This window comes from Mesorhizobium sp. CO1-1-8, from assembly GCF_020164875.1.
In the GTDB taxonomy this organism is placed as follows: domain Bacteria; phylum Pseudomonadota; class Alphaproteobacteria; order Rhizobiales; family Rhizobiaceae; genus Mesorhizobium.
In genome coordinates this window covers 1-230,686 of sequence record NZ_JAIUGZ010000007.1, presented here as the reverse complement: position 1 = coordinate 230,686, position 230,686 = coordinate 1, and the positions used below count along the sequence as shown (strand labels likewise).

Here is a 230,686-nt window from a genome sequence, read left to right as displayed (position 1 = left end):
CCGTTTCTTTTGGTGAAGTCGTTTGTTGGCGGGACGACGGATCGCTTTCCGTTGAAATGACCAAGGCCGCGCCTATCTGGTTGTGAGGGTCCGAGACAGCCCTTGCGGTTGACTTGGCCAAAACCTTCCGATTTACACCGGACCAGCAAAACTCCCGACAGCGCGGACCATTTTCCCATGCTTGAAAAGACCTACGACGCCAAAACCGTCGAGCCGAAGATCGCCAAAGTCTGGGAAGAGGCCGACGCGTTTCGCGCCGGTGCCGGGGCCGAGGAGGGGGCGGAAGCCTTCACCATCGTCATCCCGCCGCCGAACGTCACCGGCTCGCTGCATATGGGCCATGCGCTCAACAACGCGCTGCAGGATATATTGGTGCGCTTCGAGCGCATGCGCGGCAAGAACGTGCTCTGGCAGCCGGGCATGGACCATGCCGGTATTGCCACGCAGATGGTGGTCGAGCGGCAGCTGATGGAAAAGCAGATCCATCGCCGCGACCTGACCCGCGAACAGTTCATCGAGAAAGTGTGGGAGTGGAAGGCCGAATCCGGCGGCGCGATCTTCAACCAGTTGAAGCGGCTCGGCGCCTCGGCCGACTGGTCACGCGAACGCTTCACCATGGACGAAGGCCTGTCCAAGGCCGTGCTCGAAGTGTTTGTCACGCTCTACAAGGAAGGGCTGATCTACAAGGACAAGCGCCTTGTGAACTGGGACCCCAAGCTGCTCACCGCGATCTCCGATCTCGAGGTCGAGCAGCAGGAGGTCAATGGCAATCTCTGGCACTTCCGCTACCCCATCGAGGGCGAAACCTTCGATTCGGAAAACCCGAAAACCTTCATCACCGTGGCGACAACTCGTCCCGAGACGATGCTGGGCGATACGGCCGTCGCCGTGCACCCCGACGACGAGCGCTTCCGGCATCTGGTCGGCAAGAACATCGTCCTGCCGATCGTCGGCCGCAGGATTCCCGTGGTGGCGGACGAGTATTCCGATCCGGAAAAAGGTTCCGGCGCGGTCAAGATCACGCCGGCGCACGATTTCAACGACTTCGAGGTCGGCAAGCGCCACAAGCTGCCGGCGATCAATATCCTGACCACGGAGGCGGCAGTAAGCCTCAGGGATAATGAGGATTTCCTTGCCGGCATCGAGGTGACGCCGGAGCGCCAGCTTGTCTGGGACGAGCTCGACGGCCTCGATCGCTTCGTCGCGCGCAAGAAGATCGTCGAGCTGATGGAAGAGGGCGGCTTCCTCGAAAAGGTCGAGCCGCATCGCCATGCCGTGCCGCATGGCGATCGCGGGGGCGTGCCGATCGAGCCGTTCCTGACCGAGCAATGGTATGCCAATGCGGCGGAACTGGCCAAGCCGGCAATCGCTTCAGTGCGCGAAGGACGCACGAACTTCGTGCCGAAGAACTGGGAAAAGACCTATTTCGACTGGATGGAGAACATCCAGCCCTGGTGCATCTCGCGCCAGCTCTGGTGGGGTCATCAGATTCCGGCCTGGTACGGACCGGACGGGCGCGTCTTCGTCGAGAAGACCGAGGAAGAGGCACTGAGCGCTGCGATCGAATTCTATCTGGCGCTGGAAGGACCGTGGAAGGCCTGGGTCGAGGACAAGCTGGAGAACTTCAAGCCGGGCGAGATTCTGACCCGTGACGAGGACGTGCTGGATACCTGGTTCTCGTCGGCGCTGTGGCCGTTCTCGACGCTGGGTTGGCCGGATGAGACGCCCGAGCTGAAGACCTATTACCAGACCGACGTGCTGGTGACCGGCTTCGACATCATCTTCTTCTGGGTCGCCCGCATGATGATGATGGGCCTGCACTTCATGGGCGAGGAGCCGTTCCACACCGTCTACGTCCATGCGCTGGTGCGTGACAAGAACGGGCAGAAGATGTCGAAATCGAAAGGCAACGTCATCGATCCGCTCGATCTCATCGACGAATACGGGGCCGATGCACTGCGCTTCACGCTGACGGTGATGGCGGCGCAGGGCCGCGACGTGAAGCTCGACCCGGCGCGCATCGCCGGCTATCGCAATTTCGGCACCAAGCTGTGGAACGCCACGCGCTTCGCCGAGATGAACGAGGTCGCGCGCAATGATGATTTCTGGCTGAACGACGCCAAGCTGGCGGTCAACCGCTGGATACTCACCGAGCTGACACGGGCGGCGCGCGAGATCACCGACGGCATTACCTCATATCGCTTCAACGAGGCAGCGGGCGCTGCCTACCGCTTCGTCTGGAACCTGTTCTGCGACTGGTACCTGGAACTGCTGAAGCCGGTGTTCATGGGCGCCGACGAAGCGGCCAAGGCCGAAAGCCGAGCCTGCGTCGCCTTCGTGCTCGACGAGATCTACAAGCTGCTGCATCCGATGATGCCGTTCATGACCGAGGAACTGTGGGCGCAGACCGCTGGCGAAGGCAAGCAACGCCCCTCGCTGCTGTGCCATGCCGCGTGGCCGTCGCCGGATTTCGAAGACGCCGAGGCCGCAGCAGACATCAATTGGCTGGTCGACCTCGTCTCCGGCATCCGCTCGGTGCGTTCGGAGATGAACGTGCCGCCGGCAGCCATTGCACCGCTCGTCGTGGTGGGCGCCAACGATGTGACACGCGAGCGCCTCGTTCGCGAGGATTCGGCGATCAAGCGGCTGGCGCGGGTCGGCGACATCTCGCTTGCCGATGTCGCGCCCAAAGGTTCGGCGCAGATCGTGCTCAACGAGGCGACGATCTGCCTGCCGCTTGGCAGCCTGATCGACCTCGCCGCCGAGGCTGCACGGCTGCAGAAGGAACTGGCCAAGGTGACCGAAGAGATCGCGCGCCTGCACAAGAAGCTGTCGAACGAAAGGTTCGTCGCCAGCGCGCCCGCCGAGATCGTCGATGCCGAGCGTGAAAAGCTCGCCGAATACCGCGATGCGCAGGACAAGCTGTCGGTCGCGTTGGTCAGGGTTCGCGACGCCGGCTGAGGGTAGATTCGCGAGACTTAGCCCTCTCTAAAATGCTGGTTTTCCACCTCGAAAATCAGCATGCCGTTGCGTTAATTTTGACGTAAACGGAAGTTTTAGCCCCATTGTTGCCATAATGTAACAATGGGGTTCCCGGACCTCGAAAAACGCTGTTTTCGAACCTTTTTGGATGGGTTTCCTCTGTTTTTTGGAAGCATATCCGCCATCACGGACCGTTTTTCGGCCTTGCCGCATCCGGTTGCATTTTGTCGAAAATGCGTCTGGCGAATGTGTACATGTACGCCCTTGAATTCGTTGTTGCACCGTTAACCTGAATTGGTTCTAGCTTGATGCACTCGAATTCGGGGAGGACATTTCATGACTATTCTGCGACTGAAAGCGCTGCTGGGGGCGGGCTGCTTTTCGCTGACTTTGATCGGGACGGCGATGAACTCGGCACATGCCGGCGGCCTGGAGCGCGGCGGCTACGATATCGACCTGTTGTTCGATCCGGCGCCGTTCGCTACGGAAGCTGAAGCGACCTATGTCATGCCGGATCGCAAGTACAAGAATGCAACTGGGCCAGCCGGCTTTAATTTCCTCAATTCCACGGCCGATGGCGCCGAGGGCTATTGGGTTCCGCGCATCGGAGCCAAGGTCCAGGTTGTGCAGGGCGTCGATTGCATGGTTGACTATTCACAGCCATGGGGCGCGCACACAGCCCCCGGGGCGTCGTGGAACGGCGCGTTTTCCAACGTCGAAACGGATATCAAGAGCAACAACTACGCCGGCACCTGCTCCTACAAGTTCGATGTCGGCAAGGGCCAGCTCCGTTTTATCGGCGGCCTGTTCTACCAGGAAATTTCAGGCTTCAAGGAAAGCTTGGTGGGTTTCAATCCATTTGGGCCGTCACCGATCGGCCGCGTCGACCTGGAGGCCAACGGCTGGGGTTGGCGAGCCGGCGTCGCCTACGAAATCCCCGACATCGCGTTGCGCGCGAGCCTCGTCTACAATTCGAAAGTCAAGCTCGACAATATCTCGGGAACGCTCGATCTCACCAGTGTCGGCGGGCAAATTATACCGATCTTCGGTGCGACGGAGTACATGCCGGACTCGGTGGAGTTGAAACTGCAGTCAGGCATCGCGCCCGGCTGGCTCGCTTTCGGCTCGATCAAGTGGGTCAACTGGAGCTTGCTGCAAAGCGTCCCGATCTGCCCAGTGGGCTTTCCGGCATCGTCATGCGTCACGGGTTCACCGGTTGCTGTGACTTCGCTCGACCTGATGTACCGAGATGGCTGGACCGTTTCAGGTGGTGTCGGCCACAAGTTCAACGATCAGTGGAGTGCCGCTGGCCAGCTTTCCTGGGATCGTGGTACGTCACATGGCTATGGTGCACAGACCGATACCTGGACGCTGGGTGGCGGCGTTGCTTATACGCCCACGCCGAATATCGAGGTTCGTCTGGCAGGGGCGGTCGGTGTGCTGACCAGCGGCCATTCGGGGGAGTTGGCGGGTGAGAACGGCTATGTCGCAGGCGTGGATGGCAGCTACGATTTTGGCAACGATCTGGTCACGGCAATTTCCGGCGGCATCAAGATCAAGTTCTAAGCGACTGACAATTCTGGAAAAAGGCCGGGCAATACCCGGCCTTTTTCATTTTGGGCGGGCCTTGGGCATGCCAAACATAAGCTCGATTGCAGAGAGTCCGTACCGCCTTCGCCTCCTGCTATTGTGACGTTTTGGCAACACTTCCTGAACAACCCCTGCGCTGGAAGCCGGGCTGAGGAAATTGCCCATTTCCCGCCATAAACCCGGCGCACCTCGATCTTGTCTCGGGACACGCGCCAAAAGGCTCGGCGAGGGGGCAGGCCGCTCCGCCCCATTTGCAGGGAAGATGGGGCAAGGAAGAGTATGGACGCCAAAGTCATCTCCAAGGCTAAGCTCCCCAGCCGCTATGTGACCGTCGGTCCGGCGCGTGCGCCGCATCGTTCTTATCTCTATGCCATGGGTTTGTCGGCGGCCGAGATTGCGCAGCCGCTGGTCGGTGTCGCCTCCTGCTGGAACGAGGCGGCGCCCTGCAACATCTCGCTGATGCGCCAGGCGCAGGTGGTCAAGAAGGGCGTCGCTGCCGCCAGCGGCACGCCGCGCGAATTCTGCACCATCACCGTCACCGACGGCATCGCCATGGGTCACCAGGGCATGAAGTCGTCGCTGGTGTCGCGCGAGGTCATCGCCGATTCGGTCGAACTCACCATGCGCGGCCATTGCTACGATGCGCTGGTCGGGCTGGCCGGTTGCGACAAGTCGCTGCCCGGCATGATGATGGCCATGGTGCGGCTCAACGTGCCGTCGATCTTCATCTATGGCGGTTCGATCCTGCCTGGCAGCTATCGCGGTCGCCAGATCACCGTGCAGGATGTGTTCGAGGCGGTTGGCCAGCACTCGGTAGGCACCATCGATGATGCCGAACTTCTCGAAATCGAGCAGGCGGCCTGCCCGTCGGCCGGCTCCTGCGGCGCCCAATTCACCGCCAACACCATGGCCACCGTTGCCGAGGCGATTGGCCTGGCGCTGCCCTATTCCTGCGGCGCGCCTGCACCCTATGAAATGCGCGACCGATTCAATTTCGCCTCGGGCGAAAAGATCATGGAACTGATTGCGAAAAATATCCGGCCGCGCGACATCGTCACGCTGAAGGCGCTGGAGAATGCGGCGACCGTGGTCTCGGCCACCGGCGGTTCGACCAACGCGGCACTGCATCTGCCGGCGATCGCCCATGAGGCCGGCATCAAGTTCGACCTGTTCGACGTGGCCAAGATCTTCGAGAAGACGCCTTACATCGCCGACCTCAAGCCGGGCGGTAAATATGTCGCCAAGGACATGTTCGAGGCCGGCGGCATTCCGCTGCTGATGAAGACGCTGCTCGACCACGGCTATCTGCATGGTGACTGCATGACCGTGACTGGCCGCACTTTGGCCGAAAACATGCAGCACGTTGTCTGGAATGAGCATCAGGATGTGGTCCGCCCGGCCAACACACCCATTACCCAAACCGGCGGTGTCGTGGGCTTGAAGGGAAACCTTGCCCCCGAAGGCGCGATCGTGAAGGTCGCGGGCATGGCGGAGTTGAAGTTCTCCGGCCCGGCACGCTGCTTCGATTCGGAAGAGGAATGTTTCGAGGCGGTGACGCAGCGCAATTACAGGGAAGGCGAGGTACTCGTCATTCGCTACGAAGGACCGCGCGGCGGCCCCGGCATGCGCGAGATGCTGTCGACGACGGCAGCTCTTTACGGCCAGGGCATGGGTGGCAAGGTGGCGCTGATCACCGACGGGCGCTTCTCGGGCGCGACGCGCGGTTTCTGCATCGGCCATGTCGGCCCTGAAGCAGCCGTGGGCGGCCCGATCGGACTGCTCAGGGATGGTGACGTGATCTCGATCGACGCGGTGAACGGCATGATCGACGTGGCGTTGTCCGATAGCGAACTGGCGGCGAGGGCAAAGACATGGAAGGCGCGCGCGACCGATTATCAGTCGGGCGCGATATGGAAATATGCACAGACGGTAGGGCCGGCGCGCGATGGCGCGGTGACCCATCCAGGCGGTGCGAAAGAAACACACTGTTATGCGGACATCTGAGTTGTTGAGGTCGTCTGTCTTTTCGGCACTGGTCGTGGCCGCCACGTTTGGCGCGACCTTTGGCGCCGTGGGCCAGGCCATGGCCTTCGACGACAAGGTGTTCGACGACAAGACCGGGGTGAAGCCGCAATCCAGCCCGTGGGCGGTGTTCCAGTTCGGCTTCTCCGCCTACAAGAACGGCCACAAGGAACAGGCCGCCGAGGCCTACAAATACGCCGCCGAAAACGGCCAGATCGGCGCCACCTGGAAGCTTGCCCGCATGTATGCCGAGGGCGACGGCGTGGCGCGCGACGACTATGAGGCGTTCAAGTTCTTCTCCGAGATCGTCGACCAGGATGTCGAGCCCGGCTCGCCTGAGGAAAGCTATGTCTCCGACGCGCTGGTGGCGCTTGGCGACTATTTGCGCACGGGCATTCCCGGCAGCCCGGTCACCGAGAACGAGGTGGCGGCCCAGGAATATTACATGCGCGCCGCCGCCAACTACCGCAATCCGAACGCGCAGTTCGAAATGGGGCAGATGTTCCTGAAGGGCGAGGGCGGCGTGAAGGCCAGCGTCAAGCAGGCCGGGCGCTGGTTCCAGCTCGCCGCCGAGAAAGGCCATGCCGGTGCACAGGCGACACTGGGCCATCTGTTGTTCCAGAGCGGTAAGATCGTTCGCGGCCTGGCGATGATGACGGCAGCGCTCGAACGCGCGTCGCCGGCTGACCAGCCCTGGATCCGCGGCATGCAGGAAGAGGCATTTGCCACCGCCGGCGAGGCCGACCGACGCACCGCCATCTCGCTGGCCGATGATATCCTCACCAAGGGCAACAACGCGGATCAGTAGTCTCGCGGCCGCGTCAGCTTCAGCAGCAGCACTCGATTTTCGGTCGTGATCAGTTTTCGATCGGCTCCGTCGGCACCATGCTGGGCGCCGGCGTTGAGATCGGCGTGACATGGGGGTGTGGCGCCAGCGTGTTTTCCGGGCAGCTATCCCCGATCTTGGTCCACGAGGTGTTGTTGAGCACCATGTCGCAGCGGGCCAGATGGCTCCGGTCGGCAACCGTCAGGCAGGCGACCTGGCCAAGCTGGTAGGATTTTCCGTTGGCCAGGCATTCCTGGTCGGCAAATGCCGCCGCAGGAGCGGCCACGGCAAATGCCAGGCCGATCGGACAAAGAGAAAATCGAATGGTCATGGGAACCCCTGCCGCCATGCTGATCCCCATCAAGCGCCGGAATGTGGCTATATGAGGTCCAGCGCAGACCTGCCTGGCGAGGGCTCTCTCAGGCCGGCTGAAGCGCGAGATCGATCGCCACCGGGACGTGATCGGACGGCTTTTCCCAGGCACGCACATGCTTTTCGATCGAGGCCGATGAGAACCGGTTGGCGGCTTCCGGCGACAAAAGCAGATGGTCGATGCGGATGCCGTTGTTCTTCTGCCAGGCGCCGGCCTGATAGTCCCAGAATGTGTATGTGTCGGGCGCGTCGGTGACCGCGCGCACCGCCTCGGTGAAACCAAGGTTGAGCAGCCGCCGGAAGGATTGTCGCGTCTGCGGCTGGAACAGCGCGTCGCCCAGCCAGTTCTCCGGAAACCGCGCGTCGATCGGCTCGGGAATGACGTTGTAGTCGCCGGCGAGCACCAGAGCCTCCTCCAGTCGCAGCCGTTCTTCGGCCCAACGCTCCAGCCGCGCCATCCAGGACAGCTTGTAAGGAAACTTCTTCTCGTCATCGATCGGATTGCCGTTCGGCAGATAGAGCGAGGCAACGCGCAGCGCGCCCTTGTCGGTCGAGAAAACCCCTTCGATGAAACGTGCCTGTTCGTCGGCATCGTCGCCGGGCAGGCCTCGGATCACCTCGTCGAAGCGCAGCTTCGACAGCAGGGCGACGCCGTTGAAACCCTTTTGGCCGTGGGTTTCGACATTGTAGCCAAGCGCCTCGATCTCGGCGCGCGGGAATTGCTCGTCGACCGACTTGATCTCCTGCAGGCAGACGATATCGGGCGCGCTCTCGGTCAGCCAATGGGTGAGGTTGCCGATGCGGGCGCGGACACCGTTGATGTTCCAGGTGACGATCTTCATGTCGGTCTCGATGCTGTTAGCTGGGTTCTGGCGGCGGATGGCGTTCGACCAGGCCGATCGTATTGCCCGCGGGGTCCTTTAGGAAGGCCATCCATTCGCTTTCCCCAGCTGGGCCGAACTGGCCCTCCGTGTCGCGATGGACAAGCGTTGGCGGCGCGGTGAAGGGCACGCCGGCGGCAGCAGCCGAGGCATGGAACTGATCAAGGCCCGATATGTCGAGATAGACGGTTCCGGCCGGTACGCCGTCGGTGAACAGCAGCCTGATTTCTCCGGCCATGATGAAGGCGATGCCCGGCGGATCGAAGCGTGCATGGACGGCCATTCCGAGTACATCGCGCCAGAAAGCCAGCGTCACGTCGAGGTCACGGCCAGCCGACAGCGCGATCTGACGGACCGCACCGATAGCAGGCATTCTATATGGAGAAACTCGTGCCGCAGCCGCAGGAGGCGACGGCGTTCGGATTGCGGATCTGGAACGACTGACCCATCAGATCGTCGACGAAATCGATTACTGAGCCGCCCATATAGACCAGCGACAGGTCGTCGATCAGCACGGTGGCACCGTCCTTCTCGATGGCGACGTCGTCGTCGTTGCGCGTATCGACCAGATCGAACTTGTAGGAGAAGCCCGAGCAACCACCGCCTTCGACCGAAACGCGCAGCGCCGTCTTGCCGGCCTCGTTCGAAACAATCCTGGCGATCCGCTTGGCGGCGGCCTCGGTCATATCGACTTTCATGGCAGTCTTGGCATCAGCGCCCATGGGCGTCACCTTGCTTTCGGTTTCACATGATAGGTATGAAGCGCGAGGGGCCAAGTCAACCTGGCTAAGTCAAACGCGGCAGCATCAGCCATGACCAATGAGTTGGGCGACATCGGATTCGGCTATCGGCCACGCGCCGTCTATGCCTGCGATCCGGCAAACTCGCGCGGACGGCTGTTCGACGAGGTGGAAAGCCCGACCCGCACGCCATTCCAGCGTGACCGTGACCGCATCATCCATTCGACGGCCTTCCGCCGGCTGAAGCACAAGACGCAGGTCTTCATCGCGCATGAAGGCGACCACTACCGCACCCGGCTGACCCATTCGATCGAAGTGGCGCAGATTGCGCGCGCCCTGGCACGTGCGCTGCGCGGCGACGAGGATTTGGCCGAGGCGGTGGCGCTGGTGCATGATTTCGGCCACACGCCCTTCGGCCACACCGGCGAGGACGCGCTGAACGAGAAGATGGCCGCCTGGGGCGGCTTCGACCATAACGCGCAATCGCTGCGCATCGTGACAAGGCTGGAGGCGCGCTACGCAGAATTCGACGGGCTCAACCTGACCTGGGAAACGCTGGAAGGCCTGGTCAAGCACAATGGGCCGCTGACGGATGCCAACGGCAAGGGTCTGAAAGGACCGGTGCCCCAGGCGATCCGTGATTATTCCGAACTGCACGATCTCGAACTCGACCGGTTCGCCGGCGTAGAGGCGCAATGCGCGGCGATCGCCGACGATATCGCCTACAACACGCATGACATCGACGACGGTTTGAGGGCAGGGCTGCTGACGCTGGACATGCTGGAGACGGTTTCGCTGCCGGGAACCATCCTGAAAGGCGTTCGTGCACGCTATCCCTCCCTCGATGCCGTGCGCACCGGCCACGAGCTGATGCGGCGGCAGATAACCGCCATGGTCGAGGACGTGATCAAGTCGACGACCGCCAATCTCGATCGCATCAGGCCGCGGAGCGCCGATGCGGTGAGGGCGGCTGGTGAGACGATGGTGGTTTTCTCGGCCGAAATGGCTGCCTTGGAGAAAGAACTGAAGGCCTTTCTGTACAAGCACCTCTACCGGCACGCGGAAGTTATGCGGGTGCGCGCTGATGCCGAGCAGATCGTCAAGGATCTGTTCGACGCCTATTTCGCCGATCCGCGCGCCATGCCGGATGGCTGGCGTGAGGGGCTGGATCGGGCCGATGATCGCATCAAGGCGCGCAGCGTCGCCGACTTCCTGGCGGGTATGACCGACACCTACGCGCTCAAGGAGCACCGGCGTTTGTTTGACCATACGCCTGAATTGGGCTAGGGCGGGCTCGATTTTGCCGGCCAACGAGCCGGATTCGCTGCAAAGCCGCCAGAGCCAGACCCCAGAGTCACACAAATGAACATCTTCGCCGATTTCACCGCGCGAATCACAAGAGCCGTCGAAGCGCTTGATCTGAAAGACAAAGATGGTGTTTCGCCTGACCTGTCGCGCATCGCCGTCGAGCCGCCGCGCGACGCCAGCCATGGCGACCTGGCGACCAATGCGGCGATGGTGCTGGCCAAGCCGACCGGCCAGAACCCGCGCGCGCTGGCCGAAAGGCTGGCGCAGGCGCTGCGCGACGACAAGGATGTCGCGGGAACAGAGGTGGCCGGCCCCGGTTTCGTCAATCTCAGGCTGAAGGACGGCTTCTGGCAGGCACATCTGACCGCACTGCTCGGCGAGGGCCGCAGCTATGGCCGCTCTACGGTCGGCGGCGGCAGGAAGACCAATGTCGAATATGTCTCGGCCAATCCGACCGGGCCGATGCATGTCGGCCATTGCCGGGGTGCTGTCGTCGGCGACGCGCTTGCCAATCTGATGGCCTTCGCCGGTTACGACGTGACCAAGGAATACGTCATCAACGACGCCGGCTCGCAGATCGACGTGCTCGGCCGTTCCGCATTCCTGCGTTACCGCGAAGCGCTGGGCGACGATATCGGTGAAATACCTGGCGGTCTCTATCCCGGCGATTACCTGGTGCCTGTCGGCCAGGCGCTGGTCACGGAATTCGGCCGCTCGCTTCTGCAGATGCCCGATGACGAGGCGCTCGCCATCGTCAAGGATCGCACCATCGATGCGATGATGGCGATGATCCGCGAGGACCTGGCGATGCTCAACGTGCATCACGACGTGTTCTTCTCCGAGCGCACGCTGCACGCCGACAATGCCAGGAAGATCCGCTCGGCGATCAACGATCTGACGCTGAAGGGCCATATCTACAAGGGCAAGCTGCCGCCGCCCAAGGGCGAAAAACCCGACGATTGGGAGGACCGCGAGCAGACGCTGTTCCGCTCGACCGCGGTCGGCGACGACATGGACCGGGCGCTGGTCAAGTCCGATGGTTCGTTCACCTATTTCGCCGCCGACGTCGCCTATCTCAAGGACAAGGTCGATCGCGGCTTCGTCGACCTGATCTATGTGCTCGGCGCCGACCATGGCGGCTATGTCAAACGGCTGGAAGCCTTGGCGCGGGCGATTGCCGGCGACGAGGTGAAGCTCACTGTCCTGCTGTGCAATCTGGTCAAGCTGTTTCGCGAGGGCGAACCGGTGCGCATGTCGAAACGGTCGGGCGATTTCGTGACGTTGCGCGAAGTGGTGGAGGAGGTGGGCCGCGACGCGATCCGCTTCATGATGCTCTATCGCAAGAACGATGCGCCGCTTGATTTCGATTTTGCCAAGGTGACCGAGCAGTCCAAGGACAATCCGGTGTTCTATGTCCAGTACGCCTCGGCGCGCTGCCATTCGGTGTTCCGGCAGGCGAGCGAGCAACTGGGCGAAGCCAATTTCGACCGCAACAGCCTGGCCTCAGCCGCGGCATTGCTGACCGACGAGGGCGAGATCGGCCTGATCCGCAAGCTTGCCGAATACCCGCGCCTGATCGAGTCCGCCGCCCTTGCGCTCGAGCCGCATCGACTGGCATTCTACCTCTATGATCTGGCTTCCAGCTTCCACGGACACTGGAACCGTGGCACGGATAATCCGGACTTACGTTTTGTTAAGGTTAACGACCGACAATTGACGCATGCCAGACTAGGGCTGGTGCAGGCTGTTTCGGACGTTTTGACGTCCGGTCTGACGTTGATCGGGGCCGCCGCGCCCACCGAAATGCGTTAGGTTTGACTAAATAACCTGTCACCTTTTGCCCACATTGCGCTGGTAAGGGCCAACCCTACGCGACGTCCATGGCGTCCGAATGAGTGCGAGTTCGGGAACAATAATGGCAGACAGAACCCAGCTGAGAGTAGCCGACAACAACGACATCGCTGACGATGATCCGTTCGCGGAATTGACCAGGATCATGGGATTCGACCCGCGCCAGCCGGTCAGGCCGCAGTCGCCCGCCCAACCGCAGGCCCCAGCCGCCGGTCACGGGCTCGAAGAGGGCGATTTCGATATCGACCTCGAGAAGGAAATGATGGGCGAGTTCGGCGCTGACGACAGCGACGCCGCTCCGGTTGTTCAGGCTCAGCAGACTCATGAGCCGAGCTTCGTGCATGAGCCGGCATTCGAAGCGGCTGACGCCAGCGCGATGGACGACGAGCTTTCGGTGTCGCTCGACGACGATTTCCAACTGGACATGGCTGAGATCGACGACCACGTCGCCAGCGCCACCCATGTGGTCGCAGCTGAAGCCGCGCCGTCCGTCGAGCCGGCTTTCGCGTCTGATTTTGGCGATGCCGTCGCCGGTTCGCTTGAGGACGTGTCTCCCTTCGAGGACGATCAGTCGATGGCGGACGAGCTTGCCGCCTCGCTCGACCAGGACCTTCGGATCGATGAGGGAGCGGAAGAGGCCCAGTACGCCGTTGCCGACACGCCCGCTTCTGTCGAGCCAGTTGCCTCCGATGACGAATTCGACGATGCGGTGGCAGTGTCGCTTGAAGACGAGCTGATGCTCGACGACCATTCGGCAGCGGAACAGTCATTCATGGCCGCCGATCCCGTCGAGCATGCCATGCCGGAACAGGCGGCGGCGCGTGACGGCCAGGCAATCTCCGACGAGAGCTTTGCCGGCCATTTCGACGATGCCATGGCTGATGTCGACATGGATTTCGACGTTCGTGCGGATGAGCCGACCGCCTTCAACGAGCCGGAAGCGCATGAAGTGCTTGCCGATGCGGCGGACTCAACAGGCGAGATTTCCAACCCTAAAGGCCTGTCGGACGATGCTTTCGACCTGAACTTCGACGATACGTTCGCCGAAACGGTCGAAGAGCCGGTCGCCGAGGTTGCTGCCGCTACGGCCCAGCCGGCGGCGCCAGAAGCCAATGTTGCGCCGGCGGTGCACGCCCCGCTCGCGGACGAGCGGAGCCTGGAAGATGAGTTGAATGCGCTGCTGGGTGCCATGACGGCGCGCACGGCGCCGGTGGCCAGCGAGCCTGTCACGGCTCAGCCGGCTGTCGCTGCTCTGCCGCCTGTTGCCGAGCCCGCCGAGGAACCGGCCGACCTTGTCGGCGACCTCGACTGGGATCTTGACGAATCCACACCTGAGCAGAATCGGCATGTTGGCACGGCGCAAGCGGCCGCTGCGGATATTGACGATCTTATGCTTGATGAACCCCAGGATCCGAACTCGGACACCATTGGCGATGTCGATTTCGACGATGAGGCGTTGGACGCCGCTTTGGCCCAGGGCCTTGATCCGCGTGACGAAGCCGCTCCCCGGGACAATTCGGCGGATTCTCTCGATTGGCTTGCCGAGCGTTCCCAGCCGACAGAGCCGACGCGTTCGTGGAGCCGCGTGACGCCGGTTCCGCAGCAGCCGTCATTCAGCGCGCAGCCTGCGTTTAGCGCTCAGCCTGCGTTTAGCGCTCAGCCTGCGTTTAGCGCTCAGCCGGCCGCTTCGATGGCATCCGTGGCCGCAGCGCCGGCAGTCGCCGCCATGACGTCCTATCGTTCGTCCGAGCCGGTCGAGACCGGGGCTCCCGCTGCCCCAGTATCGGCGCCGCAATCGCGCCAGCCGGAGCGTTACGAAGACATGCCCGATGTCGAGACGGTCGATGTGCCCGAGCGTGTCGTGGCGCTGGCGGACGATCTCGATATTCCCGAGCTGCACTTCGAGGAAGACCAGCCGGCATCGCCTGGCTACGACGATCTCGATGCCGAGTTCTCCAGCCTTCTCTCCGAGATGAACGCGGTGGAGGTCGCTGCCGCCCCCACAGGCAACGTGGCCGGCGCATCTTACGATGATGACTCCTATGCCGCGGGCTTCAAGCCGGGCTATGACAGCCTCAAGCCGGGCTATGACAGTGCTAAGTCGGGCTATGAGCCGGAAGCGCGGACCTATGCGGCGCGGCCGATGGACATGTCTGCCCGCGCGGCGGCGCCCACGGGTTATGCCGACGCCTCTGGCTTCGACCTCGACAGTCTGCCAGGGAGCCAGCCGGTTTCCCAGGCCGACGATTTCACCGTCGACGAACTCGACTACGATCCCGAACTCGACGAGGCTATGGCTGTTCCGGGGCTCGGCGAGCGTGAGGCCGCGAGGCCGTCGCGCGGACGCGGCCTGTTCACCGCCGCCATTGTCGGCGCGGTCGCGGTCGCGGGCGGTCTCGGTGCCTTTGCGCTGTCCTTTGGCGGCAAGGGCGGCAGCGAAGCTCCTGTCATCGTCAAGGCCGACAACGCGCCGATTAAGGTCAAGCCGGAGAATCCGGGCGGCGCCGTGGTGCCCAACCAGGACAACAAGGTCTACGACGCGGTCAGGGGCGCAAAGCAGGCCGAGCCGGTCCAGGAAAAGCTGGTTACCAACACCGAAGAGCCGGTGGACGTGCAGGCGAAGGACCCAGCGCGCGCCATCGGTCTTTCGCCGGGCCAGAATGCAGCCGCCGCTGGAACCGATGTCGGCAATGCCGCGCCGATGGCCGACGCCGCTTCGGCTGACAATACGGCGCCAGCGCCCAAGTCCGAGGACCGCATCGCGCAGGTGCTGCAGGATGCCGACAAGGGCACAAATGCCGATGTCGTCGCCGTTGCGCCGCGCAAGGTGAGGACCATGGTGGTCAAGTCGGACGGTTCGCTGGTGCCGCGTGAAGATCCGGCGGCGCCCGCCGCTCCGCAAGTGGCCGCTACCGAGCCGGTCGATCCGGCGCCGCAGCATGTTGCCCCGGCGGCGCAAGCCGATGCGGACCAGACCGGCACCGTGGCGCCTGCCGCCGCCCAGACGGACGACGAGCCGGCCCTCAAGCCGGTGGCCAAGCCGAAGGCCGAGGCCCAATCGGCCAACACGCCGGCAAAGGTTCCGCTCGCGCCGCAGCGTCCGTCCGACCAGCCGGTCGATGTCGTCGGCGAGGTCAAGCCCGATCAGGTTGCGTCCATCGATCCGGCATCGACCGCGGCCGGCGGTGGCTCGTGGTCGATGCAGATCGCCTCGCAGCCGACCGTCGAAAGCGCCCAGTCCAGCTATCAGGATCTGCAGCGCCGCTATGGCAGCGTGCTTGCCGGACGTACCGCCAACATCGTCAAGGCCGAGATCGCCGGCAAAGGCACGTTCTACCGCGTGCGCGTTCCGGCTCAGTCCCGCAATGACGCCATCAATTTGTGCACCAGCTACAAGGCCGCCGGCGGCAACTGCTTCGTCTCGCGCTAAAGCCTGAGCCAACCAATTAAAGCCGGCGCGGTCCACCGCGCCGGCTTTTTCATGGGGAAAGCAGATCCGGCGTTGCCATGGATGAATCCCTGACGATTCCCTTTGATCGCACAAAGCCCTAAACTGCCGACATGACCGAATCAAAATCCATGATCCTCGGCTGTGCCGGGAAATCGCTCACCCGCGAAGAAATCAATTTCTATCGCAATGAATGCCCGTGGGCCTTCATCCTGTTTGCGCGCAACATTGGCGAGACCGAACAGATCCGCGATCTGGTCGCCGAGATGCGGGACTGCATTGGGCGTCCGGACGCGCTGGTGTTCATCGATCAGGAAGGCGGCCGTGTGCAGCGCTTGCGACCGCCGCTGGCGCCGAACTATCCCGCCGGCGGCGCGCTCGGCGCGCTGTGGCGCGACGATCATGATGCCGGCGCCCGCGCGGCCTGGCTGATGGCGCGGCTGCATGCTTTCGACCTGCTGCGCTATGGCATCACAGCCGATTGCCTGCCGGTGCTCGACGTGCCGATCGAAGGCGCCAGCGATGTCATTGGCGCGCGCGCCTATGGCAAGGACCCGCGACCGGTGATTGAACTCGGCCGTGCCGCCGCGGAAGGGCTGATGGCAGGCGGCGTGCTGCCGGTCATGAAGCATATTCCGGGTCATGGACGTGCCTTTGCCGACACGCATTTCGAACTGCCAGTGGTCAATGCATCGCTCAGTGATCTGCAGCGGCATGATTTCGCCCCGTTCAAGGAGCTTAGCCATCTGCCGATGGCGATGACAGCCCATGTCGTCTACAGCGCGATAGACCCCAACAATCCGGCGACCACCTCCGGCAAGGTCATCGACGAGATCATCCGGCGCGAAATCGGCTTCGACGGACTGCTGATGAGCGACGACACCTCGATGAAGGCACTTTCTGGGGATTTCCCGACAAAGGCGGCCTCGATCCTTGCGGCGGGCTGCGATCTGGTCCTTCACTGCAACGGGGTTTTCGAGGAGATGGCCGGCATTGCATCGCGCACCACGGGGCTTGAGGGCACGTCGCTGGAGCGCGCAAAGCGGGCGCTGACCTATATAAAGAACCGTGACACGGTTGAAGAAACCGAAATACGTGCCGAATTCGCCACCTACTTCGATGCGGTGGCATAGCAAAGGGAAGTGACAGGCAGTGGCGGAGACATTGGAAAGCAAGGCCGCAAAGGCCGCACCGATGGACCGTCTATGGGCCGAGAATGACGATTCACGCGTCACCGGCGACCCGTCTCTGGTCGTCGACGTGGCCGGCTTCGAAGGTCCGCTCGATCTTCTGCTGCATCTTGCCCGCACCCAGAAGGTCGATCTGGCGCGCATTTCGATCCTGGCACTGGTCGAGCAATATCTGACCTTTGTCGAGACGGCGAGGGCGCTCAGGCTGGAGCTTGCCGCCGACTATCTCGTGATGGCGGCGTGGCTGGCCTTCCTCAAGTCGAAGCTCCTGATCCCCAAGCAGCCCGGCGACGAGGGCGAAAGCGGCGAGGAACTGGCGGCGGTGCTGCAGTTCCGTCTGAAGCGGCTGGAAGCCATGCGCGACGCCTCGGCGCGCCTGGTCAACCGCAACCGGCTCGGCCGCGACGTGTTCGCGCGCGGGATGCCGGAAATGGTCATCGTCGAAAAGCGTAACGCCTATTCGGCGTCGCTCTACGATCTCTTGACCGCCTATGCCCAGCAGCGGCAGAAGCAGGCGATCAACAATGTGACGATCGCCAGGCGTGGCGTCTGGTCGCTCAAGGACGCGCGCGACATCCTGACTCGCCTGGTCGGGGCTGCAAGTGACTGGACGGCGCTGGAAAGTTTTCTAATCGCATACATGACCAGTCCCGAGGAGCGGCGCACGGCGATCGCCAGCTCGTTTGCGGCCACGCTGGAGCTGGTGCGCGACGGCACGATGGACGTGCGGCAGGATCAGACGTTCGCGCCGATCTACCTGCGCGGCCGCACGCAGGCAATCAAGGCAGTCGAGGTGGCATCATGAGCGAACGCGCCAACGCTTCGGTTGTCCCGTTCAAGGTCGGCGATGAACCCGAAGAGGAGTCGCTTTCCCAGGATTCGGCCGAGCAGCAGCTACAAAACCCGGCCGAGCGGCTGCATCTGGCCGAGGCCGTGCGCATGGCCGAGGCGATCGTGTTCGCCAGCGCCGAACCCATCAGCGAAAAGCAGCTAGCGGCACGCCTCCCTGACGGCATCAACATCGCCCTGGCCATGGCCGAGCTGCAGCAGATCTATGCGCGGCGCGGCGTCAATCTGGTGCGTGTCGGCGACGCTTGGGCGTTCCGCACCGCCGGCGACCTGGCTTTCCTGATGAGCCGCGATACCGTCCAGCAAAGGAAGCTCTCCCGCGCGGCCCTCGAAGTGCTGGCGATCATTGCCTATCACCAGCCGGTGACCCGCGCCGAGATCGAGGACATCCGCGGCGTCGAAACCTCGAAAGGCACGCTCGACACGCTCCTGGAAACGGAATGGGTGCGCATGCGCGGTCGGCGAAAGACGCCCGGACGCCCAGTCACCTACGGCACAACGGAGACCTTCCTCGACCATTTCGCGCTGGAAGAGATCCGCGATCTTCCCGGCATGGAGGAACTGAAGGGGGCTGGACTGCTTTCGGGCCGCATGCCGTCGAATTTCTCCATTCCGCAGCCGCCGGCCGATCCCGACGCATTGACCGACGACGAGGATGCGCTGACCGATATCGATCTCGAGGAACTCGGCCTGCTGACGCCGCGCGTCACGGAAGATTGACTGGCATTGGCGGCCAACTTGATGAGGATGCGCGGATTCGTAGCGGGCCTTCGCGTCGAAAATGCGTGACATCCGCCACCCTTTCATAAACTCTGTCGCAGTTGTGTTTGAATCCCAACGCGAAAACGCATAGATCATCGCCAGGGAAAACATTCGAGAGAGATTTGCTATGGGTTCATTTTCGATTTGGCACTGGATGATCGTGCTGGTGATCGTGCTTTTGGTGTTCGGCCGCGGTAAGATTCCCGAGCTGATGGGCGACATGGCCAAGGGCATCAAGAGCTTCAAGAAGGGCATGGCCGACGACGACGTTGCCGAAGACAAGCGCACCGTCGAACATCGCGCCGACGAGACCGTTGCGGCCGCGAAGGAAAAAGCCAGCAAGAGCTGAGCCCAAGGTTCTAGTCGGAACAGAGTGCCATGTTTGAAGTCGGCTGGACCGAAATGCTGGTCATCGCGATCGTCATGATCGTGGTCGTCGGGCCCAAGGATTTGCCCAATATGCTGCGCACCTTCGGTCGCACGACGGCGAAGCTGCGCGCCATGGCGTCCGACTTCCAGAAACAGTTCAACGAGGCGCTGAAGGAAGCTGAGCTCGACGACGTCAAGAAGTCAGTCGACGAACTCAGGGGCCTCAGCCCGATGGCCGAGATCAGGAAGCAGCTCAATCCGTTCGAGCAGGCCGCGGCCGACGTTCGCTCCGGCGTCGACGCAGCGATGAAGCCGAAGCCTGCGGATGATCCAGCAACACCTGCCGCTTCGACCCCGCAGGCGGCCGAGCCATTGAAGAACGGTGCAACGACCATGCCTGGCGTCAACGGGCCGGAAGCAGCGCCAGCAGCGCCGATTTTCCCGGCAATGATCGACGAATCGGTAGTGACGTCGTCAGTGTCGGCGGTACCTGTTGCGGCGCCGAAGGCGTCTGCGGAGAAGAAAACAGCCAAGCCTGCGCCGGCAAAGGCGATGCCGGTTGCAAAAGCATCGGCCAAGGCTTCGGCAAATGGCGCAAAGGCTCCTGCGCCCGCGAAAACGGCCGTCGTGAAGGCCACGCCTGCGCCCAAGGCGCAAGCGAAGCCAGTGATGGCGGCAAAGCCTGAAACGCCCAAAGCCGCCAAGCCTGCCGCGGCCAAGGCGATCGCGACCAAGACGGGGGCGAAAGCCGAACCGAAGCTTTCAGCGGCGAAGAAGCCGGCGGCCAAGAAGACGGCGGGAGCCGCCAAGTGAGCGTTTCGGACACCGAAAAGGACGAGATCGAGAAATCGTCGGCGCCGCTGATGGAGCACCTGATAGAGCTACGCAGGCGGCTGATCTGGTCGCTGGGCGGCTTCTTCGTTGCCTTCCTGGTCTGTTTCTTCTTCGCCAAGAAGCTGTTCAACCTTCTGGTCGTCCCGTTCAAATGGGCGACGCAGTGGGCAGGGCTCGATCCGCACAAGGTCGAGCTGATCTACACGGCGCCGCAGGAATTCTTCTTCACCCAGGTCAAGCTCGCCATGTTCGGCGGCATGGTGATCGCCTTTCCGCTGATTGCCACGCAAATCTACAAATTCATCGCGCCCGGCCTCTACAAGAACGAGCGCAACGCCTTCCTGCCGTTCCTGATCGCGTCGCCGATCCTGTTCCTGATGGGTGCGTCGCTGGTGTATTTCTTCTTCACGCCGATGGTGATGTGGTTCTTCCTCGCCATGCAGCAGGCTGGCACCGACGATCAGGTGCAGATTTCGCTGCTGCCGAAAGTGTCGGAATATCTCAGCCTGATCATGACGCTGATCTTCTCCTTCGGCCTCGTGTTCCAGCTGCCAGTGGTGACCAGCCTGATGACGCGTGTCGGCATGCTGTCGTCCAAGGGGCTGGCCGAGAAGCGCAAATGGGCGATCGTCATCGCCTTCGTCGTCGCGGCCGTGCTGACGCCGCCCGATCCGATGAGCCAGATCGGCCTGGCGATCCCGACCATCCTTCTCTACGAGGTCTCCATCTGGGCCGCCCGGCTGATCGAGCGCGATCAGGAAAAGCAGCGCGTGGCACGCGAGAAGCAGGACGCGGCGGAAGAGGTCGCCGAGAAGAAGCCGGCGGACGCGTCCTCGACATAGATTGCGCCAGGAACGCCGATGCTAGCCTCTATGTCCAGCAACGGCGGAAAAATACAGTCGCCGCCCGGTCCATCTTGCATCAATCGAGGATGCGGTTTACGCCCTCTGGCCTAGCTCAGGAGCGTTCAAACCATGCTTGACATCAAATGGATTCGCGACAACCCGAAGGCCCTAGTCGAGGCGCTGGTCAAGCGCTCGTGGTCGGCTGACGAGGCGCAGTCCACGGTCGACGGGCTGATCGCCTCGGACGAGGCGCGGCGCGAACATGTCACCGAGCTGCAGACCAAGCAGGAGAGCCGCAATGCCGCGTCGAAGGAGATCGGCAACGCTATGCGTTCGGGCGATTCCGCCTTGGCCGAGACGCTGAAAGCCGAAGTCGGCGAGATCAAGGTCTTCATCCAGAACGGCGAGGCGCGCGAACGCGAGCTCGACAAGGCGCTGAATGATGCGCTGGCTGTGCTGCCCAACGTGCCTTTCGACGACGTGCCTGTCGGCAAGGACGAGCACGACAATGTCGTCAAGCACATCGTCGGCAAGGTACCGACGCGGCCGAACTGGGTGAAGGAGCACTTTGAGATCGGCGAAGCGCTCGGCATGATGGATTTCGAGCGCGCGGCAAAGCTGTCAGGCTCGCGCTTTACGGTGCTGAAAAGCGGACTGGCTCGGATGGAACGCGCGCTCGGCCAGTTCATGCTGGACCTGCATACCACCGAACATGGCTACGAAGAAGTCATCCCGCCGTTGATGGTCAAGGACGATGTTCTGTTCGGCACCAACCAATTGCCGAAGTTCGAGGAAGATCTGTTCTTCACGCCGCACGGGGAGGGCAGGCTTGGCCTGATTCCCACCGCCGAGGTCCCACTCACCAACCTTGTGCGTGAAGAAATCACCGCGCATGAAAAGCTACCGCTGCGCTACACCGCGCTGACGCCGTGTTTCCGTTCGGAAGCGGGCTCGGCCGGGCGCGACACGCGCGGCATGCTGCGCCAGCATCAGTTCTACAAGGTCGAGCTGGTGTCGATCACCGATCAGGAATCGTCACTTGCCGAGCATGAGCGGATGACGCAATGCGCCGAGGAAGTGCTGAAGCGGCTCGGGCTGCCGTTCCGCACCATGACGCTGTGCACCGGCGACATGGGGTTTGGCGCGCGCAAGACTTACGACATCGAGGTCTGGCTGCCCGGCCAGAACGCCTATCGCGAGATCTCGTCCTGCTCGGTGTGCGGCGACTTCCAGGCGCGCCGCATGGACGCCCGCTACAAGGACAGAGACGGCAAGGGCAACCGCTTCGTGCACACGCTCAACGGTTCGGGCACTGCCGTCGGCCGCGCGCTCATCGCCGTCATCGAAAACTACCAGAATGAGGATGGCAGCGTAACCATTCCTGAAGTGCTGCGGCCTTACATGGGGGGTCTGGAAAAGATCGAAGCGAAATAATGCGTATCCTCCTGACCAATGACGACGGCATTCATGCCGAGGGCCTGGCATCGCTCGAACGCGTCGCACGCACACTGTCTGACGATGTCTGGGTGGTGGCGCCCGAGCAGGACCAGTCCGGCTATGCGCATTCGCTGTCGATCTCGGAGCCGCTGCGGCTGCGCAAGATTGGCGAGAAGCATTTTGCCGTGCGCGGCACGCCGACAGATTGCGTCATCATGGGCGTCAAGAAGATCCTGCCTGGCGCACCCGACCTGATCCTGTCCGGCATCAATTCGGGTGCCAACATCGCCGATGACGTCACCTATTCCGGCACCGTCGCCGGCGCCATGGAAGGCGCGCTGCTCGGCATCCGCTCGATCGCTCTCAGCCAGGGCTACAGCTATGTCGGCGAGGACCGCGTCGTCCCCTACGAGACGACGGAGGCGCTGGCGCCGGCGCTGCTGAAGAAACTTGTCGCGACGCCATTGCCGGACGGCGTGCTGCTCAACGTCAATTTTCCCAACTGCACGCCCGAGGAGGTCGCCGGCACGGTGGTCACCTCGCAAGGCAAGTTGGTGCACAGCCTGTGGGTCGACGAGCGCCGCGACGGGCGCGGCCTGCCTTACTACTGGCTGCGTTTCGGCCGCGAGCCGGTCGAAGGCAAGCAAGGCACCGACCTTTACGCCCTGCGCAACAGGCTGGTGTCGGTGACGCCGCTGCAGCTCGATCTGACCGCGCATGAAATCCGTGACCAATTGAGCAAGGCGCTTGCATGAACCAGGGCCTTCCGATCGATGACCGCGAAGGTTTTGCCGCCTTTCTGCTGCGCCTGCGCGGCCGGGGGACTGTGCCGAAGGCGCTGATCGCGGCCTTCGAGGCGACGCCGCGGCGCGGGTTCCTCGCGGCTCAGTTCCATTCCATCGCCTGGTCGGACCGCATGCTGCCGATCGAATGCGGCGAGGCGATCGAAGGCGCCGACATGCAGGCGGCGGTGATCGCGGCGCTCGCCATCGAGCAGGGCAACCGCGTGCTCGAGGTCGGTACCGGCTCGGGCTACACCTCGGCGGTGATGTCGCGGCTGGCCGCGCGGGTCATCACCACCGATCGCTACAAGACGCTCGCCGAGCAGGCGCGGCAGCGCTTCGAGGCGCTCGGCATCGGCAATGTGATCGTGCGCCATGCCGATGGTTCCGGCGGGCTGCCGAATGAAGGGCCATTTGACCGCATCGTCGCCTGGGCTGCCTTCGACAGCCTGCCGCGCTTCCTGCTCGACCAGTTGTCGAGCGGCGGTATCGTCATCGCTCCGATCGGCCCTGAAGAGGGCGAACAGGTGCTGGCCAAGCTGACCAAGGTCGGCAGCCGTTTCGAGCGTGAAGACATCGGCCTCGTTCGCCTGCAGCCGATCCTGCGCGGTGTCGCCGCTATCATCTAGCGCGTATGGCGATGTTCAGGCCGCGCCGCGTCGCGGGCGACCCCGGCCTGACCTGAAAATCTCCCCTCGGCTCGCTCTCTAATATTTTAAGAAAAATGGCGTCGGATTCCATGGGGTTAACCGTCGAGTAACATTAACGCGCTTTAATCATGCCTAGTTTGTACCGGGTATGTGCGGGTTAGTGCGATGCAACTCAGTGTTTTGAAGACAAGCGGTCGCAATCTGGCGCGAGGCTGCGCCATACTGATGGTCGCGGGTGCTGCTGCGGGGTGCAGTTCCCAGGTTTCGCGGTTCAATGGCGTCGACGACGTCTTTACATCCTCGACCAACAATCAGCGCGCCATCATCAACAAGCAGGATGCCGTGCAGCAGCCCTATCCGGGCGATGTCGCGGCCGCTCCGATCGATGGCAGCCATACACAATCGGTCAGCCGCTCCAGCCTCGAGCCGGTCTCGACGCGGCCGCTGCCGCCGCCCGTTGCCCAGGCGCAGCAGGCTCCCGGACTGGCGCCGGCATCGAAGCCTGTGCGTACCGCACTGGCCCCGGCACCGCATGTCGACAGGACTACGACCGGCACCGTCGCGCCGGCGGCGTCGCCTTTCAAGGTTTCGCAACCTGACGAACCCCGCGTGGCTGCTTCCGGCACTCCGCATGCAACCGAGATCGTCGTCAGGGACGGTGAAACGATCGGCGGCCTGGCGCAGCGCTACAAGGTGCCATCAGACGTGATCATGAAGGTCAACGGGCTGAGCGCGACCAAGGGGCTGAAGACCGGCCAGAAGCTGGTCATCCCGGCCTACGCCTATTCGAGCAAGAGTGAGCCGAAGCTCGCGGATGCCAAGCCGGCGAAAGACACCAAGCACAACCTGCCGGCCACTGCGCCGGACAAGGTCGCCGTCCTGCCGCAGCAGCCGAAGCTCAAGGAGGGCAAGTCCGCCGCTCAGGTCGACACGTCGACCGCCGCGAGCCAGCCCAAGGAGCCCAAGCCCCAGGTGGCCGCGGCCAAGGCGACCAATGCAGCTGGCACCTATACGGTCCAGTCGGGCGACACGCTTTCGTCGATTGCCAGAAAGACCGGTGTCGGCGTCGTTGCCATCAAGCAGGCCAACGGCATGCAGGATGGCTTGCTCAAGATCGGCCAGACCCTGAAGGTGCCGGCCGGTGGAACCGCGACAGTCGCTGCTGCCAAGCCGGCCAAGGTCGATCCGGTGACGACGGCCACGACGCAGCCCGCGGCAAAGACCACGCCGTCGGAAACGCTGGCGTCCTACACGCCGCCGAAGAAAGATTCGAAGGTCATCCAGCAGGCCGAAGACGACGACGCCGTCGCGCCCGACGCCACCGGCATCGGCAAGATGCGCTGGCCGGTGCGTGGCCGTGTGATCTCCGGTTTCGGCTCCGGCAAGGATGGCGTCGACATCGCCGTGCCGTCGGGAACGCCGGTCAAGGCAGCCGAGAACGGTGTCGTCATCTATGCCGGCGACGGCCTCAAGGAATTCGGCAATACGGTTCTGGTGCGCCACGAGAATGGGCTGGTCACCGTCTACGGCCACGCCAGCTCGATCGAGGTGCAGCGCGGCCAGAAGGTCAAGCGCGGCCAGGAAATCGCGCTGTCGGGCATGAGCGGCACGACGGACTCGCCGAAGCTGCACTTCGAAGTGCGCAAGAACTCGGCCCCGGTCGATCCCTCCGGCTATCTCGAATAGTCGGGGTTATCTCGAATAGAAGAAAAAAAGCAATTTGCGGGACATCTGACCTCCAGTCCGCCCGCCGGCTCAGCCCGTTCCGCAAGGAACGGGCTTTTTCAGTTTCTCGTCGAATATCTACTTCTCAAGGGTCAAAGATGATCGCGCAGGGTGTCGGCGATCATCACCTCAAGGCTGCTGGCCTTCATCCCGAGAAGCGCCTCTGCGTCGGAGGAATCGACCAGCAAGGGGCTGTCGAAGAGGTAGCTCATCTCGATCAACTCATGCATGCCCAATGCTTCCATCTCGGCGATGGAATAGGAACGCGTTTCTGAAACGTCCCGGCGAAGCATCGCCGCGGTTTTCTGGATGAGTACCCGGGGTGAGGCATGTTGCGAGGGAACATGAAACCCCCGTCCCCATTCGCCTGTGTAGCGGGAAGCCGCAACCAGCGTCTCGGCGACGTCCTTCGTGAAGGTCCAGGCATGAGTTGCGTCGAGGTTTCCGATGAATGCGGTAGGCTTCCCCTCGATGATGGAGGGCAGGGCGACCAGTGAGAAATAGCTGATAGCACCATGCCCCAGATAGTCGCTGGACCGCACTTCGATCGCCGGTACATTGGCACGGACCGCCCGCTGCCACATGATCGTCCTGGCGGTTCCTTTTTTCGAAGTCGGATCAAGAGACAGATTGGAGCGAAGCGGGCTGTCGGCATTTTGCCCGTAGCCATAAAGGTTGCCGAGCACGACCAGCTTCGCGCCGACCGCTTCCGCGGCGCGCACGGTACCGTCGATGATCGGGAAAAAGTCGGTCGGCCACCTATGGTAGGTGGCCATGGCACACATGAAGATGGCATCGGCGTTTCGTGCGATCCGCGATAGTTCCGAGGCATCAGTGGCGTCGGCCTGCACGGCCCGCACGTTCTGCAGCGCGTTAGAGCCGACACTTCGGCTCGTGAGAACGACATCATGTCCGTCTTCACCAAGAAGGCGAGCGGTCTCGCGTCCAACCGGGCCTGCTCCGACAACAACATAGAAACTCATGGCATAACCTCTCGTCCAAGCTTGATGGAGAGGCGTAGGTACATGTCCACGGCATTGAAAATCGCGCGGAAATTGCCAAATCTTGAACAGGTTTTGCCATGAATGGAGAGGGCATGCGTTCGCAATCCGCTTCGGCCCAATCCCCGTCCGACGTAACAATTGCCGCCTTGCATGTCGAAGCGGGCGTCCATCGTCTACCCCGGGCGCCACACCTTCGCATCATGGTGCATGCAAGCGCGTCGACGCGCTCTTACTGCAATCAGGTTGGACGATATTTCGTGAGGCGCGCCGGCGATATCGACCTGGTGCCCGCCGGTCAGGAGGGTGGTTTCGAGGCCGAAACCGCGTTTGACACGATTGAAATTGCGCTGCGGCCGGCCTTGATGGAAAGGGTGGCGGCGGAACTTGGGGGCAAGGCGCGAGCGTTGCGGCTCGACACACGCCATTTGCTTCGTGACCAGCGCATCGAACATCTCGCTCGAGCACTCGAGAGCGACCTCAATGCAAACGCGCCGAGTGGCTCGCTGTTTGCCGACAGCATTGGCGCCGCGCTCGCGGTGAGGCTGCTTGGCCTCGATGATTCCGAAATGGATCGAACGAACCGGTTGTCGGATACCCAGCTCAAGCGCGTCCTGGAGCATATCGAGGCTGCTTTGCACGAACCCCTGTCGATCCATCGACTAAGCCGGGTTGCCGGTGCAAGCAGCTCGCACTTGCGGACATGGTTCAAGGTGGCAACGGGCTTCACCCTGCACCGCTACGTGTTGCGACGTCGCGTCGAACGCGCACGCGTCCTGCTGCAGGAAGGCGATCTTAGCACAAGCGAGGTGGCGGAATTGACTGGCTTCGCACACCAGTCACATCTGGCGCACTGGATGCGCCGCGAGATCGGCCAAACGCCGCGTGACCTGCGACGGGCACAGCCGCCCAAAGCGATCCAACGCATCACTCCTTGAGCGGCTTGCCGAGCCGGCCGGCCAGGTCTTGGGTGAACTGCCAGGCAACGCGGCCCGAGCGGCTGCCGCGGGTGGTCGCCCATTCCAGTGCTTCGGCGCGCAGTTGCTCGGAATCCATGACTAGGCCATGGTGGCTGATATAGCCGTCGATCATGTCGAGATACTCGTCCTGCGAACATTTATGGAAGCCGAGCCACAGGCCGAACCGGTCGGACAGCGACACTTTTTCCTCGACCGCCTCGGACGGGTTGATGGCGGTCGAGCGCTCGTTGTCGATCATGTCGCGGGGCAAAAGATGGCGGCGGTTCGAGGTGGCGTAGAAGATGACATTGGCGGGGCGACCCTCGACGCCGCCTTCGAGCGCTGCCTTCAGCGACTTGTACGAGGTGTCGTCATGGTCGAAGGACAGGTCGTCGCAAAACAGGATGAAGCGGAAGGGGGCCGCCTTCAGCAATCCCATCAGCTTCGGCAGCGTGTCGATGTCCTCGCGGTGGATTTCGATCAGCTTCAACGGCAGGTCGGACTTGGCCTCGGCGTTGATCTGGGCATGCACGGCCTTGACCAGCGACGATTTGCCCATGCCGCGCGCGCCCCACAACAATACGTTGTTGGCCGGATAGCCGGCAGCGAAGCGTTCGGTGTTGTCGACAAGGATGTCGCGGACGCGGTCGACGCCACGGATCAGGCCGATGTCGACGCGATTGACCTTGCGCACCGGCTCCAGATAGCCCGGATCGGCCTGCCAGACGAAACAATCGGCCTCGCCGAGGTCGGTTTGGGGCACCGGCGGCGGGGCAAGGCGACTTACCGCCTCGATCAGCCGGTCGAGTTTCTGGTTCAGGGCTTCAATGCTGCTGTCGGGCATGGCTGTCTTTTGTTTTCGCGTTTTGACGTGTGGGGGCGTGAAGCTGGCCGATTCCGTCTGATACAAAACCGGTTGCAACCTTTTGTTCGAGCGTGATCTCTGGACAAACGGTTTCCGTTTGTCCGCAAAAACCGGCTCGCGCTTTTCGCGATCCTGCTCTAACACGGCTCAACAGGCCGGAAAAGCAGCCGATTTGGCCGGCCGCGCAGTTGCATTGACAACTTTACCGACTATATTCCGGCCAAATTTCAAGGGGCCGCCAAATTGGCGGCTGTTTTCAAAATTCAGGAGTACCTCGATGTTCGTGACACCGGCATACGCCCAAGGCGTCGGCGCTTCTCCCGACATGTTCATCAGCATTTTGCCGTTTGTCCTGATTTTCGTGATCATGTATTTCCTGATCATCCGGCCGCAGCGCACGCAGCTGAAGAAGCGCGGCGAGATGCTGGCCGCCGTCCGTCGCGGCGACACGGTTGTCACCGGCGGCGGCTTCGTCGGCAAGGTGACCAAGGTGATCGACGACAACGAGCTCGAGGTCGACCTCGGCAATGGTTTGAAGGTGACGGCGCTGCGCTCGACGATCGCCGATGTGCGCGTCAAGGGCGAGCCGGTGGCCAACCAGAACGCCAAGAAATAATCCAATTTCAGGCGGAGCGATCCGCGGACACGCTCTGACGGACGACGCCATATGTTGTATTTCTCGCGCTTCAAGATGATCCTGATCTGGGTGGCCGTGGCCATCACGGTGATCCTCGCCGCGCCCAATCTCATCCCCGCAAGCACCTTGGCCCAACTGCCGAGCTGGGTGCCGAAGCGTCAGATGACGCTCGGCCTCGATCTGCAGGGCGGCTCGCACATCCTGCTGGAGATGAACCAGAACGATCTGATCAAGGATCGGCTGGAGACGACGCGCGACGAGATCCGCACGCTGCTGCGCGACGCCAAGATCGGCTACACCGGCCTCGCCGGCACTGGACGTGTCTTGCAGGTCCGCATCACCGATCCCGCCCAGATCGATGCCGCCAAGACGGCGCTGAAGACGCTGACCGATCCTGTGGCTGCCGGCCTGTTCACCGGCGGCTCCGTCCAGGAAATGACGCTCGACGATTCCGAGCCGGGCCTGCTCAAGTTCACCGTGACCGATGCCGGCATCAAATACCGCACGTCGACCGCGCTGACGCAGTCGATCGAGGTGGTCGAGCGCCGCGTCAACGAACTCGGCACGACCGAACCAATCGTGCAGAGGCAGGGCGACGACCGTATCCTTGTCCAGGTGCCGGGTCTTCAGGATCCGCAAAGGCTGAAGGAAATCCTCGGCCAGACCGCCAAGCTGACCTTCCAGATGGTCGACCAGTCGATGCCGGTGCAGGACGCGCTCAACGGCCGTCCGCCCGCTGGCTCGTCGGTGCTGTATTCGCAGGACGATCCGCCGGTTCCGTATCTGATCGAGAACCGCGTCATCGTTTCGGGTGAAAACCTGGTCGATGCGCAGGCGACATACAATTCGCAGAACAACGAGCCGGTGGTTTCGTTCCGTTTCGATTCGAAGGGTGCCGCACGTTTTGGCCAGGCGACTTCACAGAATGTCGGCAAGCTGTTCGCCATCATCCTCGACAACCAGGTGATTTCAGCGCCGCAAATCCGCGAGCCGATCCTGGGCGGCACCGGTCAGATCTCGGGTAACTTCACCGCCCAGAGTGCCAACGACCTGGCGGTGCTGCTGCGCGCCGGTGCCTTGCCCGCGACACTGACGGTGATCGAAGAGCGTACGGTGGGTCCGGGCCTTGGTCAGGATTCGATCCATGCCGGCAAGGTCGCCGGCATCATCGGTTCTATCCTCGTCGTCGTGTTCATGTTCGTCGCCTACGGTTTACTCGGCTTCCTCGCCAACATCGCGCTGGCGGTGCACGTGGCGATGATCGTCGGGGTACTCTCGCTGCTCGGTGCGACGCTGACCTTGCCGGGTATCGCTGGTATCGTGCTGACCATCGGCATGGCGGTCGATTCCAATGTGCTGATCTACGAGCGTATCCGCGAGGAGCGACGCGCCGGCCGCTCGGTGATCCAGGCGATCGATACCGGTTTCACCAAGGCGCTGGCGACCATTGTCGATTCCAACATCACCTCGCTGATCGCGACCGTGGTGCTGTTCTATCTCGGTACCGGACCGGTGAAGGGCTTTGCCATCACGTATGCGATCGGCATCCTGACGACCGTCTTCACCGCGTTCACCTTCACCCGGCTGTTGGTCTCGATCTGGCTGCGCCGTGCGCGCCCGAAGGAATTGCCGCGCGCGCCGGTGACCTTCGTCCCGCCCGGCACGAAAATTCCGTTCATGGGCATCCGTCGCTGGACGTTCACGCTGTCAAGCGCGCTGTCGATCCTGTCGGTGGTGATGTTCATGACCGTCGGCATCAACTACGGTATCGATTTCAAGGGCGGATCGCTGATCGAAGTGCAGGCCAAGAGCGGCAATGCCGACCTCGCCGACCTCCGCGCGCGGCTGACCGAACTCAACATTGGTGAAGTCCAGGTCCAGCAGTTCGGTACGCCGAACGACGTGCTGATCCGTGTCGGGTCGCAGGATGGCGGCGAGAATGCCGAACAGACCGTCATCGACAAGGTGCGTGGCGAGTTGCAGGACGCCTATGACTTCCGCCGCGTCGAAGTGGTGGGACCGACGGTCTCCGGAGAACTCGCCAAGCAAGGCACGATCGCCATGCTGATCGCGCTGCTCGGCATCCTGATCTATGTCTGGTTCCGCTTCGAATGGCAGTTCGCGGTCGGCGCCATCGTGGCGACGGTGCACGACGTGGTCATGACGCTTGGCTTCTTCGTCATCACCGGGCTGGAGTTCAACCAGTCATCGCTGGCGGCGATCCTGACCATCATCGGCTATTCGCTGAACGACACGATCGTGGTCTATGACCGTGTTCGAGAGGATCTGCGAAAATACAAGCGTATGCCGCTGCCGCAGCTGTTGAACAACGCCATCAACGAGACGCTGTCGAGAACGACGCTGACCTCGGTGACGACGATCCTGGCGCTGCTGGCGCTGGTGCTGTTCGGCGGCGAGGTCATCCGCTCGTTCACCATGGCCATGCTGTTTGGCGTCGTCTTCGGCACCTATTCGTCGATCTTCATCGCCGCACCGCTGCTGATCCTGTTCAAGCTGCGGCCGCAGGCTTCGGCAGACGAAGAGAAGCCGGTCAATGGCGGCAAGGCGGTCGCGACCTGACGCGCCGCCCCGAAGGGGTATAACGGTGACCAGCAAAGGCATCGTCATCCGCGAGGCGCATTTTCCGGGCCGCGCACCGATCGAAGCCTATGGCAATGGCGGGTTCCGTTTTGCCGACATGTCGCATCGTGGCTCGCTGCTCTGTCTGCCATCCGGTATCCATGGCTGGGAACCGGCGGATCCTCTGGCGCTGACAGTGGCCGATTTCGACAAGCTGCTGGCAGAAGCCGACAAGGTCGAGATCCTGCTGGTCGGCATGGGCAGGGATCTCAGGCCATTGCCCGCCGCATTGCGGGCCGCGCTGAAGGCGGCCGGCATTGCGTCCGATCCGATGTCGACGGGGGCCGCCGTGCGGACCTACAATATCCTTCTGGCGGAAGAGCGCGCGGTGGCCGCGGCGCTCATTGCCGTCGATTGACATGTCTCGAAGCGCTGAAATCGTCATGGACGCGGTGCGCGTCGCCGATCATGACCGCTATCTGACCGCGCTCTACGCGCCGGAGGGCAAGCGCGACGCGCTGTTTTCGCTCTACGCCTTCAACGCAGAGATATCAGGTATCCGCGATCGCATCCATGAGGCGCTGCCGGGCGAGGTGCGGCTGCAATGGTGGCGCGATGTCATTGCCGCCGGCGGCGAGGCCGGCGCCGGCCATCCCACTGCCGAAGCCTTGAATGCCACCATAGCGACATTCGGCCTGCCGAAGCCGGCCTTCGAGAACATGCTCGACGCGCGTATCTTCGACCTCTACGACGACCCGATGCCGTCGCGCACCGATCTGGAGGGCTATTGCGGCGAGACGGCCGCAGCACTCATCCAGCTTGCGGCGATGGTGCTCGATCCCGGCGAGGCGCCACGCTTTGCCGAACTGGCGGGCAGGGCAGGCTGCGCGCAAGCGATGACCGGCCTGCTGCTGCTGCTGCCGCTGCATCGCCGGCGCGGACAGTGTTTTGTCCCGGCCGATATTCTGGCGGCGGCGGGATCGTCGCCGGAAGAATTCGTTGCTGGCGACGGTGGACCCGGCGCCAAACGCGCGGTGGCGGCGATGATGGCGCTGGCACGGGAACATCTTTCCGCCTTCGAGCAAGGCGCACCGGCTCTGCCGGTTTCGCTGCGTCCTGCATTCCTGCCGCTCGCCCTGTCACGTACCTATCTCGGCAAAATGGAGAATGGTTCGCCGCTCGAAGGCGTGGCGCGGCTGTCGGCCTTGCGCCGGCATTGGCTGCTGCTGCGTCGCGCGAGCAAGGGCTGGTCCGCACTTTGACGTAAACGTCAACCACGTCCCCGGAAGTGAGCGCGAACCTCTTCCCCGAATGGTTCGCCCTCGTGTTCCTCGATCGATGTCTTCACCCGCCCTGATCCACGCCATGCGCTCGGCGTGCTCTTCCTCTTCACGAAGGCGCGAAGGGCGGCGCGGATGACCTCGCTCGCCGATCCGAAGCAGCCGCCTTTGCCCTTCTCGCTGTTTATTCCGCCGCTTCGGCCGTTTCTGTTTGTGCCGGAAGTCCCAGCCACTCCCTACAATCGGCGCGTGCGCGCGATGTGATGGCGTGCCGCTTGGCGACGGTCTTGTCCTTGCCGCGCATGCGTTTGCCTTCGGTCTTCGGGGCTTCCACCGGCGGGAACAGGCCGAAATTGACATTCATCGGCTGGAAAGAGCGCTTTCCCGGCTCGTCATCCGAAACAATGTGGCCGCCGGTGATGTGGTTGAGCAGCGCCCCGAAGGCGGTGGTCAGCGGCGGCGGTGACAGTGTGTGGCCGAGCCGTTCAGCGGCGGCGAAGCGGCCGGCGAGCAGGCCGATCGCAGCGCTCTCGACGTATCCTTCGCAGCCGGTGATCTGGCCGGCGAAACGCAGGCCAGGGCGCGACTTCAACTGCAGCGAGGCGTCGAGCAAGGTCGGCGAGTTGATGTAGGTGTTGCGGTGCAGGCCGCCGAGGCGGGCGAAGTCGGCGTTTTCGAGACCCGGTATGGTGCGGAACACGCGCACCTGCTCGGCATGCTTCAACTTGGTCTGAAAACCGACCATGTTGTAGAGCGTGCCCAGCGCATTGTCCTGCCGCAGCTGGACGACGGCATAGGCTTTTACGGTCGGATTGTGGGCGTTGGTCAGCCCCATCGGTTTCATCGGCCCGTAGCGCAGCGTCTCGACACCGCGCTCGGCCATGATTTCGATCGGCAGGCAGCCGTCGAAATAGGGCGTGCCTTCCCATTCCTTGAATTCGGTTTTCTGGCCGTCGACCAGCGCTTGCACGAAGGCAAGGTACTGGTCCTTGTCCATCGGACAATTGATGTAGTCCTTGCCGGTGCCGCCTGGCCCGACCTTGTCGTAGCGCGACTGGAACCAGCAGGTATTCATGTCGATCGTGTCGAAATGGATGATCGGCGCAATGGCGTCGAAGAAGGCGAGCGCATCGGCGCCGGTCGCTTCCGCGATCGACTGGGCAAGCCCAGGCGCGGTCAACGGACCCGTGGCAACGATCGCCTGGTCCCAATCCGTCGGCGGCAGACCTGGCACTTCCTCGCGCCGGATGGTGATCAGTGGGTGTGCTTGGAGTTTTTTCGTCACGGCATCGGCGAATCCGTCGCGATCGACGGCAAGCGCACCGCCGGCCGGAACCTGGTTGGCGTCGCCTGCGCTCATGATCAACGAGCCGGCCAGCCGCATTTCGGCGTGCAGCAGGCCGACCGCGTTGTTGTCGGCATCGTCGGAGCGGAAGGAATTGGAACAGACAAGCTCGGCCAGGCTGTCGGTCTTGTGCGCATCGGTGCCGCGAACGGGCCGCATCTCATGCAGGATGACGGGCACGCCGGCCTGCGCTGCCTGCCATGCGGCTTCGGAACCAGCGAGGCCGCCGCCGATGATGTGGATTGGGTTTTTGCTCATGAACGCCGGAATAATCGCTTGGTGCGGCGATTGCAATTGCCGTGCGCGGTGCAAACAGCCGCTGATGGGAGCGCCCCCTGAAAACAACAACACCCGCCGGGGGAGGAGGTCCGGCGGGTGTCGTTTTTGGGGTCGACCCTCGGGAGGAGGTGAAGGCCGACCATATTCGTCATCGCCGGGGAGGAGGTCGGCTTTGACGAAATTCCTTTCGCCTTTTTAAAAGGGGCGAAACCTCAGGAGCAAAATTCGTTTTGCTCCAGGGAAACAGCGCCCGCCGCGGGAGGAGGTGCGGCGGGCGCCGTTTTTGTGGCCAACCCTCGGGAGGAGGTGAAGGTCGGGCCTATTCGTCATCGCCGGGGAGGAGGTCGGCTTTGACGAAAACTCTTTCGCTGTTTGAAAAGGAGCGAAACCTTTGGGGCAAAATTCACTTTGCTTCGGGGAAACAGCGCCCGCCGCGGGAGGAGGTGCGGCGGGCGCCGTTTTTGTGGTCAACCCTTGGGAGGAGGTAAGGGGTGACCGTATTCGTCAAGGTCGGGGAGGAGGTCGACCCTGCCGAAATTCTGTCTAGATCGCCATTCTGGTTAGATGGCTTGCCGGGCGATGATCTTGATTTCGTCGCGGACGATACCGAGATCATGCAGCTGGCGGTTGGAAAGGCGACCCAGCTCGGTAACCGTCTCGCGATAAACGCGCCAGTTACGATAGTTGCGGATCAGGTTCATTGTCGTTCTCTTTTTCAAAACTGGTTCGGACCATTCGCGGTCCGAAGAATTAGACCGCCTTGCGAGCGACGTAAGGAATGTCGCTGCGGCTGATGCCGAGGTCGGTCAGTTCACGGTTGCTCAGGCGGCTCAGCTCGGACACGGTGTCCCTGTAGCGGCGCCAGTTGCGGTAGTTGCGGATCAGGTTCATGGTAGTTCTCGTTTCGTCTTTCTTGCGGATCATTCCGTTTGTGTACGAACTATAAATAGGCGGACCCATATCGATTTAAAAGCGCTATGGCTGCATGGCAGCAATGCAAATTGTGCAATGCAGCATTAACGAGCGTTCACGGACCTGACACAAAGAAACCCGAATCGGAAAATGCCGCTGCGTCAGCGGTTTGACCGGATCGGCTGAAAAAAAGACCGAACTGGGGGAGATGCAGCATGGCGAGCTATTCGTCGCGGGTCAGGGCGGATATCGCGCGTTGGCTGCAGGCCGGGCTGATCGACGCCGCCATTGCCGATTCGCTTTCGCGCGATGTCGAGGCCAACGAGCGCAAGTCGCTCAGCTTCGGCTCTATCCTGGCGATGATGGCTGCCTTGCTGTTCGGCGCTGCCATCCTGATTTTCGTCGCCGCCAATTGGGACGCGATCCCGCGGCTGGCGCGCGTGGCGGCACTCTTTGCGGTCATCCTTGGCGGCTATGTCGGCGGCGCGCTGTTGAAGATGCGCGACCATGCGGCGATCGGGGAAGCGCTCTGGATCGTGGCGGCTGCGGCTTTCGGGGGCTCGATCGCGCTGATCGGCCAGATGTATCATCTCTCGGGCGACGAGGCCTCGGCTCTGGTCACCTGGGGCGCCGGCACGGCGCTGGCGGCGGTTGCGCTGCGTTCTAATCCGCTGACGGTCGCTTCGGTCGGCATCGCCGATGCCTGGCTGTTCCTCAAAGGCTTCGATTACTACAGCCGCAGCGAATTTCCGCATGCCTTCGTGATCATGGCGATCGTGCTGTTTGCCGTCTCGTTCTGGACCCGCAGCCAGGCGGCGCGCCACCTGATCATCCTGTCGGTTCTGTTCTATCTTGTGCTGCTCGTCACCAACCACGACACGCTGCAGGTGGCGATCCCGCTGGTCGTCGTCTCGGCGCTGCTGTTCGCGGCCTCGGTCTTCGCCCCGGATCCGGTCGACCGGGTCGTGCAACTCGGCGGCCGCTTGCCCTTGCACGCACTGCTCGGCTTCCTCACCGGCCTCGCAATGATCCAGTTCGAACTCGCCGATGAGAGCACCTACAACAGCGGTTTCGCAATCGCCTCGGTCGTCGCGCTGGCCGGCATTGTCGCCGCAATCGTGCTGGCGGGACGGGAGAGCCGCGGTTTGCGCTGGCTTGCCTATCTCGGCTTCGCCTTCGAACTCGCCATCATCTATGTGGTGACCCTGCAATGGATGCTCGATACGGCCGGTTTCTTCCTGGCCGCCGCGGTGCTGCTCGGCATCCTTGCGATCGTCATCATCCGCGTGGAAAAACGCATGAAGGGCCCAGTTGCCAAAGGAGCCACGGCATGATCAGCGGGAAAAGGCTTGTCATCTCGGCACTGGTGCTGGCGCTCGTCCAGATCGGCTTCCTGAGCTGGATCATCGCGGGCCGGGCGGCGATCCTGCGCAACGGCAAGGAGGTGCTGCTGAAGATCGAACCTGTCGATCCGCGCGACCTCCTGCGCGGCGACTATATTATCCTCGGCTACGAGATTTCGCGCATCCCGGTGAAGATGATCGCCAACATTCCACCCGACAAATTTTCCAGCGACGACACCTCGATTGTCGTGCGCCTGAAGAAGGGCGCCGACGGCTATTGGCAGCCGACGAACGCCTGGTTCGGCAAGGCGCCAACGCCGGCCGCCGCGGACGAAGCCGATATATCAGGCCACGTCGCCGAGGGCTGGGATCTTCGCGGCGAAGAGGCGACCATCGCGCCGGACTACGGTATCGAGCGCTTCTATCTGCCGGAAGGCGAGGGGATGGCGATCCAGAACGACATGCGGGTGCGGCCATTCGGCATCCGTCTTGCGCTCGCCGGCGACGGGACCGCGCAGATCAAGGCGCTGGTCGACGGCGACAAGACGCTGTTCGAGGAACCACTCTACTAAGTCCCTTATTTCCAGTGGTGTGAAGCATGCCAGTTAGCCTGTCGAAGCGTGAGGACATCAACCTCGACACTGTTTTCCGCGTCGCCTGGAAGAAGGACACGGTGGAGATCAACGAGAAGGCCTTGCAGCGTATCGCCGAATGCCGCGCCTCGTTTCTCAGGCTGATTGAATCCGATCCGCCACCCGTCATCTATGGCGTCACAACCGCGATGGGGGAATTGGCAAGCCGAAAGCTCGAAGCTGACGAGCGTGATCGCCATGCGCGCATCAAGGCGTTTGCCGCCGCCACCTCGTTCGGCGATCCCTTGCCCGATCGCGTGGTCAGGGGGATTGTGCTTGCCCGCCTGGCGAACTTCATCGAGGGGAACGCCGCCACAACGCCGCGCATCGCGCTTGCCGTGGCCGCAATGCTCGACGGTGGGCCGATGCCGACGGTGCCGGCCTCCGGCCAGGGCGGTGCCGGTGAGATCCTGGCGCTCTACCCCTTGTTTGCTGAACTTTCGACGCGCTTCGACCTTGAGGTCAAGGAACGCGGCTCGCTCATCAACGGCTCGCCTTGCGCTGCCGCTCTGGTGGCCGACGCAGCGCTTGCGGCACGCCGCCGCATCCGCATGGCGCACCAGGTGTTCGCGCTGTCGATCGAGGCGTTTCGTGCCCCGCTCGAACACTATGACGCCGCCCTCGACACGCTCTGGGGCGACGAGCATGAGGCCGCGGCCCTGCAGGGTTTGCGGGAATTTCTGGTCGACGCCGGCGATGGGCGACGCAATTATCAGGCGCCGGTCAGCTACCGCATCGTGCCGCGCGTCCTCGGCCAGGCGCATCGTGCGCTGTCGTTGGCCGAGCGGGCGGCCGATGTGTCGCTGGCCTCGATATCGGACAATCCGGTCTATATCCCGCCCGACGATGCACATCCGCTCGGCCGTTGCATCAGCACCGGCGGCTATCACAACGCCATGGCGACGCCGGCGCTGGACGATCTGGCGGCGATATGGGCCGATATCTGCCTGCTCTGCGACCGCCACGCCTCGAAGCTTCTGAACGGCAAGGTGTCGCTGCTGCCGGATCTGCTGATGACCGGACGACACTCAGCCGACAGTGACGGCCATGGCAATGTCGGCTATGTGCCGATGGCGATCACCGGCTATCTCGAACAGGCCAAGCTGGCCGCGCAACGTACCTTCATTCCGGGCACGGAATCGGCCGGCGCGGGGCAGGACGACGTCGCCACGACGGCGTTCTTCGCATGGACCAAGGAAGCGACCGCCGGCCGCTGCGTCGATGCGGCCATGGCGATGCTGGCGATGATCGCCTCGCAGGCGCTGCACGTCACCGCACGCACGCCGCCGCCGGCACTGCGCTCCTTCGTCGATCAAATCAGAGCTATCGTGCCGCCTGTCGGCGCCGATCGCGTGCTGGGGCCGGAGCTTGCCAGGTTGGCGGAATGGTTCACTGAGAAAGTATTCGAGGCGTAGAGATGCCGGAACAAGGCGTGGCCGGTGAAATTGGTGCGCCTGAACGGATGAAGTTCGAACCTGCCGAGCTTCAGGTGGCCCGCCACCCGGAGCTCGAAGAGCGAAGGGTGGTGCGGACGACGGGAATCGAACCCGTACGATCAGAGATCGAGGGATTTTAAGTCCCTTGCGTCTACCAATTCCGCCACGTCCGCAGGCCAGCCCTTTTCAGACGCCAGACACAGGCCGTCAAGTCGTGTTGTTGAGCGTTCGCCGAACGTGCAAACAGACAGGGCGACTTGATGATACTGGCGCGATCACGGAATTATCGGCGCGGCGGGTAGTGGTAGGATGCCTGTGTGATGGATTTGATCCGCCAAGGCCGGCGCCTCTCAGGCCCAACCCATTCCCCCCGCCCACTGGGAGCGTCGGCCGCCCTTCCATGAAAGAGCCCCTCGGGTGGTTGCCTGGGCCGGCAGCGTCGCGATTGTGGCCCTGCTCAGAACTTGTAGCTCAAATTGATCCCGACCGCATTCAGCTTCACGTTCTGATCGCGATCGTTAAAAGGTTCTGCCACCTCGTAGTGCTCGGAGCCGAAATCATAGTAGCGATACTGCGCGCCGACGACGAACTTGTCGGTCAGCGCGTAGTCGACACCGGCACCCACGGTCCAGCCGACATTCGTGCGCGTGCTGGCGAACGCCGGGCCTGCGACTTGCGATGTTTCGATGCCGGCAAAGGCGACACCGCCAATGCCGTAAACCAGCAGGCGATCCATGGCATAGCCAGCTTTGGCGTTGACCGACCCGAACCACTTGATGTCGGTGCCAAATGGGCTTCCCAGGCCCGATTCCGCTGTGCCGTCGATGGAGGAATAGTTGAGGTCCGCCTGGGCGCCGAGCACCGCCTGGTCGAACTGCCACAGGCCGGCGACATGGCCGCCGATGAAACCGCCGTCAATGTCGGGCGTGATGGAAAACGGCGCGCCTTCCGTCACTGAAATATCGGATTGGCCCCAGCCATAGCCGGCCTGCAGACCGGCGTAGTAGCCTGTCCAGTCGAAGCCGGGCGCGGTCATCGGCACGTCGACCGTTGGGTCGGCTGCAAAAGCCGGCGCGGCCAGAGCGGCAAGAAAACCGGCACTTGCGATCATCAGGCGACGCATCGAACTCCCCGAAATGATGATTCAGAAAGATCGCTAGAAGGATAACCGCATTCGCCGCAATCGCAATCCCCCTGTCGCCGCACAGAATCCTCTACTTGGCGTCGATGAAGTCCAGCACAGCCTGGCTATATTCATCCGGCGCTTGCAGCATGGCGAAATGACTGGCGTTGGGCAGAAAGATCAGCTTCGCGCCCGGGATGACGGAGGCGATGTATTCGGTGTGTTCGCGCTTGATCGCCTCATCATGGTCGCCGGCAACGATCGCCGTCGGCGTGGTTATCTCAGCGAGCTGTTCCTTGCTCCACGCCGGCTCGCTCTCCCACATATGGCTCATCTGCGCCACGAAGGCGTCATACTGGTCCGGCGTCTTCGACATCCTCTTGTAGTCGCGGCCGGAACGGTCGATGTAGGCGGCAAAGGTCTTGTTGGTCATCACGCCCGGATCGAGGCCATCGGTGGTTACGTTGGCGGCTTGGGCAAAGAGCCTTGTCAGCCGCTCCGGATGATGCAGCGCGATGTCGATGCCGATAATGCCGCCATCGCTCCAGCCGACAAGCGCGGTCTTGTCGATCTTCAGGTAGTCGAGCAGCGCCAGATAGTCCGACGCCATCAAGTCGTAGCCGTAAGGCTGCTCGGTGCGGGTGGAGCGACCGTGGCCGCGGCTGTCGGCGACTATCACCTTGTGCGTTTTGGAAAGCGTGGCCACCTGGCTGGCCCAGATGTCGGCGTGGCCGAGGCCGCCATGGATGAGCAGCACCGGGTCGCCCGCGCCGAAAACGGCGTAGTACATCTGGATGCCGTTCACCGGCGCATATCCGCTCCGATCAGGTTTGGGCATGGCCGTCGGCTCCGGCAAGGTCTGCCAACGTTCCTCGGCGACAGCAAAAGTGGTCGACGCTGCGAACAAGATGACGATGGCGAACGCTTTCCAAAAACGGGTCATGTTTTCCCTCAAATGGCTCGGTCCGCGGTCAGCATCGCGTTTTAGCCGGATTAGTCAACAAGCCCTGCCTGCCGCCGGATGTCGGACCAACGGCTCTGGCGGCGCCCGCCGACATTTGCGACACTGGCCGCAACCGAGGAATCGCCAATGACGAAAGCCAAGCCCGCAAGGCCCGCGAAACCCAGACCATGGACCGAGATGGCGACACATCTGGTCGATGTCGCGATGGGGCGGAAGCCCGCTGACCTGGTCGTGCGCAACGGTCGCTGGGTGAATGTCCATTCGGGCGAGGTCATCGCCGGCACCGACATCGCCATTGCCGGCGGCCGCTTCGCTTATTGCGGGCCGAATGCCAGCCATGCCATCGGCCAGGGCACGAAGGTGGTCGACGCCGGCGGGCGCTATCTGGTGCCCGGTCTCTGCGACGCGCATATGCATGTCGAAAGCGGCATGGTGACGGTGACCGAGTTCTGCCGTGCCGTCATTCCGCACGGCACCACCTCGATGTTCATCGACCCGCACGAGATCGCCAATGTGCTGGGCCTGCCCGGCGTGCGACTGATGCATGACGAGGCCGTTGCCATGCCCATCAACGTGCATGTGCAGATGCCCTCCTGCGTGCCTTCGGCGCCTGGGCTGGAACATGCCGGCGCCGAGTTGACGGTCGCCGATGTCGCTGAAGCGATGACCTGGGAGAACATTATAGGCTTGGGCGAAGTGATGAATTTCCCCGGTGTCGCCGCCAATGATCCTGTCATGTCGGGCGAGATCGCGGCGACGGTCAATGCAGGCAAGACGGTCGGCGGCCACTATGCCTCGCGCGATCTCGGCCTGCCGTTCCATGGCTATGTCGCCGGCGGCCCCGAGGACGATCATGAGGGCACGCGCGCCGAGGACGCCATCGCCCGCGTGCGCCAGGGCATGAAGGCGATGCTGCGGCTGGGCTCAGCCTGGTACGACGTCGCCTCGCAGATCAAGGCGGTGACGGAGAGCGGCATCGATCCGCGCAACTTCATCCTGTGCACCGACGACAGCCATTCCGGCACGCTGGTCCAGGAAGGCCATATGGACCGCGTGGTGCGCCACGCCATTCAACAGGGGTTGAAGCCGGTGACGGCGATCCAGATGGCGACGCTCAACACCGCCCAGCATTTCAAACTGGAGCGCGAGATCGGCTCGATCGCGCCGGGCCGGTTGGCCGACCTGCTGATCGTCTCGGATCTCGCGGCAATGACCATCGACGAGGTCTATGCACGCGGCGTCAGGCTGGCCAAGGGCGGCAAGCTCGAAATCGACATTCCGGCCTATGACTACCCCGGGACGGCGAAGAACACCGTCAAGCTCGGCAAGAAGCTGAAGGGCGATGACTTCGATATCGCCGCCCCCAAAGGCGCCAACGAGGTGCGGGTGCGTGTCATCGGCGTCATCGAGAACCAGGCGCCGACGCGCGCGCTGGAGGCCGATCTGCCGGTCGAGGACGGGCTGGTCGGCATGGACCGCCGCAACGACATTTGCCAGATCGCCCTGGTCGAGCGCCACCGGGGCACGGGCGGCGTCACCAACGCCTTCGTCTCCGGCTTCGGCTATATGGGCGACTGCGCCCTGGCATCCAGCGTGGCGCATGACGCCCACCACATCATCTGCGTCGGCACCAACAAGCAGGACATGGCGCTGGCGGTAAACCGGCTGGGGGAGGTCGGCGGCGGCGTCGTGCTGTTTTCCAAGGGCAAGGAATTGGCGCTGGTCGAGATGCCGATCGCCGGCTTGATGTCGGATGAGCGAGCCGAAATCGTTGCGGCAAAGGCGGAGAAACTAACCGAGGCGATGCGCAAGATGGGCTGTTCGCTGAACAACGCCTACATGCAGCACTCGCTGCTGGCGCTGGTCGTCATTCCCGAACTCAGGATTTCGGACGTCGGCTTGATCGACGTGACGACCTTCCAGAAAGTCGATCTGTTCGTTTGAGATCAGCCATCGGCGCTCTGCTGCTCACCCGCCGGTGACGATGGTCAGCACCTTGAACGGCGTGGTGATGACGATCTCGGCGACGGAGCCGACGGCCTTGCCGAGGCCTTGACCAAGATTGTTGAGCTGTGTCGGATCGGGTTCGTCCGAGGCGAGGCCCGCCGGCGCCCGCAGCCGGTCGCCGAGCAGTTGCACCATGATGGGGTTGTCGGCGAATTTGGCGTGGTTGAGGCGGTCGCCGCCCTTGGCCTGGGTCAGGTCGACCACGGACACGCCATAGCTGGCAAGGTCGGCGGCGTTGCCGTAGTCGCCGACACGCGGCTTGTCACCGGAGATCAGGGACGAAAGTTTGAGCGCACGGTCGTCGCCGGAAAGCAGGATGGCGAACGGCTTGTCCGGTTTGCCGTAGCGGATCATCTGTTTCTTGAAGACGTCGACATCGATGTCGGGCGAGGCCAGGATGACATAGCCGAGCTTGCCGTCGAGATCGCGGTCGCCGGTGATGGCAAGCTGGCGCAGCGCCTCCATCGTCACCCAGGTTCCCATCGAATGGGCGATGATGTCGATGCTCTTGACCTTGGTTTTGGCCAGCATCCTGAGCGTCGCTTCGAGGTCGTCGCGCGCCGCATTGGCGCTTTCCTTATCGTAGATGTAGCCGGTCGTCTTGCCGCTCGACGCCCATGAGAACAGCACCGGGGTGCCGGGATATTTCGTGTCGTGCGCGATCTGCGTCAGTCGGTAGATGCCGTCATCGAAACCGTTGTTGAAGCCGTGCACGAAAACCAGCGCACGGTCGCCGCGCATGGAAATGTCGGCGCCGACCGCCTTGGCGAATTGCGGCGCGCCCTCGTAGAAGGTGACGTCCTTGGCGGTAAAATCCTTGGCAGGATTGCTGTTTGCGGATCCCTTGGCCCGTTCGATGGCGCCGACCTGATGGCTTTTCGGAACGGTGACATCGACACGGGCAAAGCTGGTGGTCAGCGAGCGATCGCCATCGTACACCTGTCGCGGATCCTTGGTTGCCCTCTGGCGGGTGGTGGCGACGAAGATTTCATGCGTGGCCGCGATGTCGGAAGCGGGCACCGAAACCGTCGTCCTGTTGAGCAGGTCGTGCGTTTTCCCGCCGGCGCAGCCGGTGACAGCGAGCGCCAATGCAACGACGAGGTAGCTCTTCGAACGCACGGTCACACGCAGGCTCCCGCAAAAGGGGACGTCAAACGCGTGACGTCGCTGGCTATTCCGATAAGGCCAGAGACCGGCGCGGTCCAGTTCAAAGTGAACCCATACGTTCGCGATGCCGGGCAGGCAGGGCGAAAACCGCGGGACCGCACCTATTGGCCAAGCAGGCTGATGCGGTCGGTCACGTCACGGTCGCTGGCAAAGCCGTCATCCTCGCGCAGCCGCTGGCCGATCATCTTCACCAGCGTCGGATTGTCGGCGAACTTCGTATGGTTGAAGCTGTCCGATCCCTTGACCTTGGACAGGTCGACGACCGTCACGCCATAGGAGGCAAGATCGGCGGCATCCTTGTAGTCGCCGACGCGCGGCCGTGAACCGGCGATCAGGCCGGAGAGCCGCAGCGCGCGGTCGTCGTCCGACAACAGCAGGATGAACGGCTTGTCGGGTTTGCCATAGCGCCGCATCTGGCTCTTGAACACGTCGACATCGATATCGGGCGAGGCCAGCACCACGTCGCCGAGCTTGCCGCCGAGATCGCGGTCGCCGGTGATGGCCATCTGGCGCAGCGTTTCCATGGTGACCCAGGTTCCGAGCGAATGCGCGACGATGTCGATGCGCCGCGCGCCGGACTGCTCCAGCATCCTGAGCGTCACTTCCAGCTGGTCGCGGGCAGCGCTGGCGCTTTCCTTGTCATAGACATAGTCGGTGGTCCTGGCGCCCGATGCCCAGGAAAACAGCACGGGCGTGCCGGGGTAGCCGGAATCATGGACGATCTGGGTCAGGCGATAGACGGCGGCATCGAAGCCGGTGTTATAGCCATGCACGAAGACCATGACGCGGCCGCCGCGCGCCGCGATGTCGGCGTTGAGCGCGCTGGAGAATTTCGGCTGCGTGTCGTAGCCGACGACCTCGGAAGCCATGAAATATTTGGCTGGGTCGTCCGACTTGCCGCGCGAGCGGCGCTCGATCTGGCCGGTCTTGTGAAGCCCCGGAACGGTGACGTTGACGCGGGCATAGTTCAGCGTCGCCGAGCGTTCGCCGTCGAAAACCTTGTTGGGATCGTCGGATTTCTTGCGCGTCGTGGCGATGAAGATCGAGTGGTTGCCGGCGATCTCCGTCACCGGCGCGGACACCATGGCGCTGCCAAGCAATTCCTGTGTTTGCTGGCCGGCGCAGCCGGCGACGAACAAGGCCAGGACGACGGTAAAAATCTTCTTCAAAGGCACGCCTGAATTTCCAACTCCGGCCGAAAGGCCTGTCTATCCTCACGATACCTCCCGGACAGGCAGAGTGCGGCAGAACTAAGTCCTGTCGAGTCGAAATGTGATCGGCGCCCCGCTGCGGTCATCGCAGTGTTGCGCGAAAGCCAAAACGGCGGGAAACGCCTGCGTGATGCGCGCAATGAGCGGCGTCGCCGCCGGCCTTCCAATTCCCGCAGAGACAAGGATTTCAAGCCGCCGATGCGAGGGGCGTGAGAATGCACCCACAAGTGGCTGGAAATGTTTCGCAAAATTTCCGCTCGGAAGGACGCACATGATGGACGATGGCGCCGCGTAGCCGGATATGTAATAGGCGGGCTCGCGCCGCACCTGGTCCCGGCGCTCAACAACCGAACGTCCGCAACCCGATCAATGATAGAGGTCCGCGGACAGCATGCAACGCAAGGTGGCTTTCCCAAGGGTGGTTTCCGATGAACAGTTTCTCTTCCCGCGTTGCTGCTGCTGCCGCCGCGATCCGCCAGATCTTCCCTGAAACGCCTTTGCAGGAAAACGATTATCTGTCGAAAAAGACCGGTGCGCGGGTGCTGTTGAAGCGCGAGGATCTGTCCCCGGTCCGCTCCTACAAGATCCGCGGCGCCTTCAATTTCTTCCGGAAGACACTGGCGGCCGGCAACGAGGCCGAACTGTTCGTCTGCGCGTCCGCCGGCAACCACGCGCAGGGCTTTGCTTTCGTCTGCCGCCATTTCGGCAGGCGAGGCGTTGTGTTCATGCCGGTGACGACGCCGCAGCAGAAGATCGACAAGACCAGGCTGTTCGGCGGCGATTTCATCGAGATCAGACTGGTCGGCGATTTCTTCGACGACTGCTATCGCGCTGCCTTGGAATTCACCGACAGTTCCGGCGCCCATATGGTGCCACCCTTCGATCACAAGGACATCATCGAGGGCCAGGCAACCGTCGCCTACGAGATCGCGGACCAGATGCCGGGCGCCCGCATGCCCGATATCGTCATGCTGCCGGTCGGCGGTGGCGGACTTGCCGCGGGCGTCACCCATTATTTCGCCGATCAGGGCCGGGAAGCACGCTTCGTCTTCTGCGAACCGGCAGGCGCGCCGAGCCTGCGCGAGAGCCTCGCGGCGGGGAAACGGCTCAAGCTCGCCAGGGTCGACAATTTCGTCGATGGCGCCGCGGTAGCCGAGATCGGCCGCGAGCCATTGCGTCATCTCAAGGATTTTCCGGCCGACACGGTGCGGCTGATCCCGGAAAACCGGCTCTGCGCCACCATGATCGAAATGCTCAACGTCGAAGGCGTGGTGCTGGAGCCGGCCGGCGCGCTGGCGATCGATGCGCTCAAGGATTTCTCCAAGAAGGAGATGAGGGGCAAGACCATCGTCGCCGTGGTTTCGGGCGGCAATTTCGATTTCGAGCGGCTGCCGGACGTCAAGGAACGGGCGTTGCGCTTCGAGGGCCTGAAGAAATACTTCATCATCCGTTTTCCGCAGCGGCCGGGCGCGCTGCGCGACTTCCTCGAACTGCTCGGGCCCGACGACGACATCGCCCGTTTCGAGTATCTGAAGAAATCGGCGCGCAATTTCGGTTCGGTGCTGATCGGCATCGAAACCAGGGACCGCCGCAATTTCGATCTGCTCAAGGCGAAGTTCGAGGCCGAGGGCGTCCAGTATCAGGACATCACCGACAACGAGACGCTGGCCGGGTTCATCATATGAGCGGCAAGGAGGCAGGAAAAATCTTCGTCGCGCTGTTTTCCGGCATCAATGTCGGCGGCAACCGCATCGTCAAGATGGCGGAGCTGCGGTCGTTCTTCGAGGGGCTCGGCTTTTCCGACGTCGCCACCTACGTGCAGAGCGGCAACGCCGTGTTCCGGGCGAAGAAGGGCGACGCGGCGGCACTGGCGAAACAGCTCGAAGCAGCCTTCGAGAAGAAATGGGGGTTCCATTCGCGCATCATGGTGCGCGATCTCTCCTGGTTCGAGCGGCTGGTGAACGAAAACCCTTACCCGGAAGTTGCCGCGGACCACACGAAGCTGCACGCCTATGTGCTTGAGCGCGAGCCGACAGCGGACGAGATGGCGCGGCTGACCGAAAAGTGCACCGGCCCCGAACGCTTCGAGATCAAGGGCGATGTGCTGTACCTCAGCGCACCGGACGGGCTGGGCAAATCGGTGTTTGCCGGCCTGATCCCGCGCACGCTGAAAGTGCCGGGCACTGCGCGCAATTGGCGCTCCGTGCAGGCGCTGCTGGAGATGGCCGCTCAGGCCGCTGAGAAGTAAGTCGCCAACTAGGCTGCTGGAGCGGGCTTCCAGTCGAAGGTCAGTTCTTCGCGGAAAGCAAAGCGCTTGATGTGATCGGCGACAACGCTTTCCAGGCGCTCGATCGATCCTGCTTCGTCAGTCGACACCGTGATATGCAGCGTCGCCGCATCGGCATCCATGACGGTACGGCCCATTGAGAGATCGATGGAGCCATGGGTGGGACCGAACTCGACTGGAAATTTGTGCGCCCAGTGCTTGCACAGCTGCTGCAGGTAGCGGCTGGCATGTTCGGTGGCGACGTCGGCATGGCTGGTCGGCATGAATTCTCCTGGGCAAGCGCCTGTTGCATGGCTGAGCGCCGGCCCAAGCCTGGCGCCCAGCCAGAAAGATAGGCGCCGCCCCTGAAAAACCAAACGGTACCGGCCCGTCAGTCTGGCATTGTCCGCTCAAGACAGCGTGATCGGCTACCAGCTTCCGGTGTTCGCCATCGAAGCCCAGGGCTCTGCCTTGGCCTTGGCCGGGCCCTTCTGCAGAAGCTCGATCGAAATGCCGTCCGGCGATTTGACGAAAGCCATGTTGCCGTCGCGCGGCGGCCGGTTGATGATGACGCCATTGTCCATCAGATGCTGGCAGGTGGCGTAGATGTCGTCGACCTCATAGGCGAGGTGGCCGAAATTGCGCCCGCCCTTGTAGTCTTCCGGATCCCAATTGTAGGTCAGTTCGACCAGCGGTGCCTTGTCGGCGATGCCGCTTTGCTCGTCTTCGGAAGCCGCGAGGAAGATCAGCGTGAAGCGGCCCTGCTCGTTTTCGTAGCGGCGCACTTCCTTGAGGCCGAGCTTGTTGCAGTAGAAGTCGAGCGAGGCATCGACGTCGGCGACGCGGATCATGGTGTGCAGATAGCGCATGTGATTTCCTCGATAAATTGCGTTGCGGCGCAACATAGGGTCGGCCTTGTCAAAGGGCAATCGTGCGGCGGTGCGCAATGCCGGCAAAGAACAAATCCGGTATTGCCCAAATGAACCGTGAAAAAAGGCACGGCAGGTCTTGCACACACCGGAAGCCGCAGTGTTAATCTGTTGGCAAGAATCAGTTGCGGTGTTCTTGAAAAAAGGGGGCATTCTTATGGGGGAAAAGGCCTCTTTGACGGGGCGGGACGGACCCCTCGGCGACGCCTTGCAGCATGACGAAGGCGGCGATGCCGCGGACCTGCTCGAAATAGCCGGCGCCATCAAGTGGTTCGATGTGGCCAAGGGCTACGGTTTCATTCTGCCGGATGACGGCATCTCGGGCGACATCCTCCTCCATGTGACATGTCTTCGAAGGGACGGTTTCCAGACGGCTCTGGAGGGCGCACGCGTGGTCTGCCTCGTCAAGCATGGCGACCGCGGATTGCAGGCCTTCCGGGTGCTCTCCATGGATGTCACCACCGCGGTGCACCCGGCCGAGATGCAGGAGCAGCGCACCCATGTCGCGGTGACGCCGGAGAGCGGTCTCGAACGCGCCTTGGTGAAATGGTTCAACCGCACCAAGGGGTTTGGTTTTCTCACCCGCGGCGAGGGCACAGAGGACATCTTCGTCCATATGGAGACCTTGCGCCGTTACGGTATCACCGAGCTTCGGCCGGGGCAGGTCGTGCTGGTTCGTTTCGGGCGCGGCGACAAAGGCCTTATGGCCGCCGAAATTCACCCCGATATGGGGACCTTGCCGGTCTCGCACTAGGACGATTTCCGGCCGAGGATCTCGAATGGCTTACAGGAACTGGCTGACTGCGGGCGCGATGTGCGCGATTGCTGTCGTCGCTGCCGCCGGTGGTTACTTCTATACCGAAAAGCCGTCCTCGGCGGACAGCCAGGCGATGATCCTTCCGGCCGATCCGGCGCCACTGGTCGTGGTGACGAAAGGCGGTGATCGCTCTTTTTCCATCGAAGTCGCCGACACCGCCGCGGAGCGCGAGGCCGGTTTGATGTATCGCCAGGACATGGCGGACGACCACGGCATGCTGTTCGTCTTCGAGGTCCAGCAGCAGGTTGGCTTCTGGATGCACAACACCCCGATGCCGCTTGATCTGATCTTTGTCGGCCAGGATGGCAAGATCCGGGCGGTCAAGCACGGCGAGCCGCAATCAGACGCCGTCATTTCGCCAGGCGTACCGGTGCGCTTCGTGCTCGAACTCAAGGCAGGCACCGCCGCCAGGAACGGCATCGAGTATGGCGACCTGTTACGCCATCCGGCGGTGGGCACGGTGTCCGGCCCGAGCATGCCGCCCGCCGACAATGGCGATGCGCCCAGTGGCGGTGGCGGTTGAGTGCACAAGCGGGGTCGCTGATGCAGTTTTTCACCCATGACGGCTTCGATCTTGCTTTCCTCGACCGCCAGCCGGAATCGGGCGAGGGCGATCCGGTGCTGATGATCCATGGCTTTGCCTCGAGCCATTATGTGAACTGGGTGTCGCCCGGCTGGTTCAAGACGCTGAACGATGCCGGCTACCGCGCCATCGCCTTCGACAACCGCGGCCACGGCTCGTCGTCGAAGAGCTATGAGGAGGCCGACTACACGCCGGTCAAGATGGCCTCCGATGCCGCTGCCTTGCTCGGCCATCTCGGCATCGAGCGCGCCCATGTCATGGGCTATTCGATGGGCGCCCGCATCGCGGCATTCATGGCGCTGTCCGATCCGAACAAGGTGGCGACGCTGGTCTTCGGCGGTCTCGGCATCGGCATGATCGATGGCGTTGGCGATTGGGATCCTATTGCAGCGGCCCTTCTTGCGGATGATCCGGCCGCGACCAGCCATCCGCGCGGCCGGTCGTTTCGCGCCTTCGCCGACCAGACCCGCAGCGATCGCCGTGCGCTGGCCGCTTGTATCGCCAAATCGCGAGAATTGCTGAGCGAGCAGGATATCGCCCGCATCGCCCAGCCGACGCTGGTCGCAGTCGGCACGACGGACGACATTGGCGGTTCGCCCGATGAACTCGCGGCATTGATGCCGAACGCCAGGGCCTTTCACATCGAAGGCCGGGATCATATGCTGGCCGTCGGGGACAAGACCTTCAAGCAGCGCGTGCTGGAGTTCTATGCCGAAAATCCGCTCTGAGCGGACGGCGAGGGGAGCGGGGTAGGCTCCTGAGTCAATGGCATCCGACCATGGGCGCTTATACCTGATTGCCCCCTAGCCGGTAGTAAGGGTCTTAAGCGACCGCGTGATGTTTTCCCTGGCCTGCGGTTCGAAGCGTTGGCGAAACTCTTCAGTGTGGAAGATATGCGGGCGGGCAAGGAAATCCTTCAGGACCGCGCTGCGTCCAGCCCGCCACATCGGCTCCTCCACCCAGTGATACTCGCGCCGCACGGCGCGCTCATAGGCGTCGAAGGCATCCGGCGCGACTCCCAGGATCGACAGGTCCATATCCAGAAAAAGACTTGCGTCCCGTGTGGCCGTCGCGTCGTCGAACGGCGGCACCTCGTGCGTGGCGGTGGCGACGATCATTGCCGAGATGCGGTTGAGGCGTGAGGGATTTGAACGGCCCGCCAGCTTTTTTTCGGCAAGGGCGGCACTTTGCGCCTCATTATCCTTGGCCCTGCTGTCATAGATGGCATCGTGGAACCAGATCGCCGCTTCGATCGCCCCGGGGTCGCAGAGCAATTCTCGATAGTCGCCTGCCAGCGCCAGCATCGCCTCGATATGGGCAAGGTTGTGGTAGTGGCGGCCCTGTGCCCGGTAGAGCCCTGAGAGCTCGCTTTTCAGCGCGTCGTCGATCAAGGGTTCGTTTTCCATGGCTGCTTGAATTCCCGCGAACCAAATCCATTTGACAAAGCACTAAGGAAAATTGAGTTCAATCGTGCTATGATCTGGCTTATATGTGCGGCCAGGCAACTGGCAAGCACGACAGGCAAGCCAGGCAGGACGCAGGACGAGACGGCGATGAACAGCATCAGCATTTCCCGACACAGCGCATTGAAGCCGGTCGATCCGATCTGGCGTTCGATCCGCGACGAGGCCATGGAGGCTGTCAACCGCGACCCGCTGCTCGCTGCATTCCTCTATTCGACCATCCTCAACCAGGACAGCCTGGAAGAGGCGGTCATTCATCGGCTGGCCGAGCGGCTGGCGCACCAGGACATCGGCTCCGATCTCATCCGCCAGACGTTCAAGTCCATGCTGGCCGACGACAAGGAGTGGCCGACGACGGTGCGTGTCGACATCCAGGCCTATTACGATCGCGATCCGGCCTGCGACCGCTTCATCATGCCTGTGCTCTATTTCAAGGGTTTCCACGCCATCCAGACCCATCGGCTGGCGCATTGGCTGTGGAACCAGGGGCGCAAGGATTTTGCGCTCTATCTGCAGAGCCGCTCGTCCTCGGTCTTCCAGACCGACATCAACCCGGCCGCCCGCATCGGCAAGGGCATCTTCATCGACCACGCAACCGGCCTCGTGGTCGGCGAGACCGCGGTCATCGAGGACGATGTGTCGATCCTGCATGGCGTGACGCTGGGCGGTACGGGCAAGGCCGGCGGCGACCGGCATCCCAAGATCCGCTACGGCGTTCTGATCGGTGCCGGCGCCAAGATCCTCGGCAACATCGAAATCGGCCATTGCTCGAAGATCGCGGCAGGCTCGGTGGTGCTGTCGCCGGTGCCGCACAACAAGACGGTTGCCGGCGTGCCGGCCCGCGTCGTCGGCGAGACCGGCTGCGATCAGCCGTCGCGCCAGATGGACCAGCTTCTGCCGTCGCAGACGATGGATCAGGTCGTCAGCTTCGACATCTGATTTTCGCGAGACCGCCGCCTGCTGCCGGATTCCGGCCGCGGGCATGAGTGGTGGTTGTCTCGTCTTATCAGGCCGCTTGCCTTTACATCGCCATTGTCGACGTGCCAGAAGCGCGTTCGAACGAGCAAGCCCGATGATCGGAGAAGACTGTTGAAGCCGGACGAAATCAGAAAGCTGGACGCCTATTTCAAGCGCGTCTTCCAAAACCCCAAGCTCGAGGTCAAGGCGCGGCCGCGCAAGGACGATTCGGCCGAGGTCTATGTCGGCGACGAATTCCTCGGCATCGTCTTCAAGGACGAGGACGACGGCGACTACAATTTTTCGATGGCGATCCTCGACATCGATCTGGCCTGAGCCAGAAAATCTTGCGGTCGGCCGGCTCCATGCGGCCGGCCAGCCGGTTCCCTTGAAGCGTTCTTAACGTCCCGCCTTCAGAACGCGCCCGGCTTCAGTGGCGATTGCCGCATCGAGCGCCTGCCAATCGCCCAGAAACTCCCTTGGGAAGCGATAGGTGAGGCTGAGTTCGTCGCCGACCTGGATGTCGCGCTCGCAAGGCGCCAGCGATTGGTCGGCACTCTGCCCGCTCAGGCAACGGGCCACGAACGGCTCCTTGCCGGGGCGATTGCCGACAACCAGCACCTCGTTCAAATAGCCTGATTTCTCGTTGAAACCATAGATCATCGTGCCGCCAGGCCCGGCAGTGCCGGGTCGGGTGATCAGCGCGCTGTAGATCGGCGTGAAGCGGCCACTCATGTCACGCGACATCATCTGCTGTTCGAAGGACAGGAAGACGATGTTCTTGACAGTGCCCGTGTGGTTGAAATCGTCACGCGCCGGCTCGCTGTAGCCGTCCATCCGGGGATAGCGCAGATAGAGGTCGAGCCGTGAGGCAATGCCGTCGCGCCGGGCCTGGGCGAAACGGATGGTGTTGGCCGGGACAGCGATGACATTGTTGCCGATCACCACCTGGTAGACCGTTGCATCGTCGGTGTATCCGGCCATGGCGATCGAATGACCGAACCATTTGCCGCCAAGGCTGATCGCCACCGACAACAGGGCGAGCGCCGCGAACCCATAGAGCACCCGCTTCATCAGCCTGGAATCGACCACGGTGAGTTCGTTGGCGAGCGCTGCCTGCTTCATCTCAGTCCTCGGATTCCGGGCCGCCTGTCCGTCTCCAGTGTCCCTGGGCGGCACACATCGCACGGCACGGCTCTTGCAGCCTGCATGGAACGACTGTGCAATTTCATGGTAAATGGAAAGTTAAGATGGGACCGCTGGAACTCACACTCTTTGCTTTTGCCGTCGGACTGACAGCCTGCGGGCTGGCCGGATCGGCCATGGAACTGGTGTCGGGCCGCAAGGTCGCCTTCACCGAACCCTATGTGTCGCCGTCACATGTCCTGCGCTCGCTGCTCGCCACCGCTTGTGCCGGACCCTTCATGCTGGTCAACGACGCCATCGATGCCCGGCGTCAGCACCGCATTTCAACGTTGGCGCTGATGTCCTGCGGCTGCACGGCAATTGCGTGGACCTTGGCGCTGGGCGTCGTCGTGCTTGCCATTGCCTCATGGACGGTCCGTCTCCTAGGGTCCGAATTGCCAGCTTGAGACGATTCGGAGACCAGAAATGCCGCTTTATGCGATCGATGGAACAGAGCCCAGCTTCGCCGATGCGGACTCGAACTGGATCGCACCCGATGCGACGCTGATCGGCGATGTCAGGGTCGGACGCAATGCCGGCTTTTGGTTCGGCGCCGTCATCCGCGGCGACAACGAGCCTATCGTCATCGGTGCCGACACCAATGTGCAGGAACATACGGTCATGCACACCGATCCCGGCTTCCCGCTGACGATCGGGGAGGGTTGCACGATCGGCCACCGCGCCCTGCTGCATGGCTGCACGATCGGCGACAACAGCCTGATCGGCATGGGCGCCATCGTGCTGAACGGCGCGAAAATCGGCAGGAATTCCCTGGTCGGCGCCGGTGCGCTGGTCACCGAAGGCAAGGAATTCCCGGACAATTCGCTGATCGTCGGTTCGCCGGCCAAGGCGATCAGGGTGCTGGACGACGCGGCAATTGCCAGACTGCGGGGCTCGGCCGCGCACTATGTCGCCAACGGCAAGCGCTTCAAGGCGGGGCTGAAGAAGGTCTGACGAACGGCCATCGCCAGAAATGGCGGAGCCGGCCCGGGGACGGGGCCGGCTCCTTTCACCCGGTCGTTGGGGACGGGGAGGGTGGGGACTCGACCGGGTTTCTCCTTAAGCGGTCACATTCATGCGACGCGCTTGACCTCTGATTTAGCGGACGCTGGCGACCGCGTCGGAGCGGCCGTCATTGATCGTCACCCAAACGCCGGAATTCTGGTCCGACTGGCGCTTGAGATAGGTGTAGTCGGTGTCCGTCCAGGACAGGACCTTGGTTTCCAGATTGTCGAGGATGAATTCTCCGAGGCTCGTGCGCACGGTCAGCACCGCGTGGCCGTCGCCATTCGGCTGGCGCGCCACCGTCATCAGCAGATTGCCGGCGGGGACGCCCGCATCCATCAACTCGCGGCGCTTTTCCAGCGCGTAATCCTCGCAATCGCCATAGCCATTGGCCGGATAGGCCCAATATTCTTCGACACCGTAGTTTTCCATGTCGGTGCGCGGCTTGATGCGGGTGTTGACCGAATTGTTGATGTTGACGATCGTCGCCCACAGTTTGCGGGTCAGTTCGACCGGCGCACCCTTCGGGGTCCGTTCACTGCATTCCCCAGGACTGCGCTGGCAGAACTCATAATGACCAACAGGCTGGGTGGTGCGTCCGCCGGTGTGCATATAGGCCGGTCCCGCGGCATATGCTGATCCCCAAGCGGAAAGCTGCATCGCCATTGCCGCCAGCAACAGCTTGCCCCTCGTTTTCTTCATTGTTGTAGTCTCCCCGTTCGAAGGAGACATTGCCACATGTGGATTTATTTGACGCAAAAGCGCGAAGTAGATATTGAGTAAAACGCCAGTAGAATAAACATAAAATTTGAAACATTTGAGTATTAAATTGTTTGGATCTTGACGCCCTTACCTCGATCGGGGAAGTCTCCCAGACCCCGCCAAGAGCGGCCGAAGCATGTCATGCGTCGAAAAAAACCGGCCGCAAGGGCCGGTTCCTGGAGTGTTGCTGTCGGGCCTGCTCAGGCGCGTGGTGTGTTGAATTCGGAATCGAGCGTTTCAGGGCGCTGGATGACGGCGAATTCGATGGCGACGCCGTCCTCGAAATGACGCACGACCTGCCCGCGCATGGTGCCAAGCATGACCTGGATGCCGATTGCCGGTTTGACGTCGATTTCGACCGCGGCGCCGGAGAGCGAAAGGTCGATGATACGGCACTGGTACTGGCGGCCGTCGGTGAGCTGCAGCACGCTTGTCGGATTGCGCGGTGCGACGCGCTCGTGGCGGCGATCTTCCGGCAGGTCGAGTTCATGCTTGTTGGCGAGCCAGGTCAATTGCGCGGCCAGCTTGTCCTTCTTGCGATCCGACGCGATGACGGTCATCGCGAAACCGTCCTGCAAGGTGCGTGTGACGACACCTTCGATGCGGCCGATATGATCGATGTAGGCGATGATTTTTTCGCCAGGCATGCCGATGCGGTCGGTGCGAAACGCGACATTGCCCGGTGACATGTCGACGACCTGGCAGGGGTGTTCGGTGCGGTCTTCCAGCATGAAGCGTCCGTAAATTTTAACCCGGACGCGCTGAAAGTTACGCCTTTCAGCTTGGGACGGCGCATAGTCGACCGCCGCTGACCTCATGACTGCGTACACCCCGTTTGGCATCCCGCGCGCCGATGCGAGGAACTTCATCAGAGAAGTACAACAAAGCGGGTTAACAAAGGGGAAAGCGGGCGCTTCAGGGTTTTCCTTTTTGCAGGCCGTTGTGCCAAAAACGGCCGCGCAGTTTTGGGCGACGTGCATCAGGCCGCAAATTGCGGACTATTCCTCGCGCCCGCCATCGAAGACGACGAGATGGCGGATGCGGCGCGCCCGGCCGAGCGCCGAGATCGTCTCGGGTGTCCCAAGTTCATCGGGAACGAGCGAGGGAACATCGATCGCCGGGCGATTGTTCAGAAGCTCCTTCTCCGGATCCATGACGCGTATCGAATCGATCAACGCATCGGTGATCGGATCGGCACCCAGCCAGAAGGGTTTCTCCACGGCGCTGATGACGCCCAGGCAGCGCGGATTTTCGACGCCGCCGTCCAGCGGCAGGGCAAGCAGTTCGAACTTGTTGGAACGCCCGTTGCGGCTGAAGCCCTCATAGCTGATCAGCACGACCGATTTCTGCTCGAAGACGCCATGGATCAGGCGCGAGACGAGCCGCTGGTCCTTCTCGCGCCACAGCGATGGAAAGGAAAACCCCTTGAGCTCGCGGCCGTAGCAGGCGCAAAGCCTGGTGCCGGCCAGCCGGAATACCGCCTGTCCACGCGTGTCACGTTCCAGGATAAAGGTGTCGGCCAGCAGCGACTTGATGTCGGCCGGTTCGACCTCCGAACGCTTCGGGGCAGGGCGTCCATCACGCAGGCGGTTCCAATATTGGAACAGCGTGATCGATCCATTCTGGTTCATACTATGCTGCTCCGCGCAATCTGTCGTCTGATGTCCCATCGGTGAACAGAAGGGCGCCCTCCGATGACCTACATGCGTTGCGGAGCAGGAAGCGTGCCAGCGTCGTTAACACTTGTTCACGGGTCGGGGCCGTTAAGGTTAACAAGTGGTTTACATTGCATTGAAGCGAGCCCAATGGCACATGAAAACCACTCCAGAAGCGGTCGTTTCGCGACGATCGGCAGCACTTCAGTCAAGAGTTTTAGGGGAGTAGGGGGCTCGACCGGCCGTTCAAGGGAAACCTTGAACGGCTTCTTTTTTGATTCGCGCCCAGCGATTCGCGGTTTGCGGTTCGGTCCGCGGTGATCTAGATGCTCGGATCCCAAATCCCGCAGTGAGTGCATTTTCAAATGAATGAACCGGTAACTCCCTCGGAAGTCGATCCGGTCGAGGACGCGCCCGAGCCCCGGCGGCGCGAGCCGGTGTTCAACCTGCCGCCCGTCGTGCTGGCGGTGATCGGCATCTGCGTCGTGGTCTATCTGTTGCAGCAATATGTGTTGAGCGAATCCCAGCAGATGACATTGCTGTATGACGGGGCCTTCATCCCAGTTCTCTACACCGGCCAATACGGCTTCGACTGGTTCCTGTTTTCGCGGCCCTTCACCTATGCCTTCATGCATGGCGGCTTTGCCCATATCGCCATCAACATGGTGTGGCTCGCCGCGTTTGGTTCACCATTGGCAAACCGTCTGGGAACGCTGTGGTTCGCGCTGTTCTTTGCCGTTACCGGGCTGGCTTCGGTCGCGCTTTTCTGGGCGGTGCATCCGTACGGAGAGGCGCCGCTGGTCGGCGCATCGGGCGCGATCTCCGGCATGATGGGGGCTGCGGCGCGTTTTGGCTTCCGCACCGATCGTTCGGCCGGCAAGGCCGCCTTCGCCGGCCCTGTGCTGCCGATCGCATTCGTATTGCGCTTGCGCGGTGTCGTGATCTTCCTCGCCATGTGGATGATCATCAATCTCGCCACCGGCCTTCTCGGCTTTGCCCCGGGAGCAGACGGCCAGATCGCCTGGGAGGCCCATATTGGCGGCTTCGTCGCCGGCTTCTTCGGCCTGCGCTGGTTCGACCGGCGATGGCAGGCGCCCGAGTGGGAGACGACCGACCACCGCACTTGAAATGCAACCGATCACGGCGCACGATGTTCACTCTCACGTGAAGGCCGGTCAGGGCAGGAACCGGCAGGCAAAGCAGAGGAGGACGCCATGACGGTTAAGGCAATTCTCGAGAGAAAAGGCCATGACGTGTTGACGCTCGGGCCGAACGAAAAGCTGAGCGAAGCCATCCGTATCCTGGCAGAACACAAGATCGGTGCGCTGGTCATCACCAATGGCGATCGCAAGATCGTCGGCATCCTGTCAGAGCGCGACATCGTCCGGGTGGTCGCCCGCGAAGGTGGAGCCGCGCTGGATATCGCCGTGCGCTCGGCGATGACGCCGAAGGTGAAGATCTGCAACGAAAACCACACCGTCAACGAGGTGATGGAGATCATGACCCGAGGCCGCTTCCGTCATCTGCCGGTGGAGAAGGACGGCATGCTCGATGGCATCGTGTCCATCGGTGACGTGGTCAAGCGCCGGATCGAGGATGTCGAGCGCGAGGCCGAGGAGATCAGGGCCTACATCGCCACCGCCTGAGCGTGAAGAAACGCCGGCCGGAGAACCGACCGGCGGAGCCGTGGTTTACCTGTTGTCGAGTTCGGAGCGGACGAGTTCCAGCCCGTGCCGCGTGATGCGGTAGGGTCCGCCACCTGACGAAGAAACAGCCTTCTTCCGCTTCAGCTTTCGAAACATGTCGAGATCGACGCCCGGATAATGCCAGCCATCGCGGGTCAGGCATTTGACGGAAGCGATCCGTTTCTTCTCGTTCTTTTCGATTTCAATGCGTCCGCCCTGCGCGAGCAGGTGCAGGATGCGCTGTCCCACAGCGCCGCGCGTCCTCTTGGACGCGCAAAGGACGCTGTGGCACTTATAATTTGGCGCATGATCCCTTTCCGAAATCGACTCCGATTTCGGGGTCATGCGCTGCGCGAAATATCCATGTGAGAGTTTTCCGGGAAAACAAAAATGCCGCCGCCACGAAGCTTCGCGGCACGGGGTTTCAGGTTTTCTGCCCTGCCTCGCCAGGAGGTCAGGGCCTTACCGGGACTGAGCGTAAGTGGACATCCACTCTCCATTGGAATGGACGTCCTATAGGCGAACGCGGCTGAAAAGGCCAGTCCGTGGCTTTGCGCTTGTTTTTTTGGGCGCTTGTCTCTTTTGGCTGTTTGCACTAGCGAAGTTGCACACCAAAATATGCGTGAACGCATAATCCGTAGTTCCAATACGCAGGCCACAATGTCCCTCATCGACACCCGCACGCCCGACGCCAAGCGCCTTGTTTCCGGCGCCACCGGCGACTGGGAGATCATCATCGGCCTCGAGGTCCATGCGCAGGTCACTTCGGAAGCAAAGTTGTTTTCCGGCGCTTCGACGGCTTTCGGCGCGGCACCCAACGCCAATGTCAGCCTGGTCGACGCGGCGATGCCAGGCATGCTGCCCGTCATCAACGAGGAATGCGTCAAGCAGGCGATCCGCACCGGCCTTGGGCTGAAGGCGCAGATCAACCACAAGTCGGTCTTCGATCGGAAAAACTACTTTTATCCCGATCTGCCGCAGGGCTACCAGATCTCGCAGTTCAAGCAGCCGATCGTCGGTGAGGGCACCGTGATCGTTTCGGTCGGCCCGGATCGTCAGGGCGAATTCGAGGACATCGAAGTCGGCATCGAGCGGCTGCATCTGGAACAGGATGCCGGCAAGTCGATGCACGACCAGCATGTGACCATGTCCTATGTCGATCTTAACCGTTCCGGCGTGGCGCTGATGGAGATCGTCTCCAAGCCAGACATGCGCTCGGCCGACGAAGCCAAGGCCTATGTCACCAAGCTGCGCACCATCGTGCGCTATCTCGGCACCTGCGACGGCAACATGGACGAAGGTTCGATGCGCGCCGACGTCAACGTTTCGGTGCGCAAGCCGGGCGGCGAGTTCGGCACGCGCTGCGAGATCAAGAACGTCAACTCGATCCGCTTCATCGGCCAGGCCATCGACTACGAGGCGCGCCGGCAGATCGCCATTCTCGAGGATGGCGGCAAGATCGACCAGGAGACGCGGCTGTTCGACGCCGTCAAGGGCGAGACGCGCTCGATGCGCTCCAAGGAAGAAGCGCATGATTACCGCTACTTCCCCGATCCGGACCTTTTGCCGCTGGAATTCGACCAGGCCTATATCGATGCCCTGGCCAAGGAATTGCCGGAACTGCCAGACGACAAGAAGGCGCGGCTGATCGCGTCGCTCGGCCTGTCCGTCTATGACGCCTCGATCCTGGTTTCGGAAAAACCGATCGCCGACTATTTCGAGAAGGTGGCCGCCGGCCGCGACGGCAAGCTCGCCGCAAACTGGGTCATCAACGATCTGCTCGGGCAATTGAACAAGGCTGGAAAAGATATTGAAAACGCTCCGGTTTCACCCGAGCAGCTTGGTGCGGTCATCGATCTGATCAAGGATGGCACCATTTCCGGCAAGATCGCCAAGGACCTGTTCGAGATCGTCTGGAACGAGGGTGGCGATCCGCGCCAGCTTGTCGAGAGCCGTGGCATGAAGCAGGTCACCGACACCGGCGCCATTGAGAAGGCTGTCGACGAGGTGATCGCAGCCAACCCCGACAAGGTCGAACAGGCACGCGTCAAGCCGAGCATGGCCGGCTGGTTCGTCGGCCAGGTGATGAAGGCGACCGGCGGCAAGGCCAACCCGCAGGCGGTCAACGACCTCGTCAAGGCCAAACTGGGCATTGAGTAGGGCGGTGTTTGTCCGCACCGCAGGTGAACGCGACCTTGCCGCTGTGCGGACGCTGCTGGTGGAAACCTGGCATGCGACCTATGACGCCATTTATGGCGCTGCGAAAGTCACCGAGATCACCGATGAATGGCACTCGATCGCTTCGCTCCGCTCGCGGCTGACACGGCCGAACTCGGAATTCCTGGTGGCCGATGACGGCAAGCGGATCGGCGGCATGGCTTTCGCCGCCGCCACCGCGGATGCGAAGGTCATATTGTTGAACCAAATCTACGTCCATCCGGACTGCCAAAGGCGTGGGATCGGGCAGGCACTGCTCGACGAGGTCGAGGCCAGTTTCCCGGAAGCGCGAACGCTGCGCGTCGAGGTCGAGGAGGCCAATGGCGGCGCCATCGCCTTCTATCGGTCGAAAGGGTTCTTGCCCGCCGGCACCGCCACGGAATCCCGTGAGACCTCGGGGACGAAAACGATGAGCTTCGAGAAGCCGCTGGGATAGATTGCCATCGGGATGAATAGAGCGATCCGGCCATGCGTCATCGCGGCGTTTGCTGTGCCGGGCCACGACGGATATGCAAGGGCATGACCAAACTGTCCCGCATTACAGCGCTGGCGCTGCTCGCCATCATCATTTTCGCGACCTTGTCGCCGATCCAGATGCGGCCGCACCTTGCTGAAGCGAATGTCGAGCGTGCCTTGGCCTATGTCCTGTTGGGCTTCGCCCTGGCGGTCGGCTTCCCCAACCGACTGTATCAGGTCGTGATCTTCGTGGCTGTGACCGCCGGCATGCTGGAACTGCTTCAGCTCATTGATCCGGGTCGCCATGCACGCCTTATCGATGCATTGGTGAAAGCCCTTGCTGGGGTGGTTGGGATCGTCGCGGGACACCTGATCGTCAGGGCCGGCGGACAAAAGAGCCAGAGCTAGGCGCGGCAGCAATCCGCCGCGGAGGATCGAGCCTTCGCTAGGCAGCGGGAACCCCCACATTGTCGATCAGCCTGGTCTTGCCGAGCCATGCTGCCGCGAGAAGACGCCCTTCGCGGTTTCGACGCCATGGCGCAAGCGTCAGGCTTTCGCGTGCCTGGACATAGTCGACTTTTTGAAAGCCGGCGGCGATGAGGGCGCGGCTGGCCTCTTCGGTTGCGTCGCTCTGGTCGGCGCCGCCCGCCAGGGCCGCAGCCGTTTTGCGCAATATCACGTTGAGCTGGCGGGCGATCTTCAATTCGGCCTCATCGAGATAGGCGTTGCGTGACGACATGGCGAGACCATGGGCGTCGCGTATCGTTGGCGCGCCGATGATCTCGACGGGCAGGTCGAGATCGCCGCAGAGCTGCCTCACCACGCAAAGCTGCTGGTAGTCCTTCTCGCCGAAGACCGCACAGTCGGGCGTTGCCTGCAGGAGGAGTTTTGCCACGACGGTGGCGACACCTTCGAAAAAGGTCGGCCGAAAGTCCGACTCGAGCCCGGCGGAGGGACCGCCGACCGAGATTTTCGTGGCGAAGCCGGCGGGATACATCTCGCCAACCGTCGGTGTGAAGGCAAGATTGGCCTTTGCCGCGCCGAGCCGGTCGAGATCGCGGGCGAGTTGGCGCGGGTACTTGTCGAGGTCTTCGCTCGGCGCGAACTGCGTCGGATTGACGAAGATCGACACGACGCAGCGCTCGGCTTTTTCGAGCGCGATCCTGACCAGCGAGATGTGCCCGTCATGCAAAGCGCCCATGGTCGGCACCATGGCGACACGAAGGCCGTCGCGGCGCCAGCCCCGGACTTGCGCGCGAAGTGCGGCAACGCTGTCGACGACGACGGGTTGGCTCATGCGTCATCCCTGCTGTTTGTCGCCGAAAAGACATGGCCGGGGCCCGGGAATGTCCGGTTTCGCACTTCTGACGCATAGCTCTTTGCGGCATGCGAGATCACGCTGCGCAGATCGGCGTATTGCTTGACGAATTTCGGCACGCGATCGACGGTCAGCCCAACCATGTCGTCGATGACCAGGATCTGGCCGTCGCAGTCGCCGCTGGCACCGATGCCGATGGTTGGAATGGCGAGGCGGCGGCTGATATCGGCGGCGACGGTCTCGACCGTGCCTTCGATGACCACCGAGAATGCGCCGGCGCTTTCGACGGCAAGCGCATCGCGAAGCAATGCCGCAACAGCCTCCTCGGTGCGGCCTTTGATCTTGTAGCCGCCATCCTTCTCCACCGATTGCGGCTGCAGGCCGATATGTCCCATGACCGGAATGCCGGCGGCGACGATGGCCGCAATCTGACTGGTCATGTCGACGCCGCCTTCGAGCTTCACCGCCTGGCAGCCGGTTTCGTCGACGACCCGCCGCGCCGAGGCGACGGCTTGCGCCGCCGTGACCTCATAGCTGCCGGCCGGCAGGTCGACGACGACGCAGGCACTGGCCGAGCCGCGGATCACGGCCTGCCCATGTGCGATCATCATCTCCAGCGAGGCACCCAGCGTCGTCTTGTGGCCATGGAGGACCATGGCGACACTGTCGCCGACCAGAAGCAGGTCGACATGGTGATCGAGCAGACGGGCGATAGGATAGGTGTAGGCGGTCAGGCAGACAATCGGCATGCCGCCCTTGCGGTGGCGAATCGCCTCAGCGCTGATGCGGATGTCGGTGGTCGGCAATTTTGTGGCCAATCGTCGCCTCCTTTGGCCTCAAGCGGGACTGGATACAAGCATGGGCGCGCTGAGCTTTAGAAATACCGCAAAGGCTTGGCAAGCGTGCATGCAGCGGCCGGGAGGATCACAGGCTTGTGTCGGGTTTCTGGCGAGCCATTTGCGCGCACGCCGTGGCAAAAGCCTTGCCTTCGGCAAGGCCTGACGCCATAAGCAGGAAACGGGCGCTGCCGGCGCGAGGGTTTTGAAATGAAGACTTTCCTTACGCAGTTTTTCACCTGGTGGAACAGCCAGACGATAGGAACCCGCCTGCACACGTGGCGGTACGGCAAGAAGGTCGGCCAGGACGAGACCGGCAATTTCTACTACGAAGGCGGCGTCGATTCGGAAGGCCGCACACGCCGCTGGGTCATCTACCGCAATTATTCGGAAGCTTCGGCGATACCGCCTGGCTGGCACGGCTGGATGCACCATCGCGTCGACGTCGCGCCGTCCAGCGAGGACTACAAGCCGCGCGACTGGCAGAAGCCGCATCAGCCCAATCTGACCGGCAGCCCGGCGGCTTATCGCCCGAAGGGCTCGGTGCTGACCAATCAGCACCGCCCGCAGGTCACCGGCGACTATGATGCCTGGACACCCGGGTCGTAGCGACAGGGTGCAAGCCGGTCCTTTATCGCCACAATTGGTGTTTAGCTGCTTGCTGATCAGAAAACGGCGACTAGCTTTGGCGATCGACAGAATCACCCGGGCGCGAACCACCGGTACCCCTATATGAGCTTTTTCAGCCTGACATCGATGGGTGGCCTGATGGCAGCCGCCGGCCTGGCCGTCAGCACCGCGGCGTTTGCCGCTTCGCCGACCCCCGCCGCACCCGCGCCGGCGCCAGCCCCGGGATCGGACCGGGTGACCAATGCCGTTGCCGAGTTTGCCGGTATCGACAAGATCACCGGCCGCATCATCACCTTCGATGTCTATATCGACGAGACGGTGCAGTTCGGTGCTTTGCAGGTGACGCCGCGCGTCTGCTATTCGCGGCCACAGACCGAAGAGCCGAAGACAGATTCCTTCGTCGAGGTCGACGAGATCACGCTCGATCGCAAGATCCGCCGCATCTTCACCGGCTGGATGTTTGCCGAAAGCCCCGGTCTCAATGCCGTCGAGCATGCCGTCTACGACGTCTGGCTGAAGGCCTGCAAGCAGAAGTCGGATGTGCCGGCGCCCGACGCAGCCAAGGCTGACGCAACCAAAGCGGACGTTCCCACGCCCGCCGCAGCCAAACCGAAAGCCGCGACCGCTCCGGATGTCACAGCGCCTGATGTGACGGAGCCGGACGCTTCGGAACCCGATACCACAGACACCAACTGATCCCCCGGAACCGTCCTGGCCACAATGCGTTGGGCCACGGACGAGCGCGCATTTATGCGCAAGGAGGATCTTCCGATGTCAGACAGCAAACGGATCACGGCTGGCAAGGCCGAGTTGCTCGAACTGGAAAAGGGGTTCTGGACGGGCGACGCGGCCTATTACGCGGCCAATGCAGACACCGAATGCCTGGTGGCATTTCCGCAGATGGCACAGGCGATGGACAATGCGGATCTCGCCAAGACCGCAACCAAGCCCAACCGCTGGCGGGACCTTAAGATCGACCTCAAGGGTATCATCGAGCCGGGCAGCGACATCATCATGCTGACCTACGAGGCACATGCGACACGCGAGAACGGCGAACCTTACGCCGCGCTGGTCAGCACCGGCTATGTCCATCGCGTCAACGGCTGGAAGATGATGTTCCATTCGCAGACGCCATTGGAAGCCGCCACCGGGAAGTAGGCTCGATCCTCAGGGATAGAATACGGCCTCCCCCTTCAGCGCGTCGGCGAGCATCTTCTCATACTTGCCGCGCGGTACGTCGACCGCGCCGAAGCGCTTGAGGTGCTCGGTGGTGAACTGCGTGTCAAGCAGAGCAAAGCCCCGCGCCTTCAAGCGCTCGACGAGGTAGAAGAGGCAGGTTTTTGACGCGTCCGTCTCCCTGGCGAACATGCTCTCGCCAAAAAACACCCGGCCCAGCGATACGCCATAGAGGCCGCCGACCAGCCGATCCTCGCGCCACGCTTCAACCGAATGACAATGGCCTATCCGATGCAGTTCGACATAGGCTTCGCGGATCGGCGCGTTGATCCAGGTCGAGCGCCTTTCCACCCGCTTCTCGGCGCAGCCGTCGATCGTGGCTTCGAAATCGAAATCGAAACGGATGTCGAAGGGGTTCTTCTTGATCGTTTTCCTGAGGCTTTTCGGTGCGTGAAAACCATCGAGCGGAATGATGCCGCGCGTCTCCGGCCGCACCCAGAACACCTCCGGGTCGCCGGCACTTTCGGCCATCGGGAAGACGCCCGAGGCGTAGGCCTTGAGCAGCAGGTCAGTGGGGATGCGATAGCCGGGCGCGTAGGGGCGGGTCATCGCGTCTCCGCGCTACTCTTCCTTGGCCAGGTATTTTTCCAGCCAGTGGATGTCGTAGTCGCCATTGGCGATGTCGGCATTGCCGACGAGATCGCGAAACAGCGGCAGCGTCGTCTTGATACCGTCGACGACGAACTCGTCCAGAGCGCGGCGCAGGCGCATCATGCACTCGACGCGGTTACGCCCATGCACGATCAGCTTGCCGATCAGGCTGTCGTAATAGGGCGGGATCTTGTAGCCGGAATAGACGCCGGAATCAACGCGGATGCCGAGACCACCCGGTGTGTGGAAATGGGTGATCGTGCCGGGCGAGGGGGTGAAGGTGCGCGGGTCCTCGGCGTTGATGCGGCATTCGATGGCGTGGCCGTTGAACTTGATGTCCTCCTGCTTCACCGAGAGGCCTCCCCCGGAGGCGACGCGGATCTGCTCGTGCACGAGGTCGATACCGGTGATCGCTTCCGTCACCGGATGTTCGACCTGCAGGCGCGTGTTCATCTCGATGAAGTAGAACTCGCCATTCTCGTAGAGGAACTCGATCGTGCCGGCGCCGGAATAGCCGAGGTCGGCGATTGCCTTGGCGCAGATGCCGCCGATACGGGCGCGCTCTTCGGCATTGAGGGCGGGCGAGGGCGCCTCTTCCCAGACCTTCTGGTGGCGGCGCTGCAAGGAACAATCGCGCTCGCCGAAATGCACGCCGCGGCCAAAACCGTCGCCGAACACCTGCACCTCGATATGGCGCGGCTTTTCCAGGTATTTCTCGATGTAGACGGCATCGTCGCCGAACGCGGCACCGGCTTCCGTGCTCGCCGTCTGCAGGGCGATCTCCAGGTCAGCCTCGGTGAGCGCGACCTTCATGCCGCGCCCGCCACCGCCGGCCGATGCCTTGATGATCACGGGATAGCCGATCTCGGCGGCAATGCGCCTGGCTTCCTTCTGATCGGTGACGGCCCCGTCCGAACCGGGCACAACCGGAATGCCGAGGCGCTTGGCGGTTCGCTTGGCCTCGATCTTGTCGCCCATGATGCGGATATGGTCGCCGGACGGACCGATGAAGGTGATGTTGTGCGCGGCCAGTATGTCGGCGAACTTGGCGTTCTCCGACAGGAAGCCGTAGCCCGGATGCACGGCGTCGGCGCCGGTGATTTCGCAGGCCGCAACGATCTGATGGATGTTGAGATAGCTGTCGCGCGATGGCGGCGGACCGATGCAGACGCTCTCGTCGGCGAGCCGCACATGCATGGCGTCGGCATCGGCGGTCGAATGCACCACCACCGTCTGGATGCCGAGTTCCTTGCAGGCGCGCAGCACCCGGAGGGCGATTTCGCCGCGATTGGCGATGAGGATCTTCTGAAACATCAGGCCCGCTCTACTCGATCACGACGAGCGGCATGCCATATTCGACCGGCTGCGAATCCTCGAAAAGGATCGCGGTCACCGTGCCGGCGCGTGGCGAGGGGATCTGGTTCATCGTCTTCATTGCTTCGATGATCAGCAGCGTCTGGCCTTCCTTGACCTTCTGGCCGACTTCGATGAATGCCTTGGCGTCCGGCGACGGCGCCAGGTAGGCCGTGCCGACCATCGGTGAGGTGACCGCATTCTTGGAAAGGTCCGCCACGACTGGCACGGCAACGGCGGCAGCCTGCGCTGCTGCCGGCGCATAGCCCGGTTGCGGCGCCGCGATTGCATGAACGGCCGGCGCCTGCCGCGAGACGCGCACCTTCAGGTCGCCCAGTTCAACCTCAATCTCGGTGAGGTTGGTGTCGTTCAGTATGCCCGCCAGATCACGGATCAGTTGCTGGTCAACACCGGTCTTCTTTATCGACATTTTCGAGCCTTCTGTTTGTTGGCCGGTCATAGGCGTGCGGCCAGCGCCTGTAGCGCCAGCGTATAGCCGAGCGGCCCAAAGCCACAGATCATGCCGACGGCGACCGGCGCGACCATGGAGACGTGGCGGAATGGTTCCCGCGCATGGATGTTGGAAAGATGAACTTCGGCCACCGGCAACGGTGCGACGGCGCGGATGGCGTCGTGGATGGCAATCGAGGTATGGCTGTAGGCGCCCGGATTGATGACGATGCCGACAGCCTTGTCGCCAGCTTCCTGAATCCAGTCGACAAGGTCGCCCTCATGGTTCGACTGGCGGAAATCGATCTCGAACCCCAGCGCCGTGCCTGCCTGCTTGCAGTCGTCGGCGATCGCGGCAAGCGTCTTGCCGCCATAGATGCCCGGCTCGCGCTTGCCGAGCGCGTTGAGATTGGGACCGTTCAGGACGAAAACCGTTTTCAAAAAAGCCGACCTTTCCCGGCGCCGTCATCACGCCGGCGCGCTGGGCCCTCTATAATGGGCATAGCCGCCCGCGGAAAGAGCGCAAGTGCGTTCTTTCACTGTCCACAACAGGCGGAAATGTGCCCGTGAGAAATAGCTGGCGAGCAAGATCAGAGCGCGGCTTTCGCCGCCTCGATCTTTTCAGCCAGCACTTCCTGCCCGAGCGCCCCGAACACCACCTCGTTGCCGACGACATAGGACGGCGTCCCGGTGATCGCCAGCTTGTTGGCAAGATCGTAGGTCTTGGCGAGGGCCTCGTTGATTGTCGGGTCCTTCATCTTCTCGCGCAGCGCCACTTCGTCGGCGCCGAGCGATAGCGCGACCTTCATGGCCGCCGCCTCGGTGGCGCGTCCCTGGCCGCCGAGCAACGCATTGTGGAACTCGCCGTACTTTTCCGGGTGCATCAGGTGGAAGGCCATCGATACCACGCTCGCCTTCTGCGAATCCGGTCCGAGGATGGGGAATTCCTTGAGCACGAAGCGCAGGTCCGGATCGGTCTTGGTCAGCGCCTGCATGTCGTCGATGGCGCGTTTGCAGAAGCCGCAATTGTAGTCGTAGAACTCGACGATGGTAACCTTGCCGTTCGGATTGCCGACGACGCCGTCGAAGGCGGAGTTGAAGATCTGGTCCTTGGCATCCTTGATCACGCCGAGATGAGCGATGCGCTGCTCTTCCTTCTGCTTGGCCTCAAGCGCATCCTGGACCTCCAGAAGGACTTCCGGGTTTTTCAACAGGTAGTCGCGGATGATGCCTTCGACCTCGGTGCGGTCGATCTTGGTATCGGCTGCCACCGTCTCGACCGGCTGCGCGGTTCCGGCCTTGGCGATCTGCGGGTTTCCGGCAACGAATCCGAAAGCCAGCATGGCCAGAGCGACCGCAACCCCCGTGGTGCCCAGCAGCAGTGCCTTTTTCATCGTTCCTGTTCCTTTTACCTGTTTTCCGGTCTGGCTATGTCGTGGCGCGCGGCCGGAAGGTTCACTTGATCTTGGTTGACGGCCTGTAGTTTATGATATCCTGGGCGCGAAGCCAGCGCGGCTCGCCGCGTTTCATCTGCTGCTGCGCCCGCATGGCGAAAATCTTCGCATCCTTGTAGTTGCCGGAATAGAAATGGCTTTCGGCGGTGGCAAGTTCAGCGCCGGGTATGTCGCCCAACTCGCCATAGGCCTGTGCCAGATAGCGATATCCGGCTGAATTTTCCTTGTCGCGACCGAGGCCATTGTTGATCTGCACGACGGCTTTTTTGAGGGAGTCGGGCGTGCCGACGGCCATCAGCGCCTGACCCACGGACACCGGCAGCAGACCGGACCGGGCGGAATCGAGGCTGACCGCCTTGGCATAGGCGTCCGCAGCTTCCTTGGGTTTGTTTGCTTTCATCAGGATGTCGCCGCGCAGCTCCTGGAAGTAGGCATTCTTCGGCTGCGCTTTGATCAGTGCATTGGTCTTGGCGAGGGCGGCGGCGATGTTGCCGAACAGGTAGGTCGACTGGGCGTCGCCGTACTGCGCGGCGAGGGTTCCTTGCATCTTTCGCATCAGCCGCGACGCGGCCGCCTGGCCTTCCATGTAGACGGCAATCTTCACCCGCATCATGTCATGGCGCTGCTGCAGCGCGGGCGGGTCTGGCCTGTCGACATTGGGGTCCTGTTTCACCAGCACTTCGAGATTGGCGATGCGGTCCTGCGGCATCGGATGGCTGATCCGATACGGATCGACCTGGGCGCCCGAAAGCGAAAGTGCGGTCTGGAAACGGCGGAATGTCTTCAGCATGCCCATGCCGGACTGGCCGGTGGCGTTGAGATAGGTGATCGCCGAGCGGTCGGCCGTCATCTCCTCGGTGCGCTGATAGGCGAGGATGCTGCGCTGTGCCATCTCGCCGCCGCCAGCGGCCACGCCCATGCCAGCGCCGGCGAGACCGCGGCTGCTGGTTGTGGCACCGGCGACAATGGCGCCGGCGCCAAGCAATGTCGCGATGACGGCCATCGTCTTGGCTCGTTCGAGCTGGTCGCGCAGCTTCTGCTGGTGGCCGCCGGCGATATGGCCGGCTTCGTGCGCGATGACGCCGATGATCTCGTTGGGCGTTTCAGCCGTCATCAGCGCGCCGGTGTTGATGAACAGCCGGCGCCCGGTGACGAAGGCGTTGAAACTCTGGTCGTTGACCAGAACGATGTCGATGCCGTCATTCGCCAGACCGGCCGCCCTGAAGATCGGCCGTGCGTAATCGCGGACCAGCGCCTCTATCTCGGCGTCGCGCACCACCGGCACGTTCTGGGCGAAGGCGCTGACCGAGCCCGCCATTGCAACGGCAACGCCAAGCGAAAGCGTCGCGAAGACGCGCACTGCCTGGGCAATCGTCGATCTGGGTCGGCTCAACATGATGGCTCCACTGGTAGACGAGCGGGCGAAAGATGAAAAGTCGGCGCCGGAAACTTCCTCAACTTGTGATCCTCACATCAATCGGGCATTTGTGCGGCACATGCGCCAGTGCCTGGCGCCGTCAGTCATCGGGAATACTGGTTAAATGGTCGTTTCGCTCTCACGCCGTGGCAATGTCGAGCCCTTCCATGCGATGGACATTCTGGCAGAGGCAAACCGGCTGAAGTCCCAGGGCGTGCCGGTTGTTTCGATGGCCGTCGGCCAGCCCTCCGATCCCGCACCGGTTCTGGTTCGCGCCGCAGCCGCCAAGGCGCTGCAGGATGGGCGCATCGGCTACACCGACGCGCTGGGACTGGCAGGTTTGCGCAAGGCGATCGCCGGACACTACGCCGATCACTACGGACTTGATATCCAGCCCGGCCGGATCGCGGTGACCACTGGATCGTCGGCCGCCTTCAACCTCGCCTTCCTGGCGATGTTCGATGGGGGTGACCGGGTCGCCATCGCGGCACCCGGCTATCCTGCCTACCGCAACATCATGGCCGCACTCGGCATTGAGGTGGTCGAGATCGAGATCGGCGACGCCGCCTACCTGCATGCCGGCCATCTGGAGGCCGCGCATCGAGAAAAGCCGCTGAAAGGCGTTCTCTTCGCCAGTCCGGCCAATCCGACCGGCGCAGTCATACCGGCCAATGAACTGGCCGCCCTGGTAAGGACGGCACAAGACCTCGGCATCGCCGTCATCTCCGACGAAATCTATCACCGGCTGGCCTATGCCGCCCCCGACACCACGGCGCTTGCCTATGGCGGCGATGTGGCGGTGATCAATTCCTTCTCCAAATATTACTGCATGACCGGCTGGCGCATCGGCTGGATGGTGCTGCCGCAGAACCTGGTGCGGCCGGTCGAGCGCGTCGCACAGAGCCTCTACATCTCGCCGCCGGAGCTATCGCAGGTCGCCGCGATCGAGGCGTTCAGGGCGACCGAGGAATTGGAAGCGGTCAAGGGCCGCTACGCCCGGAATCGTCAGCTCTTGATGAAACGTTTGCCGGAACTCGGCTTTCCGCTGGCGGCGCCCATGGACGGCGCCTTCTATGCCTTTTGCGATGTCACCCGGCATACCAACGACAGCATGGCCTTTGCGCGAAAGATGCTGGCTGAAGCGCATGTCGCGGCAACGCCCGGCCGCGACTTCGACACCCAGGCGGGGCACCGCATGATGCGGTTTTCCTATGCCGGCAGCCACGACGACATGGTCGAGGCGATGACGCGCATTGAACGCTGGTTGAGGTAGCGCCATGCCGGAACCCGAACAGGCCCCCAAACTTGATCAGGCCCCCAAACTTGATCAGGCCCCCAAACTCGATCAGGCATTGGCCGAAGTCGCCGCCGAAATGGCCGATCGCAGCGATCGTGGCGACGTCGCCACCTACATTCCGCAGCTGGGGAAGGTCGATCCGAAGAAATTCGGCATCGCCGCCGTCACCAATGACGGCCGCGTGCTGATGGCGGGTGACGCCGAGCAGGCCTTTTCGATCCAGAGCATCTCGAAAGTGTTCACCCTGACACTGGCGCTCGGCAATGTCGGTGATGCGCTGTGGCAGCGGGTCGGGCGCGAACCGTCAGGCAATCCGTTCAACTCGATCGTGCAGCTCGAGCATGAGAACGGCATTCCGCGCAATCCGTTCATCAATGCCGGCGCCATCGTCATTTCCGACATCCTGCTTGCCGGCCACCAGCCGCGCGAGGCGATCGGCGAGATCCTGCGCTTCATCCAGTTCCTAGCCGATGATGAGACGATCATCATCGACCGGGAGGTCGCGGCGTCCGAACGGGCCACCGGCTACCGCAACTTCGCGCTTGCCAACTACATGAAATCCTTCGGCAATCTCCACCATGCGCCGGAGCTGGCGCTGGGCGTCTACTTCCACCATTGCGCCATCGCCATGAGTTGCCGGCAACTGGCGCTCGCCGGCCGCTTCCTCGCCAATGGCGGCAAGAACCCGGCGACCGGGCATTCCGTGGTGTCGGCCGAACGGGCACGCCGCATCGGCGCGATGATGCTGACCTGCGGTCACTATGACGGCTCCGGCGATTTCGCTTTCCGCGTCGGCATTCCCGGCAAGAGCGGCGTCGGCGGCGGCATATTGGGCATCGTGCCTGGCGTGGCGTCGCTTGCCGTCTGGTCGCCGGGCCTCAATGCCAACGGCAACTCCAAGCTGGGATCGATCGCGCTGGAAAAGCTGGCCAGGATGATGAACTGGTCGATCTTCGCGCCGTGATGCATGTCGCCCAAAAGTGCGCAGCGGTTTTGGGACAACGACATGCTTGGAATCAAAGAAGCATTTTAGCCTTTCGCGATCCGGCATAACGCGAGATAAGAAAATCCCGTGCCGTCTTCGAGACGGCGCGGGATTTTTTGTCAGAGAACTAGCTCAGGTGGCTGAAAGGCTTAGAAAAAGCCCTTCCGCTGCCACCATCCGCCGCGTTTCGGCTTGTCCTCGGTCTTGTCCTCAGCCTTGGCCGCGGGCTCTTCCGCTACGGTCGAAGACACCACCGGCTCGACCGGCGCATTCACCGCCGCCGGCTTGCGCCGCGATGGGCGGGCCTTCGGTGCCTTCTCGACAGCCACTGCCTCGTCGGACGCAGTGGCCGGCGTCTCGACCGGTGCTTCCGCCTCGGCAGCCGGCTCCTCGGCGACGATTTCGGCCGCGGCCTTCTTCGGCTTGGCGGCACGGCGTGGCTTCTTGGGCTTCTCCGTGCTCGGTGCGTCATCATTGGCCGGAGCAAGCGCCACCGGCTCTTCGGCCGCTGCGGTAACCACCGGCCCTCCGGCGATCACCTCGGTTGCCGAGACTTCGACTTCGGACGCGTCGGCTGCTTCGCCAGCAGTCGCCTCAGCCTCGCCTTCACCGTCTTCGCGGCGGTTGCGCTTGCCGCCGCGCTTGCCGCGCCGGCGCTTTTTGCCCTGGCCTTCGTCCGAAGCTTCAGCTGTCCCAGACGTTTCGGCAACACCAACAGGGACGTTGTCGTCCGCATCCGTGTCGCCATCGCCGGCGGCCGAGTCACCGGCCGGAGCCGAGACGGAAGCACCGTCCGCAGGGGCGCCATGTTCGCGATCGCGATCCTTGCCGCCGCGCCGACGCCGACGCTTGCGCCGCTTGCGGTCGCGGCCTTCGCCTTCCTCGCCACCGGCGGCAGCAGGGCGGGGTTGTTGCTGCGGCTGCTGGCGTGGCTGTTCGGCCTGCACCGGCGCCTCGTCATCTTCCTCGACGACGACAATCTCGTCTTCGGGCTCTTCCGACTCGACATAGGCCGGGAAGCTGCGCGCCTCGACAAAGCCTTCCGGCTTTTCAGCCAGCGCGCCGCGGAAGATCGCATAGTGCTGCGAACCGACCGAATCGTCGGCCTCGACGGTGATCGTCAGCCCGAAGCGGCTTTCGAGTTCGACCAGCGTGCCGCGCTTGTGGTTGAGCACGTAGAGTGCGGTTGCCGCCGGCGTCCGTACCGTGATGTGGCTGCGCGAATCCTTGAGCAGGAATTCCTCGATCGCCCGCACCACCATTAGCGCGACCGACGAATCGGAGCGCACATGGCCGGTGCCGCCGCAATGCGGGCAGGGCTTCATGGTCGATTCCAGCACACTGGCGCGGATGCGCTGGCGTGACATCTCCATCAGGCCGAAATGCGAGATACGGCCGACCTGGATGCGCGCACGATCGTTCTTGAGGTGATCCTTCAGCCGCTTCTCGACGGAGCGGTTGTTGCGGTTTTCCTCCATGTCGATGAAGTCGATGACAATCAGGCCGGCAAGATCGCGCAGCCTGAGCTGACGCGCGACTTCCTCGGCCGCTTCCAGATTGGTGTGGAGCGCGGTGTCCTCGATCGAGTGCTCCTTGGTGGAACGGCCCGAATTCACGTCGATGGCAACCAGCGCTTCGGTCTGGTTGATGATGATGTAGCCGCCGCTCTTCAGCGTCACCTGCGGCTGCAGCATGCGGTCGAGCTGTGCCTCGATGCCGTTGCGCACGAAGATCGGCGTCGTGTCGCGGAACGGCTGAACCACCTTCGCGTGGCTCGGCATCAGCATGCGCATGAAGTCCTTGGCCTCGCGGTAGCCTTCCTCGCCGGAGACGAGAATCTCGTCGATATCCTTGTTGTAGAGGTCGCGCACCGAGCGCTTGATCAGGCTGCCTTCCTCGTAGACCAGGGCAGGGGCCGTGGACTGCAAGGTGAGATTGCGGACATTTTCCCAAAGCCGCATCAGATATTCGTAATCGCGCTTGATCTCCGCCTTGGTGCGGCTCTCACCGGCGGTGCGCAGGATGACGCCCATGCCCTGCGGCACTTCGAGATCGGCAACGACCTCCTTCAGGCGCTTGCGGTCGACAGCGCTGGTGATCTTGCGCGAAATACCGCCGCCACGCGCCGTGTTCGGCATCAGCACCGAATAACGGCCGGCCAGCGACAGATAGGTGGTCAGCGCCGCGCCCTTGTTGCCGCGCTCTTCCTTGACGACCTGCACCAAGAGGATCTGCCGGCGCTTGATCACTTCCTGGATCTTGTACTGGCGGCGCACCGGCTTGCGGCGGTTGCGCACTTCTTCCAGCGCATCCTCGGCACCGACCGATTCGACCTCATGATCATCCGGATGCGAGGACTGCACTTCCTCGAGCATGCCGCGATCATTGTCACCTGACGTCGCTTCGTTGCCCTGTTCGGCCTGCGTGACGGGTTCGGAAATCACATCGGCTTCGACCGAGGCTGCGATCGACGTCGGACCGCCTTCGCGGGTTTCGCCTTCGTCCTGCTCGGCGGAATCCTCGCCATGTTCGGACGCATCGGCATGTTCGGACGAATCAGCCGCATGTTCGATGATCTCGGACGTGTGCGAGATGTCCTCGACACCAGCGTCGGCGCCTTCTTCTGCCTCGTCGGCAGCGTCGCTTGCCTCGCCGGAATCGGCTGCATCGCGCTTGTGCTCGCCCCGGTCGCGGGGCTTGCCGCCGCGCCTGCGGCCGCGCCGTCCGCGATCGCGGTTCTGGCGATCATCGCCGTCGCCGTCCTCGTTCTCTTCGTCCTCAGCCTCCTGCGCTTCCGCGCGCAGCAGTGCCTGACGATCGGCGACCGGAATCTGGTAGTAGTCGGGGTGAATTTCACTGAAGGCGAGAAAACCGTGACGGTTGCCGCCATATTCGACAAAGGCTGCCTGAAGGGAGGGCTCTACGCGCGTTACGCGGGCTAGGTAGATGTTTCCTTTGAGCTGCTTCTTGTCCTGGGATTCAAAGTCGAATTCTTCGATACGGTTACCGCGTACGACGACAACGCGTGTTTCCTCCGGGTGGGAGGCGTCTATCAGCATTTTGTTGGGCATTATTTCGTTTCCCCCCGGCAGCCGTCAGCAGCAGCTTGCGAGGCAAAGCCTGCTGCTGCGTGTCTGGAATGTGGGTGCCGGATATTTGAACGTCCGTCGGCCGCCGCCTGAGCGCCATGGCGGTGCCGCCCGCAGCCATAATGGCGCGGTTTGATGCGGACCTTTCCATGATTGCGCTTGAAGCCATCGTCACCAACAGAACTTTTTGAACCAAAGCCCGGACGAACCGGACCAGCTTGTTTGCTCATACAGAGCCGGCGCGGGAACAAACCCGGCCGTTTTCCTCACGCAGGCGATTCCCCCGCCACGGGCGCACACCTGCGAAATTCGTCGCGATCACCTGAACCCTTTTCGCGTGAAGCGAAAGGAGCCGCCTTTTTCATCTGACCCTGTAGCAGGAAGCTGCGGAGGAGGGCGGTTCCAGGATTGCAGTGATCCACCGTCGCTTTTATGATTTGGCGGGGTGGAAGGCAACCCCGATTTCCGATGCCGGCAAAAAGCCGTTCCGTAGCGTAAGCCAAGGCTTGCGGCCCTTGCATGAAAAGGCTTGGTTAACCTTCTCTGGATACCAATCGTTAATCGAGTTCGCGGCCTAACCGGCATTTGGACGAAACGACCGGCGCCGGGCGCCAAACCGGGAGCGACTGGAAGAGAGATGGGATTGGCGGACTTCACAGACAAGGGATGTCGTGTCGGCGGCCGGATCCTGGCCGCTTTCTGCCTCTTGCTGCTGCTGGCGGTCTCATCCGCCTTGTCCTCAAATGCCAATGCCGCCGACGCTCCGCTCGTGGCAAAAGGCTACAAGATGGCCGGCGATGCCACCAAGATGCGCATCGTCATGGATTTCGATCGCGAACCCGATATCAAATGGTTCCTGTTGCGCGGTCCCAACCGTCTTGTCATCGATCTCGCGAATACGAGATTCGCCGTTGATGCCAAGGATTTGAAGGCGCGGGGCCTGGTCAAGGGCGTACGCCTGGGCGCCCTTGGCGAGGGCGTTTCGCGTCTGATCCTCACCGGCAAGGGACCGTTCGCCGTCGACAAGCTCGACGTGCTCAAGAACGAGGACGGAACCGGCTACCGCATTGCCATCGACATGTCGGCGGCATCCGAGCGCGAGTTCGACGTGGCGCTGGCCAATCAGGCGCTGACCACCGGATCGACCGTTTCGACCGACAAGGGAGGGCGGGTCGGCACCGGACCGGTCTCCAATCCGGGCCATCGCTTCACTGTCGTCATCGACCCCGGCCATGGTGGCATCGACGGCGGTGCCGAGGGCCTGAACGGCACCATCGAAAAAAACGTCACGCTGGCCTTCGCCACGGAGCTGCGCGACAAACTCGCGGCCGTCGGCAATTACGATGTGTTCATGACGCGCGACACAGACGAATTCCTGCGTCTGGACGACCGCGTGCGCATCGCCCGTCAGCATGAGGCCGACCTGCTTATTTCGATCCATGCCGACACGATCAGCGTCAAAGGCATTCGCGGCGCCACCGTCTACACCGTCTCCGACAAGGCTTCGGACCCCGAGGCGCAGGCGCTTGCCGACCGTGAGAACCTCTCCGACCAGTTCGCCGGCATGGAGATCAAGAACGACAACAAGGAAGTCACCGACATCCTGATCGACCTGATCCGCCGCGAAACGCACAATTTCTCGATGAGTTTCGCCCACACGCTGGTTGGCCAACTGTCGACCAGCGTCGGCCTCATCAACAATCCGCAGCGTTCCGCGGGCTTCAAGGTGCTCAAGGCACCCGACGTGCCGTCAGTGCTGGTCGAACTCGGTTATCTCTCGAACGCCAAGGACGAGGCGCAGTTGCTCAACGCCGATTGGCGCGGCAAGGCGGCCCAGAGCATAACCAACGCCGTCGCGCTGTTCGCGTCGGCCAAGGCCGGACCGGGAGCCGGAGGTTGACATGCAAGGCGACGCCTGCAACCAGAGGGCGGCGTTGCGCGACGACAACACCCGGTGCTTTTATTTCCGGCTCGCGGCCGCGAAATCAGGCACTGCCGTATTTTGTCCACATGGCGGCGACAAGGGTTTTCGATTACGGATTGGGACCGGCTCGAAAGCTTGCGCGAAAGGCGGCTTCGTTTAGGAAATTCCCGAACCAAGGACTGGAGCGGGTATGATTCGTCTCATTGGCTATTTTTTCGGCATCGGCACGACGCTGGCCCTTCTGGTCGCGGCGGGCGTTGCGATCTACATCGGCCATTTGTCGAAGGATCTGCCCGACTACGAGGTGCTGGCCAAATACGAGCCGCCGGTGACCACCCGCATCCATGCGTCTGACGGCGCGCTGATGGCAGAATATGCGCGCGAACGGCGCCTGTATTTGCCGATCCAGGCCATACCGGACCGCGTCAAAGCGGCTTTCCTGTCGGCGGAAGACAAGAATTTTTACAACCACCCGGGCATCGATGTGACCGGCCTCGGCCGCGCCATCATCGTCAACCTGCAGAATCTCGGCTCGGGCCGGCGTCAGGTCGGCGCCTCGACGATCACCCAGCAGGTGGCGAAGAACTTCCTGTTGTCCTCGGACCAAACCTACGAACGCAAGATCAAGGAGATGATCCTCGCCTTCCGCATCGAGCAGGCCTATCCCAAGGATCGCATTCTCGAGCTCTACCTCAACGAAATCTTCTTCGGCTTCGGCGCCTATGGCGTCGCCGGTGCGGCGCTGACCTATTTCGACAAGTCGGTCAACGAACTGTCCGTGGCCGAGGCCGCCTACCTGGCCTCCCTGCCCAAGGGGCCGAACAACTACCACCCTTTCAAGCATGCCGATCGCGCGATCGAGCGCCGCAACTGGGTCATCGACCAGATGGTCGAGAACGGCTACGTCACGCGTGAGGAAGGCAACAAGGCCAAGGCCGAGCCGCTGGGTGTGACGCCGCGGCGCAGCGGCACCTATCTGTTCGCCGGCGAGTACTTCACCGAAGAGGTGCGCCGCCAGATCATCGCCCGCTACGGCGAGAACGCGCTCTACGAAGGCGGCCTCTCCGTCCGCACCACGCTCGATCCGAAGATCCAGCTCATTGCCCGCAAATCGATGCAGAACGGGTTGATGAAATACGACACGCTGCGCGGCTATCGCGGGCCGGTGACATCGATCGACGTATCGGGCGACTGGGGCGTGCCGCTGGGCAACGTCAAGGGGCTGGAGGATGTTCCCGAATGGTCGCTCGCCGTGGTGCTCGACAGTTCGGCGACCGGCCTGTCGATCGGCCTGCAGCCCGCACGGCAGGCGTCGGGCGAGATCGTCAAGGAACGCGTCGAAGGCACCATCAGCAGGGAGGACATGGGTTTTGCCATGCGCCATGTGGTCGCCGGCAGGACCGTCAAGGCCAAGTCGCCGGCGGAGGTGCTGAAGCCGGGCGACGTCATCTTCGTGCAGAAAAACGATGGTGCCGACGGCACCTACAGCTTGCGCCAGGTGCCCGAAGTGGAGGGCGGCCTGATCGCCATGGATCCGCACACCGGCCGCGTGCTGGCCATGGTCGGCGGCTTCTCCTATGCGCAGTCCGAATTCAACCGCGCCACGCAGGCCATGCGCCAGCCGGGCTCCTCGTTCAAGCCGATCGTCTATTCGGCAGCGCTCGACAATGGCTATACGCCGGCTTCGGTGATTATGGACGGGCCGATCACGATCCAGAGCGGCAACACGAGCTGGACGCCGAAGAATTACGACGGCACCGTCGCCGGTCCGGCAACCCTGCGCTCCGGCATCGAGAAGTCGCGCAACCTGATGACGGTGCGGCTTGCCAATGACATGGGCATGAAGCTGGTCGTCGAATATGCCGAGCGCTTCGGCGTCTACGACCATCTGGCGCCCTATCTGCCGATGGCGCTGGGCTCCGGCGAAACCACCGTGATGCGCATGGTGTCGGCCTATTCGATCATGGCCAATGGCGGCAAGTCGATCAAACCGTCGCTCATCGACCGCATCCAGGACCGCTACGGCAAGACGGTGTTCAAGCAGGATGAGCGTGGCTGCCAGGGCTGCAATGCGCCCGAATGGCAGAACCAGCCGGAGCCGGAGCTGGTCGACAATTCCGAGCAGGTGCTCGATCCGATGACGGCCTACCAGATCACCTCGATGATGGAAGGTGTCGTGCAGCGCGGCACCGGCGCCACCATCGGCGAACTCGGTCGCCACATCGCCGGCAAGACCGGGACGACCAACGACGAAAAGGACGCCTGGTTCATCGGCTACACGCCCAACCTCGTCGTCGGCCTCTACATGGGCTACGACACGCCGCGCGGCCTCGGCCATGGCGCCACCGGCGGTGGTCTCGCGGCCCCGATCTTCAAGGACTTCATGCGGGTGGCGCTGGACGGCACGCCCAATGTCGACTTCAAGGTGCCCGAAGGCATGAATCTGGTCGCCATCAACCGCAAGACCGGCATGCGTGCCGCATCGGGCGATCCGGGCACCATCATCGAAGCCTTCAAGCCGGGCACCGGTCCCGCCGACAGCTATTGGGTGATCGGCATGGGTGCCGACGGCTCCAATGCCACCGGCGGCGCGCTGTCGCCGCAGGCCAACCAAGCCATCCAGTCCGGAGGCGGCGGCCTCTACTGACGATTTTCAGGAGCGGATGGGCTGGCCTTGGCGCCAGCCCATTTTGCTTTACAGCCGGCGGCGGCCTGCCTATGTATCGCGCCGACCGATTTCAGCAAACAGGACAGAACAGCCAGCCATGCGCGCGGAAACGCAGAACATTGTCGACGAGATCAGGCAGGCGATAACCCTGCTGAGGAGGCATCTTTGACTGGGATCAGGCCATAAAGCGGCTTGAATACCTCAATGTGCGCGCCGAGGACGCCAGCCTCTGGAACGAGCCGCTGGAAGCGCAGAAGCTGATGCGCGAGCGCCAGGGCCTCGAAGAGGGCATCGCCTCGGTGAAGGGTCTGACGCAGGCGCTGGAAGACAATATCGGCCTGATCGAGCTCGGCGAGGAAGAGCGCGACGAGGGCGTGATCGCCGAGGCGGAAGCCGCGATCCGCTCGATGCAAGGCGAGGCGAAGGCCCGCCAGGTCGAGACGCTGCTGTCGGGTGAAGCAGACTCCAACGACACCTATCTCGAAATCCATGCCGGCGCCGGCGGCACCGAAAGCCAGGACTGGGCCTCGATGCTGCTGCGCATGTACACGCGCTGGGCCGAGCGCCGTCGCTTCAAGGTCGAAGTGCTGGAAATGCATGACGGCGAAGAGGCCGGCATCAAGTCCGCCACGTTGATGATCAAAGGCCACAATGCCTATGGCTGGATGAAGACGGAATCGGGCGTTCATCGCCTGGTGCGTATTTCGCCCTATGACAGCAATGCGCGCCGGCATACGTCCTTCGCCAGCGTCTGGGTCTATCCGGTCATCGACGACACAATCGAGATCGACGTCTCCGAATCCGATGTCCGCATCGATACTTATCGCTCGTCCGGCTCGGGCGGCCAGCACGTCAACACCACCGATTCGGCGGTGCGCATCACGCATCTGGCCACGGGGATCGCGGTCGCCTGCCAGGCCGAACGTTCGCAGCACAAGAACAAGGCCAAGGCCTGGGAGATGCTGCGCTCGCGCCTGTACGAGGAAGAGCTGAAGAAGCGCGAGGCGGTTGCAAACGCCACCGAAGCGTCGAAGAGCGATATCGGCTGGGGTCACCAGATCCGCTCCTATGTGCTGCAGCCCTACCAGTTGGTGAAGGATCTCCGCACCGGCGTGGAGAGCACCAGCCCGTCGAGCGTGCTCGATGGCGACCTCGACGATTTCATGGAAGCCTCGTTGTCGCAGCGCATCGAGGGCGGTGCGGGCGAAGCCGTGGCGGACCTGGACTAGGAATCTGCACATAGCCTCAAGCGTCGGGCGAAGGAGAGGCCGATGATCAGCAAGCTCGCCGGAAAGTGCTTTTGCGGCGCGGTTCACTACGAGGTCGCCGACGAATTCATCTACGCCGCGAATTGCCATTGTTCGGACTGCCGGCGCACCACCGGTTCGGCCTTCAAGCCTTTCGCCGGTATCGAGCGTGAAAAGCTTGTCCTCACCGAAGGCGAGGACAAGCTCCTGATCTTCGGCGACGAAAGCGGCCATAACGCGCATTGCGGCCGGTGCGGCTCCTTGCTTTATTCGCTCGTGCGCGACGGCGCCTACGTCCATGTCGCCATGGGAACCCTCGTCGATAACCCGTCGATCCGGCCAACCGCACACATCTTCGTCGGTTCGAAGGCGGGTTGGTTCACCATCACCGATGACCTGCCGCGGTATCAAGAGCACGTGATTGCCGGCTCTGACCAGCAATAGGCTGGAACCACAGCGGGCCAATTCCGTTTATCCGACGCCCGTTTGCCGGGAATTGACCTTGGCCTCATCTCGTCGGCGGTAGCGGATACTTGACGTCTATAAAAACGATGTCGGGAGTGCATTTTCTTGCGCCGACCAAGGAATCAGCCCAGCATCCAAGGGCTGGGAGAGAAAAAGCATTTATGGCCGGACGCGGCATATCTGCGACCTGACGATCCGGCCACTGGGAAGACACGTTCCGGGAACGGGCAAGCGAAACGCTTGATGCTCGTTTGAAAGGAACGTTTCCATGTCTGCTGCCACACTCAGATCGGCCAATGCCGTTCAACCGGCTGGCCGACTTTTGTTTTCCCTGTTCGCGATCGGCGCGATGGCAATGCTGACGGCACCTGCCTTCGCGCATGACGCCACGCCCACGGCGGCGAAGCCACAAGGCTGGAGTTATCCGTTCGCATGCTGCGCCAACTATGATTGTCGCACGACCCATACAGGCGAAGTGCTGGAGAAACCCGAGGGCTATGTCATTGCGGGAACGGGTGAGGTCGTCCCAATGACCGACAAGCGTGTCAAGGACAGCCCGGATGGCGAGTTCCACTGGTGTGCACATCAGGCCGGTCTCGACGCCGGCAAGACAATCTGCCTGTTCGTGCCGCCGCGTTCCTATTGACGACAGGACGGCGCTCGGACGTTCGTGTCGCGTGTGACGGGGGCCGACGCCGGGTTCCGCGGTTCGGTGGATGCTTGCTGACGGACAGTTGTCAGGAGCAGCTCTTTATGCTGCCTTTGCCGCACAGGGTGGCGGGCGACAGGAGGAGTTTTTTGATGACCATCAAGGCAAGCTGTCATTGCAAGGCGACGACATTCGAGGTTTCGCAGGCACCGCAGACGGTGACGCAATGCACCTGTTCTTTCTGCTCGAAACGCGGCTCGCTCTGGGCCTACTACCTGCCTTCGCAATTCAAGCTCACCAGCCCGATGGAGAACGTCTCTTTCTACCGTTGGGGGTCGAAAACCGTAAAGCACGGTTTTTGCGCCACCTGCGGCTGCGGCACCTTTACCGAAACGCCGGACTGGTCGACCGGCGAGCCGGATTTCGACAATCCCAAGATCAGCGTCAACTCGCGGCTGTTCGATGATTTCGATCTCGACAAGGTCGAAGTGGTTGTCATAGACGGCAAGAACCTCTGGTAGCCTGATCCAGACCATTCCGGCACGGCGATGCGGCGCCACCACCCGGTATTGGTCTCTCGGGAAAAGCCGTGAGCGGCGCTTTTGCCGTTCCGCTTTTCGCCGCAATTCGTGGTACAAGTCGCGGGAAGGGCTGATTTGGCGCCACCGCAAGGCGTGACTTGGAGAGGGACCATCCTATGAAAAAGACTGTGCTCGTCGTCGTGGCGACGGCTGTGCTCGTGAGCGCCTGCACCACCACCGATCCGTATACAGGGGACCAGAAGATTTCCAACACGGCGGCCGGCGCCGGCCTTGGCGCCCTGGCGGGTGCCAGCCTTGGCCTGCTTGCCGGCGGCAATGACCGCCGCAACGCACTGATCGGCGCCGGCATCGGCGCGCTGGCCGGCGGCGCCATCGGCGCGACCATGGACCAGAACGAGGCCGAACTGCGCCGGCAGCTCGAGGGCACCGGTGTCAGCGTCACCCGCAGCGGCGACCAGATCATCCTCAACATGCCGTCCGACATCACCTTCAACTCGGATCAGGATGCGGTGAAGCCCGGCTTCTACCAGGTCCTGAACTCTGTCGCGCTGGTGCTGAAGAAGTTCAAGCAGACCACGGTCGACGTGTTCGGCCACACCGATTCGACCGGTGGCGACCAGCACAATTTCGATCTGTCGCAGCGTCGTGCTTTGGCGGTAGCGAACTATCTGTCCGGTCAGGGCGTGGATCAGCGACGCTTCGCAGTCACCGGCTTCGGCAAGACGCGTCCGGTCGCATCCAATGCCACGGCCGAAGGTCGCGCCCAGAACCGCCGTGTCGAGATCCAGTTGTCGCCGCTCACCTGAGCTGTTCGGCAAGTCAATGCGAAACGGCCCCCGCATGGGGGCCGTCTTTGTTTGAGCGGCGCTCTTCAGATGGGTGCGTCGTAAGGTTAGCTATTACTAAAATAATTGCTTTCCCGCGGCCATGGAAAGGAATAGCGTCATCGCTGTTCCTGAGGGGATGAGGCGGTGTCACTGGCCGCGCAATCAGCATTTTTTCCGCCTCGGTCTTGCACGGCCAGATCAGAAATCTGGGAGGAATGCATGACAAGAACAGCCAGCCTTGGGCGCTGCGGCGTCCTCGTTTTGACAGGTTTGGTAGGCGCGTGGCTGAACGTTGCTTCGGCTCGAGCCGAGGACGCCAACAAGGCCGACATCGAAGCCTTGAAAAAATCGCTCGCCAAATATGCGGATTACACCGCCGCCGTCCGTGACCTCTATCTGTCGACGGTCGGCTGCGTCTACTACAGCGGAGAAAAGATACCGGGCGCGATGGATTACCCGAAGGGCGCCATGGGTATCCACTTCGTCAACGTCCCGAGCGTCGGCCAAAAACTCGACCCCATGCACCCCAATGTGCTGATCTACGAACCGACCAAGAAGGGTTTGCGGCTGGTGGGCGTGGAATGGCTGGTGCCTCTGACGCCGGACATCAAGGAGCCCCCGAAGCTGTTTGGCCAAACCTTCATGGGGCCGATGGAGGGGCACTACCCTCTCATCCCGAAGGAGTTCGTCCACTACGACCTTCATGCCTGGCTCGGGGACAATCCGAACGGCATGTTCAGTCCGACGAACCCGAAGGTGAAATGCAACAAGGCCGAGTTTCCGATGCTGGAAAAGCCAACCAAGATGATGCCTGGGCCGATGTAACGGGCGGGCCAGGCCGGGAGCACTACCGAGAAGGCAAGCCGGATGGCCGGCTTGCCTTCGAAGCGGTCGGGATCAGACCTTGGCGACGATCCGCATGAAGGCCGGCATGTCATCGCCGAAGCCGACGGTGGAATCGTTGTCTTCCTGGGGGCGGCGGGCAGGGCGGCTGTTGTCGCGCTGCGGCCTGGTGTCGCCGCGTTCGGGTGCGCGCTGTTCGTTGCGATCGGACGATTTGCGCTCGGTGTTTTCCGAACGGATCGCTTCCTTGCGCGAGCGCCGTTCGCCGACGTCGGCGGCTGCGACCTCGGCCACCGGCTGATCCTCGCGGACCGTTTCCGGTGCCGTGTCTTCGCTGCGCTTGGCGTGGCGTTCGCGCGGTTTGCGCTCGCCGCCCTTTTCCCTGCTGCGATCGTCGTCCTTGCGGCCGGCGCGGCGCGGCGCGCCCTTGCCACGGCGCGGAGCATCGTCCTCGCCGCCTTCGCTGGCAACCACCGTCGACAAGTCGCCGTCATGCCACTCGATCTTGTTGCCGATCAGCCGCTCGATGGCCTCGATGTATTTGGTGTCCGACTTGGTCGCGATGGTGAAGGATTTCCCGGAGCGACCGGCGCGGCCGGTACGGCCGATACGGTGGACATAGTCCTCGGCGTGGATCGGCACGTCATAATTGAAGACGTGACTGACGTCGGGGATGTCCAAGCCGCGCGCGGCGACGTCGGAAGCGACGAGATAGCGCAGCTTGCCGTCGCGGAAATTGGCCAGCATCTGCATGCGCGCGCGCTGGTCCATGTCGCCATGCAGCGCACCGGCGTCGAAATCATATTTCAGCAGCGAGCGGAACAGCTCCGCCACTTCAACCTTGCGGTTGCAGAAGATGATGGCGTTCTTCAGCTCCGCGTCTTCGGCCTTGATCAGATTGCGCAGCGTCTCGCGCTTGTCCCATGGCTTGGAGCCGGACTTGACCAGCCGCTGGATGATGTTGGTGGCGGCGGATGCCGCCTTCGAGACCTCGACGCGCACCGGCGCGTGCAGGAACTTCTCGGTCAGCTTGGTGATTTCAGGCGGCATCGTCGCCGAGAAGAACAGCGTCTGCCTGGTGAACGGGATCATCTCGCAGATGCGCTCGATGTCGGGAATGAAGCCCATGTCGAGCATGCGATCCGCTTCGTCGATGACGAGGATCTCGACGCCGTTGAGCAACAGCTTGCCGCGCTCGCGGTGATCGAGCAGGCGGCCGGGCGTCGCGATCAGCACGTCGACGCCGCGCTCCAGCTTCTTGTTCTGTTCGTCGAATGAGACACCGCCGATCAAGAGCGCGATGTTGAGCTTGTGGTTCTTGCCGTAGCGGATGAAATTCTCTTCGACCTGCGCGGCGAGCTCGCGCGTCGGCTCGAGGATCAGCGTGCGCGGCATACGCGCGCGCGCCCGGCCGTTTTCGAGGCGGGTCAGCATCGGCAGCACGAAGGAAGCCGTCTTGCCAGTGCCGGTCTGGGCGATGCCCAAAATATCCTTGCCGAGCAAGGCGTGCGGGATCGCACCAGCCTGGATCGGCGTCGGTTGGATATATCCGGCGTCGGTGACTGCGGAAAGGACCTTCGGCGACAGGCCGAGGTCTGCGAAGGTCAACGCTTCTTGAGCGGTCGTGGTGTCTGAGGACAAGTGTTGTTGTCTTTGGCTGGTTCGGGGAAGCGCAACGGCGTCTAATGGCGTCTGTCGCGGCAAGCGCCACACGCCTGCAAGATTGGTATTGCAATTAGGAGCAAGCCCTCGATTTGTCAACAGAAACGGGCAGCAATGGCACGATTGTGAAGTTGTAACCTTAATCGGGATGCTTAATCGACCTGTCGGTCGCAGCGCCGGCTCAATAGCGGAACTGTTCGGCGAGAATACGCTCGTTCCAGGAATGATTGGGATCGAACAGCAACGTTGCTGTCGCCGTTGGTGATTCTCGCACCGTTACCGAGGTCACTGCCTTGACCTCGGTATGGTCGGCGGCGGCGTTCACCGGCCGCTTTTCGGGCTCGCGGATGTCGAAGCGCACGGTCGCCTTGTTGGAGAGCAGCGCGCCGCGCCAGCGGCGCGGGCGAAACGGGCTGACTGGGGTCAGCGCCAGCAGCGGCGCGTCGAGCGGCAGGATCGGTCCGTGCGCCGAAAGATTGTAGGCGGTGGACCCGGCCGGGGTTGCGATCATGACGCCATCGCAGTTCAGTTCCTCAAGCCGGACCTGTTCGTCGACGGTGATGCGGATCTTGGCCGTCTGGTACGATTGACGCCACAGCGCCACCTCGTTGATCGCCAGTGCCGAAATCGTTTCGCCTTCCGACGTCACGGCCAACATCTCCAGCGGGCGGATCGTTTCGGCGACGGCGGCTTCGAGACGCTCCGTCAGGCCGCCGGAACGATACTCGTTCATCAGGAAGCCGATGGTGCCACGGTTCATGCCGTAGACCTTCTTGCCGGTCCCCATCGTGTCGCGCAGGGTCTGCAGCAGGAAGCCGTCACCCCCAAGCGCGACGACGATCCCGGCCTCCTCGACGGAAGACTGGCCATAGCGCGCCGACAGGCTTTCCAGCGCCGTCTTGGCGTCAGCCGTGTCGGACGAGACGAAGGCGATGCGGCTGGCGGCTTTGCTCATGGCTCCCCGATGACGACCGGTTGGCAGCGGCAGGGCCGCGCCAACGTCGGGTAGCATGGGCGGGGTACGTCTGCAAAGGGAGCCGCCATGCCGGATGGCACGGCCATGCCGGATGGCAAGGCGACCGCGGGACGGCGGATGCTAACCTGCCGTTCGCGTATCATGTCAAATGCTACGCGAATGTGATGGTTAAGACCGGCCTTAAAGTCTCGTAAAGCCGGATCGGTCATGTTAGCCGGCAGTGGATGGGTGGCGTGGGGGCTAGCCAGTCGAGGCCGACATATTGCCGGTAACACGCCTGATCATCGTCTTTCTGATGCTGGGAAGCTTCGCGCTGCTCTTTGCGGAACTGGTGCGCCAGTCCGAAGAGACGAGCTTCCGGCCGCAGCCCACGGCGTCGCGCTGTGGCGATGCAGCCGGGGCGCCATGCCCGCAAAGGGCGCTGTAGCCTGAAATGTCCTGATCATCTTCGCGATGGCGGGCAGCATCGGCGGCCGCTTCGATGCGCGACATCGCGTGGCGGTTTCTCTCCTTAGAAGCAGAGGCGGTCGGCCGCCGCACATCCCATCGTGAAGGCTTGCTCGTTGCGCTCGCGGCGCCTGGCGGTGTAGATGGTTGCACTGATTGGCGGAAAGGCTTTTGGGTAGCCTCGTATCCGCTGTTGTTGGGAAACAAGCCCTGCGGCTCGTTGACTGGCCGGGTGTCTGGAGCGGGGGTTTTCCATGTCACGCAGTGTATTGGTCTCTGGCGGCTGCGGTTTCCTGGGCTCACATCTGGTCGACCGTCTGTTGCGGCGAAGCGATCTGGAAAAGCTGGTCGTCGTCGACAATCTTTGGACCGGGACGCGAGACAACGTCGCGCATGTCGCCGATCCGCGTTTCGATCTGCAGATTGCCGATGCCGAAAGCTTTTCATCCCTTCAGCGCTTCGATGAGATCATCCATCTCGCGTCGCCGGCGTCGCCGATTTGGTACATGCGCGAGCCGGTACGCACGATCAAGGCCAACATCGGCGGCGCGCTCAATCTTCTGACGCTGCTCAAGCCCGGCGGCCGTTTCTGCTTCGCCTCGACCTCGGAAGTCTATGGCGACCCCCACGTTTCACCGCAACCCGAGAGTTACAGGGGATCGGTGGACTGCACCGGTCCCAGGGCCTCGTATGATGAAAGCAAGCGCTGCACCGAGGCATTGCTGTTCGAACAGCAGCGGGTTGGCGGGCTCGACATTCGCGTCGTCAGGATTTTCAACACATATGGGCCGCGAACCCGCATCGACGACGGACGTGCCGTTTCGAACTTTGCCATCCAGGCTCTGACAACCGGGGTTCTGACGGTTTATGGCGACGGCTCCCAATCGCGCAGTTGGGGCTATGTCGACGACATCGTCGAGGGGTTGGAACGATACTTCTGGCGCGACGGCATCTCGCATCGCGGCCCTCTGAACATCGGCAACGATCACGAGGTTTCGGTCCTGCGCATTGCTGAATTCGTCAGGTCGCTCGTCCCCGGCAGTCGCATCGAGCACCACCCTCCGGCTCCCCACGATCCGACAAATCGGCGTCCGGATCTGACTTCGGCGAGGCACGTCCTTCCTGGCTGGGAAGCCAGGACGACCTATCAGGAAGGCATCGGGCGCACCTTCGATTGGTTCCGCCAGCGAATTGCGGCCGCGGGCATTGCGGCCTCAACGGCCTGACGCGCCCGGCGTCGCGGCCAAGGTTCTTTCCTGGCTGCCCACTGAGTCCACCACATCGGGCGCATCAATCGGCGAGCCATGGCCGTATGCGCCGAAAGATATTGACTGTATGTTTAGTCATAGTTACTCCTGAGGTCGAGAATTGAGTTGGACAGCCGGCGCCAGCCGGAATGGCCACCATGAAGAGGGGAATATCTCGACTGCGATGCGGCTTGCCGTTGCCGGCGCGCCGCATGCCGCAAGTGCGATGTCGACGGCCCTTCTCGTGCCGTCGATCGGTATTGTCGCGGCCGTCTTTTCGTCAGCAGGAAACGGACCTGGGGCCGTAACGCCACCGGTCCCAACAATGGGAGCATGCAGCATGAACTGGAAACTGACCACGACGGCCATCGGCCTGTCGCTGCTGACCGTCACGGGCGTGGCCCGTGCCGACGGCGAGCTCAACATCTACAATTGGGGCAATTACACCAGCCCCGACCTGATCAAGAAGTTCGAGGAGACCTACAAGGTCAAAGTCACCGTCACCGACTATGATTCCAACGATACCGCCTTGGCCAAGGTCCGGCAGGGCGCCTCCGGTTATGACATCGTCGTGCCCTCGGCGAGCGTCATGCCGCTCTGGATCAGCGAAGGTCTGCTCTTGGAGACCGATCCCAACAAGATGGAAAACTTCAAGAACGTCGATCCCAGGTGGGTCGATGTTCCATTCGATCCAGGCCGTAAATATACCGTTCCATGGCAGTGGGGCACGACCGGCATTTCGGTGAACAAGTCGGTTTATGCCGGCGACCCGAACACATCGGCGATCTTCCTCGACCCACCCCCCGAACTCGTCGGCAAGATCAATGTCGTACCCGATCTGGATGGACAATGTCGCTGTCCTCAAGGACGCCAAAAATATCGACAACGCCAAGCTGTTCCAGAATTTCATCATGGATCCGCAGAATGCGGCACTGATCTCAGCCTTTGCGCGCTATTCGAACGGCATCAAGGGCTCGGAAGCCTTCATGCCCGACGACATGAAGACCGCGCCGGAAGTCAACATTCCCGCCGAGTTCGCCGCCAAGGGCCAGTTCATGCAGGCCTGCCCGCCCGACGTGCAGGCGCTCTACACGAAGATCTGGACCGACCTGCAGAAATGACCTGACCAGGCTTTCCCGCGCCGCTGCACGCGGCGCGGTCATCTCCCGTCCATGCCAAATGCGATGCGAAGATCGCAGGAGACTTCCCATGACCGATCTCGACCTTTGCTACATGCCGGCCAGCGAGGCGCTGCGGCTGCTCAAGGCGAAGAAGCTTTCGCCTGTCGAACTGATGCAGGCCACGATCCGCCGCGCCGAGGCAACCAAGGCGACGATCAACTGCTTCACCTTCACGCATTTCGACGAGGCGATGGACCTGGCTGGGAAAGCCGAGGCGAAATACGCCAGGGCGCCCGGACCGGGGCGCTCGAGGGGCTGCCGATCGGCATCAAGGACGAGAGCTACATCAAGGGCAAGCCAACCTCGCACGGCTCGCTGCTGTCCGGGGATGCCATCGGTGGCCATACCTCGACGATGAACGAGCGCATCATCAAGGCCGGGGGCATTGTCCATGCCCGCACGGCGACGCCTGAATTCAGCTGCGCCGGCTACACCTGGTCGAAACGGTGGGGCGTGACGCGCAATCCGTGGAACCCGGATTTCACGCCGGGCGGTTCGTCCGGCGGTGCCGCGGCAACGCTGGCTTCCGGCACGTCCTCGATCGCCACCGGCTCGGACATTGCCGGATCGATCCGCATTCCTGCGTCGGCCTGCGGTCTTGTCGGCTTCAAGCCGCCTTACGGCCGCAATCCGGACGAGCCGCCGTTCAATCTCGATTTCTATTGCCACACCGGGCCGCTGGCGCGAAACGTAGGGGATGCGATCCTGCTGCAGAACGTGATGGCTGGACCGAGCCCGCTCGACATCGCCACGCTACGCCCGAAACTGCGGCTGCCGCTCGACTACAAGCCGATCAAGGGCTGGAAGATTGCTTTCTCGATGGACCTCGGTTCTTTCGAAGTGGACCCCGATGTGCGCAAGAACACGCTTGCCGCCTGCGATGTGTTCCGCTCGCTTGGCGCCACGGTCGAGGAGGTCGATCTGGGCTGGGGCGACGACGTGCTCAGGGCGGGCATGGCCTATCTCGAGCATTTGTTCGGCGCATCGCTGTCGCAGTTGCTCAAGAAGCACGGCAAGGACATGACGAGCTATGCCAGGCAGTTCGCCGAGGACGGGCAAAAGTCGAAGGCCACCGACTTTGTCGGAACACTCGAAGTGGCGGCCAGGATGTACCAGACGCTGGGGCCGCTGCTGGAGACCTATGATGTGCTGATCTGCCCGACCAACGCGCTCCCCTCCGTGCCGGCGGAGTTCGATCATACCACGGGTACGGTCGAGATCAACGGCAAGCAGGTGAACCCGTCGCTTGGCTGGGTGATGACGACGCCGTTCAACATGATGAGCCGTTGTCCGGTTCTGTCCATCCCTTCGGGCCGGGCGGCAAGCGGCGTGCCGACGGGCATCCAGATCGTCGGCCGCACCTATTGCGATGCCGATGTTTTCCGCGCCGCCATGGCCTATGAGACGGCCAAGGGGCAGTGGTACACAAACGCCGAAACGCGTCCGTCACTATAACGGGGCGATGCGGCCCTTGCCGCGATGGTGGTTGATCTGCGGTCTCGGTTGTGGTGAGCCGACGCCGGACACCTCGAATAAATGGATCCGTGGCGGCGCCGGCGATCGCCGCCAGAAGGTCCGAAAGGAACTGGACGAAGATGGCGCAACAAAAGGCTGCGGCGGCAAAGCGCAAAGGCGCAATGGCGAAGAATGGAAGTGCGGCAAACGATGCCGCGCCGCCCAGGGATCGTCGGCGCGAACGCGGCGAAGCCAGCGTGCAGCGGATCATCGACGCCACCATCGAGCTCATCGCGGAGGAGGGGCTGGCAAGCGTCACCATGCAGCGCATCGCCGAACATGTCGGCTCGTCCAATGCCCTGGTCGTCTTCCATTTCCGCAGCAAGGAGAACTTGTTTCGCGCCGTCCTCCAGTATCTCAGCGATCGATATGATGAGCTGTGGGTGACTTTGGTGCGGGCGCCCGGCCTGTCGCCGGTTGAGCGGGCCTTGGGCGCGGTCGATTGCGCGCAACGTTTCGCCCGGCAGCATCCAAAATGGGTTTCGGTCTTTGTCGTGTTCTCCAGCGACCGCAAGAGTATGCAGATCTACAACGAGATCGGCCTGCCGAGCGATCTCGCCTACACCGCCGAGGCGCGCGAGCTGCTGATCGAGATTTCGCGCAGCGGCGGTTATACCGGCGTCGACATCGACACCCTGTCGGAGAGCCTGAACTATCTGGTTCATGGCGCGTGGTATTGGGATCATCTCAATCCATCCAGCCGGGATACCAACGTGCTGCGCAAGACCATGCTGCTCCTGCTGCATCAGGCGTTTCCGCGGCATTTCGAACTGATGCGTTGATCCAGTCTACGGACTCTGCCGCAGATGGCAGCCCGCCTGCCGCTTTTGCGCCAGATACTCGTCGACAAGCTGACGGTAGCGCACCTTGCCGAAGCTTGGGAAATGGCCGCCATGCACGACCGAGACATCGAGGTCGCGCATACGCAGCAGCGTGGCGACATAGTCGTCGACAACCGAGTGGTAGACATCGTCGATCAGCGGACCGTCATAGATGATGTCGCCGGATAACAGGATGCCCGTCCTGTTTTCGTAAAGCGCGATGCCGCCGGGTGAATGGCCGGGCGTGTGGATCACCTCGAAGGCACGGTCGCCGAGATCGACGACGTCGCCATGCGCGAGCAGGCGGCCGGCTGGCGCGGGCAGAATGCCGTAGCGCGCTGTGTCCCAGCCTTGCGGCTGGCGATCGAACATCTCGTCGGTCGCATAGGTGCCGGCGGCGGTCCATTCATTGCGCGGATCGGCGAGGATTTGAGCCTCGGCCGCGTGCACGCAGCGCTCGGGAAATTCGTGGTGGCAGCCGATATGATCGAAATGCGTGTGGCTGGCAACGCAGGTCAGCTTGCGCTCGGTGACCAGCGGCACGTGACGCCGGAGGCTGAAATGGCCAAGCCCGGTATCGAAGAGAAGGTCGCGGTCGCGGCCGCGCACATGCCACATGTTGCAGCGGAAGAACGGTTTTATCCAAGGCTCGTGGATCAAGGTCACGCCATCGCTCATGCGGATGGTCTCGTACCAGTCTGGTGCCTCGATGACCGCAAGTGTTGCCATGCTCAATCCGCCAGCAGGATGATCTGGTCGGTATCGCACGAAACGGCAACCGTGTCGCCCGGCTGGACGGTGGCTGTCGCCGGCAGCCTGGCGATGAAGTGAAGCGAGGGGACTTGGGCGGAAACGGCGAGCACGCGCTTGAAGCTGCCCTGGAAGACGACGTCGCTCACCTCAGCCGTGCCGAGCCTGACACCGCCGCTGGCCGCGCCGAGGACAAGATGCTCCGGCCGTAAGGCCAACTCAACAGTCGAACCCACCGGCAACGCGCCGGGCAGCGAAACCGGCCCAACAGGCGTCGCGACGATGCTTGTCCTGTCCTTCGCTTCCGTGACCGTGCCGGCAAGGATCGTGCTTTCGCCCATGAAGGTGGCGGAAAAGCGGGTCGCCGGCCGTGCGTAGACGCGCTCGGGCGGCCCTTCATCCTCGATGCGTCCATCATTCATCACCACGCAATGGTCGGCGAGCGCCATCGCTTCTTCCTGGTCGTGGGTGACATGGATGAAGGCGGTGCCGACGCGCTTCTGGATCGCTTTCAACTCGTCCTGCATCTGCCGGCGCAATTTGAGGTCGAGCGCGCCGAGCGGCTCGTCGAGCAAAAGCACCGCCGGCTCGATCACCAGCGCACGCGCCAGCGCCACGCGCTGCCGCTGGCCGCCGGAGAGCTGGTGCGGCTTCTTGTCGAAGGCGCCAGCCAAGCCAACCAGAGCCAGCGCCTCGCGCGCCTTTGCCGCCCGTGTCGTGCCGTCGACGCCCTGCATGCGCAGGCCGAAGCCGACATTGCTGCCGACGCTCATATGCGGGAACAGCGCATAGTCCTGGAACACCGTCGTCGTCGGCCGTTTTGCCGGTGGCACCGAGGTGCAGTCTTCGCCACGGATGAACACCTTGCCTTCGCTGGGCGTGACGAAGCCGCCCAGAATGGAGAGCAGCGTCGTCTTGCCGGACCCGGACGGCCCGAGCAGGATCGTGTAGCTGCCGGGCTCGATCCGCAGCGAGACATCCTTCAGCACCGTATGCTGGCCGAAGCGATGCGAGACACTGCTGATGTCGACGAGGGGCGCGCTCATGCCGGCTTTCTCCGCAGCAATGTCAGTTCAAAAAACACCACCAGCACGATGGAAACGGCGAAGACCAGCGAGCCGACGGCGTTGGTCTTCGGGTTGAGGCCGGAGCGCAGCAGGTTCCAGATCTCGACCGGCAGCGTGGTGTCGAAGCGGGTGAGCAGGAAGGAGATCACGAACTCGTCCCAGGAAAAGGTCATCGACAGGAAGAAACCGGCGAAAATGGCGGGCGCCATGACCGGCACGGTGATCAACAGCAGCACCTTCCATTCCGGTGCGCCGAGGTCGCGCGCGGCGCGCTCGATGTTGATCTGGTGGTCGCCCATCTGGCTGTAGATGATGGCAAAGCACAGCGGCAGGTTGATCACGACATGGCCGATGCCGGCGGCCAGCAGCGATTTCGGCACCCCGGCCCAGTTGAACAGCACCAGCAGCCCCATGCCGATGATCAGATAGCTGACCGTCAGCGGCAGCGTGATCAGCCCGCGCAGCAGGCCGGAGCCGGGCAGGACGAAGCGGGCAAAGCCCCAGGCGGATAGGAAGCCGAGCGTGACGGCGGCGAGCGACGAGATGGACGCCACCAGCAGCGAATTGACCAGCGCCGAGGTCAGCCGGGTGTCACTGAGAACCGCATCGTACCAGCGCAGCGATGGCCCGGTGAAGGGCGGGATCGGGAACGACGTCGCCTGCAGCGAAAACAGCACCAGCACGACCACCGGCAGGAAGATGAAGGCGTAGACGGCGAGCGCGTAGAGCCAGGAGGCGATGCGGACGAACCGGCGCATCTCAGGCCCGCTCGATCTTCAGCCAGCGCGCGCAGGCGAGGTAGGCGATGGTGACCACCGCCATCAGGATGATCGACAGCGCCGAGGCCAGCGGAAAGTCGCCGCGCCGGCCGATCTGCATCATCACCAGCTGCGGCATCAGCAGCTCGTTGTTGCCGCCCAGGATCTGCGGCGTGATGTAGTCGCCGATGCACAGGACGAAGGTGAGGAAGGCGCCGACCATGATGCCGGGCAAGGTCAGCGGCAGCACGACATGCAGGAAGGTGCGCACCGGCCCGGCGCCGAGATCGGCGGCGGCCTTGCGATAGCTCGGGCTGAGCTGCTTGAGGTTGGCGAAGATCGTCAGCGTCAAAAGCATGACGGAGAAATGCACGAAGCCGGTGACGGTGGCCAACCTAGTGTTGGCGAGCTGCAGCGGCTCGGCAAACAGGCCCGAGCCGGTCAGCGCCCGGTTGATGACGCCGTTCTGCGCCAGCACCAGCAGCCAGGAGTAGGAGCGCACGACATAGGAGGTCCAGAACGGCAGCACCGCCAGCATCAGCGCCAGCCGCTGCCAGCGCTCCGGCACCTGTTCGGCCAGGATCCAGGCAAAGGGATAAGCGAGCAGCACCGAGATCACGGTGACGATCGCTGTGACCTGCAACGAGTTCACCATCGCCTGCCAGTAGGACGGGTTGGTGAAGAACTGGCTGTAGTTGGACAGCGTAAAGCCGCCGCCCTCATGCGCCGTCAGGCTCGAAAACCCCATGGCGATGAAGGGCAGCACGAAGAACAGCAGCGTCCAGCCGAGCGCCGGCGTGACCAGCGCCCAGGGCAGGGCGCGGCCCGCTCGGGGCAGGGCAGAGCCCGCCCGGGGGAGGTTGTCTGCCGAGCTGCTCATGAGCGATGTCTGCTCATTTTGCCTGCAGCATTTCGGTCCACATGTCCTGCATCTTCTTGTCGAGATCGGCGCTTGGGGCCGGGTAGGCCTGGGCGCGCGCCAGGAAGCCCGGCTGCTCGTCGAAGCGCAAAACCTTCTTCTGGTCGTCGGTCAGCGCTGCCTTGGTGTTGGCCGGCATGCCCCAGTAGCAGGAGGAGGTGGCAAGGCGCGCCTGGCCTTCCGGGCTCAAAATGTACTGGATGAATTTCAGTGCCATGTCCTTGTTTTTGGAATCCTTGAACATGGCCAGCGACTGCGACCACAGAACCGCACCCTCCTTCGGGATGGAGAAGTCCAGCGCCGGGTTTTCCTTGGCCAGGCCCGCCGTCACCCATTCGCCGCCGCCGACCAATATGTCGACCTCGCCGGTCGCCAGCGCCGTCTGGCTGGCGGTCACTTCGCCAACCAGCTTGGCATTGGCCTTCATCTTCAAAAGCTCGTCCTTGATTGCGGGCAGGTCGGCTTCGGTGAGGTCGGCCGTCTTCTTGCCGATCGCAAGTGCTGCCATGCCGATGACCGGCAGGTAGTAGTCGTAGATAGCAACCTTGCCCTTGTATTTGTCGCTGATCAGCGACGCCATCGACTGCATGTCGGCCGGATCGACCTTGGTCTTGTTGTAGCCGATCGTGTTGTAACCGAACTTTTCGGTGATGCCGTAGCGCTTGCCGCCGACCACGGTGGAGCCGTCCATCTTCACCTGCGGGAACAAGTCGGCCAGCGGCAGGCTGTCTTCCGGCAGCGGCTCGAACAGGCCCTTTTCGACGCCACGCGGCACGTCGATGCTATCGATCACCATCACGTCCCAGTCGCCAGGCTGCGACTGTTCGACGATGGCCAGACCGGCGCCGGTGCCCTCGAATTCCTTGACGTTGACCTTGACGTTGTTGGCTTCCTCGAAGGGTTGCAGCAGTGCCGGATCGGCATGATCGCACCAGATCAGTGCGTTGAGGTCGGCGGCCTGGGCGCCGGTCGCAAGCAGCAGCGCCGCGGCTGCGCACGCGGCATGCAGATGGCTCTTCAGGATGGAAAGCGGATTCGTGGATACGGATTTGACGGTCATCGAGTGTTCTCCCTTGCCTTTGTGGCTTCTTGCAAAAAATTGAACCAATTCTAAAATTGAGTCAATTCTGTTTTTATGGCAAGAGTCTGATATGAGCGGATTGCGGGCAAGGCAAAAGGCGGACCGGCACCGGCGCATCATCGAGGCGGCGGCGGAACTGTTTCGCGAGGCGGGCTATGAGGGCGCCAAGATCGAGGCGATCGCCGCGCAGGCCGAGGTCTCTGTCGGCACCATCTACAATTACTATGAGAACAAGGGCGACATCCTCGGCGCCATCGTCTCGCTGGAGGTCAACGAGGTGCTCAATGCCGGGCAGGGCGTCGTCGCCAGGCCGCCGGCCAATGTCGGCGATGCGCTGGACACGCTGATCGGCATCTATATCGAGCACTCGCTGCACTATCTCAGCAAAGAGATGTGGCGGCAGGCGATGGCAATCTCGACCCAACTGCCCGACAGCCCGTTCGGCCAGGCCTACACCGCCCTCGACCGCGCGCTGACCGAACAGATCCGCGCACTGATCGCCCGGCTGCAGGAGATTGGGCTGGTGCGGCAGGACATTGACGGGGCAGCGCTCGGCGAACTGATCTTCAACAACATGAACATGATGTTCATCGAATTCGTGAAGCGCGAGGCGGCGAGGATACCGGAATTGCGCGTGGCGATCCGCAGGCAGAACCGGATATTGGTGGCGGCGATCGGGGTGTGATTGGAGGAGTAGACAGGAGAAATCTTCGCTTCCGCATAAGACCTGGTTTCAGACGAGGGTCACCACTTGAGTTGAGGTTGAAATCTGATACAACTTAAAAGGGTATAAATGGGGGAGGGGTAAATGGGGGTGTTTTCAGTCTGGCATTGGGCGATCGTGCTGCTGTTGATCGGCGTGCCTGTTTTCTTCGCTGTTCGATCAGCCGCGAAGCCGTCACAGAATCCCGAGGCTCTTGTGGGCTTCGGCGGCTGGCTGATGCTGCTGGCGATCGGTCAAACCTTGTCGCCATTGCGCACGCTCGCCGACTTCGCAAATTCGGCCGACGGCTACCAGCAGCTCATGACCCTCCCGAACGGACCCCTGGCGGTGTATGGCGAGGTTGCCTTCAATCTGGCATTTCTGGCGCTTCAGCTGGTTGTGCTCGTTTCGATGCTCCGGCGAAGCCACCGCTTTCCGCGATTGTTTCTGCTCCAGTGGCTGGCGATGCCTGTCGTTTTCGTGCTGGACACCATCTGGGTTGCGTCAGTTCTGGGCGTTCCGGTGAGCCTGGTGCTCGCAGGCGATGCGCTGGTGGCCCCCGTAGTCTCGTTTGTGCTGACAGGGGTCTGGGTGGCCTACGTCTACAAGTCCGTCAGGGTCCGGAACACGTTCACTGGGGTTGGGCCAACCACCCAGGTCGCGAGCGTGTCATAAAACCCAGCAAAACCTGGAATATTTTGGAGCATCAGGGGCTCTGAAGAACTGACTTTCAAGAACATGAACATGATGCACCGAATTCGTGAAGCGCGACGCGGCGAAGTTACCGGAGCTGAGCGGCGATACGGAGGCAAACCGGACATTGGTTGCAGCGATTGGATGTGACCTCGCGCTATGTCGCCATCGAACCTGGAGCGGCCAGATCCCGAGCCGGCCGACCGCGACCGTCGTCCGTGAAGGCTGCGACCTTTTGGAAGGTCTTTATTTCGGCTTCGTTTGCAGGTGCTGCCCGCGCTCTCGCCTGGAGATCAACCAGGCGCGCCACAAGGGCTTGCGTGGTCTCGGCTTCAGGGTTCATCATTTTCTTTTATCCTTCGCCATCCCTGGCGGCGGGCGTGGCCGGTTCGAAGGTTCAGTCGTAGACTTCACAATCTTGCGTGTGGCGGCAGCACGATCGGCTGGGCGCCAGCCACCCGAACACCTCGCCAGGCCAAACGTTCCTCATATGGGCTTCTGTCTGAATCTGCGCAGGACCAAAGTCCGATTGAAAAACGCAATGGTCTTACCCGTTGGGAGTAGGCGGAACGGCTTAGGCCTAAAGGTTGTTGTCTCTCCAAATTCGGAGAGAAACAGTGGAAAAAAGTGTCGGCCAGGCGCGATGGTTGCTCGCACCGATTTTCGCAACAGCCATCACCTTCCTGGTGATGGGAATAGTCCTTGGCTGACATGGCGTGGATCGGCGCAGCTACGTCCCTTCCTGCGCTGATAGGACCCGTGAGCCGCTTCGGCGGCTGGCGGGTCCTGTATTTCACCGTGCGCTGGGCCTGCTTGTTCGGCAGGCGTGGTCGCTTTTTTAGCTCATGCACCTTGGGAGGTTTATTATGGATCGGCGATCTTTCTTGACTGCAATGTTTGGTGTTGCTGGGGCAGCGGCCCTTGCAAGCGCTGTCCGCCCAATTGACGCAATGGCGGGTGTTCCAGGAGCCGGACCCGGCATCCTCGATGAACTTGAGACGCCACAAACAGAGGCCTTTGACGACGATGCACAGGCAGAAGTGCAGCAAGTCTACCATCGGGACTGGCACCACCGTCCCCACCGCCGCCGGCGAGGCTGGAGACGGGTCTGCCGCAGTTACTGGCGGCATGGTCGCCGTCGCGTCCGGTGCTACCGCCGACGTGGTCCTTCGGTCGTCCTTCGATTTTAACTAGTTTTTTCCGCCTTGGCCCGTTCCGGCTTCAAGCGCCGAGAACGGGCCGGTTGGATCCTTTTTGGTGAACGACAACAATGACATTGGTCCAGAGATCGAATGAGAGTGGCAGAGCAAACCAATCGGGAAATGACAACTATGATCATGCGCCCGGGTTTGTGGACGCCGTCTCTTTGCCGGAAGAGGAAAACATCGCCGACCTTGTCAGGCGCACAGAGCGCATGGCCATTTTGGTGGTGCTTGGAATGGGCGGCTGGTTGATGCTGGTCCCGGCGATCTACCTTGTACTGATCCACGGGATATGAACGCGATTGTTTCGGTATCGCGCTAGCCCGCCATTTCAGCAGAAGCTAACGGAACATCCGCGCGCGCACAAAGTTGGATTGCAGGAAGCATCGCATGCGAGCTTCCGCAGCCCGTCTCGTGTCACCGGCAATGTGGGCGGGACGGGCTGTTTTACGATGGTGACTACCTCTGGGTGATCCAATCCAACAAGCCAATTTCGATTTGCTCGCACCCGACATATTCGCGGACCAAGCTCTCAGCCAAATCGCGCCATTGACACTCAGGCACGCTCATATCCCTGACCAGGGCTCGAAATGCAGAGCGGAGAATATCGGCATCGAAGGCGGAGACGGAAGCAGGAGTTGGGTCCGGATCTTCCCACCCTCGGCCCATGTCATCGCGGTGACGTTGGCGAAGGCGCTTGAGCAGTTCGCGTGATGCCTCGATTGCGCGTCGGGAGTGGTCCATATCCCGGCGAAATGAGTCAGTTCCGGCCAGGGAATGGTGCCGCAACCGAAAGCTGGTTTCTATAACCGCCAGTGCGACTTGCATATGCGTTTCAACCATCGCGGCCTCCCTTCCTGCGAAAGGATTTATTTACTCTCTTCTCACGCGTGACCCAAGAAGGATTCAACGTACGGTTTGGTACGCAACGCGCGTGCAGATGGGCCCGGATCGTGGCGGCGTCTCTAACGAGCATTCGGGCGTGAGCAAGCTGTTCAAGCAAGACGTGCATTCGCGCTCGTTCATGGGCAGGGCGGGCACGCAGGGCTCACGCTAGTACAATCTCATCGAAGGCGTCGAGGTGGACCATCGCGGACAAGCTTGCCCGACTTCGCCGGCGCTCAATTCAAATCGCCTTGCCGGGATGTTCCGCTTTCGCCATCAGCGGACGCCCGGCGCCTTTTCGACGTTGAGCCTTTACAGAACGGTGATGCAGGAATATTATCCTAGATGGGGCGACTCTTAAAAGGTGTCGCAATGGCTCGGTCAAAACCGCAAAAGCGATTATCACAGACTGAAATCGAGGGCTTTCTCGTAGCGGCGGAAGCGCTGCACCTAAGCATCATCAAGCCGTTCATATCGCCGCATTGCGACCACTACAGACAGACGCGCGTCCTGCATGAGGTGCTGTTAACGGCGGTGCGGGAAGTCACCGGGAAGGATGCTGCGTTCATCAGGTGGAATTTGACCGGCCCAGCACGACAAGAGCCGGAGCACCCGGCAGAAGAGCCGCATAGCATGGTCCCAAACGGACGAAGGGCCTGAACCGCGAACTATTTGCGATCCAGGCCCCTAGCCGTCGGGTTCTTGGCGACATTGCGCCCGCGGAAGGCCAACCACAAGCTGGACCTTGGTCTTGCCATTCCTGCGGAGGGCGTCAACGTCGGAGACGCGCTGGACAGTTAGAATTTCATCGCGATGCCGACGCGGAAATCGTGCGTCTGAAGCGTGTGTTCCAGCGTGCATCCGCCGCCGCAATATTCAAGCGACTTCTTGCCAAAGAAGGAGAAGTCGTATTCGCCTCGCAAGAACACATTGTGTGTGAGTGCGACGTCGATGCCTGCTCCAACAATACCACCGACCAAGGTTGCATCCCGCTCAGCGTTTCCACCTGGGTAGAATGTCTTCAGCTTTGCGGCGGTTACACCAGCCGTGACAAACGGCATGTAGGCTCCCATATCCATGCCAACGCGACCCTTTACGGATCCGAACAAACCTGTGGAGGCGTCGAGAACACCTGGGCCTGGAATATCGTCGAAGGTGTTCTTCTTAAAGCGGTAGCCAAGCTCGCCTTCGACGCCATAGACAATCTTGCCGGATTGGAAGTTATAGCCTGCAAAGCCGCCGACCGCTGCCGAGCCGACGTTGTGCGTTGCGCTAGCCTGGGCGCCCGGCTCATAAATCTTGTAGTGTTCCAACGTTCCGGCGCCGAACACGCCGGCGTATGGCCCTTGCCACGTCCATTCAGGGGTATCGACAGGAGCGGTCATCATATCGGCAGCGATGGCCGGAGCCGCCGAAAGCGCAACGAATGAAGCGAGCAAAAAAGCTTTCATGAAATCCCCATCAAAATCGCCAAGCGCTTTATATCGATGAGCCTGCAACTTTGTATGTAGCTAGGAAGTCACACCTGTAGCCTAAGTTGCCGCGCCTGAATCCGGCGACTAGGTATCAGAATGGGCGGTACAAGCAGGCATCCCGCGAAGAGCTCAGGACTTCCGCGGCCGAACACCGGCGCCGCCACAATTCTCTGGGATGAACTCAACGCCGGCGAGGAATGGTGTCAAGTTTCGACGCGGGTATTGTCCAGAAATTCAGAGAGCGGAGCGTGGAAGGTGCCGTTCTAATCTCCAATAAATCCCGCTGCCGCACAATAGCGGGCTTTACACATGGTGATGCTCCGGGGCGGATGTTCCCGCCCGTAAGTGCATGATTTCCAAGATGGATCAGGCAGCAGGTCGAACTCGGCGACAATATATTAACTGCTTGGATTTACTGCGATGCTCGCACCTTGCTGGTGCCCCCGGACGGAATCGAACCGCCGACCTTCGGTTTACAAATTTTATGCCACAGTACCCCAAGGGGTAACAGTCCATCACCTGCAAAATGGCATAACCCATAAATTTCAGACAGTTGATTACATGGGAGCACCGGTTTGCATAACGGTGCTGAACGGAGTATCACTTACCCCTGGTTACCCCTGGTGTTACCCCGGAGCCAAAACCGATGCCAAGCCCGATCCCTGGGCAGTTCAAAAAAGCCGCTGCGTTCATCAACAATTTGAAACCAGCGACTGCACGGCAAGAGATACCCGACAGCACCCAATCTGGGCTCTATCTGGTGGTGCAGCCGAGCGGCGCTTTGTCTTGGGCAGTGCGGACAAAGATCGACGGCAAGGCGTCCAAAGTGACCATCGGACGCTATGACGAAGTGGGCAGCGCCGACGACCGCATTGGAATCCTCATTTCGTCGACGCAGGCGTTGAATGTCACCCAAGCCCGCATCATTGCTGAACGCGTTCGCAACGACGCAAAGCGCGGCAACGATCCTCGGCAACAGAAGATTGACAGGACGGGGTTGGCCGCTTGGTTCGATGACTTCGTTAAGACCGCTCGTACCCAAGGCTTCAAGGGCAGGGCGGTCAAAGCCTCGACCGGTGATGAATACGAGCGCATCATCGCGACCAATATCAAGCCCCACTGGAACCACGTCACCGACATCAGGACCCTTGACTACCGTGACATTGAAAAACTCCTGTACAAGCTGACGCCCGGTGCTCGCCGTAACGCCTTCGCGGTTCTTTCTGCATTCTTCCGTTGGAAGCCAGTAGCGCGAGCGATCGGCCGCAACATTATTGAGCTTGCTACAGCACCGGGCAAACCGATCAGCCGCGACCGCGTGCTAACGCACGACGAAATCAAGATTGTTTGGAAGGCGGCAGAGAAATGTGGTTATCCCTTTGGTCCCATGACCCAACTGCTGTTGTTGACCGGCCAACGCCGGGACGAGATTGCCGAACTCAAATGGTCCGAAATTTCTGACGATCTGACCGCGATCACGCTTGAAGCATCGCGAACTAAAAATTCCCGCCCCCACATCGTACCAATAGCACCGCTGGCTAAGACGATCATCAAGGCATTGCCTAGGATCGCAGATGCAGACGGGAAGCCTTCGGAATACGTCTTCACGACGACCGCTACCACACCATTCAGCGGCTTTAGCAATGGCAAGAAGGCACTGGACAAGCATTGCGGCGAACCGGCTTTGCCCGAATGGCATCTCCACGATCTACGCCGCACCTGCGCGACGGAACTCGCGAGGCTTGGAATCAAACAGGAGGTCACCGAGGCAATCCTAAACCACAAAACCGGTAAAGTGAGCGGCGTTGCCGCCATCTATAATCGCTACGAGTATCAAGAGGAAAAGCGCGACGCTTTGGAACAATGGGCGAACCGTGGGCAAGCGATTACCGCGAATAACGTAACAATGTTGAAAAAGTCGGGCTAGACCTGGAAGTGGGCCGCATTCTCAGCTTCGCGCATGCTCAATTTTCGGGCTTCTGTAGGAACGCCAGACGGCGGAGCGATTGGATTGGCGCCCCTACGACGACGCCAGTGGTAGTATGTGCTTTTGCGCTAATCTTCGGCCGGGTCGGTCGTTCGTAAGCTTAATCCTTGGATCCAGTGCGCGCGGTTACTCTGCCTCTCGTGTATCCCTAAAAAAAGGGATCGTCCGCTATTCACCAAAGCAAGCGCGTCACTGGCAAAGCGCGGGGAAACAGGAAGCCACGCTGTCCAGCGTGGTTCGCCGCGCACCTTGTCGATCAGTCCCATGCCTGACGGGGGATCGTAGATAGGGATTTGCTTGCCGCGGTATGAGCGAAACTTCAGCGAGCCACGCCCGTCTCGCGCCTGTACGTCTTTGACCATTGCCGCACTGCGCCGCAGATCCGAATGCGAACCGTATATCGTCAGCTCATAAGCTTCGCCCGCCCGCCGGTCTGGGTATGTCGCCACACCGCCGAATGTCAGTTCGACGGTGGTCCGATAGAGCGGAGAGTCATTATCCAAATCCCAAGCATACTGAGGCTGATATATACCGGGTTCGATGCGAGTTTCGAGGCTCGCCTCGCAGTGGTCCACTTTGATGGCGAGATGCGTATGTTTGTCTTCGGGCGGGTGCTTCCTGCGAGACACCGGATCGTTCACCTTGCCAATGATTACGGTCGCTCGTCCGATCCTAATCCCAATGTGGTCGTTCTGAAGGCAAGATGTTGCGCTGCAGATTTATCCAATCAGTTTCCCGCCATTCTGGTACCGCAGACCGGCCCATTCAGTCTGAGAGCAAGGAATTCGCGGAGGGTTCAGCGGTAAGCCGGTTGTTTACACCGAAGATGTCGGCGGTTCGAGCCCGTCATCGCCCACCATATAACCATTTGATTTTACTGTACAAATCCCGTTTGCCAGACTTTTAGATTGAACGAAAATCTGCGCCTAGCAACAGACTAGCAACTTCCGGGCTGGATTGAACCGCATTTTGCAGGCTGTATGCAGGGTCGCGATCGGCCAGCCGGCTTGTCTCCTTGAAGGGTTATCTCTGAGGATCCGCCCGAAGTGACTGCACCAGCTTTGCACGAGAGCGCGTTAGTCGCCCATCGTGGCTACCGCACGACCCAGCGGCTTTCGAATGCCCGGCTGGTTTGCCACGTCGACAACTGCTCAGAGGAGCTTGCGCAGGTCGCAGCAACCGGGTCTCGGAGCCTACTGAACTCATCGTCTATCAGATAGCCGATCGCGAAACAGTCCTGCGCATATTCGCCTCGCAACGCGTTCTTCGACTTGGCGATGATTTGCACGAACACCGCTTCTGCGCGCCGCCCCTGCCAGTTTGCCGTTCCATAGTCCAGCAAGGTCCCATCATAGTCTTCCACTTCCCAACCGTCCTTGAGGCGATCGTTCTTCCATTGGGCTATGCTCGGAAACAATGATGCGAAATCGCCGTCGGCTGCGTGGCCTCGAATGTAAGCCTCCCCCATGCCCGAGAGGCGATTGAATGCCGCCTTGGCTTCCTCCGAATAGCGTGCGCGCAAGTCCGCTTCAGCTTTCGCACGCACCGCTTCGGCATCCTTCGCTTGTTTTGCGGCCACTGTCTGCTGCGCCTCTTGCTGCTGCTGCTTGGCGGCAATTTCGCGCTGGCCGGCCGCTTCGGCCTCGCCGATCGCCTTTTGCGCCGCAGCGACCTCTTGGTCGTCCATCCAAACGGGCAACACCGCGTATGTGATGTGCGCCTTATCGAGCGCCTGTAAGAGTTGCTTCAAATCGGCGGCCTCCGCATAGACCAAGCCGCAGTCCTGTTTCTGAATCCCCACGAATGCCCGTTCGAGCGACATCACCGAGGGGGACACATCGGATCGGAGGTATCTCGCAAGCGCAGAGCTTTTGGACGCAAAGAGATGTAGATGAAGAGTGAGCGTTTCCTGTTTCCCGGCCACGCATAGTCCGTCGGCGCCATTGTCCAGCTTCACAAACCCGAATCCTGACCGCAGGCCTGCAGTGATTTCCTTCTTGATCTCCTCGGCGGTTTGGGCGTCGCGTTGCGATTCGTTGCCCACGTCCGCCCAGGCAATCAATTCGAGCAGTTTCAAATCCTGTTTTTCGAAAGCTTCGACAAGAGTGGACGCTTGGACAACGTCGCTTTGGAGGAAGCGGCCGCGCTCAAGGACAATGACGTCCTGCCCAAGCATCGGGGTGCCATTGCAGTTTGCAGCCGCACTGACTTTCTCGGCGCCGACACGCCGGAGAGCCTCCACCACGCGAGTTTCGATGTCCGGTGTCACTGGAGCCCCGCCCTGCCAGCAATAATTGGCAACCCCACCATCGAATGCGGTTTTGCCCAGCAGATCCAGAACGAGATGCGGAGCCTTCGGAGTGAAGTTGCCGAGAAGCAAGATATCCTTAGGATCGCCCTCCAGCAGCGAGCGGTTCTCGGCGGTGAGTGCAAGGCCGTTGCGCGCCTTTTGAACGTCGGTCGGCTTTTTCTCTTCACTCGCGGGCACGTAGGCGGCCAGCATCTCGGAAAGGCCCAGCCGCTCCAATGCCGCCTTGGCTTCCTTCTGGCCGTTGAGGATCCGAGAGTCCTGACCCGAGTCTCTCGCGTCAGCCAACGAGGACTGCAGGGCAAGCAACTCTGCCACGTTGTCGCTGAGCAGGTTGCGCGCGACATATTGCTCGATAAACGCTTCCATCCGCCGTATCTCAGCCTCAGCAGTGGCTCTGGCGTTCGTCTTAGCAATGTCCTCAGAAACGCGCTTTCCCTCGAGGAACTTCTGAAAGTCAGCTTCCGCGCCCAACAGTTCTTCCAAATGTGTCAATGCCTGGTCGATCGGGCGGAAGTCGGTCGCATCCTTTTGCTGTTTTAGCGCAACGAATGCCTTGGCGACATCGAGCGGTTTGGTCAATTCCCGCTTAGATTGCATGAAGGCGGTAAGATTCTCGATCAATGCGGCAACGCGAGCGTGTGCGGTTTCCAGCGCGAGCCGACTGCGCTCCGCCTCCGCCGCAACCCGCCTCGCCTCCTCATCCGCCGCAATCTTCTGCCGCTCGGCCTCCGCGTTCTTGGCAGCCTCGGCGGATAGAGAAGCGACCACCTTGTCTGAAGCTGAGTCGGTCTGCTGGCAACTTGCTGCTGCGTCTGACCATGTCGAACGCAGCACATCCAAGCCACACTGATAGCGCTTGATCGCCGCATCGACGGCCGCGACATCCTGCAGAAAGGTCCCGGCGCTCGGCACCGCTGCGGTGCCGGCCACTTCCGTCCCCAGAGTACCTGCGGCCAATTCGGCCCGACGCGCCTGGAGCCGTCGACCGAGCGCTTCGAAGACCGCTGCCACGTCGGTGCCGCGCGCCCCGACTGAGACAGCAAGCAGGCAAGAATCCAATCCAGCAATCAAATCGCCATCGCGCTTCTTGCACGCTGCGGCGGCGCGCTGATTTGCTTCGTAAGCGGCGCGATCCGCAAGTCCAGATCTGACGAATTCCCGATACTCGTCGCGCTCGGCGAACCCGGCCGCTTTCGCAGCGGCGAACTCGGCGGGCTCAACGAAACCGCCGCGGTCCGCCGCGCGGAAATCATCGGCGTGCTTGAACCCGGAACGCTGGAAGGCCGCGAAGGAACTTGACATCTGAAATCCGGCTTGGTGCGCTGCCGCCATTTCGGATGCGTTGGAGAACCCGCCCGCCTCCGCGTCGACCAGTTCCTTCCTCGAGCCGAAGCCGCCCTGAGACGCGCGAGTCATCTCGTCGCGACTGCGAAAACCTGCGGCGGCATAGTATTCAACCTGCCCAACATCGGCGTCGGTAAGCGAGGGTGAGGGTATTCCAAAAGCGGCGGCGAATGCTGCCTCTGCCATTCGTGTGCCGGCTCCTCGATCGCCGTCGATCTTGGACTTGTAGAAGCCAAGGGCGCTCAGCGCCGTCTGCATTCGTTTCGTAAGCGCGATCTCGCGCTCCCTTTCGGCATCAATACGGGCTTGCTCCTCTGATCGCTGCCGCTGTTCCTCTAGCGCCCGTTGCTTTTGTTCATCGCTGCGCTGCCGCTGAAGTTCCTGCCGCTGCATATCATTCTCGATAACGCGGCCCATCAGGTTGAAAATGGGATTCAGGTTCTGAGACAATGCTGGGACAGGTATTGCAGCACAAAGACAAAGAGCCACGACACCAATGCGGGTCGCGGAATAATCCGACCACGGCTTCATGAATTAGGTCCCCACCCAGTTATTTTTGCAGATTACAAATCTTGCCCGAGTCCGCAATACTGGGGACGCGAATATTCAGCCTGCGTGACAAAATGGTTTCCAAAAGCATCTCGCAACCGCAGCGCTACAGCCAAATCCGAAGTCATGGTCTGACTGAGACACTTGCAGTGTCCAATCCAACTCTGACGGCCACCCCGAAGTGATCGCCTAGTTTCCGACCGTTAGCATCGTACTCGTCAATTCCTTGGATCGACAAAGGCTTGAGGTCGGCACTTAGAGCAATATGGTCGATTGCGGGCCGGTCAACTCCCTTGATTTGACCGTCGGTGCAAATCACTAGGTCATTAAGTGCTTCAGAAAGGGCGAAACTCGCCTCTAGCGATCCCCAGATACGGGGCACAAACTGGTTGTAGTCCCCAAGGACTACCGTAGGCAGGCGCGGGCCCGTCGAACCAATGATCTGTCTAAGGCCTGCTAAGAACAATACCTGCTGCGACCAGGCCGGACACCTTGGCGACAAGCCCATAGGCGAAGCGAGATGATACGGAACGCAAACTCCAAGTACTCTGATCTCTCCCAAAGGCGTTCTGGTCGTCGCAGCAATAAAACCACCGCTTTGTAGGTCCTCGTTCCCTATACAGTCGATATCGGTCCACGGCATACCGCTCCACAGCACCACCTTTCGCTCCAGCGGCGTTTCCTTGGACCAGGAGACCCCATTGACTGAGATTTCAAAGCCGCCCAGGTCTGCAGTCGACCCTTCGAACGCCTCTGTTAGGCAAATCACAGCTGGTGAAAGTGCGGCAATGCGCTCCATCATCGTCCGAGCCTGGCGTCCATGGGGGGCTGCCGTTCAATGTTCCAAGTCACTAAAAGTGCGGATTGCATAGCTAGTGGCAGTTCTTTCTGGAAAACCGGTGCCTTGGAGATTATTGCCATGTGCCACATCGAGCATCAATGACCACGTTCGACACAGCGAGGCAGGCGTGCTGGATGTCGAGAAATATGGAAAAGCGCGACGCGCTCCGCCGACGTGAGCGGCAGCGCCGTCCGCTTCATGGGCATGCAACTGGCGACGACGACGCCGCGCGGAACAACGCAGAGATCGGCTGCGTGCCTACCCGTCTGTTTGGCTTATAAGTTCCGGGCCTTGCAGACCGCTTCCGCGACACGCAGGGCACCTGATGATCGTTGACCCCCCTTTGCAGTCCTCCCTGTGAGCCCCCTGTGGGCAACAGGTCCCGTTTGAGGCCAACCATTTACTGCAATCGAAAATCTTGCCGGCGCCGAGACACCGCCGACACCGAAAGTTTCTGAACCCTGCCAAGCGCCACCTGCCAACTCATCGGAAAGGCAAGAACGCAGACAGTCAGAATTAGCTTCACTAATCAATCGTCATCGGCGCCGGAGAATAAGCCCCAGCCACATCTTCACAGAAGTCCCGAAATCACGTGGACCAGGTGGGCAACCCGCGTACCAAGGCTAGTTGTGAATGCGCCGTCGTTGGTAGCAAAGTCCCAACCGAAGAATGCTGCCCAGCAAAAAAGCAGAAGGGAAAAACGCATTCGTGAATGCTAAATTAGGCGTATTGAGAAAACCTCAAGAGGTGGATGCTCTGTGACCGTCACTCCGCAGCCGTACACGGCCGCCATTGTATGAGATGAGTTCGACGCCGGCAGACTTGACAGCGGCGTCCGTGGCCTCGATCGCCTCCGCCGAGCCACCAAACGCCGTCTAGCGCCGCGCAAGACAACTGCGGCGGTAATCTGCTCCGGCTTGCCGACGTCCTCCGGGCTGATGTTTCAACGTCGGACTTGATGTTCGGATTTCCCAAAGCATCGATGGCTCCAGGCAGAACGACGTTGGCGCGTAAGCCACGCCACAGTCAACGAGCCCTCAGTTGGAAGTCATCAAAATAGACTGACGATCAATTCGTTAAACGATATGGGCGGCGGAGGACGATGTCGATTCCCAAGCCTCCACGGGAGTGCGCAGGCGCATTTCGGCTTGAAAATAGGATTAAATGCCTATAATCTAGAGTTGTCCCCACCCCTGGAGCGCAACCCAAATGTCTGGTCGTCAAGCCAAGGTCGTCACCGATCCTATGCTGCGCAAAATGCTCTCGTATATGCGCAAATCTCCGCATCCCATCCGGAATCGGGTGATAATCTTGCTCTCCTGTAAAGCCGGGTTGAGAGCTTGCGAAATCGCCGGTCTGGAGTGGTCCATGCTCCTTGATCCAAAGGGAAGGATTGGGAACCTGGTCGTGATCGAGGACCGTATCGCGAAATGTCAATCCGGGCGCCGAATTCCGCTCCATCCCAGTCTCAAGGGAGCGCTGTCTTTGTTGATAGAAGAACAGGGTTGCGACGGCCCGGTGATCCGCTCGAGCCGCGGTGGCGCAATGAAGCCCAACAGCATCGTCAATTGGTTTGTCGAACTTTATCGCGCGCTGAACTTTGAAGGATGTTCATCGCACTCGGGACGCCGGACCTTCATAACGACGGCAGCAAGATCCGCGCACCGCGCGGGAGGCTGTCTTCGCGACGTGCAGCTCCTCGCCGGTCACCGATCTCTATCAATGACCCAGACCTACATCGACGGCGATACCGATGCACAGCGCCGCATCGTTTCCATGATCTGAGATATCGCTATGTCTGACCGAAACGAAGTGGTTCGCGGGCCGATCCTGCGCGCGCGGGTTTTGAGGATTCCTGTCGCCGAGAACATCCTGGCGCCGTTTAATCAAGGGGATTTGGATAGCCTTTGCGGCGTCTATTGCGTGATGAACGCTGTCCGATTTCTGTTCCCGGAGCTTGGACGCGAGAAATCGATTGGTCTGTTCCAAGTCCTCTCGGAGAGCCTGACAGCGAACAGCGTGACGGCCCATGAGACGGTCGGGTTGGGGATCGAAATCCCTACAGTCTACGCCCTTGTCGAGGCCGCCTGCGGTTATTTTCAAGAGGTCGTCGAGGAACCAATCAGCATGGCCATGTTGACGTCGAAAGTCCGTCGGTTCGATGATCTATGGGCCACGTTGCGCGAAGCCCTGCGCGGCAACCAGGTCGCCATCATCGGTCTATCTGGTCGCCACGATCATTGGACGGTCGCCTATCGAATGACCGCGAGAACGATCCGGTTGTTCGACTCCGACTCGATGAAGGTTTTGCAGCGCGCGCGGTGTTCGCTTCGCGACCCGAGAGTTCCTTACCAGATCGATCCTGACGAGATCATTCTCATTCGAAGGGGAGGGGTAGTTGATAGTAAGATCCAGTAGAAACTCTGGTGGTCATTCTATCGCTACCAGTTTGGTCCGGACGAGATCATTCTCCTCCGGAGGGCAGAGGCGGTTGGTAGTAAAATTTAGTAGAAATCGCGGTGATCGTTCACTCAGTGTGAAATGTCACTTTTACACTGAAAGGGCGGCGCTAGGGACCGATCACGCCGACCAAGAACGGAGCCGATAGGTGACCCTTGAGGAGTATCTCGGTTATCGACAACGGGTCGTCGAACTCGATCCGGACGCGATGAAGAAGGTCGAGACAAAATCCGCTCCGATCGACGCTACCGATTTTGCCCTCAGGGTTTCGTACGTCATCCTCAACAGTGGAATGAGGTGGACGGTCGCCCGGGACATCTGGTCCCGAATGAAACCGGTCCTGATTGAAACCGGAGAGGTGGGGGACACGTTTGGTCACCCTGGAAAGAAAAAGTCCGTCAACCAGGTGATGTCGAAACGAGCCGAATATTTCGAGGAGTTTCGGACGGCCTGGCAAAATGGACCTGACGCGGTGATCGAGTATTGTGAAACCCTTCCACATATCGGAGGGATTACGAAATATCACCTGGGAAAGAACCTGGGTGTCGACGTTGCGAAACCCGACGTTTGGTTGGAGAGGGTCGCTGCAAGGTCGGGCGAGACGGTTCACGAATTGTGCGGACGATTGTCCGATAGGTCCGGAGATAGTGTCTCGAAGGTCGACTATGTGATCTGGAAAGCCTGTCAGCAAGGATGGTGGCGGGAGCAGGGTCATACAGAGACATAGGACCCGGAAGAAAGATAGCTTTAGGGGAGTGGTTCCGAGAGGTACCCTGGGTGACGGTCATACCGGAGGCGGAGACCGATTTTCGCCCTGGCAGGGCAAGACACCGAGCACGTCCTCGACTCTCTAACCCTTCCTGGGCTTTCTCCCGGACGACAACGGCAAAGGCGGCCGAGCCCCCTTGGCGGGCTCGATCAAAAGAGCCGCGGCAGGTACACCAAGGACAGTTGCCAAAGCGTTCAACATGTCAATGGTGACGTTCTCTGAGCCTCGCTCAATTCGACCGACGTAAGATCGATCGACCTCTGCCGCTAATGCTAACCGTTCCTGCGACAAACCCTGTTCTGCCCGGAGTTTGCGGAGATTCCAACCAATGATCTTGCGCACATTCATTGTGGCAAGAAAGCAATACAAACGGCTTGACAATCGACGGACTGACAGTCTCGTATTTAATCGTGAGATTGCTTCCGTCACTGGCGATCGGTTCGCGATCAACCGTAGTGGAATAGAAATGGGGCCGGACCCGTTTTAGCGGGACGGCGCGAATGATGCCGCATGTGGCATTGCAAGGGGGCATCTATGGAAGAAATGATCTTTCACTATCAAGACGCAATTAGAAACTATTTCACGTTCTCCGGACGCCTTAGCAGGAGAGGTTTTTGGTTGTTTTATCTCGCTGCTAATATCATTTTGATACTGTCTGCTTCTATCGACTCCAAATTGGCAGCTGGTGGGCTGATTTTCAACTTAGTAGCGTTATTTCACATCATTCCTTATTTTTCGGCGCTTGCCAGGAGGCTGCATGACGCCGGTTATGCGACGTGGATGTTGATCCCGTGCGTGGTCCCGCTGATTGCAATACTCTATGCGTCGGCGGTTTCGCAGAAAGGCCCCAACAGATTCGGGTCTGAGCCTGTTCCTTACTCGCGTGAGGTGTCCCAAAATTCGACCGCTAAGCCGAGACAGCCGAACGTAAAGCCCAGTAGTGACAAACCTAGTGAACCCCCGATTGAAAAGCTTGAGCGGCTTACAGCTTTGCGAGACAAGGGTGCGATAACGGACGCGCAGTTCGACGAGTTGAAGCGCCAACTGCTGGGCACGACGCCGGTTCAGGGGCGGGCTCTATAGCGGATAAGGCTGCGCATGGGTGAGGGCGCCACTGTGAGATGCTGCTTTCACCCGGAGAAGTCCTCGGCGAGTGATCGAGCCAGTCGGGGAGCTCGACCTCGATGTCATTGATCTGGTCGGAGCCGATCCGGTGCGATGTCCAGGGACGTCGGGGAGTCGGATAAGCCTCCGTTCCAAGGTCGGAGGCTACTCGACCTACATTTGACATTGTTGACTTCGTCGCCTTTCAGAACTTTTCGGCCTTGAAAATAGGAATATAATCCTTTATTCTGGGGGAGGGTACCCAGGAAGTCGGGCGTATTGACCAACACTCGCCTGAACCAGTTCATCCAAAGTGAGCTAGCGACTCCAAAAAGGAACTGAATGGGACCTGACCGACAATGGGCCGGCCAGATAGGACCACTCGTTGTCAAGAAAGGGGACATTTCATGAAGAACCAGAAGCCAGGGATGGTCTGTCGTAGAAGTCAATGACATCAGCTGGATCGCTGGACGAGACCGTCCTCGAGACTATGCAACTGAACGACGACCTGAGGGTCTGGCGCCTCGGAGGACCGTCGTCATTACCGCGAAAGGATTTGACGATGGCTGAGCTGCAAACCTTTTCCGTCCTGATCGCGTGGAACGATGACGACGAGCTGGGAGAATTTGGCGATATCGTCCGCGCCGAATCTCCCGAAAAGGCGGAACGCGTTGTTCGCGCGCGCATGATCAAATCGCATTGGCGGGACCATCGCGACGCGGCAATCGAAACGCATCAGGAGTCGCTCAGTGGGTACGACGACGGCGAGGGCACGTATTTTTGGCCGCGTGCTCGAAAGCGCGCCAGGCGCCATCTGGCGCGCTGCCGAACTTGAAAAGGCGTTGCGCGCCCTGCGAGATGTAGCTGCCTGGGATGAGGGCAGCGACCGGATCGCTTTCGACGCCGCTTTGGCGAAGGCCAACTCGGTGCTGGCCGAATCGACGGCTTGTGAGGCGTGATTCCGGTCAGTCATAGTCTTCACCGGCTTGAGCATAGGTAATGCCTGTATCCTAATGATCCGGAAGAGGAGCGCTCGGCCAGGAGGTCAGGTGAGGTCGTCACTTTGAAAATGGATGTTGTCGGTCAGACGCTCGATTGAATCCCTCCGACCGAGCCGACTAAGCACTCTAACCCAACAGGGAACTCGAAACCACGAACTGACCGGCAATGGGCCGGCCAGATAGGACCACTCGTCTTCAAGAAGGGGAGATATCATGAAGAACCAGAAGCCAGGGATGGTCTTCGGGGAAAGTGAGCAGATCAACCAAGGTCTCGACGGAGCCGCCCTCAAGATCGGGTCACTGAACGATGATCTGAGGGTCAGGCGCCTTGGTGGGGTTGTCGTCATCACAGATGGGATCGCTGCCCTTGGACCCTCAACGACTACGGAGATCATCTCGGCCATAACCATCTTTGATAGGTTCACTCCCGAGAATGATCCCTACGGCGAGCACGACTGTGCGGTGATAACTGTGAGCGGGATCAAGGTGATTTGGAAGATTGACTACTACGACCTAACCCGCCGTTATCACTCCAGAGATCCATCTGACCGAAACGTTACATCAAGAGTGATGACGATCATGAGGGCAGACGAATACTAACTGGCGTCCCCGGCGGCTCACTATGAACGTTCTATGCTTGAGTGTCGGGAAGGAATGGCAGCTTTGCGCCCACTTTTTGGTCAACGCGAGGCCTTTCGCGATTACCCCGAAGCAGACGTTCAAGGCTGCTTACGAGGGCGGGTACCATTCGGCTATGACCTCAGCCAGCCTTCCGCTCGCGATGTGGGGAGCGGCCAACTCGAACGGCAAGAAGCCGAGACCGATGTCAGGATCGCCAAGTGCCTTTTCGAGGAATGACGATTGTCAAGCCGACGCTGAGCAGGCAAATCTCCGCAAGACTAACTGCTACTTTAAGCGATCGATGTCTGATATCTGCCTAATCCACGGTATCGCGGGAAACCTGCTCGAGTTTTTTTGTTTCGGCTCGCGGCATTTAGGTATTTCGGCCTCTACGCGGCAATCAATTTCGTATTCCTGCCCATCATCTTCAGTCTCCCCATCGCTGTCGGCTGGTAGGGCCTTCTTTTGCGTTTTGTCGCTTTGCATGCGGGACGGCTGGGCTAAGAAGCGCAGCTAACTTCTCGGCAGTTTCGCTGCGTAACTGGCCGGGTTTACCGAGCTCCAGATAGCGACAGCGCTCCAAAAGCAGCGCCCATTCCCCCAAGGCGCAGGCGGCGCTCTGCCGAGTTGGGGCGGGCCATCGCCATAAAAGTGGGATCACTTGGGTCAGAAACAATTTTCATACGGGAGTACGACAAAGCCGGTCGGAAAAACCTGTCATCGTCATGCTGAGAGGATAGCGGGCGCCATCTCGAGACAATGGCGGGCCAATCGGCCGCGCCATTCACTCGGTGATGGAGGCAGACTTAATGCTGGCCGCCCAGGGTATTCACGTTCGCGCAAAAGGCGGTGAATGGCTGCATTACCTCACCTGCGCATTCACCCTTCATCTTTGCCTGCTTTTCGACTGGCATTGAGAGGAAGACGCGCTCAAACTCCTCCCGGGGCTTCATAGCTTTCATGCTAGAATCGGTAAAGAACGCTGTCATAGTTTCTGGCTCATCCAATATGCCGGCCAGAGCTTGACCGCAAATCGAAAGAGTAAATGTTGCACAGATACAGATAGATTTGATGTTCATAGGGAAAATCCTCTCTAGTTGGACAATACTCCAACGATGATCACGTTGGAATGCCCAAATTAGCATCTTCCTGGCTGCTGTATTTTAGATAGGCACGGGCTTTGCCGATCTGCACGATTGTGCGGCTTCTGAATCTGTTTACTCCGCTTGTCTCTCACCTCGTGGATCAATTTTGATACTTAGGCACATCGGAGCAAAATGAATCCCGCCTACGACTTGCTGGACGTAGGTGGCAAGAACTTGGTTCAGCGTCGATTCGAATAAGGCGCCTCACTGTCGGCGGCGCACATCGGCCTCGTTATCCATCAGGGCGGCTGCTTGGTCGCCAACCTGCTCCGACACTGTTCGTGATGGCAATCGGTAGGCGTATAGGGCCGCGTCCCCGGCAGAGCCCATAAGCGTGCCCAAAACCCAGGAGCGTGGGGTGTCGGTCCGAGTGCCAGCGAAGCGGAGCACATTGGGAAAGAGTGCGCCGATGATCCCGGAAGAGGGTGTAGGTCTTAAGACCGGTGATCCTGTACGGATATCGTTGCGATTGTATCTAGGTAGTGGAGGTTTGAATATACGATTTAGCCTGGCGAACGCCGGTAGAGTTGAGCGTTTTGCTTGGCCAAATAATCTGGGCCCGTACTCGCCGAGGTAATCCCGGATGGGTTCGGAGCAAGCGCGATAGCCAGTGGTCTATTGGTTCCGCCGCCGCCTCAAGCCAAGCTTCGACCGCCGCCTGGGACCCTCAGGAAACACAGGTTTCATGAAAGGCCCAGGCAAATGGCTACTCAACCGCTTGCAAATTTTCCGGGACCGATGGCTCCTGTTGGTCTTCTGGTACCGAACGCGGTGCGGGAGGTTAACCGGCTCCAACCCACGACGGCAGCGGTGACGGCCAGGCCGAGCATGTTGCCGCAGGCGGCGGGCTCGACTTCCAGTAACGACGTTCCGTACGTGGATGTGGTGTTGTCAATCTCGGCGAGGCGCTCGGGCTGTGCCACCGATGGCGCAGGTTTCACCAGATCGGTGGCATCAGACGGTATGCCGTTCGATCCGGTTATTGAACGGCTACTTTCTCAACTTGAGGAGGCTGTCAGGCGCGAAGATGACGGCGTCCACGGAGACGCCATTCTCCACGCCATCCTAGCTCGCTGGCTCTGGCTGCGACCGCTGTCCGCGGCCCAGCAGGAGGCCAACAACGGCGCATTGCCCAAATGGAGGCTGAAGCGGGTGACGGCCTATGTTGATGAGCATATCGGTGAAGCCATTTCGCTGGCGGATCTCGCTCGGGCAGCAGGCCTTAGCCGCATGTATTTCGCCGCGCAATTCAGGATAGCGACCAGTCTACGTCCTCACGAATATATCCTGCGTCGCCGCATAGAGCGGGCCAAGGACATGCTGATCAAGACCAATGACACGCTCGTCGAAATCGCGTTCGACGTGGGCTTCCAGACCCAGGCACATTTCACTACGGTCTTCAAGCGCTTTGCCGGCACCACGCCCGGCCGCTGGCGCCTGTCCAACCGCCTGGATGCTTGAGGCTTCCGGCCGATCGCCCGTCAAATGCTCCTACCCACAGCGGGACACCTGCACGGGACAAGCGCGAGGTGGAAGACCGTGGACTCATTGCTCGCCTAAAGTAATGACCTCGGCGGCGCCGTTCGGCCGATCTGCTTTCTGAAGTTGAGACTGCGAAAGCCCTCCAAGCGTTCGCTTACAAACGGCTATTCACCGATCAAGGAGGTGTCGCCATCAAGGCTTCCATTCCGTCCCGAAGTTTTTGCGAGCGCTTAGAGGAGGGCAGTACAACTTTTTCATCGCATCGCATTTGTGCTCAGAAGCCGACGGAGTGCCAACGCAATTCCCCTAAGCGGAGAGGTCCGGCGCGGCAATACTGGCAGGCCATTTGCCAAAACGTGCACGCTTCCCCGCGGGACCGATGGTGGCCAGCCAAAGCCTTCTGGAATGTTCCCATCGGCGACGAAGGGGTAAGGCGCGTACAGCAGCGCGACAAGTAACCGTTTTACCGAAAAATCGTCGCCGCGCGTCGGCAGAGCCATGATCGCGCACCGCCAGATTTCTCCATCGAGTGCCCAGGTCGCCCTGCTGATTGCTGGCATCCTTGTTGCCGCGGCGCGAACGCAGACGCGACGGAGGTGGCTGCGGCTGGGCTGGGGGAGAGCCGACAATCGGTCTGCGAGACGCGCGCCACCGCAAACTATGTCCAACGCCGCACCCCACTTCGAAAAGACGAAATCGGCACCGTGCTCGATCAAGATCGCTTCCGCCAGATACGGTTCGAGCACACCGAAATCATTAGGAGAAAAATTGCTCTCCGTTCGTCCGGTGGTGAGCTCGAACCTGGCGGCCCAAGCCTCGACAATGGAACGCACGGCAACCTTAAGATCGCAGTCTTCAAGCCAGATGAAGGGGCTTTCGTGCTCATTTGCACGATACTGATCCAGGTGGGCCATTTGTCGCTCCGACTTGAGAGTAGACTTCCCGTCCTAAGTAGACCCTGAGAGCCAGAATGTATTGCATTTGAAACCGCTGTTTTCCAGAATGAACGGTTTGCCTAACACACCCGAGGCCGCGCATTTCGCTCTCGAAGGGCTCGCGCAGGATTCCTCTTGGCTTCCAGCCTAGCGGCCGCCGGCGACGTCAACCGGATAACCTTTCGCCCGGCAATATGGAAATCGCTACCGCGTTCTCAAAAGACGCCGCGGCTCCTTCCAGAGAAATATCGCATCAGCCCAGGACATTCACGCGGTCCACGTCGAAGCCAGGCCTTGTCGCTGCCCCTCCCCGGCAAGAGCCTATGATGGAGATCTCGTAGTTCCCCCCTGCGAGATACCGTATCGACGAGCGAGATTTCGAGCGATGTCCTGGGCACCTTTTTGGGAATAGCCGGAGGTTCTAAGCGGATCGATGTAGGGAGCCTTGCCGATATCGCTGACGTTGGTCTCGAGAGACCATTTGCTGAAGAGGAGCCCACGGCAATCGTCGGCCTCGCACTTGCAATCCTAGTGATCCGCCTAAGGGGCTCATGCCCAAGGTTTTGAGGACGACGGCTACGACAGACGCCCACAACAAGACCTATCGAGACCCGCATTGTGAGCATTGATGTCCGTCACCAATGCCGAGACCGCTTAATCCGGCAAAACAGTCGTGGGTGCGTGCAATGGCCTATCAGTCGACAGACACGCGCCGCCAGCTTCGTTGTTGCCTAGGCCACAAACCATCCTTGGACACATCTGAAAATGCTATATCGGAGACATGCTCGGCATGGCCACGTCGCCGAGCAGGCATGCTTTATGTGGGCGTTGGATTTCCCCTTGCAGCTTATTGAACGACGGAAAACAGGGGCGTTCGCACACGCCAGTCCTTACGGCTGTCCAGCCTCTCTCGCGACGAAGACAAGTGAGAAGACGATTGCAGCAGGGATAATCACACCGCCCAACCCAATCGCTTTAAACACGATGGCGCCTGCGGCCACTCCGACCAGAAACCCGCCGATGATTATGGTGGTAGGGAGGAGAGTCGTTGGAAGGCAACGGTTCAAAATGCTGTCTGCGAGATCGATAGACAATTGGATCGTATTGGTTGTCATGACGTTGGTCGAACCGTAGCCGATCAGCAACAAACGTGTCGTGGCGCCCTGCACGCCCATTGCCGCGAGCCCGAGCAGCGCAATCTCCGCATTGAGTTCATCCGGTACTCGGAACAGCCAAGTCGCTGCAAGTACAGTTAGCAGCATTGCCTCGACACTTAGCATGATCGTCAGGCCCAACTGATCAAAGCGGGCGACCAGGCGTACGACGAAAGTTGCGACCATGCCGGACACCAGGAACACCGGTATCGCGAGTACCTTTAGCCCGTACTTGTCATTGGAATTCACGAGTTCAGAGCCCGCAACAACAAAGCTCCCCGTCGCCTGGGCAACGAAAAATCCTTCGAACGCTAGGAAACCGCAGGCGTCCACAAAACCTGCTACGAACGCGAGGGTAGCCGGTAGACGGGGTCTCGGGCCTAAGGTTGGCTTGGGCGGTTCACCAACTGTGGAGCTATTCATGTTAGAGACCCTTCGGCGGTTCTACGATCGCGGTGAAGGGCAGCCTACACATGCAGCGATCCGAAAGAATCCTCCCGACGTATGTCGTTTGAACCAATGAGTATTACCGGCGGTACACGCATGTGTGAGGCTGCTGAACGGATGGTCTAGACGGCTATCGAAGCGACAATTTCAGGTGCACGAGAGAGCAGCAACCAACAACGGATACACTTGCGAAGTCTCACCAATCGATACTGACAGCGGCGAGTAGTTGGCAACGCACAGAACTGCGTTCGACGGCGTTGCGGTCGGGGTTGCACGGGCGCGGCCGCCAGCAAGCATGAGGGGCGATGGGCGGCAGTAGCGGTCGCTCAGGGGATGGATTTGGCCCCCGCGCAGTCGACGTGACCACGACCTTCAGCGATGGCGGGTTTTGCCCCGAAATACCCAATAGGCATGAGCCTGGTAGGCGAGGACGATAGGGATGACGATGATCAGCCCGGTACCGGCGAAAACCAAGGTCTGAGGATCGGATACGCCGTTCCAGATGGTGATTTGACGCGGCACCACATAGGGCCACAGGCTAACGACCAGGCCGACCAAGCCTAGCAGAAAGATGATGATGGCCAGCAAGAAGACCTCCGCCTCGCGCCCGATCCAGATGCGTCGCCAGATGGTCAACAGCAGGGCGGTGGTAAGCACCGGCACGGGCACGAGGAAGGCGATATTCGGCCAAGCGAACCAGCGTGCGGCGACCTCAGGAACGCTCCAGGAACTCCATGCGCTGACCACGAGCATCATGCCGGCGGCAAGGATCAGGGCCGAATGGGCCACCTCGCGGGCAAACACTTGCGTCGGCCCATCGGTTTTCCATATCAGCCAGCCGGCGCCGAGCAACGCGTAACCGCCGACCAATCCGGCACCGCAGGCGAGGCCGAGCAGGCTGACGACATCAAAGATCCCGCCGGCGAACATGCCGTTCTCTATCTTCACGCCGTTGATCAGGCCGCCGAGGATTAGACCCTGGCTTAGCGTTGCGACCAGAGACCCGCCCGCGAAGGCGATGTCCCAGACCCACCGAAATGCAACGGTCTGCAGGCGAAACTCGAAAGCTATCCCTCGGAAGATCAGGCCGAAGAGCATGAGCATAACGGGCAGGTAGAAAGCAGGCAGCAGGACATAGTAACCTGCGGGAAAGGCGGCGAGCAGCAGCGTGCCGCCCATGACGAGCCAGGTCTCGTTGGCGTCCCAAACCGGCTCGATACTCGCCATCATTAGATCGCGATCCTCGTTACGCGGCGCCAGCAGGAACAGTGTGCCGACACCGAGATCAAAACCGTCGGCCAGCACATACATGGTCACACAAAATGCGGCGAGCGCCGCAAACACCACGGGGAGATTCGCTGCCAAGGTCATGGACATGGCTTACTCTCCCGACGCGAGATGGGGGGCCGACCTGGAGGCAACAGCGGAGGTCGTTCCGACGATCGTCGAACCTCCGAGGTCGAGCCCGGGACGGACTAGGCGGGGGTCGGACACACTGATGTCGTGGGGGCCCCGAAAGGCGATACGTCCAGCGAACCAGAGGAACACCAGCAGCAGTACCATGTAGACGAGAAAAAAGATTGCCAGCGTCGTGGCTACGGCGTTGGCGGCTACCGGAGCTGCCGCATCGGCGGTGCGTAACTGGCCGTAGATAACCCAAGGCTGGCGCCCCGCCTCGGTGGTCGTCCAGCCGGCGAGTACTGCGATGAAGCCGAGCGGTGTTGCGGTGATGGCAATCAGCTGGAACCAGCGAGTGTCATAGAGTCTGTGGCGCCAGCGGAGCACCGCGCCGGTGACGGCGGTTGCCAACAGAATAAGGCCGATGCCGACCATGATACGGAAAGCGAAGAATACGATTGGGACATAAGGTTGGTCCACGCGCGACACCGCCTTGAGGCCCTGCACCTCGCCATTCCAGGAATGGGTGAGATAGAGGCTGGCGAGGTGCGGGATCTCGATCGCGTAGAGATTGCGCTGCTTTTCCATGCTCGGCCAGGCAATCACGGTCATTGCCGGGCCGTTTGTGGTTTCCCATAGCCCCTCCATGGCGGCGAGTTTCACCGGCTGATGGGCGAGCGTGTTGCGTCCGTGCACGTCGCCCAGCAGGATCTGCGTCGGAGTGAGCACCAGCGCCATCCACATGGCGAGCGAGAAGGCGACACGGCCGGCCTCGATATGCTGCCTTCGCCAGAGATGGAAGGCCGAGACGCCGGCCACCAAGAAGGAGTCAGTGATGAAACTGGCGCAGACCATGTGGGCGAGCCGGTAGGGAAAGGACGGATTGAATATCACCTGCCACCAATCGACGACATGGAAGATTCCTTGAGCATCGGCCACGGCGCCCTGCGGCGTCTGCATCCAGCTGTTGGCGGCCAGGACCCAGGTGGCCGACATTAGCGTACCGCCAGCTACCATGCAGCAGGCGAAGAAATGCAGCCCCTTGCTGACCCTGTTTTGGCCGAACAGCACGATGCCGATGAAGCCAGCCTCAAGGAAGAAGGCAGTCAGCGCCTCATACATGAATAACGGACCGAGCACATTAGAGACCGAGCGCGAGAAGCCGGCCCAGTTTGTGCCGATCTCGTAGCTGAGCACGAGGCCGGTGATGACGCCCATGCCGAAGGCCAATGCGAAAATGGCGAGCCAGAAGCGCATCAGGTCGCGATACACCTCGCGGCCGGTGCGCCACCACAGGCCGCTCAGCAACGCGACGAAACACGCAAGCCCGATAGTGACCGTCGGCCATAAGATGTGGAAGCCGATTGTGAAGGCGAACTGGAGTCGGGCGAGCATGACGGCGTCCATGATCAGACAGCCTCGACTTGAACGAAGGCCCGCATGATACGAATTGGGATGCCTTTGTAGGAGGGCGTGAAGCTCATCGGGTCGTGCGCTTGAAGCGGCACCAGGGGATTGGTTTCGGGATAATAGGCCGCGCAACAGCCGGCCGGGAATCCATGTGCAACCAGCTTGAAATTGCGCACCACCCGTTCAATGCCATCGTCCGAGACAGTCACCAGGTCGACGCGTTCGTCAGGCTTGAAGCCGCGCTTCTCGATTTCCTCGGCGCTGATGAATAGGACATCGCGTTGGCCGAACACGCCGCGATAGCGGTCTGAGAGCGAATAGAGTGTGGTGTTGTACTGGTCATGACTGCGCACGCTAGTGAGCCATAACACGTCATCATCGAGGTCCGAATCGTCACCGAACCCCTCAAACGGCAAAAAGTTGGCCTTGCCAGAAGCAGTCATCCAGTTGCGCTCGCGCGCCGTGGAGGTGAGATGAAAGCCGCCGGCTAGGCGGATGCGGGCGTTGTAGCTATCAAAAATCGGAAAGACGTCTTCGATGGCGTCACGGATCAGGTTGTAGTCTGCGATGAAGATCTCCCAGTCCACCACTGAGCGTATCCCGAGTGTGGCGTGTGCCATTCCGGCGACGATCGCAGGCTCGCTCTTGAGGTGCTCGGAAGCAGGTTTGTTCATGCCAGTCGACGCGTGCACCATCGACATCGAGTCCTCCACCGTGATGCATTGCGGACCTGCTGCCTGAAGGTCAATCTCGGTGCGGCCGAGGCAAGGCAGGATGAGTGCCTCGCTGCCATGGACAATGTGACTGCGGTTCAGCTTGGTCGAGACATGGACGCTGAGGGCCAGCCGGCGGAAAGCGTCGTGCGTGACCTGCCAGTCGGGGATCGCTGCAACGATGTTGCCGCCCATGCTGATGAAGACGCGCGCCCGGCCCTGGATCATCGCTTCCAGCGCGGTCACGACGTTGTGCCCATGGGCGGTGGGAGGCTTGAAGCCGAAGCGCTTCTCCAGTCGGCTGAGGAATTCCGCGGCCGGGATTTCGGTGACGCCGACGGTGCGGTCGCCTTGGACGTTAGAATGGCCGCGCACCGGGCATAAGCCAGCGCCGTCCTTTCCGATGTTTCCCTTAAGCAGGCACAGATTGGCAAGCTGCTGGACACTTTTCGCACCGTGACGGTGCTGTGTAATGCCCATGCCATAGACGACGATCGCCTTCTCTGCCTTCATGTAGATATGAGCGGCTTCCTCGATCGCAGCGCGCGACAGACCGGATCGGCGCTCGATGTCCTCCCACCTGGTCGCCTTGAGGTCTGCGACGAGCGCCTCGACGCCGTCCGTGTGGCCATGAATGAAATCCCAGTCGAGAGCCTCGATCTGGCGCTCGCTCCGCAGCCGTTCGTCCTCCTCGACCAACACCTTCATCAATCCCTTCAACACGGCCAGGTCTCCGCCGACCTTCACCTGATGCAAACGTGAACTGATTGGGGTGGATGTCAGGGTCGCCATCTCGATCGGGTTCCGTGGCGCCTGGAAACGTTCCAGCGACCGCTCGCGGAACGGGTTGAACGAGATGATCGCGGCACCGCGCCGCGACGCGTCGCGCAGGCTGGTCATCATTCGCGGGCTATTGGTGCCCGGGTTCTGGCCAAAGATGAAGATGCAGTCGGTCCTGTCAAAATCTTCGAGCAGGACCGTGCCCTTGCCCACGCCGAGGGATAGCGGCAGTCCCACGCTTGTGGCTTCGTGGCACATGTTAGAGCAGTCAGGGAAGTTGTTTGTGCCGTATTCGCGCACGAAAAGCTGGTAGAGAAAGGCGGCCTCGTTAGAGGTGCGACCTGAAGTATAGAACTCTGCCATGTTTGGATCGGGAAGAGCGCTCAGGTGCCGGCCGATGGTGGCGAAGGCTTCGTCCCAACTCACCGGCAGGTACCTATCGGTAGCTTGGTCGTAGGCCATCGGATGTGTAAGCCGCCCGGTCATTTCGAGTTGATAGTCGCTCCATGTCCCGAGCTCGGTGACGGTATGAGCAGCGAAGAATTCCGGCGTGCAGCGTTTCGCCGTAGCCTCCCATGCGACCGCCTTGCCGCCGTTCTCACAGAACTCGAAGGACGAGGTGTGTTTCGGATCCGGCCAGGCGCAGCCGGGGCAATCAAAGCCGAGCGGCTGGTTCATGCGCAGCAGCGTCGTGGCGCCCTTGATCGCAACGTCCTGCTCGATCAGATGCTCGCCAAGCGCCCTCAGCGCACCCCACCCGCCAGCAGGCTCGTCATAACGCTCGATAGACTTCTTGCCACTCATGTATTTGCCTGTTGTTTGAACTCATCTGCCGGCCGACGCCGTCAGGAAGCCGCACGCTGTCGAGTTGCTTGCGACATCTCCCGACGGAGCGATCGGCCCGCTAAAAGGATGTCAGAGGTGGTGGTCGCGTATCACTAGGCTTGCTCCACTGATCACGGACGATCACTCGCCGGATCAGAAGCCGAAGCTACTAAGACCAGGATGGTCGTCGGGCCGGCGACCCAGAGGCCAGTGGAATTTGCGGTCGGATCCCGCGATCGGATGTTCGTTGATGCTGGCGATCCGGCGGCGCATCAGCCCTTCCGCATCGAACTCCCAATTCTCGTTGCCGTAGGCCCTGAAGCATTGGCCGCTGTCGTCATGGTATTCATAGGCGAACCGCACGGCGATGCGGTTCCCACCAAACGTCCAAAGTTCCTTTGTCAGCCGGTAATCGAGTTCCCTGTTCCATTTTCGGGTGAGGAAGGCTTCAATGGCTTCCCGGCCCACTATAAACTCGGCACGATTGCGCCACGTGCTGTCGACCGAATAGGCGAGAGCGATTCGGCCCGGATCTCGGGTGTTCCAGCTGTCTTCGGCCGACCGCACTTTTTTAGTGGCAGTCTGTTCGGTGAAGGGTGGGAGCGGTGAAGGGTACATGGCGTGTTCCTGTGAGAGAGCAACGGGAGTGGGCAGGCGGCGTCCGTTTGCCATCGGCGCGGCACCGTGTTTCCGCGCCGACGGTTCAAAGCCCGGGTTAGTCCGCCGTCCGCCCCGCTTCGAAGAGGAACCAGGTGCGGCGCTCGGCCTCGTCGATCCAAACCTCAATCAGGCTGGTCGTAGCGACGTCGTCGTGCTCCTCACAGACCGCGTGGACCGAGCGCAGGAGACTTATGAAGGTGCTGTTATCCTGGGCAAGCTCGGCCAGCATGTCGTGTGGCGTCACATAGGTCGCGTCATTGTCGGAGATCCGCTGCTCCCTGGCGATCTGGCCAATAGAGCGAAGCGTGGTGCCACCGATCTTACGACAGCGCTCGGCGATGTCGTCGGTGATGGCGAAGATCTGCTCGCCTTGGTCGTCGAGCAATAGATGATAATCACGGAAGTGCGGCCCCGACATGTGCCAGTGGAAGTTCTTAGTCTTCAGGTATAGCACGAAGGTATCGGCCAGTAGCCTGGTGAGCGCGGCGGAGATATCCGACACTGCATTCTCGCCCAGATCGGAGGGGGTGTGGAGTGGTGCGCTGCGAAGACGGAGGGCATTGGTGGTCGTCATCGAGATGATCCTTTGGTTAGCGAGCTCAATGCGAGCTCCATCCCGCTACCTTGGCCTCGGAACGCCGGCCGGTCTTATATAAATGCCGGGTTTTCTTCCTCAATGCCCGGAAACGAAGGGCAATTCATTGGCCAGCGGGAGCGTCGCGGCAGTCAGCGTGCGGAACGCCGCCAGCCGGTCAGCATACTGAGCATGATGCAGCTGACCTGATACTGCTCGACTAAAGGTCGTCGCCCGCCCGGCGCTACAGTGCGCCTGTGAAAACTCGATCGACCATGAAAGAGCCACTCCCGTGGGCGGTCAAAAGGGACGCCGGAGTGCTCCTCCGCGTTTCCTTGCGAGACGGATTGTCTGATCTCGGTATGTTCCGAGATTTGCCCCCAACGACACGCCGGGCCGCCTCATGAAGGAAACTGGGCTGCTCATCCACTGAGGGCTACGGCAGGCGCCACAATGCGACTGGCTTTCTGGGGCTCTTCGGCTCGTTCAGGCGCTTACCACCGGCATCGGTCGCCGGCTTGTCTCGAGAGGGGTGACGCCAGTCCATGAAGGGCAATCGCGCCGCCCAGGACGTTGGAGACCCGAGCGCGCGCAGATGGGGCGCCAACCGTCATCGCGGACCGACGAACTGAAGCGTCGCGGTTATGATCTGAAAGATGAGTTGGGCGTGTCCCGGGAGAAGATCCCCGAAGGTTGTCTGCTCCAGGAATGCAAAAGAAACACGGAGCCGTCAGTTGGCCCTAAGGATTGCCGAACGGCAACGCGATCCGGCTATTCGATTGAGCGAAGATCTATGACCGCCTGATCTAGTGCCTGCTCGTCACCACTCCAACCCAACCGGGTTCCATGCTCCTCGAGCGTTTGGCGTGTTGCCGTCAGTGCGATTTGCAGTGTGGCGAGATCAGCCAGAACTGAAGAGGACAACGGTCTGCCATCTGCTGCGATCGTTTCAACCGCCTTGGTCCTCGCCGCCTCGAGTGCGACGGAAAGTGCTCGAACTGTATACACGCTGGGCATGGCTTTCTCCTTGTCAACAACCCGGCACCAAACCTTAGTGTATCGGTGGTTTATCTGCCTTGTGTGCTGCAACTGTGACACAAAATTCGGGCAGGTTCTTTTTTAAAGGCATGCTGCGTTTCGTCTTTGACTGTTGCAGAGACCGGATATTGACAGTCGCGGAAAGGCCATCGCAACAGCTTCCGCTCCCCGGAAGGGACATACTTCCCAATTTGACGGGAGCGCTCGACCACGATGGTCATCCACGCATTCGGCGACGTGCCACGCAATGCCCAACCAAGCTGGATCAGCCAAGCCTCAGAACCAGCCGGACAGTACCTTCGCACGACAAGATCGGCCGATCCGACAGCTGATAGCCCGGGCCTCCCACGAGTTAAATGCGTTGGAAAGGAGTATAGCAATGAATTCCGAAATGACTGACATCGAACAGGTCCGACTAGCCAAGGCGCGGTACTGCCGTTTTGTCGATACCCGGGACCTAGAGCAATTCGCCTCACTTTTAGAACCGACAGTCGAGGTCCGGGTTTTCAGCGCTGAAGGCGAACTCATCGCAAGCTTCGATGATCGTGACAGCTATATGGAAGCCATCCGCAGCTACATTGCGGGCTCGCACTCGATCCACCAGCTCCACAACGACGAAATCAATCAGATCTCGCAAACTGAGATTACCGCCATTTGGTCGATGGAGGACGTGCTTGTCTTTCCTGGAGCGGCAGCCGGTCTTCCTGCTCAGATCAAGGGCTACGGTCATTATCATGAGCTATGGAGGCTTGGCCCTTACGGTTGGCGCCTCGCCAGCATGACGCTTCGCCGGACGATCTTCCAAGTCACCAACGCGTAGGGACGATCATGACTGAAAATCCGATTTCTGTCGGAATTATCGGAGTGCATCCCTACAAGGGCTGGGCGACGATCACACACGTGCCGGCGCTCCAACGCCTGCTCGAACATCCCGTCACCACCATCTGCAACAAGCGGGTGAAGAGCATGGCGCCAAGTTGCCCACGCTCCCCAGCGGACTTGAGGAACAGCGCTCTCGCACCGGCCTTCGACGATGCCGCTGAAGTCCGGAGCCTGATCGATGCGATGGGAGGGGCGGCGGATGTGTGAGACGATGCTGGCGCTTGTCATGACGCGTGCGGGCGGCCCCGAGGTCCTTGAAACTCGTGAGATCGCGCGGCCACGCATTGCGAACGATACCGACATCCTGGTCCGCGTGATGGCGGCAGGGATCAACCCGGCCGACGTGCAGAACCGCCGCAACGGCGCGATATATGGAAGTAGGCGAAAAGATTCGTTCACAATCCTCGGCATCGACGGTGCCGGGATTGTCGAGGAGATCGGTTCGGCAATAACCCATCTACGTCCCGGAGACGCGATCTGGTATAATGACGGTGGCTATACCGGCAATTTTGGCAGCTACGCCGAATACAAGGTGCTCAATGGGCATTATGCCGCCCGAAAGCCCGTCAGCCTAGGCTTTGTCGAGGCGGCGGCGTTGCCCACGGTGGCGCTCACGGCGTGGGAAGCGGTATTCGACAAGGGTGGGGTCACGCCGGGTAGCTTCGCTCTGGTGCATGGCGGCGCAGGAGGTCTTGGTCATATCGCTATACAGTACCTGCGCAGGCTCGGCGCCCGTATAGCGGCAACGGTTTCAAACGACGCAAAAGCCAGCTTTGTGCTGTCACTTGGTGCTGAACTAGCGATCCAGTATCGCGAGGAGGACGTTGCCGCCGCCTTGCGCCGCTGGACCGGAAAGGCCGGCGCGGACACGGTCTTCGACTTCGTGGGACACGAGAATTTTGCGCGAAGTTTCGACCACGCCGCGCCGTTCGGCACGCTGGTGAACACCGTTGTCTCGCCATGGCCCCGGGGAAGCAACGACGCGGCGGAATGGAACAATCTCGACGTCCGCTTCGTCAACATAGGGCAGCCGCAGATCGCAGGCGACCATGTTCGCCGGCTGAGACAGACCGACATTTTGCGACGGGTTGCCGGAATGGTCGATCGCGGCGAGTTATACCCTCATGTGGACCGGGTGGTTTCGTTCGGCGGCGTCGGCGCGGCACACGACGCTCTGGAGAATGGCCGTACGATAGGTCGCGTTGTCCTTTCCGTCGCCCCGGATCTGGCTGCCTAGCTGGCGACCAACAGTGCCCAGTTCAGCAGAGCCCACACCTGATTCAACATGGCCGAGGCGAACATTGGGGCGGCGGGGGGACCATACGAACGCGTTCAGCGCTAAGTATGGCGAGGAATCGCCAAGTCGGAAAGGTAAAGCATGCCCAAATATCGCTGTGGCGATCGCGTCACCTGGAACTCAGAAGTGGGACCTGTGAGCGGTAATATAATACGAATTCACCTGAAGGATTTCGTCTTCAAGGGATACACTCACCACGCCTCGGACAAAGAGCCGCAATATGAGATAAGGAGTGACAAGACGGATCATGTCGCAGCCCACAAAGAGGGGGCGCTCTCCAGGAAGGTCTAACCGTGGAGTTTTATTCAATTGGGCATTCGACGCGCTCTTTTCCCAAGTTTGCGGCGATTCTGGAATACGCCTCCATCGACCTGATTGCCGATGTAAGAGCGTTTCCCCGGTCACGTAGCAATCCGGCGTACAACGTCGATATTCTCCCGATCGCTCTGGAGAAACACGGTATTTCTTACGAATACTTCCCTGATTTGGGCGGCCGCCGACAGCGGCAAATCGAGATGCCAGACGAACGCAATGCCCTCTGGCAAAATCGAAGTTTTCACAACTATGCGGACTATGCTCTATCAGCCGCTTTTCAAGCATCTCTTGACACGCTCATCTCACGAGGCCTCACAAACAGATTGGCAGTCATGTGTTCGGAGGCGGTTTGGTGGCGTTGTCATAGACGCATAATAGCCGACTATCTCATTTCACGCGGTCATGAAGTTCGTCACATTATGGGCCTGGGGCAAATGAGCCGGGCGGCGCTCACCGCTGGTGCGGTCGTCACCGAGCATGGATGTGTCGTTTACCCGCCCAGTAAGCCCGACTAGCGAAGCCGGCTCTACTCCGTATCGCAAGTTCGACCTGATGGGTGCGTTGCCGATGTGAATATGTCGAAGACAACGCCGCCCCGACGAAATGTCAGCGAAACGTCTGTCCGAGACCGCCCCCCGCGCGCTTGTTCAATGACATGCCGGTTTCGTGACATAGCAGGGTATTCCGCCAGGGCTTGCGAAGACCTGGCGTTCAACCCGATTGTGACGGTCCCCTCTCGATTGCGCGGGAAACCTCCAAAGCAGAGAGCGCGGCAAGACCCTGTTCCTTGAGCACAATGCACCGTCGCGATGCCGCATCGAAACAGTTGGCTGATGCAGTCCAATCTTCGAACGGCAATTCATTCGTGACGAGCAAGTTGGGCCCGCTCGCTAGGACGCCATTCGGTGATAACGGTCTAAGCAAACCGTGAGGTCGCAGGCTCCGGCCACCGACGGCGCCGATCCGCATTCCCTTCCGTCAGAGCTCTTTGATCGTCGACCCGCAGTAACCTTTTTCAGACCGTTGCCCCGCGGGCGACAGGTGCAGTCTCCCTGGACTGGAGAGGCTTTGACGGCACGCGAGAGTCTATTCCAACTGGCCAGCCAGCCCTTCTGATTGTGCTCATATACAGCCCAGCGACCCACTAGTACGATTCTGGCTCCGCCGTTTCCTGACTAGTTTCCAACCGTGAGCTTAACCCCTGGAGGCGATGGACATGGACGTACAAGCACTTACTCCGGCATTCAGATTCAACCGCCGCGAGATGGTGGCCGGTATGGCGATCCTTGCGGCCACGCCCTTGCTTCCCGTTCCAGCGTCCGCGGAGGACGCCAACCTCGCGAAAGGACAGCATCTAATGAGCAGCGGATTTATCAGGACCAGGGACGGCACGGAGATATTCTACAAGGACTGGGGTCCCAAAAGCGCCCAACCTATTCATTTCCATCACGGCTGGCCGCTCTCTTCCGACGACTGGGACAACCAGATGCTATTCTTTCTGGCGAATGGATATCGAGTCGTCGCCCATGACCGTCGCGGCCATGGCCGTTCGACCCAGGTGTCCACCGGCAACGATATGGACCAATATGCGGCAGACGCCGCCGCCGTGGTAGAGCATCTTGACCTGCGGGATGTCATCCATATCGGCCACTCGACGGGTGGCGGCGAGGTTGCCCGCTATGTAGCTAGATTTGGCGAGCCGCAGCGCCGCGTCGCCAAGGCCGTTCTGATCAGTTCGGTTCCGCCTCTGATGCTGAAGACCGCCTCCAATCCTGGGGGTACGCCGATCACGGTGTTCGATGGCTACCGCAAGGCGCTGGCAGCCAACCGGTCGCAGTTCTATCTCGATGTCGCCTCCGGCCCGTTCTACGGCTACAATCGGCCCAACGCCAAGGTCTCGCAGGGTGTAATCGAGAATTGGTGGCGCCAGGGTATGATGGGTGGCGCAATCGCACAGTACGAAGGCATAAAGGCCTTCTCCGAAACCGACCAAACGGACGACCTGAAGGCGATTACCGTGCCGACCCTGATCATGCAGGGAGAGGACGACCAAGTGGTTCCTTACAAGGATGCTTCGGTGCTTCAGCATCAGCTGATCAAGAACAGCACGCTGAAGCTTTACCCCGGCTATCCGCACGGCGCCTTCACCATCCATGCAGACGTGTTCAACCCGGAAATTTTGTCCTTCCTGAAAGGGTAATGGGGCGAGCACCCAACCTGGAGAAGACGTGCCGTGTGCGCCTTCTCCAGGCCGCTGCCTTTGTCGGTGAGGGCAGGGGGGATAGCCGAGACCGGGGAAACTGCGCCGAGCGAGCGCGACATGCTGGAAATATCAGCCGGGCGCGAACTGTTGAACCCTAGGTCAACTTGCCTGGCCCGGCCGGCAGAACTCATTTGGAGATCGTTATGTCCCACCATCTTGATTCCCCGATTGCACGCCAGGACATCCGCCTCGACATTACTGACCTGTATGCCTTTCGTGGGACGACAGGCACGGTATTCGCGATTAATGTCTGCCACTCGATTTTTGGTAAACTTCCGGTGCCTGGGTTTCATCCGGAGGGAATGTACGAGTTCAAGATCGATCTCAACGGCGATGCGGTCGAGGAGATCACCTTTCGCGTAACGTTCGATGCTGCGGACGCGGATGGCAGTCAACGCTTTTTGTTGCACCGGATAGACGGGAAGGATGCAGGCGATCCGAACGCGCCTGGAGTGGCGATCATCGATGGGGTCACCAACCGAGGCGCGACATCGGCGAATGGCCTTCGCCTCTGGGCAGGACAGGCCGGGGACCCGTTTTGGATCGATCCTGACCTCCTTCACGCGATGGGCCATGCATTCCAGGACGGCACAGCCACCAACCTTGCCGAGTGGGATCCGGCAAGGGCCCGAAATCTGTTTGCCGGCCACACTGTCTACTCGATCGTGCTCGAAGTTCCCGACGCCGAACTGCTCATCGGGGCCGCTAGCAAGCGCCTCGGAGTGTGGGCTGTCGCGACCTTAGCGACCGACGCGGGCGGTTGGCGCCCGATCAACCGCATAGGACTGCCGATGATCCACCCGCTGTTCACGCAATTCGACGAGGATCTGGGCAATGTGCTGAACACCGGACGGCCGACCGACGATTTCGCAACTTACGGTCTACGGACCGCCCAGGCCATCGCGGCGGTCGTGGCCGCCAACGGAACCTCGGAAGACCCTTCGGGCTACGGTTTGGCGGTCGCCCATCGTTTCTTCCCAAACATCCTACCCTATGAGGTGGGCACGCAGGCGACATTCGGGTTTGGAGAATGGAACGGCCGCTCTCTTACGGATAACGTTGCCGACGTGATGTTCAGCATCGCGGCCAACGCGCCAGTCCGCCTTGGCATCGGCAAGGAGTCTGTAACTTCGAAACCGTCGACCATCTTTCCCTATTTACCTCCGCTCAACGCCTGAGCGCTCCCAGACGCATTTAATTGCTGATGCCAATAGAATTTCAGACTGAGCCAAGAAAGGAAAGACGGATATGTTGAAGCTACTTTCTGTCGTGACCGTGATCCTGATGTTTAACGTCGTCCCCGCGTTTGCGCACCTCAACCCCGGGGAGCACGGCTCCTTTCTCGCAGGCTTGTCTCATCCTTTCTTTGGCCTCGATCACATCCTGGCAATGGTGGCCGTGGGTTTGTGGGCTGCTCTGCTGGGCGGGAGCGCCAAATGGCTCGTCCCGTCAGCGTTTGTCGCAACCATGATAGTCGGCTTCGTTGTATCCCTGCTCGGGGTCGGCCTTCCGTTCGAAGAAGCCGTCGTTACCGTGTCAGTCGTCATTCTCGGTCTGCTCGGTTTCGTGGCACTTCAAGCTCCAACATCGGTGGGAATGCTATTGGTGAGCTTCTTCGCATTTTTCCATGGATACGCACATGGTGGCGAACTTGGTGAAGCGGGGGTGTTTCCGTTCCTGATAGGATTTGTCATCGCGACTGCTCTTCTCCATGCCGTCGGCCTGAGGATAGGTGTTGGGTTATCGCGACCTGCGATTGACGGAACGCAACGTCGGATCGCCCAAATGGCTGGCGGCCTTACCGCCTTGGCCGGTTTCTGGATGATCGCTGGCGGTTAGTAGCCTCATGTAGTTCGACCGATCACTGGCCACTCGCCGGCTTCGGCCGCTCCCCGTCAGCCCCTTTGAGGCCGGCAGGCCACGCAGCGGTCGCTCCAGCGACGGCGCCGATCAATATGTCGAAACATGAATTGCGTGGCCGTTTCCTCGCGATGACTCTCACCACGGCTGATCATGCGGCTGCATGTGCGGCCGTCGCAAGCCACCCCGGTCGCACCCATGCCGCACCGACCGTCCAAATGTCGAATGTCTCGCGAGAGACAATGCCACGATCATCGCGATAGTGCGTAACGGGCACCAACTTGACGATTGCGCTCGCGATGTGCCGCAGAGATACTGTCTCGCCATGTCAAAAGGCAACGACCTGCCGTCGGTCAGCATCTCAGCTGATTACGGGCAGCAATATCGAACTGACCTGCCGAGGTGATTCGATCACCATTTTCCGCAGCGAGACACTCCGATAAAGATCCTACAATCATTGTTATCCATTACATCGCATGCTCTCGTTGTCTGCTAGACTGTCGAACGAGCGGGGTTCTTACCGCTAGTTGAGGGCAGGGAGCGGAGAACTCCGGGTGGAAGGTTCCGATCACGTCATCTTTCTCGTAGACGACGATGCTCGGGTCCAGGAGTCGATCAGTGACTTCCTGGCATCGGCGGGCATTCGGTGCATCGCAGTGGGGTCGGTAAGCGAGTACCTCGCATACCCACGGCCCGACTTGCCCAGCTGTATTGTGCTTGATATCGAGCTTCCGGGCGTAAACGGGCTTGAATTCTATGACCAGATCGCCAGCGGCGATCATCCACCGGTTGTTTTTATTACGGGCCATGGGGACATCCCCTCGACGGTCAGGGCGATGAAGCGAGGTGCCGTTGATTTCCTCACTAAACCCTTCCACGAGTCGGATCTGCTGACCGCTATCAAGGTTGGGATTGAGCGAGATCGGGAGCGTCGTACGAAACAGGACGAGTTGGGTGTACTCCGACGCCGCTTTGCCGAGCTTACACCTCGCGAGCGAGAGGTGTTCCCGCTCGTGATTAGCGGGCTTATGAACAAGCAGGCGGCAGCAGAGCTCGGGATACGCGAGGTCACGTTCCAAATTCATCGAGCCAAGGTCATGCAGAAGATGCGGGCAGCCTCACTTGCCGATCTGGTGCGGATTGCCGCCACGCTTGATATCCCGATAACTCATTCCCGGCATGCAGGAGCTTTGTGAAGTGAATTCCCGTCAGTGGGTCGTCGCGATCGTGGACGATGATCCGTATCTACTTGAGTCTCTGGGAGATCTCCTGGAGTCAGCCGGGCATAAGGTCCGTTCCTATGACACTGCGTTGTCTCTTCTCCAGGATGATCGCTTGTCGGAGGTGGACTGCCTGATCACCGACATCGGCATGCCGGTGGTGGATGGGATTGAATTGCAACGGAGGGCGAACGCTCGACTTCCCAGTCTTCCTGTCATCTTTATCACAGGCAGGGAGGAACTGGCGACGCAAAGAAGAGTAATCGAAGCTCCTGTTTCCAGAGTTTTTCAGAAGCCGTTTGATACCAGAGCATTGCTTGATGCAGTATCCGACGCTCTCTTATTTCGCGATTGACGAGGACAACATTCCTAGACCCTTCTCGAAGATGAGGACTTGCATAAAGAGTTTTCCGTTGACCGGACCAAGGCCGTTAGTCGGTCCCATCGTCCTTCTGGTCGTGACGAGGATGAAAATGCGACTGAGAAAGCCATTGCGACAGCGCAATTGTTCAAAGACAGTCGCCGCCCTTTTGGCCGGTGATCATTGGCAGCCGCAACGTTACGCAACGAGCTCGGATAGAGCCCTATGACGTACCGGCGTAGGCTCGCAGATCTTACGAATGCTGATCTAAGAGTTCTCGCCGAAGATGACGAGCGTATGCTCCTGAGGGCGCGGCGCCGAGATGGGAACATCGAGAAAACGGCGCTCGTTGTTCGGCCTAAATTGAGCCAGCCGCGGCCGGGCCTCACAGCCCGCCTCGTTAATGAACACAGCTTGAAACCCTACATCGAGCGTACCTGGGCAGCGCGCCCGACGGCGCTTTTGCAGCAAGGAGGCGTTACCGAGCTTCTGCTGGAGGACCCCGGAGGCGAGCCGCTTACGCGGCAGACCGGGTCACCGATCCCGATCCGGCGCTTCTTGATATTGTCCATGGCAATGTCCGAAGCGACGGGGCAGATGCATGAAGCTGGGCTGATCCACAAGGATATAAAGCCCAACAATTTTCTTATTAGCGGCTCTGGCGATCGTGCGTGGTTGACTGGCTTTGGCATTGCTTCGCGGCTTCCCCGCGAGCGACAGACTCCCGTGCCTCCCGAGGTGATCGCTGGTACATTCGCCTATATGGCTCCGGAGCAGACCGGACGCATGAACCGTTCGATCGACGCTCGCAGCGATCTCTACTCCCTTGGCGTCACGCTCTACGAGCTGATCACCGGCGCCCTGCCATTCGTTGCTACCGACCCAATGGAGTGGATCCATTGTCATGTGGCACGTCAACCGATACCTCCTTCAAAGAGGTTGAACGGAATTCCGGAGCCTGTTTCAGACATTGTCATGAAGCTGCTGGCGAAGGCCGCGGAAGACCGCTACAAGACGGCTGCTGGCCTGAGCGCGGATTTGCAGCGCTGTCTTGAGGAATGGGAGACGCACGAAGCCGTTCGGCCGTTTGAACTTGGCACGCGCGACGCGCCAACCAAGCTAATCTTCCGTGAAAAGCTGTACGGGCGGGAGGACGAGATCAAATCGTTGATCTCTGCGTTCGATCTGGTCGTGGCGAATGGGTTTCCCCAACTCGTTCTTGTTTCCGGCTATTCTGGGATCGGCAAATCGTCGGTCGTCAACGAATTGCACAGGTCGCTTGTATCCCGGCACGGACTCTTCGCGTCTGGCAAGTTCGACCAATACAAGCGTGGAATTCCATACGCGACGCTGGCGCAGGCTTTTCAAGGCTTGGTTGCACAACTGCTGAGCAAACACGAGGCCGAAGTGGCGCTATGGCGAGATGAGCTCGCCACCGCCCTCGGGCCGAATGGCCAATTGATGGTCAATCTCATTCCAGAATTGGAGATGATCATCGGCGAACAGCCCAAGGTGCCGGATCTTTCCGGACCTGAGGCGCAGAGCCGGCTACGTCTTGTGGTTCGACAGTTCATCGGCGTGTTCGCACGCCCCCAGCACCCCCTCGTCTTGTTCCTTGATGATCTGCAATGGCTGGATTCCGCGACCGTAGACATCGTCGAGAGTTTGGTGACTCAGACGGAAACGGCAAGCCTTCTCCTAGTGGGTGCATACAGGGACAATGAAGTTGCTCCAGATCACCCTTTGACAGGACGCCTACACTCCATCCGAACGTCAGGAGCGCCGGTACAGGAAATCCAGTTGGGCGGAATCCGGCCCGAGGACATTGTCCACATGATCGCCGATGCGCTCGACGATCATCCTCAGAGAGTGGCTCCGCTAGCCGATATCGTATTTGCGAAGGCTGGCGGCAACCCCTTCTTTACCACGCAATTCGTAGCGAGCCTCGTCGACGAGAACCTGCTCGTTTACGATCCGGACTTTTCGGGCTGGAGCTGGGATATCGATCAGGTCGGTGCGAGGCATGTGAGTGACAACATTGTGGATCTCATGATTGAGCGCCTGCGCCGCCTTCCGGAGCCCTCGCAAGAGGCGTTAAGGCAAATGGCTTGCATGGGCGCCGCTGTGAAGGCACTGACGTTCCAGCGGATTGTCGAAGCATCTGCCGAGAAGGCACACATGCTTCTCCACGACGCGCTTGTGGCCGGTCTACTCTTCCAAGTGGACGATGGCTACGCATTTGCGCACGATCGCATCCATGAAGCAGCCTATGCCTCCCTTCCCGAACCGCAGAAGGCCGTCACCCACCAGCTGATTGGATCGCGGCTGCTGGCGACGCTCAATGAAACCGAGATCGACGCCGATGTCTTCCACATCGTGAGTCAGTTCGACCGCATCGAAATCGGAAGCATTGCACCTGCGGAGCGCGTGAGGGTCGCAACCCTATACTTGCGCGCTGGACGAAAAGCCAAGGCGTCCGCTGCCTATTCGGCGGCGTGCGGCTACCTGGCACGGGGACGATCACAACTCGCCGAGTTCGGCTGGACGACACATGGCGAACTTGCATTCGCCTTGGCGATGGAGCACGCCGAATGCACCTTCCTTACCGGCGACCTCGAGCAGGCCGAGCAGATGATCTCTGCCTTGCTGACGCATGAGACTGCCGATGTGGAGAAAGCGGCGGTTTATCAGCTGAAGGTCGAGCTTTGTGTTGTCAAGTCGGACAACAGCGGTGCAGTCGAAAATGGATTGGAAGGGCTGAGGATACTTGGCTTCGACTTGCCGATACGCCCTACTTGGGAAGACGTCCAGCGCGAATACGATGAGATTTGGAGCAATCTCCAGGGGGACCAGATAGAGAGCTTCGCCGATCTGCTACCCATGACAGATCAACACGCGCTCGCGGCCATGCGTTTGCTGGCGGAGATGCAGCCGCCGGCATATTTTTCCAGCTTCAACATGACCATCCTGATTATCTGCAGAATGGTAAATCTTTCCCTGACCCGAGGGGCTGCAAGCACGTCGGCGCAAGGCCTCGTCCTGATGGGCTACGTCATGGGCCCCGCCTTTGGCCGCTACGAGGACGGATATCGCATCGCCCGACTTGCCAGCGATCTTGCCTCAGCGCGAAACGGATCAGTCGATATAGCGCGCGTGAACCATTTGACAGGACTTGCCGCCGCATGGACTGAACCGCTGCCCGTCGTACTTGATTGGCTACGCGCAGCATTTAGAGGCGGAGTTCAAGCCGGCGATCTCTATTACGCTTGCTTCGAGGCCGCCGTGATCGTCCTGCACGTCTTTCTCAGCGGCCAGAAGCTTGAGGATGTCGACCAGGAGTGTAAGCGTGCGCTCGATTTTGCCCGAGAAACCGGCTTTCAGGCTGGAATGGGTCTAGTGATAGCCACAGAACGCGCGGTAGCAAGCCTGCGGGGCCGGACACGCGGACTTTCGGAGTACAGCGACGAGACCTTCGACGCGGATGCCTTCGAAGCCGAACTCGCCCGCTCGCAGAACTCTGTAGTCATGTGGTGGTACTGGACCCGCAAGACCATGGTTCATTTCCTTGCGGGGGAGTACGAGTCTGCCTTGGCCGCTGCGGACGAGGTACAATCGCAGTCTTCGATCCGGAACATGCAGATCGAGCAGATGGACTGCTTCTACTACGCCGGGCTTTCGATGGCTGCACTCATCGATGAAACACCCGCTGCCCAGCGGGGCGCAATGCGCGCGAAATTGGCTTCGCAGCACGCCCAGTTGCGTGCCTGGGCCGATGAAACAGGTTCTCCGACATTTGCCGACAAGCATCTCCTCGTCGCAGCGGAGATAGCGCGGGTAGACGGACAGGATCTGCAAGCCCAGCGCCTCTATGACGAGAGCATCCGCTTTGCGAAGGAAAACGGCTTCCTGCACAATGAAGCCGTTTCCAATGAAATGGCTGGCCGGTTCTATGCCCGGCGGCACTTCGAAAGAATCTCCCAGATGTATTTGCGGGAAGCCCGCCTATGCTATCTGCGCTGGGGAGCCCACGCCAAAGTCAAGCAGATGGAGGCATCGTACCCGCAACTACAAGAAGAGCAGCCATTAGCACTGTCGACCAGCACGACGTTCGCGCCGGTCGAACAACTCGAACTGGCGACGGTGATCAAGGTCGCTCAGACCGTCTCGGGGGAGATCGTCCTCGAAAAGCTCGTCGACGCGCTGATGCGCATGGCGATCGAACATGCTGGGGCAGGGAGAGCGGTTCTTATGCTGAGCCAAGGTGCGGAGACCTATATCGAGGCCGAAGCCGAGATGACGGGTCATGGCGTGGTAGTGCGGTTGCGGGACAACCTGGACCTCACAAATGCCGCGCTGCCTGATTCAGTCGTCCAGCACGTCCTCAGTACCAAAGAAACCGTTATCTTGGAGAATGCACTGTCAACCAGCCCGTTTTCCACCGATGCATATGTCCTGGACCGCCATGTGCGCTCTCTTCTGGCGCTGCCGCTGATCAATCAGGGGAAGCTGATCGGGCTGCTATATCTGGAGAACAACCTTGCCGCGAACGTATTCACGCCCAGTCAGATAGCTGTTCTGAAGCTGATTGCGTCCCATGCCGCCGTTGCCCTGGAGAATACACGCCTTTATCGCGACCTCGCCGAACGCGAGGCGAGAATCCGCCGTCTGGTGGATGCCAACATTATCGGCGTCTTCATGTGGAAGTTCGATGGCCTGATATTCGAGGCTAATGACTTGTTCCTTAACATGCTCGGCTTTGACCGCGAGGATCTTGCCGCGGGGCGAGTTTATTGGACTGATTTGTCTCCACCTGAGGAATGGGAGAACGACGCCAGAATTGTCGCCGAAGTAAAAGCAACGGGGATAGCGCGCCCCTGGGAGAAGGAGTTCTTTCATAAGGATGGAAGACGGGTTCCCGTACTGCTTGGCGCCGCCACATTTGGCGACGTGGGATTGGACGGCGGGGTCACCTTCATTCTGGATCTGACTGCGCGAAAGCAGGCGGAGGAGGCCGCTCGTGCAAGCGATCGCCGTTACCATGACCTTCAATCCGAATTGGCCCACGCGAGTCGGGTCGCTACTGTCGGGCAACTCTCCGCCGCAATCTCTCATGAGCTGCGCCAGCCCTTAGTGGGTGTGGTGACCAGCGCTTCGGCAGGGCTGAACTGGTTGTCAGCAGACCCCCCAAATATTCCCGCAGTTCGGCGCGCGCTCGAGCGGGCGATGAGCGAGGGACATCGGGCAGCCGAAGTGCTCGATCGCACACGTGCCCTTGTCACCAAGATGCCGCCTAAGAACGACCTCGTGGACGTCAACGCAATCATCTCCGACACAGTCGCGCTGGTTCGAGAGCAACTTGTGCTGAATGACGTGTCGCTTGAGGTTAGCCTACACAGGGCCCTCCCTCGCGTCTTGGCGGATCGCGTCCAGTTGCAGCAGGTCATCCTAAACTTGATGCTCAATGCCTTAGACGCCATGGCCAGTGTCAACGATCGGCCGCGGGAACTAAAATTAGTCTCCAAACGCCAATCCAAGCATGTGATCTATGTCGCGGTGCATGATAGTGGTCCTGGCGTGCCATTCGGCTTGGAAGAAAAGCTTTTCGACGCCTTCTATTCGACGAAACCGGATGGAATGGGAATGGGACTGGCAATCAGCAAGACAATTATCGAATCCCACGGCGGCTCGCTCCGAACGGCACGCAATGAACCACAAGGGGCGATTTTCGGCTTTTCCCTGCCAATTGACAGTCCTGACCCGCCCTCCTTAAGTGCTCGCAGAGAACGCCGATAACGCCAAGTGAAAGACGTCAGCCCTTAACCGAACTATTGTTCTCATATGCCCATTGTTCAGCTTCGACCATCTCAGCCGCGCAGACATGTCCTGGCCTTGGCATAACTTTAGGGACATCTCGATGTTCCGGAATGTCTCAGAACCCGTTCTGGCGATCTTCCCCCTGCTTATGGCCATCGTTTTGATGCTGGTCACTGGTGAGCCGTGGCTCCTGATCATGGGCGTCGTGTCGGTCTGTTCCTTTGGTACTCGGCTTATCGGCTTCATTGCGACGGTCTTCGTGACGCTGCTTTTCGCGCTTGCCCACTTTCCGCCTGCACATCTGACGACAAAGGGTGACTTCTTTCCTTCACTGCAAACCGCACTCTTTGGAGGTGCAGCCTTGGTCATTTTCACCATGATCAGGTATGCGATGCTCTTACCAACCAAGACGGATGATCGCATGCGATTTGCGGCGGCCATCGTGGACAACATGCCGACCATGGGGTGGTCTCTGAACAGCAAGGGTGAGTACACGTACACAAATCAGGCGGTACAGGACTATGTCACGGGCAACAAGCGACGGACAGACTTGGACGACTGGAAAAATGCCATTCCGCTTGTGCACCCCGAAGACGTGGAACAGACATTTGGCCGGCTGGTGGAGTGCCTTGCCAGCGGCGAGGACTTTGTGACCGATTGCCGCATTCAAAGGCATGACGGCAGCTATCGTTGGTTTCATGCAGTTGCTCGCGCTGCCCGGGGTGCCAAAGGGGACATTACCGGCTGGTACGGCACGTCTGTGGATATACATGAACAGAAGCTCGTCGAGCAGGCACTCAGGGAGAGTGAGCGAGAGCTTCGACAACTCGTTGACGCCATTCCTGCCCTAATCTGGTGCGCAACGCCCGAGGGTGAACCGTCCTACGCAAATAAGCAGGTCACCGCGTTTGCCGGCATCGTGATTGGAGACCTGGAGGTTCCAAACAAGACCCGCCTGCGTGAGGCCCTCGAACTGACCGTGCACCCCGACGATCGTGTTCGGGTCAGTGACGCGATGATGCGGTCATTCTCGACGGGCACCTCCTTTGCGGAGATATACCGCTTGCGCCGCCACGACGGCGTGTTTCGCTGGGTCGACAGTCGTCTTGCGGCTCTGCGCGACGACACGGGCAAGATCACACGCTGGTACGGCGCCCTCATCGATATCGACGAGAGCAAGCAGGCCGAGGAAGCTCTGCGGGCGAGTGAGAGGCAGCTGCAGCTTCTGGTCGACACGGTGCCTGTCATGGTCTGGTGCGCGTCGCCTTCGGGCGTTCCAACTTACACCAACAGGCGGCTCAGCGATTACACCGGAATCCGCGTCGGGGATTTTAACCAGGCGGGGTTAGAGCTCAGCCAGGCGATAGACTTGTTGGTGCATCCAGACGACAGGGAACGGTTCCGCCGCGCCCTGGCTGAGTCCTTTGCTTCAGGCAAGCCGTTTACGTTGCGCTATCGCCTCAAGCGACACGATGGGCCCTACCGCTGGACCGACAGTCGGTCGGAGCCCCTTAGCGACGGGGATGGCCGGCTGCTGCAGTGGTATACGGTCATCACCGATATCGAAGATGAAACGAGGATGCAGGAGGAACTGAGGTCGGCGCATGAGCAACTTGCGAGCGCCTCGAAGGCAGCCAGCCTTTCCGAGCTGACCGCATCCATCGCGCATGAAGTCAATCAGCCGCTGGCCAGCATCGTGGCAAGCTCACAGGCTTGCGAGCACTGGCTGAAGGCCGATCCGCCTAACACGAAACGCGCGATGGCCAACGTGGGCAGGATCGTGAGGGATGCAAATCTGGCCGCAGACACTATCCGTCGGATCCGGGCCCTGTTCCAAGCGAACTCGGAAGCTAGGACGTCGGTCAGCATCAAGGAACTTGTCCTGGAGGTCTGCCGGCTCATGGAGGACGAGCTTGTGGCGAACGCAATCCAGCTCAGAACCGGCTTGGATAGCGGCTTGCCGTCGGTAATGGGGCATCGCGTCCAGCTTCAGCAGGTTCTCGTCAACCTGATCCGGAACGGCATCGATGCCATGGAACAGGTGCCTCCGGAAAAACGAGTCCTTGAAATCGGCTCGCGATATGATGCCGGCAACCGGATTTCCGTGGAAGTGCGCGATCAAGGCTCCGGAATGGAAGACCCATACATGATCTTCGAGGCGTTCTACTCGACCAAGAGGAACGGCAAGGGTATCGGACTGGCGATCTGCCGTTCCATCATTGAGGCGCATGACGGGGAGATCCGGGCTGAGAAAGGGGAAAACGGAGGCGCGGTCTTCACCTTTACTTTGCCTATTAATAACCCGGTGCAAGGCGGAAATGGTGACACGTCCACCGCCGGGCTCCAATAGCAACTTGAACCACGCAAGGGAAGACTAAACTACAATCGCTGCGGTAGCCGAGGTTCCATGCTCTGAGCCATCATGTCGGCTATGCGCACAAGGTCAGGAACCGTGCGCACATCCAGTTTGCGCATGACGCTGCCCCGATGCAACTTTGCAGTAGACTCGCTTATACCGAGTTCTGCCGCAATTTGCTTGTTCATAAGTCCCGCAGCGACAAGCCAAGTCACATCCAATTCGCGTTCGGTCAGACAAGAGAAACGCCGGCGCAAGTCATTAATCGCTTGCTGCTGGCGCCGCCTCGCGCGATCCCGTTCGAGAGCAGCGGAAACGGCGTCCAGGAGATCTTGATCCCGGAACGGCTTGGTGAGAAAATCCACCGCGCCTGATTTCATCGCGCGAACGGTCATCTGTATGTCCGCATGAGCAGTAAGGAAGACGATCGGAGTCTTAACTCCCGACCGCGCGAGTTGTTCTTGAAACTCAAGTCCGCCGAGCCCCGGAAGCCGAACGTCCAGGACGATGCAACTCGGGGCGTCAGGTGACTTGTTTTTCTGAAGAAAATCACCGACCGAGCCGAAGGCTTGTGAGGGGAGATCGATGGATTTCAGGAGAGCTTGAAGAGCTTGGCGAACCATACCGTCGGCGTCGATTATGGAGACGCTGGATTCCCTGGCGGCATGCTCGCTCCGAGACACAGGACGGCGAGAGGGGCCGCGGTCGACGGACGAAGCCATAATTGTGTCTGACGTCACGATGTTAATAAGTTCTTTTACCGTGTTTTCCATTGATCTGACCCTCAATTGCAGATATTGCGTGTTATACTCCGAGATTTTGTGAAATTAGAAGTATAACGCTTCGGGGGGGCGGGGGCATTTTAGTGGCAGCGGTGCGCCTGTTTGGCTTCTGGTAAAATGTATTGAAAGCCGTGCTTCAGGACTATTAGAGATTTCTATTAGATCTGCGTTGACCGGTAGGAAGCCCTCAGCCACGCAATCCTCCTATGAGATTGCAGCGCCCCTCTCTGCCGAGGAGCTCCCGCGGCTCGAACTGTGCTGCTGAGCTATTATTTCGATCTGCGCCAAGCATGGAAGTTGCGGCGCAGGGTCATGTTTGGGGTGCCGGTAGGATCGGGCCGGGCTCTCCACATGCGCTGGCCCTGATTTGCCAAAGGCAGTTCGACCGAGAACGTCGATCCTACATTCGGGATTGACCTCACTGTGACTCGATGGCGCAGCAGGTCCGCAGTCTGTTGGACGATCATAAGGCCAAGACCCATGCCGTCCTGCTCCGCGGCGTCACCTCGCTCGAATGCACCAAAGATTCGTGCGAGGCGTGTGGCGGGAATCCCGGCGCCGTCGTCCTGCACGTCAATGCAAGCTCTGTGGCGCCTGGTCCGGCACATCAGTCGGACATGGCCACCCGGTCCGCTATATTTGATCGCATTGCCGACCAAATTTCGCAGGATTGTGTGGAGCAATTCGGAATCGGTCTCAACGATGATGTCGCAGGAGGTTATCTGAAGCTCGACGCCGCAAGCTTCAGCGTAGAATCGCCAATCCCATTCGAGCCGCTCCAGCACTGGAGCAAGGAGCAAATTCTGGCGGCGCGGTTGCAACGTCTCGTCTTTCTGCGACAAGCGAGCGAGATCATCGAGTTCGCTACCCAGGCGCTTCATTGCGTCAAGAGCGACGCGGAGACGATCGGCAGTGGCGGACGACACACCAGCTTCAGCCGCGCGGGCGAGGGACAAGATCGCGACATGCAGCGGTTGCTTCAAATCATGGCCCGCAACCGCCATCATCCTCGCCATGGCAGCCCGCGATGCTAGCGCTCGTTCCACTGTTTCTTCAATTGCTTCTTTTGGCATATTCGTCCCGATCTTCTCCGTTAACGCGACGCCACGCTACGGCGAAGGTAGATCGTGAATAATCCCACCTAGCGGCAGTCGAGTCCGCCCACAAGGGCGGGCGACCGTACCAATGTATGGAAGGGCTATCCTTTGCGCCGATAGGTGAAACGGCAACCCACACTTAGCATCACACGGTCAGCACCGAGTACGGCAAGCCTGACTCTCGTTGAAGCAAAGGAATCACAGATGACATTGCCTTCGTTCCGATACCAACTCGAGAAGTCCATCCCACGTGTAGGGAACGGCGGCATCACACGAGGTGCCTCGATGCACCAGTTTCCCGCCAGCATCGGGATCGCCGGCGTGTCGATGCGCCTCGGCCCCGGCGCAATGCGCGAACTGCATTGGCACGCCAATGCCGCCGAATGGGCGTTTGTGATTTCTGGCAACTGCCGCACAACGATCCTCAACCCTAGAGGGGAAGCGGCGACTGATACGTTCGGGCCGGGCGATGTCTGGTATTTCCCGCGCGGATGGGGTCACTCTATACAAGGGGTCGGACCCGGCGAATGCCATTTTATTCTCATCTTCGACAATGGCGATTTCTCGGAAGACCATACCTTCAGCATCACCGACTGGCTGTCGTGTACGCCAGCGGACGTCGTGCGTCAGAATTTGGGCCTTTCCGTTGAGTCCCTGTCCAAGCTACCGCACAAAGAGGTCTATTTCGCAAGCGGCCCGGCGCCCGATGACCGGTCCCCGGATGCTGAGCCACGCCCAGTTCCGGAACTGACGACACCCCATCGCTACCCGCTCTCTGCTCAGCAACCGCGTCGGGTGCCGGGCGGCGGAACGCAAAGAACTGTGTCGGTTAACGAGTTTCCGATCTCTACCACGATGGCCGGTTCGTTGTTGGAGATCGAGCCTGGGGCAATGCGCGAACTACACTGGCATCCCAATGCCGACGAGTGGCAATACTACATCGAAGGGGCCGCAGAGATGGCGGTGTTCCTCGCAGAGGGACAGGTTGTTATTGAGCAGTTCGAGACAGGGGATATTGGCTATGCGCCAATGGGTTCCGGCCACTATATCCGCAACACGGGATCAGGAATTCTGCGCGTTCTGGTCGGGTTCAATGACGGTCACTACGAGGCGAACGACCTTTCTGCCTGGCTAGCCGCCAATCCGGTCGACGTGTTGGCGGCGAACCTCAGCTTGCCAAGGCTGACCGTGGCCGATTTGAGGGCAGCGCCGCGCTTTCTGACGCCGGCCCTCGACGACAAAACGTAAGTGAAAGCGGCTGCGTCACGCAATCTTCCTGACCAACTCCACCCCAGGAGAACGGAGCAGGGCTATTTGGTGCAGACGGAGCAGAAATGAACGCATCGATCTCGTTCATCACTGGCTTCCGACGTTGATCCAAATTCCGCGCTGCCACCTGGATTGGGCTGTTGCGCGGCAGGAGGATGGCATCGCCTTATCGATTTGCTCGGAAACGATGCAGCGATCGGCTACCTCGCCCTAGTTGCGAATGCCCGGCGAGAATGTTCGAACCGCTTCGGAACAATGTGTTTGGCGTGCGGCCACTGCCGTTCGGGCTGCCTCGCCTAGCACGCGCCCGCGCCGGCGCGGCGGCGATGCCGTTGGTCGAAGAGCGTCCCGCGCCTACTGCGGCGTGTCGAACTTTGCCCTCGAAGCCCTCACAGAAGCGCATCGCAAGAATTCGCGCGCTTGGCATAGGAGTGATGCTGGGCCAGTCTTGACGCCATGCCGACGGGCATAGTCTCCGAAGCTCCAGAATCGGCGGTTACGCAGGCCACTATGGGCGATGGCCGGCCCTTGAACCGAGCGACGTCGATGGGATCGCACAGATATTTGTCGGTCCGGTGCCGTCGAAACGTGCGCGGCCAGCCCGACAGTTGGGCAGGTCAAAACTGGTACGCAACACGCAGACCGCGAGCGGTTACGAACGCTTCGTCCCCAGGCGGTGATCTGCCAGACGCAGGCAGATCACGATCAGATCAAGGCTGATCTATTGACCTTTTTGGTCGCCGATTAGTGGGTGATCGATCGGCCGCTGGGGCGATGCTTTTGTCGTGAACGCAGGGATAACCCAAGGCCAATGAACCCCCCACCCTGGAACAGAAGATCGACTGTGAGTATTGCCCCGAGCAGCCAGAGACCGACTGCGGGCCAAGTGGCGACAATGAACATGCCAACGATGATGGTAAAGACGCCGCTGCCGGCGATCCACCTCCATCCACCCTGGTTGCGGAGCTGCAGGCCGGTAACAATGCGAACGATGCCAGCGGCGATGAGCAGGATCCCGAGCACCAAGGAAATGTCGACCGCGGTCAGGAGCGGATCGTAGAACGCGATCGCTCCGGCGGCCGCGTAGAGCAGCCCGGCCAGGACGTAGAGAGAGCGGCGGCCCCAACCGCTCGTCGTGAAGGCGTGTATAATCTGCATCACGCCGCCGGCGAGCATCATCGCGGCAATGTAGAGAACAGACACTAACGTTGCGGAGAAAAGGTTTAGGCTTGAAATTGCACCGGCTACCAGACATCCAACTCCAAGCGCCGCGAACCAACCCCATTCTCCGTATTCCTCCGGTGGCGCTCCGAGCGAACAATCTATTTTTGTGTCGAACATTTGAGATCTCCTTCTTATCCATCTGATAGGCTTGATGTATTAGGCTGACGGCGGAAGATCGCCGCGCAAAGCCGCAATCTCGAGGAAGGGGAGGTTCTTGCCGGTGAGCGGCTCAGAACGCTGCATGTACCGTGGTCGACTACCTGAGCGCGTCCTCGACAGTCGTCGCGATCCATTGTTCGACGGTGAGACCGACGTCCCCAGCACGAGTTGCCGCGGCAGCCGCCGCCGTGGGAGGTAGGGGTACATTGTAGATGATGTCCCGGATGGTGTCGGCCGCAAACACCTGACGCGTAACAGTGCCGGCAAATTGTCTCATTCTTTCGAGCTTCTCCGCATGGCTGCCGGTACTGGCCGACACGAGGGGGCAGAAGAGCGCGATGAGGTAATTTATCGTGTCGTCGCTGGACATTCCGTGCTCGCGGAGAAGCTGGATCGCCGCCTGCAACTGGGCAGGCTGGTCCAGCGTCAGCCCTCTAGGCAGGAAGGCCGTGACCTCGTCTTCAACCTCAGAAACGTGGAGGCCGGCTGCGGACGGGCACTCCAATTCCTGGGCATGAAGACTCGCTGGCTGTGTGATGAGAGCTACGTAGGCGGTCACCATGGTAACGACGAAGCTGCAGGACTTCATGGCAATCTCCTCGAGAGGGGTAAAGGAATGGAAATCATTGGGCGGCGACGATTTGGAAGTATATATTCGCGTCCTGGCTGACCTAGCCCCATGCCAGGGCGTCGGGCTTCTAATTCGGCGGCCGAGACAGGGGCTGTCGTCATGCAATTCCGTTGAGAATCAGTGTGGATCGAACATGCGAGGCTCCATACGTCTGTTCCGAAAAGCTGGACCGAATGCCATTGTTGGGGAGGTCCTTCGTTACTTTCCCAGCCGCATGCTCAAGGGACGAAATGACGGTCTAGTACTTCGCAAACCTGAGCGTCATCTCCGCTCGGCTCAATTGGACAGTCGTCTTGCAATATGTACCGTCGCCTAGGGTTCATCAGCATTGGATCTAGATAACCTGCCAATAAACTGAGACCCTGGCGGCTCTACGCGAGGGAACAAGCCTCAAAGTCAAGGTGGCCGCGGACAGCGGCAAGGAGACAGATTTCGCTCTGTCGCTGAAGGGCCTTCCGGGCGCGTTCGACAAGACAGCGGCGCTGCTGAAGTAAGATGTGGAATCCTTGCAAGGACCCGGAACCGCCAGTGTCCGAAGCCAATCCCGTTAAGACGATGCTTGGCTGCGTGTGCTGCCACTCCCGGAGCGTGGAAATCGAGCATTCAGAACTTCGAATTTGCTCAATGTCCTCTGTCGTGATTCGGAGGCCAGAAGCTGCCTGTCCGCTTGCGGCCCGCACCCAGTCGTTCGCTGCGAATCAGATCATAGTTCCGTTGGACCAACCGAATCGTTTGCCGCTCCTGTATAGCATTTCTGGGCGGAGGGACCTTCAGTGTGAAAGACTAATTTCACACTGAGACCGTTATCGGGAACGCAGCGAGTTTGCCGCGTAACGTGGAAAGAGAAAGTCGATCAACAGCGTGATGTCAAACCGATCGGAATATTTCAAGGGTTTTCGGTCGGTGTGGCAAAACGGATCGGATGGGTGATCGAGTTTTGCCAGGCTCTTCCATATCGATGGCATCACAAATTCCACTTAGCAATGTATCCAGGTGTGAGCGTGGCAAAACCTAATGTTTGGCTCGAACGGGTTGCAGCACGGTAGTGAAACAGTTCAAGATCAGTGCAAGCGGTTGTCGAACAGTCCGGTGAAATGTCTCCAGGGTCGATTATGTGATCTCCAATGCATGTCAACAATGATGGTGGGAGAGGGAAATTCAAATCCGAGCTTGTTCATTCCCAGTTACTTTTTTTCAGACCACCTATGCCAAGGCTTTTGTTAAAGCCTCGCCAATTTTGGAAAGAAGAAACGCACGTAGACAACCGCAGGAGTGCGCCCGAGAGAGGTGGGCTGCCGGCTCTTAACCCGTGTGGCGCTGCGGCGAACGAGGCCGTCGATCCCGATGGCTTCACCGTTTCACCGATGCGCGCGCTCGGCGCGGAAAGTCATGGTGCGTTTTGTCGACAAGAAGTTCGGCACGGACTATCCCTGGCTCACGAACATGCCCAACTCGACAGCAGCATCGTTACAAGCCAGGAAGAGACTGTCGAGACGTTTGAGGATCTGCTGGCTGAAATGGACCGCCGCTACGCGGAGATATCATTGGGCAAGGCAGGATACGAAGAGGGCAGGCGCCCGGAGGATGCCTTCAGTTGGCTAGGCGAAGCGCAGTGGGTAAGCAGGTCGGCGGGTTCCTGTACGTCCATCGGGACGCGCTGCCGCACGTGTCCGAAGAAATGAGGCAGGCGGTCGCCCGCGCCGAGGCTGCCGCTTCTGGCTTCCCGTGGAACGTCGCCAAGGTCTCGCCCGAGCGGCAGTCGCTTCTCCTCTACGAGGACTTCTCAAAGTCCGCGTTCCCTGCCTTGCTCCGGTCGCTTTCTCTCGACGCGGACGGAGTCCCTTCCGTCATCGACTACTCCCGGCGCGACAACCCGCCAATCCTTCACCGCAAAGAGACGCTACTCGCTCCCGGTGACCCGCGCATACCAGCCTTTGCGGCGATTACGCGCAAGGCCGAGGACCTCGGACTGTTCAACGACACCAAGCGCATCGGCACGCGGGCCAATTGGACGGCCATGCTTGCCGAAGCCGGCCTCCGGGTGGACGGCCCGCGGTTGGTGGCGGCGGGCGAATCCGCATTGGACGTCGCCAGGGAGAAGACCGCCATATCGAGGAACGGGCTCTCCCAGCCTGCCTCGCTCATGATCCGGTACGGGATGTTGCAGCCCGGGCACGAACTTTTCGATTACGGCTGCGGACGCGGGGACGACGTGGCCACCCTGCAGGCCAACGGCTACTCCGCCTTCGGATGGGACCCGAATTTCCTGACCGACGGCGAGAGGCGGCGTGCCGACATCGTCAATCTGGGCTTCGTCATCAACGTCATCGAGGACCCACACGAGAGGGAAGAGACCTTGCGCGCCGCCTGGGGCTTCGCGGCCAGAGGCATGACGGTGTCCGTGATGACCGCCGGGAAGTACAGCGTCGAGCACCACACCCCGGTCGCGGACGGCTACCTTTCCCGCAGGCAGACTTTCCAGAAGTACTTTTCACAGGAAGAGCTGACGGAGATGGTCCAGCGCGCCACGGGTGAGCGTCCGATCGCGCTGGCCCCGGGCATCGTGGCCGCGTTCAGAGACAAGGACCTCGAGCAGCAGGTGAGCTTCCGGAAGAGGTCGAGGGCGACGATATACGCCAACCTCGTCATTCCCTCCCGCGATCCCTCGCGCTTCCTTCTCCGCTCGAAATCTAGGCCTGTCGCCGAAAGGGCGAGGGAGGAACTCGAGGCGATCTGGAGGACAGCCCTGGATTTAGGAAGGCTCCCGCAGGATGCCGAAGTCGAACCGACCGTGCGTGCCGCGCTGGAAGGAAAGGGCATACCCATCGGCCGCGCGTTGGCAGCCTGTGCACGGGAAATAGGCGATCCAGCGCAGCTTAAGGTTGCCGGCGATGCCCGGCGCGAGGACCTTGTCGTGCACTTCGCTCTGACGCTGTTCCCCGGCGCCTTGAAATACGGTTCACTGCCCATCTCGATTCAGCGCGACATCCGTACCTTCTTCGGCTCCCTCGCCGGCGTCGTCGATGCAGCTAAGGCAGAGCTGCTGGCTCTCCGTGACAGGCAAGTGCTCGAAACGGCATACGCCGACGCGGCAGGGACGGGCTTTGCGACCTACGAGGACGGTATCGTTCGCTTCATGTCCGAAAACCTGGAGCAGCTTCCGGTCAAGGTCAGGATCGTGGCAGGGTGCGCTGAGATCGTGCACCAAGGGTTCTCTCTGCTGGACGTGGTCGAGATCGGCCCGGAACTGGGGCTCGTGCGTGGGCATGAGTGTGACGTGCACGATAGCGCTCTTCCGGCGGTCAGGTCGTCGGTCGAGGTGGACCTTGCACGGTCGCGGTCCCGCAGGAAGACGTTCGAGGGGAGGGTGCTCTACCTGAAGTCCCGGTACCTGCAGCGAGGCCATCCCGGTCTGGAAAAGCAGGCGGCTGCCGACAGGAAACTTCTGGAACTTGGAATAGTGGACGCCAAAGGCAACGGCCCTCCGGCCAACAGGATTGCCGCCATTCTGGCTCACCGAGGGGCGAGAGCCATCAACTACTAGGTCATCAACAGCGCCGACCCGGATGCTATGAAAAAGGCTGTGGGTGGCGTACCTTGCCGGTGACCAGGTATTTCGGGGAGGGATCCCTCGATTGTATCACTAATTCAGACAACTGACCGTCAAGATTTTGCAAAGAAATGCTAAAAATTCTTCTCAGCCACAGGAGCTTTGGCATTGGGAAGTTCCCAGGTGTAACGAGTGGGGCTAGGGACGAATTAAGCGTGTTCTACGATAAGGCAACTAAACCGCGGCTAAGCCCAAAACGGTCGAATCAAAGTCGCGCGCCGAGAGGCTCCTCATCGCCGATGAAAAGCATGAGACTGCGATTTCAACATCGGATTCTGTAGAGAATCGGCCCAATGAAAAGCGCAGACATTCTGCGGCATCGGCGGAACTCAGGCCGATGGCGAGCGCAACATGCGATGGGCCAAGCATCCCTGAAGTGCATGCTGAGCCAGTTGAGGCCGCGACTAGCGGCTGAAGACGCATAAGCAAGTCACTCGCGCTTACTTTTGGAACCCTGATATGTAGGCAACCCGGGTGTCGCGGAGTTTGTTCGCATGACACTCTCAGTTCGGCAAACACGTCCTTTAAGCGTCGAGCCAGCGTGTCACGGAGGTCACCTACACGCCGGCGCTCGACCTCCCCTTCAACTGAGATCAATCGACACGCCTCGCCTAACCCGACACAGAGCGGAACAGGTAGTGTTCCCGGCCTCAAGCCCTGCTCCTGCCCTCCTCCAAACATCAATGGCTGTGGTCGCCATGGGGCATCCATAGCGACGATTAGGGCGCCGATACCTCCCGGTCCATAGATTTTGTGTGCTGATAGACTCAGCGCGTCGGCGCCCCACTCCGCCATATCGACATGAGTTGCAGCAAGGGCTTGAGTGGCGTCGACATGGAAAAATGCGCCAACATGTCGTGTCAATCGTCCGATCAATGCGCTTGGCTGGATTGTCCCGATCTCGTTGTTTACTGCCATGACGGACACAATCGCAACTTCGTCGTCAAGCATAGCCTCTAGCGCCTGCATATCCGTCAGGCCATTATAGGTGACGGGCACCACTTCGACTAGAAACCCGAAACGCTCCGCCGCATAGGCGGCGGCAGACACCGACTTATGTTCGATAGCGGACAACAAGATCCGGCGGCGGCGCGGGGGCGCAGCCATCGCTGCCCCCAAGATCGCTATGTTATTCGCCTCAGTGGCGCCGGAAGTGAAAGTCACCTCTTCAGAGACGGCATTGAGGCTCTCAGCGACAAAACCACGAGCGGCTTGTACTCTGCTTAAAGCCGCCCACCCAAAAGCGTGCTCTTCAGAACTCGCGTTTCCGGGCGCATCATAGGCTGCGTCCATAGCGATTCGCACTCGTGGGTCGAGTGGTGTCGAGGCCTGATAGTCGAGATAGACTGCTTTTTGAGCCATATCGGATCCAATCCACTGGTGAGCTTCGCCAGGAGGTTGACATAGCCCCTTAAAGCAGTTCATTTCAACTGGTATCAACGTCCAGTGAGTTGCCATGTCCCGAAGCCTTCTCGATAGCTCCGACAGCCGGTTGCAGTTTGCAGGTCACGAGACATTTCCGCTTCGCTATGGTTGGCTAAAGAAAGCGTATGATGCGGTCAGAATATCGTTAAGTAACGATAGCCAAATCTGCAGTGTATTCACGGACGATTCGGCAATTGCTCTTTTTGGTGTCGGTCGCAATATGGTCCTCTCAATTCGACATTGGGCGATCGCAACCAATGTGCTTTCTGCGGAAGACCGTCAGGGCGAGCGCGCCGCTCGAATAACCACGGGAACGTTAGGCGATCTACTTTTTGGCGATTCGCTCGACCCGTATCTTGAGCACCCCGGGTCGCTCTGGCTCCTACATTGGATGTTAGCCGGAAAGCCAGGCCGAGCGACCACTTGGCACTGGGCGTTCAATGAGTTTCACGAACCGACGTTTGATCGCGAACTCATGCGCCGCCGCTTGAGCCGGCGTTGTGAGGAACTCGGTGATGCAGGCCGGCTCGGCAAAGGCCGAAACATCAGTGGCATCACCATACGCCGCGATGTCGATTGCCTCTTGCGGACCTATTTCGCCCTGACCGGAGGGGCGCGCCGCGCACCCGAGGACAGCATTGAGTCTCCGCTCGCTGAACTTGGGCTTGTTCAAAAGGCCGGCGTTGGCGAGCTGTTTCGTTTTCGTCGCGGACCCAAGTCGTCCCTTCCGGACGAGGTGTTTTTGTTCGCCTTGGTCGATTTTTGGCGGACGTACTATCCGTCGCGGCGCTCGTTTTCTGTGGATTTTCTGACATTTGAGCGAGGCTCCCCAGGGCAAGTCTTCTTGTTGGACGAAGAGGCAGTAGCTGAGCGGTTAATCCGGCTCGATGCATTAACAGATGGCGCTCTCAGGTGGGACGAGTCTTCCGGAATGCGACAACTGTACGCGCACAACCTCGATGACATCGACGAGTGGGTTGTTCTTCGAGCCATGTACCGGCGGGATTTCAGATCGGCAGCAGCATGACTAAAATGCTCAGCGAAACGGTGCGCGTGGCCCGGCGCTTCACTCGATCAATTAGGGTGGACACCGACCTTGGTGATCCGGGCGCACTGGAAGGGTATGTTTGTTCTCAATCCGCCGTCGACGCCCTGTTGATCATGGGCCGCCATCGGGAGGCGACCGCACACAGTGCCTTCACGTGGACCGGCCCATATGGGAGCGGAAAATCTAGCTTGGCCGTGGCCCTGGGCTCTTTGTTGGCAGGGCCCGCCGAGCGCGTCGGCAAGTTATTTGCTGACGCCAATCCAGACGATGCGTCTGAAATGATCAGGCTGTTTCGGCCGACTTCTAAGCCTTGGTCAATTGTGCCGGTGGTCGGACAGCGGGCCGATGCCGCGACCGTGCTGAGGTCAGCGATTGAGACTTCGCTGCGAGAAAAGCTGCCCCAACAAAAGGCCAAAGAAAGTTTCGCAGCATGGGTTGGTCGGGCGGCCACGGAGGTTTCGTCGGGGGGCATAGTGCTTCTCATCGATGAAATGGGAAAGTTCCTTGAACACTCCGCCATAGACGGCGGTGATATACACGTCTTTCAGGACCTCGCCGAAGTGGCGGCCCGGTCTCGTGGCCGCCTCATCGTAATCGGCATCTTGCACCAGGCCTTTGACGAATATGCACATCGGATGTCGCGAGAGGCGCGCGATGAATGGTTGAAGGTTCACGGGCGCTTCCTTGATATCTCCATTAGCCTCGCTGGCGAAGAGCAGATCGAATTGATATCACGAGCGATTGAATCTGCGGATAAGCCGCGCGGTGGAGATCCGGCGGCATTGGTTGTGGCCAAAGCAATGCGTGGTGCGCGGAGCGGCCCCACTGAATCTTTGGAACAGCGGCTTGCCGCTTGTTGGCCACTGCATCCAGTTGTTGCGGCCCTTCTAGGGCCAATCTCTAGGCGGCGATTTGGTCAAAGCCAGCGTAGCATCTTTGGCTTTCTTACCTCGGCTGAACCTTTCGGCTTCCAAGAATTTCTCACGGCAACGCCTATGAACGGGTCGTGTTTTTCTCCGGAACAGCTCTGGGACTATCTGCGCTCAAATTTGGAGCCCGCGATTCTAGCGTCGCCCGATGGACACCGGTGGTCGACGGCGGTCGATGCCGTTGATCGATGTGAAACTCGAGGTGCAACAGCGTATCATCTACGAATCTTGAAGGCGATTGCGCTCCTTGACCTCTTTAAGGATCGCTCAGGCCTCCAACCCACGCCTGAGGTTATCGCCTCCTGCGCCACCAATAACCACGCCAACTTCGAGGCCCTGCTTGAGGACCTCGCGACCTGGTCGGTCGTCGTGTTTCGCAAACACGCCGGCACCTTCGCGATCTACGCCGGAAGCGACTTTGACATTGAGCAGGCCGTCGACAGTGCAAGGAAGGCCGGGGTCTCAATCGATTATCGACAACTGGCTAGGCAAGCCGCGCTGCAACCGATCTTGGCGAAGCGTCACTATGAGACTACGGGCGCGTTAAGGTGGTTCGAAATTGATCTCGCCCCGCTCCATGAGGCGGAAGAGCGGGTCCGAGCGTACCGCCCGGCCGCTGGAGCCGCCGGGTTATTCCTACTACTCGTAGGCGCTAATGGCGAGCCTCAGTCAGAGGCCCGCAAAATCATCAAGACTGCGGCGGGCTGGGCTGGGGATCGCCTAATTGTAGTCGGATGGACCCGTGATAGCTTTCGACTTCGGGAGATGGCGAGCGAGCTTACAGCCCTAGAGTATGTTCGAGCTACTCGGTCTGAGCTGGAAGGGGACGCGATTGCGAGACGTGAGATCGATGCTCGAATCTCGCGCTTGTCAGCCGATCTCGAAGATCGGCTTGGTGAAGCGATTGATGTGGTCGATTGGCGTCTTCCTGCCGGAGCCGATGTCAGCACACACTCGCACCTCACTGGCCCGGCAGCGCTCAGTATATTGGCGTCACGCCTAGCGGACTGGCGCTATCCAAAAACACCTCACCTTAGAAACGAACTCGTCAATCGTACCCGACCATCGTCAAACGCTGCCGCGGCTACGCGGGCGTTATTGAAGGCCATGGTTGAGCAGAACGGCAAATCTCGTCTCTCCATGGAAGGGTATCCGCCGGAGGCAGGTTTGTACTCTAGTCTGCTTGAAGCGACCGGACTGTACACGGCCGATGACGAGGGCGCTGTTCGCTTTCGGGCTCCGGCCGAGGGCGATTGGCACCGATTGAGCGCTCTCTGGACTGCGGGTGAAAACTTGCTCAAGAAGTCGGAAGTAGGCTCTTCGCTCTCCGAGCTGTTTACGCTGTGGCGAGCCCCACCATTTGGTGTGCGAGACGGCCTCCTCAGCATCCTTGGCGTAGCGTTTTTGCTCACAAAGGTTGAGCGAGCGGCGATCTATCTCGAAGGCGTTTTCCGCCCCCAGCTCGACAGCTTTCTCGTCGATCGAATTCTCCAAGATCCAAGCGCAGTGAGGGTCCGTCTTGTTGAACTCTCCGATCTCGATGCGAATTTCATTTCAGAGTTGGCTCGGCGGCTGACCACGGAGGAAGTCAGTGTTGCTCCTTCGGCGCTCGATGTGGCCAAGGCACTAGTAAAGAACATTCGGGTGCTGCCCGCTTGGACCACACGGACGGCGACCTTGTCGAAATCGGCCACGGCGTTGCGAAACCTAGGTCACAAGTCGCACGATCCGAACCAACTCCTGTTCGAGGATCTCCCAGGGGCGATGGGTGAAGGCTGCAATGATCAAGGAGCGCTGTTGGCTAGCGCCGTGGAAGCGGGGCTCAGAGAACTGGAGGGCGCCTACCCCAAGATGCTCACTGATCTGGCCATGACGTTGATGACCGAACTCCGTTTCAAGGGCACAGCGGCGTCAGATTACGGACTGCTACACACGCGCGCCGAAAACGTCAGGGGGCTGTCGGGTAATTTCCGGCTTGACGCACTTGCGACGCGGCTTTCGACTTACCAAGGCGACGTAGATGACATAGAGGGTCTCGCCAGCCTCGCGGCCAACAAGCCACCGCGGGATTGGGTTGACCGAGATATTGATGCAGCGAAAATCGAACTGGCGGCACTTGCCCAACAATTCCTTCGAGCAGAAGGCTTTGGGCATCTGAAGGGACGCACAGACGGTCGGGTGACTATGGTCGTCTATATGAGCGACCCGTCCTTCCCAGAACCCGTGACATCAGAGATCGAGTTAGATCCTGCAGAGCGCCAGAAAGCCGACGAACTATGTCTAAAGTTGGTGGCTCTCCTCGGCAAGGAGGGTGCGGCCGACAAAGTGGCGCTTGGCGCCATCGCAAAGCTTGGTATGACGTTGAATGCGGAGCAAACATCCCGAAACAAGCATCGAGAGCGAGCCTAGAATGACTGAAAAGCACGTCCTTGGCATATCCGGTGGCCGCGATAGCGCAGCGCTTGCAGTTTACATGCGGCAGCACCATCCAGATTTGGAAATTGACTACTTCTTCACTGATACGGGAAAGGAGTTGCCGGAGGTGTATGAGTTTCTTGGTCGGCTGGAAGGGTTTCTTGGAAAGCCAATACTTCGTCTGAATCCGGATCGCGATTTCGACTTCTGGCTGCGCGAATACAAAAACTTCCTACCCTCTCCTCAGACTCGGTGGTGTACTCGACAACTCAAAATTAAACCCTTCGAGAATTGGGTTCGACCGTTTGTGAAAGCTGGCTATGTTGTCAACAGCTATGTCGCCATTCGTTCCGATGAGGAGTATCGCGAAGGCTACGTCTCAGGACAGGACAATCTCCGTATCCACTTACCCTTTCGCACAGGCGGGATCGACAAGGCCGCAGTTTTGGAAATCCTGGAGGCCGCTGGAGTTGGATTGCCCGAATACTATCGTTGGCGATCCAGAAGCGGCTGTACTTTTTGCTTCTATCAGCAAAAAATTGAGTGGGCGCGGCTGCTTGATGAGCATCCCGACGCGTTTGAAGAAGCAAAACGGTACGAAAAAAACGCGCTTGAACATGGATCACCCTTCTCTTGGAGCCAGGGTGAGTCATTGGAAGACTTAGCGAAACCCCAACGGCTCGAGCAGATCCGTCGAGAGCACGAGAAACGAGTCGCTCGTCTGAAAGCCCGACGCCCCGTGAACGCGCTTATTAATGATGAGCCAGTGGAACTGGACGAGGTCTATGGCCAAAGTAAAATGTGCGTAACCTGCCACAAGTGATCGAGTGCTAATCTGGGCACTAGCCAACCTTCCCCTGCTGGCTTAGCGTTAGGGCACGAAATGCGGCCTGCGCATGCCGCTTCATAGAAGGATAGCTTAGCCTTAATGACCTCTCGCTGCCGAATCCTCCTTTCGGCCCCCTTCAGTGATAATGTGAGCCGGGCTCGGTGAGATTCGATCAGTTTTTAACGCGCGCCGACGATGAGATTTTGCAGGCTCTCCTTGGCATTAAGGTTTTGCGACTTCTTAGAGCGCTCGACAGCACGGGGTTTAACCAAGGTCGGCAACGCTCGCTTCTGGTAGAGCAGACTAAACCGCAGACGCTTCTAACCAGTCCGAAAACACGGGCATTGCTCTTAGACCTTCTTCGGCCGGCGGAAGCGGAACAGCTGTGTCGCGTATTGGGGCTGCACACCGAGCGGCCATACGAGGCTCTGAAGTCCGTTAAAGTATCCGGTGATCGGCTGGCAGCGCTGTTGGCGTTTTTCGAGCTGTCGCCGCTTCAGGAAGAGCCTCGCGAAGAGTTGCCTGCGGCAAGATTAGTTGAGTCTGTCTACGGACTATTTTCGCACCAGGAACGCGCCGCGCGAAAGACGATCGCCGCCCTTCTATCAGGTCGCAAGCGTGTTCTGTTGCACATGCCGACAGGTGCCGGAAAAACCCGCACAGCAATGCACATCATTGCTGAAAATCTACGATTGTTCCCGGACAAGTCGGTGATCTGGCTCGCGCACAGCGAGGAACTCTGTGATCAAGCCGCTGTGGAGTTTGAGAAGGCATGGAAAAGCCTTGGCAGTCACCCGGTCGTTATAAGGCGGTTTTGGGGCGGGCGCTCGCTAGAAATCGACGACGTGCGAGGCGACTTCATTGTCGCGGGATTGCCTAAGATGAACGCCACCGTGCGGCGCAGTCTCGCGACTATTGGGCGGCTTGGTGCCGGAGCGTCCTTAGTGGTCATGGATGAAGCCCACCAGGCCGTGGCGCCGACCTATCAACTCATCCTTGATGCTCTTGTTTTGCCCTTCCCCTCAAGTTCTTTGCTTGGTCTGAGCGCCACGCCAGGTAGAACCTGGAACGACCTTGATGCGGATCAGATGCTAGCTAACTTCTTCGGGCGTCAGAAAGTTTCGCTTCAGATCGAAGGGTATTCCAACCCCGTCGAATACCTTATTCAAGAGGGATATCTGGCTAGGACGACTTTTAGGCCGCTGTTGCTTACCGGCGGTGTGACGATGTCTGAGGAGGATCGAGCCAGACTAAATGATGAGCTCGAAATTCCTACTGAAATTTTACAGCGATTGGCGGAAGCTGAGGTTCGTAACCTAGCAATTCTGTCTGAGATCGAACAACTTGCAAAGCGCCACCGTCGAATCATCGTATTCGGCACGACGGTTGAGCACTCCGATCTTCTGGCCTACACCCTTCGCGCGCGAGGGCTGTGGGCCAAGTCCGTTACGGGTTTGACGCCAGGTTCGGAACGTCAAGCGACTCTTCAAGAGTACAAAGCACCATCTGACGACGTTCGAATAATCTGCAATTTCGGCGTCCTAACGACTGGGTTTGACGCGCCAGAAACAAGCGCCGCCGTAATCGCACGGCCTACGATTTCCTTAGTTCTCTATAGCCAGATGGTGGGTCGCGCGATCAGAGGGACCCGGGCGGGCGGCAATGCCGAAGCCGAGATCGTCACGGTGGTCGATAGCGGTCTGCCTGGCTTTGGTGATATTGGGGACGCGTTTCTCAATTGGGAAGATGTTTGGGGAGAGCCATGAACTTTTCGATCGTACCGGCGCATTTGGCCGTCAAGGCCATGCGCGACAACGGATACAAGAACGCCGCCTATGCAATTGCGGAGTTGATGGACAACGCCATTCAGGCCGGCGCTAAGAACGTCGAGCTATTGTGCGCTGAACAGACCACACCGTTAGCGCAGCGCACCAGGCGCCGTGTTCACCAGATTGCGGTTCTCGATGATGCGTCCGGAATGGATAAAGACACTCTCCGCATCGCGCTTCAGTTTGGGAATGGCACGCGCCTCGAAGAGGCAAACCAAACGGGAATTGGGCGCTTCGGAATGGGGCTTCCGGCGTCCTCAATTTCCCAGTGTCAAAAGGTTGAGGTGTGGTCCTGGCAAGGAGGTTTGGCGAACGCGATTTACACCTACCTCGACCTAGGTGAGATCGCATCCCAAAAGCTGACTGAAGTGCCTGAGCCAATAGCCAAGGCAATTCCAAAGCTTTGGAAAAAGGTCGGCAACGAATGGGGGGAATCCGGCACGCTGGTCGTCTGGTCTATCCTCGATCGGTTGATGTGGAAGACCGCGGCCACAATCATTGACAACTCTGAATTTGTGATTGGGCGCATGTACCGACGGTTTCTGAAGAAGGACCAAGTTCGGATCCGCATGGCGGCCTTCGATATAGACCGTCCCGAAAACGTCACTGTCGATGAGTGGGCAAAGCCAAACGACCCTGGATACCTTTCCACCGGCACTTCAACCCCAGCACCGTGGGATGAAAGGCCTATGTTTGAAAAATGGGGTGGTGAGGATGGCTATGAGGTCACCCATAAGATTGAGTTCCGCAGCCAACAACATCCTGTAAAAATCCGATACTCAGTTGCCAAAGAAGAAGCGCGGCAAGGCACCAACCCCGGCTCGCGTGATTACGGCAAGCACGCGGCGAAGAATGAGGGACTGTCGGTAGTGCGCGCCGGTCGCGAACTCGAATTGGACGATGGATGGGCCGATCCATCTGAGGCCCGTGATCGCTGGTGGGGGATCGAAGTTGAATTCCCGCCAGCGTTGGACGAGATCTTCGGTGTTACGAACAACAAACAACATGCGCATGGTCTGTCAGAGCTCGCGAAGTTGGACCTCGATAACTTGTTGAAGGATGGGAGGAGCCTCGGTGAACTGCGCGAGCAACTCGACGACGATGAAGATCCTCGTGCACCTCTAATCGAAATAGCTCACCAAATCCAGAAAACGCGGAATGTGTTGCGTCGCTTGCTTCGGGCACAAACGGCATCCGAGGACCGTCGTGACCGAACAAGGCATCCCGATCCGAATTCGCCAGAGAGCCGTGCGACCGAAATCACTCGTCATCGGCAGGAGGAAGGGCACGAAGGTCAGAGCGACGCGGGTGAACAACTGCCCGCCGATCAGCGTCAAAGCCAAATCGAAGGGGAACTCACGAGCCTTGGGATGCCAGCAGCGGCGGCTAAGGAACTGGCCGCTACAACCGTTTCAGACGGCTTGAAGTACGTGTTTGCCGAGGCCGATCTTGAAAGTATGGCGTTCTTCTCGGTGAAACAGAGGGGCGGGTCGATTATCATCACCTTGAACACGAGCCATCCGGCCTTTGGCTCTCTTGTGGAAGTGCTGGAGAAGGATGCTACCGGCGAAGACGACGCTAGCCTTCGCGAGCGTCTCACTACGGCGGCGGGTGGACTCAAGCTAGTTCTGATGGCTTGGGCTCGCTATGAAGATGAGCAGCCCGATGGCCCGCGGCGCAATCAAGCACAGGAAACCCGTGCGGACTGGGGGCGGTTGGCTCGTCAATTTCTTAACAAGGATAGTTAAGTATTGTCGTCTCCCGTCGGAGAAACTCTGCTTACAGTTTGCCGCGAGGCGAGGAGCGAACTGTTGCTTGTCGCTCCATATATAAAACTCGCTGCACTGGTAAAGGTGTTAGATGCGACTTCCCCAGGGGTGTCGGTGCAGGTGGTTACACGCTGGCGGTTAGATGAGTTGGCATGCGGCGTTTCCGATCTGGCGATTTGGCCGGCTCTTTGCGCTAGGGGCCGTGCTGAACTATGGCTACAGCCTTCCCTCCACGCCAAATATTATCGAGCTGACAATCGCTCTATCCTCGGTTCCGCGAACCTCACCGGCGCGGGACTGGGGTGGTCAGCGTCGTCGAACTTGGAGCTCCTTGTCGAGAGTTCGCATCTTGCCGTGGATCTTTCACTTTTCGAGTCAGAGGCATTTCGAGGTGCGAAGAAGGTCGATGATGCAATATACCTAGCCTTCAAAGTCGCGCTTGACACCTTTCCTCCGCTACCAACGCCTCGGCTTGAAGGTGCGCAAATCGACAATGTGAAGTTCGCTACGTGGCGACCATCGCTGAGGTTTCCTCAGGATATGTGGCGGTATTACTCCGGCGACCGAGACAGTCTCACGACGGCCTCATGTGAGGCTGCGAGATTGGATCTGACCGCGCTCGACCCACCGGCCGCGCTCAGTCAGGGCGTCTTTCACTCCTGGGTTGCCCTGCAACTTCGGCAACACCCTGAGGTTCAAGCAATTGAGGCATTTGGTGCGCAGTCACGAAGATTCGGTGAGATGACATCGCTCCTGAGTTCCTTGGGTGCGCAGGATGGCGCCCATGCCTGGCAAACCTGGATGCGGTGGCTAGGTTATTTCGATCCTACGAGGTTCAAGTTTCACGTGGCCAACTACTCGGAGATATTCGAGGTCGTTGCGCCGACCCAAGAGAGCTTTTAAGGCTCAATGTTCGGTGAGACACCAGCTTCGCAAAACGGACCAAAGATCGCTGTCGTCTCGTTGAAAGAGTTGCATTTCGTCGACGGCCGGCGCCCGCATCAGCAGTTGGATCACTAAAATCTAAAATCCATTGGGAGTTCCACTTCGTACGGCATAACGAAGTCGAAATTCTCCGGTATTAAGTCGAAATCGTCGCCGACCAGATCCTCTTCCGCCGACTGAAAGGATTTAATACCGTTTAGCATCAACTTTGCCTCGTGCGCTTTAAGTGCGAGCGGTATGTAGATACGGAGTGCACCGGTTCCGAAATTTATTGACAAGAAGATAGCGTCACAGCCAGTATCATCGACGAGGCGAGAGACAACACGCGGAGCGAAAGAGCCTGCGCGAAGTCGGACATCCACCACAAGATACTTACCCATCTTCTTCACAACAAGATCCGACCAGCGCCCGTCCTGGGCGGCGCAGTCGGCCGCCCAACCTTGGATCCCGTTCTGAAATTCTTCGGGGAGCTTCTCAAGCTGCTCTGCCGCTATGATGAGTTTCGCGCCACGGCGCTGTTGGCGATAGTGAGCGCTCATTTCGACCACCATCACCTTGAATTTCTCAAGTTGACGCATGTCACGATCGGTCAGCGGGCGGAAATGGGCCGCTTTGTGACGTAATTGGTTAAATATCTTGAATTCCGCAAGGAAGATATCTTGCGGTGGCCACCGATCTTTGAACAATGGCCAAACCGCTTCGGACGTGATGATATCCTTCAGCTCGGAGAGCATCAGATAGCTTAGTAGGTTACGCGAATCCACATCGATAATGCGGAGCTGGCTTTCCTCATGCCGGCGGTCGCTAGCTTCTTTACAAAGCGACCCAAGTACACTTTTCCATCCCTTTCCCGAGTTTCCGACTAGCTCCCATCGTAACATTAACCTGAAATATAACTCAAGATTATACACCAAACGGTGACCGATCTCAGCATTGCCGGAGCAGAAAGAAGCGAGCCCCTCCGAGCTAAACAAGTCACGCCTCCCTCAGAATGCTGCGGAGATGCTCATAACGCACCTTCAAGTAGCGCTCGGGCTTGTCCGACTCGCCATCGAGACCTCTAGCTACGGCGAGTTTCACCATGCCCTTATAAGCGGGACGTCTTGCATCCATAAGGTAGCTCAGCGTCTTAGCTGGGACGCCCGCAGCCCAAGCCTCTATACCGTCGAAAGTCGGTGCGGCAGTACCATGCACATGGATGATGAATGCGATTTCAAGCCATGCGCGAATGCGTTCGGCGCCGGCATTCGTAAACTCGATCGTGGAATCTGCAGAAAGGCCAGAACCTGCCCAAAAGGCCTCTTTTTTCAAAGCTGCATCGACCAGATCGAGCTTGGCCCTATTCAGTCTATTCATACATGCAATGAACAATCCAGCGGCGTCGCCACGGCCTTCTAGTTTCGGCGAATACGACTTGGGATTTCGGATCACATTGACGAACGCGCGAAATAACGCGCGTTGGAATACCACTTTGAAAGCCCAATTATTTGCCTTCTGCTCTTCGATTTCAGCCAGCGGGGCCTCGTAACGCTTCGCAAGCGTCCAGCCGTCGGTCTGCTGCATCGCGGCCTCGACAAGTCGCTTCTTCCGTTCCTGCCCCGACTTCGCAGGCATTGCCTCCTGCGCGACATATAGGTTTACAAACTGCGGACCGAGTAACTTGTGTTTTTCGGCGTAGTCCCAGATGTCAGAGTAGGGTTTGTAGTTGCGCAACAGGCCGCGCAACTGCGGACGCCATGTCGCTTCGAAGGATTGTTGGAGAATTTTGATCTGCTCCGGCATCCAGCTCAGGCGCGTTTGCAGCCTCGCGCAAGTTCGCACCTGAGATAGGATCTCTTCCCGCGCTGCAGCGTCAGTGATTGGAAGAATAGCGTCTAGCCAAACTTCGACGTTTTTCACGCTATTGTCGTCTTCGTCCAACTGAAGGTCTGGTACAGCCAATAGTTGCCGAACCGCCTCGTGCAAAAGAGTGACGGTAGTCAGGAAGGGGCCGTCGTCAATTTTGTTTCGGTCGGTCATCCAATCGACGAGTGAGAGGGGTACGCGATCCTCATCCGCGGTGTCGCCGAGCGAACGCCCAATCAAGGTACGAGTGGAGACACTGACGATGCTAAGGTCATCGAGGAGGATTGTGCGACTAGGGGAGACTGGGCGCGCGTTCTTGTTTAAGTCTATGAAAACGTTTCGCAGTGCGGAAACAGTTCGCGAGGGGTCATTTTCGGCAAGCGGGGTGCGAAAGCCAATTCGTTCATCCGCGATCAGAAAAATGATGGGAACTGCGGCACCTTCCCAACGCTCACGTTTGGCCTCTTTGACGAAGCGCTTGATTGCCGCCAAACGATGCTGGCCATCGACTGCGACCGCGTCGACACGATCAGTCGCCCATCGCAGTTTGCCCGCACCAGACGGCACGTCCACATCAGAGCCATAGAACTGAATTTGTACGCCTCCAAGTCCGATGGACTTGCCGAGCCCAGCGTCTACCAGCGGCGGAATGTCTATTGGTGGGCCGAAATCTCCACCAAGGCTTTGGGTGTGACTCGGCATTAGAGCAACCGTGAGCGAATTGAAAAACTGCGGCCGCGTTGGACTATTCAAATAAGCAAGTATCTCATTGTCGACTCGTTCCCAAGAGATATCGCGTTGGAACAGCTCTTCCAAAGTCCATTCGCCAGTGTCCGCCTGGGGGAGTTCCTCAAATAGTTTAAAATACTTTTCAGCAAAGTTTAGAGGAACATTGGTGGTGAAGAATGGAATGGAATAGTTCCATAGAGAAACGCTGCCCTTGATAAAAAGGAGTTCTGGGGTGAGTGCCTCAGGCACGGCACTGTTTATGACGAACGACAAACCCATATCCCCCCGAGTCAGTTTCGCGCAATTTACAGAATCGCGGGGCAGATGAAAGGCCCGCGACCATATAGGTAACAGCTTCCCCTATATGCCTGAGACAGGTATGAAAGGCGCGATCATTGATGAATGATCGGGACAACAAGTTGGATGGGGCGCGCGGCCGGCGCTAAGTTTTCAGCGGAAACGATGGAGAATGCGATTGAGGACTTTGTCTGAAAGATTCGAAGAGGCAATGTTCTCAATCTACCGCCGGGCAAAGGAGGAGGCCAATTACACCGCAACGATCTTTCTTGGGATGCTCACTGATCGGGGTGGTTTGGCTACGGCGAAGGCCCTTATTAATGCCAGCAAGCCTTCCGACGGATATACAGCGCTATATGAGCGGCAGAGGCTAGATTTGACCGTCGAAGCTTTGGTGGTTTCGGAGCCGGAATGGCAGACGTTATTTCTACCCCAGGAGGTGGATCGTGCCAGAAGGCGCTTACGTCAGTACGGGTGGCCAGCATGAACTTACGCGATGCGGATTACTGCAGTTTCCTATATAAGCTGGAGCTGGGGTGTTGGCTCGGCATTCCGGGCTTCAACCGCAAGGCGGATTAATCAGAAAACAGCAGCGGCAGGGCGCAAATTCGCGGCCAATGAGGTTGATCCGATCAAGCTCGATAAGAAGCGCTTCAGCAATTGCGGCAACACTTCGAACGTTTGCGCGCGCTCGCTGATGACGTCACGAGCCTTCCAGACGTCAAGAAGGACTCATGGCGCCAAACTGGCTCGGCAGCAGCTGACAACGAAGGCCATATCGGCAAGGATCGCCGTGTAGTCGCATTTCGCCATCGTTATAAGCAACCGAATGCAGGTAAAAGGAGACGCAAACCCGTGCAGCTCCAATGTGCAACGTTTCCTATGGACTCAAATAATCGCCGACAAATGAGGGGCACTCAGCGTAAAATACCCACCTCACGCTGAACCGTTGTCATGAACGAACGGAGCATCTGCGAAACGACCGGGTGCACCTGATCTCTGCTCAAATAGATGAGTGACGTTAGTGTGAAACACCATTTTCACACTAAGGTACGCTGTTTCACCTGTGTTAGCCAGTCGACGAGTTCGCCGCCAATAACTCTGATCTCGTCGAAGCCTTTCGCTCGGCACATCATCTTTATACAAATATTTCTTTTTGCTCGTGATAAAAAATTCGAAGCGCTACGGCAGTCTTCAACGCTTCTCCAATCAACTCATCACTCATGCCTACAAAGTCAGAGGGAGGCCTTGAAAGAGGGACCGTAATCACCCTGGTAGCCCCAAGAGTCTGCAATACCGGTTTTCCCGAAGTGATTCCGGTTGTGAGGGCGGCTAAGTCAATCGTGTCTGGTGGCTTTTTTAAAGCTCCTGGCCAAAAAGAAAGATCTACCGTCGCCTTTTTTATTTTCCAATCGATCGTGACCTTCGGCGGAAGACTGCCCTTGAAAATCACCCAGCTTGAATTGCTACCTTTGTCATTCGGCCGCTTCATCTCGAGCGTTGGATACTCGCTACTCGCGATCTCGTAGATGCGCTGCCAAAGCGAAGTGACGGCGGGAGCCTCAACAAGCACGTAGGAGTGGCGTGCTTGATCGACAGCGCGGCGCAGGAGAGTTGCACGATGGCGAGAGCGGGGTTCCTCCAGAGCCTCTATCGCAGCGGCAAGATCCTCATATGAGACAATCGCATCAAAGTGCGCAAAGTCAGCGTGCTCCTCGCGAATGTAATTTTTCGGCGCAATCAATGCGCAGAAGGCGACCTCGCAGGATTCACCGGAAGTCACCAGGTTTGCTGTCCTTTCACGATACCGCTCAGGCTGCCGAGGCTGGAACGATGCATCGATTTTATTCTCGACAAGAAGGAAGCCCCGGCGGGATCCAACGGAGATGGTCGCCAGGACGTCAGTTTCGCCTGACGCGTCAACCACAGAAAGCCGGCAGGCCAGAACCTGAAAAGTTTCGTCGAGCTCCAGTGCGGTCGAAAAGAGCCGCCTAACGCCCTCATTGAAGATGAGTTCCTCCTGCAATAGGACGTCAATGTCCCGCTCGTAAAGGCGGGGAAGCACGTTGGAAGCTTCGAACTCATCCATTCCATCATCCGAGTCGGTTGAGCATTGCGCACTACACCTGCCTAAAACTTCAGCCTGCCTAACCTCTTGGCCACCGTGACCATCTGGCCGTCGTCGCTCATTACAAGATAGGTGTTGAGCCGATCAGCAAGCTGCGCGTATTGTCTTCCAAGATCATCCTGGGCGCGAGCCCGAGACCGACTGTCCATAAAATAAACATCTGCGCCATGCCGACGACAGCGCCGGCCGTAAGCCAGGATCGCGTCCACTACCTCAGGTCTTATACCTCTCTGTTGGCATCGAGCTTCGGCATGACGGGTGTACATTTGGTCCTCCTAATTCAGCGATATCTGAAGTATAAGAGGGGGAGGCGACAGAACCTGTCATGCAGCAACCTCACCAGGCGCGAGCAAAGTGTTGAGCGTGCCTCGGGCCGACAGTCCAAAAGCATCCAGTGCGCAGAGTGTGTTAACTAAGCGCATGTCGCTCACACTTGTGCACGGCACTTCCAGCAGCTTGGGGCTGGCGAAGACCAGCGCAAGAATTTGGGCTCGCGAGACAGCGACGTTGATCCGATTCAGGCTGAACAGAAAGTCAACTCCGCGCGGAATGTCGTCGGCAGAAGACGTTGTCATCGACACGATACACACCGGCGCTTCCTGGCCCTGAAACTTGTCTACCGTCCCAATTCGCGCTCCGTCAGGAAGCGCAGTCTTGAGCGCATTCACCTGGGCGTTGTAAGGCGCCACGATCAGGATGTCCTGAAGGGTCAGGGATCGTTCATTGCCGTCCCGATCGGCGAACTTCTCACCCAGCAGGCGCGTCATCTCGTTGTGAATGGCAATGATTTCTTCGCGCGAGGATTGGCGGTTTCCCCCGTGAGTAACTTTGACCAGATGCACACCTGACGCACGTGCCGAGTCAGCTAGAAGGAGTCGCTGCCGAGCTGCGCCGTCATCTGACGTTAGGCGGCTTTCATAGACGTTGTCCGAGATGAACCGGCAAACCTCGGGATGCATTCTGCGCGACACCTGAAGAAAGATGCCCCTGTCAGGTGGAACGGTGTTGTAGCCTGCGAGAAGATATTCGAGCGCCGACAGACCACTTTCACCCGGATGTGCGCCTTGTATCGGCTGCGGCAACTGCATGGGATCGCCGACGAGGACTATGTTCTTCGCGCAGGTTCCCATCGCCACAACGTTCGCAACTGAAACCTGGCCCGCTTCGTCAACGAAGAGATACTCGAAACTCTGCTCAAAGTCGGGGCGGGCAAACAGCCAAGCGGTACCGCCGACGACCGACGCCGAAAATAGCTCGGCGTCATCGTTCTTGGACGTGTGGTGAATTGCAGATTGATACTCTGCACTGAAGCCCTCCCCGCCCTTCTTGGCCACGCTAACTGACCTGCCGGCTTCCTTGGCTCGGTCCAGGACAGCGCAAAGAAGATTGTCAACCGCTTTATGGCTATTGGAGGCAACAGCAACACGCTTCCCGCGGATCACAAGATCGAGGATTGCGCATGAGCTGACATAGCTCTTGCCGGTACCCGGCGGGCCTTGAATGGCCAAGCTGGTACGGTCCAAGTCACTGATCGCGGCCACGGCTTCGGATACCACCTCAAGGGTGGGATCAATTATGCTAGCCTGCCTGCCGTTACCCAGGAAACGGGGCATCGACCGGTTGAGAAAATCTGAAATCGCGGGATAGCGCCTGTCATTGGAAATAACGGAGTCGACGGCGCGGCGGATAGCCCCCTCTATCACGCGCGTGTCCAGTGGACCGGGCGGCAACAGCGAAGTTGTCGCAGGAGCAACGTCAAACTTGGTCTTGGAGAATCTTACCTGCGCCATGCTGGCATTCCGATCCAGGTCAACCAGCGAAACGGATGCCGGATATCCCTCCACTTCGACGTGACAGCCCCCCAGGTCCAGCTTCGTCTCCTGTTCAGGGAACGAATAGGTGCGCCGCCAATGGTTTCCATCGTCGAATGTGGCCGAAATTGCTGTAAGTGCCCCGATGCATTCGAGGTCCTCAATAAGTTCCTCGGGCTCCTTGCCCATCTTGTCGAAGATCGACCACCAGGCCGGCTTTTTCTCTCGTGGGTGGAAATAGCTCAGTTCGAAGAGCAGGTCGGCGAGCTTGTCACCGAAACGGTCGCGCACCGCATCCAACCTTCGGTGGAGTTCATCAGCTTCGGTTTGTTCTGCAGCGACACCTTCGAGATTGAAACCGGAGCTTGCAACTGCGATCCCGAGAGGCCGCCAGGACATGTCTGATGGTCGCACCGTCGAGACCAGCCAGTCGCGCAGCATCTGCGTGGAGATGCAGTCGATCCGGTTGTAGTCTCTGATTTCTTCAAGGATCGTCGGGTCGTTGCTCTCCCGCCATTTTTCGTAGGCAACCACGCTGCCGCCGGCGGTCTTCACCTCGCCGGTGCGTGCTTGCATGTAGAAAACTTCCAGGTTCTTCAGCGAGTAGCGCGGTTCCGACGCAATCAATCCGCCAGACACCACGCTGTAGAGATCAACGAACCTGCTCTCCCTCAGCATCTGATCCAGCAGCGCTTCCCCTAAACCATGACTGCTCGTGAGCTGACGCAGGGCAGAAACCTCATACGTAGCGTAGTGATAGATGTGGGCGTTTGGAAAATGCTTTAGACGGTGCTCGAAGAACGCCATCAACTGCCGCAGGGCCTCTTTCTCTTCGGTTCTGTCGTGAGCCCAGAAATCTCTGAACTCCGCGATGCCTTCGTGGTCGAGCCAGATGCCGTGGAGATATTCCAGTCCGCCCTCGTAGAAGGGGTCGCCTTCGATGTCATAGAACAGGTCGCCGGGATCCGGCTTTGGAAGCAGGGCTAGACCCCGACTCGGGTCCAACTGCTTGAGCTCAAAGGAGGGTGGACCTCCAGCCCGCCGCGCCGTCTGCAGTCTCGCCTGGGTTGTCAGCCTGCTTAGTGTGGTTTCCGCCAGCTTCGGCACCCGTTCTTCAAGCTGCCCAAGCGCAGTCATGGTCAGAACACCCGCATCAATCAGCTTGCTCCGCTGACTCCTGGAAATACCGGCTACAAGAGCAAGGCTGTCAGACTCCTCCCAGTACGATTGGCAAACCTCGCGCCAGCGGCACAGGCCGCACATCTTCACTGGATCAGGAGAGGTTTCGTGCGGGTCGGCGACAAATCGCTCCAGCCGGCCCCGCGCATGGCGGGCATAGGCGGCGTAATCCTTGAGCCTGAAGGAGAAGCGATCACCATTACCCAACTGGATATGCGCAAATTCAGGCTCGATGCCTTGGGCTGCTGACAGAAGGTCCGAATACAGAACCAGCTGGAGGACGTGCTTCGGGTCGGGCTTCCGCTTCAGCTTGGTGTCCACGACTTCATACGAGAACGGACCGAGCAGCGACGGCTTGTCGGTTTTAATAAGGAAGTCAGACCAACCACCCCACGGGGGAGAGAAGAAGGCGCCTTGGAACAGGACGTCAGCGCCCTCGTAGAGGGCCGCCCGCGTCGCCTTCGCCGCAACTGACAAATCCATGTCGCGACTGAATTCGATAATGCGTATGCCTTCGCCACGAAGCTTCGAAAGATAATCCGCTTCGTGTGCGTCACCGTAGTGCTGGAGAATCTTTGCGTCTTCGGTGTCCTCGGTGGGGATAAGAGGTCCACCCCTCGCGTATCGAAGATCCATCGCCGTCGCATGGTTGCATCCCATGAACCGCATCAGGTCCGATGCGGAAAGCAAAATCTCCGAGCCTTCCAGTTTCATTTTCTACTCCCCCGCCCAATCCTAATAGAACCGTAAGCACTGATCGTGACAATAGCTGTCACCTGAATCGGTGAAGATCGATGTCATTTGAAAAGGCACAGCAGTTGATTGAGCTCGCAACGTTTGTTGCGGCTCGCAGAATGGGCGTGACACTTGACGATGTCGGCGAGCGGTTCCGCGTCTCCAAACGGACCGCGCAGCGGATGCTTCACACTCTGGAATTTCAGTTTCCTGATACGCGACCCAGCCTAGATGAGGGTGGCCGTAAACGGTGGCGATTGCAGACAGGGGCGTTGCGTGACCTGCTTACGCTAACTCCTGATGAACTAGCGGCGATGGACCTATCGATCGAGACCCTGGAACGGAATGCTCAAGGGCTGGAGGCAGACCACCTTCGTTCTCTGCGAGAGAAGATATTGGCACTGGTGCCGGATAATCGGATTGCCCGCTTGGAAACTGACTACGAAGCGTTGCTTGAGGCGCAAGGTCTCGCAGCGCGCCCGGGACCTACCACAAGGCTGGCGCCGGGAGTAGGATCCACCATAGCTACGGCGCTAAAAGGATCGCAGCGGCTGAAGATCGTCTACCAATCCCGAGGGTCGGCCGCATCAAGCGAGCGAGTGGTTGAACCTTACGGAGTCCTGATCGGAATTCGGCGCTACCTGGTGGCGAAGCCAACGACCGATCGCGCGGGAACGCTCCGGCACTATGTGGCTGAGAAGATCGAAAGTGCGGAACTGACAGGCGAGGTCTTTGAACGCGACGCCGGCTTCGACATCCATGCGCACGCGAAGAAGGCGTTCGGGGCTTTCCAGAACGACAGTGAATTTGGAGAAGTTATCTGGAGGTTCAAACCTGACGCTGCAACGCACGCGCGAAGTTTCTTGTTCCATCCGGGTCAGAGCCTAGAGGACGAACCTGATGGGTCTCTGATCGTGCGCTTTTGGGCGTCGGGCCACATGGAGATGTGCTGGCATCTCTATATGTGGGGAGACAAGGTTGAGGTCGTGGCGCCGGAGGTGCTTCGCCAAATGGTCGAGAGCCACCAACGCGCGGACTTTCCTTCGCTTCCGTAGCCAGTTCTTCCTAACTCCCGAATCATGCGACGGTTGATGAGCGAGGTGATGACAGCTTCTGTCACCGCCCTATCGCATAAGTGGCTACAAACGGGAGTCGATGGATGCACAGTCAGCAGGAAAATGACGGTCATGGTCTTTTCGCCACGGTAGCCCGGGGAGCGAATTCAGGTGTGAAGCTCTTCCCCCATAAGCACGCCGACGGTTCCTTTGTCGTGAGCATGACTCGTTTCCAAAAAGACTACATCCGGGTTCCGCAGCTGGGTGATTTACCTGGCTGGCTGCACAAAGGCTTTGCACTACGAATGTCAAATCCTTCTGCGGGAGTTATCGCGCCCAGCCTTATTAGCGCTGCTTCTGTGCGGGGCTGGGGTAACCAAGAGCATACCCGCGATTGATTGGGGTTTGTGGATGACAGCTTCTGACACCGGCATGTGGATATCTATCCATGCGGCAGCCGCAGGGCAGGCCACTATTTGTCTGGGAACAAAGACCTTCTGTCTGAAGGCGAAGGGTGAGGGGCATGGCTTTTCGATTCGTTCATACGGCTGACATTCACCTAGATTCACCTCTCCGATCCCTGGCGCTGCGAAGCCCGGAACTAGGCGAACTAATTGGTAACGCCACTCGGCGGGCCTTCGTCAATGTCGTCGATCTCTGTCTGTCCGAGCAGGTTGATGCGCTGCTTCTCGCAGGCGATCTCTACGATGGCGACCAGACATCAATGAAAACTGCTCGGTTTCTCGCCGAGCAAATCCGTCGACTAGACCAAGCCGGAATTCGGGTATTCATCATTCGGGGCAACCACGATGCGTTGTCGAAGATCACGAGAGAACTGACATACCCTGAAACTGTGAAGGTCTACGGGGCGCGCGCCGAGGCTATCTCAATTGATTTGGGAGATCGGGCGACTCCGGTGGTTATTCACGGACTGAGCTTTGCGCAGGCACAGTGTCCCGAAAGTCTGGTCGGAAAGTTCAAGGCGCGGGTCGAGGGCGCTGTAAATATAGCGCTGCTGCACACCAGTCTCGCGGGGACGCCTGGGCACGATTGTTATGCGCCCTGCAACGTGTCGGACTTGGAGGCGGCAGAATTCGACTACTGGGCGCTTGGGCACATTCACAAGCGTTTCCTCAGTACAGGACGCTGCACCATTGTCATGCCCGGCATGCCCCAGGGCCGCGACATCAACGAATCCGGTCCGAAATCCGTGAGTCTGGTTACGATAGCTGACGATCGTACAGTTCATGTGGAGGAGAAGTTCACCGGCATCGCTCAGTTCGAGCGTGTCGTAGTTGACCTCAGTGGCATCGAGAATTGGCGGGACATGGCGACCGCAGCAACGCTGAAATTGGAGGCTGCGCGGGAAGCTGCGAGTTCCGAACATCTTGTCGTCCGGCTTTCCTTCACCGGCCCAACGCCACTTGCTTGGCAACTCCGGAACGACGCTGATCTCGTCAAGACCGAGGCCGAAGACAGGGCATACGTTATTGGTCGCACCTGGATAGAAAAGGTCGAGATGCACTGCACCAGCCTCGTTTCCGGGGATAGCGTCGCTGGCGATCCCCTGGTCGAACTTCGAGCGCTCGTCGGCAGCGAGATCATAGATTCTGAATCTTATGACGCCGCGCTCATTGAAATTGGCGAGGAGCTTCGTGGTCACCTGCCACCTGAAAGTAGAAGTATTTTAGGGGCTGACCAGGAGGAGTTTCGGGCCACGTTGCGCCTGCTCGCACGCGAGGGGGTGGAAGACGTGCTTGCGCGGCTCCATCGTCGAAAACAGGATGAGGTAGCGTGATGCGCATCAACCGGCTCGATCTTACCCGCTATGGAAAATTCACTGACAAGCTAATTGACTTCGGCCCAACGGAGCCGGGCCGACCAGATTTGCATATCATTTACGGTCCGAACGAAGCGGGAAAATCGACAGCCTTATGTGCGTTCCTCGACCTGCTCTTTGGCATCGAATCTCGCAGCCGTTATGATTTCCTCCACCCATATTCAACGATGCGCATCGGGGCGGCATTGGACATCGGCGGCGTTGCCAGGGAGCTTGTCCGGATCAAAAAGCCGCAGAACAGTCTGCTCGGACCGGGTGATCAGCCGATCGGTGAACATTTGATACATAGTGAACTCGGTGGAGTTGGGCGGGACGTCTATTGCGCAATGTTTTCGCTCGACGATGATACCCTTGAGGAAGGTGGCGAGAGCATCCTGGCCAGCAAAGGTGATCTGGGTCAGCTGCTGTTTTCGGCGAGCACAGGATTGGCCGCACTAAGTCGGACACTTGTTGATTTGCGTTCGCAGGCTGACGGCCTTTTCAAACTGCGTTCCCGCGGCAGTGAGATCAGTGAACTGAAAAGCCGTCTTTCCGACTTGAAGGAGCGGAAAGAGCAGATTGACACGCTCGCTACCCAATACGGCCAGCTGGTAGATACGAGGGATCGCTCCCTTGAGCTTTACGACCGGGCCATGGCTGAACGAACAGCTACTCAAGTGCGGCTGGATGAGATCAAGAACCAGCTGGCCGCTCTGCCACGATTGGCGGAATTGCGCGAGGTTCGGTCCAATCTCGCTGGCTTGCAGGATCTTCCCGAAGCGCCGCCCTCGTGGGCTGACGAACTCCCATTACTTCATCAAGAGCATATCCAGCTTGCCGTGAAGAGCGAGACTTCGAAGAGGGCGACAGCGGAGCTTGAGAACCAGCTGGAGGTAATAGCTGTAGATGAATACGCTCTGGCGCTGGGGCAGAGAATGGACGCGCTCGGCGAGTTGCACGCCCGCTATGTGACGGCCGCGAGGGATTTGCCAGACCGTCGTTTGCAATTGAAAGAGGTTGGCCGGGAGATCGCAACTATTCTGCGGCTTCTCGAACGCCCTGAAGACGACGACCTGAGCAGCCTATTGCTTGGAAGCCGAGTTTCCGGGGCCATCAGAGATCTTATGGAACGCCGATCCGGCATTGATGCAACGCTTACAAGCGCGAAGCGGGAATCCGAAGAGGCGACACGTCGCCTCATCGAGTTGCAAGGCAAATTATCGACCGAGACCGCCGCCTCGAAAAACAGTGCAGCCATTGCGGCGCTGGCGAGAGAGCTATCGATTCTTCGAGAGAACGACCATGCAGCCCGCCGCCGTCTCGCGGAGCGCTCCCGCACCCATTACGAAGAAACACTGGCACGGCAGATGTCGGAACTCCGCCCCTGGGCTGAAAGCGTTGACCAGCTAGTGCAAATGCGAGTGCCGGCTCCTTCGGAACTTCAAGTGTGGAAATCAGCGCTGTCTAGGGCGGAGGCCGAGATCGACCGTCACAGCAATGAAAGCGAGCGCCTAATAGGCGAGCAGCGGCGGTTACGAGCCGAACTAGGTGCACAGAAGGACATCTCCGGTGTTACCGGAGATCACGGCGCGGCGTCGTCCCGCTCGGCGCGTGAAGCGGCTTGGGCCGTACATCGCGACGCACTCGATGAATCGACCGCTGCGGCGTTCGAGATCGAACTACGAAAGGATGACTTGATCACCGGCGCAAGGCTGGGGCACATGAGCGACCTTGCGAAGCTGAATCACGCATATCAGACGCTCGCCGTCGTGGAAGCGGATTTGGAACGCGCAGCAGAGCTGGAGAGCGCTGCGAGAACAAAGCGGGCAGCCATCAACGCCGAGATTTTGGGTTTTGTACGCAAGATGGCCTTGACTGTTTCTGACGACCTCACGCTAGCCGGGCTTGAGACATGGCTGCAGGGCCGCGAAACAATCGTTGCGACGGTAGAGTTGCTCAGAAAGGCGGAGGGAGATTTACGCCAGGCCGAATCGGACGCCTCGGCTGCGCGCAACCGTCTCTCCGCGGCGTTGTCGGCGGCACTCGTACCCCAAGATTGTTCTGACTCTTTTGAAGGCCTTGTGGCAGCCGCCCAATTCGCCATTGATCTAGAAGTCGAACACAGGAACCTGAGGGAGCAACTTGAACGCTGCGAAAGTGAGGAGCGTTCCCGAAGGGCAGCCCTTGAAACGGCATGTGGCGACGAAGATCGATGGAACGTATCATGGGCTGAAATCTGCAAGAGCTGTTGGCTTGGCGTAGGGGGAACTATCCCCAGCCTCACCACCGTCAAGGAGGTCATGGGCAGACTTGCCGAACTTGGCCCGGCCGGGCAGCGGCGAGCTGGCCTGGCAGATCGGATCGCAAAGATGGAGGAAGATCAAACTGCCTTCTCGCGCGAGCTTGAGGTCATGGCTACAGAACTCGGAGTGAAGCAATCAGCGGAGAGTGCGTTGGACCTGTGGGCGCTGATGTCCGCCAGAGTGGAAGAGGCCAGGTCCAACAAGGCAGAAAGGCAATCTAAGAACCAGGCTCTTGAGGATCAAATCCTGAAGAACCGAGACCTGACGGCCGAAATCGCCGTTTGTGAGCGACGCAAATCTGAAATGACACAGCTATTCAATGTCTCTTCCTTGCAGGAGGTCGGCCAACAGCTAGAGTTGTTGAAGCAGAGAAATGATCTGCGACGCCGGTCAGATACCATCGAACGCGAAGTCAAAGAGGCGCTGACCGTTCGAGAAATTGCTGACGCTGAACTCACCCTCGACGCCATGGATCGACCAGCTCTTGAGGCAGAGCACATTGAACTCAGGGCCCGATTTGATGATCAGGATCGGCGCGTGCGAGAGTTGCATACCGGATACAGCAAGGCGTCCGACCAGGTCGAAGCTGTCGACGGTGATAGCGCGGTAGCTGATCTCGAAGAGCAACGACGCACGGTTCTGCTGGAAATAGAAGACAAGGCGTTTAACTATTTCCGTTTGAGGGCGGGCATCGTCGCCGCCGAACAAGCCCTGCGTCTCTATCGCGACAAGCATCGCAGCTCGATGATGGTTCGCGCGTCGAAAGCTTTTCAGATAATCAGCCGAGGGGCTTATCGTGGCCTCGCGACCCAGCCCGACAAGGATGCCGAAGTTCTTATCGGCGTTGGAGCTGATGGAAGTTCAAAGGTTGCGCTGGAAATGTCAAAGGGAACGCGCTTCCAACTCTATCTTGCACTTAGGGTGGCCGGTTACCACGAGTTCGCTCAATCTCACACGCCTGTTCCATTTATAGCCGACGACATCATGGAGACGTTCGACGACTTTCGTGCCGAGGAAGCGTTCCGGCTATTTGCCGACATGGCAAAGGTAGGTCAGGTAATCTACCTGACGCACCATAAGCACCTTTGCGAAATCGCCCGGCGAGTTTGTCCGAATGCTCGGATACACGAGTTGGCGGCGCCGATCGCGCTCGAAAGCGTTGCAGCGTAAGTCTTTTTGAAGCGTGGGGGAATTCGGCTGTAAGCTATTGCGATTGCGGGCATGCTGAGTGTGCATCGTGCTCTCCCATCAGGGGGTCCGAAGCCGCCGGCGCTTTATTCAGGCTTGGGCGAAATCAGGGTGAACGACGTATTCGCTTCCCGACCTGGAATACCAACCGCCAACTGGCACGCTCCCTTTGCCGTGAACCGCAGCCGTCACGTGACCCAATACTGTACCAAGCGCGTCTGGCGAGGGTGCGATCGCTAACAGATCCTGTTGCGATGCCCGCCCCTGGAGGCAAAGATGATCGATAGTTGCTAGCATCATCTGCTCTGAGAAGGTCCGTTTTCGCCGATACGTGTGCGAGCATCCGCTGCTGCTGAATCCCAGTCCATTGCAGTCCTCCTTTAGGTGATTGCGTCTGAACCAAGCTGTCCTATCATGGAAGCCCGGCACTAAATGGTTAGCTGGAAATCCAATGAAAGGGCTATTTTCCAGGCTTCCCACATGCGGCTTTGATCTCGTCGCCCAAGGCGCTCACGGCCTTCTGGGACCATCCTTGAGAGAAATGTTTGACGGGAATAACATGTGCAGGGGGCAAGGCTCAGCATTTCACGGATAGAATAGCCGTCATTCTTTTCACAGATCGGAGCGACGAGCTAAAGAACCAAATGAGCTCCCAATGACGCCTTACGACCGTATTATGGCTGTCTCTTGGGCGGCGCGTGCGGCGATGTCTATATGCGACACAACAGGCATGTGCTCGATCAACGACTGGACAGTCGTCAGTTTATGACAGGTTTTGTCACCACGATATGTAACACCAATCGTTAGGGAGCGAGCGGCGGCAAGTGATAGTTAAACCCGGCGTCTTTAGTTAAGTTGTGTACAGGGCACTTGGGAAAAGGGGTTAGAGGGTGATGAACTTGGATCAACGGGTCCGCCGCGATGAAGCGGCGGCGAGGACGGCTTCGGTTGCTGCAGAACAGGCGCTTGACGAGCGCAGAGGCTCGTTGGGGCCATTCGATACCAGGGACAAACCGACCGATGCGCAACTTAGACGTCAAGCTTGGGACAAAGACCATCGAGGAAGCGTAGAGACGATTGCGGTTCACGCGTTTCATGCGATGGTTGAAGTGGTGACGGAAGTTCGCGGAAGGAATGGTGAGTTTGAAGAAAAATCACAGCTCTGGTACGCAAGCGAAAACAGCGCAACTAATGAAGTATTTGGCGCAGGGGAGTCCCGCATAAGCGTTCTTTCGTGGAGTCATCCGGGGGTACAGTTGGCCCTCAGCGGCGAGCTTAACGAGTATTATGACATCAAAGCCAATGGCTACCGTCTATCGGGCCTAGAGACCACCGCACGGGCTCGATTTGATGCCGTCTTACCCGAAATATCGGGTTTATACGAGCCGGGAGGGCCGGTGCGGGCCGCAACGAAGACGGTCCCCAAGGTTGGCCTAAAGGCTGTCAAGTTGGCTATGACGGCGGACCAGGTGGCTGCATTCGTCAGCAGGATGACAGGGTTGATGGTGGTCACGGGCGCTCCGGGGAGCGGCAAGACCACTGTCGCCTTCCAGCGGATTCGTTTTCTCTTCGATCAGCAATCCGAACGGTTGAATTCAGCGCGAACTGTTCCATTCACTGTCGATCGCACCCGTATCTTTTTGGCAAACCCGAACCTAGTCGCCTACTCGCGCAAGATGCTGGTCGAACAGCTCGAAATACCTGCGCAAGTAGTCGAACTGGTTGATCCGTTTATTGGCGATCTCCTCGATGGCTACTGGGCTTTCACCCATGGAGCGCGGCCGCGTCAGCGTCATCTTACAGCACTTGAGGAGCGTGCAAGGCGGGCCTATTTCGGGCTGTGTCGCGCGGACATGTTGGGTAAGCTTTGGCTCACATATGAACGTCAGATCGGCGAGCGATTGGCACAGGTCTCAGAAGCCCTTTGGGCTGATGTCAAGATGGATGCTGCCTCGCGCCCCTTAAGCGCAACCCTGGCTCGCTCGCTTGCCGCCTGTGCACGTCGCGCAGGCGACAACAGTACTCCGCTTTCTTCCGCCGTCCGACTTGACGGGATCTTCAGCCAAGTAGCCCGTCCGTATGAGACTTTCCGACAGGAACTCGCGCCAGCAGCCCGTGACGTGTTCGATGAGGCGTTCCAGCGTGCACTTTTCCATATCTATGACCCTCTCGATGCTCTTGCGGCGGCTTTCGCTCCCGGGCGGATGGAAGGCGGCGGGCGCATCGCTCGCGGAACTGGACACCAGGCTCGCGAGTCAGAGGTGCTAGATGCCCTGGCCGCCGATTGGGTTGAACGCCGATACGGGCCGGAAGAGGAACCCTGGCTGGCATGGCTGCTGCGATTTGCACTATCGGAGGTCGAAGATCCGCAAGGGCAAGGTCGTTTCCGGCTCATGCCTGGCGCTTTGGATGCGGTTGGTGGTCAGCAGGAACGCTGGACGCATGTCGCGCTTGACGAAGCTCAGGATTTGAGTGTGGCTGAGGCATCGCTGCTGACCTCTTTCGTTCATCCAGAAGGAGCAGTTACGGTCTCAGCTGATTTTCGGCAGGCAGTTACACCTACAAAGGGAATGGAGGACGCTGGAGCGCTGAGCGTTGGTTCGCCGTTGCGCGACAAGCAAGCCAAGACAACGTTCCGCTTTGGCCGCAACATGCGCCAAAGCAAACAGATCGGCAGGTTCCTCCAAGAGTTCCACGAAGCCGCATTCGGCGAATTACCTTCATTCGATGTGAATCCCAACCTGAATGATGCCAAGCCACGCTTGATTCTTGCTCCTCCGGCCGAGCAGCCTCGCCGCATCGCGCAGCTACTAAATGTGCTGCGCCGCTCGGCGGACATGAAATCCATCGCCATCCTCCAGATCAACGAACAGGAGGAGGTGCTAACGCGCCTACGCGTAGCGCTAGAGGAGTTGGGAATCGCGCTTGCGCCACCATTCGAAGCGGTCGGGCAAAAGGGTATTATCACCACCAGTGTCGAACGTATCAAAGGGCTGGAGTTCGATGCCTGCATCGTGCTTGGCTTGGAGGAAGCCGAACGTGCCACTTTAAACTTTACGCTGAATCGTGCCTATGTCGCTCTGTCGCGACCCGCGCGAAGACTCGCCATGGTTTGCGAACACACACCCTCGCTCTTGCAGAGAATGGACGGCGGGCTGTACGACGTAGCGGCGCTATAGCGCGCCCAAGATGCGAGCAGTCCAATGACCGACGAAACCGTGCCGGCGACGGCTCCAATGTTTCCCGCCTTCGAGGCCTACGCGGAACACAACCTCCGCGGTAAGGTGTCTGGGGCGTTGTCTGCAAAGCTGCCGCGCATTCTGGGGCAGGGGCGCACGCGAGCCGAAGGCCTCGATCTTCCGCCGGCACCGATCGAACGGCGGCAAACCTTGGCTGGACTAGATCTTCCATCTGTCTATCGCTTGCCGCCCGAGGTGGAGGCCGAAATCCGCGCGGCCAAACGCGAGGTGGATCGCGAACTAGAGGAGATGAAGAGGCCTGACGCGAGCAAACGGCTCGCAGTCAGCGTAATCAGGCAACTGCAAGTGGCACTTGGCACCGATGCAGCAGGGCAGAAGGACGGGCAATATTTCGCCGGGCGCTTCGTACTAGTATCTGACAAGGCAGGCGCTAACTGGTCATGGAGCCTAACCAAGCACTATCCAATTATCTCTAGGATACCGCCCGATGCTGACTATCTGGTTCGAGCCCATGCGGCAGCCGAGGCAGCTGTACAGGCGTTAGTGCTGGCGCCGGACGTCTTTGAGCAACGGCTGGCGCTGAGTCATGCAATGGCGAGAGTGTTCAGCGCCGGCGAGGACGTGCTTATCCAGGACGTGGCACGCATGTACAAGATCGCCGGCCAAAGCGAAAAATTCCTGAACAACCCTGCAAAGAAACACTTCGAGGATGTGCCTGACGGCGCGCTGGTCGCCAACATTAGCGCTTGGCGCCGCAGCCGACCTGATAGTGGCTTCAACTTCGTGGCTGCAACTCTGAACCAATCCATGGGAGCGAACGCCAAGGCGTTCTACTTACCGATGAATCCAGAGGGCACCATGACCAGACCCGTTATCTACCTACGTCGGGAGACAACCCGCGCGCCAAGAGCCTGAAGCCATTCACCAAAAGGATCGCCCGCCAATGAGCACCGAGTTTTCTGCGCCTGAAGCTATCGTGATCTTGGAGAAACTTAGCAATGCGCCGACAGCGCCGGGCGGATACGCCCATTTTATTAATGTCGGAACCGATCCACTGCTCGACATCCTTGAACAGCGTTATTTTCGTGATCAGCTGAACAGAGGGCTAGGCACCTTCAAATATCTGCAGGCCGGCTATGGCGGCGGCAAGACGCAGTTCATTCTGAGTTTGGCGGAGCGGGCTCAACGTAACCAGGTTGTCACCTGTCGGGTGGACGTCGGCACGGATTGTCCGTTTAATTCCAAGTTGGCGATTTTCAAATCGGTGCTAGGCTCATTCCTACCTCTGGGGGATGCACTCGTCATTGACGATGATGACCGCGGAATTGTGGTTCTGATCGAGAAGTGGATCGAACGGAGGCTCAAAGAGTACGGGGTGGACAGTGGTGACGAAGTACCAGACGCGGTTCGCGCGGAACTGAGCCGCACCTTCACTCCTTTGATGAACGGTGCGGCAGACCACCAGATGGGTGCGGCTCTTCGAAAGCTTGGACAACGATTGTTAGAACACGCCTGCGGTGCCACACCAACGACCGAGGATGACAATCTGATCAGTTGGGTTCGGGGTGACAAGGTGTCCTCGACAAACTTGAAGAGCCTCGGACTATCTGAGTCGGCCAAGGACGAGAACGCCTTCAACCGCCTGAACACTGCTCTCAAGTTCTTGCGAACGCGCTTGGGATATCGTGGATTCTTGATTGCTTTTGATGAAGGCTCAAGAGCAATGTCGTTCCGGCGCGGCTCGATCAAACAGAAACAACTTGTAGAAAACCTGCTCGATTTTATAAACAAGACCGGCGACCAGCAGTTTGGGGGCGTAATGTTTCTCTATGCCGCCAATGATGAGTTCCGTGCTGACCTAATCTCCAAATACGAGGCGCTAGAGAATCGAATTGGCAGTGTGTCGATGTCGGCAGGCAGTCCGATGGTGCCATTTATCGACCTGGATGCGGCAAACACCCCCGAGGTACTCCAGCAGCTTGGCGAGCGGCTGATGGATATTTTTGATACGGCCAAAGGCATTTCGTTGGACCGAGACGTTCAGCGCCAGAATTTCGATATGCTGAAGGCCGCCTATACCCTGGACCTCCGATTGTCGCCGCGTACCTTTGTCGCTCTGATCGTCCGGTTTCTACCCCGGCAGGCTGCCGATCAGCGGCTGATAGGTGTGGCCGAGGCCGAGGCGTTCGTCAACGACAACGATCCGGATCGCGATATCACGTTGGATGGGACCGTCTGACAATGCTGGCGCCGGGGGTCCAGGTCGAACACGCCGATTTTGGGAGGGGAGCGGTCGTTTCCGTGCTCGGCGCGGAGGCCGAAGTCGACTTTTTCGGGGAAGTCATGGCGGTCAAGACGGCCGAATTGACGCCGATCGCTACATCCAAGCCCAAGGCCGTTGTCAAGGCTGAGGCAATGAGCGAGAGCGCACTAGCGTTTCGCAAAGCGTTCGAAGCTGTCAACCTCGGCGTGACTCCGTCAGCGCCTGAGCAGTTGATAGGGCTGACCATCGATGGAGCCAAGGAAGAGCGAAGAATCGTTCGCTGGCTGGAGCGCGCGCCTAGTGAAGGTCTTTGCAAGGTGTTTTTTGGCGGCTACGGCACGGGAAAAAGCCATCACCTTCAGCTGGTGAAGGCGACGGCCCTTCGCGACGGGTGGGTCACCGCCTTCGTGGAGTTCGATCCCAAAGCAGCGGACCCCGCCAAGCCTCAACTTGTCTATCGCGAATTGATGCTCGGTCTGGAGTTTCCTACACGCGAGGACGGTTCTCAGGTTCGTGATTTCTTCGGCCTGGTTAAGGAGGTACGCGATCACTGGGCTGAAGTCCGTTCGGGAAAGCTCCTCAAGAGCTCGCCGTGGTTCTCGGAAACTTTCCGCATCCTGCAGAACTTCGCTCATAGCGAGGATGATGAATATCGCCAGGCCATGGGTTGGTTGCCTGCATTCAGCAAGGACGCTTCGGCACTCAAACGGTTTGCGAGAAGCTCCGGCATCAGTCCAAAAGTCTTGCCGAAAATGCCAGTCTCCAAGGAGACGGCCGAGATTTATGTCTTTCACCTGGTCGTCTTGAATGAGGTATGTCGATCCTTGGGCTACAAAGGTCTGGCGCTAATCCTGGATGAGGCGGAGCATGTGCGCGGCTACAACGTTCGGCGGAAGGAGCGGGCTAATAATCTTTTCGATCTGCTTGCTCGAGCTGCCCACGCTCCGGTTCCGCGCGACGCCCCACCGGCACGTAACGATCATGAGCTCAGAATACCTGAGTTCTGGAAAACGGGGCCGCATTTCGCTCTATTTGTCGGTTTGACGGAAGGCGACACATTCGTTGACCCAGACCTGCCGTTGCGGGACGCCTGTGTGTTTCTCCACGACGACAATGATCGGATCATGTTGAAGCCACCACAGCCAGCCGCCTATCGAGGTTGGTGCGACGAGTTTTTCAAGCAGTGCGCGCGTCATTTGGGACCGTTGCCGGTACTGGGAGAACCCGATGAGCGCGCGCGGATCGTCGCAGTGTTGGGCGACGCATTTTCTGAGCTGACGCCGGCTGAAAGAGTATTACGAATCTGGATCAAATTGGCCACGCTTGCACCTGCTATTTTGTTATGCGGCCGGGTAGTCACCGTCGATTCGTTAGCGGCTGAACTGAAGGCAGCTTGCGACGCTGCGACCGGACTTCACTTTCCATGGGATAGTTGAGGACGGGATGGTCCAGACCGAGCAGGAGCTTCCTACAACCGAGGCACTCCGGGGCATGATGCCGGACTCTTATCCGTTGTTCTTCGCTGGGCGTATGCCTTGGCCAGCGCAGTGTCTGGTGATGCCGCCAGTGGTGAAAGGCCGATCGACACTGTTGGCGGCGCCGACGGCGTCAGGAAAGACCGAGGCCGCCATCGCCCCACTCTATCAGCGGCATATATCATTTCGGCGTACTCATCTTTCGACCTTGTACATCGCGCCCACCAAGGCTTTGGCTAATGACATTTTCGAACGGCTGGACAACTACCTTGGCGTCCGCTCGCCGGGATGCGTCACGCGCTACACCGGCGATCGTCACGAATTCCAAAACGCCGAGGGGCTGTTCTGCCTCATCGTCACGCCGGAGGCGCTCGATTCCCTGCAGCTGACGCGGCCGGCGGAATTGGCCAGTGTGCGGGCAGTCGTGATCGATGAGATTCACCTGCTGCACGGTGCACCCCGGGGACAGCAACTGCGTTTTGTCCTTGATCGCGTTCGCGCTGCGGCTATTCGGCCCCGCCACCCTGACGACACTTTTCATGTCGTTGGGATGACAGCCACCATCGACCGCCTGGAGGAAGTACGCGACATATGGTTAGGGTCGGAGGGGACATTGGTTCGGCATGGCGCCGCGCGCGAAATAGACCTTGAGCTACTGAATATAGACCTTGTTGCCGAGCCTGGCGACGATATTGCGGCGAAAAGCGCCCGTGCGCTCGCGAGATGGCTCAAGCGCAGCGGAACGCCCAAAGTTCTTGTTTTCGACAATACCCGCAATGGTGCCCATGCGCTCGCGGCAGCTTTGGATGGTGAACTCCGTGCGGCGTTCGGCGTGGCTGAGCCGCCGCCGCTTCATCTACACATGGGCGTTCTTTCAGCTACCGAGCGCGAGCGCGTCGAGACCGCAATGAAGACAGAGCGCAATGGGGTCTGTGTGGCGACGTCGACGCTGGAGATTGGCATAGACATCGGTGACGTGGATGCGATCGTGCTGGCGACACCACCTCGCGATGTGGGGAGCTATTTGCAGCGAATCGGGCGCGGCAATCGGCGGAGCGGGACTTGTCACGTGTTGGCGCTTCACGCAGGTGCGGAAGGCGCTGCCATGCAAAATGCATTGCTCGATTGCGCGCGACGTGGGGATCTCGACGACGTCCACGAGTATGACCGTCCCTCTGTGCGCTTCCAGCAAGTGCTGAGCCACGCATGGCACGCCACCCGAAACGAAGACGGGTTGGAACCGAAAGAGCTTGTTCGCCGCACCGGTGGGCATGATCATGCCGATATCGTTGCAGACATGGTTTCAACGGGCGCGTTGAATCGCCGACGTGGAATCGTCTTCCCGAACGACGCATTGATAGAGGAAGGAGACGAGCGTCGCATCCATAGCGTGATCATGGGTGGCACTGGTTTGCCCGTTCTGGATGCGCGCACCGGAGAAGCGATGACACAGGTATCCGATCGTGGACAGGCCGGAGGACGAATGTTCGTCGGCGGTGGTTTTCGCAAATTGAACGACGCCCGAGAAGGGCCGATGCACCTGGAGAGCCGCTCCACAGACAGAAATGCGCGTCTAGCGCTTCTGCCCAAAACGCGTGGTGCACGGGGCCTCAGTCGACCGGTGGTCTGGGCGCTAGCCCGGCAGCGCGGCTTGGATCCCCAGTCTTGGACATGGCGCGGCGGGCGCTGGAGCACCTACGGCGGCGGCGCCTTTAATTCGTTGTTAGCTGCTGTATTGGCGCACCGATTCGCTCCTGACATCTGGCGGGCTGACGATTTCGGCGTCGACGGCCCAGATCCGGGTGCTTTGCGCCCGCCCCCGCTCACCTTGGCCGAGATGCTGGAGGCGACTTACGCTGCCGCGGCAGATAAGAACGCCTTTTCAACGGTGGCGAACAAGTTTGTACAACCCTCACGCTATCGCAGCCGGCTTTCGCCTACCTTGCAGTCTGTCGAGGCAAGAGCGTCGATACCGGTACCGGCTTTTGTCCGCTGGCTGGCTGCATGCCGATTTTAGATCGACCTATTTCCCAGTCACATGTCTGGCAGGTGGAGATGAGAATTACGGATAGTTGTCGACCAATGAGATCCACGCAATCAATTCGCTGCTTAGTTTTCGAACGTTCCACGGCAAAGGCCGTGGTTTAGTCGTATTTCGGCATCGTCACCGGCACTCAACCGAGGCGAAAGGTGCGGTGCAAACACGTCGGCTACAAGGTGTGAACGTCTGCGACGGACTCCAAGAATTCGCGGATAGGTGAGGGTCAGTGTGAAATTCCAGTTTCACCCTGAGGTGTCTTTGGTTAAATGCAAAATTCGCTTGTCGGACACCGGCCTGACCTGATCTACGCCCCATGTTGTGGGCATCGGGGGGCGGCATGACGCGCAAGAAGAACTACTGGGAGACAATTGCGGAGCACATCGCCGAGGTTGCCACAGCCCGGCAGATCGAGGATGTCCTGCATTTTTCGCGACTCGAAAATCTCCCCGGTATCCTTGAACACGGACTTCTAAGTCGATCAGAACTCCGGAACGCCGATTATGGCGTTTATGTCAGCGATGCCGATCGCCTCGACAAGGAAGATGACGCGATCTCGGTGTCGATCTCGTGTTACTATCCGAAGATGTTCGAAGCGAAGCGGCACCGCTCAGGAGACGAGCCGTGGGTTATCCTTGTGCTGCACCCGAGCCTTCTGTGGAATTACCCCTGCCGCTTCCACCGAAATGGTGCTGCGACAAATGCCACGAAGTACGGGAGCAGCACGACCTATGGCGGGTTCGCCCTCAAGAAGCTTTTCGACGATTTCTCTATGTCGACGGATTCGACAAAGACAAGTTTCCGCGCTGAGTACGGACTTCCGGTAAGTTGGCCGACCTTCTCAGATTCCGAAGTCCAGGTAATGAGCCCCATCCACCCAGACTACGTCATGGGAGCCTGGATCGAGACGCCTGAACACGACGAGTTCGTCCAGGCAGCGTTTGCCACCAAAGGACGCAAAGAGTGTAAAGTGGTGGTTCAGCCCTTCAGCCCCCGAATCTGCCGTAAACCCTACTGTTGGGGATGAAACGTCTGGGAGGACGCCTGTCCGGTCCGCGAAGTTCGGTTAGTGACCGAGACAGAAGCGCGCGGTCGCTTTATTGCAGCCGCTTTAATTGATCACCAGGCAGTGAACGATGAAATCCGAATGGAACTGGAGCAGCTTGGTCGCCCCTTGTCCACGCACTCGTCGAGCGTCACATTGTTCCAACGGGTAAAGATGTGGGGGAAAGCATGGTCGGCTGGGTACGGTATTCCATGTGGGACCGCTGGCGCGATCTAACGCGGTTCCGGCTGGCGTGTGAGATGGCGCTTGATTCTTACAAGGCCTATGTCAACGACTTTCCGGTATCGTCTCCGTCGCCAATGATCGTCCATGATCCCTCCGGCGATTCTGGATTCAAATGCGTTCTTGACGATTTCAAGCAGGTGTTGAACGACGGGGAGGTGCTATACCGGACACTCTATCCCACGTACGTCGCACTCACAGAGGACCTGGCGCGCGAACTCGTCGAACGGCTCGTGGCCGACAAGGGGGTCGCTCGTACGAGCTTCGCGGGCATGAAGGCTGGCAACATCAGCGAGGCGGCCGAGCGCTATGTGACTGACGTAGCAATGGAGATCTGGGGCGATGCCATCTTGAAGGCGAGCGGCCGCGACTGGTCGGGAATCAAAGGCAGCAAGCGCGCCGTCGTTGAAGCAGTGACGGTCCGCAATCTGTGTGCCCACGGCATTCCTGTCTTCAACCGCAAGGCGATCAACCGGATAGCAGCGGCGGCAGGGCGCAATATCGCGGTCAAGGAGGGCGATCCGATCAAGCTCGATAAGAAGCGCTTCACCAATTACACAGCAACGCTTCGGGCGTTTGCGCGCGCGCTCGCAGATGGCGTGACGAGCCTTCCAGACGTCAAGAAGGGCTCGTAGCGGCGGACTGGCCCGACAGGGCGATGAAAGCCAAGTTGGCGGGGGCGGTGGTGTAGTCGTATTTCGGTATCGTCACGAGCACCCAATGGAGGCGAAAGGTGCGTTCAAAAACGTGCGGCTACAATGTGCGAACGTCGGCGGCGGACTCCAATTACCTGCCGATAGGTGAGGGGTCAGTGTGAAATACCCATTTCACACCATCGGGTTCAAGAGATCGCCGCCCCTAGTGGGATGGGCCGCTCACTGCTCTTCCGCTTTCGAGAGGAAGTTTGGCAAAAGCAGTCTTTGCCGAAGAAGACTGACCCATGACGAGATGCTGGTAGCTGCATGCGACCTCAAAGTGGGCTATGTACAGACCCGCCGGCATTCTACAGGGGGAATTCAGTCGGACCGGAAAGCGCTCGCGCCTTCGTCACTGGCGACCATTTACTAAGCGCGGCAGAGCCTTCGCAACGTTCGAGGACCTCGGACGCCCGTGCCGAAACTGTTATTCGTGACCCATTGCGGGCTCAAGCTCGCCCTCTCGAACCTTCGGAGCAAACTGATGCCGCCCGAGCCCCTTCTTGATTCTGACCAGGCGGAAGAGTTCGTTCTGAAGACTGACCAGGCGCCCGAGTTCTGGCAGTTCCTGAATGGGTTACGCGGCGATGACCTCCTCGTAGAACTGATCGTCAATGAACTCGACGCGCGCTCATCGCGAACCGAAATCCGGTTCCAACCCGACCAACTGGTCTGTCTCGGAAACGGCGATCCAATCGACGCGGCAGGATGGGAGCGGTTGAGCTACATCAAGGGCGCAGGCCACGAAGTTGCGGCCAAAGTTGGCATGTTCGGGGTGAAGAACCACGGGCTCAAGGCGTGCTTCACACTCGGCAATAGGATTACGCTGCGGTCCGCTGGCCAGCAGATCCTACAAACACTGTTCAAGGACGGAGACAACAAACCTTCTTATCCCGGTGTACGCGTCCCACCGCGCGATGATCCGGGCGCGCCAGCTAGCGGCACCCAAATCGAAGTTCCCTATCGCCGCCGTCGCTTCTTGGTGCCGCACGGCGAGGCCATCGAATTCGCGGCTGTGACTGACCCGCAGATCGCGCAGGTTTTCAATCAGGCCGTGGCTAGGCTGCCCAAACGGCTCCTGGGCGTCATGCGGCCAGGGATGCTCGAGCGATACGAGGTGGTCCTCTCGCACTACAAATTGGGTTCGCATACTTTCGTGTTCAGGGCCGGCCGTCTGCGCCGGGAGTCAGGGCTCGTCACCTACTTTCGGGAGTGCAGCGAGATTCGCGCCGATGGCGAGCGGCTGCTCGAACGCGAGCAGGCTTGCCTCACGCTATCGACCGGACGGTCACCCGGCAAAGCTCGATTTTTCCAGGCGACGGAATACCGGTGGGCAGGCAAGCGGCTATTTCCCCGCAGCGGTCTCGTGATCGAAGTGGCCTGGGACGTGGACGCGGCCGGCAAGCTCAGACTGGACACGGGACGATTGCGTTATCCCGTCGCGTATCCGGGAGATGAAACCGCCTCAGCGAGCGGAACCGCCGTGCACTACTCAGGGGCGTTTGTCTCTGACACCGAACGGCACGAACTCGCGTCGCAATCGGGCGCGTGGAATGATGCGATCATTGCTGCATGCGATGTGCTCTTCGCCGATGTCCTCGTCAAACTTCTCATCCCTCGCTTCCGGACGAAAGCACTCGACCTGCTCGGCAACCTTGCCGGTGAACGGCTGTTGACATATGCCAACCGCCTGTTGGCTAATCGCGCCTTTCCGGCAATCGACGTGGAGGGCAAGTCTGTCCGCCAAAAGCGAGCATCGCTGCTTGTCGTGCCGGTCTATGAGGATAGGGAGCGTGAATGGTCCGCAGCGCTTGCTAAAGTCGCGCCTGCCTCATTGCCTGTCCTCGACCCGAAGACCCCCGCAGCGCTGATGGAGTTGCTAGCAACCGGAAAATGTATCGGATGGGGCGGCAACCACCTGAGATACGACGGACAAGATGTGCTGAATCGCTTGGAGGCCTCTGATGCCGCGCATTTTCCGTGGCGCAGCGAGGCGGAATGGGTTCGATCGCTAGGCGATCCCGCCATCGCGCGAGCGCATCTCGATGCGCTGCACCCCTTCTTGAACGGCTTCGCCGCCGCCGCCCGCCCCAGCGGCTCCACCGTGTATCTGCCGGATGTCGAGGGTACGATTCATCCGATGTCAAAGCTGAAGCGTGGCGCGTCGATTCCATCCGAGCTCCAGCTAGATGTCCCTCCAACGATCCATCCTGAATTGCGCGGACATCCTGTCTTCAGGCTCGAAGGGTGGCATCTAGAAGGGTATGCGCTGCGCAACCTACTGCGAGATGGGGACCTCGCCAACAAATCGATCGCGGTTCGAAAGCGCTTCTTCGCTTGGCTCGCAGCCAATCCGGACGAACTGGCCCGCGACGACTGGCCGACGGTCAGAAGTCTGCCGATATGGCCAGCGGTTCACGGCACGCTCCACACCTTCGACGTGCTGTGCGGGCCAGAAGTCAGAGTTGCGAGATTACTCGGCGATCATATTGCCAGACCGGCGCGCGAGGTTAGTGTGCTCTGCAAAAAGCTCAAGGGTAACCGTGCTCGGTTAGCCTTGCGCGAGGAACCAACTATAGCCGAGGTCATGGCATTCTATTCGGATCGGCTAGCGGCGTTTCCGATCGACCGCCCCCTGGAGGCAAACGAGCGCTCCGCCTTTCACGAATTCGAATCAGCGCTCGCCGTCCTGGCCACTTCGAAGCGAGGAGCATCCATGCTGCGCTCGCTACGTGCGAGTGCGGTCGGACTCAGTCTCGCAGGTGAAGTAAAGCCGGCCAATGTGCTTGTGCGAAGCACCGCGGAGGCGGCCCGGCTGGTCCTTCAGCCGAAGGATCTGATCGATCGCCCCACGTCGGACCTCGATGCTGTCCTGCCTCCGGCGCGCAGCCCTACTGCGCAGATGGTCCTCGACGCATTGCGCGACGACCCTGGCAACGGGTTCGCCCTGCTACCCCGGCTGGCGATCATTACCGAGGCCAATGACCCCGAGATTGCCTCGGAATTGCGCCAGATCCCGTGCCTGCCCTTCGGAGACGGCCTCGTAGCTCCTGACCGCCTTGCGTTTAAGGGCAACCTCGGCGAACTCTGGGGAGGCTGGAAGCTGCAGATCAGCGGTGAAGGCTTAGCCGACAATGTCCAGGAGCTTTATCGGAAGGCTGGCGTCATCCGAGGGCTTCCGACACCGGAGACATCACGTGCATATTTCAAATGGCTCAACGGACAGCCGCAGGCGACGCAAACCGCCCAGATCGGCTGCATTATGCGACACATCCATCACACGAAGGGCGTTGACTCTTGGCTGATGCAGCCTCCCGAGCTCGGCTGCATCCCGGTCGAAGATGATAGTGGGATCGAACTGCTCGCCGCAACGATGGCACGCCGTGTCGTGGTCGTCGATGACATGCCAGAGCTCGCCGAGGCTATCCGGAGAGACTCTCGCAATCCTAAATTGCGGCTCGCGATCCACAGCGTCCATAACGTGCGATACCCGATCGCCGATGAATTGCTGCAGTGGCAGATACCGACCCTCTCGTCGCTCGCAACAGAGCCCGTCAACCCTGCTGGCCGTGACCAGGAGCTCGCTTCGGAGAGTTATCTCGATATCGTGCGTGCTATGGCAGGCGCGAACGCCGGCAAGGTGTTCCGGAAGCAACTGCAGGAATTCGATGTGTCTCTAAACCTGATCGAGCCGCAGTTCCAGCGCCGGCTGCTAGCAATCAAGCGGGTGGTGATCGCGACTGGTCTGACCGTTCAGTACAAGGTGCGCGGTCGCCAATACAGAGCGTCTCGGGCATGGGGCGTACTGCCGAACGAAATCTGGCTCGACCGCGGCGGCGATCTCGATGACCTGCTGATGAAGGCTATCGCCGACGTTGTATTTCTGAAGCCACGGCCTCGATGGCTGAGTTCGGTCCTGAAGGACGCGCTCCGCCACCGCACGCGCGACTTTCGGGCGATGGAGGAACCGGATAGCTATGAACAGGACGGTTATGATGAGAAATCGGCCGAGGAAAAAGCTGGCGAGTCTTCCCGAACGCATCCAGGATCGGAGCCAGATCCGACACGCAACAATCCGAACCCTGGCGAGCTGTATTCCGGCGGCGGTATCAGTAACACTAAGCGCAGCAATGGAGGCAGTCGCCAGAAAGTGATTGCCGAGGACATCCAGCGTGTGCAGCTAAAAACCGATCATTATGCATCGCATTGCCAGATCGAGCTTGCCCGCCGATCGCCCGAGGAATTGGCACCAGTCGGATCTTATGCGGAACATGCAGAGAACCGTATCCGCATGCTCGAAGGCCATCATCCCGACAAAACGTCGGCCAGTGGCGCACGCCATGCCGGCAACCTGCTCATCCTCTCGAAAGTCAACCATGATGGTATCGGTGCGCGACTGAGCCGCGCCGACCTTACCAAGGCTCTCCGCGACCGGTGGACTCCACACCGTATCGCACAAGCAGATGGATCGACTTGGCTTGAAGGCGGGATCGCGCGGGCCATCGATCGGGTATCTGGCGAGCCTATCCTCATCTTCTTCACCAATTGGCATCGGGACTATTGGTTGAAGATGGCTCCGACTTGAGGAGCGCTGTTGCGAATGCCGGTCGAAGCTGCCACCCTTCCATAGGCGTACCGTTCTGCCCACCTTCTAAGTCTCTGGTTTTGGCAATCGATCAAAACCAATCGAACGACCAAGGTGCAAAGCCGACAAAATGTCGTGGCCCCGCGCAAAATAGGGGGCCGGCCAATCTGCGGCAGCACCTTCCGACAGAGCAGCCACTTCTGTCGGAAGGCGGATGAGGAGCGTCGCACCCTTCAGAAGATTGCGAGGCCCATGTGCAGGGTTACGTTCTCAGTCGGTGCCGAGTAATATCCAGTAGACTCGCCCTTCTGCACAGATTGCTGATGGCGTCTTGACCGTCAGCTTAGGCTTTTTGCCGCCTTCAGTCTTGGCCAGGCCGAGCCTGCGCAACTCCTGCATCATGGCCTTGTGGTCCACGAACTCCAACTGAAACCGATCTGACGGGATGAGCACCGCCATTTTTCCGTCCCGGCGGAGTAAGTACCCTGGCGAGCCACTGAATTTCTTGAAGCTCACGGGACCTGACATGGTCTTGACCCGTACGATGGCGGCGCCATGCTCCCGAGCGTATTTCTTCACGCGCTCCAGGGCGGAGGAAGCGGTGTCTCCGGTTGTCACCGATCGCCCCTCCATCCGGTCAAACACATTGAGCAGGCTTTTCGTCAGGCCTCCCCATTCCTCAGGCAACAGCCCCCATCTCCGGGCGAGCGTGCCAGCCGCAAAGATCATCGTGAAGACCGTTTTGACGCGCTCGGATGTACCGTCAGTTCCACGACGATGTCTGAGCTGCTCGAGGAATGCAGCCATCCCTTTCGCGATTTGCCTTCGAAGCTTATCCTCGTCCTCCGCGGCAGCTTCGACCAGCCGGGCGGCAAAGATCCTCCCAGGATGGGCGTAGTTTCGAGCGCAATCTTTGCGAAGTTCCGCTGCAGCCTCGCTCGCATCTTCGTAGTGGTCGGGAACTGTATCCAGAAACCCGCTCGCTTTGCTGACGTTGATCGTCACCATCCGAGAGCTCACGGCCCCTACGACCGTCTTCGATGCCTTGACCAACTGACTGAGAGCCTCGTTGCTGGTGCTCAGCAGGGCCATGCGGACGTCGGAAGACATAACGGGGCCAGCCAGCCGGCCCCTGGTCCCAGTGGAAGCGAACCGAAAGGTGGCCGATCGGATTAGGTCGGCTTGTTCGCGGGCGTTGCCGCCGGCCATGTTGACCTCATCCAGCATCAAGAGCATGTCGGAATGCGAGACCTTCAATGGATCCAGACTACCTAAGGTGCGGTTCCAGGTCTCACCACCACCTGTGTCGCTGTCCGGATCCCCAGCCCAAACCGATGCCGCCAGAACTGCGAGCGTTGACTTTCCAGTCTCGGGCTCCCCAACCAACTCAATCTGCGGATTGAAAATCCCAGCTGGAATGAAGCGAAGAAGGGCAGGCACGAACGCGTAGGCAAGCATGACCAATGGTAGCGGCTGGTTTGCAACCACCCGTCCGACTCCTGTCAACCAAGCTTCCAGGGTGCCTGCCAGAGCGAATTTCGGATTCATCTCGAAGGCGACAATAATCTTCTCATCGTGGTTCTTCGGAGAAGCTATCGTCCCGTCACCGAAGACGAATGACTTACCGCACCAGCCCGGATGCTCTGCGACATTAGCCGGCCTGTAATCCGACGCATCCTCGATGAGTTTCTTGAAACGGTTCTTGGATTTGGTCATCAACAGCGTGCTGCCCGGGCCACTCAGCTTGGCAAGAACTGCCTTCTCGTTGACAAGAAGCTCCTCCAGCGAGAACCAAGTCGAGCGCGAGGCGGTGCCGTAGTTCACCCAATGGGTTCCGTTCTGGTCCTCGACTAGGTCGAGAATGCAAGGCGCGTCCATCGCGCTGCTGTGTTTGGCGGTGCCAGCTCTTTCGCTTGTGGGACCCGATCCGTTCGATTCTAAAGTCATGATTTCCCCTTCATTTTTCGCATAATTCCCACCTTCCCACCTCGACGGGGTGATAAGCATAAAATTCGGAAGGGGGTTTGTTGATTGACGTTTAGGTTGACGCAGTGTTGTCGTAAAAATGTTCAGAAGATGGAATTGGATGCACCTCCTATGGATATCTAAGTATGATTCAAGCGTGTTCTCCGCAAATCGAGAAATACAAACGCTATCGTAGCGAGATGAATCGACCTGATCGGTAAGAGCACTTGTTTGTTATCATAACGTCTGCCAGATTTTGTTTGTGAATCCAGGCGAGAACCTGATTATGATAGGGGAGATCGATCCTGGCTATCTCCCGGCTTCTTTTTTTCTTGCCGTTGATCTCGATGACGGTTCTCTGCGGCCAGAAGGCTTTGAAGAGGTAGGAAAGTTGGTCGCGTCGATCGTTCACCGGTTGGGTTACGATGGGAGCCGCTCCTGTGAAGGTCCGCTCGTAGCCCCAACGACCTTTAAGTCCTGGTCGGATAGCCTGGGCCTTGTTGCGCATCGTTACGAGGTGATAGTGCAGTTGGTACCTCCGGCTGGTGGGCTCGAACTCACCGTGTAGAAAGCCAACAAGAAGTCCCTTCCGTGCCAGAATTCCCGCCCTCCCGAGGTGGGTCCGGAACTCGCCTTTGATCATTGCTGCGCTAGTCCTATCGAGGGCTGCTGGACTGAAGCTCCAATGTCGGTTGATGACGGTGACAACGTTAATGTCATCATTAGGGATGTCCTCAACTGCCTCAATCAAAGCCCGATAATTTCGGCGCGGAGCTCCCTCATCTGCAGGGACGAAGCCAACGTTGGTGGTGGTATGCTATCAATCAAGCCGAGACGCAGAAGCCGTTGAAGTTCCTGAGTCCGCGGTCCGTATTTCGGGCAGGTTTGGAGTAGATCGAGACGTATTTGGTCTTCGTTCCGGGAAAATGATTGCGTTTCGAAAGATCGCGCGTCGTCCTCCCACTGGTTGAGGGATTGCATATGTTCACCTTGATGTTGATTGAAGTTGGGAGCCGCCCGGGACAAGCGACAGCGAGCTTGGCCGTTCAATTTGACGAAAAGCTGAGCCGATAGGTGGAGTGGCTACCGTTTCAACGAGTACTCTTCACTGACCGAGAATGTTTGGCCCCACAGTTTGGTGTCCCAATTGGCAACGTCGCTTTCGAGCCAGTAACGATGGCCCTGCATGTACGTCGGCTCGGGAAAGGCAAGCGCTGCCAGCGCCATAGGGTCTTTTCGCTGATCTCGAAGCGGACGCAGACCATCTCGGCCGTAAGGGTTTCGAGCGGTCTGCATGAAGTCGCGGTATTTCTTGCAGTTTGAACATGTTGTCCTCTCTTAGGGATTGATTGGGTGCCTCCGGGAGCTCCTGATCGTTCATCCGTCGATCAAATCGTTCACCCTCAGTACCTTTACGGTGGGGTGCTTTCCCTCCCGGCCACGCTTCTTGGTGACGCAATGAGGTTGAACGTCCCATTCGGAGAGGGCAGTCTCTTTCCAGTAGCGGCGACTTTGGATGTACATCGGGGACGGGAAAGCGAGGTCTTTGTCTCGGGCCCATCGCCATAGGGTCATTGGGCTCACGCCATATCTCGCGCAAACCGCTCTTGCGTTCAAATATCTGATCTCTTGTGATGTCATGTTGCACCTCGTTGTCGATTGCGACGAGGTGTACCGCCGCTTCCTTCGGCAGGGACGGGGGAAACCGGGAAAACCGGGAAAACTTACAAACTAGCGGCCCATTCGCTTCCGGTGTTCTTCGCGAAAGACGCGTATGAACTTTGCAATGTCATCTATGTCCGGCGTTTTCCCAATTTTGTCGAAGAAGGACATCAGTTCCTTTGTTGATGGCGCGCAGCCATCAACATCCTGCACCACGCCGACAAAAGCGGCGGCGGCAACCCAATCATATATGATTGGGCGCCCACCTCGGCTCTTTGCCCCCTGAACCTTGGACTCACTAGCCTCGGTGGTCGCAACCGGACGCGCGGTTGGAAACTCCCTGAACAAATCGACGGTAGACAGGCGCACATCGTGTGCCTTGTAGGATGTTGGCAAGTCGTCAAGTTCATCCTTGCCGTCATCGCCCCCAGACTCATTGATCGACGCTTTGATCTCCTCATTCTGCCTGGGTGAATTCTCCCTTGTTGTTACGGGCGAACTCCAGGTGAGGTTGCCGGCCACCAGAAGGTAGTATCCGGCAGGATCCGGACCGACATCGAAATCAACAGCATCTTTCCCGAAGTTGAGGCGAGCGTAGCTCCAAATTGGCGCGTCAAGGAGCAGGTCGATTTGATCTGCGTCTACCCCCTCCTGCCAATAGACCCGAAAGAACTCAGCCTTGGCTGCGATTTTCGATTTTGAGAGAGCTGCAAGCAATCGGCGCTCAGCGATGCGCCTATCTCTGAGGGCCCGTGATACCAGGCGATACGCCTTGCTGATCTTAATCCATGATTCATCGGCCATGTTATCACTCCGCGTAACGTTCCATCGCAGAGGCGGATCGGACGATCAACTTGGCAGCCGACAAATGATGTGAATAGAATCCTTACCCCTAGCGTTACCCCAAGGGCAGTATGGCTATTTCGACAAGGAGTTGGGTTCCGCTAAGATGTTGATTTTATTGGTGCCCCCGGACGGAATCGAACCGCCGACCTTCGGTTTACAAAACCGCTGCTCTACCAGCTGAGCTACAAGGGCACGGCGCTTCGGTTAGCATATTTGTTGCGCCAGTAAAGACAAAACTCCGTTTTTTCCGGCATGCCGCATGGGCCGCCGGGGAGGGGCATCCTGAAAAGCGCCGGATTGCTTCCTACATGTTGGGGAGGTGCAATCGCTTCGAGCAGGGGTGCCGCATGATCAGATTTGTCATCATTCTCCCGATCCTCTTCGTGGCCTGGATGCTGCTGGTGAAGATCATCAGCGATGTGAAGAAGGCCAATGTCGACTGGACCGGCGTCACCACCGTCATCGGCTTCATCGCGCTGGCGTTCTGGCTGCGCCATGTGACGGGGATGGGGTGAATTGGTGAGAGAGTGAGTAGTCAGTAGGGGAGTGGCAACCCGGGGTCTGTGTTTCCCTACTCCCTACTCACTCGTCCTCCGGCCGCTCCACAAAAAATCTGCAAAAACCTTTCGAACCTTTTGCCGCGCCGCGCCGACTGATGGTCAGGGGCGAATGGGTCGCCTCGATCAAGGATCCAGGAGATCATCATGTTCAAGCGCACTCTCACCTCAGGCCTCGTCGCCATCTTCGTCGCCACCGGCGCGCTCGTCGGCACTGGCGGCATGTCGTCGGCCCACGGCATGCACGGCCATCATCATCACCACCACAACCATCACAAGAAGCACTTCAAGAAGTTCTGGTGGAAGCACCACAATCATCACCACAGGCACGGCAGGGTGATCATTTTCCTTTGATGGAGGACCCAATTCCCCAAGAGGGCGGCTTCGGCCGCCCTTTTTGCGTTCGGCGTTGCGAAATAGGTACCGTCTGCGACGCTGGTGATCTCCCCCGCAGGTGGGGAGATCGGCTATCATCAATGTTCTCCCCAACCTCTCCAGTCGCCGTCAGCATGACCTCGGTCGATCCGATTTCCCCGGTCCCAGAAAAATCGAAAAAAGATTCGAACCTTTTTCCTGGCCGCGACGACAGATGATCAAGAGGCGGATGGATCGCCTCGGTCAACGAAGCAAGGAGATCGTCATGTTCAAGAACACACTCGTTTCCGGCCTTATCGCCACCGCCGTCGCCGCCGCCACGCTGGCCGGCACTGTGCAGCCCTCGGCCGCCCACAGCCATCACCACAATCACGACCTCGGCATCGGCATTGCCGCCGGCGTTGGCGGCTCGTCCTCGGCAGCCTGCTGGCCCAGCCCCGCACCGTCTATGTCGACGAAGGCGGCGGCTCGTGGCATGTCCGCCGCTGCTACGATCGTTACGCCAGCTACGATTTGGACTCCGATACCTATCTTGGCCGCGACGGATACCGCCACTATTGCCGTCTCTGAGGGGAGGACCGTTTCAGCAACAGAGGGGCTCATGCGAGCCCCTCTTCTGTTGTCTTGAGCGGTGCAATGCTCCATCGGCCGATTCACGGCAACTGAAAGGATGGCCCGGGCGGTAGACCGGACGGTGTACAGAGATTTTCCGAGCGTCTATTCTCACCGCGAAACGCGGGGAGAGACCCTTGGACGAGCAGGACCCCAGGGAAGACCTGGTCGAAACGGTTTCCGCAACGGCACCGTCACCGCCGTCGGCATCCTGCTGGCGTTTTCGCTGGGCTTCATCACCCATTGGGCCGCCAACCCGATCCCGTGGCAGACCTACCATCTTGTCGCCGTCCTGCCGATCCTGGCCGGCATCGCCTTGCAGATGCGGGCGCTCTCGCTGCTGCTCAACACGAAATGCCTGCGGCGGCGCATCTATGAACGCGCCAACCGCATCTTCATGGCCGGCCTGATATTCACTGCCTGCGGCGTCGGCATGGCCATCCTTCTCGATTTCTTTGATATCGCGACCAGGAGCGCGCTGCCCGGGGCGGGCTGATCAGCCGGCCCGCACGCCACCGATCATCCTGGTCACCTCGGCCGCGGCATCGCGCACTAGCGGGCCGATCTCGGCCAGCCGCTCCGGCGTCACCCGCACCGTTGGTCCCGACACCGAAACGCCGCCGATCGGCTCGCCGAATTCGTTGAAGATGGCGGCTGCCACGCAGCGCATGCCGGGGTGCCGCTCCTCGTCGTCGACCGACCAGCCGCGCAGCTTTATTGTCGCCAGATCCTGGGCAAGGGCGGAAATGTCGGAAAGCGTCTTGTCGGTGAAGCGCTGCAGGCCGGCCTTGCGCAGGATGGTTCCGACGCGCTCCGGCTCGAGATGCGCCAGCACCGCCTTGCCGATGCCGGACGCATGGAAAGAGCTGCGCGTACCCGGCCGGAAGAAGGCGCGGATCGCCTGATGCGTCTCGACCTGGCTGACGAAGACCACGCAATCATCCTCGGCGACGCCGAGATTGGCGGTCTCGCCGGTTCTTTCCATCAACTCCTGCATGACGACACGGGCGCGGTCGACCAGCTTGCGGCGGCGCAGGAACGCCGCGCCCATGCGGTAGGTCTCGACGCCGATCGACCACAGTTGGTCTGATGTGTCGAACTCGACCATGCCATGGTTTTGCAGCGTCGTCAGCATGCGGTAGGCGGTGGAGGCGGCAAGGCCGCTCTGCGCCGATATCTCACTCAGCGACAGGCCGCTGCCTTCCGCGACAATGGCCAGGATGCGCAGTGCCCGGTCGAGCGACTGCACCGAGCTGGCCTCCGATGGCCCGTTGAAAGCGCGTGGCCGGCCACGCTGGCGTTTTTCGGCGGTTTCCATGCCGTCATTCTCGACCGATTTTGCAAAACGCACAATGAAAAAGTTTTTCACTGCGATCGCTAGCCGAATTCTGGAAAACGGAATAGCCAATAAAAACAAGAAAATGACGCCGTTTTTTAGAAATGAAAAAATATTCTGAAAAAATTGAAAAATACCCGGCGTGCTGACATCCTTTGCCGATCCAACAATGACAAACCCGTGGAGGGCTGGAAAATGGCCAGGATGCGCGCTGTCGATGCCGCGGTTCTCGTTCTCGAAAAGGAAGGCATTTCCTGCGCTTTCGGCGTGCCGGGCGCGGCGATCAATCCGTTCTATTCGGCGCTGAAGGCCAGGGGAACGATCCGCCACGTGCTAGCCCGTCACGTCGAGGGCGCCTCGCATATGGCGGAAGGTTTTACCCGCGCCAAGGCAGGCAATATCGGCCTGTGCATAGGCACGTCGGGTCCGGCCGGCACCGACATGATCACCGGGCTCTATTCGGCCGCAGCGGATTCCATTCCGATCCTGTGCATCACCGGCCAGGCGCCGCGAGCGCGGCTGAACAAGGAGGACTTCCAGGCCGTCGACATATCAGCCATTGCTGCGCCGGTCGCCAAATGGGCGGTCACCGTCATGGAACCCTATCTCGTCCCCATGGCGCTGCAGAAGGCGTTTCACCTGATGCGCTCGTCACGGCCGGGTCCGGTGCTGATCGACCTGCCGGTCGACGTGCAACTGGCCGAGATCGAGTTCGACATCGATGCCTATGAGCCGTTGACGCCGTTCAAGCCGGCCATGACGCGCGCGCAGGCCGAAAAGGCGTTGACGATGCTCAACGCGGCCGAAAAGCCTCTGATCGTCGCCGGCGGCGGCATCATCAATGCCGATGCGTCGGACCTGCTCATCGAATTCGCCGAGATTTCAGGCGTGCCGGTCATGCCGACCTTGATGGGCTGGGGCGCGATCCCCGACGACCACCGGCTGATGGCCGGCATGTGCGGGCTGCAGACCTCGCACCGCTACGGCAATGCGACGATGCTGGAAGCCGACTTCGTCTTCGGCATCGGCAACCGCTGGGCCAACCGTCACACCGGCTCCGTCGATGTCTACACCAAGGGCAAAAAATTCATCCATGTCGACATCGAGCCGACGCAGATCGGCCGTGTCTTCGCGCCGGATCTCGGCGTCGTCTCGGATGCGGGCGCAGCATTGAAGATGCTGCTCGACGTCGCCACCGAATGGAAGACGGCAGGCAAGCTGCGCGACTGGTCCGGCTGGGCGAAGGAGTGCCAGGCCCGCAAGAAGACGATGAAGCGCAAGACGCATTTCGACCAGGTGCCGCTGAAGCCGCAGCGCGTCTACGAGGAGATGAACAAGGCGTTCGGCCGCGACGTCACCTATGTCACCACGATCGGCCTGTCGCAGATCGCCGGCGCGCAGTTCCTGCATGTCTACAAGCCGCGCAACTGGATCAATTGCGGCCAGGCCGGCCCGCTCGGCTGGACCTTGCCGGCTGCCCTTGGCGTTCGCGCCGCCGATCCCGACCGGACCATCGTGGCGCTGTCGGGCGACTATGATTTCCAGTTCATGATCGAGGAACTGGCGGTCGGCGCACAGCACAAACTGCCCTATCTGCATGTCGTCGTGAACAACGCCTATCTCGGCCTGATCCGCCAGGCGCAGCGGGGTTTCTCGATGGACTTCGAGGTCGACCTTGCCTTCGAGAACATCAACCGGGCAGGCGATCCCGAGGCCGGCTATGGCGTCGATCATGTTGCCGTCGCCGAGGCCATGGGCTGCAAGGCGGTCAGGGTGCGCAAGCCGGAGGAGTTTGCTGGTGCCTTCAAGGAGGCCCAGCGGCTGATGAAGGAGCACCGGGTTCCGGTCGTGCTCGAATTCATTCTCGAACGCGTCACCAACATCTCCATGGGTACCGAGATCGACAAGATCACCGAATTCGAGGAGCTTGCCGAACATCAGGAAGATGCTCCGACAGCGATCGTGATGTTGGATTAAGTCCTAGCGGACAGGGGAGAAAAAAAATATGCCGCGTTTTTCAGCCAATCTGTCGATGCTCTTTGGCGAGCATGAGTTCCTCGACCGTTTCGACGCCGCCGCTCACGCCGGCTTCAAGGGCGTCGAATATATCGGCCCCTATGACCATGCGCCCGATGTCGTCGCGGCCCGGTTGAAGAAGAACGGCCTGACCCAGGTGCTGTTCAATCTTCCGGCCGGCGACTGGGGCAAGGGCGAACGCGGCATTGCCGTGCTGCCGGACCGCGTGCCGGAATTCCGCCAGGGCATCGCCAAGGCGATCACCTACGCGCAGGCGCTCGGCTGCCGGCAGGTCAATTGTCTGGCCGGCATCGCACCCGCCGGCACTGAGCGCAAGGTGCTGGAGGATGTCTTTGCCGAAAACCTCGCCTTCGCGGCGGAAAAGCTGGAGCAGGCCGGCATCAGGCTGCTGATCGAGCCGATCAATACGCGCGATATTCCGGGCTTTTTCCTCAACACTTCTGACCAGGCGCTGGCGCTGATCGACCGCGTCGGCTCAAAAAACCTGTTCCTGCAATACGACATCTATCACATGCAGATCATGGAGGGGGATCTCGCCCGTACCATCGAGGCAAACCTTGGCCGCATCGCGCATATCCAGCTTGCGGACAATCCCGGCCGTCACGAGCCGGGGACGGGCGAGATCAATTTTCCCTTCCTGTACGAGCATATCGACCGCATTGGTTATGCCGGATGGGTCGGGGCGGAATACAAGCCGAAGGCGGGTACGGAAGCGGGGCTGGGGTGGTTCCGGGAATTGAGCGGGCAGGGGAGCGCTGCGGCGTAGCAGTTAAGGCCCCCTCATCCGGCCGCTGCGCGGCCACCGAAGGCCGGATGAGGGGGCGTTTCACACAGTCATTTGGAGAACCATAATGGAAACCATCGGTTTCATCGGCCTCGGCATCATGGGCGCGCCGATGGCGGGGCATCTGCTGGACGCCGGCTACAGGGTCATCGCCAGTGACCATCGCTCCAAGCCGCCGGCCGATCTCGTTGCCAAGGACCTGAAGTCAGTCACCGGCCATGCCGCCGTGGCCAAGGCTGCAGACATCATCATCACCATGGTGCCAGACACGCCGCAGGTGGCCGATGTGCTGTTCGGCGACAACGGCGTCGCGTCCGGCCTGACCAGGGGCAAGCTGGTCATCGACATGAGCTCGATCTCACCGATCGAGACCAAGACCTTTGCCAGGAAGATCAACGATCTAGGCTGCGACTATCTCGACGCGCCGGTCTCGGGCGGCGAGGTTGGCGCCAAGGCGGCGTCGCTGACCATCATGGTCGGAGGCGAGGAAAAACCCTTCGAGCGCGCCAAACCCGTCTTCGAGAAGATGGGAAAGAACATCACCCTGGTCGGGCCGAACGGCGTTGGCCAGACCACCAAGGTGGCCAACCAGATCGTCGTTGCGTTGACCATTGAAGCCGTCGCCGAAGCGCTTGTTTTTGCGTCGAAAGCCGGCGCCGATCCGGCCAAGGTCAGGCAGGCGCTGATGGGCGGCCTGGCGGCCTCGCGCATCCTGGAAGTCCATGGTGAGCGTATGGTCAAGCGCACCTTCGCGCCGGGTTTTCGGATCGAACTGCACCAGAAGGATCTGAACCTCGCGCTGGAGGGCGCGAAGGCGCTCGGCGTTTCCTTGCCCAACACCTCAATGACTCAGCAGCTGTTCAATTCCTGCGCGGCCAATGGCGGCGCCAAGGAGGATCATTCGGCGCTGGTCAGGGCGCTGGAGCGGATGGCCAATTTCGAGGTCGGCAGCGAGGCAGCCGACACCCGGGGCAAAGCGGCATAGGTCAGGAGAGGGCGGCGCAACGTTCCCAAGCCGCCAACTCTTGGCCCATCGAAGAACGGGTTCCGGCGTCTGCCGGGACCCGTTTCTCGTTTCGGGATGTTTTTGGCTTAGCCGCGCTTCAAAAATGCCCGCGCCACGTAAAGGCTGATCGCCGCGGCATTCGATACGTTGAGCGAATGGATAGCGCCGGGCATGTCGAGCCGTGCCAGCGTCGTCACCGTCTCGCGGGTCTTCTGGCGCAGGCCCTTGCCTTCGGCGCCCAGCACCAGGGCGATCTTTTCTCCGGCAAAGCTCTTTTCGAGTTCGGCCGGCGCGTCTGAATCAAGCCCGATGGTGCGGAATCCGGCCTCGTGCAGCTGGCCGAGCGCGTCGGCGAGGTTCTTCACCTCGATCTGGTCGATGTACTCCAGCGCGCCGGAGGCGGATTTCGCCAGCACGCCCGATTCCTGCGGGCTGTGGCGGGCCGTGGTGATCAGCGCGCCGGCGCCGAAGGCGACCGCCGAGCGCAGGATGGCGCCGACATTGTGCGGGTCTGTGATCTGGTCGAGCACCAGCACCAGTCTTGCATCGCCAAGCGCATCGAGCCGCTTTGCTTTAAGCGGCTCGGCCTCGATCAGCACACCCTGATGCACGGCATCCGACCCAGTGATCTTGTCGATATCCCTGGGCTGGACCAGTTCCGTCTTGAAGGGCAGGGCGGCGAGATCGGCGATTTCGAGGCGCTCGGCCGCATTGCGCGTCACCAGCATCTTCCTGATCTTGCGGCGCGGATTGTCGAGTGCGGCACGCACCGTGTGCAGGCCGTAGAGCCGCACCAGCCCGTCCGCGGCATTTTCGCCTGGCGGAACCGGCTGTCGGGGCCGGAACGCCGGCGCGCCGCCGCTCTTCTCGTCGCGGTAGGCGCGGCGCAGCTTGGCGTAATGGGTGTCTTTGGAGGTATTGGTTTTGTCGCTCATGGCTGGCTTCTATAGCGGTGTACTCCGGCCAAGGATATGGCCCGCCGTCACAGCCGGCGAACAGAAACGAAAAACCATGGTTGCGCGGTTGACACCCAATGGGCTTGCCGCCATAAGGCGCTGCGCTGGTTTCGGAGAACATATAACTCGGGTCCGGATCGGCGTGAATGCCTCGTTGCATGGCTCCGGCGGCAGACTGGAGAGGTGCCCGAGTGGTTAAAGGGGACGGACTGTAAATCCGTTAGCTTAGCTTACGTTGGTTCGAATCCAACCCTCTCCACCACTGCCGGCCCGGAAGCCCTGAAACGCGACAAGAATCGGACCGAAAAGTGCATGGCGCTTTTTGGATGAATCCGGTACTTCAGGAACGGCGCGGGTATAGCTCAGTGGTAGAGCAGCAGCCTTCCAAGCTGAATATGCGGGTTCGATTCCCGCTACCCGCTCCAGCCAGCCATCCGTTTTTCGAAACGTCCCTTAACCTTTTTGCCGGGCCATCGGTCTCACAGCCGTGTCGCTTCGCTTGTCGTCATTAAGTGACAGCGAAGCGGAAGAGCTTCCGGGTCTGGCAGCGCCTCGCGACGAGTTGACAGAAAAAGTTCATTTGCATAGATTCGCGTTAGTGCAGACTAACGTGAACAGCTGGACAGCGCTCGGCGATCCGACCAGGCGCACGATCTTTGAATTGCTGGTCGAACACCCCTGTTCGGTCGGGGAACTGGCGCGTGTCCTTCCTGTCACCCGGCCGGCGGTCTCGCAGCACCTGAAGGTACTTAGGGATGCCGGCCTTGTGGCCAATACGCGCTTGGGCAAGCAACGCATCTACCGGGTCGATCCGGAAGGCCTGGCAAGTCTGCGCGCCGAACTCGACCGGTTCTGGGGCAAGACCCTGGCGGCCTACAAGGTGGCCGTCGAACAATCGTCGAAGGAAGAGGAATGAGCACGCATCAAGCACCCCCGCCTGTGAGGCACGCCATCGTCGTCGAGGCGCCGATCGCCAAGGCCTTCAAGATCTTCACCGAGGACTTCGGCAGTTTCAAACCTCGAGAGCACAACATACTCGCAGTGCCGATTGCCGACACGGTTTTCGAGCCTCGAGTGGGCGGTCACATCTATGACCGAGGCGTCGACGGCAGCGAGTGCCACTGGGCCCGGGTGTTGGCCTACGAGCCGCCCAACCGGGTGCTTCTGAGTTGGGACATCAACCCTCAATGGCAGGTTGAAACCGACCCGGACAAGACCAGCGAGTGGGAAGTCAGCTTCACGGCGGAGACGGACAGCCGGACGCGGGTGGAGATCGTGCACCGGAACTTCGAGCGGCATGGCGAAGGCTGGGAAGGTGTGCGCAATGGCGTTGGTAGCGATCAAGGCTGGCCACTTTACCTGCGCCGGTTCCACGACCTTTGCTCTCGCCAGGCGACGTGACGGCCGTGTGACAGCCACAAAGATCGAATCGGTTCCCAATCCAGTCATCCGAAGAAACGGAGGGAAGAATGGAAGCCTACTGGCTCAGTATCGTTGGAGTGCTCGCGCTTTGCCTTTTGTCGGTCGTGCTTGCGATCTACTCGGGCTCGTCCAAGGGCCGTGTCGGGGTGCTTTCAGGCCCAGTACTCCCTGCAGATGACGACAATTTGCTCTACAGGATCGACCGCGTGCACATGAATTCGGTCGAGGCGCTGGCGCCTTTCGTCGTCCCGGCTTTGCTGGCGATGATGGTTGGCGTCGCCCCCATCATACTGGCAGTGATCGTTTGGCTGCATCTGGTGATCCGGCTGGTTCACCTGGGAGTTTACGTTCGCGGCGGCAACGCTGCCAAGGGAGGCAGTATCAGGACGATCCTCTACGTTTCAGGAGCCATCGTCACGCTTGTCCTCGTCATCGTCACGGGCTGGGCGGCCATCCAGTGACCGGCCGCACACGAGCTTGCAATCGAGTGCGGCCGCATTGTCGTGCGTCCGGACATGAGGCGCAAACAAACAGACCAAACGCTGCGCGGCAAGCCGCGCAGCGTTCCAAAGGGGCGGGTGCGGGTCCCGCTAGCTGTTGAACGCGGATGCGACCTGGTGCTGCTGCGGCACCTGGCCGTTCGGCGTCAGCTTGTCGACGATGCCGGGCAAGGCGGTGGACAGTTGCTTGAGCAGTTCCTGCTCGTCCAGTCCGGTCCGTTGCGCGATCTCGCGAATGATCTGCGGTCCGATCGCGGCGCCAAGATCGTTGGCGTTGATCGACTGGTTCTGGCCGGTGCCGACCCAGGAGTCCGCGGTGTTGCCGTGGCCGGCATCCCGGAGCTTGTCGAGCAGTCCGCCCAGGCCGCCGAGCAGGCCACCGTCGGCGGTTGTGGTTTCCGTCGGCACGGGGGCGGCCGGAGCGGGCGCGGGAGACTGTTCTGGCTCTTCGGCACTTCTGCCGCTCAGCATCTTGCCGACCAGCAATGCGCCGAGCGCGATCATCAGGGGTTTGGTGATGTTGCCGCCGGGAATGGCATTGTCAAAAAGTCCCATAGTGGATCCTCCATAGCGACCAAGGCCCGACCCCTCCTCAACAATGAAGCATTCGGGCGGAATTTCAAGCTGGCTTGAGGTTTTGACAATCCTATGAAAATGTTCGGCTGGCGAGGGGATGGAGAGGAAAAAATGGGTATCATCAGCTGGATCATTCTCGGCGTGGTCGCCGGTTTCATAGGCAGCAAGATCGTCAACAAGACCGGCCAGGGTCTCTTAATGGATATCGTGCTGGGCATCGTCGGCGCCATTGTCGGCGGTCTGATCTTCAGTGCCTTCGGCGCGTCAGGCGTCACCGGCCTCAACATCTACAGCCTGATCGTTGCCGTCATCGGAGCGGTGGTCGTCCTGTGGGCCTACCATCAGTTCAGCGCAAGGCGGACGCTTTAGGCGCCTGCGGATCGTCTGAGGTTTCGAGTTTCCGAGGCAATACCGGCTTCAGGCCTGTACGTGCAGCGGCTCGTCTATGGCATCAACACTGCATCGGCGGTGACGCCGATTAGACGATCTTTCGGCGCGGCAACTGGTCATGCGCGCCTGCTCGGATGCGGAGGCTCCAGGTCTGTTTTATGCATGTCGTTCTCCCAAAACCGGGGCCACTTTTGGGCGACATGCATTAGGCGACGACGGCGAGCCGGCGCTGACGCTGATCCAGCGATACGATGGTCAGCCCGCTGCCGACGACCAGCAGGATGCCACAGATCGCCAGTGTGTTGGGGAATTGCCCGAACACCAGCAGGCCCGAAATGACCGCCCAGACGGTGAAGCAATAGTAGAACGGCGCCACGGCGCTGGTCGGTCCGATGCGATAGGCCATGAAGATGAAGAAATGGCCGAAGATCAGGAAAAATCCAGCACCTGCCATCAGCAACAGGTGATGCGTCCCGGGCATGATCCAGCGCTCTGAAACCAGATGCGCGGCGCCGGCGCCGATCAGCACCACCACGACGGCGGAAATCGCCACGATCATCCCCGGCACCTCGGCCGCGACCCGCCGGCCGGCAAGGTCGCGCGCCGCCGCAAATGTGGCATTGCCGAGCGCCAGCAAGGCGTAGACCGAAATGCCTTGCATGCTCGGCTGCGCCACCATCAGCGCGCCGATGAAGCCGAGCCCGATCAGCGCCATGCGCCGGCCGCCGATCCGCTCGCCAAACAGGATCGAGGAGCCGACCAGCATCAAGAGCGGCGTGATCTGGCCGAGCGCGGTGGAATCGGCGATCTGCATGTTGGCGAGCGCGACCACATAGCAAAGGATCGCCGCCAGCTCGAGCACGTTCCGGCTCAGTACGCGCTTGTCGAAGATCAGCGGGATCTGCTTGCCGTAGCCCAGCGCGAACAACAGCGGGAAGCCCCAGAGAGCTGCCGCGGCACCCCGCAGAAACAGCACTTCATAGGACGGCAGGCCAGCCGTCGCGAGCTTCATCATCGTGTCGTTGACGAGATACGACCCCGTCGAGACGATCATGAACAGCGGGCCGCGGATGGAGGCAGGAATGAAATGCATCCGGCCACAAGATCAGAGGCGGGTGGCGGCGGCAATGGTCCATGGCCTGGCCATGATTCAGACAGGGGCGGGCAAGCAAGCCAGCGCTTTCGCGGCCTCGATCGGTCGGCCCGCTACCCCTTCATTTTGCCCAGGGCCTTCCTATATCATCGTCATATCCCCGCAATCGGATCGATAGTTCGGACTGAGTGAGACGGCACCCGGCCAAAAGACGCTTGTGTTTTTTGGCCTTTGTCGCTAATCGCCCCGCATTCGACTGAACTGAAGGTCTTCGACCGAACTGAAGATCCGGGCCGTCCAAGGAAAGAGACAATGGCAAAAGGTAAATTCGAGCGTAACAAGCCTCACGTGAACATCGGCACGATTGGCCACGTCGACCATGGCAAGACGTCGCTGACGGCGGCGATCACCAAGTATTTTGGCGAATACAAGCGCTACGACCAGATCGACGCTGCCCCTGAGGAGAAGGCGCGCGGCATCACGATCTCGACGGCGCACGTCGAATACGAGACGGCCAACCGCCACTACGCTCACGTCGACTGCCCCGGCCACGCCGACTATGTGAAGAACATGATCACCGGTGCCGCGCAGATGGACGGCGCGATCCTGGTCGTGTCGGCTGCCGACGGCCCGATGCCGCAGACCCGCGAGCACATCCTGCTTGCCCGTCAGGTCGGCGTGCCGTCGATCGTGGTGTTCCTGAACAAGGTCGACCAGGTCGACGACGCCGAGCTGCTCGAACTGGTCGAGCTCGAGGTTCGCGAGCTTCTGACCAAGAACGAGTTCCCCGGCGACGACATTCCGATCGTCAAGGGTTCGGCTCTGGCTGCTTTGGAAGATAGCGACAAGAAGATCGGTGAGGACGCGATCCGCGAGCTGATGGCTGCGGTCGATGCCTACATCCCGACGCCGGTTCGTCCGCTCGACAAGCCGTTCCTGATGCCGATCGAAGACGTGTTCTCGATCTCGGGCCGCGGCACGGTCGTGACCGGCCGCGTCGAGCGCGGCGTGGTCAAGGTCGGCGAAGAGCTGGAAATCATCGGCATCCGTCCGACGACCAAGACGACCTGCACGGGCGTCGAGATGTTCCGCAAGCTGCTCGATCAGGGCCAGGCTGGCGACAACATCGGCGCGCTGCTGCGCGGCGTTGATCGTGAAGGTGTCGAGCGCGGCCAGGTTCTGGCCAAGCCGGGCACGGTGAAGCCGCACAAGAAGTTCGTGGCCGAAGCCTACATCCTGACCAAGGACGAAGGTGGCCGTCACACGCCGTTCTTCACCAACTACCGTCCGCAGTTCTACTTCCGCACGACCGACGTGACCGGCATCGTGTCGCTGCCGGAAGGCACCGAGATGGTGATGCCGGGCGACAACATCACGGTCGATGTCGAGCTGATCGTGCCGATCGCCATGGAAGAGAAGCTGCGCTTCGCTATCCGTGAAGGCGGCCGCACCGTCGGTGCCGGCATCGTCGTCACCATCAAGGAATAGCTGCACCGGGCTGTGCCGGTCAGGTTCGAAACAGAAAGGGCGGTCCTCGGGACCGCCCTTTTCTTTTGCCCCAGAGACCGGTGCCATCTTGTCGCTCGGACCCTGTTGCAAGCCTTTGGACCTCGTCTAGTATAGGTTGCATCAAGGGGCTTTTTGCAGAATGGTTTCAGGGCGCCGTTGTCGGGCATTGTGGTCGCTGGCATTAATCTGCCTGCTGGCATTGCTTGCCGCGGGCCCGGTAGCCTTTGCGGCGGATGCGGCGCCGGATCTTGGGCCGACGATGCGGTTCGGCATTGTCCGCAGCAACGCACCGGGGTGCGAGCCGATCTGCCCGGAATGGATATCGGCCGAGGGCTCGATAGAAGCCGGCACGCCGGCACTCTTCAAACGCATGCTGAAGACGATTGGCGGGCGGAAACTGCCTGTTGTCGTGGATTCTCCCGGCGGCAATGTCGAGGCGGCGCTGACGCTTGGCCGGCTGATCCGCAAGAACAAGCTCGATATCGCTATCGGCAAGACGGTGTTTTCCAGCTGCCAGCCCGGTGCGAAGGGGTGCCAGGACCGTGACGCCCGCTACTTCGGCGATGTCATCGACTATGGCGCCATGTGCAATTCCGCCTGTCCTCTGATGTTTGCCGGCGGTATCAGGCGGGTGGCCGGCGAATGGGCCTACCTCGGCGTCCATCAGATCACCACGACCTACATCCGCACGAAATTGCAATACCGGACCACCTATCGCGTCGTGGGCGGCAAGAAGAAGATCCTCAACACAAAGATCGTCAGCCGCAAGAACGCCGGCAGCTACAAGACCTACGAGATGAGCAAGTCGGTGGAAAAAAAGCTGGCGGCCTACTTGGACCAGATGGGCATCGAACAAAGCATGCTCGAAACGATGAAGGGCACCCCGGCCAGCGAAATCCACCAGATCGCCCTCGACGACATGCTGGCGATGAAGCTGGTCACCAGTACGGACGCTGTAGGCCTGTTGACCGCGGCGAGCCTGTGCGAGCCCGGCCGCCTGGCCACGAATTGCCGGGAAATGCCGGGGGACAAGCCTGATGGCCCGACGGCGACCGCGGCCAAGCCCACTCCGCTGGCTATCGAACCCGAGCCGGCGCGGCGCGATGAAGACATGCGCTTCGTTGTCGTTCGCGGCACCAATCCGCTCTGCAATCCAGACTGCCCGGAATGGATCTCGGCGGAAGGCGCGATTACCCCTCAGACCCCGCAGAAGCTGCGCCAATTGCTCGCCACGCTCGGCAAACGGCAATTGCCTGTCGTGATCAGCTCGAGGGGAGGCGACCTGTTCAGCGCCCTGGCGGCGGGACGGCTGATCCATGAAAAGAAGCTCGACGTCGCGGTTGGCCGCACCGATTTCGTCGGCTGTGACCCAGGAGCGTGGAATTGCCTGGCCAAAGAGGGCGCCTATGCCGGGCTGAGCATCGATGCGGGCGTGGAGTGCGATTCGGCCTGCGCGCTGATGCTTGCCGGCGGCATCAAGCGGCTTGTCGGTCCCCAGGCGCGACTTAGCCTCTACCTGATGGGGCAAAAGCAGATGATCAAGGCCTATCTCGAGGAGATGGCGATCGGTCCCGCCCTGTTCGCGGCGATCGAGCGGCGCTCGGTCGAGCGCCGGCTGGAACCCGGCATGATGCTGAAGGTCGGACTGACGACGAGCCTGCAATCGGTCGACGCGCTGACCGGTGCCACCATTTGCGAGGCGGTGCCACGACCCGAGAATTGCCGGATCCGGCCTTCCGCCAATGCCGAGGCTGACGCGCCGGCCAAATTGTAGACCGCGGCGAAGTCACGAACTGGCCATCGAGGCAGGTTGAGACACTTCCGATTCTTCCGCTATCGTCGCTGCTGGCGGCGCCAGGCGGGCGGAGGATCGAGAATGAGCCAGGATATCCCGACACTCTACGAATGGGCCGGCGGCAGCGAGGCCTTGAACCGGCTGACCCAGACTTTCTACGACAAGGTGGCGCAGGACCCGATCGTCGGGCCGGTGTTCAAGACCATGTCGCCGGATCACCCCGCCCATGTCGCGGCCTTCATCGGCGAGGTTTTCGGCGGACCGAAGACCTACAGCGAGCAGTTCGGCGGCCACCGCGAGATGGTCATGCACCATCTGGGCAAGCATCTGAGCGAGGAGCAGCGCCGCCGCTGGATCAGCCTCCTGGCCGATGCAGCCGACGCGGTCGGCCTGCCTGACGATCCGGAATTCCGTTCGGCCTTCATGGGCTATGTCGAATGGGGATCGCGTCTGGCCAAGATGAACTCCAATCTCGGCGAGACATGCGATCCCGAGACGGAACCGATGCCGGCCTGGGGCTGGGGTGTGCCGGGCGGCCCTTATCGAGTACCGGGTACGAAACCATGATCGGCACGAAGCGTATCAGGCGCAGGCATCCGGAATAGCGCCACAATAGGGCGGAATGCTGCACCGGCCTGCAACCGTGAACGGTCCCGAGATGCTGATCGCCCATCTTCCCAGTGGCTATATTCTCGGCACGTTCATGCGCAGGCACTGGCCTGGCAGCCCGGGCATTCTGGGCGCCGCCATGGTCGGCAGCGCCATCCCCGACATCGACATGCTGTATTTCCATTTCATCGACGGCGGCCGCACACACCATCACGCCTACATGACGCATTGGCTGCTGTTCTGGGCGGCCACAGGGTTGTTGTCGCTGATTCTCGTCAACTGGCGGGCTCGATCGTATGTGGCCGCCACGGCCGCCTTCTTTGCCGCCGCCATGCTGCACATGATCCTCGATACGCTGGCGTCGCCGATTTTGTGGCTGATGCCGTTCGACCGACAGGCATTCGAACTCGTCACCGTGCCTGCGAGCTACAGCAACTGGGTCTTGAGTTTTGTGTTGCACTGGACGTTCGCATGCGAACTTCTGGTATGCGGCTGGGCGCTTTGGCTTGCACTCGCCCGGCCGCGGCCTGCCGCGAGTGCCGCTTGAGGACGCTCCGCGTCGAGGAGGGCGGGCGACATCTCGCGCAATCGCGCGTTGGCGACTTCAGGCGGGAGCTCGAGATCGACCCGGAGGGCCTTGTCGGGGTTAAGGCGCGTTTGCTAGCAAACCGCTCTTTACAGAGCGTGCGGAAGCTTTTAGGAAGCGCCTGCTGCGCCGACATGCGCACGATACGGGCATAGCTCAGTTGGTAGAGCGGCGGTCTCCAAAACCGCAGGTCGTAGGTTCGAGCCCTGCTGCCCGTGCCATTTCTTGGAATGGCACTCAACGCCATGTTTCGCCATTTCTCAAAATGGCGTTTCAAAACGATATTTTCCTGGTCTGGCCTTTGAAAATCGGCGACCCGCTTGCCATATAGGGCCGATTGGGGCATAAGAGCGCCATAGCCGGGACGGAACGACTGGATGGTTCCGAGGCGGTGTTTGGTCATAAAGCGGAGACTTGCCACTTGCGTGGATCAAGAATCGGTTTTATGTAGACGAAACAGACACGCGACGCGTGGAGCTGGGAAACCGGCTTTACGCGTCTGATTTGCATGGGCGAAATGATTGCGCTGATTCGGCGCGAAATTCGCTCAGGCGGTACGTCCCGGCCAGCGGGATCATCCAGGAGACCCGGCCAACGGGTCTTGAAGACAGAGCGGCATATGGCTTCGAAAACCACAAATCCTTTCGTCTTTCTCCAGCAGGTCCGCGCGGAGACCGCCAAGGTGACTTGGCCGTCGCGGCGCGAAACGATGATCTCGACGGTGATGGTTCTGGCCTTCGCAGTGATCGCGATGATCTTTTTCTTCACCGCTGATCAGCTCATGGGCCTCGCGGTCGAACAGATTCTGGGCATCGGACGCTAAGTCCGGCGATTACGGAGAAGTCTTGAAATGACCGCGCGCTGGTACATCGTCCACGCCTATTCGAACTTTGAAAAGAAGGTCGCCGAGGATATCGAGAACAAGGCCAAGCAGAAGGGCCTGTCCGCCGACATCCACCAGATCGTGGTTCCGACCGAGAAGGTCGTCGAAGTTCGCCGCGGCCGCAAGGTCGATGCCGAGCGCAAGTTCTTTCCGGGCTACGTGCTGCTGAAGGCCAATTTGACCGATGCCGTGTTCTCGCTGGTCAAGAACACACCGAAGGTCACCGGCTTCCTGGGTGACTCCAAGCCGGTGCCGATCACCGAGGCGGAAGCGCAGCGCATCCTGAACCAGGTGCAGGAAGGCGTCGAGCGGCCCAAGCCCTCGGTCACGTTCGAGATCGGCGAAGCGATCCGCGTTTCGGATGGTCCCTTCGCGTCGTTCAACGGTTTCGTCCAGGAAGTGGACGAGGAGCGGGCGCGGCTCAAGGTGGAAGTTTCGATCTTCGGGCGCGCCGTGCCGGTCGATCTGGAATTCGGACAGGTCGAAAAGGGCTGATCCGAAATCCCTGGCGCCGGTTTGGCGGTCGGGGGAGGCGGCGCGGAGGCGCGGCCTGAGAACGGTGGGAGACGAATGCGGCTTTAGCCGGCCGCATGGATCGCACCACCAGACTGCAACCGCCGGCATGACCGGCATAGACAAAGGCAGGAAAAGAGATGGCTAAGAAAATTGCAGGCCAGCTCAAGCTCCAGGTGAAAGCGGGATCGGCTACGCCGTCTCCCCCGATCGGCCCGGCGCTTGGTCAGCGTGGCATCAACATCATGGAATTCTGCAAGGCGTTCAACGCGCAGACCCAGGAAATGGAAAAGGGATCGCCGGTTCCGGTCGTCATCACCTACTATCAGGACAAGTCCTTCACCTTCGTCATGAAGACGGCGCCGGTGAGCTACTTCCTGAAGAAGGCGGCGAACCTGACGTCCGGTTCCAAGGAGCCGGGCAAGGTCAAGGCCGGTACGGTTTCGCGTGACAAGGTCCGCGAGATTGCCACCGCGAAGATGAAAGACCTGAACGCAAACGACGTCGAAGCGGCCATGCGCATGGTCGAGGGCTCCGCCCGCTCGATGGGTCTGGAAGTGGTGGGCTAAGATCATGGCAAAGATTGCAAAGCGCGTATCGAAGACCCGCGAAGGCATCGATCCCAACAAGGCTTATGCCCTGGGTGATGCGCTGAAGCTGCTCAAGGACCGTTCCTCGGTGAAGTTCGATGAGACCATCGAAGTCGCCATGAACCTCGGCGTCGACCCGCGCCATGCCGACCAGATGGTCCGCGGCGTGGTCAACCTGCCGAACGGCACCGGTCGCTCGGTGCGTGTCGCCGTGTTCGCTCGTGGCGACAAGGCCGACGAAGCGCGCGCCGCCGGCGCCGACATCGTTGGTGCCGAGGATCTGGTCGACATCGTCCAGAAGGGCACGATCGATTTCGATCGCTGCATCGCCACGCCGGACATGATGCCGCTGGTCGGCCGTCTGGGCAAAGTGCTCGGCCCGCGCGGCATGATGCCGAACCCGAAGGTCGGCACCGTCACCACCGACGTAGCCGCCGCCGTCAAGGCATCCAAGGGTGGCGCCGTCGAGTTCCGTGTCGAGAAGGCTGGCATCGTCCATGCCGGCGTCGGCAAGGTCTCCTTCGACGTCAAGGCCCTGGAAGAGAACATCCGCGCCTTCGCCGATGCCGTGACCAAGGCAAAGCCGACTGGTGCCAAGGGCAACTACGTCAAGAAGGTGTCGGTCACCTCGACGATGGGCCCGGGCCTCAAGCTCGACGTCGCGACGCTCACAGCGTCCTGATACGAATATTTGGATCGGCCGCTAAAAGGCTGATCCGCAAGTGAATTCCGGGCCTCCGACTTGTCGGCGGCCCGGTGCCGGAAGCCGAGAGGCTTCCGGACATCCTGTCCGAGATTGCAGGCGGCCCAGAAGCCTTAATTCGATTTGGGCCTGCATGAGACGGGTGAAGACCGGACAACGGGGCGATTGCTCCAATGAAAGGTTCGAACCGTGTTTGCCTTTTGTCTGCGCATCGCCGGCTTGACTGTCGATGTGGCGAAAGGGGGCAGGATCCTCGAGCGTCGTTCGGGAGATCCGTTACTGGATGGCCCGGCCGACAAAAGGCAACCCGACGCCTGTCCTCGTCAATGGGATGTTCCCGTTAACAGGATTGGGGTCAACTGGAGATAGGCAGTGGACAGAGCGGAAAAACGCGAACTCGTCACGGGCCTGAACGGTGCGTTCTCGAACGCAGGTTCAGTGGTCGTGGCCCACTACGCCGGTATCACCGTCGCGCAAATGAACGACCTTCGGTCGAAAATGCGCGCCGCCGGTGGCACCGTCAAAGTCGCGAAGAACCGTCTCGCCAAAATCGCTCTTCAGGGCACGGACTCCGCATCGATCATCGAGCTGTTCAAGGGACAGACGCTGATTGCTTATTCGGAGGATCCGATTGCGGCGCCGAAGGTCGCGTCCGATTTCGCCAAGGGAAATGACAAGCTCGTCATTCTCGGCGGCGCAATGGGCACCACCTCGCTCAATGCCGACGGTGTGAAGGCACTCGCCACACTTCCGTCGCTCGATGAGCTGCGCGCCAGGCTGGTTGGCATGATCGCTACGCCGGCAACCCGGATCGCCCAGATCGTCAATGCGCCAGCGGCTTCGGTCGCGCGCGTCATCGGCGCTTACGCCCGGAAGGACGAGGCGGCATGAGGCCGTTCCTCGCTATCACAAACACACGTTCGAACCTTATGAAGGAACACAACAATGGCTGATCTCGCAAAGATCGTAGACGACCTTTCGAAGCTGACCGTCCTCGAGGCGGCCGAGCTGTCGAAGCTTCTGGAAGAAAAGTGGGGCGTTTCCGCCGCTGCTCCGGTGGCGGTTGCCGCTGCTGGCGGCGCTGCGGCCGCTGCTGCTCCGGCCGAGGAGAAGACGGAATTCGACGTCGTCCTCACCGAGGCAGGCGCTCAGAAGATCAACGTCATCAAGGAAGTCCGCGCCATCACCGGTCTTGGCCTCAAGGAAGCCAAGGATCTGGTCGAAGCGGCTCCGAAGCCGGTCAAGGAAGCCGTTTCCAAGGCCGACGCTGACAAGTTCAAGGCCCAGCTGGAAGCAGCCGGCGCCAAGGTCGAACTGAAGTAAGCGTAAAAGCGGCGGGCGGCCTCGCGCCGTCCGCCACTCCCTTCGCCCGAAGGGAGAGCGCGTAACGCGAGATCTACGAGAACCTCTTTCCTGAGGGCCGCAAACCGGCCTTCAGGAAACGGGTTTTCTCCCGTTCTAGCCGGCCGCCGACAGGCGCCGGGAAAACAGACAGAGGGTTGCCGCCAAGGTGGCCCAGCATGCAAGGCGAGCCGCGGCGAGGCTCGTCCCGAGTTTAGAGCTAAGGAGCGACGATGGCCCAGACCCAGACTTTCAATGGCCGCAGACGCGTACGCAAGTTCTTCGGAAAGATTCCGGAAGTTGCGGAGATGCCGAACCTGATCGAGGTTCAGAAGGCATCCTATGACCAGTTCCTGATGGTGGCGGAGCCCAAGGGTGGGCGTCCGGACGAGGGACTGCAGGCCGTTTTCAAGTCGGTCTTCCCGATCTCCGATTTTTCCGGCTCCTCGATGCTGGAGTTCGTGAAGTATGAGTTCGAAGGACCGAAATTCGACGTTGACGAATGCCGTCAGCGCGATCTCACCTATGCCGCGCCGCTCAAGGTGACGCTGCGCCTCATCGTGTTCGATATCGACGAGGATACCGGCGCCAAGTCCATCAAGGACATCAAGGAGCAGGACGTCTACATGGGCGACATGCCGCTCATGACCTTGAACGGCACCTTCATCGTCAACGGCACCGAGCGCGTCATCGTTTCGCAGATGCACCGTTCGCCGGGCGTTTTCTTCGACCATGACAAGGGCAAGTCGCACTCGTCGGGCAAGCTTCTGTTTGCCGCGCGCGTCATTCCCTATCGTGGCTCGTGGCTCGACATCGAGTTCGATTCCAAAGACGTGGTGCACGCCCGCATCGATCGCCGCCGCAAGATTCCGGTGACGTCGCTGCTGATGGCGCTCGGCATGGACGGCGAAGAGATCCTGTCGACCTTCTACAACAAGATCACCTACAAGCGCGCCGGCGACCACTGGCGCATTCCGTTCAACGTCGAGCGTTTCCGCGGCCTCAAGGCCGTCGGCGACCTGGTCGATGCCGACACCGGCGAAGTCGTCGTCGAAGCCGGCAAGAAGATCACGGCACGCCAGGCAAGGGCGCTTGGCGAAAAGGGTCTGAAGGCGATCAAGGCGACCGACGAGGACCTGCTCGGCAACTATCTGGCCGAGGATATCGTCAACTACGCCACCGGCGAGATATTCCTCGAAGCCGGCGACGAGATCGACGAGAAGACGCTGAAGGTGCTGCTCGGCACGGGCGAAGAGGAGATCAAGGTTCTCGACATCGACCACGTCAATGTCGGCGCCTATATCCGCAACACGCTCAACGTCGACAAGAACGAGAGCCGCCAGGACGCGTTGTTCGACATCTATCGTGTCATGCGCCCCGGCGAGCCGCCGACGCTTGAAACCGCCGAAGCCATGTTCAACTCGCTGTTCTTCGATAGTGAGCGCTACGATCTGTCGGCCGTCGGCCGCGTCAAGATGAACATGCGCCTCGAACTCAAGGCCGAGGACACCGTGCGTGTGCTGCGCAAGGACGACATCCTGGCCGTGGTCAGGACGCTGGTCGAACTGCGTGACGGCAAGGGCGAAATCGACGACATCGACAATCTCGGCAACCGCCGCGTGCGTTCGGTCGGCGAGCTGATGGAAAACCAGTACCGCGTCGGCCTGCTGCGCATGGAGCGCGCGATCAAGGAGCGTATGTCCTCGATCGAGATCGACACGGTCATGCCGCAGGACCTGATCAATGCCAAGCCGGCGGCTGCCGCCGTGCGCGAGTTCTTCGGTTCCTCGCAGCTGTCGCAGTTCATGGATCAGACCAACCCGCTGTCGGAGATCACCCACAAGCGCCGTCTTTCGGCACTTGGACCGGGCGGTTTGACCCGCGAGCGCGCCGGCTTCGAAGTGCGCGACGTGCACCCGACGCATTACGGCCGCATCTGCCCGATCGAGACGCCGGAAGGCCCGAATATCGGTCTGATCAACTCGCTGGCCACCTTCGCACGCGTCAACAAGTACGGCTTCATCGAGAGCCCGTACCGCAAGATCGTCGACGGCAAGCTGACCAATGACGTCGTCTATCTCTCGGCGATGGAAGAGGCCAAGCACCATGTCGCGCAGGCCAACGCCGAGCTCGACAAGAACGGAGGCTTCGTCGACGAATTCGTCATTTGCCGCAGTGCCGGCGAAGTGATGATGGCGCCGCGCGAAAACGTCGATCTGATGGACGTGTCGCCCAAGCAGATGGTGTCGGTGGCCGCGGCCCTGATCCCGTTCCTGGAAAACGACGACGCCAACCGCGCTCTGATGGGCTCGAACATGCAGCGTCAGGCCGTGCCGCTGGTGCGCGCCGAGGCGCCGTTCGTCGGCACCGGCATGGAGCCGATCGTCGCCCGTGACTCGGGCGCCGCCATCGGCGCCCGCCGCGGCGGCATCGTCGACCAGGTGGACGCGACGCGTATCGTTATCCGCGCCACCGAAGATCTCGATCCGGGCAAGTCCGGCGTCGACATCTACCGGCTGATGAAGTTCCAGCGTTCGAACCAGAACACCTGCATCAACCAGCGTCCGCTGGTTCGCATGGGCGACCGGGTCAACAAGGGCGACATCATCGCCGACGGTCCGTCGACCGAGCTCGGCGATCTGGCGCTCGGCCGCAACGTGCTGGTCGCGTTCATGCCGTGGAACGGCTACAACTACGAGGACTCGATCCTCCTGTCCGAACGCATCGTCGCCGATGACGTCTTCACCTCGATCCATATCGAGGAGTTCGAGGTCATGGCGCGCGATACCAAGCTCGGGCCGGAGGAAATCACGCGCGATATCCCGAACGTTTCGGAAGAAGCGCTGAAGAACCTCGACGAAGCCGGCATCGTCTATATCGGTGCGGAAGTTCAGCCGGGCGACATTCTGGTCGGCAAGATCACGCCGAAGGGCGAAAGCCCGATGACGCCGGAAGAGAAGCTTCTGCGCGCCATCTTCGGCGAAAAGGCATCCGATGTGCGCGACACCTCGATGCGCATGCCTCCGGGCACTTTCGGCACGGTCGTCGAGGTGCGCGTGTTCAATCGCCACGGTGTGGAGAAGGACGAGCGCGCCATGGCGATCGAGCGCGAGGAGATCGAACGCCTCGCCAAGGACCGCGACGACGAGCAGGCCATTCTGGACCGTAACGTCTATGCGCGTCTTTCCGACGTCCTCGTCGGCAAGGAAGCGATCGCTGGACCGAAGGGCTTCAAGAAGGGCTCGACGCTGTCCAAGGATACGCTCGACGAGTATCCGCGTTCGCAGTGGTGGCAGTTTGCCGTGGAGAACGAAAAGCTCCAGAGCGAACTGGAAGCGCTGCGTGGCCAGTACGACGATTCCAAGAAGGCGCTCGAACAGCGTTTCATGGACAAGGTCGAGAAGGTCCAGCGCGGCGACGAAATGCCTCCGGGCGTCATGAAGATGGTCAAGGTCTTCGTGGCCGTGAAGCGCAAGATGCAGCCCGGCGACAAGATGGCCGGCCGTCACGGCAACAAGGGTGTCGTGTCGCGGATCGTTCCGGTCGAGGACATGCCTTTCCTCGAGGACGGCACGCATGCCGATATCGTGCTCAACCCGCTGGGTGTGCCGAGCCGCATGAATGTCGGCCAGATCCTGGAAACGCATCTGGGCTGGGCATGCGCGGGCATGGGCAGGAAGATCGGCGAGCTGATCGACACGTACAAGGCAGCCGGCGACATCAAGCCGTTGCGCAAGACGCTCGAGAGCTTCATTCCGGCCAACGACCGCAACGAGCCGGTTCGTGACTATGACGACGAGAGCATTGTTCGCCTCAGCGAGCAGATGCGACGCGGCGTCTCGATCGCGACCCCGGTGTTCGACGGCGCGCATGAGGCTGACATCAACATCATGCTGGAGCAGGCGGGCCTGCACACCAGCGGTCAGTCGCAGCTCTATGACGGACGCACCGGCGAGCCGTTCGACCGCAAGGTGACGATGGGCTACATCTACATGCTCAAGCTTCACCATCTCGTGGACGACAAGATCCACGCGCGTTCGATCGGTCCGTACTCGCTCGTCACGCAGCAGCCGCTGGGCGGCAAGGCGCAGTTCGGTGGCCAGCGCTTCGGCGAAATGGAGGTCTGGGCGCTGGAAGCATACGGCGCCGCCTACACGCTGCAGGAAATGCTGACGGTGAAGTCCGACGACGTCGCCGGCCGTACCAAGGTCTACGAGGCGATCGTCCGTGGGGACGACACCTTCGAGGCCGGCATCCCCGAGAGCTTCAACGTTCTCGTCAAGGAAATGCGGTCTCTCGGCCTCAATGTCGAGCTGGAGAACACCAAGCTCGACGACAACCCTGTCCGGCTGCCCGACGCGGCCGAGTAAGGCAATGGCGCGCCACGGCTTTCCGCGGCGCGCCAATCGAATTCGACGGCCAGTGGCCGACAAAGACGGCGGGCGTTTGGCTCGCGACTAGATGCAAGGGGTCTTCGAGACCCCGAAAAGGAGAACGGCATGAACCAAGAGGTCATGAATCTCTTCAATCCGCAGGCGCCTGCGCAGGTGTTCGATTCCATCCGGATATCGCTTGCCAGCCCTGAGAAGATTCTGTCCTGGTCTTTCGGCGAGATCAAGAAGCCGGAGACCATCAACTACCGCACCTTCAAGCCGGAGCGTGACGGTCTGTTCTGTGCGCGCATTTTTGGCCCGATCAAGGACTATGAGTGCCTGTGCGGCAAGTACAAGCGCATGAAGTACAAGGGCGTCATCTGCGAGAAGTGCGGCGTTGAAGTCACGCTGTCGCGCGTTCGTCGCGAGCGCATGGGCCATATCGAGCTGGCGGCACCGGTCGCCCATATCTGGTTCCTGAAGTCGCTGCCGTCGCGCATCGGCACGCTGCTCGACATGACGCTGAAGGATATCGAGCGCGTCCTCTACTTCGAGAACTACATCGTCACCGAACCTGGCCTCACCGCGCTGAAGGAGCACCAGCTGCTCAGCGAGGAAGAGTACATGATCGCCGTCGACGAGTATGGCGAGGATTCGTTCACCGCCATGATCGGCGCCGAGGCCATTCATGACCTCCTGGCCGGCATGGACCTGGAGAAGATCGCCGGCGACCTGCGTTCGGAACTGGCGTCGACCACCTCCGAGCTGAAGCAGAAGAAGTATCTGAAGCGGCTCAAGGTCGTCGAGAACTTCATGGAATCCGGCAACCGTCCGGAATGGATGATCATGAAGGTGGTTCCGGTGATCCCGCCGGACTTGCGTCCGCTGGTTCCTCTGGACGGCGGCCGCTTCGCCACGTCGGATTTGAACGATCTCTATCGCCGCGTCATCAACCGCAACAATCGTCTGAAGCGGCTGATCGAGCTGCGCGCTCCCGGCATCATCGTGCGCAATGAAAAGCGCATGCTGCAGGAAGCCGTCGATGCGCTGTTCGACAACGGCCGTCGCGGCCGTGTCATCACCGGCGCCAACAAGCGTCCGCTGAAGTCGCTGTCCGACATGCTCAAGGGCAAGCAGGGCCGGTTCCGTCAGAACCTGCTCGGCAAGCGCGTCGACTATTCCGGCCGCTCGGTCATCGTGACCGGTCCGGAACTCAAGCTGCACCAGTGCGGCCTGCCCAAGAAGATGGCGCTCGAACTGTTCAAACCCTTCATCTACGCCCGTCTCGACGCCAAGGGTTACTCCTCGACCGTCAAGCAGGCGAAGAAGCTGGTCGAGAAGGAGCGTCCGGAAGTCTGGGATATCCTCGACGAGGTCATCCGCGAGCATCCGGTGCTGCTGAACCGTGCGCCGACGCTGCACCGTCTCGGCATCCAGGCGTTCGAGCCAATCCTGATCGAAGGCAAGGCGATCCAGCTGCATCCGCTGGTCTGCACGGCCTTCAACGCCGACTTCGACGGTGACCAGATGGCCGTTCACGTGCCGCTGTCGCTGGAAGCGCAGCTTGAAGCCCGCGTGCTGATGATGTCGACCAACAACATCTTGCACCCGGCTTCCGGCGCACCGATCATCGTGCCGTCGCAGGACATGGTTCTGGGTCTCTACTATCTCTCGATCGTCAACCAGAACGAGCCGGGCGAAGGCATGGTGTTTGCCGACATGGGCGAACTCCAGCACGCGCTCGAGACCAAGGCCGTGACGCTGCACTCCAAGATCAAGGGTCGTTTCCGCACGGTCGACGCCGAAGGCAAGGTCGTGTCGAAGATCCATGACACCACGCCTGGCCGCATGATCATCGGCGAGCTTCTGCCGAAGAACGTCAACGTGCCTTACGAGACCGCCAACCAGGAGATGACCAAGAAGAACATCTCCAAGATGATCGACACCGTCTACCGCCACTGCGGTCAGAAGGAGACGGTCATTTTCTGCGATCGCATCATGGCGCTCGGCTTCAGCCATGCCTGCCGCGCCGGCATTTCGTTCGGCAAGGACGACATGCTGATCCCGGATGCCAAGATCAAGCTGGTCTCCGACACCGAGGCTTTGGCCAAGGAATACGAGCAGCAGTACAATGACGGTCTGATCACGCAGGGCGAGAAGTACAACAAGGTCGTCGACGCCTGGGCCAAGTGCTCGGAAAAGGTCGCCGACGAAATGATGGCCCGCATCAAGGCGGTCGAGTTCGAGGACAATGGCCGTCAGAAGCCGATGAACTCGATCTACATGATGTCGCACTCCGGTGCGCGTGGCTCGCCCACCCAGATGCGTCAGCTCGCCGGCATGCGCGGCCTTATGGCCAAGCCGTCGGGTGAAATCATCGAGACGCCGATCATCTCGAACTTCAAGGAAGGCCTGACCGTGCTCGAGTACTTCAACTCGACCCACGGCGCCCGCAAGGGTCTGGCCGACACCGCCTTGAAGACGGCGAACTCGGGTTACCTCACCCGTCGTCTGGTCGACGTGGCGCAGGATTGCATCGTCAACTCCGTCGACTGCGGCACCGACAAGGGCCTCACCATGCAGCCGATCGTCGATGCCGGTCAGGTCGTCGCTTCGGTCGGCCAGCGCGTGCTGGGCCGTACGTCGCTCGACGACATCACGCATCCGGTGTCGGGCGAGATCCTGGTCAAGGCCGGAACGCTGATGGACGAGCGTGACGTGGAACAGATCGAAAAGGCCGGCGTCCAGTCGGTCCGCATCCGCTCGGCACTGACTTGCGAAGTCAGGGTTGGCGTCTGCGCGGTCTGCTACGGTCGCGATCTTGCCCGCGGCACCCCGGTCAACCAGGGCGAAGCTGTCGGCGTCATCGCGGCGCAGTCGATCGGCGAGCCGGGCACGCAGCTCACCATGCGTACCTTCCACATGGGCGGTACCGCGCAGGTGGTGGACAGCTCGTTCCTTGAAGCCTCGTATGAGGGCAAGGTCGAGATCCGCAACCGCAACGTGGTGCGCAATTCCGACGGCCAGCAGATGGTCATGGGCCGCAACATGGCGGTGCTGATCCTCGACGAAGCCGGCAAGGAGCGCGCCTCTCACCGTCTCACCTATGGTTCGCGCATCTTCGTGGACGATGGTGACAAGGTGAAGCGCGGCCAGCGTATCGCCGAGTGGGATCCCTATACCCGCCCGGTCCTCACCGAAATCGAGGGCAGGGTGTCGTACGAGGATCTGGTCGACGGCATTTCCGTTCAGGAAACGGCCGACGAGTCGACCGGCATCACCAAGCGTGAGGTCATCGACTGGCGCTCGACGCCACGCGGCAACGACCTGAAGCCGGCGATTGCGATCCAGGACGCCAAGGGCAAGGTCGGCAAGCTGTCGAAGGGTGGCGACGCCCGCTTCCTGCTCTCGGTCGAGGCCATTCTTTCGGTCGAGCCGGGTTCGCAGGTTCGCCCCGGCGACGTGCTGGCACGTATTCCGATGGAAAGCGCCAAGACCAAGGACATCACCGGCGGTCTGCCGCGTGTTGCCGAGCTGTTCGAGGCACGTCGTCCGAAGGATCACGCCATCATCGCCGAGATCGACGGCACGATCCGCTTCGGCCGCGACTACAAGAACAAGCGTCGCATCATCATCGAGCCGCATGACTCGACGCTTGAGCCGGTCGAATACCTGATCCCGAAGGGCAAGCCGTTCCATCTCCAGGACGGCGACGTCATCGAGAAGGGCGATTACATCCTCGACGGCAATCCGGCGCCGCACGACATCCTGGCGATCAAGGGCGTGGAGGCACTTGCTTCCTACCTCGTCAACGAAATCCAGGAAGTCTACCGTCTGCAGGGCGTGTCGATCAACGACAAGCACATCGAGGTGATCGTTCGCCAGATGCTGCAGAAGGTCGAGATCACGGTGCAGGGCGACTCGACCTACATCCCGGGCGACCACGTCGACGTGATCGAACTGGAAGAGGTCAACGAGCGTCTGGTCGAGGACGGCAAGAAGCCGGCCGAAGGCCTGCCGGTGCTGCTCGGCATCACCAAGGCATCGCTGCAGACGCCGTCCTTCATCTCGGCCGCCTCTTTCCAGGAGACGACCCGAGTGCTGACGGAGGCCGCGGTTGCCGGCAAGACCGACATGCTGCAGGGCTTGAAGGAAAACGTCATCGTCGGCCGGCTGATCCCGGCCGGCACCGGCGGCACGATGAGCCAGATCCGGCGCATCGCCACCGCGCGCGACGAACTGATCATCGACGAGCGCCGCAAGGCCTCGGGTGTGGAAGTCGCCGAGCCGATGCTGGCCGATATGACAACCGCCGCGCAGTAAGCGCGGAAGGAAAGAGAGATGGAAAAGGGGCCCAAGCGGCCCCTTTTTCGCGTTTTGGGTTCCGCATCTGATCGGAGAAGAAAACGATGAGCAAGAAGAAGTGGGCGGCAGTCGACGATTACATCGTTGGTTCCCTGTTTGAGGCGGACCCCGTCCTTGATGCAGTTCTGGCGGCCAACCATGATCACGGCCTGCCGGCGATCGACGTCTCGCCGGCGCAAGGCAAGCTGCTTTCCCTTCTTGTGCGCATGCGGGGAGCGATAAAGGTTCTCGAAATCGGCACGTTGGGCGGGTATTCGACCATCTGGATGGCGCGGGCACTGCCTGCCGGCGGCAAGGTCGTGACGCTCGAACTCGATCCGCACCATGCCGGTATCGCGCGATCGAATTTCGAGCGGGCAGGCGTCTCGGAGCGGGTGGAACTACGGGTCGGTCCGGCGCTTCAGTCGCTTGCAGCACTTGGCGCCGAGAATGCCGGGCCATTCGACTTCATCTTCATCGATGCCGACAAGCCGAACAATCCGAATTATCTGTCCTGGGCGATGCGGCTTTCGAGATCGGGGACCGTGATCATCTGCGACAACGTCATCCGCGACGGCGCAGTGCTCGATCAGGGTGGCCTTGATCCCAATGTAGAAGGGGCACGCGCCGCATTCTCGTTCATCGGCAGCGAGAAGCGTCTGGACGGCACCGCCATCCAGACCGTTGGCGCCAAGGGCTATGACGGCTTTGCCATTGCGATCGTGGAGTGAGATCACACCTGATTGTCTGAATGACGCTGATATCAGACCAACTCGGTCGTGCTTACTTGTCGTGGGCTATCCGTTTGACGATCGGCTTCCCCCAATCCGTCGCTGCTTCGCAGTGCCACCTTTCCCCTTCGGAGGGAAGGAAGCCGCGTTGCGCGCCGTTCCTCTACCCCGTCGATCGGGGGAGAGGTGGCTCGGCGTAGCCGAGACGGAGTGGGAGTCGACCTGGCACCAGCGTGCATTCACGCCACGTCCACGATCCCGTCGCGTGCACAGATCAATCGAAAAAAGCCTCGACCACGTTGCGCTTGCCGAGCATGAAGGCGTCGGCGACATGCTGGAGCGGCGCGAGATCGACATCGGAGGTGCCGGCGCGCACGATTTCGGCAAAGCGCTTGTAGAGCATCGGGTATTCCGCTTCGGGCTCTTCGTGAATGACCTTGCCGTCGATGGCGAGCTTCGACCCGCCGCCCGACAGCACCATGGCGCCCTTGTCGGTGTCGGCCAGGATGTCCCAGCTTTGCGGGCCTGTCTGCAGCCAGTCGAGATCCATGGTCACCGGCAACCCATTCGAGGTGCGGAAGGTGACGCGCGCGGCAACCGGGGAGGCGCGGTTTTCGGGAAAGTCGAGCACTGCCGAGGTGATGAACATCGCCGGCAGGATATGGGTGGCAATCGACAGCGCGTTGATGCCGGGATCGAAGACGCCAAAACCGCCGGGAGCCCAGATCCATTCCTGGTTCGGATGCCAGCGGCGCACATCTTCCTTCCAGTTGATGGCGGCCGACCTGATCTTGGCCGTGTCGAGAAATACGCGCGCGGCCTCGACCGCCGGCGCGTAGCGCGAGTGCCAGCTGGCGAACAGCGAGACGCCGTTCTGCGCGGCCAATGTCTTGAGGTCCTCGACCTCGCTGACAGTGGCGCCAGGCGGCTTCTCCAGGAAGACATGCTTCTTGGCCATCAGCGCCGTCCGCGCCGCGTCGTAGCGGAACTGCGGCGGCATGCAAAGCGATACGGCCTCGAGTTCGGGCACGGCACCGAGCATGGCTTCGATGTCAGGAAAATTCGCGATGTCATCCACCTTGCCGTGACGGCTGGCGGCCGCGATGAGGCGATAGTCCTGGTCTTTCGCCAGGGCCGGCAGGTGCTGGTCGCGGACGATCTTGCCGACGCCGACGATGCCTATCTTGATGGGCTGGGACACGGCCGCTCCGTCTGTTTGAGGATGGTGATGGTTTCTTATCAGAACACTTGCCCCGGGCAAGCCGAAGCCGAGCAGCCAAGCTCAGCCTTCCTCGAGCGGCAGTGCACACCTCTGTCGGCTGGTAAGGCCGCGGTCGCCGATTCGTCTCGGTAACCGATTCGAAAGCTGGACCGGGTTCGGGGTCAGATCGGCACGTCGAAGGTAACGATCGACACTTCGCCTTCGAGCGCGCCCTGGAAGGCGGAAATATGCGGCTCTTCGTCAGGGATACCGTCCATGTCGCCGATCTGGTCGAGCTCGGCCTCGGCGTACCCTTCGGCGGCAAGCGATTCGAGTGCCCGGCGCACCGCCGAATCGTCGTCGGGCGCGACCAGCATGACGTGCACGCCTTCCGGTTTGCCGCCTTTTTTCTTCCACACCCGGCCGGTGATGATGGTGACCGGGCGTTCTTCGTTGTCGTTCACGGGCCGATTCCTCTTGGCAGCGGGTGGGCG

General features: G+C 60.3%; 196 protein-coding genes, 5 tRNA genes and 2 pseudogenes. 129 read left to right on the top strand and 74 right to left on the bottom strand.

All coding sequences use genetic code 11. The features are described 5' to 3' along the window. The first annotated feature begins 177 nt into the window (after positions 1-177). From LB558_RS16740 to LB558_RS16725, 4 genes are all read left to right on the top strand, one after another. Entirely contained in the window at positions 178-2,961 is a 2,784-nt protein-coding gene (locus tag LB558_RS16740; protein WP_224698561.1) for a valine--tRNA ligase, read from the top strand. A 357-nt stretch (positions 2,962-3,318) separates the two neighbouring features. Beyond that, positions 3,319-4,548, top strand: a complete 1,230-nt coding sequence (locus tag LB558_RS16735) for an OmpP1/FadL family transporter (RefSeq protein ID WP_224698560.1) — start codon at positions 3,319-3,321, stop codon at positions 4,546-4,548. A gap of 303 nt (positions 4,549-4,851) precedes the next feature. Next, positions 4,852-6,576, top strand: a complete 1,725-nt coding sequence (gene ilvD, locus LB558_RS16730; protein WP_224698559.1) for a dihydroxy-acid dehydratase — start codon at positions 4,852-4,854, stop codon at positions 6,574-6,576. Further along, a complete protein-coding gene (locus LB558_RS16725; protein WP_013531284.1) occupies positions 6,563-7,402 on the top strand; it encodes a tetratricopeptide repeat protein in 840 nt (279 codons plus the stop codon). The genes ilvD and LB558_RS16725 overlap by 14 nt, the downstream gene beginning before the upstream one ends. 49 nt (positions 7,403-7,451) lie before the next feature. Here LB558_RS16725 and LB558_RS16720 read toward each other — a convergent pair whose 3' ends face one another. The 4 genes from LB558_RS16720 to erpA form a co-directional block, all read right to left on the bottom strand. Next, complete coding sequence (locus LB558_RS16720) at positions 7,452-7,769, bottom strand: hypothetical protein (RefSeq protein ID WP_318011646.1); 318 nt, start codon at positions 7,767-7,769, stop codon at positions 7,452-7,454. A gap of 70 nt (positions 7,770-7,839) precedes the next feature. Beyond that, positions 7,840-8,634 carry an exodeoxyribonuclease III gene (gene xth / locus LB558_RS16715; RefSeq protein ID WP_127258708.1) on the bottom strand — a complete coding sequence of 265 codons (795 nt, stop codon included), beginning with the start codon at positions 8,632-8,634 and terminating at the stop codon, positions 7,840-7,842. 16 nt (positions 8,635-8,650) lie between these two features. Beyond that, positions 8,651-9,046: a VOC family protein gene (locus LB558_RS16710; RefSeq protein ID WP_224698557.1), complete on the bottom strand. Its 396-nt coding sequence runs from the start codon at positions 9,044-9,046 to the stop codon at positions 8,651-8,653. 1 nt (position 9,047) lies between these two features. Further along, a complete protein-coding gene (gene erpA, locus LB558_RS16705; RefSeq protein ID WP_013531288.1) occupies positions 9,048-9,395 on the bottom strand; it encodes an iron-sulfur cluster insertion protein ErpA in 348 nt (115 codons plus the stop codon). 90 nt (positions 9,396-9,485) lie between these two features. On the opposite strand from erpA, the gene LB558_RS16700 reads away from it, so the two are divergent. The 13 genes from LB558_RS16700 to LB558_RS16635 all read left to right on the top strand — a co-directional run bounded on the left by LB558_RS16700 (position 9,486) and on the right by LB558_RS16635 (position 25,424). Continuing rightward, entirely contained in the window at positions 9,486-10,700 is a 1,215-nt protein-coding gene (locus tag LB558_RS16700; RefSeq protein ID WP_224698555.1) for a deoxyguanosinetriphosphate triphosphohydrolase, read from the top strand. Between the two features lie 75 nt (positions 10,701-10,775). Beyond that, positions 10,776-12,533: an arginine--tRNA ligase gene (gene argS, locus LB558_RS16695; protein WP_224698554.1), complete on the top strand. Its 1,758-nt coding sequence runs from the start codon at positions 10,776-10,778 to the stop codon at positions 12,531-12,533. A 103-nt stretch (positions 12,534-12,636) separates the two neighbouring features. Then, positions 12,637-16,002 carry an SPOR domain-containing protein gene (locus LB558_RS16690; protein ID WP_224698553.1) on the top strand — a complete coding sequence of 1,122 codons (3,366 nt, stop codon included), beginning with the start codon at positions 12,637-12,639 and terminating at the stop codon, positions 16,000-16,002. Between the two features lie 131 nt (positions 16,003-16,133). Beyond that, the gene (gene nagZ / locus LB558_RS16685) at positions 16,134-17,153 is read left to right on the top strand and encodes a beta-N-acetylhexosaminidase (RefSeq protein ID WP_224698552.1); all 1,020 of its coding nucleotides are present in this window, start codon (positions 16,134-16,136) and stop codon (positions 17,151-17,153) included. 61 nt (positions 17,154-17,214) lie between these two features. After that, on the top strand, positions 17,215-18,015 hold the full coding sequence (locus LB558_RS16680; RefSeq protein ID WP_050596706.1) for a segregation and condensation protein A: 801 nt from the start codon (positions 17,215-17,217) through the stop codon (positions 18,013-18,015). Beyond that, the gene (gene scpB, locus LB558_RS16675) at positions 18,012-18,779 is read left to right on the top strand and encodes an SMC-Scp complex subunit ScpB (protein ID WP_224698551.1); all 768 of its coding nucleotides are present in this window, start codon (positions 18,012-18,014) and stop codon (positions 18,777-18,779) included. The genes LB558_RS16680 and scpB overlap by 4 nt, the downstream gene beginning before the upstream one ends. Before the next feature lie 169 nt (positions 18,780-18,948). After that, positions 18,949-19,170 (top strand): twin-arginine translocase TatA/TatE family subunit, encoded by a 222-nt coding sequence (locus LB558_RS16670; RefSeq protein ID WP_013531295.1) that lies wholly within the window; start codon positions 18,949-18,951, stop codon positions 19,168-19,170. Positions 19,171-19,199: 29 nt separating this feature from the next. Further along, complete coding sequence (gene tatB, locus LB558_RS32920; RefSeq protein ID WP_263495292.1) at positions 19,200-20,003, top strand: Sec-independent protein translocase protein TatB; 804 nt, start codon at positions 19,200-19,202, stop codon at positions 20,001-20,003. After that, positions 20,000-20,866 (top strand): twin-arginine translocase subunit TatC, encoded by an 867-nt coding sequence (gene tatC / locus LB558_RS16655; RefSeq protein WP_013531297.1) that lies wholly within the window; start codon positions 20,000-20,002, stop codon positions 20,864-20,866. Before tatB ends, tatC begins: the two co-directional genes overlap by 4 nt. Positions 20,867-20,998: 132 nt before the next feature. Further along, positions 20,999-22,303 carry a serine--tRNA ligase gene (serS, locus tag LB558_RS16650; RefSeq protein ID WP_224698550.1) on the top strand — a complete coding sequence of 435 codons (1,305 nt, stop codon included), beginning with the start codon at positions 20,999-21,001 and terminating at the stop codon, positions 22,301-22,303. After that, the gene (gene surE, locus LB558_RS16645) at positions 22,303-23,061 is read left to right on the top strand and encodes a 5'/3'-nucleotidase SurE (protein ID WP_024503850.1); all 759 of its coding nucleotides are present in this window, start codon (positions 22,303-22,305) and stop codon (positions 23,059-23,061) included. The genes serS and surE overlap by 1 nt, the downstream gene beginning before the upstream one ends. Further along, entirely contained in the window at positions 23,058-23,717 is a 660-nt protein-coding gene (locus LB558_RS16640; protein ID WP_224698549.1) for a protein-L-isoaspartate(D-aspartate) O-methyltransferase, read from the top strand. Before surE ends, LB558_RS16640 begins: the two co-directional genes overlap by 4 nt. 186 nt (positions 23,718-23,903) lie before the next feature. Continuing rightward, positions 23,904-25,424, top strand: coding sequence for a peptidoglycan DD-metalloendopeptidase family protein (locus tag LB558_RS16635; protein WP_224698548.1), 1,521 nt, complete (start codon positions 23,904-23,906; stop codon positions 25,422-25,424). A gap of 131 nt (positions 25,425-25,555) precedes the next feature. Here LB558_RS16635 and LB558_RS16630 read toward each other — a convergent pair whose 3' ends face one another. After that, positions 25,556-26,446 (bottom strand): NAD-dependent epimerase/dehydratase family protein, encoded by an 891-nt coding sequence (locus LB558_RS16630; RefSeq protein ID WP_224698546.1) that lies wholly within the window; start codon positions 26,444-26,446, stop codon positions 25,556-25,558. Positions 26,447-26,544: 98 nt separating this feature from the next. On the opposite strand from LB558_RS16630, the gene LB558_RS16625 reads away from it, so the two are divergent. After that, positions 26,545-27,402 (top strand): AraC family transcriptional regulator, encoded by an 858-nt coding sequence (locus LB558_RS16625; RefSeq protein ID WP_224698544.1) that lies wholly within the window; start codon positions 26,545-26,547, stop codon positions 27,400-27,402. Here the strand turns inward: LB558_RS16625 and LB558_RS16620 are convergent. Further along, on the bottom strand, positions 27,392-28,267 hold the full coding sequence (locus tag LB558_RS16620) for an ATP-binding protein (RefSeq protein ID WP_224698542.1): 876 nt from the start codon (positions 28,265-28,267) through the stop codon (positions 27,392-27,394). The two genes, LB558_RS16625 and LB558_RS16620, sit on opposite strands and share 11 nt — an antisense overlap. A gap of 298 nt (positions 28,268-28,565) precedes the next feature. Between LB558_RS16620 and yajC the strand changes: the two genes are divergently transcribed. The 4 genes from yajC to LB558_RS16600 are packed head-to-tail and all read left to right on the top strand — an operon-like array spanning position 28,566 to position 32,767. Beyond that, entirely contained in the window at positions 28,566-28,904 is a 339-nt protein-coding gene (yajC, locus tag LB558_RS16615) for a preprotein translocase subunit YajC (protein ID WP_013531305.1), read from the top strand. 51 nt (positions 28,905-28,955) lie between these two features. Further along, positions 28,956-31,505: a protein translocase subunit SecDF gene (gene secDF, locus LB558_RS16610; RefSeq protein ID WP_224698541.1), complete on the top strand. Its 2,550-nt coding sequence runs from the start codon at positions 28,956-28,958 to the stop codon at positions 31,503-31,505. A gap of 25 nt (positions 31,506-31,530) precedes the next feature. After that, positions 31,531-31,923: an Mth938-like domain-containing protein gene (locus tag LB558_RS16605; RefSeq protein ID WP_412033472.1), complete on the top strand. Its 393-nt coding sequence runs from the start codon at positions 31,531-31,533 to the stop codon at positions 31,921-31,923. Between the two features lies 1 nt (position 31,924). Further along, complete coding sequence (locus tag LB558_RS16600) at positions 31,925-32,767, top strand: phytoene/squalene synthase family protein (RefSeq protein WP_224698539.1); 843 nt, start codon at positions 31,925-31,927, stop codon at positions 32,765-32,767. Positions 32,768-32,775: 8 nt separating this feature from the next. On the opposite strand, the gene LB558_RS33210 is transcribed toward LB558_RS16600, so the two are convergent. The 4 genes from LB558_RS33210 to LB558_RS16585 all read right to left on the bottom strand — a co-directional run bounded on the left by LB558_RS33210 (position 32,776) and on the right by LB558_RS16585 (position 35,300). Further along, positions 32,776-33,018 carry a type II toxin-antitoxin system ParD family antitoxin gene (locus LB558_RS33210; protein ID WP_412033471.1) on the bottom strand — a complete coding sequence of 81 codons (243 nt, stop codon included), beginning with the start codon at positions 33,016-33,018 and terminating at the stop codon, positions 32,776-32,778. Further along, on the bottom strand, positions 32,970-34,388 hold the full coding sequence (gene trmFO / locus LB558_RS16595; protein ID WP_224698538.1) for a methylenetetrahydrofolate--tRNA-(uracil(54)-C(5))-methyltransferase (FADH(2)-oxidizing) TrmFO: 1,419 nt from the start codon (positions 34,386-34,388) through the stop codon (positions 32,970-32,972). The genes LB558_RS33210 and trmFO overlap by 49 nt, the downstream gene beginning before the upstream one ends. A gap of 581 nt (positions 34,389-34,969) precedes the next feature. Then, a complete protein-coding gene (locus tag LB558_RS16590) occupies positions 34,970-35,110 on the bottom strand; it encodes a DUF1127 domain-containing protein (RefSeq protein ID WP_013531314.1) in 141 nt (46 codons plus the stop codon). A gap of 49 nt (positions 35,111-35,159) precedes the next feature. Continuing rightward, positions 35,160-35,300, bottom strand: coding sequence for a DUF1127 domain-containing protein (locus LB558_RS16585; protein WP_013531315.1), 141 nt, complete (start codon positions 35,298-35,300; stop codon positions 35,160-35,162). Between the two features lie 236 nt (positions 35,301-35,536). Between LB558_RS16585 and LB558_RS16580 the strand changes: the two genes are divergently transcribed. From LB558_RS16580 to LB558_RS16570, 3 genes are read left to right on the top strand one after another with little or no spacing between them, the layout of a single operon-like run. Then, positions 35,537-36,655: a DUF2157 domain-containing protein gene (locus tag LB558_RS16580; RefSeq protein WP_224698536.1), complete on the top strand. Its 1,119-nt coding sequence runs from the start codon at positions 35,537-35,539 to the stop codon at positions 36,653-36,655. Further along, the gene (locus LB558_RS16575) at positions 36,652-37,236 is read left to right on the top strand and encodes a GDYXXLXY domain-containing protein (protein ID WP_224698535.1); all 585 of its coding nucleotides are present in this window, start codon (positions 36,652-36,654) and stop codon (positions 37,234-37,236) included. The genes LB558_RS16580 and LB558_RS16575 overlap by 4 nt, the downstream gene beginning before the upstream one ends. Before the next feature lie 26 nt (positions 37,237-37,262). Next, complete coding sequence (locus LB558_RS16570; protein ID WP_224698534.1) at positions 37,263-38,711, top strand: aromatic amino acid lyase; 1,449 nt, start codon at positions 37,263-37,265, stop codon at positions 38,709-38,711. 108 nt (positions 38,712-38,819) lie between these two features. Here LB558_RS16570 and LB558_RS16565 read toward each other — a convergent pair. From LB558_RS16565 to LB558_RS16555, 3 genes are all read right to left on the bottom strand, one after another. Beyond that, positions 38,820-38,905, bottom strand: a tRNA-Leu gene (locus LB558_RS16565). Between the two features lie 284 nt (positions 38,906-39,189). Next, positions 39,190-39,855: an outer membrane protein gene (locus tag LB558_RS16560; RefSeq protein WP_224698533.1), complete on the bottom strand. Its 666-nt coding sequence runs from the start codon at positions 39,853-39,855 to the stop codon at positions 39,190-39,192. A 91-nt stretch (positions 39,856-39,946) separates the two neighbouring features. Beyond that, entirely contained in the window at positions 39,947-40,798 is an 852-nt protein-coding gene (locus tag LB558_RS16555) for an alpha/beta fold hydrolase (protein ID WP_224698532.1), read from the bottom strand. Between the two features lie 147 nt (positions 40,799-40,945). Here LB558_RS16555 and ade point away from each other — a divergent pair, with 147 nt between their 5' ends. Continuing rightward, positions 40,946-42,763, top strand: coding sequence for an adenine deaminase (gene ade / locus LB558_RS16550; RefSeq protein WP_224698531.1), 1,818 nt, complete (start codon positions 40,946-40,948; stop codon positions 42,761-42,763). A 24-nt stretch (positions 42,764-42,787) separates the two neighbouring features. Here the strand turns inward: ade and LB558_RS16545 are convergent, their stop codons facing one another. Both LB558_RS16545 and LB558_RS16540 read right to left on the bottom strand, forming a co-directional pair. Further along, positions 42,788-43,951, bottom strand: a complete 1,164-nt coding sequence (locus tag LB558_RS16545; RefSeq protein ID WP_224698530.1) for an alpha/beta hydrolase — start codon at positions 43,949-43,951, stop codon at positions 42,788-42,790. Between the two features lie 143 nt (positions 43,952-44,094). Next, positions 44,095-45,168, bottom strand: coding sequence for an alpha/beta hydrolase (locus LB558_RS16540; protein ID WP_013531324.1), 1,074 nt, complete (start codon positions 45,166-45,168; stop codon positions 44,095-44,097). Between the two features lie 464 nt (positions 45,169-45,632). Here LB558_RS16540 and ilvA point away from each other — a divergent pair, with 464 nt between their 5' ends. Further along, entirely contained in the window at positions 45,633-46,889 is a 1,257-nt protein-coding gene (ilvA, locus tag LB558_RS16535) for a threonine ammonia-lyase IlvA (protein ID WP_224698529.1), read from the top strand. After that, positions 46,886-47,452 carry a DUF1697 domain-containing protein gene (locus LB558_RS16530; protein ID WP_224698527.1) on the top strand — a complete coding sequence of 189 codons (567 nt, stop codon included), beginning with the start codon at positions 46,886-46,888 and terminating at the stop codon, positions 47,450-47,452. The genes ilvA and LB558_RS16530 overlap by 4 nt, the downstream gene beginning before the upstream one ends. Positions 47,453-47,460: 8 nt before the next feature. Here the strand turns inward: LB558_RS16530 and LB558_RS16525 are convergent, their stop codons facing one another. Next, positions 47,461-47,754: a DUF2218 domain-containing protein gene (locus LB558_RS16525; RefSeq protein ID WP_224698526.1), complete on the bottom strand. Its 294-nt coding sequence runs from the start codon at positions 47,752-47,754 to the stop codon at positions 47,461-47,463. Between the two features lie 144 nt (positions 47,755-47,898). After that, positions 47,899-48,339 carry a lactoylglutathione lyase gene (gloA, locus tag LB558_RS16520; protein ID WP_027039177.1) on the bottom strand — a complete coding sequence of 147 codons (441 nt, stop codon included), beginning with the start codon at positions 48,337-48,339 and terminating at the stop codon, positions 47,899-47,901. A gap of 217 nt (positions 48,340-48,556) precedes the next feature. Between gloA and LB558_RS16515 the strand changes: the two genes are divergently transcribed. Genes LB558_RS16515 through LB558_RS16505 form a run of 3 tightly spaced genes read left to right on the top strand, consistent with a single transcriptional unit; the run spans position 48,557 to position 50,527 of the window. Further along, complete coding sequence (locus LB558_RS16515) at positions 48,557-49,153, top strand: cold-shock protein (RefSeq protein WP_224698641.1); 597 nt, start codon at positions 48,557-48,559, stop codon at positions 49,151-49,153. Positions 49,154-49,178: 25 nt separating this feature from the next. Next, positions 49,179-49,739 (top strand): DUF192 domain-containing protein, encoded by a 561-nt coding sequence (locus LB558_RS16510; protein WP_224698525.1) that lies wholly within the window; start codon positions 49,179-49,181, stop codon positions 49,737-49,739. Positions 49,740-49,759: 20 nt separating this feature from the next. Further along, a complete protein-coding gene (locus LB558_RS16505; protein ID WP_224698524.1) occupies positions 49,760-50,527 on the top strand; it encodes an alpha/beta fold hydrolase in 768 nt (255 codons plus the stop codon). Positions 50,528-50,602: 75 nt separating this feature from the next. On the opposite strand, the gene LB558_RS16500 is transcribed toward LB558_RS16505, so the two are convergent. After that, a complete protein-coding gene (locus LB558_RS16500) occupies positions 50,603-51,205 on the bottom strand; it encodes a hypothetical protein (protein ID WP_224698523.1) in 603 nt (200 codons plus the stop codon). Between the two features lie 147 nt (positions 51,206-51,352). Here LB558_RS16500 and cysE point away from each other — a divergent pair, with 147 nt between their 5' ends. Further along, complete coding sequence (gene cysE, locus LB558_RS16495; RefSeq protein WP_013531333.1) at positions 51,353-52,201, top strand: serine O-acetyltransferase; 849 nt, start codon at positions 51,353-51,355, stop codon at positions 52,199-52,201. A gap of 150 nt (positions 52,202-52,351) precedes the next feature. Further along, positions 52,352-52,555 (top strand): DUF3126 family protein, encoded by a 204-nt coding sequence (locus LB558_RS16490; protein WP_013531334.1) that lies wholly within the window; start codon positions 52,352-52,354, stop codon positions 52,553-52,555. A 63-nt stretch (positions 52,556-52,618) separates the two neighbouring features. Here LB558_RS16490 and LB558_RS16485 read toward each other — a convergent pair whose 3' ends face one another. Next, positions 52,619-53,344 carry a hypothetical protein gene (locus LB558_RS16485; protein WP_224698522.1) on the bottom strand — a complete coding sequence of 242 codons (726 nt, stop codon included), beginning with the start codon at positions 53,342-53,344 and terminating at the stop codon, positions 52,619-52,621. A gap of 125 nt (positions 53,345-53,469) precedes the next feature. Between LB558_RS16485 and LB558_RS16480 the strand changes: the two genes are divergently transcribed. Together LB558_RS16480 and LB558_RS16475 are read left to right on the top strand one after the other, a co-directional pair. Continuing rightward, complete coding sequence (locus LB558_RS16480) at positions 53,470-53,811, top strand: DUF6949 family protein (RefSeq protein ID WP_224698521.1); 342 nt, start codon at positions 53,470-53,472, stop codon at positions 53,809-53,811. A gap of 19 nt (positions 53,812-53,830) precedes the next feature. Continuing rightward, positions 53,831-54,358 carry a gamma carbonic anhydrase family protein gene (locus LB558_RS16475; protein WP_224698520.1) on the top strand — a complete coding sequence of 176 codons (528 nt, stop codon included), beginning with the start codon at positions 53,831-53,833 and terminating at the stop codon, positions 54,356-54,358. Between the two features lie 144 nt (positions 54,359-54,502). Here the strand turns inward: LB558_RS16475 and LB558_RS16470 are convergent, their stop codons facing one another. The 3 genes from LB558_RS16470 to LB558_RS16460 all read right to left on the bottom strand — a co-directional run bounded on the left by LB558_RS16470 (position 54,503) and on the right by LB558_RS16460 (position 56,802). Continuing rightward, the gene (locus LB558_RS16470) at positions 54,503-55,111 is read right to left on the bottom strand and encodes a transglutaminase-like cysteine peptidase (RefSeq protein WP_224698519.1); all 609 of its coding nucleotides are present in this window, start codon (positions 55,109-55,111) and stop codon (positions 54,503-54,505) included. Between the two features lie 260 nt (positions 55,112-55,371). Continuing rightward, the gene (locus tag LB558_RS16465; protein ID WP_013531341.1) at positions 55,372-55,989 is read right to left on the bottom strand and encodes a PilZ domain-containing protein; all 618 of its coding nucleotides are present in this window, start codon (positions 55,987-55,989) and stop codon (positions 55,372-55,374) included. 180 nt (positions 55,990-56,169) lie between these two features. Next, positions 56,170-56,802, bottom strand: coding sequence for a PAS domain-containing protein (locus LB558_RS16460; protein WP_224698517.1), 633 nt, complete (start codon positions 56,800-56,802; stop codon positions 56,170-56,172). A 389-nt stretch (positions 56,803-57,191) separates the two neighbouring features. Here LB558_RS16460 and LB558_RS16455 point away from each other — a divergent pair, with 389 nt between their 5' ends. Together LB558_RS16455 and LB558_RS16450 are read left to right on the top strand one after the other, a co-directional pair. Continuing rightward, positions 57,192-57,953, top strand: a complete 762-nt coding sequence (locus LB558_RS16455; RefSeq protein WP_224698516.1) for a rhomboid family intramembrane serine protease — start codon at positions 57,192-57,194, stop codon at positions 57,951-57,953. A gap of 87 nt (positions 57,954-58,040) precedes the next feature. Then, positions 58,041-58,472: a CBS domain-containing protein gene (locus LB558_RS16450; RefSeq protein ID WP_127258787.1), complete on the top strand. Its 432-nt coding sequence runs from the start codon at positions 58,041-58,043 to the stop codon at positions 58,470-58,472. Between the two features lie 45 nt (positions 58,473-58,517). Here the strand turns inward: LB558_RS16450 and LB558_RS16445 are convergent, their stop codons facing one another. Next, complete coding sequence (locus tag LB558_RS16445) at positions 58,518-58,760, bottom strand: YjhX family toxin (protein WP_318011645.1); 243 nt, start codon at positions 58,758-58,760, stop codon at positions 58,518-58,520. A 411-nt stretch (positions 58,761-59,171) separates the two neighbouring features. Between LB558_RS16445 and gatB the strand changes: the two genes are divergently transcribed. From gatB to LB558_RS16430, 3 genes are all read left to right on the top strand, one after another. After that, positions 59,172-60,671: an Asp-tRNA(Asn)/Glu-tRNA(Gln) amidotransferase subunit GatB gene (gene gatB, locus LB558_RS16440; protein WP_224698514.1), complete on the top strand. Its 1,500-nt coding sequence runs from the start codon at positions 59,172-59,174 to the stop codon at positions 60,669-60,671. Positions 60,672-60,675: 4 nt separating this feature from the next. Further along, positions 60,676-61,164: a GNAT family N-acetyltransferase gene (locus LB558_RS16435; protein WP_224698513.1), complete on the top strand. Its 489-nt coding sequence runs from the start codon at positions 60,676-60,678 to the stop codon at positions 61,162-61,164. A gap of 83 nt (positions 61,165-61,247) precedes the next feature. After that, a complete protein-coding gene (locus LB558_RS16430) occupies positions 61,248-61,592 on the top strand; it encodes a hypothetical protein (protein WP_164754257.1) in 345 nt (114 codons plus the stop codon). Between the two features lie 37 nt (positions 61,593-61,629). Here LB558_RS16430 and panC read toward each other — a convergent pair whose 3' ends face one another. Both panC and panB read right to left on the bottom strand, forming a co-directional pair. After that, the gene (gene panC / locus LB558_RS16425) at positions 61,630-62,481 is read right to left on the bottom strand and encodes a pantoate--beta-alanine ligase (protein ID WP_224698510.1); all 852 of its coding nucleotides are present in this window, start codon (positions 62,479-62,481) and stop codon (positions 61,630-61,632) included. Beyond that, positions 62,478-63,320, bottom strand: a complete 843-nt coding sequence (panB, locus tag LB558_RS16420) for a 3-methyl-2-oxobutanoate hydroxymethyltransferase (RefSeq protein ID WP_224698509.1) — start codon at positions 63,318-63,320, stop codon at positions 62,478-62,480. The genes panC and panB overlap by 4 nt, the downstream gene beginning before the upstream one ends. 228 nt (positions 63,321-63,548) lie before the next feature. Between panB and LB558_RS16415 the strand changes: the two genes are divergently transcribed. The 3 genes from LB558_RS16415 to LB558_RS16405 all read left to right on the top strand — a co-directional run bounded on the left by LB558_RS16415 (position 63,549) and on the right by LB558_RS16405 (position 65,126). After that, a complete protein-coding gene (locus LB558_RS16415; protein WP_224698507.1) occupies positions 63,549-63,947 on the top strand; it encodes an NADH:ubiquinone oxidoreductase subunit NDUFA12 in 399 nt (132 codons plus the stop codon). A 123-nt stretch (positions 63,948-64,070) separates the two neighbouring features. Beyond that, on the top strand, positions 64,071-64,664 hold the full coding sequence (locus LB558_RS16410; RefSeq protein ID WP_224698506.1) for a DUF2155 domain-containing protein: 594 nt from the start codon (positions 64,071-64,073) through the stop codon (positions 64,662-64,664). Between the two features lie 75 nt (positions 64,665-64,739). Next, the gene (locus LB558_RS16405; RefSeq protein ID WP_127291408.1) at positions 64,740-65,126 is read left to right on the top strand and encodes a hypothetical protein; all 387 of its coding nucleotides are present in this window, start codon (positions 64,740-64,742) and stop codon (positions 65,124-65,126) included. A gap of 9 nt (positions 65,127-65,135) precedes the next feature. Here LB558_RS16405 and aat read toward each other — a convergent pair whose 3' ends face one another. From aat to LB558_RS16375, 6 genes are all read right to left on the bottom strand, one after another. Then, positions 65,136-65,753, bottom strand: coding sequence for a leucyl/phenylalanyl-tRNA--protein transferase (gene aat, locus LB558_RS16400; RefSeq protein WP_023812134.1), 618 nt, complete (start codon positions 65,751-65,753; stop codon positions 65,136-65,138). 12 nt (positions 65,754-65,765) lie between these two features. Beyond that, positions 65,766-67,109: an acetyl-CoA carboxylase biotin carboxylase subunit gene (accC, locus tag LB558_RS16395; protein WP_023812133.1), complete on the bottom strand. Its 1,344-nt coding sequence runs from the start codon at positions 67,107-67,109 to the stop codon at positions 65,766-65,768. Positions 67,110-67,119: 10 nt separating this feature from the next. Continuing rightward, positions 67,120-67,578: an acetyl-CoA carboxylase biotin carboxyl carrier protein gene (gene accB, locus LB558_RS16390; protein ID WP_127260230.1), complete on the bottom strand. Its 459-nt coding sequence runs from the start codon at positions 67,576-67,578 to the stop codon at positions 67,120-67,122. A gap of 26 nt (positions 67,579-67,604) precedes the next feature. After that, complete coding sequence (gene aroQ, locus LB558_RS16385) at positions 67,605-68,039, bottom strand: type II 3-dehydroquinate dehydratase (protein WP_013531359.1); 435 nt, start codon at positions 68,037-68,039, stop codon at positions 67,605-67,607. A gap of 149 nt (positions 68,040-68,188) precedes the next feature. Then, a complete protein-coding gene (locus LB558_RS16380; RefSeq protein ID WP_224698505.1) occupies positions 68,189-68,992 on the bottom strand; it encodes a DsbA family protein in 804 nt (267 codons plus the stop codon). A 61-nt stretch (positions 68,993-69,053) separates the two neighbouring features. Next, positions 69,054-70,448: a M48 family metalloprotease gene (locus tag LB558_RS16375; RefSeq protein WP_224698504.1), complete on the bottom strand. Its 1,395-nt coding sequence runs from the start codon at positions 70,446-70,448 to the stop codon at positions 69,054-69,056. A 145-nt stretch (positions 70,449-70,593) separates the two neighbouring features. Between LB558_RS16375 and LB558_RS16370 the strand changes: the two genes are divergently transcribed. Further along, positions 70,594-71,742 carry a pyridoxal phosphate-dependent aminotransferase gene (locus LB558_RS16370; RefSeq protein ID WP_224698503.1) on the top strand — a complete coding sequence of 383 codons (1,149 nt, stop codon included), beginning with the start codon at positions 70,594-70,596 and terminating at the stop codon, positions 71,740-71,742. A 4-nt stretch (positions 71,743-71,746) separates the two neighbouring features. Beyond that, a complete protein-coding gene (locus LB558_RS16365) occupies positions 71,747-72,730 on the top strand; it encodes a glutaminase (protein WP_224698502.1) in 984 nt (327 codons plus the stop codon). A 170-nt stretch (positions 72,731-72,900) separates the two neighbouring features. Here LB558_RS16365 and LB558_RS16360 read toward each other — a convergent pair whose 3' ends face one another. Then, positions 72,901-75,822, bottom strand: coding sequence for an Rne/Rng family ribonuclease (locus LB558_RS16360; RefSeq protein WP_224698501.1), 2,922 nt, complete (start codon positions 75,820-75,822; stop codon positions 72,901-72,903). 655 nt (positions 75,823-76,477) lie between these two features. On the opposite strand from LB558_RS16360, the gene LB558_RS16355 reads away from it, so the two are divergent. From LB558_RS16355 to LB558_RS16320, 8 genes are all read left to right on the top strand, one after another. Next, positions 76,478-77,740, top strand: a complete 1,263-nt coding sequence (locus tag LB558_RS16355) for an N-acetylmuramoyl-L-alanine amidase (RefSeq protein WP_224698499.1) — start codon at positions 76,478-76,480, stop codon at positions 77,738-77,740. Between the two features lie 214 nt (positions 77,741-77,954). Further along, positions 77,955-80,411 (top strand): penicillin-binding protein 1A, encoded by a 2,457-nt coding sequence (locus LB558_RS16350; RefSeq protein ID WP_224698497.1) that lies wholly within the window; start codon positions 77,955-77,957, stop codon positions 80,409-80,411. A 118-nt stretch (positions 80,412-80,529) separates the two neighbouring features. Beyond that, positions 80,530-81,661, top strand: a protein-coding gene (prfB, locus tag LB558_RS16345) for a peptide chain release factor 2 (RefSeq protein WP_127272597.1) whose coding sequence is annotated in 2 segments (ribosomal slippage) — positions 80,530-80,595 and positions 80,597-81,661 — 1,131 coding nt in all. Because the reading frame shifts where the segments join, the coding sequence is not laid out codon by codon here. A gap of 42 nt (positions 81,662-81,703) precedes the next feature. Further along, positions 81,704-82,123: a GFA family protein gene (locus tag LB558_RS16340; protein ID WP_224698495.1), complete on the top strand. Its 420-nt coding sequence runs from the start codon at positions 81,704-81,706 to the stop codon at positions 82,121-82,123. A gap of 289 nt (positions 82,124-82,412) precedes the next feature. Next, the gene (locus tag LB558_RS16335) at positions 82,413-82,790 is read left to right on the top strand and encodes a hypothetical protein (RefSeq protein ID WP_127260218.1); all 378 of its coding nucleotides are present in this window, start codon (positions 82,413-82,415) and stop codon (positions 82,788-82,790) included. Positions 82,791-82,945: 155 nt separating this feature from the next. Next, on the top strand, positions 82,946-83,314 hold the full coding sequence (locus LB558_RS16330; RefSeq protein ID WP_224698493.1) for a GFA family protein: 369 nt from the start codon (positions 82,946-82,948) through the stop codon (positions 83,312-83,314). Between the two features lie 176 nt (positions 83,315-83,490). Further along, positions 83,491-84,141 carry an OmpA family protein gene (locus LB558_RS16325; RefSeq protein ID WP_013531371.1) on the top strand — a complete coding sequence of 217 codons (651 nt, stop codon included), beginning with the start codon at positions 83,491-83,493 and terminating at the stop codon, positions 84,139-84,141. A gap of 240 nt (positions 84,142-84,381) precedes the next feature. Beyond that, entirely contained in the window at positions 84,382-84,987 is a 606-nt protein-coding gene (locus LB558_RS16320) for a hypothetical protein (protein WP_224698492.1), read from the top strand. 72 nt (positions 84,988-85,059) lie between these two features. On the opposite strand, the gene LB558_RS16315 is transcribed toward LB558_RS16320, so the two are convergent. The 3 genes from LB558_RS16315 to LB558_RS16305 all read right to left on the bottom strand — a co-directional run bounded on the left by LB558_RS16315 (position 85,060) and on the right by LB558_RS16305 (position 88,135). Then, positions 85,060-86,646, bottom strand: coding sequence for a DEAD/DEAH box helicase (locus LB558_RS16315; protein WP_224698490.1), 1,587 nt, complete (start codon positions 86,644-86,646; stop codon positions 85,060-85,062). A gap of 202 nt (positions 86,647-86,848) precedes the next feature. Then, entirely contained in the window at positions 86,849-87,622 is a 774-nt protein-coding gene (locus LB558_RS16310) for an NAD kinase (protein WP_023812117.1), read from the bottom strand. Positions 87,623-87,883: 261 nt separating this feature from the next. Continuing rightward, positions 87,884-88,135, bottom strand: a complete 252-nt coding sequence (locus LB558_RS16305; protein ID WP_224698488.1) for a hypothetical protein — start codon at positions 88,133-88,135, stop codon at positions 87,884-87,886. A gap of 209 nt (positions 88,136-88,344) precedes the next feature. Here LB558_RS16305 and LB558_RS16300 point away from each other — a divergent pair, with 209 nt between their 5' ends. The 5 genes and pseudogenes from LB558_RS16300 (at position 88,345) to LB558_RS16280 (ending at position 92,815) form a co-directional block, all read left to right on the top strand. After that, the gene (locus tag LB558_RS16300) at positions 88,345-89,316 is read left to right on the top strand and encodes an NAD-dependent epimerase/dehydratase family protein (RefSeq protein ID WP_224698486.1); all 972 of its coding nucleotides are present in this window, start codon (positions 88,345-88,347) and stop codon (positions 89,314-89,316) included. 361 nt (positions 89,317-89,677) lie between these two features. Further along, positions 89,678-90,458, top strand: a pseudogene (locus tag LB558_RS16295) (extracellular solute-binding protein). 88 nt (positions 90,459-90,546) lie between these two features. Further along, positions 90,547-90,876: an amidase gene (locus tag LB558_RS16290; RefSeq protein WP_224698648.1), complete on the top strand. Its 330-nt coding sequence runs from the start codon at positions 90,547-90,549 to the stop codon at positions 90,874-90,876. Further along, positions 90,774-91,973, top strand: a complete 1,200-nt coding sequence (locus LB558_RS16285) for an amidase (protein WP_224698640.1) — start codon at positions 90,774-90,776, stop codon at positions 91,971-91,973. Before LB558_RS16290 ends, LB558_RS16285 begins: the two co-directional genes overlap by 103 nt. 140 nt (positions 91,974-92,113) lie before the next feature. Then, a complete protein-coding gene (locus tag LB558_RS16280; protein ID WP_224698484.1) occupies positions 92,114-92,815 on the top strand; it encodes a TetR/AcrR family transcriptional regulator in 702 nt (233 codons plus the stop codon). Between the two features lie 6 nt (positions 92,816-92,821). Here LB558_RS16280 and LB558_RS16275 read toward each other — a convergent pair whose 3' ends face one another. The 5 genes from LB558_RS16275 to LB558_RS16255 are packed head-to-tail and all read right to left on the bottom strand — an operon-like array spanning position 92,822 to position 97,408. Next, on the bottom strand, positions 92,822-93,583 hold the full coding sequence (locus LB558_RS16275) for an MBL fold metallo-hydrolase (protein ID WP_224698483.1): 762 nt from the start codon (positions 93,581-93,583) through the stop codon (positions 92,822-92,824). Positions 93,584-93,585: 2 nt separating this feature from the next. Further along, positions 93,586-94,650, bottom strand: coding sequence for an ABC transporter ATP-binding protein (locus tag LB558_RS16270; protein WP_224698481.1), 1,065 nt, complete (start codon positions 94,648-94,650; stop codon positions 93,586-93,588). Next, positions 94,647-95,429 carry an ABC transporter permease gene (locus LB558_RS16265; RefSeq protein WP_224698479.1) on the bottom strand — a complete coding sequence of 261 codons (783 nt, stop codon included), beginning with the start codon at positions 95,427-95,429 and terminating at the stop codon, positions 94,647-94,649. Before LB558_RS16265 ends, LB558_RS16270 begins: the two co-directional genes overlap by 4 nt. A 1-nt stretch (position 95,430) precedes the next feature. Then, positions 95,431-96,309: an ABC transporter permease gene (locus LB558_RS16260; RefSeq protein WP_224698477.1), complete on the bottom strand. Its 879-nt coding sequence runs from the start codon at positions 96,307-96,309 to the stop codon at positions 95,431-95,433. A gap of 13 nt (positions 96,310-96,322) precedes the next feature. Further along, positions 96,323-97,408 (bottom strand): spermidine/putrescine ABC transporter substrate-binding protein, encoded by a 1,086-nt coding sequence (locus LB558_RS16255; protein WP_224698475.1) that lies wholly within the window; start codon positions 97,406-97,408, stop codon positions 96,323-96,325. A 91-nt stretch (positions 97,409-97,499) separates the two neighbouring features. Between LB558_RS16255 and LB558_RS16250 the strand changes: the two genes are divergently transcribed. The 3 genes from LB558_RS16250 (at position 97,500) to LB558_RS16240 (ending at position 100,323) form a co-directional block, all read left to right on the top strand. Further along, positions 97,500-98,114: a TetR/AcrR family transcriptional regulator gene (locus LB558_RS16250; protein ID WP_224698474.1), complete on the top strand. Its 615-nt coding sequence runs from the start codon at positions 97,500-97,502 to the stop codon at positions 98,112-98,114. Between the two features lie 123 nt (positions 98,115-98,237). After that, positions 98,238-98,807 (top strand): DUF2569 family protein, encoded by a 570-nt coding sequence (locus tag LB558_RS16245; protein ID WP_224698473.1) that lies wholly within the window; start codon positions 98,238-98,240, stop codon positions 98,805-98,807. Positions 98,808-100,095: 1,288 nt separating this feature from the next. Then, complete coding sequence (locus LB558_RS16240) at positions 100,096-100,323, top strand: hypothetical protein (protein WP_224698472.1); 228 nt, start codon at positions 100,096-100,098, stop codon at positions 100,321-100,323. A 163-nt stretch (positions 100,324-100,486) separates the two neighbouring features. Here LB558_RS16240 and LB558_RS16235 read toward each other — a convergent pair whose 3' ends face one another. After that, entirely contained in the window at positions 100,487-100,870 is a 384-nt protein-coding gene (locus LB558_RS16235) for a hypothetical protein (RefSeq protein ID WP_224698471.1), read from the bottom strand. 414 nt (positions 100,871-101,284) lie between these two features. Here LB558_RS16235 and LB558_RS16230 point away from each other — a divergent pair, with 414 nt between their 5' ends. Continuing rightward, on the top strand, positions 101,285-101,572 hold the full coding sequence (locus LB558_RS16230) for a hypothetical protein (protein ID WP_224698639.1): 288 nt from the start codon (positions 101,285-101,287) through the stop codon (positions 101,570-101,572). Positions 101,573-101,709: 137 nt separating this feature from the next. Here the strand turns inward: LB558_RS16230 and LB558_RS16225 are convergent, their stop codons facing one another. Beyond that, positions 101,710-102,363 (bottom strand): outer membrane protein, encoded by a 654-nt coding sequence (locus tag LB558_RS16225; protein WP_224698470.1) that lies wholly within the window; start codon positions 102,361-102,363, stop codon positions 101,710-101,712. Between the two features lie 670 nt (positions 102,364-103,033). Here LB558_RS16225 and LB558_RS16220 point away from each other — a divergent pair. After that, positions 103,034-104,314 (top strand): tyrosine-type recombinase/integrase, encoded by a 1,281-nt coding sequence (locus LB558_RS16220; RefSeq protein ID WP_224698469.1) that lies wholly within the window; start codon positions 103,034-103,036, stop codon positions 104,312-104,314. 128 nt (positions 104,315-104,442) lie between these two features. Here the strand turns inward: LB558_RS16220 and LB558_RS16215 are convergent, their stop codons facing one another. The 4 genes and pseudogenes from LB558_RS16215 to LB558_RS33205 form a co-directional block, all read right to left on the bottom strand. Then, positions 104,443-105,003 (bottom strand): hypothetical protein, encoded by a 561-nt coding sequence (locus LB558_RS16215; protein ID WP_224698468.1) that lies wholly within the window; start codon positions 105,001-105,003, stop codon positions 104,443-104,445. Positions 105,004-105,467: 464 nt separating this feature from the next. Beyond that, the gene (locus LB558_RS16210; protein ID WP_224698467.1) at positions 105,468-108,560 is read right to left on the bottom strand and encodes a hypothetical protein; all 3,093 of its coding nucleotides are present in this window, start codon (positions 108,558-108,560) and stop codon (positions 105,468-105,470) included. Positions 108,561-108,702: 142 nt separating this feature from the next. After that, positions 108,703-109,380, bottom strand: a complete 678-nt coding sequence (locus LB558_RS16205) for an endonuclease/exonuclease/phosphatase family protein (protein WP_224698466.1) — start codon at positions 109,378-109,380, stop codon at positions 108,703-108,705. 779 nt (positions 109,381-110,159) lie between these two features. After that, positions 110,160-110,273: pseudogene (locus LB558_RS33205) on the bottom strand (hypothetical protein); the annotation flags it as partial. Positions 110,274-110,628: 355 nt separating this feature from the next. Here LB558_RS33205 and LB558_RS16195 point away from each other — a divergent pair. From LB558_RS16195 to LB558_RS16185, 3 genes are all read left to right on the top strand, one after another. Then, positions 110,629-111,204: a tyrosine-type recombinase/integrase gene (locus LB558_RS16195; RefSeq protein WP_224698465.1), complete on the top strand. Its 576-nt coding sequence runs from the start codon at positions 110,629-110,631 to the stop codon at positions 111,202-111,204. A 9-nt stretch (positions 111,205-111,213) separates the two neighbouring features. Continuing rightward, positions 111,214-111,837, top strand: a complete 624-nt coding sequence (locus LB558_RS16190) for a hypothetical protein (protein ID WP_224698464.1) — start codon at positions 111,214-111,216, stop codon at positions 111,835-111,837. A 190-nt stretch (positions 111,838-112,027) separates the two neighbouring features. Further along, positions 112,028-112,606, top strand: coding sequence for a hypothetical protein (locus tag LB558_RS16185; protein WP_224698463.1), 579 nt, complete (start codon positions 112,028-112,030; stop codon positions 112,604-112,606). Positions 112,607-112,729: 123 nt separating this feature from the next. Here the strand turns inward: LB558_RS16185 and LB558_RS16180 are convergent, their stop codons facing one another. Continuing rightward, on the bottom strand, positions 112,730-112,996 hold the full coding sequence (locus LB558_RS16180; protein ID WP_224698636.1) for a helix-turn-helix domain-containing protein: 267 nt from the start codon (positions 112,994-112,996) through the stop codon (positions 112,730-112,732). 186 nt (positions 112,997-113,182) lie between these two features. Between LB558_RS16180 and LB558_RS16175 the strand changes: the two genes are divergently transcribed. The 3 genes from LB558_RS16175 (at position 113,183) to LB558_RS16165 (ending at position 115,353) form a co-directional block, all read left to right on the top strand. Further along, positions 113,183-113,731, top strand: coding sequence for a DUF805 domain-containing protein (locus LB558_RS16175; protein ID WP_224698462.1), 549 nt, complete (start codon positions 113,183-113,185; stop codon positions 113,729-113,731). Positions 113,732-114,314: 583 nt separating this feature from the next. Further along, a complete protein-coding gene (locus LB558_RS16170; protein ID WP_224698461.1) occupies positions 114,315-114,587 on the top strand; it encodes a hypothetical protein in 273 nt (90 codons plus the stop codon). Between the two features lie 379 nt (positions 114,588-114,966). Next, positions 114,967-115,353 carry a DUF3768 domain-containing protein gene (locus LB558_RS16165; RefSeq protein WP_224698460.1) on the top strand — a complete coding sequence of 129 codons (387 nt, stop codon included), beginning with the start codon at positions 114,967-114,969 and terminating at the stop codon, positions 115,351-115,353. 827 nt (positions 115,354-116,180) lie between these two features. Here LB558_RS16165 and LB558_RS16160 read toward each other — a convergent pair. Beyond that, the gene (locus LB558_RS16160; RefSeq protein WP_224698459.1) at positions 116,181-116,453 is read right to left on the bottom strand and encodes a hypothetical protein; all 273 of its coding nucleotides are present in this window, start codon (positions 116,451-116,453) and stop codon (positions 116,181-116,183) included. A gap of 894 nt (positions 116,454-117,347) precedes the next feature. Here LB558_RS16160 and LB558_RS16155 point away from each other — a divergent pair. Continuing rightward, complete coding sequence (locus LB558_RS16155) at positions 117,348-117,980, top strand: helix-turn-helix transcriptional regulator (RefSeq protein ID WP_224698458.1); 633 nt, start codon at positions 117,348-117,350, stop codon at positions 117,978-117,980. A 275-nt stretch (positions 117,981-118,255) separates the two neighbouring features. Here LB558_RS16155 and LB558_RS16150 read toward each other — a convergent pair whose 3' ends face one another. The 8 genes from LB558_RS16150 to LB558_RS16115 all read right to left on the bottom strand — a co-directional run bounded on the left by LB558_RS16150 (position 118,256) and on the right by LB558_RS16115 (position 127,914). Next, complete coding sequence (locus LB558_RS16150; RefSeq protein WP_224698457.1) at positions 118,256-118,915, bottom strand: hypothetical protein; 660 nt, start codon at positions 118,913-118,915, stop codon at positions 118,256-118,258. Positions 118,916-119,826: 911 nt separating this feature from the next. Continuing rightward, positions 119,827-120,513 carry a YoaK family protein gene (locus LB558_RS16145; RefSeq protein WP_224698456.1) on the bottom strand — a complete coding sequence of 229 codons (687 nt, stop codon included), beginning with the start codon at positions 120,511-120,513 and terminating at the stop codon, positions 119,827-119,829. Positions 120,514-120,909: 396 nt separating this feature from the next. Then, a complete protein-coding gene (gene cydB / locus LB558_RS16140; RefSeq protein ID WP_224698455.1) occupies positions 120,910-121,914 on the bottom strand; it encodes a cytochrome d ubiquinol oxidase subunit II in 1,005 nt (334 codons plus the stop codon). Between the two features lie 3 nt (positions 121,915-121,917). Further along, a complete protein-coding gene (locus LB558_RS16135) occupies positions 121,918-123,342 on the bottom strand; it encodes a cytochrome ubiquinol oxidase subunit I (RefSeq protein ID WP_412033469.1) in 1,425 nt (474 codons plus the stop codon). Positions 123,343-123,344: 2 nt separating this feature from the next. Continuing rightward, the gene (locus LB558_RS16130) at positions 123,345-125,642 is read right to left on the bottom strand and encodes an FdhF/YdeP family oxidoreductase (protein ID WP_224698453.1); all 2,298 of its coding nucleotides are present in this window, start codon (positions 125,640-125,642) and stop codon (positions 123,345-123,347) included. 174 nt (positions 125,643-125,816) lie between these two features. Beyond that, positions 125,817-126,281, bottom strand: coding sequence for a DUF1348 family protein (locus tag LB558_RS16125; RefSeq protein WP_224698634.1), 465 nt, complete (start codon positions 126,279-126,281; stop codon positions 125,817-125,819). Between the two features lie 97 nt (positions 126,282-126,378). Next, complete coding sequence (locus LB558_RS16120) at positions 126,379-126,897, bottom strand: Dps family protein (protein WP_224542548.1); 519 nt, start codon at positions 126,895-126,897, stop codon at positions 126,379-126,381. A 771-nt stretch (positions 126,898-127,668) separates the two neighbouring features. Next, entirely contained in the window at positions 127,669-127,914 is a 246-nt protein-coding gene (locus tag LB558_RS16115; RefSeq protein WP_224698451.1) for a hypothetical protein, read from the bottom strand. 400 nt (positions 127,915-128,314) lie between these two features. Between LB558_RS16115 and LB558_RS16110 the strand changes: the two genes are divergently transcribed. The 12 genes from LB558_RS16110 to LB558_RS16055 all read left to right on the top strand — a co-directional run bounded on the left by LB558_RS16110 (position 128,315) and on the right by LB558_RS16055 (position 144,297). Beyond that, positions 128,315-128,755, top strand: a complete 441-nt coding sequence (locus LB558_RS16110) for a nuclear transport factor 2 family protein (RefSeq protein ID WP_224542547.1) — start codon at positions 128,315-128,317, stop codon at positions 128,753-128,755. Between the two features lie 8 nt (positions 128,756-128,763). Next, on the top strand, positions 128,764-129,024 hold the full coding sequence (locus LB558_RS16105) for a hypothetical protein (protein WP_224542546.1): 261 nt from the start codon (positions 128,764-128,766) through the stop codon (positions 129,022-129,024). Beyond that, on the top strand, positions 129,017-130,054 hold the full coding sequence (locus LB558_RS16100) for a zinc-binding dehydrogenase (RefSeq protein ID WP_224698450.1): 1,038 nt from the start codon (positions 129,017-129,019) through the stop codon (positions 130,052-130,054). The genes LB558_RS16105 and LB558_RS16100 overlap by 8 nt, the downstream gene beginning before the upstream one ends. Before the next feature lie 141 nt (positions 130,055-130,195). Beyond that, entirely contained in the window at positions 130,196-130,405 is a 210-nt protein-coding gene (locus LB558_RS16095) for a DUF2945 domain-containing protein (protein WP_224698449.1), read from the top strand. A 2-nt stretch (positions 130,406-130,407) separates the two neighbouring features. Further along, positions 130,408-130,944 (top strand): DUF488 family protein, encoded by a 537-nt coding sequence (locus LB558_RS16090; protein WP_224698448.1) that lies wholly within the window; start codon positions 130,408-130,410, stop codon positions 130,942-130,944. An 842-nt stretch (positions 130,945-131,786) separates the two neighbouring features. Beyond that, complete coding sequence (locus tag LB558_RS16085; RefSeq protein ID WP_224542603.1) at positions 131,787-132,629, top strand: alpha/beta fold hydrolase; 843 nt, start codon at positions 131,787-131,789, stop codon at positions 132,627-132,629. A gap of 206 nt (positions 132,630-132,835) precedes the next feature. Then, on the top strand, positions 132,836-133,870 hold the full coding sequence (locus LB558_RS16080; RefSeq protein WP_224698446.1) for a DUF4331 family protein: 1,035 nt from the start codon (positions 132,836-132,838) through the stop codon (positions 133,868-133,870). Between the two features lie 70 nt (positions 133,871-133,940). After that, a complete protein-coding gene (locus LB558_RS16075; RefSeq protein ID WP_224698445.1) occupies positions 133,941-134,531 on the top strand; it encodes a HupE/UreJ family protein in 591 nt (196 codons plus the stop codon). Between the two features lie 575 nt (positions 134,532-135,106). Then, positions 135,107-135,748 (top strand): response regulator transcription factor, encoded by a 642-nt coding sequence (locus LB558_RS16070; protein ID WP_224698444.1) that lies wholly within the window; start codon positions 135,107-135,109, stop codon positions 135,746-135,748. Between the two features lies 1 nt (position 135,749). Further along, positions 135,750-136,127, top strand: coding sequence for a response regulator transcription factor (locus tag LB558_RS16065; protein WP_224698443.1), 378 nt, complete (start codon positions 135,750-135,752; stop codon positions 136,125-136,127). A gap of 420 nt (positions 136,128-136,547) precedes the next feature. Next, positions 136,548-141,926 (top strand): ATP-binding sensor histidine kinase, encoded by a 5,379-nt coding sequence (locus tag LB558_RS16060; protein WP_224698442.1) that lies wholly within the window; start codon positions 136,548-136,550, stop codon positions 141,924-141,926. Between the two features lie 121 nt (positions 141,927-142,047). Next, positions 142,048-144,297, top strand: coding sequence for a PAS domain-containing protein (locus LB558_RS16055; protein WP_224698441.1), 2,250 nt, complete (start codon positions 142,048-142,050; stop codon positions 144,295-144,297). Positions 144,298-144,326: 29 nt separating this feature from the next. Here LB558_RS16055 and LB558_RS16050 read toward each other — a convergent pair whose 3' ends face one another. Further along, on the bottom strand, positions 144,327-145,025 hold the full coding sequence (locus tag LB558_RS16050; protein WP_412033475.1) for a response regulator transcription factor: 699 nt from the start codon (positions 145,023-145,025) through the stop codon (positions 144,327-144,329). A 329-nt stretch (positions 145,026-145,354) separates the two neighbouring features. Continuing rightward, positions 145,355-145,966, bottom strand: coding sequence for a sensor histidine kinase (locus LB558_RS16045; RefSeq protein WP_224698632.1), 612 nt, complete (start codon positions 145,964-145,966; stop codon positions 145,355-145,357). 420 nt (positions 145,967-146,386) lie between these two features. Here LB558_RS16045 and LB558_RS16040 point away from each other — a divergent pair, with 420 nt between their 5' ends. Further along, positions 146,387-147,430, top strand: coding sequence for a cupin domain-containing protein (locus LB558_RS16040; RefSeq protein WP_224698439.1), 1,044 nt, complete (start codon positions 146,387-146,389; stop codon positions 147,428-147,430). Positions 147,431-148,195: 765 nt separating this feature from the next. On the opposite strand, the gene LB558_RS16035 is transcribed toward LB558_RS16040, so the two are convergent. Together LB558_RS16035 and LB558_RS16030 are read right to left on the bottom strand one after the other, a co-directional pair. Continuing rightward, positions 148,196-148,792, bottom strand: a complete 597-nt coding sequence (locus LB558_RS16035; protein ID WP_224698438.1) for an HdeD family acid-resistance protein — start codon at positions 148,790-148,792, stop codon at positions 148,196-148,198. Positions 148,793-148,931: 139 nt separating this feature from the next. Then, positions 148,932-149,423 carry a hypothetical protein gene (locus tag LB558_RS16030; protein WP_224698437.1) on the bottom strand — a complete coding sequence of 164 codons (492 nt, stop codon included), beginning with the start codon at positions 149,421-149,423 and terminating at the stop codon, positions 148,932-148,934. 1,654 nt (positions 149,424-151,077) lie between these two features. Here LB558_RS16030 and LB558_RS16025 point away from each other — a divergent pair. After that, positions 151,078-153,009: a DNA phosphorothioation-associated putative methyltransferase gene (locus LB558_RS16025; RefSeq protein ID WP_224698436.1), complete on the top strand. Its 1,932-nt coding sequence runs from the start codon at positions 151,078-151,080 to the stop codon at positions 153,007-153,009. A gap of 240 nt (positions 153,010-153,249) precedes the next feature. On the opposite strand, the gene LB558_RS16020 is transcribed toward LB558_RS16025, so the two are convergent. Then, positions 153,250-154,437, bottom strand: coding sequence for a cysteine desulfurase family protein (locus LB558_RS16020; RefSeq protein WP_224698435.1), 1,188 nt, complete (start codon positions 154,435-154,437; stop codon positions 153,250-153,252). A gap of 94 nt (positions 154,438-154,531) precedes the next feature. Between LB558_RS16020 and LB558_RS16015 the strand changes: the two genes are divergently transcribed. From LB558_RS16015 to LB558_RS33200, 6 genes are all read left to right on the top strand, one after another. Continuing rightward, positions 154,532-155,527: a DUF4007 family protein gene (locus tag LB558_RS16015; protein ID WP_224698434.1), complete on the top strand. Its 996-nt coding sequence runs from the start codon at positions 154,532-154,534 to the stop codon at positions 155,525-155,527. Positions 155,528-155,532: 5 nt separating this feature from the next. Continuing rightward, positions 155,533-158,886, top strand: a complete 3,354-nt coding sequence (locus LB558_RS16010) for an ATP-binding protein (RefSeq protein WP_224698433.1) — start codon at positions 155,533-155,535, stop codon at positions 158,884-158,886. Position 158,887: 1 nt separating this feature from the next. After that, on the top strand, positions 158,888-159,715 hold the full coding sequence (locus LB558_RS16005) for a phosphoadenosine phosphosulfate reductase family protein (RefSeq protein WP_224698432.1): 828 nt from the start codon (positions 158,888-158,890) through the stop codon (positions 159,713-159,715). Between the two features lie 167 nt (positions 159,716-159,882). Next, positions 159,883-161,487, top strand: coding sequence for a DEAD/DEAH box helicase (locus tag LB558_RS16000; protein WP_224698431.1), 1,605 nt, complete (start codon positions 159,883-159,885; stop codon positions 161,485-161,487). After that, on the top strand, positions 161,484-163,298 hold the full coding sequence (locus tag LB558_RS15995) for an ATP-binding protein (RefSeq protein WP_224698430.1): 1,815 nt from the start codon (positions 161,484-161,486) through the stop codon (positions 163,296-163,298). The genes LB558_RS16000 and LB558_RS15995 overlap by 4 nt, the downstream gene beginning before the upstream one ends. A gap of 3 nt (positions 163,299-163,301) precedes the next feature. Then, entirely contained in the window at positions 163,302-164,222 is a 921-nt protein-coding gene (locus tag LB558_RS33200) for a phospholipase D family protein (RefSeq protein ID WP_224698429.1), read from the top strand. Between the two features lie 113 nt (positions 164,223-164,335). On the opposite strand, the gene LB558_RS15985 is transcribed toward LB558_RS33200, so the two are convergent. The 4 genes from LB558_RS15985 to LB558_RS15965 form a co-directional block, all read right to left on the bottom strand. Next, the gene (locus LB558_RS15985) at positions 164,336-165,238 is read right to left on the bottom strand and encodes a hypothetical protein (protein ID WP_224698428.1); all 903 of its coding nucleotides are present in this window, start codon (positions 165,236-165,238) and stop codon (positions 164,336-164,338) included. Between the two features lies 1 nt (position 165,239). Continuing rightward, on the bottom strand, positions 165,240-167,111 hold the full coding sequence (locus LB558_RS15980) for a DNA sulfur modification protein DndB (protein WP_224698427.1): 1,872 nt from the start codon (positions 167,109-167,111) through the stop codon (positions 165,240-165,242). 1,162 nt (positions 167,112-168,273) lie between these two features. Next, positions 168,274-169,224 (bottom strand): PD-(D/E)XK nuclease family protein, encoded by a 951-nt coding sequence (locus LB558_RS15975; protein ID WP_224698426.1) that lies wholly within the window; start codon positions 169,222-169,224, stop codon positions 168,274-168,276. A 362-nt stretch (positions 169,225-169,586) separates the two neighbouring features. Further along, entirely contained in the window at positions 169,587-172,967 is a 3,381-nt protein-coding gene (locus tag LB558_RS15965) for a TM0106 family RecB-like putative nuclease (RefSeq protein ID WP_224698424.1), read from the bottom strand. An 80-nt stretch (positions 172,968-173,047) separates the two neighbouring features. Between LB558_RS15965 and LB558_RS15960 the strand changes: the two genes are divergently transcribed. From LB558_RS15960 to LB558_RS15905, 12 genes are all read left to right on the top strand, one after another. After that, positions 173,048-174,043: a helix-turn-helix transcriptional regulator gene (locus tag LB558_RS15960; protein WP_224698423.1), complete on the top strand. Its 996-nt coding sequence runs from the start codon at positions 173,048-173,050 to the stop codon at positions 174,041-174,043. Positions 174,044-174,147: 104 nt separating this feature from the next. After that, on the top strand, positions 174,148-174,441 hold the full coding sequence (locus LB558_RS15955) for a hypothetical protein (RefSeq protein WP_224698422.1): 294 nt from the start codon (positions 174,148-174,150) through the stop codon (positions 174,439-174,441). 125 nt (positions 174,442-174,566) lie between these two features. Continuing rightward, complete coding sequence (locus LB558_RS15950; protein ID WP_224698421.1) at positions 174,567-175,841, top strand: metallophosphoesterase family protein; 1,275 nt, start codon at positions 174,567-174,569, stop codon at positions 175,839-175,841. Continuing rightward, the gene (locus LB558_RS15945) at positions 175,841-179,335 is read left to right on the top strand and encodes an ATP-binding protein (protein WP_224698630.1); all 3,495 of its coding nucleotides are present in this window, start codon (positions 175,841-175,843) and stop codon (positions 179,333-179,335) included. The genes LB558_RS15950 and LB558_RS15945 overlap by 1 nt, the downstream gene beginning before the upstream one ends. 911 nt (positions 179,336-180,246) lie before the next feature. After that, a complete protein-coding gene (locus LB558_RS15940; protein WP_224698420.1) occupies positions 180,247-182,532 on the top strand; it encodes a hypothetical protein in 2,286 nt (761 codons plus the stop codon). Between the two features lie 24 nt (positions 182,533-182,556). Further along, positions 182,557-183,468 (top strand): hypothetical protein, encoded by a 912-nt coding sequence (locus tag LB558_RS15935; protein WP_224698419.1) that lies wholly within the window; start codon positions 182,557-182,559, stop codon positions 183,466-183,468. 28 nt (positions 183,469-183,496) lie between these two features. Further along, the gene (locus tag LB558_RS15930) at positions 183,497-184,792 is read left to right on the top strand and encodes a BREX system ATP-binding domain-containing protein (RefSeq protein ID WP_224698418.1); all 1,296 of its coding nucleotides are present in this window, start codon (positions 183,497-183,499) and stop codon (positions 184,790-184,792) included. A gap of 2 nt (positions 184,793-184,794) precedes the next feature. Then, on the top strand, positions 184,795-186,252 hold the full coding sequence (locus LB558_RS15925) for a BREX system ATP-binding domain-containing protein (RefSeq protein ID WP_224698417.1): 1,458 nt from the start codon (positions 184,795-184,797) through the stop codon (positions 186,250-186,252). Positions 186,253-186,259: 7 nt separating this feature from the next. Further along, the gene (locus LB558_RS15920) at positions 186,260-188,308 is read left to right on the top strand and encodes a DEAD/DEAH box helicase (RefSeq protein ID WP_224698416.1); all 2,049 of its coding nucleotides are present in this window, start codon (positions 186,260-186,262) and stop codon (positions 188,306-188,308) included. Positions 188,309-188,669: 361 nt separating this feature from the next. Continuing rightward, positions 188,670-189,356, top strand: a complete 687-nt coding sequence (locus LB558_RS15915; RefSeq protein WP_224698415.1) for a DarT ssDNA thymidine ADP-ribosyltransferase family protein — start codon at positions 188,670-188,672, stop codon at positions 189,354-189,356. 206 nt (positions 189,357-189,562) lie between these two features. Then, a complete protein-coding gene (locus LB558_RS15910) occupies positions 189,563-190,252 on the top strand; it encodes a hypothetical protein (protein WP_224698414.1) in 690 nt (229 codons plus the stop codon). Positions 190,253-190,727: 475 nt separating this feature from the next. Continuing rightward, complete coding sequence (locus tag LB558_RS15905) at positions 190,728-194,897, top strand: hypothetical protein (RefSeq protein ID WP_224698413.1); 4,170 nt, start codon at positions 190,728-190,730, stop codon at positions 194,895-194,897. A 270-nt stretch (positions 194,898-195,167) separates the two neighbouring features. Here LB558_RS15905 and LB558_RS15900 read toward each other — a convergent pair whose 3' ends face one another. The 3 genes from LB558_RS15900 to LB558_RS15890 all read right to left on the bottom strand — a co-directional run bounded on the left by LB558_RS15900 (position 195,168) and on the right by LB558_RS15890 (position 199,562). Beyond that, entirely contained in the window at positions 195,168-196,721 is a 1,554-nt protein-coding gene (locus tag LB558_RS15900; protein WP_224698412.1) for a DUF927 domain-containing protein, read from the bottom strand. Between the two features lie 1,872 nt (positions 196,722-198,593). Beyond that, the gene (locus tag LB558_RS15895; protein WP_224698411.1) at positions 198,594-199,328 is read right to left on the bottom strand and encodes a hypothetical protein; all 735 of its coding nucleotides are present in this window, start codon (positions 199,326-199,328) and stop codon (positions 198,594-198,596) included. Positions 199,329-199,486: 158 nt separating this feature from the next. Next, a tRNA-Thr gene (locus LB558_RS15890) sits at positions 199,487-199,562 on the bottom strand. 155 nt (positions 199,563-199,717) lie between these two features. Between LB558_RS15890 and LB558_RS15885 the strand changes: the two genes are divergently transcribed. From LB558_RS15885 to LB558_RS15870, 4 genes are all read left to right on the top strand, one after another. Then, positions 199,718-199,885 (top strand): hypothetical protein, encoded by a 168-nt coding sequence (locus LB558_RS15885; protein ID WP_224698410.1) that lies wholly within the window; start codon positions 199,718-199,720, stop codon positions 199,883-199,885. 189 nt (positions 199,886-200,074) lie between these two features. Continuing rightward, positions 200,075-200,281 (top strand): hypothetical protein, encoded by a 207-nt coding sequence (locus tag LB558_RS15880; RefSeq protein ID WP_224698409.1) that lies wholly within the window; start codon positions 200,075-200,077, stop codon positions 200,279-200,281. Positions 200,282-200,815: 534 nt separating this feature from the next. Continuing rightward, a complete protein-coding gene (locus LB558_RS33195; protein WP_412033474.1) occupies positions 200,816-200,872 on the top strand; it encodes a hypothetical protein in 57 nt (18 codons plus the stop codon). 124 nt (positions 200,873-200,996) lie between these two features. Then, entirely contained in the window at positions 200,997-201,410 is a 414-nt protein-coding gene (locus LB558_RS15870; RefSeq protein ID WP_224698408.1) for a hypothetical protein, read from the top strand. On the opposite strand, the gene bhcR is transcribed toward LB558_RS15870, so the two are convergent. Continuing rightward, positions 201,411-202,232, bottom strand: a complete 822-nt coding sequence (bhcR, locus tag LB558_RS15865; protein ID WP_224698629.1) for an HTH-type transcriptional regulator BhcR — start codon at positions 202,230-202,232, stop codon at positions 201,411-201,413. 213 nt (positions 202,233-202,445) lie between these two features. Here bhcR and gcl point away from each other — a divergent pair, with 213 nt between their 5' ends. The 3 genes from gcl to LB558_RS15850 all read left to right on the top strand — a co-directional run bounded on the left by gcl (position 202,446) and on the right by LB558_RS15850 (position 206,056). Continuing rightward, the gene (gene gcl / locus LB558_RS15860) at positions 202,446-204,227 is read left to right on the top strand and encodes a glyoxylate carboligase (protein WP_224698407.1); all 1,782 of its coding nucleotides are present in this window, start codon (positions 202,446-202,448) and stop codon (positions 204,225-204,227) included. 28 nt (positions 204,228-204,255) lie between these two features. Continuing rightward, a complete protein-coding gene (gene hyi / locus LB558_RS15855) occupies positions 204,256-205,053 on the top strand; it encodes a hydroxypyruvate isomerase (RefSeq protein WP_224698406.1) in 798 nt (265 codons plus the stop codon). A gap of 85 nt (positions 205,054-205,138) precedes the next feature. Beyond that, on the top strand, positions 205,139-206,056 hold the full coding sequence (locus tag LB558_RS15850; RefSeq protein WP_224698405.1) for a 2-hydroxy-3-oxopropionate reductase: 918 nt from the start codon (positions 205,139-205,141) through the stop codon (positions 206,054-206,056). A gap of 107 nt (positions 206,057-206,163) precedes the next feature. On the opposite strand, the gene rlmB is transcribed toward LB558_RS15850, so the two are convergent. Continuing rightward, positions 206,164-207,012 (bottom strand): 23S rRNA (guanosine(2251)-2'-O)-methyltransferase RlmB, encoded by an 849-nt coding sequence (gene rlmB / locus LB558_RS15845; protein ID WP_224698404.1) that lies wholly within the window; start codon positions 207,010-207,012, stop codon positions 206,164-206,166. Positions 207,013-207,210: 198 nt separating this feature from the next. On the opposite strand from rlmB, the gene LB558_RS15840 reads away from it, so the two are divergent. The 5 genes from LB558_RS15840 (at position 207,211) to LB558_RS15820 (ending at position 208,916) form a co-directional block, all read left to right on the top strand. Next, positions 207,211-207,295, top strand: a tRNA-Tyr gene (locus LB558_RS15840). An 89-nt stretch (positions 207,296-207,384) separates the two neighbouring features. Beyond that, a tRNA-Gly gene (locus LB558_RS15835) sits at positions 207,385-207,458 on the top strand. A 185-nt stretch (positions 207,459-207,643) separates the two neighbouring features. Beyond that, positions 207,644-207,949 carry an ArsR/SmtB family transcription factor gene (locus tag LB558_RS15830; protein ID WP_224698403.1) on the top strand — a complete coding sequence of 102 codons (306 nt, stop codon included), beginning with the start codon at positions 207,644-207,646 and terminating at the stop codon, positions 207,947-207,949. Next, entirely contained in the window at positions 207,946-208,434 is a 489-nt protein-coding gene (locus LB558_RS15825; protein WP_224698402.1) for an SRPBCC family protein, read from the top strand. The genes LB558_RS15830 and LB558_RS15825 overlap by 4 nt, the downstream gene beginning before the upstream one ends. Positions 208,435-208,502: 68 nt before the next feature. Continuing rightward, complete coding sequence (locus LB558_RS15820; protein WP_224698401.1) at positions 208,503-208,916, top strand: MAPEG family protein; 414 nt, start codon at positions 208,503-208,505, stop codon at positions 208,914-208,916. Positions 208,917-209,045: 129 nt separating this feature from the next. Here LB558_RS15820 and LB558_RS15815 read toward each other — a convergent pair whose 3' ends face one another. Further along, positions 209,046-209,510, bottom strand: coding sequence for a YidB family protein (locus LB558_RS15815; RefSeq protein WP_224698400.1), 465 nt, complete (start codon positions 209,508-209,510; stop codon positions 209,046-209,048). Positions 209,511-209,642: 132 nt separating this feature from the next. Here LB558_RS15815 and LB558_RS15810 point away from each other — a divergent pair, with 132 nt between their 5' ends. Then, entirely contained in the window at positions 209,643-209,900 is a 258-nt protein-coding gene (locus tag LB558_RS15810; protein WP_224698399.1) for a GlsB/YeaQ/YmgE family stress response membrane protein, read from the top strand. A 226-nt stretch (positions 209,901-210,126) separates the two neighbouring features. Here LB558_RS15810 and LB558_RS15805 read toward each other — a convergent pair whose 3' ends face one another. Further along, entirely contained in the window at positions 210,127-211,014 is an 888-nt protein-coding gene (locus LB558_RS15805) for a DMT family transporter (protein WP_224698398.1), read from the bottom strand. A 312-nt stretch (positions 211,015-211,326) separates the two neighbouring features. Between LB558_RS15805 and tuf the strand changes: the two genes are divergently transcribed. The 14 genes from tuf (at position 211,327) to LB558_RS15735 (ending at position 228,991) form a co-directional block, all read left to right on the top strand. Further along, positions 211,327-212,502 carry an elongation factor Tu gene (tuf, locus tag LB558_RS15800; protein WP_013531404.1) on the top strand — a complete coding sequence of 392 codons (1,176 nt, stop codon included), beginning with the start codon at positions 211,327-211,329 and terminating at the stop codon, positions 212,500-212,502. Between the two features lie 160 nt (positions 212,503-212,662). After that, positions 212,663-214,297 carry a hypothetical protein gene (locus tag LB558_RS15795; protein ID WP_224698397.1) on the top strand — a complete coding sequence of 545 codons (1,635 nt, stop codon included), beginning with the start codon at positions 212,663-212,665 and terminating at the stop codon, positions 214,295-214,297. A 102-nt stretch (positions 214,298-214,399) separates the two neighbouring features. Then, positions 214,400-214,885 (top strand): group II truncated hemoglobin, encoded by a 486-nt coding sequence (locus tag LB558_RS15790; RefSeq protein ID WP_224698396.1) that lies wholly within the window; start codon positions 214,400-214,402, stop codon positions 214,883-214,885. Between the two features lie 91 nt (positions 214,886-214,976). Next, positions 214,977-215,474, top strand: a complete 498-nt coding sequence (locus tag LB558_RS15785) for a metal-dependent hydrolase (protein ID WP_224698395.1) — start codon at positions 214,977-214,979, stop codon at positions 215,472-215,474. Positions 215,475-215,658: 184 nt separating this feature from the next. After that, a tRNA-Trp gene (locus LB558_RS15780) sits at positions 215,659-215,734 on the top strand. Between the two features lie 398 nt (positions 215,735-216,132). Then, positions 216,133-216,336 carry a preprotein translocase subunit SecE gene (gene secE / locus LB558_RS15775; RefSeq protein WP_013531408.1) on the top strand — a complete coding sequence of 68 codons (204 nt, stop codon included), beginning with the start codon at positions 216,133-216,135 and terminating at the stop codon, positions 216,334-216,336. A gap of 27 nt (positions 216,337-216,363) precedes the next feature. Next, positions 216,364-216,891, top strand: a complete 528-nt coding sequence (nusG, locus tag LB558_RS15770) for a transcription termination/antitermination protein NusG (protein WP_013531409.1) — start codon at positions 216,364-216,366, stop codon at positions 216,889-216,891. Positions 216,892-217,049: 158 nt separating this feature from the next. Then, positions 217,050-217,478, top strand: coding sequence for a 50S ribosomal protein L11 (gene rplK, locus LB558_RS15765; RefSeq protein ID WP_013531410.1), 429 nt, complete (start codon positions 217,050-217,052; stop codon positions 217,476-217,478). A 4-nt stretch (positions 217,479-217,482) separates the two neighbouring features. Beyond that, positions 217,483-218,181 (top strand): 50S ribosomal protein L1, encoded by a 699-nt coding sequence (gene rplA, locus LB558_RS15760; protein WP_127260185.1) that lies wholly within the window; start codon positions 217,483-217,485, stop codon positions 218,179-218,181. A gap of 393 nt (positions 218,182-218,574) precedes the next feature. Beyond that, positions 218,575-219,093 (top strand): 50S ribosomal protein L10, encoded by a 519-nt coding sequence (gene rplJ, locus LB558_RS15755; RefSeq protein ID WP_013531412.1) that lies wholly within the window; start codon positions 218,575-218,577, stop codon positions 219,091-219,093. A 54-nt stretch (positions 219,094-219,147) separates the two neighbouring features. Then, positions 219,148-219,525, top strand: a complete 378-nt coding sequence (gene rplL, locus LB558_RS15750) for a 50S ribosomal protein L7/L12 (RefSeq protein ID WP_126069215.1) — start codon at positions 219,148-219,150, stop codon at positions 219,523-219,525. A 251-nt stretch (positions 219,526-219,776) separates the two neighbouring features. Continuing rightward, positions 219,777-223,913: a DNA-directed RNA polymerase subunit beta gene (gene rpoB, locus LB558_RS15745; RefSeq protein ID WP_127260184.1), complete on the top strand. Its 4,137-nt coding sequence runs from the start codon at positions 219,777-219,779 to the stop codon at positions 223,911-223,913. 129 nt (positions 223,914-224,042) lie between these two features. Next, a complete protein-coding gene (rpoC, locus tag LB558_RS15740) occupies positions 224,043-228,239 on the top strand; it encodes a DNA-directed RNA polymerase subunit beta' (RefSeq protein WP_224698394.1) in 4,197 nt (1,398 codons plus the stop codon). An 86-nt stretch (positions 228,240-228,325) separates the two neighbouring features. Continuing rightward, positions 228,326-228,991, top strand: coding sequence for an O-methyltransferase (locus LB558_RS15735; RefSeq protein WP_224698393.1), 666 nt, complete (start codon positions 228,326-228,328; stop codon positions 228,989-228,991). 274 nt (positions 228,992-229,265) lie between these two features. Here LB558_RS15735 and LB558_RS15730 read toward each other — a convergent pair whose 3' ends face one another. Both LB558_RS15730 and LB558_RS15725 read right to left on the bottom strand, forming a co-directional pair. Continuing rightward, positions 229,266-230,192 carry a Gfo/Idh/MocA family protein gene (locus LB558_RS15730; RefSeq protein ID WP_224698392.1) on the bottom strand — a complete coding sequence of 309 codons (927 nt, stop codon included), beginning with the start codon at positions 230,190-230,192 and terminating at the stop codon, positions 229,266-229,268. Between the two features lie 182 nt (positions 230,193-230,374). Continuing rightward, on the bottom strand, positions 230,375-230,656 hold the full coding sequence (locus LB558_RS15725; protein WP_013531420.1) for a transcriptional regulator: 282 nt from the start codon (positions 230,654-230,656) through the stop codon (positions 230,375-230,377). Between the last annotated feature and the right edge of the window lie 30 nt (positions 230,657-230,686).

What these genes read in the sequence shown, in the direction of transcription:
- erpA (WP_013531288.1), bottom strand. Translation starts at nt 9,395, where the DNA reads ATGGGCGCTGATGCCAAGACTGCCATGAAAGTCGATATGACCGAGGCC.
- LB558_RS15930 (WP_224698418.1), top strand. Translation starts at nt 183,497, where the DNA reads ATGAGCACCGAGTTTTCTGCGCCTGAAGCTATCGTGATCTTGGAGAAA.
- LB558_RS16575 (WP_224698535.1), top strand. Translation starts at nt 36,652, where the DNA reads ATGATCAGCGGGAAAAGGCTTGTCATCTCGGCACTGGTGCTGGCGCTC.
- LB558_RS16330 (WP_224698493.1), top strand. Translation starts at nt 82,946, where the DNA reads ATGACCATCAAGGCAAGCTGTCATTGCAAGGCGACGACATTCGAGGTT.
- LB558_RS16525 (WP_224698526.1), bottom strand. Translation starts at nt 47,754, where the DNA reads ATGCCGACCAGCCATGCCGACGTCGCCACCGAACATGCCAGCCGCTAC.
- LB558_RS16320 (WP_224698492.1), top strand. Translation starts at nt 84,382, where the DNA reads ATGACAAGAACAGCCAGCCTTGGGCGCTGCGGCGTCCTCGTTTTGACA.
- LB558_RS16600 (WP_224698539.1), top strand. Translation starts at nt 31,925, where the DNA reads ATGTCTCGAAGCGCTGAAATCGTCATGGACGCGGTGCGCGTCGCCGAT.
- LB558_RS16370 (WP_224698503.1), top strand. Translation starts at nt 70,594, where the DNA reads ATGGTCGTTTCGCTCTCACGCCGTGGCAATGTCGAGCCCTTCCATGCG.
- LB558_RS16530 (WP_224698527.1), top strand. Translation starts at nt 46,886, where the DNA reads ATGAGCGGCAAGGAGGCAGGAAAAATCTTCGTCGCGCTGTTTTCCGGC.
- LB558_RS16120 (WP_224542548.1), bottom strand. Translation starts at nt 126,897, where the DNA reads ATGACGACCACCAATGCCCTCCGTCTTCGCAGCGCACCACTCCACACC.
- LB558_RS16015 (WP_224698434.1), top strand. Translation starts at nt 154,532, where the DNA reads ATGTCCCGAAGCCTTCTCGATAGCTCCGACAGCCGGTTGCAGTTTGCA.
- scpB (WP_224698551.1), top strand. Translation starts at nt 18,012, where the DNA reads ATGAGCGAACGCGCCAACGCTTCGGTTGTCCCGTTCAAGGTCGGCGAT.
- bhcR (WP_224698629.1), bottom strand. Translation starts at nt 202,232, where the DNA reads ATGGAAACCGCCGAAAAACGCCAGCGTGGCCGGCCACGCGCTTTCAAC.
- LB558_RS16245 (WP_224698473.1), top strand. Translation starts at nt 98,238, where the DNA reads ATGGGGGTGTTTTCAGTCTGGCATTGGGCGATCGTGCTGCTGTTGATC.
- LB558_RS15825 (WP_224698402.1), top strand. Translation starts at nt 207,946, where the DNA reads ATGAGCACGCATCAAGCACCCCCGCCTGTGAGGCACGCCATCGTCGTC.
- trmFO (WP_224698538.1), bottom strand. Translation starts at nt 34,388, where the DNA reads ATGAGCAAAAACCCAATCCACATCATCGGCGGCGGCCTCGCTGGTTCC.
- LB558_RS16480 (WP_224698521.1), top strand. Translation starts at nt 53,470, where the DNA reads ATGGGACCGCTGGAACTCACACTCTTTGCTTTTGCCGTCGGACTGACA.
- LB558_RS16190 (WP_224698464.1), top strand. Translation starts at nt 111,214, where the DNA reads ATGTCTGACCGAAACGAAGTGGTTCGCGGGCCGATCCTGCGCGCGCGG.
- hyi (WP_224698406.1), top strand. Translation starts at nt 204,256, where the DNA reads ATGCCGCGTTTTTCAGCCAATCTGTCGATGCTCTTTGGCGAGCATGAG.
- LB558_RS16415 (WP_224698507.1), top strand. Translation starts at nt 63,549, where the DNA reads ATGAAGACTTTCCTTACGCAGTTTTTCACCTGGTGGAACAGCCAGACG.
- LB558_RS16635 (WP_224698548.1), top strand. Translation starts at nt 23,904, where the DNA reads ATGCAACTCAGTGTTTTGAAGACAAGCGGTCGCAATCTGGCGCGAGGC.
- LB558_RS15885 (WP_224698410.1), top strand. Translation starts at nt 199,718, where the DNA reads ATGATCAGATTTGTCATCATTCTCCCGATCCTCTTCGTGGCCTGGATG.
- LB558_RS16570 (WP_224698534.1), top strand. Translation starts at nt 37,263, where the DNA reads ATGCCAGTTAGCCTGTCGAAGCGTGAGGACATCAACCTCGACACTGTT.
- LB558_RS16485 (WP_224698522.1), bottom strand. Translation starts at nt 53,344, where the DNA reads ATGAAGCAGGCAGCGCTCGCCAACGAACTCACCGTGGTCGATTCCAGG.
- LB558_RS16005 (WP_224698432.1), top strand. Translation starts at nt 158,888, where the DNA reads ATGACTGAAAAGCACGTCCTTGGCATATCCGGTGGCCGCGATAGCGCA.
- LB558_RS16125 (WP_224698634.1), bottom strand. Translation starts at nt 126,281, where the DNA reads ATGTACCCTTCACCGCTCCCACCCTTCACCGAACAGACTGCCACTAAA.
- LB558_RS16275 (WP_224698483.1), bottom strand. Translation starts at nt 93,583, where the DNA reads ATGGCAACACTTGCGGTCATCGAGGCACCAGACTGGTACGAGACCATC.
- LB558_RS15795 (WP_224698397.1), top strand. Translation starts at nt 212,663, where the DNA reads ATGGTTTCAGGGCGCCGTTGTCGGGCATTGTGGTCGCTGGCATTAATC.
- LB558_RS16265 (WP_224698479.1), bottom strand. Translation starts at nt 95,429, where the DNA reads ATGCGCCGGTTCGTCCGCATCGCCTCCTGGCTCTACGCGCTCGCCGTC.
- LB558_RS16640 (WP_224698549.1), top strand. Translation starts at nt 23,058, where the DNA reads ATGAACCAGGGCCTTCCGATCGATGACCGCGAAGGTTTTGCCGCCTTT.
- LB558_RS16050 (WP_412033475.1), bottom strand. Translation starts at nt 145,025, where the DNA reads ATGGCTTCGTCCGTCGACCGCGGCCCCTCTCGCCGTCCTGTGTCTCGG.
- rplL (WP_126069215.1), top strand. Translation starts at nt 219,148, where the DNA reads ATGGCTGATCTCGCAAAGATCGTAGACGACCTTTCGAAGCTGACCGTC.
- serS (WP_224698550.1), top strand. Translation starts at nt 20,999, where the DNA reads ATGCTTGACATCAAATGGATTCGCGACAACCCGAAGGCCCTAGTCGAG.
- LB558_RS16045 (WP_224698632.1), bottom strand. Translation starts at nt 145,966, where the DNA reads ATGAAGCGCCTGGGTAGCGAACTCGATGATCTCGCTCGCTTGTCGCAG.
- ilvA (WP_224698529.1), top strand. Translation starts at nt 45,633, where the DNA reads ATGAACAGTTTCTCTTCCCGCGTTGCTGCTGCTGCCGCCGCGATCCGC.
- LB558_RS16085 (WP_224542603.1), top strand. Translation starts at nt 131,787, where the DNA reads ATGAGCAGCGGATTTATCAGGACCAGGGACGGCACGGAGATATTCTAC.
- LB558_RS15820 (WP_224698401.1), top strand. Translation starts at nt 208,503, where the DNA reads ATGGAAGCCTACTGGCTCAGTATCGTTGGAGTGCTCGCGCTTTGCCTT.
- LB558_RS16290 (WP_224698648.1), top strand. Translation starts at nt 90,547, where the DNA reads ATGACCGATCTCGACCTTTGCTACATGCCGGCCAGCGAGGCGCTGCGG.
- ade (WP_224698531.1), top strand. Translation starts at nt 40,946, where the DNA reads ATGACGAAAGCCAAGCCCGCAAGGCCCGCGAAACCCAGACCATGGACC.
- LB558_RS16175 (WP_224698462.1), top strand. Translation starts at nt 113,183, where the DNA reads ATGGAAGAAATGATCTTTCACTATCAAGACGCAATTAGAAACTATTTC.
- LB558_RS16460 (WP_224698517.1), bottom strand. Translation starts at nt 56,802, where the DNA reads ATGAACCAGAATGGATCGATCACGCTGTTCCAATATTGGAACCGCCTG.
- LB558_RS16670 (WP_013531295.1), top strand. Translation starts at nt 18,949, where the DNA reads ATGGGTTCATTTTCGATTTGGCACTGGATGATCGTGCTGGTGATCGTG.
- LB558_RS15975 (WP_224698426.1), bottom strand. Translation starts at nt 169,224, where the DNA reads ATGGATGAGTTCGAAGCTTCCAACGTGCTTCCCCGCCTTTACGAGCGG.
- yajC (WP_013531305.1), top strand. Translation starts at nt 28,566, where the DNA reads ATGTTCGTGACACCGGCATACGCCCAAGGCGTCGGCGCTTCTCCCGAC.
- LB558_RS16690 (WP_224698553.1), top strand. Translation starts at nt 12,637, where the DNA reads ATGGCAGACAGAACCCAGCTGAGAGTAGCCGACAACAACGACATCGCT.
- nagZ (WP_224698552.1), top strand. Translation starts at nt 16,134, where the DNA reads ATGACCGAATCAAAATCCATGATCCTCGGCTGTGCCGGGAAATCGCTC.
- LB558_RS16700 (WP_224698555.1), top strand. Translation starts at nt 9,486, where the DNA reads ATGACCAATGAGTTGGGCGACATCGGATTCGGCTATCGGCCACGCGCC.
- LB558_RS16180 (WP_224698636.1), bottom strand. Translation starts at nt 112,996, where the DNA reads ATGAATGTGCGCAAGATCATTGGTTGGAATCTCCGCAAACTCCGGGCA.
- rplA (WP_127260185.1), top strand. Translation starts at nt 217,483, where the DNA reads ATGGCAAAGATTGCAAAGCGCGTATCGAAGACCCGCGAAGGCATCGAT.
- LB558_RS15995 (WP_224698430.1), top strand. Translation starts at nt 161,484, where the DNA reads ATGAACTTTTCGATCGTACCGGCGCATTTGGCCGTCAAGGCCATGCGC.
- LB558_RS15945 (WP_224698630.1), top strand. Translation starts at nt 175,841, where the DNA reads ATGCGCATCAACCGGCTCGATCTTACCCGCTATGGAAAATTCACTGAC.
- LB558_RS16510 (WP_224698525.1), top strand. Translation starts at nt 49,179, where the DNA reads ATGGCTTACAGGAACTGGCTGACTGCGGGCGCGATGTGCGCGATTGCT.
- LB558_RS16095 (WP_224698449.1), top strand. Translation starts at nt 130,196, where the DNA reads ATGCCCAAATATCGCTGTGGCGATCGCGTCACCTGGAACTCAGAAGTG.
- LB558_RS16450 (WP_127258787.1), top strand. Translation starts at nt 58,041, where the DNA reads ATGACGGTTAAGGCAATTCTCGAGAGAAAAGGCCATGACGTGTTGACG.
- LB558_RS15785 (WP_224698395.1), top strand. Translation starts at nt 214,977, where the DNA reads ATGCTGATCGCCCATCTTCCCAGTGGCTATATTCTCGGCACGTTCATG.
- LB558_RS16335 (WP_127260218.1), top strand. Translation starts at nt 82,413, where the DNA reads ATGTCTGCTGCCACACTCAGATCGGCCAATGCCGTTCAACCGGCTGGC.
- LB558_RS16505 (WP_224698524.1), top strand. Translation starts at nt 49,760, where the DNA reads ATGCAGTTTTTCACCCATGACGGCTTCGATCTTGCTTTCCTCGACCGC.
- LB558_RS16350 (WP_224698497.1), top strand. Translation starts at nt 77,955, where the DNA reads ATGATTCGTCTCATTGGCTATTTTTTCGGCATCGGCACGACGCTGGCC.
- LB558_RS16260 (WP_224698477.1), bottom strand. Translation starts at nt 96,309, where the DNA reads ATGAGCAGCTCGGCAGACAACCTCCCCCGGGCGGGCTCTGCCCTGCCC.
- LB558_RS16035 (WP_224698438.1), bottom strand. Translation starts at nt 148,792, where the DNA reads ATGTTCGACACAAAAATAGATTGTTCGCTCGGAGCGCCACCGGAGGAA.
- LB558_RS16280 (WP_224698484.1), top strand. Translation starts at nt 92,114, where the DNA reads ATGGCGCAACAAAAGGCTGCGGCGGCAAAGCGCAAAGGCGCAATGGCG.
- LB558_RS16340 (WP_224698495.1), top strand. Translation starts at nt 81,704, where the DNA reads ATGATCAGCAAGCTCGCCGGAAAGTGCTTTTGCGGCGCGGTTCACTAC.
- surE (WP_024503850.1), top strand. Translation starts at nt 22,303, where the DNA reads ATGCGTATCCTCCTGACCAATGACGACGGCATTCATGCCGAGGGCCTG.
- cydB (WP_224698455.1), bottom strand. Translation starts at nt 121,914, where the DNA reads ATGTCCATGACCTTGGCAGCGAATCTCCCCGTGGTGTTTGCGGCGCTC.
- tuf (WP_013531404.1), top strand. Translation starts at nt 211,327, where the DNA reads ATGGCAAAAGGTAAATTCGAGCGTAACAAGCCTCACGTGAACATCGGC.
- LB558_RS16130 (WP_224698453.1), bottom strand. Translation starts at nt 125,642, where the DNA reads ATGAGTGGCAAGAAGTCTATCGAGCGTTATGACGAGCCTGCTGGCGGG.
- ilvD (WP_224698559.1), top strand. Translation starts at nt 4,852, where the DNA reads ATGGACGCCAAAGTCATCTCCAAGGCTAAGCTCCCCAGCCGCTATGTG.
- LB558_RS16305 (WP_224698488.1), bottom strand. Translation starts at nt 88,135, where the DNA reads ATGTCGCGCATCGAAGCGGCCGCCGATGCTGCCCGCCATCGCGAAGAT.
- LB558_RS16160 (WP_224698459.1), bottom strand. Translation starts at nt 116,453, where the DNA reads ATGAACATCAAATCTATCTGTATCTGTGCAACATTTACTCTTTCGATT.
- LB558_RS16150 (WP_224698457.1), bottom strand. Translation starts at nt 118,915, where the DNA reads ATGGCCCACCTGGATCAGTATCGTGCAAATGAGCACGAAAGCCCCTTC.
- LB558_RS16135 (WP_412033469.1), bottom strand. Translation starts at nt 123,342, where the DNA reads ATGGACGCCGTCATGCTCGCCCGACTCCAGTTCGCCTTCACAATCGGC.
- LB558_RS16020 (WP_224698435.1), bottom strand. Translation starts at nt 154,437, where the DNA reads ATGGCTCAAAAAGCAGTCTATCTCGACTATCAGGCCTCGACACCACTC.
- rpoB (WP_127260184.1), top strand. Translation starts at nt 219,777, where the DNA reads ATGGCCCAGACCCAGACTTTCAATGGCCGCAGACGCGTACGCAAGTTC.
- LB558_RS15960 (WP_224698423.1), top strand. Translation starts at nt 173,048, where the DNA reads ATGTCATTTGAAAAGGCACAGCAGTTGATTGAGCTCGCAACGTTTGTT.
- LB558_RS15965 (WP_224698424.1), bottom strand. Translation starts at nt 172,967, where the DNA reads ATGAAACTGGAAGGCTCGGAGATTTTGCTTTCCGCATCGGACCTGATG.
- LB558_RS16365 (WP_224698502.1), top strand. Translation starts at nt 71,747, where the DNA reads ATGCCGGAACCCGAACAGGCCCCCAAACTTGATCAGGCCCCCAAACTT.
- LB558_RS16475 (WP_224698520.1), top strand. Translation starts at nt 53,831, where the DNA reads ATGCCGCTTTATGCGATCGATGGAACAGAGCCCAGCTTCGCCGATGCG.
- xth (WP_127258708.1), bottom strand. Translation starts at nt 8,634, where the DNA reads ATGAAGATCGTCACCTGGAACATCAACGGTGTCCGCGCCCGCATCGGC.
- LB558_RS16075 (WP_224698445.1), top strand. Translation starts at nt 133,941, where the DNA reads ATGTTGAAGCTACTTTCTGTCGTGACCGTGATCCTGATGTTTAACGTC.
- LB558_RS16145 (WP_224698456.1), bottom strand. Translation starts at nt 120,513, where the DNA reads ATGAATAGCTCCACAGTTGGTGAACCGCCCAAGCCAACCTTAGGCCCG.
- LB558_RS16115 (WP_224698451.1), bottom strand. Translation starts at nt 127,914, where the DNA reads ATGCCCAGCGTGTATACAGTTCGAGCACTTTCCGTCGCACTCGAGGCG.
- LB558_RS16170 (WP_224698461.1), top strand. Translation starts at nt 114,315, where the DNA reads ATGGCTGAGCTGCAAACCTTTTCCGTCCTGATCGCGTGGAACGATGAC.
- LB558_RS15810 (WP_224698399.1), top strand. Translation starts at nt 209,643, where the DNA reads ATGGGTATCATCAGCTGGATCATTCTCGGCGTGGTCGCCGGTTTCATA.
- LB558_RS16250 (WP_224698474.1), top strand. Translation starts at nt 97,500, where the DNA reads ATGAGCGGATTGCGGGCAAGGCAAAAGGCGGACCGGCACCGGCGCATC.
- LB558_RS16055 (WP_224698441.1), top strand. Translation starts at nt 142,048, where the DNA reads ATGTTCCGGAATGTCTCAGAACCCGTTCTGGCGATCTTCCCCCTGCTT.
- LB558_RS15805 (WP_224698398.1), bottom strand. Translation starts at nt 211,014, where the DNA reads ATGCATTTCATTCCTGCCTCCATCCGCGGCCCGCTGTTCATGATCGTC.
- LB558_RS16455 (WP_224698516.1), top strand. Translation starts at nt 57,192, where the DNA reads ATGAATGAACCGGTAACTCCCTCGGAAGTCGATCCGGTCGAGGACGCG.
- LB558_RS15895 (WP_224698411.1), bottom strand. Translation starts at nt 199,328, where the DNA reads ATGGCCGATGAATCATGGATTAAGATCAGCAAGGCGTATCGCCTGGTA.
- LB558_RS15950 (WP_224698421.1), top strand. Translation starts at nt 174,567, where the DNA reads ATGGCTTTTCGATTCGTTCATACGGCTGACATTCACCTAGATTCACCT.
- LB558_RS16625 (WP_224698544.1), top strand. Translation starts at nt 26,545, where the DNA reads ATGAATGGAGAGGGCATGCGTTCGCAATCCGCTTCGGCCCAATCCCCG.
- LB558_RS16195 (WP_224698465.1), top strand. Translation starts at nt 110,629, where the DNA reads ATGTCTGGTCGTCAAGCCAAGGTCGTCACCGATCCTATGCTGCGCAAA.
- LB558_RS16325 (WP_013531371.1), top strand. Translation starts at nt 83,491, where the DNA reads ATGAAAAAGACTGTGCTCGTCGTCGTGGCGACGGCTGTGCTCGTGAGC.
- LB558_RS15920 (WP_224698416.1), top strand. Translation starts at nt 186,260, where the DNA reads ATGGTCCAGACCGAGCAGGAGCTTCCTACAACCGAGGCACTCCGGGGC.
- nusG (WP_013531409.1), top strand. Translation starts at nt 216,364, where the DNA reads ATGACCGCGCGCTGGTACATCGTCCACGCCTATTCGAACTTTGAAAAG.
- LB558_RS16620 (WP_224698542.1), bottom strand. Translation starts at nt 28,267, where the DNA reads ATGCCCGACAGCAGCATTGAAGCCCTGAACCAGAAACTCGACCGGCTG.
- LB558_RS16430 (WP_164754257.1), top strand. Translation starts at nt 61,248, where the DNA reads ATGACCAAACTGTCCCGCATTACAGCGCTGGCGCTGCTCGCCATCATC.
- tatB (WP_263495292.1), top strand. Translation starts at nt 19,200, where the DNA reads ATGTTTGAAGTCGGCTGGACCGAAATGCTGGTCATCGCGATCGTCATG.
- LB558_RS16300 (WP_224698486.1), top strand. Translation starts at nt 88,345, where the DNA reads ATGTCACGCAGTGTATTGGTCTCTGGCGGCTGCGGTTTCCTGGGCTCA.
- LB558_RS16740 (WP_224698561.1), top strand. Translation starts at nt 178, where the DNA reads ATGCTTGAAAAGACCTACGACGCCAAAACCGTCGAGCCGAAGATCGCC.
- LB558_RS16410 (WP_224698506.1), top strand. Translation starts at nt 64,071, where the DNA reads ATGAGCTTTTTCAGCCTGACATCGATGGGTGGCCTGATGGCAGCCGCC.
- LB558_RS16210 (WP_224698467.1), bottom strand. Translation starts at nt 108,560, where the DNA reads ATGAAGCCGTGGTCGGATTATTCCGCGACCCGCATTGGTGTCGTGGCT.
- LB558_RS16220 (WP_224698469.1), top strand. Translation starts at nt 103,034, where the DNA reads ATGCCAAGCCCGATCCCTGGGCAGTTCAAAAAAGCCGCTGCGTTCATC.
- LB558_RS15925 (WP_224698417.1), top strand. Translation starts at nt 184,795, where the DNA reads ATGCTGGCGCCGGGGGTCCAGGTCGAACACGCCGATTTTGGGAGGGGA.
- LB558_RS16310 (WP_023812117.1), bottom strand. Translation starts at nt 87,622, where the DNA reads ATGAGCAAAGCCGCCAGCCGCATCGCCTTCGTCTCGTCCGACACGGCT.
- LB558_RS16105 (WP_224542546.1), top strand. Translation starts at nt 128,764, where the DNA reads ATGACTGAAAATCCGATTTCTGTCGGAATTATCGGAGTGCATCCCTAC.
- LB558_RS16580 (WP_224698536.1), top strand. Translation starts at nt 35,537, where the DNA reads ATGGCGAGCTATTCGTCGCGGGTCAGGGCGGATATCGCGCGTTGGCTG.
- LB558_RS16720 (WP_318011646.1), bottom strand. Translation starts at nt 7,769, where the DNA reads ATGGCGGCAGGGGTTCCCATGACCATTCGATTTTCTCTTTGTCCGATC.
- gatB (WP_224698514.1), top strand. Translation starts at nt 59,172, where the DNA reads ATGTCCCTCATCGACACCCGCACGCCCGACGCCAAGCGCCTTGTTTCC.
- LB558_RS16725 (WP_013531284.1), top strand. Translation starts at nt 6,563, where the DNA reads ATGCGGACATCTGAGTTGTTGAGGTCGTCTGTCTTTTCGGCACTGGTC.
- LB558_RS16230 (WP_224698639.1), top strand. Translation starts at nt 101,285, where the DNA reads ATGGCTCGGTCAAAACCGCAAAAGCGATTATCACAGACTGAAATCGAG.
- LB558_RS16470 (WP_224698519.1), bottom strand. Translation starts at nt 55,111, where the DNA reads ATGAAGAAAACGAGGGGCAAGCTGTTGCTGGCGGCAATGGCGATGCAG.
- rpoC (WP_224698394.1), top strand. Translation starts at nt 224,043, where the DNA reads ATGAACCAAGAGGTCATGAATCTCTTCAATCCGCAGGCGCCTGCGCAG.
- LB558_RS15935 (WP_224698419.1), top strand. Translation starts at nt 182,557, where the DNA reads ATGACCGACGAAACCGTGCCGGCGACGGCTCCAATGTTTCCCGCCTTC.
- LB558_RS16165 (WP_224698460.1), top strand. Translation starts at nt 114,967, where the DNA reads ATGAAGAACCAGAAGCCAGGGATGGTCTTCGGGGAAAGTGAGCAGATC.
- LB558_RS16735 (WP_224698560.1), top strand. Translation starts at nt 3,319, where the DNA reads ATGACTATTCTGCGACTGAAAGCGCTGCTGGGGGCGGGCTGCTTTTCG.
- LB558_RS15815 (WP_224698400.1), bottom strand. Translation starts at nt 209,510, where the DNA reads ATGGGACTTTTTGACAATGCCATTCCCGGCGGCAACATCACCAAACCC.
- cysE (WP_013531333.1), top strand. Translation starts at nt 51,353, where the DNA reads ATGAACAGCATCAGCATTTCCCGACACAGCGCATTGAAGCCGGTCGAT.
- LB558_RS16235 (WP_224698471.1), bottom strand. Translation starts at nt 100,870, where the DNA reads ATGGTTGAAACGCATATGCAAGTCGCACTGGCGGTTATAGAAACCAGC.
- LB558_RS16590 (WP_013531314.1), bottom strand. Translation starts at nt 35,110, where the DNA reads ATGAACCTGATCCGCAACTATCGTAACTGGCGCGTTTATCGCGAGACG.
- LB558_RS16355 (WP_224698499.1), top strand. Translation starts at nt 76,478, where the DNA reads ATGGGATTGGCGGACTTCACAGACAAGGGATGTCGTGTCGGCGGCCGG.
- LB558_RS16465 (WP_013531341.1), bottom strand. Translation starts at nt 55,989, where the DNA reads ATGAGGTCAGCGGCGGTCGACTATGCGCCGTCCCAAGCTGAAAGGCGT.
- LB558_RS15910 (WP_224698414.1), top strand. Translation starts at nt 189,563, where the DNA reads ATGGTCGGCTGGGTACGGTATTCCATGTGGGACCGCTGGCGCGATCTA.
- LB558_RS15735 (WP_224698393.1), top strand. Translation starts at nt 228,326, where the DNA reads ATGAGCAAGAAGAAGTGGGCGGCAGTCGACGATTACATCGTTGGTTCC.
- secE (WP_013531408.1), top strand. Translation starts at nt 216,133, where the DNA reads ATGGCTTCGAAAACCACAAATCCTTTCGTCTTTCTCCAGCAGGTCCGC.
- LB558_RS16515 (WP_224698641.1), top strand. Translation starts at nt 48,557, where the DNA reads ATGGGGGAAAAGGCCTCTTTGACGGGGCGGGACGGACCCCTCGGCGAC.
- accC (WP_023812133.1), bottom strand. Translation starts at nt 67,109, where the DNA reads ATGTTTCAGAAGATCCTCATCGCCAATCGCGGCGAAATCGCCCTCCGG.
- LB558_RS16080 (WP_224698446.1), top strand. Translation starts at nt 132,836, where the DNA reads ATGTCCCACCATCTTGATTCCCCGATTGCACGCCAGGACATCCGCCTC.
- argS (WP_224698554.1), top strand. Translation starts at nt 10,776, where the DNA reads ATGAACATCTTCGCCGATTTCACCGCGCGAATCACAAGAGCCGTCGAA.
- LB558_RS16225 (WP_224698470.1), bottom strand. Translation starts at nt 102,363, where the DNA reads ATGAAAGCTTTTTTGCTCGCTTCATTCGTTGCGCTTTCGGCGGCTCCG.
- rplK (WP_013531410.1), top strand. Translation starts at nt 217,050, where the DNA reads ATGGCTAAGAAAATTGCAGGCCAGCTCAAGCTCCAGGTGAAAGCGGGA.
- LB558_RS16680 (WP_050596706.1), top strand. Translation starts at nt 17,215, where the DNA reads ATGGACCGTCTATGGGCCGAGAATGACGATTCACGCGTCACCGGCGAC.
- LB558_RS16555 (WP_224698532.1), bottom strand. Translation starts at nt 40,798, where the DNA reads ATGACCCGTTTTTGGAAAGCGTTCGCCATCGTCATCTTGTTCGCAGCG.
- LB558_RS16360 (WP_224698501.1), bottom strand. Translation starts at nt 75,822, where the DNA reads ATGCCCAACAAAATGCTGATAGACGCCTCCCACCCGGAGGAAACACGC.
- LB558_RS15915 (WP_224698415.1), top strand. Translation starts at nt 188,670, where the DNA reads ATGACGCGCAAGAAGAACTACTGGGAGACAATTGCGGAGCACATCGCC.
- LB558_RS16155 (WP_224698458.1), top strand. Translation starts at nt 117,348, where the DNA reads ATGTTGCCGCAGGCGGCGGGCTCGACTTCCAGTAACGACGTTCCGTAC.
- accB (WP_127260230.1), bottom strand. Translation starts at nt 67,578, where the DNA reads ATGTCGATAAAGAAGACCGGTGTTGACCAGCAACTGATCCGTGATCTG.
- LB558_RS16585 (WP_013531315.1), bottom strand. Translation starts at nt 35,300, where the DNA reads ATGAACCTGATCCGCAACTACCGCAACTGGCGCCGCTACAGGGACACC.
- LB558_RS16100 (WP_224698450.1), top strand. Translation starts at nt 129,017, where the DNA reads ATGTGTGAGACGATGCTGGCGCTTGTCATGACGCGTGCGGGCGGCCCC.
- LB558_RS16110 (WP_224542547.1), top strand. Translation starts at nt 128,315, where the DNA reads ATGAATTCCGAAATGACTGACATCGAACAGGTCCGACTAGCCAAGGCG.
- LB558_RS16270 (WP_224698481.1), bottom strand. Translation starts at nt 94,650, where the DNA reads ATGAGCGCGCCCCTCGTCGACATCAGCAGTGTCTCGCATCGCTTCGGC.
- gloA (WP_027039177.1), bottom strand. Translation starts at nt 48,339, where the DNA reads ATGCGCTATCTGCACACCATGATCCGCGTCGCCGACGTCGATGCCTCG.
- LB558_RS16380 (WP_224698505.1), bottom strand. Translation starts at nt 68,992, where the DNA reads ATGAAAAAGGCACTGCTGCTGGGCACCACGGGGGTTGCGGTCGCTCTG.
- LB558_RS15850 (WP_224698405.1), top strand. Translation starts at nt 205,139, where the DNA reads ATGGAAACCATCGGTTTCATCGGCCTCGGCATCATGGGCGCGCCGATG.
- LB558_RS15955 (WP_224698422.1), top strand. Translation starts at nt 174,148, where the DNA reads ATGCACAGTCAGCAGGAAAATGACGGTCATGGTCTTTTCGCCACGGTA.
- LB558_RS16500 (WP_224698523.1), bottom strand. Translation starts at nt 51,205, where the DNA reads ATGGAAAACGAACCCTTGATCGACGACGCGCTGAAAAGCGAGCTCTCA.
- LB558_RS16010 (WP_224698433.1), top strand. Translation starts at nt 155,533, where the DNA reads ATGCTCAGCGAAACGGTGCGCGTGGCCCGGCGCTTCACTCGATCAATT.
- LB558_RS16560 (WP_224698533.1), bottom strand. Translation starts at nt 39,855, where the DNA reads ATGCGTCGCCTGATGATCGCAAGTGCCGGTTTTCTTGCCGCTCTGGCC.
- LB558_RS15940 (WP_224698420.1), top strand. Translation starts at nt 180,247, where the DNA reads ATGAACTTGGATCAACGGGTCCGCCGCGATGAAGCGGCGGCGAGGACG.
- LB558_RS15790 (WP_224698396.1), top strand. Translation starts at nt 214,400, where the DNA reads ATGAGCCAGGATATCCCGACACTCTACGAATGGGCCGGCGGCAGCGAG.
- LB558_RS16630 (WP_224698546.1), bottom strand. Translation starts at nt 26,446, where the DNA reads ATGAGTTTCTATGTTGTTGTCGGAGCAGGCCCGGTTGGACGCGAGACC.
- panC (WP_224698510.1), bottom strand. Translation starts at nt 62,481, where the DNA reads ATGAGCCAACCCGTCGTCGTCGACAGCGTTGCCGCACTTCGCGCGCAA.
- LB558_RS16240 (WP_224698472.1), top strand. Translation starts at nt 100,096, where the DNA reads ATGACATTGGTCCAGAGATCGAATGAGAGTGGCAGAGCAAACCAATCG.
- LB558_RS16205 (WP_224698466.1), bottom strand. Translation starts at nt 109,380, where the DNA reads ATGATGGAGCGCATTGCCGCACTTTCACCAGCTGTGATTTGCCTAACA.
- rlmB (WP_224698404.1), bottom strand. Translation starts at nt 207,012, where the DNA reads ATGAGCGACAAAACCAATACCTCCAAAGACACCCATTACGCCAAGCTG.
- LB558_RS15880 (WP_224698409.1), top strand. Translation starts at nt 200,075, where the DNA reads ATGTTCAAGCGCACTCTCACCTCAGGCCTCGTCGCCATCTTCGTCGCC.
- LB558_RS16040 (WP_224698439.1), top strand. Translation starts at nt 146,387, where the DNA reads ATGACATTGCCTTCGTTCCGATACCAACTCGAGAAGTCCATCCCACGT.
- gcl (WP_224698407.1), top strand. Translation starts at nt 202,446, where the DNA reads ATGGCCAGGATGCGCGCTGTCGATGCCGCGGTTCTCGTTCTCGAAAAG.
- secDF (WP_224698541.1), top strand. Translation starts at nt 28,956, where the DNA reads ATGTTGTATTTCTCGCGCTTCAAGATGATCCTGATCTGGGTGGCCGTG.
- LB558_RS16405 (WP_127291408.1), top strand. Translation starts at nt 64,740, where the DNA reads ATGTCAGACAGCAAACGGATCACGGCTGGCAAGGCCGAGTTGCTCGAA.
- LB558_RS16375 (WP_224698504.1), bottom strand. Translation starts at nt 70,448, where the DNA reads ATGTTGAGCCGACCCAGATCGACGATTGCCCAGGCAGTGCGCGTCTTC.
- aat (WP_023812134.1), bottom strand. Translation starts at nt 65,753, where the DNA reads ATGACCCGCCCCTACGCGCCCGGCTATCGCATCCCCACTGACCTGCTG.
- LB558_RS16255 (WP_224698475.1), bottom strand. Translation starts at nt 97,408, where the DNA reads ATGACCGTCAAATCCGTATCCACGAATCCGCTTTCCATCCTGAAGAGC.
- LB558_RS16710 (WP_224698557.1), bottom strand. Translation starts at nt 9,046, where the DNA reads ATGCCTGCTATCGGTGCGGTCCGTCAGATCGCGCTGTCGGCTGGCCGT.
- LB558_RS16030 (WP_224698437.1), bottom strand. Translation starts at nt 149,423, where the DNA reads ATGAAGTCCTGCAGCTTCGTCGTTACCATGGTGACCGCCTACGTAGCT.